At 66.1% G+C, this 225,425-nt stretch carries 213 protein-coding genes (2 of these 213 cut by a window edge); 98 read left to right on the top strand and 115 right to left on the bottom strand.

The features are described from left to right. Positions 1–168: the start of a peroxidase family protein gene (locus tag ACFVVK_RS02375; RefSeq protein WP_390262912.1), read on the bottom strand. The gene continues 5,208 nt to the left of window position 1, outside the view; the window shows 168 of its 5,376 coding nt (coding positions 1–168); it begins with the start codon at positions 166–168; its stop codon lies beyond the left edge, outside the window. A 508-nt stretch (positions 169–676) separates the two neighbouring features. Further along, positions 677–1,696 carry a LysR family transcriptional regulator gene (locus ACFVVK_RS02380; RefSeq protein WP_390263590.1) on the bottom strand — a complete coding sequence of 340 codons (1,020 nt, stop codon included), beginning with the start codon at positions 1,694–1,696 and terminating at the stop codon, positions 677–679. A gap of 131 nt (positions 1,697–1,827) precedes the next feature. Between ACFVVK_RS02380 and ACFVVK_RS02385 the strand changes: the two genes are divergently transcribed. From ACFVVK_RS02385 to ACFVVK_RS02430, 10 genes are all read left to right on the top strand, one after another. Next, positions 1,828–2,727: an FAD binding domain-containing protein gene (locus tag ACFVVK_RS02385; protein ID WP_390262915.1), complete on the top strand. Its 900-nt coding sequence runs from the start codon at positions 1,828–1,830 to the stop codon at positions 2,725–2,727. 5 nt (positions 2,728–2,732) lie between these two features. Beyond that, a complete protein-coding gene (locus tag ACFVVK_RS02390) occupies positions 2,733–3,305 on the top strand; it encodes a (2Fe-2S)-binding protein (RefSeq protein WP_390262917.1) in 573 nt (190 codons plus the stop codon). Further along, the gene (locus tag ACFVVK_RS02395; protein ID WP_390262920.1) at positions 3,302–5,695 is read left to right on the top strand and encodes an aerobic carbon-monoxide dehydrogenase large subunit; all 2,394 of its coding nucleotides are present in this window, start codon (positions 3,302–3,304) and stop codon (positions 5,693–5,695) included. Before ACFVVK_RS02390 ends, ACFVVK_RS02395 begins: the two co-directional genes overlap by 4 nt. Beyond that, a complete protein-coding gene (locus ACFVVK_RS02400) occupies positions 5,695–6,609 on the top strand; it encodes an XdhC family protein (protein WP_390262923.1) in 915 nt (304 codons plus the stop codon). The genes ACFVVK_RS02395 and ACFVVK_RS02400 overlap by 1 nt, the downstream gene beginning before the upstream one ends. Next, a complete protein-coding gene (locus tag ACFVVK_RS02405) occupies positions 6,593–7,306 on the top strand; it encodes an NTP transferase domain-containing protein (RefSeq protein ID WP_390262926.1) in 714 nt (237 codons plus the stop codon). Before ACFVVK_RS02400 ends, ACFVVK_RS02405 begins: the two co-directional genes overlap by 17 nt. Then, a complete protein-coding gene (locus ACFVVK_RS02410) occupies positions 7,303–8,226 on the top strand; it encodes an AAA family ATPase (protein WP_390262929.1) in 924 nt (307 codons plus the stop codon). The genes ACFVVK_RS02405 and ACFVVK_RS02410 overlap by 4 nt, the downstream gene beginning before the upstream one ends. 7 nt (positions 8,227–8,233) lie before the next feature. After that, positions 8,234–9,526, top strand: a complete 1,293-nt coding sequence (locus ACFVVK_RS02415; protein ID WP_390262932.1) for a VWA domain-containing protein — start codon at positions 8,234–8,236, stop codon at positions 9,524–9,526. Further along, on the top strand, positions 9,516–10,304 hold the full coding sequence (locus ACFVVK_RS02420) for an SRPBCC family protein (RefSeq protein ID WP_390262935.1): 789 nt from the start codon (positions 9,516–9,518) through the stop codon (positions 10,302–10,304). Before ACFVVK_RS02415 ends, ACFVVK_RS02420 begins: the two co-directional genes overlap by 11 nt. Before the next feature lie 9 nt (positions 10,305–10,313). Continuing rightward, the gene (locus tag ACFVVK_RS02425; RefSeq protein ID WP_390262938.1) at positions 10,314–11,441 is read left to right on the top strand and encodes an XdhC family protein; all 1,128 of its coding nucleotides are present in this window, start codon (positions 10,314–10,316) and stop codon (positions 11,439–11,441) included. Between the two features lie 74 nt (positions 11,442–11,515). Continuing rightward, positions 11,516–12,136 carry an L-threonylcarbamoyladenylate synthase gene (locus ACFVVK_RS02430; RefSeq protein ID WP_390262941.1) on the top strand — a complete coding sequence of 207 codons (621 nt, stop codon included), beginning with the start codon at positions 11,516–11,518 and terminating at the stop codon, positions 12,134–12,136. 11 nt (positions 12,137–12,147) lie between these two features. Here ACFVVK_RS02430 and ACFVVK_RS02435 read toward each other — a convergent pair whose 3' ends face one another. The 3 genes from ACFVVK_RS02435 to ACFVVK_RS02445 form a co-directional block, all read right to left on the bottom strand. Beyond that, positions 12,148–12,459 carry a hypothetical protein gene (locus ACFVVK_RS02435; protein ID WP_390262944.1) on the bottom strand — a complete coding sequence of 104 codons (312 nt, stop codon included), beginning with the start codon at positions 12,457–12,459 and terminating at the stop codon, positions 12,148–12,150. Positions 12,460–12,692: 233 nt separating this feature from the next. Further along, positions 12,693–13,631, bottom strand: a complete 939-nt coding sequence (locus ACFVVK_RS02440) for a BTAD domain-containing putative transcriptional regulator (protein WP_390262947.1) — start codon at positions 13,629–13,631, stop codon at positions 12,693–12,695. Positions 13,632–14,019: 388 nt separating this feature from the next. Further along, the gene (locus tag ACFVVK_RS02445; protein ID WP_390262950.1) at positions 14,020–15,003 is read right to left on the bottom strand and encodes a S1C family serine protease; all 984 of its coding nucleotides are present in this window, start codon (positions 15,001–15,003) and stop codon (positions 14,020–14,022) included. Between the two features lie 185 nt (positions 15,004–15,188). Between ACFVVK_RS02445 and ACFVVK_RS02450 the strand changes: the two genes are divergently transcribed. Next, positions 15,189–15,692 carry an HtaA domain-containing protein gene (locus ACFVVK_RS02450; protein WP_390262953.1) on the top strand — a complete coding sequence of 168 codons (504 nt, stop codon included), beginning with the start codon at positions 15,189–15,191 and terminating at the stop codon, positions 15,690–15,692. A gap of 10 nt (positions 15,693–15,702) precedes the next feature. Here ACFVVK_RS02450 and ACFVVK_RS02455 read toward each other — a convergent pair whose 3' ends face one another. From ACFVVK_RS02455 to ACFVVK_RS02465, 3 genes are all read right to left on the bottom strand, one after another. Further along, the gene (locus ACFVVK_RS02455; RefSeq protein WP_390262956.1) at positions 15,703–16,452 is read right to left on the bottom strand and encodes an ABC transporter permease; all 750 of its coding nucleotides are present in this window, start codon (positions 16,450–16,452) and stop codon (positions 15,703–15,705) included. A 127-nt stretch (positions 16,453–16,579) separates the two neighbouring features. Next, positions 16,580–17,755 carry a zinc-dependent alcohol dehydrogenase gene (locus ACFVVK_RS02460; protein ID WP_390262959.1) on the bottom strand — a complete coding sequence of 392 codons (1,176 nt, stop codon included), beginning with the start codon at positions 17,753–17,755 and terminating at the stop codon, positions 16,580–16,582. Positions 17,756–17,922: 167 nt separating this feature from the next. Continuing rightward, positions 17,923–18,528, bottom strand: a complete 606-nt coding sequence (locus ACFVVK_RS02465; RefSeq protein ID WP_390262962.1) for a TetR/AcrR family transcriptional regulator — start codon at positions 18,526–18,528, stop codon at positions 17,923–17,925. A 116-nt stretch (positions 18,529–18,644) separates the two neighbouring features. On the opposite strand from ACFVVK_RS02465, the gene ACFVVK_RS02470 reads away from it, so the two are divergent. Next, on the top strand, positions 18,645–19,973 hold the full coding sequence (locus ACFVVK_RS02470; protein WP_390262965.1) for a glycosyltransferase: 1,329 nt from the start codon (positions 18,645–18,647) through the stop codon (positions 19,971–19,973). Between the two features lie 43 nt (positions 19,974–20,016). Here the strand turns inward: ACFVVK_RS02470 and ACFVVK_RS02475 are convergent, their stop codons facing one another. Then, complete coding sequence (locus tag ACFVVK_RS02475) at positions 20,017–20,883, bottom strand: glycosyltransferase family A protein (RefSeq protein WP_390262968.1); 867 nt, start codon at positions 20,881–20,883, stop codon at positions 20,017–20,019. 416 nt (positions 20,884–21,299) lie between these two features. Here ACFVVK_RS02475 and ACFVVK_RS02480 point away from each other — a divergent pair, with 416 nt between their 5' ends. Both ACFVVK_RS02480 and ACFVVK_RS02485 read left to right on the top strand, forming a co-directional pair. Next, the gene (locus ACFVVK_RS02480; protein WP_390262971.1) at positions 21,300–21,839 is read left to right on the top strand and encodes a hypothetical protein; all 540 of its coding nucleotides are present in this window, start codon (positions 21,300–21,302) and stop codon (positions 21,837–21,839) included. 303 nt (positions 21,840–22,142) lie between these two features. Continuing rightward, positions 22,143–23,627 (top strand): sensor histidine kinase, encoded by a 1,485-nt coding sequence (locus ACFVVK_RS02485; protein WP_390262974.1) that lies wholly within the window; start codon positions 22,143–22,145, stop codon positions 23,625–23,627. Here the strand turns inward: ACFVVK_RS02485 and ACFVVK_RS02490 are convergent. Together ACFVVK_RS02490 and ACFVVK_RS02495 are read right to left on the bottom strand one after the other, a co-directional pair. After that, the gene (locus tag ACFVVK_RS02490; protein ID WP_390262977.1) at positions 23,575–24,285 is read right to left on the bottom strand and encodes a response regulator transcription factor; all 711 of its coding nucleotides are present in this window, start codon (positions 24,283–24,285) and stop codon (positions 23,575–23,577) included. The genes ACFVVK_RS02485 and ACFVVK_RS02490 overlap by 53 nt on opposite strands. Positions 24,286–24,384: 99 nt before the next feature. Beyond that, complete coding sequence (locus ACFVVK_RS02495; RefSeq protein WP_390262980.1) at positions 24,385–24,630, bottom strand: hypothetical protein; 246 nt, start codon at positions 24,628–24,630, stop codon at positions 24,385–24,387. A gap of 283 nt (positions 24,631–24,913) precedes the next feature. Here ACFVVK_RS02495 and ACFVVK_RS02500 point away from each other — a divergent pair, with 283 nt between their 5' ends. Then, complete coding sequence (locus tag ACFVVK_RS02500) at positions 24,914–25,216, top strand: DUF4193 domain-containing protein (RefSeq protein ID WP_028276793.1); 303 nt, start codon at positions 24,914–24,916, stop codon at positions 25,214–25,216. A 78-nt stretch (positions 25,217–25,294) separates the two neighbouring features. Here the strand turns inward: ACFVVK_RS02500 and ACFVVK_RS02505 are convergent, their stop codons facing one another. Beyond that, a complete protein-coding gene (locus ACFVVK_RS02505; protein ID WP_390262983.1) occupies positions 25,295–26,242 on the bottom strand; it encodes a cation diffusion facilitator family transporter in 948 nt (315 codons plus the stop codon). A 168-nt stretch (positions 26,243–26,410) separates the two neighbouring features. On the opposite strand from ACFVVK_RS02505, the gene ACFVVK_RS02510 reads away from it, so the two are divergent. After that, complete coding sequence (locus ACFVVK_RS02510; RefSeq protein WP_390262986.1) at positions 26,411–26,899, top strand: hypothetical protein; 489 nt, start codon at positions 26,411–26,413, stop codon at positions 26,897–26,899. A 39-nt stretch (positions 26,900–26,938) separates the two neighbouring features. Here the strand turns inward: ACFVVK_RS02510 and ACFVVK_RS02515 are convergent, their stop codons facing one another. Both ACFVVK_RS02515 and ACFVVK_RS02520 read right to left on the bottom strand, forming a co-directional pair. Continuing rightward, a complete protein-coding gene (locus ACFVVK_RS02515; RefSeq protein WP_390262989.1) occupies positions 26,939–27,331 on the bottom strand; it encodes a Rieske 2Fe-2S domain-containing protein in 393 nt (130 codons plus the stop codon). Continuing rightward, the gene (locus tag ACFVVK_RS02520) at positions 27,318–28,757 is read right to left on the bottom strand and encodes a DUF2252 domain-containing protein (RefSeq protein ID WP_390262992.1); all 1,440 of its coding nucleotides are present in this window, start codon (positions 28,755–28,757) and stop codon (positions 27,318–27,320) included. The genes ACFVVK_RS02515 and ACFVVK_RS02520 overlap by 14 nt, the downstream gene beginning before the upstream one ends. A 286-nt stretch (positions 28,758–29,043) precedes the next feature. Here ACFVVK_RS02520 and ACFVVK_RS02525 point away from each other — a divergent pair, with 286 nt between their 5' ends. Further along, the gene (locus ACFVVK_RS02525) at positions 29,044–29,397 is read left to right on the top strand and encodes a carboxymuconolactone decarboxylase family protein (protein WP_390262995.1); all 354 of its coding nucleotides are present in this window, start codon (positions 29,044–29,046) and stop codon (positions 29,395–29,397) included. A gap of 127 nt (positions 29,398–29,524) precedes the next feature. Further along, positions 29,525–30,103 carry a TMEM175 family protein gene (locus tag ACFVVK_RS02530; protein ID WP_390262998.1) on the top strand — a complete coding sequence of 193 codons (579 nt, stop codon included), beginning with the start codon at positions 29,525–29,527 and terminating at the stop codon, positions 30,101–30,103. A gap of 15 nt (positions 30,104–30,118) precedes the next feature. On the opposite strand, the gene ACFVVK_RS02535 is transcribed toward ACFVVK_RS02530, so the two are convergent. The 3 genes from ACFVVK_RS02535 to ACFVVK_RS02545 all read right to left on the bottom strand — a co-directional run bounded on the left by ACFVVK_RS02535 (position 30,119) and on the right by ACFVVK_RS02545 (position 32,911). Then, on the bottom strand, positions 30,119–30,487 hold the full coding sequence (locus ACFVVK_RS02535) for a GNAT family N-acetyltransferase (protein ID WP_390263001.1): 369 nt from the start codon (positions 30,485–30,487) through the stop codon (positions 30,119–30,121). A gap of 74 nt (positions 30,488–30,561) precedes the next feature. Further along, the gene (locus ACFVVK_RS02540) at positions 30,562–31,554 is read right to left on the bottom strand and encodes a pirin family protein (protein ID WP_390263004.1); all 993 of its coding nucleotides are present in this window, start codon (positions 31,552–31,554) and stop codon (positions 30,562–30,564) included. Positions 31,555–31,627: 73 nt separating this feature from the next. After that, positions 31,628–32,911 (bottom strand): class I SAM-dependent methyltransferase, encoded by a 1,284-nt coding sequence (locus ACFVVK_RS02545; RefSeq protein WP_390263007.1) that lies wholly within the window; start codon positions 32,909–32,911, stop codon positions 31,628–31,630. A gap of 224 nt (positions 32,912–33,135) precedes the next feature. On the opposite strand from ACFVVK_RS02545, the gene ACFVVK_RS02550 reads away from it, so the two are divergent. Beyond that, entirely contained in the window at positions 33,136–33,483 is a 348-nt protein-coding gene (locus tag ACFVVK_RS02550; protein ID WP_390263010.1) for a hypothetical protein, read from the top strand. A gap of 85 nt (positions 33,484–33,568) precedes the next feature. Here ACFVVK_RS02550 and ACFVVK_RS02555 read toward each other — a convergent pair whose 3' ends face one another. Further along, entirely contained in the window at positions 33,569–33,706 is a 138-nt protein-coding gene (locus tag ACFVVK_RS02555) for a hypothetical protein (RefSeq protein WP_390263013.1), read from the bottom strand. Between the two features lie 98 nt (positions 33,707–33,804). Between ACFVVK_RS02555 and ACFVVK_RS02560 the strand changes: the two genes are divergently transcribed. Beyond that, positions 33,805–34,446, top strand: a complete 642-nt coding sequence (locus tag ACFVVK_RS02560; protein WP_390263015.1) for a nucleoside/nucleotide kinase family protein — start codon at positions 33,805–33,807, stop codon at positions 34,444–34,446. Between the two features lie 51 nt (positions 34,447–34,497). Here ACFVVK_RS02560 and ligD read toward each other — a convergent pair whose 3' ends face one another. Further along, a complete protein-coding gene (gene ligD / locus ACFVVK_RS02565) occupies positions 34,498–35,520 on the bottom strand; it encodes a non-homologous end-joining DNA ligase (RefSeq protein WP_390263018.1) in 1,023 nt (340 codons plus the stop codon). 114 nt (positions 35,521–35,634) lie between these two features. Here ligD and ACFVVK_RS02570 point away from each other — a divergent pair, with 114 nt between their 5' ends. Further along, entirely contained in the window at positions 35,635–36,321 is a 687-nt protein-coding gene (locus ACFVVK_RS02570; RefSeq protein WP_390263021.1) for an alpha/beta family hydrolase, read from the top strand. Here the strand turns inward: ACFVVK_RS02570 and ACFVVK_RS02575 are convergent. Together ACFVVK_RS02575 and ACFVVK_RS02580 are read right to left on the bottom strand one after the other, a co-directional pair. After that, the gene (locus ACFVVK_RS02575; RefSeq protein ID WP_390263024.1) at positions 36,318–37,541 is read right to left on the bottom strand and encodes a macrolide family glycosyltransferase; all 1,224 of its coding nucleotides are present in this window, start codon (positions 37,539–37,541) and stop codon (positions 36,318–36,320) included. The two genes, ACFVVK_RS02570 and ACFVVK_RS02575, sit on opposite strands and share 4 nt — an antisense overlap. A 179-nt stretch (positions 37,542–37,720) precedes the next feature. After that, positions 37,721–38,188, bottom strand: coding sequence for a MarR family winged helix-turn-helix transcriptional regulator (locus ACFVVK_RS02580; protein ID WP_390263027.1), 468 nt, complete (start codon positions 38,186–38,188; stop codon positions 37,721–37,723). 174 nt (positions 38,189–38,362) lie between these two features. Here ACFVVK_RS02580 and ACFVVK_RS02585 point away from each other — a divergent pair, with 174 nt between their 5' ends. Then, positions 38,363–39,010 carry a hypothetical protein gene (locus tag ACFVVK_RS02585; protein ID WP_390263030.1) on the top strand — a complete coding sequence of 216 codons (648 nt, stop codon included), beginning with the start codon at positions 38,363–38,365 and terminating at the stop codon, positions 39,008–39,010. Here ACFVVK_RS02585 and ACFVVK_RS02590 read toward each other — a convergent pair. The 4 genes from ACFVVK_RS02590 to ACFVVK_RS02605 form a co-directional block, all read right to left on the bottom strand. Then, entirely contained in the window at positions 38,991–39,203 is a 213-nt protein-coding gene (locus ACFVVK_RS02590) for a hypothetical protein (RefSeq protein WP_390263033.1), read from the bottom strand. The genes ACFVVK_RS02585 and ACFVVK_RS02590 overlap by 20 nt on opposite strands. 314 nt (positions 39,204–39,517) lie before the next feature. Beyond that, on the bottom strand, positions 39,518–42,196 hold the full coding sequence (hrpB, locus tag ACFVVK_RS02595; RefSeq protein ID WP_390263035.1) for an ATP-dependent helicase HrpB: 2,679 nt from the start codon (positions 42,194–42,196) through the stop codon (positions 39,518–39,520). Positions 42,197–42,257: 61 nt separating this feature from the next. Then, the gene (locus tag ACFVVK_RS02600) at positions 42,258–42,998 is read right to left on the bottom strand and encodes an anti-sigma factor family protein (protein WP_390263038.1); all 741 of its coding nucleotides are present in this window, start codon (positions 42,996–42,998) and stop codon (positions 42,258–42,260) included. Further along, positions 42,995–43,504 (bottom strand): sigma-70 family RNA polymerase sigma factor, encoded by a 510-nt coding sequence (locus tag ACFVVK_RS02605; RefSeq protein ID WP_390263041.1) that lies wholly within the window; start codon positions 43,502–43,504, stop codon positions 42,995–42,997. Before ACFVVK_RS02605 ends, ACFVVK_RS02600 begins: the two co-directional genes overlap by 4 nt. An 809-nt stretch (positions 43,505–44,313) precedes the next feature. Between ACFVVK_RS02605 and ACFVVK_RS02610 the strand changes: the two genes are divergently transcribed. Both ACFVVK_RS02610 and ACFVVK_RS02615 read left to right on the top strand, forming a co-directional pair. Then, the gene (locus ACFVVK_RS02610) at positions 44,314–44,751 is read left to right on the top strand and encodes a hypothetical protein (protein WP_390263044.1); all 438 of its coding nucleotides are present in this window, start codon (positions 44,314–44,316) and stop codon (positions 44,749–44,751) included. A gap of 98 nt (positions 44,752–44,849) precedes the next feature. Further along, positions 44,850–45,116, top strand: a complete 267-nt coding sequence (locus ACFVVK_RS02615) for a hypothetical protein (protein WP_390263046.1) — start codon at positions 44,850–44,852, stop codon at positions 45,114–45,116. 20 nt (positions 45,117–45,136) lie between these two features. Here the strand turns inward: ACFVVK_RS02615 and ACFVVK_RS02620 are convergent, their stop codons facing one another. Together ACFVVK_RS02620 and ACFVVK_RS02625 are read right to left on the bottom strand one after the other, a co-directional pair. Beyond that, positions 45,137–45,481 carry a YegP family protein gene (locus ACFVVK_RS02620; RefSeq protein ID WP_390263049.1) on the bottom strand — a complete coding sequence of 115 codons (345 nt, stop codon included), beginning with the start codon at positions 45,479–45,481 and terminating at the stop codon, positions 45,137–45,139. Between the two features lie 336 nt (positions 45,482–45,817). Beyond that, positions 45,818–45,991 (bottom strand): hypothetical protein, encoded by a 174-nt coding sequence (locus ACFVVK_RS02625; RefSeq protein WP_390263052.1) that lies wholly within the window; start codon positions 45,989–45,991, stop codon positions 45,818–45,820. Positions 45,992–46,324: 333 nt separating this feature from the next. Between ACFVVK_RS02625 and ACFVVK_RS02630 the strand changes: the two genes are divergently transcribed. Further along, complete coding sequence (locus ACFVVK_RS02630; protein ID WP_390263055.1) at positions 46,325–47,392, top strand: quercetin 2,3-dioxygenase; 1,068 nt, start codon at positions 46,325–46,327, stop codon at positions 47,390–47,392. A 128-nt stretch (positions 47,393–47,520) separates the two neighbouring features. On the opposite strand, the gene ACFVVK_RS02635 is transcribed toward ACFVVK_RS02630, so the two are convergent. The 5 genes from ACFVVK_RS02635 to ACFVVK_RS02655 all read right to left on the bottom strand — a co-directional run bounded on the left by ACFVVK_RS02635 (position 47,521) and on the right by ACFVVK_RS02655 (position 53,523). After that, entirely contained in the window at positions 47,521–48,765 is a 1,245-nt protein-coding gene (locus ACFVVK_RS02635) for a DUF3500 domain-containing protein (RefSeq protein WP_390263058.1), read from the bottom strand. Next, positions 48,743–50,539 (bottom strand): FAD-dependent monooxygenase, encoded by a 1,797-nt coding sequence (locus ACFVVK_RS02640; protein WP_390263061.1) that lies wholly within the window; start codon positions 50,537–50,539, stop codon positions 48,743–48,745. The genes ACFVVK_RS02635 and ACFVVK_RS02640 overlap by 23 nt, the downstream gene beginning before the upstream one ends. Further along, complete coding sequence (locus ACFVVK_RS02645) at positions 50,539–51,420, bottom strand: fumarylacetoacetate hydrolase family protein (protein ID WP_390263064.1); 882 nt, start codon at positions 51,418–51,420, stop codon at positions 50,539–50,541. Before ACFVVK_RS02645 ends, ACFVVK_RS02640 begins: the two co-directional genes overlap by 1 nt. 146 nt (positions 51,421–51,566) lie before the next feature. Continuing rightward, positions 51,567–52,478, bottom strand: a complete 912-nt coding sequence (locus tag ACFVVK_RS02650) for an alpha/beta hydrolase fold domain-containing protein (protein ID WP_390263067.1) — start codon at positions 52,476–52,478, stop codon at positions 51,567–51,569. A 187-nt stretch (positions 52,479–52,665) separates the two neighbouring features. Then, positions 52,666–53,523, bottom strand: coding sequence for a DMT family transporter (locus ACFVVK_RS02655; protein ID WP_390263070.1), 858 nt, complete (start codon positions 53,521–53,523; stop codon positions 52,666–52,668). A gap of 85 nt (positions 53,524–53,608) precedes the next feature. On the opposite strand from ACFVVK_RS02655, the gene ACFVVK_RS02660 reads away from it, so the two are divergent. From ACFVVK_RS02660 to ACFVVK_RS02675, 4 genes are all read left to right on the top strand, one after another. Beyond that, complete coding sequence (locus ACFVVK_RS02660; protein ID WP_390263073.1) at positions 53,609–54,460, top strand: LysR family transcriptional regulator; 852 nt, start codon at positions 53,609–53,611, stop codon at positions 54,458–54,460. A gap of 213 nt (positions 54,461–54,673) precedes the next feature. Then, positions 54,674–55,621: a fumarylacetoacetate hydrolase family protein gene (locus ACFVVK_RS02665; protein WP_390263076.1), complete on the top strand. Its 948-nt coding sequence runs from the start codon at positions 54,674–54,676 to the stop codon at positions 55,619–55,621. A gap of 12 nt (positions 55,622–55,633) precedes the next feature. Next, on the top strand, positions 55,634–56,380 hold the full coding sequence (locus tag ACFVVK_RS02670) for an SDR family NAD(P)-dependent oxidoreductase (RefSeq protein ID WP_390263593.1): 747 nt from the start codon (positions 55,634–55,636) through the stop codon (positions 56,378–56,380). Positions 56,381–56,412: 32 nt separating this feature from the next. After that, entirely contained in the window at positions 56,413–57,084 is a 672-nt protein-coding gene (locus ACFVVK_RS02675; protein ID WP_390263078.1) for a FadR/GntR family transcriptional regulator, read from the top strand. A 64-nt stretch (positions 57,085–57,148) separates the two neighbouring features. On the opposite strand, the gene ACFVVK_RS02680 is transcribed toward ACFVVK_RS02675, so the two are convergent. The 3 genes from ACFVVK_RS02680 to ACFVVK_RS02690 form a co-directional block, all read right to left on the bottom strand. After that, entirely contained in the window at positions 57,149–58,330 is a 1,182-nt protein-coding gene (locus ACFVVK_RS02680; protein ID WP_390263081.1) for a fumarylacetoacetate hydrolase family protein, read from the bottom strand. A gap of 38 nt (positions 58,331–58,368) precedes the next feature. Then, on the bottom strand, positions 58,369–59,835 hold the full coding sequence (locus ACFVVK_RS02685) for an aldehyde dehydrogenase (NADP(+)) (protein ID WP_390263083.1): 1,467 nt from the start codon (positions 59,833–59,835) through the stop codon (positions 58,369–58,371). 134 nt (positions 59,836–59,969) lie between these two features. Further along, positions 59,970–60,686 carry a GntR family transcriptional regulator gene (locus ACFVVK_RS02690; protein WP_390263086.1) on the bottom strand — a complete coding sequence of 239 codons (717 nt, stop codon included), beginning with the start codon at positions 60,684–60,686 and terminating at the stop codon, positions 59,970–59,972. A 223-nt stretch (positions 60,687–60,909) separates the two neighbouring features. Between ACFVVK_RS02690 and ACFVVK_RS02695 the strand changes: the two genes are divergently transcribed. From ACFVVK_RS02695 to ACFVVK_RS02715, 5 genes are all read left to right on the top strand, one after another. After that, complete coding sequence (locus tag ACFVVK_RS02695; RefSeq protein WP_390263089.1) at positions 60,910–61,746, top strand: transporter substrate-binding domain-containing protein; 837 nt, start codon at positions 60,910–60,912, stop codon at positions 61,744–61,746. An 85-nt stretch (positions 61,747–61,831) separates the two neighbouring features. Then, positions 61,832–62,503 (top strand): amino acid ABC transporter permease, encoded by a 672-nt coding sequence (locus tag ACFVVK_RS02700; RefSeq protein ID WP_390263092.1) that lies wholly within the window; start codon positions 61,832–61,834, stop codon positions 62,501–62,503. Continuing rightward, entirely contained in the window at positions 62,496–63,185 is a 690-nt protein-coding gene (locus tag ACFVVK_RS02705) for an amino acid ABC transporter permease (RefSeq protein WP_390263095.1), read from the top strand. Before ACFVVK_RS02700 ends, ACFVVK_RS02705 begins: the two co-directional genes overlap by 8 nt. Positions 63,186–63,199: 14 nt before the next feature. Continuing rightward, complete coding sequence (locus tag ACFVVK_RS02710; protein ID WP_390263098.1) at positions 63,200–63,922, top strand: amino acid ABC transporter ATP-binding protein; 723 nt, start codon at positions 63,200–63,202, stop codon at positions 63,920–63,922. A 127-nt stretch (positions 63,923–64,049) separates the two neighbouring features. After that, positions 64,050–65,588: a UxaA family hydrolase gene (locus tag ACFVVK_RS02715; protein WP_390263101.1), complete on the top strand. Its 1,539-nt coding sequence runs from the start codon at positions 64,050–64,052 to the stop codon at positions 65,586–65,588. 16 nt (positions 65,589–65,604) lie between these two features. On the opposite strand, the gene ACFVVK_RS02720 is transcribed toward ACFVVK_RS02715, so the two are convergent. Further along, entirely contained in the window at positions 65,605–66,327 is a 723-nt protein-coding gene (locus ACFVVK_RS02720) for a GntR family transcriptional regulator (protein ID WP_390263104.1), read from the bottom strand. Positions 66,328–66,568: 241 nt separating this feature from the next. Here ACFVVK_RS02720 and ACFVVK_RS02725 point away from each other — a divergent pair, with 241 nt between their 5' ends. The 5 genes from ACFVVK_RS02725 to ACFVVK_RS02745 all read left to right on the top strand — a co-directional run bounded on the left by ACFVVK_RS02725 (position 66,569) and on the right by ACFVVK_RS02745 (position 71,492). Continuing rightward, positions 66,569–67,891, top strand: coding sequence for an L-fuconate dehydratase (locus tag ACFVVK_RS02725; protein ID WP_390263107.1), 1,323 nt, complete (start codon positions 66,569–66,571; stop codon positions 67,889–67,891). Between the two features lie 61 nt (positions 67,892–67,952). Next, positions 67,953–68,978 carry a zinc-binding dehydrogenase gene (locus tag ACFVVK_RS02730; RefSeq protein ID WP_390263110.1) on the top strand — a complete coding sequence of 342 codons (1,026 nt, stop codon included), beginning with the start codon at positions 67,953–67,955 and terminating at the stop codon, positions 68,976–68,978. Then, positions 68,975–69,745 carry a 2-dehydro-3-deoxy-D-gluconate 5-dehydrogenase KduD gene (gene kduD / locus ACFVVK_RS02735; RefSeq protein ID WP_390263113.1) on the top strand — a complete coding sequence of 257 codons (771 nt, stop codon included), beginning with the start codon at positions 68,975–68,977 and terminating at the stop codon, positions 69,743–69,745. The genes ACFVVK_RS02730 and kduD overlap by 4 nt, the downstream gene beginning before the upstream one ends. Further along, a complete protein-coding gene (eda, locus tag ACFVVK_RS02740; protein WP_390263115.1) occupies positions 69,742–70,410 on the top strand; it encodes a bifunctional 4-hydroxy-2-oxoglutarate aldolase/2-dehydro-3-deoxy-phosphogluconate aldolase in 669 nt (222 codons plus the stop codon). The genes kduD and eda overlap by 4 nt, the downstream gene beginning before the upstream one ends. Then, positions 70,410–71,492, top strand: a complete 1,083-nt coding sequence (locus tag ACFVVK_RS02745; RefSeq protein ID WP_390263118.1) for a sugar kinase — start codon at positions 70,410–70,412, stop codon at positions 71,490–71,492. The genes eda and ACFVVK_RS02745 overlap by 1 nt, the downstream gene beginning before the upstream one ends. On the opposite strand, the gene ACFVVK_RS02750 is transcribed toward ACFVVK_RS02745, so the two are convergent. From ACFVVK_RS02750 to ACFVVK_RS02760, 3 genes are read right to left on the bottom strand one after another with little or no spacing between them, the layout of a single operon-like run. After that, entirely contained in the window at positions 71,489–72,460 is a 972-nt protein-coding gene (locus tag ACFVVK_RS02750; RefSeq protein WP_390263120.1) for an alpha/beta hydrolase, read from the bottom strand. The two genes, ACFVVK_RS02745 and ACFVVK_RS02750, sit on opposite strands and share 4 nt — an antisense overlap. Further along, positions 72,457–73,470 carry an alpha/beta hydrolase fold domain-containing protein gene (locus ACFVVK_RS02755; RefSeq protein WP_390263122.1) on the bottom strand — a complete coding sequence of 338 codons (1,014 nt, stop codon included), beginning with the start codon at positions 73,468–73,470 and terminating at the stop codon, positions 72,457–72,459. The genes ACFVVK_RS02750 and ACFVVK_RS02755 overlap by 4 nt, the downstream gene beginning before the upstream one ends. Beyond that, positions 73,467–76,199 (bottom strand): family 78 glycoside hydrolase catalytic domain, encoded by a 2,733-nt coding sequence (locus ACFVVK_RS02760; RefSeq protein ID WP_390263125.1) that lies wholly within the window; start codon positions 76,197–76,199, stop codon positions 73,467–73,469. The genes ACFVVK_RS02755 and ACFVVK_RS02760 overlap by 4 nt, the downstream gene beginning before the upstream one ends. A 225-nt stretch (positions 76,200–76,424) precedes the next feature. Here ACFVVK_RS02760 and ACFVVK_RS02765 point away from each other — a divergent pair, with 225 nt between their 5' ends. Continuing rightward, on the top strand, positions 76,425–77,252 hold the full coding sequence (locus ACFVVK_RS02765) for an IclR family transcriptional regulator (protein ID WP_390263128.1): 828 nt from the start codon (positions 76,425–76,427) through the stop codon (positions 77,250–77,252). 65 nt (positions 77,253–77,317) lie between these two features. Here the strand turns inward: ACFVVK_RS02765 and ACFVVK_RS02770 are convergent, their stop codons facing one another. The 7 genes from ACFVVK_RS02770 to ACFVVK_RS02800 all read right to left on the bottom strand — a co-directional run bounded on the left by ACFVVK_RS02770 (position 77,318) and on the right by ACFVVK_RS02800 (position 87,819). Beyond that, positions 77,318–78,805 (bottom strand): family 43 glycosylhydrolase, encoded by a 1,488-nt coding sequence (locus tag ACFVVK_RS02770; protein ID WP_390263131.1) that lies wholly within the window; start codon positions 78,803–78,805, stop codon positions 77,318–77,320. A gap of 70 nt (positions 78,806–78,875) precedes the next feature. Further along, positions 78,876–79,838: a glycoside hydrolase family 43 protein gene (locus tag ACFVVK_RS02775; protein WP_390263132.1), complete on the bottom strand. Its 963-nt coding sequence runs from the start codon at positions 79,836–79,838 to the stop codon at positions 78,876–78,878. Next, complete coding sequence (locus ACFVVK_RS02780; RefSeq protein WP_390263135.1) at positions 79,838–82,147, bottom strand: family 78 glycoside hydrolase catalytic domain; 2,310 nt, start codon at positions 82,145–82,147, stop codon at positions 79,838–79,840. Before ACFVVK_RS02780 ends, ACFVVK_RS02775 begins: the two co-directional genes overlap by 1 nt. Positions 82,148–82,205: 58 nt before the next feature. Next, positions 82,206–83,213 carry an oligopeptide/dipeptide ABC transporter ATP-binding protein gene (locus tag ACFVVK_RS02785; protein WP_390263137.1) on the bottom strand — a complete coding sequence of 336 codons (1,008 nt, stop codon included), beginning with the start codon at positions 83,211–83,213 and terminating at the stop codon, positions 82,206–82,208. Beyond that, positions 83,210–85,267: a dipeptide/oligopeptide/nickel ABC transporter permease/ATP-binding protein gene (locus ACFVVK_RS02790; protein WP_390263140.1), complete on the bottom strand. Its 2,058-nt coding sequence runs from the start codon at positions 85,265–85,267 to the stop codon at positions 83,210–83,212. Before ACFVVK_RS02790 ends, ACFVVK_RS02785 begins: the two co-directional genes overlap by 4 nt. After that, positions 85,264–86,205 (bottom strand): ABC transporter permease, encoded by a 942-nt coding sequence (locus ACFVVK_RS02795; protein WP_390263143.1) that lies wholly within the window; start codon positions 86,203–86,205, stop codon positions 85,264–85,266. Before ACFVVK_RS02795 ends, ACFVVK_RS02790 begins: the two co-directional genes overlap by 4 nt. A gap of 60 nt (positions 86,206–86,265) precedes the next feature. After that, positions 86,266–87,819 (bottom strand): ABC transporter substrate-binding protein, encoded by a 1,554-nt coding sequence (locus tag ACFVVK_RS02800; protein ID WP_390263146.1) that lies wholly within the window; start codon positions 87,817–87,819, stop codon positions 86,266–86,268. 214 nt (positions 87,820–88,033) lie between these two features. Between ACFVVK_RS02800 and ACFVVK_RS02805 the strand changes: the two genes are divergently transcribed. Together ACFVVK_RS02805 and ACFVVK_RS02810 are read left to right on the top strand one after the other, a co-directional pair. After that, positions 88,034–89,281 (top strand): glycoside hydrolase family 1 protein, encoded by a 1,248-nt coding sequence (locus ACFVVK_RS02805; protein ID WP_390263149.1) that lies wholly within the window; start codon positions 88,034–88,036, stop codon positions 89,279–89,281. Between the two features lie 115 nt (positions 89,282–89,396). Beyond that, positions 89,397–89,693, top strand: a complete 297-nt coding sequence (locus ACFVVK_RS02810) for a hypothetical protein (RefSeq protein WP_390263152.1) — start codon at positions 89,397–89,399, stop codon at positions 89,691–89,693. A gap of 17 nt (positions 89,694–89,710) precedes the next feature. Here ACFVVK_RS02810 and ACFVVK_RS02815 read toward each other — a convergent pair whose 3' ends face one another. Together ACFVVK_RS02815 and ACFVVK_RS02820 are read right to left on the bottom strand one after the other, a co-directional pair. Beyond that, positions 89,711–90,196, bottom strand: a complete 486-nt coding sequence (locus ACFVVK_RS02815; RefSeq protein WP_390263155.1) for a universal stress protein — start codon at positions 90,194–90,196, stop codon at positions 89,711–89,713. Positions 90,197–90,279: 83 nt separating this feature from the next. Continuing rightward, the gene (locus ACFVVK_RS02820) at positions 90,280–92,916 is read right to left on the bottom strand and encodes a LuxR C-terminal-related transcriptional regulator (RefSeq protein ID WP_390263595.1); all 2,637 of its coding nucleotides are present in this window, start codon (positions 92,914–92,916) and stop codon (positions 90,280–90,282) included. 151 nt (positions 92,917–93,067) lie between these two features. On the opposite strand from ACFVVK_RS02820, the gene ACFVVK_RS02825 reads away from it, so the two are divergent. Both ACFVVK_RS02825 and ACFVVK_RS02830 read left to right on the top strand, forming a co-directional pair. Next, positions 93,068–93,625, top strand: a complete 558-nt coding sequence (locus ACFVVK_RS02825) for an ion channel (RefSeq protein ID WP_390263158.1) — start codon at positions 93,068–93,070, stop codon at positions 93,623–93,625. A gap of 176 nt (positions 93,626–93,801) precedes the next feature. Then, entirely contained in the window at positions 93,802–95,364 is a 1,563-nt protein-coding gene (locus ACFVVK_RS02830; protein WP_390263161.1) for a hypothetical protein, read from the top strand. Here ACFVVK_RS02830 and ACFVVK_RS02835 read toward each other — a convergent pair. Together ACFVVK_RS02835 and ACFVVK_RS02840 are read right to left on the bottom strand one after the other, a co-directional pair. After that, positions 95,351–96,187, bottom strand: a complete 837-nt coding sequence (locus ACFVVK_RS02835; protein ID WP_390263163.1) for a class II glutamine amidotransferase — start codon at positions 96,185–96,187, stop codon at positions 95,351–95,353. The two genes, ACFVVK_RS02830 and ACFVVK_RS02835, sit on opposite strands and share 14 nt — an antisense overlap. 159 nt (positions 96,188–96,346) lie before the next feature. After that, complete coding sequence (locus ACFVVK_RS02840; protein WP_390263166.1) at positions 96,347–96,643, bottom strand: hypothetical protein; 297 nt, start codon at positions 96,641–96,643, stop codon at positions 96,347–96,349. A 25-nt stretch (positions 96,644–96,668) separates the two neighbouring features. Between ACFVVK_RS02840 and ACFVVK_RS02845 the strand changes: the two genes are divergently transcribed. From ACFVVK_RS02845 to ACFVVK_RS02860, 4 genes are all read left to right on the top strand, one after another. Further along, positions 96,669–96,911, top strand: coding sequence for a hypothetical protein (locus tag ACFVVK_RS02845; RefSeq protein ID WP_390263169.1), 243 nt, complete (start codon positions 96,669–96,671; stop codon positions 96,909–96,911). Further along, positions 96,905–97,069: an SHOCT domain-containing protein gene (locus ACFVVK_RS02850; RefSeq protein WP_390263172.1), complete on the top strand. Its 165-nt coding sequence runs from the start codon at positions 96,905–96,907 to the stop codon at positions 97,067–97,069. Before ACFVVK_RS02845 ends, ACFVVK_RS02850 begins: the two co-directional genes overlap by 7 nt. Before the next feature lie 96 nt (positions 97,070–97,165). Continuing rightward, on the top strand, positions 97,166–98,320 hold the full coding sequence (locus ACFVVK_RS02855) for an AI-2E family transporter (RefSeq protein WP_390263175.1): 1,155 nt from the start codon (positions 97,166–97,168) through the stop codon (positions 98,318–98,320). Between the two features lie 39 nt (positions 98,321–98,359). After that, positions 98,360–99,022, top strand: coding sequence for a GAP family protein (locus tag ACFVVK_RS02860; protein ID WP_390263178.1), 663 nt, complete (start codon positions 98,360–98,362; stop codon positions 99,020–99,022). Between the two features lie 34 nt (positions 99,023–99,056). Here the strand turns inward: ACFVVK_RS02860 and ACFVVK_RS02865 are convergent, their stop codons facing one another. Beyond that, positions 99,057–100,652: an MFS transporter gene (locus ACFVVK_RS02865; protein ID WP_390263180.1), complete on the bottom strand. Its 1,596-nt coding sequence runs from the start codon at positions 100,650–100,652 to the stop codon at positions 99,057–99,059. Positions 100,653–101,063: 411 nt separating this feature from the next. On the opposite strand from ACFVVK_RS02865, the gene trxB reads away from it, so the two are divergent. Next, positions 101,064–102,026, top strand: a complete 963-nt coding sequence (trxB, locus tag ACFVVK_RS02870; protein ID WP_390263598.1) for a thioredoxin-disulfide reductase — start codon at positions 101,064–101,066, stop codon at positions 102,024–102,026. Positions 102,027–102,060: 34 nt separating this feature from the next. On the opposite strand, the gene ACFVVK_RS02875 is transcribed toward trxB, so the two are convergent. The 4 genes from ACFVVK_RS02875 to ACFVVK_RS02890 all read right to left on the bottom strand — a co-directional run bounded on the left by ACFVVK_RS02875 (position 102,061) and on the right by ACFVVK_RS02890 (position 106,612). Beyond that, the gene (locus ACFVVK_RS02875; protein ID WP_390263183.1) at positions 102,061–103,482 is read right to left on the bottom strand and encodes a hypothetical protein; all 1,422 of its coding nucleotides are present in this window, start codon (positions 103,480–103,482) and stop codon (positions 102,061–102,063) included. 279 nt (positions 103,483–103,761) lie between these two features. Further along, positions 103,762–104,277 carry a universal stress protein gene (locus ACFVVK_RS02880; RefSeq protein WP_390263186.1) on the bottom strand — a complete coding sequence of 172 codons (516 nt, stop codon included), beginning with the start codon at positions 104,275–104,277 and terminating at the stop codon, positions 103,762–103,764. 207 nt (positions 104,278–104,484) lie between these two features. Further along, on the bottom strand, positions 104,485–105,000 hold the full coding sequence (locus ACFVVK_RS02885) for a flavin reductase family protein (RefSeq protein WP_390263189.1): 516 nt from the start codon (positions 104,998–105,000) through the stop codon (positions 104,485–104,487). Positions 105,001–105,205: 205 nt separating this feature from the next. After that, positions 105,206–106,612, bottom strand: a complete 1,407-nt coding sequence (locus tag ACFVVK_RS02890; RefSeq protein ID WP_390263192.1) for a PLP-dependent aminotransferase family protein — start codon at positions 106,610–106,612, stop codon at positions 105,206–105,208. Here ACFVVK_RS02890 and ACFVVK_RS02895 point away from each other — a divergent pair. Both ACFVVK_RS02895 and ACFVVK_RS02900 read left to right on the top strand, forming a co-directional pair. After that, positions 106,611–107,594: a DMT family transporter gene (locus ACFVVK_RS02895; protein ID WP_390263195.1), complete on the top strand. Its 984-nt coding sequence runs from the start codon at positions 106,611–106,613 to the stop codon at positions 107,592–107,594. The genes ACFVVK_RS02890 and ACFVVK_RS02895 overlap by 2 nt on opposite strands. Positions 107,595–107,683: 89 nt before the next feature. Next, entirely contained in the window at positions 107,684–108,346 is a 663-nt protein-coding gene (locus ACFVVK_RS02900) for an FMN-binding negative transcriptional regulator (RefSeq protein WP_390263198.1), read from the top strand. 105 nt (positions 108,347–108,451) lie between these two features. On the opposite strand, the gene ACFVVK_RS02905 is transcribed toward ACFVVK_RS02900, so the two are convergent. The 6 genes from ACFVVK_RS02905 to ACFVVK_RS02930 all read right to left on the bottom strand — a co-directional run bounded on the left by ACFVVK_RS02905 (position 108,452) and on the right by ACFVVK_RS02930 (position 113,772). Continuing rightward, positions 108,452–108,820, bottom strand: a complete 369-nt coding sequence (locus ACFVVK_RS02905; RefSeq protein ID WP_390263200.1) for a hypothetical protein — start codon at positions 108,818–108,820, stop codon at positions 108,452–108,454. 73 nt (positions 108,821–108,893) lie between these two features. Next, positions 108,894–109,616, bottom strand: a complete 723-nt coding sequence (locus ACFVVK_RS02910) for an SDR family NAD(P)-dependent oxidoreductase (RefSeq protein WP_390263203.1) — start codon at positions 109,614–109,616, stop codon at positions 108,894–108,896. 33 nt (positions 109,617–109,649) lie between these two features. After that, positions 109,650–110,417, bottom strand: coding sequence for an SDR family NAD(P)-dependent oxidoreductase (locus ACFVVK_RS02915; RefSeq protein ID WP_390263206.1), 768 nt, complete (start codon positions 110,415–110,417; stop codon positions 109,650–109,652). Then, positions 110,407–111,795: an MFS transporter gene (locus ACFVVK_RS02920; protein WP_390263208.1), complete on the bottom strand. Its 1,389-nt coding sequence runs from the start codon at positions 111,793–111,795 to the stop codon at positions 110,407–110,409. Before ACFVVK_RS02920 ends, ACFVVK_RS02915 begins: the two co-directional genes overlap by 11 nt. Continuing rightward, complete coding sequence (locus tag ACFVVK_RS02925) at positions 111,792–112,682, bottom strand: polysaccharide deacetylase (protein ID WP_390263211.1); 891 nt, start codon at positions 112,680–112,682, stop codon at positions 111,792–111,794. The genes ACFVVK_RS02920 and ACFVVK_RS02925 overlap by 4 nt, the downstream gene beginning before the upstream one ends. A gap of 64 nt (positions 112,683–112,746) precedes the next feature. Next, positions 112,747–113,772, bottom strand: a complete 1,026-nt coding sequence (locus ACFVVK_RS02930; protein ID WP_390263214.1) for an asparaginase — start codon at positions 113,770–113,772, stop codon at positions 112,747–112,749. Between the two features lie 287 nt (positions 113,773–114,059). Here ACFVVK_RS02930 and ACFVVK_RS02935 point away from each other — a divergent pair, with 287 nt between their 5' ends. Further along, positions 114,060–115,085: a LacI family DNA-binding transcriptional regulator gene (locus ACFVVK_RS02935; RefSeq protein WP_390263216.1), complete on the top strand. Its 1,026-nt coding sequence runs from the start codon at positions 114,060–114,062 to the stop codon at positions 115,083–115,085. A 93-nt stretch (positions 115,086–115,178) separates the two neighbouring features. Here ACFVVK_RS02935 and ACFVVK_RS02940 read toward each other — a convergent pair whose 3' ends face one another. Continuing rightward, complete coding sequence (locus tag ACFVVK_RS02940) at positions 115,179–116,621, bottom strand: PucR family transcriptional regulator (RefSeq protein ID WP_390263219.1); 1,443 nt, start codon at positions 116,619–116,621, stop codon at positions 115,179–115,181. A gap of 141 nt (positions 116,622–116,762) precedes the next feature. Here ACFVVK_RS02940 and pxpA point away from each other — a divergent pair, with 141 nt between their 5' ends. The 5 genes from pxpA to ACFVVK_RS02965 are packed head-to-tail and all read left to right on the top strand — an operon-like array spanning position 116,763 to position 121,041. Continuing rightward, positions 116,763–117,530, top strand: coding sequence for a 5-oxoprolinase subunit PxpA (gene pxpA, locus ACFVVK_RS02945; RefSeq protein ID WP_390263222.1), 768 nt, complete (start codon positions 116,763–116,765; stop codon positions 117,528–117,530). Positions 117,531–117,568: 38 nt separating this feature from the next. Further along, positions 117,569–117,808 carry an acetyl-CoA carboxylase gene (locus ACFVVK_RS02950; RefSeq protein ID WP_091561899.1) on the top strand — a complete coding sequence of 80 codons (240 nt, stop codon included), beginning with the start codon at positions 117,569–117,571 and terminating at the stop codon, positions 117,806–117,808. Between the two features lie 2 nt (positions 117,809–117,810). Next, positions 117,811–119,163, top strand: coding sequence for an acetyl/propionyl/methylcrotonyl-CoA carboxylase subunit alpha (locus tag ACFVVK_RS02955; protein WP_390263224.1), 1,353 nt, complete (start codon positions 117,811–117,813; stop codon positions 119,161–119,163). Then, on the top strand, positions 119,160–120,065 hold the full coding sequence (locus tag ACFVVK_RS02960) for an allophanate hydrolase subunit 1 (RefSeq protein ID WP_390263227.1): 906 nt from the start codon (positions 119,160–119,162) through the stop codon (positions 120,063–120,065). Before ACFVVK_RS02955 ends, ACFVVK_RS02960 begins: the two co-directional genes overlap by 4 nt. After that, positions 120,055–121,041 (top strand): biotin-dependent carboxyltransferase family protein, encoded by a 987-nt coding sequence (locus ACFVVK_RS02965; RefSeq protein ID WP_390263230.1) that lies wholly within the window; start codon positions 120,055–120,057, stop codon positions 121,039–121,041. The genes ACFVVK_RS02960 and ACFVVK_RS02965 overlap by 11 nt, the downstream gene beginning before the upstream one ends. Before the next feature lie 24 nt (positions 121,042–121,065). Here ACFVVK_RS02965 and ACFVVK_RS02970 read toward each other — a convergent pair whose 3' ends face one another. Further along, positions 121,066–122,256: an alanine racemase gene (locus ACFVVK_RS02970; RefSeq protein ID WP_390263601.1), complete on the bottom strand. Its 1,191-nt coding sequence runs from the start codon at positions 122,254–122,256 to the stop codon at positions 121,066–121,068. A gap of 114 nt (positions 122,257–122,370) precedes the next feature. Between ACFVVK_RS02970 and ACFVVK_RS02975 the strand changes: the two genes are divergently transcribed. Continuing rightward, positions 122,371–122,586 carry an alpha/beta fold hydrolase gene (locus tag ACFVVK_RS02975; protein ID WP_390263233.1) on the top strand — a complete coding sequence of 72 codons (216 nt, stop codon included), beginning with the start codon at positions 122,371–122,373 and terminating at the stop codon, positions 122,584–122,586. Positions 122,587–122,788: 202 nt separating this feature from the next. On the opposite strand, the gene ACFVVK_RS02980 is transcribed toward ACFVVK_RS02975, so the two are convergent. The 4 genes from ACFVVK_RS02980 to ACFVVK_RS02995 form a co-directional block, all read right to left on the bottom strand. Further along, on the bottom strand, positions 122,789–124,690 hold the full coding sequence (locus tag ACFVVK_RS02980) for a primary-amine oxidase (protein ID WP_390263236.1): 1,902 nt from the start codon (positions 124,688–124,690) through the stop codon (positions 122,789–122,791). Positions 124,691–124,764: 74 nt separating this feature from the next. Next, positions 124,765–126,000, bottom strand: coding sequence for a saccharopine dehydrogenase family protein (locus ACFVVK_RS02985; RefSeq protein ID WP_390263239.1), 1,236 nt, complete (start codon positions 125,998–126,000; stop codon positions 124,765–124,767). A 56-nt stretch (positions 126,001–126,056) separates the two neighbouring features. After that, positions 126,057–127,613, bottom strand: coding sequence for an APC family permease (locus ACFVVK_RS02990; protein WP_390263242.1), 1,557 nt, complete (start codon positions 127,611–127,613; stop codon positions 126,057–126,059). A 214-nt stretch (positions 127,614–127,827) separates the two neighbouring features. Continuing rightward, positions 127,828–128,694, bottom strand: a complete 867-nt coding sequence (locus tag ACFVVK_RS02995) for an MIP/aquaporin family protein (RefSeq protein ID WP_390263245.1) — start codon at positions 128,692–128,694, stop codon at positions 127,828–127,830. Between the two features lie 187 nt (positions 128,695–128,881). Here ACFVVK_RS02995 and ACFVVK_RS03000 point away from each other — a divergent pair, with 187 nt between their 5' ends. Next, on the top strand, positions 128,882–129,661 hold the full coding sequence (locus ACFVVK_RS03000; RefSeq protein WP_390263248.1) for a potassium channel family protein: 780 nt from the start codon (positions 128,882–128,884) through the stop codon (positions 129,659–129,661). Between the two features lie 101 nt (positions 129,662–129,762). Beyond that, a complete protein-coding gene (locus ACFVVK_RS03005; RefSeq protein WP_390263251.1) occupies positions 129,763–131,457 on the top strand; it encodes an alkaline phosphatase D family protein in 1,695 nt (564 codons plus the stop codon). 35 nt (positions 131,458–131,492) lie between these two features. Here the strand turns inward: ACFVVK_RS03005 and lepB are convergent, their stop codons facing one another. From lepB to ACFVVK_RS03030, 5 genes are all read right to left on the bottom strand, one after another. After that, positions 131,493–132,032, bottom strand: a complete 540-nt coding sequence (gene lepB / locus ACFVVK_RS03010; RefSeq protein ID WP_390263254.1) for a signal peptidase I — start codon at positions 132,030–132,032, stop codon at positions 131,493–131,495. Next, positions 132,019–133,629: a multicopper oxidase family protein gene (locus ACFVVK_RS03015; RefSeq protein ID WP_390263256.1), complete on the bottom strand. Its 1,611-nt coding sequence runs from the start codon at positions 133,627–133,629 to the stop codon at positions 132,019–132,021. Before ACFVVK_RS03015 ends, lepB begins: the two co-directional genes overlap by 14 nt. 106 nt (positions 133,630–133,735) lie before the next feature. Continuing rightward, positions 133,736–135,088: a sensor histidine kinase gene (locus tag ACFVVK_RS03020; RefSeq protein WP_390263258.1), complete on the bottom strand. Its 1,353-nt coding sequence runs from the start codon at positions 135,086–135,088 to the stop codon at positions 133,736–133,738. Further along, positions 135,066–136,631, bottom strand: coding sequence for a BTAD domain-containing putative transcriptional regulator (locus tag ACFVVK_RS03025; protein ID WP_390263261.1), 1,566 nt, complete (start codon positions 136,629–136,631; stop codon positions 135,066–135,068). The genes ACFVVK_RS03020 and ACFVVK_RS03025 overlap by 23 nt, the downstream gene beginning before the upstream one ends. Positions 136,632–136,797: 166 nt before the next feature. Continuing rightward, positions 136,798–137,310: a hypothetical protein gene (locus tag ACFVVK_RS03030; protein WP_390263264.1), complete on the bottom strand. Its 513-nt coding sequence runs from the start codon at positions 137,308–137,310 to the stop codon at positions 136,798–136,800. Between the two features lie 202 nt (positions 137,311–137,512). Here ACFVVK_RS03030 and ACFVVK_RS03035 point away from each other — a divergent pair, with 202 nt between their 5' ends. Then, positions 137,513–139,654: a PKD domain-containing protein gene (locus tag ACFVVK_RS03035; RefSeq protein ID WP_390263267.1), complete on the top strand. Its 2,142-nt coding sequence runs from the start codon at positions 137,513–137,515 to the stop codon at positions 139,652–139,654. An 82-nt stretch (positions 139,655–139,736) separates the two neighbouring features. Here ACFVVK_RS03035 and ACFVVK_RS03040 read toward each other — a convergent pair whose 3' ends face one another. Next, entirely contained in the window at positions 139,737–139,931 is a 195-nt protein-coding gene (locus ACFVVK_RS03040) for a hypothetical protein (RefSeq protein ID WP_390263270.1), read from the bottom strand. 200 nt (positions 139,932–140,131) lie between these two features. Here ACFVVK_RS03040 and ACFVVK_RS03045 point away from each other — a divergent pair, with 200 nt between their 5' ends. After that, positions 140,132–141,454, top strand: coding sequence for a cation:proton antiporter (locus ACFVVK_RS03045; RefSeq protein WP_390263272.1), 1,323 nt, complete (start codon positions 140,132–140,134; stop codon positions 141,452–141,454). 23 nt (positions 141,455–141,477) lie between these two features. Here the strand turns inward: ACFVVK_RS03045 and ACFVVK_RS03050 are convergent, their stop codons facing one another. Beyond that, positions 141,478–142,590: a DUF3616 domain-containing protein gene (locus tag ACFVVK_RS03050; protein WP_390263275.1), complete on the bottom strand. Its 1,113-nt coding sequence runs from the start codon at positions 142,588–142,590 to the stop codon at positions 141,478–141,480. Between the two features lie 175 nt (positions 142,591–142,765). Further along, positions 142,766–143,257 (bottom strand): dual specificity protein phosphatase family protein, encoded by a 492-nt coding sequence (locus tag ACFVVK_RS03055; protein WP_390263278.1) that lies wholly within the window; start codon positions 143,255–143,257, stop codon positions 142,766–142,768. Between the two features lie 170 nt (positions 143,258–143,427). Here ACFVVK_RS03055 and ACFVVK_RS03060 point away from each other — a divergent pair, with 170 nt between their 5' ends. Further along, positions 143,428–144,039 carry a PadR family transcriptional regulator gene (locus ACFVVK_RS03060; protein ID WP_390263280.1) on the top strand — a complete coding sequence of 204 codons (612 nt, stop codon included), beginning with the start codon at positions 143,428–143,430 and terminating at the stop codon, positions 144,037–144,039. A gap of 161 nt (positions 144,040–144,200) precedes the next feature. Here ACFVVK_RS03060 and ACFVVK_RS03065 read toward each other — a convergent pair whose 3' ends face one another. Together ACFVVK_RS03065 and ACFVVK_RS03070 are read right to left on the bottom strand one after the other, a co-directional pair. After that, positions 144,201–145,487 (bottom strand): FAD-dependent oxidoreductase, encoded by a 1,287-nt coding sequence (locus ACFVVK_RS03065; RefSeq protein ID WP_390263283.1) that lies wholly within the window; start codon positions 145,485–145,487, stop codon positions 144,201–144,203. Continuing rightward, positions 145,480–146,859: an MFS transporter gene (locus tag ACFVVK_RS03070; RefSeq protein WP_390263285.1), complete on the bottom strand. Its 1,380-nt coding sequence runs from the start codon at positions 146,857–146,859 to the stop codon at positions 145,480–145,482. The genes ACFVVK_RS03065 and ACFVVK_RS03070 overlap by 8 nt, the downstream gene beginning before the upstream one ends. A gap of 48 nt (positions 146,860–146,907) precedes the next feature. Between ACFVVK_RS03070 and ACFVVK_RS03075 the strand changes: the two genes are divergently transcribed. From ACFVVK_RS03075 to ACFVVK_RS03095, 5 genes are all read left to right on the top strand, one after another. Beyond that, positions 146,908–147,729, top strand: a complete 822-nt coding sequence (locus ACFVVK_RS03075) for an IclR family transcriptional regulator (RefSeq protein ID WP_390263288.1) — start codon at positions 146,908–146,910, stop codon at positions 147,727–147,729. A 175-nt stretch (positions 147,730–147,904) separates the two neighbouring features. Continuing rightward, positions 147,905–149,047, top strand: a complete 1,143-nt coding sequence (locus ACFVVK_RS03080; protein ID WP_390263291.1) for a cupin domain-containing protein — start codon at positions 147,905–147,907, stop codon at positions 149,045–149,047. Beyond that, a complete protein-coding gene (locus tag ACFVVK_RS03085; RefSeq protein WP_390263294.1) occupies positions 149,044–149,871 on the top strand; it encodes a fumarylacetoacetate hydrolase family protein in 828 nt (275 codons plus the stop codon). The genes ACFVVK_RS03080 and ACFVVK_RS03085 overlap by 4 nt, the downstream gene beginning before the upstream one ends. Further along, a complete protein-coding gene (locus ACFVVK_RS03090) occupies positions 149,871–150,626 on the top strand; it encodes a maleylpyruvate isomerase family mycothiol-dependent enzyme (RefSeq protein WP_390263297.1) in 756 nt (251 codons plus the stop codon). Before ACFVVK_RS03085 ends, ACFVVK_RS03090 begins: the two co-directional genes overlap by 1 nt. An 85-nt stretch (positions 150,627–150,711) precedes the next feature. Then, positions 150,712–151,494 carry an alpha/beta fold hydrolase gene (locus tag ACFVVK_RS03095; RefSeq protein WP_390263300.1) on the top strand — a complete coding sequence of 261 codons (783 nt, stop codon included), beginning with the start codon at positions 150,712–150,714 and terminating at the stop codon, positions 151,492–151,494. Between the two features lie 43 nt (positions 151,495–151,537). Here the strand turns inward: ACFVVK_RS03095 and ACFVVK_RS03100 are convergent, their stop codons facing one another. The 5 genes from ACFVVK_RS03100 to ACFVVK_RS03120 form a co-directional block, all read right to left on the bottom strand. Next, on the bottom strand, positions 151,538–152,152 hold the full coding sequence (locus ACFVVK_RS03100) for a TetR/AcrR family transcriptional regulator (protein WP_390263302.1): 615 nt from the start codon (positions 152,150–152,152) through the stop codon (positions 151,538–151,540). Between the two features lie 112 nt (positions 152,153–152,264). Next, positions 152,265–153,515: an NAD(P)/FAD-dependent oxidoreductase gene (locus tag ACFVVK_RS03105; RefSeq protein ID WP_390263305.1), complete on the bottom strand. Its 1,251-nt coding sequence runs from the start codon at positions 153,513–153,515 to the stop codon at positions 152,265–152,267. Then, complete coding sequence (locus ACFVVK_RS03110) at positions 153,512–153,706, bottom strand: ferredoxin (RefSeq protein WP_390263307.1); 195 nt, start codon at positions 153,704–153,706, stop codon at positions 153,512–153,514. The genes ACFVVK_RS03105 and ACFVVK_RS03110 overlap by 4 nt, the downstream gene beginning before the upstream one ends. Next, the gene (locus ACFVVK_RS03115; RefSeq protein ID WP_390263310.1) at positions 153,703–154,875 is read right to left on the bottom strand and encodes a cytochrome P450; all 1,173 of its coding nucleotides are present in this window, start codon (positions 154,873–154,875) and stop codon (positions 153,703–153,705) included. Before ACFVVK_RS03115 ends, ACFVVK_RS03110 begins: the two co-directional genes overlap by 4 nt. A gap of 62 nt (positions 154,876–154,937) precedes the next feature. Further along, positions 154,938–156,674, bottom strand: a complete 1,737-nt coding sequence (locus ACFVVK_RS03120; protein WP_390263313.1) for an MFS transporter — start codon at positions 156,672–156,674, stop codon at positions 154,938–154,940. A 310-nt stretch (positions 156,675–156,984) separates the two neighbouring features. On the opposite strand from ACFVVK_RS03120, the gene ACFVVK_RS03125 reads away from it, so the two are divergent. From ACFVVK_RS03125 to ACFVVK_RS03150, 6 genes are all read left to right on the top strand, one after another. Then, positions 156,985–157,995, top strand: a complete 1,011-nt coding sequence (locus ACFVVK_RS03125; RefSeq protein WP_390263316.1) for a phosphotriesterase — start codon at positions 156,985–156,987, stop codon at positions 157,993–157,995. Positions 157,996–158,048: 53 nt separating this feature from the next. Further along, positions 158,049–158,999 (top strand): phosphotriesterase, encoded by a 951-nt coding sequence (locus tag ACFVVK_RS03130; RefSeq protein WP_390263319.1) that lies wholly within the window; start codon positions 158,049–158,051, stop codon positions 158,997–158,999. Between the two features lie 77 nt (positions 159,000–159,076). Continuing rightward, entirely contained in the window at positions 159,077–160,240 is a 1,164-nt protein-coding gene (locus ACFVVK_RS03135) for an FAD-dependent oxidoreductase (protein ID WP_390263322.1), read from the top strand. A 5-nt stretch (positions 160,241–160,245) separates the two neighbouring features. Further along, positions 160,246–161,178 carry an alpha/beta hydrolase gene (locus ACFVVK_RS03140; protein WP_390263325.1) on the top strand — a complete coding sequence of 311 codons (933 nt, stop codon included), beginning with the start codon at positions 160,246–160,248 and terminating at the stop codon, positions 161,176–161,178. Beyond that, on the top strand, positions 161,175–162,143 hold the full coding sequence (locus tag ACFVVK_RS03145; protein WP_390263327.1) for an MBL fold metallo-hydrolase: 969 nt from the start codon (positions 161,175–161,177) through the stop codon (positions 162,141–162,143). Before ACFVVK_RS03140 ends, ACFVVK_RS03145 begins: the two co-directional genes overlap by 4 nt. Then, complete coding sequence (locus ACFVVK_RS03150; protein ID WP_390263329.1) at positions 162,136–163,866, top strand: CocE/NonD family hydrolase; 1,731 nt, start codon at positions 162,136–162,138, stop codon at positions 163,864–163,866. The genes ACFVVK_RS03145 and ACFVVK_RS03150 overlap by 8 nt, the downstream gene beginning before the upstream one ends. 85 nt (positions 163,867–163,951) lie before the next feature. Here ACFVVK_RS03150 and ACFVVK_RS03155 read toward each other — a convergent pair whose 3' ends face one another. Further along, on the bottom strand, positions 163,952–165,595 hold the full coding sequence (locus ACFVVK_RS03155; protein ID WP_390263332.1) for an MFS transporter: 1,644 nt from the start codon (positions 165,593–165,595) through the stop codon (positions 163,952–163,954). Positions 165,596–165,755: 160 nt separating this feature from the next. Between ACFVVK_RS03155 and ACFVVK_RS03160 the strand changes: the two genes are divergently transcribed. The 4 genes from ACFVVK_RS03160 (at position 165,756) to ACFVVK_RS03175 (ending at position 168,566) form a co-directional block, all read left to right on the top strand. After that, positions 165,756–166,574, top strand: coding sequence for a type II CAAX prenyl endopeptidase Rce1 family protein (locus ACFVVK_RS03160; protein WP_390263335.1), 819 nt, complete (start codon positions 165,756–165,758; stop codon positions 166,572–166,574). 65 nt (positions 166,575–166,639) lie between these two features. Next, on the top strand, positions 166,640–167,599 hold the full coding sequence (locus tag ACFVVK_RS03165; RefSeq protein ID WP_390263338.1) for a ribonuclease Z: 960 nt from the start codon (positions 166,640–166,642) through the stop codon (positions 167,597–167,599). An 80-nt stretch (positions 167,600–167,679) separates the two neighbouring features. After that, entirely contained in the window at positions 167,680–168,267 is a 588-nt protein-coding gene (locus ACFVVK_RS03170) for an HhH-GPD-type base excision DNA repair protein (protein WP_390263341.1), read from the top strand. Between the two features lie 122 nt (positions 168,268–168,389). Continuing rightward, positions 168,390–168,566 (top strand): CsbD family protein, encoded by a 177-nt coding sequence (locus ACFVVK_RS03175; protein ID WP_390263343.1) that lies wholly within the window; start codon positions 168,390–168,392, stop codon positions 168,564–168,566. Here ACFVVK_RS03175 and ACFVVK_RS03180 read toward each other — a convergent pair. From ACFVVK_RS03180 to ACFVVK_RS03190, 3 genes are all read right to left on the bottom strand, one after another. Continuing rightward, on the bottom strand, positions 168,519–169,208 hold the full coding sequence (locus tag ACFVVK_RS03180) for an HAD family hydrolase (protein ID WP_390263346.1): 690 nt from the start codon (positions 169,206–169,208) through the stop codon (positions 168,519–168,521). The two genes, ACFVVK_RS03175 and ACFVVK_RS03180, sit on opposite strands and share 48 nt — an antisense overlap. Before the next feature lie 103 nt (positions 169,209–169,311). Further along, positions 169,312–171,315 (bottom strand): VWA domain-containing protein, encoded by a 2,004-nt coding sequence (locus ACFVVK_RS03185; RefSeq protein ID WP_390263349.1) that lies wholly within the window; start codon positions 171,313–171,315, stop codon positions 169,312–169,314. 37 nt (positions 171,316–171,352) lie between these two features. Further along, the gene (locus ACFVVK_RS03190; RefSeq protein WP_390263352.1) at positions 171,353–172,741 is read right to left on the bottom strand and encodes a sigma 54-interacting transcriptional regulator; all 1,389 of its coding nucleotides are present in this window, start codon (positions 172,739–172,741) and stop codon (positions 171,353–171,355) included. 180 nt (positions 172,742–172,921) lie between these two features. On the opposite strand from ACFVVK_RS03190, the gene ACFVVK_RS03195 reads away from it, so the two are divergent. Beyond that, entirely contained in the window at positions 172,922–173,581 is a 660-nt protein-coding gene (locus ACFVVK_RS03195) for an MSMEG_4193 family putative phosphomutase (protein ID WP_390263355.1), read from the top strand. 27 nt (positions 173,582–173,608) lie between these two features. Then, entirely contained in the window at positions 173,609–174,322 is a 714-nt protein-coding gene (locus ACFVVK_RS03200; RefSeq protein ID WP_390263358.1) for an SCO1664 family protein, read from the top strand. A gap of 30 nt (positions 174,323–174,352) precedes the next feature. Here the strand turns inward: ACFVVK_RS03200 and ACFVVK_RS03205 are convergent, their stop codons facing one another. After that, a complete protein-coding gene (locus tag ACFVVK_RS03205; protein ID WP_390263361.1) occupies positions 174,353–174,988 on the bottom strand; it encodes a dihydrofolate reductase family protein in 636 nt (211 codons plus the stop codon). A 124-nt stretch (positions 174,989–175,112) separates the two neighbouring features. Here ACFVVK_RS03205 and ACFVVK_RS03210 point away from each other — a divergent pair, with 124 nt between their 5' ends. Both ACFVVK_RS03210 and ACFVVK_RS03215 read left to right on the top strand, forming a co-directional pair. Then, positions 175,113–175,877, top strand: coding sequence for an MBL fold metallo-hydrolase (locus ACFVVK_RS03210; protein WP_390263363.1), 765 nt, complete (start codon positions 175,113–175,115; stop codon positions 175,875–175,877). A 473-nt stretch (positions 175,878–176,350) separates the two neighbouring features. Then, positions 176,351–177,064, top strand: coding sequence for a GAF and ANTAR domain-containing protein (locus ACFVVK_RS03215; protein ID WP_390263366.1), 714 nt, complete (start codon positions 176,351–176,353; stop codon positions 177,062–177,064). Between the two features lie 77 nt (positions 177,065–177,141). On the opposite strand, the gene acs is transcribed toward ACFVVK_RS03215, so the two are convergent. From acs to ACFVVK_RS03260, 9 genes are all read right to left on the bottom strand, one after another. Then, positions 177,142–179,121, bottom strand: a complete 1,980-nt coding sequence (gene acs, locus ACFVVK_RS03220) for an acetate--CoA ligase (protein WP_390263369.1) — start codon at positions 179,119–179,121, stop codon at positions 177,142–177,144. Between the two features lie 6 nt (positions 179,122–179,127). Beyond that, positions 179,128–179,694: an acetate uptake transporter gene (locus ACFVVK_RS03225; RefSeq protein ID WP_390263372.1), complete on the bottom strand. Its 567-nt coding sequence runs from the start codon at positions 179,692–179,694 to the stop codon at positions 179,128–179,130. Positions 179,695–179,930: 236 nt separating this feature from the next. Beyond that, a complete protein-coding gene (locus tag ACFVVK_RS03230) occupies positions 179,931–182,567 on the bottom strand; it encodes an ABC transporter (RefSeq protein ID WP_390263375.1) in 2,637 nt (878 codons plus the stop codon). Between the two features lie 520 nt (positions 182,568–183,087). Beyond that, positions 183,088–183,606 (bottom strand): bacterial transcriptional activator domain-containing protein, encoded by a 519-nt coding sequence (locus ACFVVK_RS03235; protein WP_390263377.1) that lies wholly within the window; start codon positions 183,604–183,606, stop codon positions 183,088–183,090. 424 nt (positions 183,607–184,030) lie between these two features. Beyond that, entirely contained in the window at positions 184,031–185,410 is a 1,380-nt protein-coding gene (locus tag ACFVVK_RS03240) for a glutamate decarboxylase (protein WP_390263379.1), read from the bottom strand. A 31-nt stretch (positions 185,411–185,441) separates the two neighbouring features. Beyond that, the gene (locus ACFVVK_RS03245) at positions 185,442–186,143 is read right to left on the bottom strand and encodes a hypothetical protein (RefSeq protein ID WP_390263381.1); all 702 of its coding nucleotides are present in this window, start codon (positions 186,141–186,143) and stop codon (positions 185,442–185,444) included. Next, a complete protein-coding gene (locus tag ACFVVK_RS03250; RefSeq protein ID WP_390263383.1) occupies positions 186,136–187,512 on the bottom strand; it encodes a chloride channel protein in 1,377 nt (458 codons plus the stop codon). The genes ACFVVK_RS03245 and ACFVVK_RS03250 overlap by 8 nt, the downstream gene beginning before the upstream one ends. A gap of 276 nt (positions 187,513–187,788) precedes the next feature. Continuing rightward, complete coding sequence (locus ACFVVK_RS03255) at positions 187,789–188,535, bottom strand: lytic transglycosylase domain-containing protein (protein WP_390263385.1); 747 nt, start codon at positions 188,533–188,535, stop codon at positions 187,789–187,791. An 82-nt stretch (positions 188,536–188,617) separates the two neighbouring features. Further along, positions 188,618–189,556 (bottom strand): LysR substrate-binding domain-containing protein, encoded by a 939-nt coding sequence (locus ACFVVK_RS03260; protein ID WP_390263388.1) that lies wholly within the window; start codon positions 189,554–189,556, stop codon positions 188,618–188,620. 239 nt (positions 189,557–189,795) lie between these two features. On the opposite strand from ACFVVK_RS03260, the gene ACFVVK_RS03265 reads away from it, so the two are divergent. The 3 genes from ACFVVK_RS03265 (at position 189,796) to ACFVVK_RS03275 (ending at position 193,645) form a co-directional block, all read left to right on the top strand. Then, positions 189,796–190,914 carry a PrpF domain-containing protein gene (locus tag ACFVVK_RS03265; protein WP_390263390.1) on the top strand — a complete coding sequence of 373 codons (1,119 nt, stop codon included), beginning with the start codon at positions 189,796–189,798 and terminating at the stop codon, positions 190,912–190,914. A 12-nt stretch (positions 190,915–190,926) separates the two neighbouring features. Continuing rightward, positions 190,927–192,375, top strand: coding sequence for an SLC13 family permease (locus ACFVVK_RS03270; RefSeq protein ID WP_390263393.1), 1,449 nt, complete (start codon positions 190,927–190,929; stop codon positions 192,373–192,375). Between the two features lie 457 nt (positions 192,376–192,832). Further along, on the top strand, positions 192,833–193,645 hold the full coding sequence (locus ACFVVK_RS03275) for a hydrolase (RefSeq protein ID WP_390263396.1): 813 nt from the start codon (positions 192,833–192,835) through the stop codon (positions 193,643–193,645). Between the two features lie 40 nt (positions 193,646–193,685). Here the strand turns inward: ACFVVK_RS03275 and ACFVVK_RS03280 are convergent, their stop codons facing one another. After that, the gene (locus ACFVVK_RS03280) at positions 193,686–193,988 is read right to left on the bottom strand and encodes a hypothetical protein (RefSeq protein WP_390263399.1); all 303 of its coding nucleotides are present in this window, start codon (positions 193,986–193,988) and stop codon (positions 193,686–193,688) included. Between the two features lie 455 nt (positions 193,989–194,443). On the opposite strand from ACFVVK_RS03280, the gene ACFVVK_RS03285 reads away from it, so the two are divergent. Further along, the gene (locus ACFVVK_RS03285) at positions 194,444–195,775 is read left to right on the top strand and encodes a wax ester/triacylglycerol synthase domain-containing protein (RefSeq protein WP_390263402.1); all 1,332 of its coding nucleotides are present in this window, start codon (positions 194,444–194,446) and stop codon (positions 195,773–195,775) included. 182 nt (positions 195,776–195,957) lie between these two features. Here the strand turns inward: ACFVVK_RS03285 and ACFVVK_RS03290 are convergent, their stop codons facing one another. Together ACFVVK_RS03290 and ACFVVK_RS03295 are read right to left on the bottom strand one after the other, a co-directional pair. Next, positions 195,958–196,500: a flavodoxin domain-containing protein gene (locus tag ACFVVK_RS03290; RefSeq protein ID WP_390263404.1), complete on the bottom strand. Its 543-nt coding sequence runs from the start codon at positions 196,498–196,500 to the stop codon at positions 195,958–195,960. 171 nt (positions 196,501–196,671) lie between these two features. Further along, positions 196,672–198,561 (bottom strand): heavy metal translocating P-type ATPase, encoded by a 1,890-nt coding sequence (locus ACFVVK_RS03295; protein WP_390263407.1) that lies wholly within the window; start codon positions 198,559–198,561, stop codon positions 196,672–196,674. 414 nt (positions 198,562–198,975) lie between these two features. On the opposite strand from ACFVVK_RS03295, the gene ACFVVK_RS03300 reads away from it, so the two are divergent. Next, complete coding sequence (locus tag ACFVVK_RS03300) at positions 198,976–199,293, top strand: dienelactone hydrolase family protein (RefSeq protein ID WP_390263410.1); 318 nt, start codon at positions 198,976–198,978, stop codon at positions 199,291–199,293. Here the strand turns inward: ACFVVK_RS03300 and ACFVVK_RS03305 are convergent. The 3 genes from ACFVVK_RS03305 to ACFVVK_RS03315 all read right to left on the bottom strand — a co-directional run bounded on the left by ACFVVK_RS03305 (position 199,290) and on the right by ACFVVK_RS03315 (position 202,151). After that, complete coding sequence (locus ACFVVK_RS03305) at positions 199,290–199,550, bottom strand: SHOCT domain-containing protein (protein ID WP_390263413.1); 261 nt, start codon at positions 199,548–199,550, stop codon at positions 199,290–199,292. The genes ACFVVK_RS03300 and ACFVVK_RS03305 overlap by 4 nt on opposite strands. Positions 199,551–199,797: 247 nt before the next feature. Further along, positions 199,798–201,105 (bottom strand): glycosyltransferase family 2 protein, encoded by a 1,308-nt coding sequence (locus ACFVVK_RS03310; protein ID WP_390263416.1) that lies wholly within the window; start codon positions 201,103–201,105, stop codon positions 199,798–199,800. Positions 201,106–201,338: 233 nt separating this feature from the next. Next, positions 201,339–202,151 (bottom strand): LysR family transcriptional regulator, encoded by an 813-nt coding sequence (locus ACFVVK_RS03315; protein WP_390263419.1) that lies wholly within the window; start codon positions 202,149–202,151, stop codon positions 201,339–201,341. Here ACFVVK_RS03315 and ACFVVK_RS03320 point away from each other — a divergent pair, their 5' ends adjacent. Then, positions 202,152–202,916 carry a transcriptional regulator gene (locus ACFVVK_RS03320; protein ID WP_390263421.1) on the top strand — a complete coding sequence of 255 codons (765 nt, stop codon included), beginning with the start codon at positions 202,152–202,154 and terminating at the stop codon, positions 202,914–202,916. 38 nt (positions 202,917–202,954) lie between these two features. Here ACFVVK_RS03320 and ACFVVK_RS03325 read toward each other — a convergent pair whose 3' ends face one another. The 3 genes from ACFVVK_RS03325 to ACFVVK_RS03335 form a co-directional block, all read right to left on the bottom strand. Beyond that, the gene (locus ACFVVK_RS03325) at positions 202,955–203,536 is read right to left on the bottom strand and encodes a DoxX family protein (RefSeq protein ID WP_390263424.1); all 582 of its coding nucleotides are present in this window, start codon (positions 203,534–203,536) and stop codon (positions 202,955–202,957) included. 93 nt (positions 203,537–203,629) lie between these two features. Then, positions 203,630–205,102, bottom strand: coding sequence for a rifampin monooxygenase (gene rox, locus ACFVVK_RS03330; RefSeq protein WP_390263603.1), 1,473 nt, complete (start codon positions 205,100–205,102; stop codon positions 203,630–203,632). Positions 205,103–205,394: 292 nt separating this feature from the next. Further along, positions 205,395–206,549, bottom strand: coding sequence for an epoxide hydrolase family protein (locus ACFVVK_RS03335; protein WP_390263426.1), 1,155 nt, complete (start codon positions 206,547–206,549; stop codon positions 205,395–205,397). A 64-nt stretch (positions 206,550–206,613) separates the two neighbouring features. On the opposite strand from ACFVVK_RS03335, the gene ACFVVK_RS03340 reads away from it, so the two are divergent. The 4 genes from ACFVVK_RS03340 to ACFVVK_RS03355 all read left to right on the top strand — a co-directional run bounded on the left by ACFVVK_RS03340 (position 206,614) and on the right by ACFVVK_RS03355 (position 209,760). After that, positions 206,614–207,564 carry a helix-turn-helix transcriptional regulator gene (locus ACFVVK_RS03340; protein WP_390263429.1) on the top strand — a complete coding sequence of 317 codons (951 nt, stop codon included), beginning with the start codon at positions 206,614–206,616 and terminating at the stop codon, positions 207,562–207,564. 106 nt (positions 207,565–207,670) lie between these two features. Further along, complete coding sequence (locus tag ACFVVK_RS03345) at positions 207,671–208,390, top strand: ZIP family metal transporter (protein WP_390263431.1); 720 nt, start codon at positions 207,671–207,673, stop codon at positions 208,388–208,390. Positions 208,391–208,743: 353 nt separating this feature from the next. Continuing rightward, positions 208,744–209,331 (top strand): hypothetical protein, encoded by a 588-nt coding sequence (locus ACFVVK_RS03350; RefSeq protein WP_390263433.1) that lies wholly within the window; start codon positions 208,744–208,746, stop codon positions 209,329–209,331. A gap of 42 nt (positions 209,332–209,373) precedes the next feature. After that, positions 209,374–209,760: a VOC family protein gene (locus tag ACFVVK_RS03355; RefSeq protein ID WP_390263435.1), complete on the top strand. Its 387-nt coding sequence runs from the start codon at positions 209,374–209,376 to the stop codon at positions 209,758–209,760. A 102-nt stretch (positions 209,761–209,862) separates the two neighbouring features. Here the strand turns inward: ACFVVK_RS03355 and ACFVVK_RS03360 are convergent, their stop codons facing one another. Next, complete coding sequence (locus ACFVVK_RS03360; protein WP_390263437.1) at positions 209,863–210,831, bottom strand: hypothetical protein; 969 nt, start codon at positions 210,829–210,831, stop codon at positions 209,863–209,865. A 217-nt stretch (positions 210,832–211,048) separates the two neighbouring features. Between ACFVVK_RS03360 and ACFVVK_RS03365 the strand changes: the two genes are divergently transcribed. Beyond that, positions 211,049–211,318, top strand: coding sequence for a hypothetical protein (locus ACFVVK_RS03365; RefSeq protein WP_390263439.1), 270 nt, complete (start codon positions 211,049–211,051; stop codon positions 211,316–211,318). Between the two features lie 186 nt (positions 211,319–211,504). On the opposite strand, the gene ACFVVK_RS03370 is transcribed toward ACFVVK_RS03365, so the two are convergent. Continuing rightward, positions 211,505–212,338, bottom strand: a complete 834-nt coding sequence (locus tag ACFVVK_RS03370; protein WP_390263606.1) for an oxidoreductase — start codon at positions 212,336–212,338, stop codon at positions 211,505–211,507. A 90-nt stretch (positions 212,339–212,428) separates the two neighbouring features. Here ACFVVK_RS03370 and ACFVVK_RS03375 point away from each other — a divergent pair, with 90 nt between their 5' ends. Then, on the top strand, positions 212,429–213,019 hold the full coding sequence (locus ACFVVK_RS03375) for a TetR/AcrR family transcriptional regulator (RefSeq protein WP_390263441.1): 591 nt from the start codon (positions 212,429–212,431) through the stop codon (positions 213,017–213,019). Between the two features lie 41 nt (positions 213,020–213,060). On the opposite strand, the gene ACFVVK_RS03380 is transcribed toward ACFVVK_RS03375, so the two are convergent. From ACFVVK_RS03380 to ACFVVK_RS03390, 3 genes are all read right to left on the bottom strand, one after another. Further along, positions 213,061–213,831, bottom strand: a complete 771-nt coding sequence (locus ACFVVK_RS03380; RefSeq protein WP_390263444.1) for an MBL fold metallo-hydrolase — start codon at positions 213,829–213,831, stop codon at positions 213,061–213,063. 163 nt (positions 213,832–213,994) lie between these two features. After that, the gene (locus ACFVVK_RS03385) at positions 213,995–214,342 is read right to left on the bottom strand and encodes a UBP-type zinc finger domain-containing protein (protein ID WP_390263446.1); all 348 of its coding nucleotides are present in this window, start codon (positions 214,340–214,342) and stop codon (positions 213,995–213,997) included. A gap of 78 nt (positions 214,343–214,420) precedes the next feature. Next, entirely contained in the window at positions 214,421–215,380 is a 960-nt protein-coding gene (locus ACFVVK_RS03390) for a DUF5996 family protein (RefSeq protein WP_390263448.1), read from the bottom strand. A 635-nt stretch (positions 215,381–216,015) separates the two neighbouring features. Between ACFVVK_RS03390 and ACFVVK_RS03395 the strand changes: the two genes are divergently transcribed. Together ACFVVK_RS03395 and ACFVVK_RS03400 are read left to right on the top strand one after the other, a co-directional pair. After that, the gene (locus ACFVVK_RS03395; RefSeq protein WP_390263450.1) at positions 216,016–217,386 is read left to right on the top strand and encodes a dihydrolipoyl dehydrogenase family protein; all 1,371 of its coding nucleotides are present in this window, start codon (positions 216,016–216,018) and stop codon (positions 217,384–217,386) included. 14 nt (positions 217,387–217,400) lie between these two features. Next, positions 217,401–218,165, top strand: coding sequence for an SDR family oxidoreductase (locus ACFVVK_RS03400; RefSeq protein ID WP_390263453.1), 765 nt, complete (start codon positions 217,401–217,403; stop codon positions 218,163–218,165). 139 nt (positions 218,166–218,304) lie between these two features. Here the strand turns inward: ACFVVK_RS03400 and ACFVVK_RS03405 are convergent, their stop codons facing one another. The 3 genes from ACFVVK_RS03405 to ACFVVK_RS03415 form a co-directional block, all read right to left on the bottom strand. After that, positions 218,305–218,718: a MarR family transcriptional regulator gene (locus ACFVVK_RS03405; protein ID WP_390263456.1), complete on the bottom strand. Its 414-nt coding sequence runs from the start codon at positions 218,716–218,718 to the stop codon at positions 218,305–218,307. 54 nt (positions 218,719–218,772) lie between these two features. Next, positions 218,773–220,188, bottom strand: a complete 1,416-nt coding sequence (locus tag ACFVVK_RS03410) for an MFS transporter (RefSeq protein WP_390263458.1) — start codon at positions 220,186–220,188, stop codon at positions 218,773–218,775. A 360-nt stretch (positions 220,189–220,548) separates the two neighbouring features. Then, on the bottom strand, positions 220,549–222,219 hold the full coding sequence (locus ACFVVK_RS03415) for an FAD-dependent oxidoreductase (protein ID WP_390263461.1): 1,671 nt from the start codon (positions 222,217–222,219) through the stop codon (positions 220,549–220,551). Positions 222,220–223,016: 797 nt separating this feature from the next. Between ACFVVK_RS03415 and ACFVVK_RS03420 the strand changes: the two genes are divergently transcribed. Together ACFVVK_RS03420 and ACFVVK_RS03425 are read left to right on the top strand one after the other, a co-directional pair. After that, the gene (locus tag ACFVVK_RS03420; RefSeq protein ID WP_390263463.1) at positions 223,017–223,697 is read left to right on the top strand and encodes a VOC family protein; all 681 of its coding nucleotides are present in this window, start codon (positions 223,017–223,019) and stop codon (positions 223,695–223,697) included. A 49-nt stretch (positions 223,698–223,746) separates the two neighbouring features. Next, positions 223,747–224,208, top strand: a complete 462-nt coding sequence (locus tag ACFVVK_RS03425; RefSeq protein WP_390263466.1) for a hypothetical protein — start codon at positions 223,747–223,749, stop codon at positions 224,206–224,208. Between the two features lie 408 nt (positions 224,209–224,616). Here the strand turns inward: ACFVVK_RS03425 and ACFVVK_RS03430 are convergent, their stop codons facing one another. Together ACFVVK_RS03430 and ACFVVK_RS03435 are read right to left on the bottom strand one after the other, a co-directional pair. After that, positions 224,617–224,838 (bottom strand): hypothetical protein, encoded by a 222-nt coding sequence (locus tag ACFVVK_RS03430; protein ID WP_390263468.1) that lies wholly within the window; start codon positions 224,836–224,838, stop codon positions 224,617–224,619. Positions 224,839–225,327: 489 nt separating this feature from the next. Continuing rightward, positions 225,328–225,425: the 3' end of a hypothetical protein gene (locus ACFVVK_RS03435; RefSeq protein WP_390263471.1), read on the bottom strand. Its footprint extends 301 nt past the window's final position; 98 of the gene's 399 nt are visible here — the last part of the coding sequence; its start codon lies off the right edge, out of view; the stop codon is at positions 225,328–225,330.

Genomic DNA, 225,425 nt, shown 5'->3' on the forward strand with positions numbered 1-225,425 from the left:
GCCCGTGGCCGACGTCGTGTTGGCGACGTGGGCTTCAGCGATCTTGATCTGCTTGAGAATGAACGCGAGGTCGGAGGGAGTTACGGTGAAGCCGGCCCCGACGGGTGCCGGAGCAGCGGTGGCGGTAAGGGCCGTGGTGGTGAGTCCGATGAAGCTGAGCAGGGTCATTGCTGTCCCTGCGGCAACTGCGCGGGTCGGCCGGCTGAAGACTCGTCTTTGGCCGTCGACCTTCCTGCTTGTGAAGTAATTCATTGCACACCTGCCTACTAGAGTGAGTGACGGTGCAAGAGTGCTTGGTGATTCCTTGGGGAAAGCTGGGAGCCGTCAGCACATCTACTGAACCGATTGCGGCCCATCACTTCCGGGAGTTCCCACCACCGGGGCCGGGCGCCGGAAGTACCCGTCCAAGCGATTCGTGGTACTGCCTCCGGGATCGACGGCGGCAAAGTAGCCTACTCGGGAACTACTGCTGGCGCGGACACGCCCACTCGTAACAGACGGGTAACGCCTACTTCTCTAGGACCCGATTTTTAGATGGCCGCTACCTGCAGCCGCTCCTCTGCACTTCCTAGCCTTATTCCAAGGTGGGGCCAGTAGAGGGAGGATTAGTGCGCCCCCGGTGGATGGGCGGAGCGTGTACAACGCGACACAGTGCCACGCGCCTGGGGCCGCTCCCTCAGCTCCAGAGCGCCACGTGGAACTTGGACCCCCGCCGTTCCAGCCCCCGCGAACCGCCGGGAGCGACCATGGCGGCGGTGGCATCCGCAGTGGCGGCAAACCTTTGCAGGGTCCGCGCCATGGTGGTGGCCCGGCCGCGGTCCAGGGTGCTGGCCCACCACAGTCCGGTGATCGGCGTTCCGGCTACCGGCACGCGCACCAGCGCGCCGCTGCGGATTTCTGCCCGTACTATGTGCCCGAGCGCCATCATGGTCCCTTCACCGGCCCTGACGGCGGCGAGGGCCTCCGTTTCGCTGCTTAGCCGCACGATGTCTGGCACAACCCCTTGGGAAGCGAGCCAGCGGCCCTCTTCGCTGGCCGCCTGAATCCCTGCGGGGCCGGCAAACCACGGCCGCCCCAGCAGTTCGGCCAGCCGCACCGGGCCGTGGAGGGAAGCGAGGGGATGCCCGGCCGCCACCACGAGGATCCGCTGGTACCGCAGGAACGCGACTGAGTCGAGGCCGACGTCGCCCGCAACGCCGGAAACGGTGCCGTTGGAACCGTTGCCGTTGGGGACGGCACCGTTGGCGGCGGGTGGCCGTGCCCCCAGGGCGATGTCGTGGACACGTTCGAGCAACAGCGGCGCAATGTCCTCCGCTTCCTCGACCACGACATCGACGGAGGCCCCAGGAACACGGCGGGTGAAAAGGTCCAACAGCCGGCCGGCAGCGTGCTCCGCAAACGGCGCCGTGGCCACGATTTTCAGGCGCCCGGTCTCGGTCTGGGCATGGGCCACCTCCCACCGGGCCTTATCCGCCAGACCGATGATGTCCGGGGCGTATTCGGCAAGGGCACGGCCTCCCGGGGTCAGCGCAATCCCACCGTGGGCACGGACAAAGAGCGGATCGCCAAGGTCCTGCCTGAGCGCGGCGAGCGCCGCGGAAACGGCCGGTTCGCTGACCCCGAGGTGGGCCGCGGCGGCGTGAAGGGAGCCCAGCTTGGCCACCATGGCAAAAGTCCGCAACTGTCCCAATGTCATCGCCACGGCTTCATAACCTTTCGCTTATGACGATATTGACATCCCAGTTAGGCCGGGGCAAGACTGGCCTCAATCCGGCGCCTGGAAACTGTCGCGTCGCGCCGCCGGCCGTTCGGAGTGAGGCAGGGACTATGCAGATTCCGGCACCTTTTGACTACGTGCGTGCCACCAGCGTGGACAACGCCCTGGAACTTCTCGCCCGCTACGGCCCCGAATCCCGGGTGGTGGCCGGCGGCCACAGCCTGCTGCCGATGATGAAGCTTCGCCTGGCCCGGCCCGAGTGGCTGGTCGACATCAATGACCTCTACGAGCTGGACTTCATTCTCCGCGACGGCAACATGTTGCGGGTCGGGGCTCTGACCCGGCATGCCACCTTGCTGGAGTCGGACGAGGTCGCCGCGCTGTTCCCCATTGTGCGGGACGCCGAACGGGTGATCGCCGACCCCACAGTGCGGAACCGGGGCACCATTGGCGGTTCGCTCTGCCAGGCCGACCCGGCCGAGGACCTCTCCACCGTTTGCGATGTCCTGGAAGCCGAGGCGGTGATCCGCGGGCCGGGCGGCGAGCGCACTCTGACCATGTCCGGGTTCCACCGCGGACCGTATGAAACCGCCGTCGGGCAGGATGAGCTGCTGTGCGAAATCAGGTTCCCCATCCGCCCCCGCTCGGGCAGCGCCTATGAGAAGGTCGAGCGCCGGGTGGGCGACTGGGCCGTCGGAGCCGCCGGCGCAGCCGTCACCCTTGCCGCGGACGGCACGGTAGACGATGCCACGGTTGGCCTCACTGCCCTGGGAATTGACCACCCAGTGGCGGAGGCCGCGGCGGTGCTCCGCGGCAAGCATCCGGACGAGGGCTTGTTCGCTGAGGGCGGCAGGCTGGCGGCTGCGGCCTCCAATCCCGTAGCGGACCAGCGCGGCCCGGTCGACTACAAGCGGCATCTCGCCGATGAACTCACCCGGCGGGTACTGCGGCGGGCCTGCGCCGCCGCACAGATGACCGGACAGTTGACCGCACAGAGGCAGGAAGGCTGAAGTCGATGCAGATCAGCTTGACCGTCAACGGCAGCGAGGTCACCAGTGAGATCGAACCCCGGGTGCTTCTGGTCCACTACATCCGCGAAGTCCTGGGGCTTACGGGCACCCATTGGGGGTGCGATACGAGTAACTGTGGAACCTGCGTGGTCCTGATGGACGGCCAGCCCGTGAAGTCCTGCACTGTCCTCGCCGCCATGGCCGCCGGCCGGGACATTCGCACCGTCGAGGGACTCGCCACCGGCGGCACCCTCGATCCCGTCCAGCAGGGCTTCATGGAGGAGCACGGGTTGCAATGCGGCTTCTGCACCCCGGGGATGATGCTGACGGCCCGTGCGCTGCTTGATAGGAATCCGCACCCCGAGGACGCCGAGATCCGGCAGGCCATTTCCGGGCAGATCTGCCGGTGCACGGGCTATGCAACGATCGTCCGATCGGTGCAGTGGGCCGCCGCCCATCCTGCCGGTGCCGGTGTGGACGATGCACCGGCCGCCGACCAAGTCCTGGACGGCGCGGACACCGCCGTCCCGGATGTCGCCGGAGAGGGAGCGGACGCAGACGCGGAGGTGAAGGCATGACCGTCATCCATGACCGGCCGTCAAACCCGGCCCCGGACGACGAGGACCGTCCGATCGGCTACGGCCGCATCCAGCGGAAGGAGGACCCCCGATTCGTACGCGGCAAGGGCCACTACCTGGATGACATCGTGTTGCCGGGGATGCTGCACGGCGCCATCCTGCGGGCTCCGGTGGCGCACGCGAGGCTCGTGTCGATCGACACCACCAATGCCCTGGCACACCCGAAAGTCGTGGCGGTCATCACAGGCAAGGATCTCCTGGGCCTAAAGCTCGCGTGGGCACCGACGCTCTCGGCGGATGTCCAGGCCGTCCTGGTCACGGACAAGGTCCGGTTCCAGGGCCAGGAAGTCGCGTTCGTCGTGGCCGAGGACCGCTACGCGGCCCGGGATGCGCTGGAGCTGATCGAGGTCGAATACGACATCCTTCCGCCGCTGGTGGACGCCCGCAGGGCGCTCGAGGCGGACGCGCCGGTGATCCGCGACGAGATCGAGGGCCGGACAGACAACAGGATCTTCGACTGGGAGATCGGCGACAAAGCCGAAACGGACGCGGTGTTCGCCTCCGCCGACGTCGTGGTCAGCGAGGAGGTGGTCTACCCGCGGGTCCACCCCGCTCCGATGGAGACGTGCGGCGCCGTCGCCGATTTCGACGCCGTCAACGGCAAACTTACCCTCTACGAGACCACCCAGGCCCCGCACGCGCACCGGACCCTGTTCGCGATCGTCGCCGGCATCCCCGAGCACAAGATCCGGATCGTCTCCCCCGATATCGGCGGCGGCTTCGGCAACAAGGTCGGGATCTATCCCGGCTACATCCTCGCCGTCGTCGGCTCGATCGTCTCCGGCCGCCCGGTCAAATGGGTGGAGGACCGCTCCGAGAACCTGATGTCGACCTCGTTCGCCCGGGACTACATCATGCAGGGCGAAATCGCCGCGACCAAGGACGGCAAGATCCTTGCCCTCCGCACCCATGTGCTGGCCGACCACGGCGCGTTCAACGCCACCGCCCAGCCCACCAAGAACCCGGCCGGCTTCTTCTCCATCTTCACCGGCAGCTACGACCTGCAGGCCGCCCACTGCTCGGTCACCGGCGTCTACACCAACAAGGCGCCCGGCGGGGTCGCCTACGCCTGTTCCTTCCGCGTCACCGAGGCCGTCTACCTGGTGGAGCGGATGGTGGACGTCCTGGCCCGCAAGCTGGAAATGGACCCGGCGGAGCTCCGGCTCAAGAACTTCATCCGGCCCGAGCAGTTCCCCTATGCCAACAAGACCGGCTGGGTCTACGACTCGGGGAACTACGAGGCCACCATGCGGCTCTCGATGCAGCTGGCCGGGTACGAGGACCTCCGGCGCGAGCAGGCCGAAAAGCGCGAGCGCGGGGAACTGATGGGCATCGGTGTCTCGTTCTTCACGGAAGTCGTGGGGGCCGGCCCGCGGAAGCACTTCGACATTGTGGGCCTCGGCATGGCGGACGGCGCCGAACTGCGCGTGCACCCCACCGGCAAGGCCGTGGTCCGGATCTCCGTGCAAAGCCAGGGCCAGGGCCACGAGACCACGTTCGCCCAGATCGTGGCCGAGGAACTCGGCATCCCGCCGGAGGACATCGACGTGGTGCACGGTGACACGGACCAGACCCCGTTCGGGCTGGGCACGTACGGCAGCCGTTCGACGCCGGTCAGCGGCGGCGCCGTCGCCCTGGTCGCACGGAAGGTGCGCGAGAAGGCAAAGCTGATCGCCGGGGCCATGCTCGAGACCCGACCCGAGGATCTCGAGTGGGAGAAGGGCCGCTGGTTCGTCAAGGGCGACCCCAGCGCCGGGAAGACCATCGCCGAGATCGCCATGGGCGCCCATGGCACCGTGGCCTTGCCCGAGGGCGTGGACGGCAACCTCGACGCCGAGGTCACCTACGATCCGCCCAACCTCACCTTCCCGTTTGGCGCCTACATCTGCGTCGTTGACGTCGACCCCGGCACGGGACAGGTCAAGGTGCGGCGCTTCATCGCCGTGGATGACTGCGGCACCAGGATCAACCCGATGATCATCGAAGGGCAGGTGCACGGCGGACTGACCGACGGCGTCGGCATGGCCCTGATGGAGATCATCGAGTTCGACGAGGCCGGCAACTGCCTCGGCGGGTCCTTCATGGACTACCTGATCCCCACGGCCATGGAGGTGCCGGACTGGGAGACCGGATTCACCGTCACCCCGTCCCCGCACCACCCGATCGGAGCCAAGGGGATCGGCGAATCCGCCACCGTCGGCTCACCTCCGGCCATCGTCAATGCCGTCGTCGATGCCCTGGCGCCGTTCGGCGTTACGCATATGGACATGCCGTGCACACCGGCCCGTGTCTGGGCCGCCATGCAGGGCAGGGCAAGGCCGCCGATCTGATGCCCACCATCGCAGAGACCCTGGCTGCCAGGGCGGAAGAACTGGCCAGCCGCCGTGAACCGTTCGTCCACGCCACAGTGGTGCGCGCCCAGCGTCCCACGAGCGCCCATGCCGGGGACACCGCCCTGGTGCTGCCCACCGGGGAGATCCAGGGCTTTGTGGGCGGAAACTGCGTCGAGGTTTCAGTGCGCGAGTACAGCCTGCAGGCCCTCGCCTCCCAGGAACCGCTGCTGCTGCGGGTGCTGCCCGGCGAACCGTCCCGCACCGCGGAGGAAGGCGCCGTCGCGGTCTCCAACCCGTGCCTCAGCGGCGGCGCGATCGAGATCTTCCTCCAGCCGCGGATCCCCGCGCCCCGGGTCCTGGTGGTGGGCTCGACGCCGGTGGCGCAGGCCCTGGCGACGCTCGGCTCCGGCGTCGGCCTCGACGTCGAACTCACAGATGGCGAAACCGCCGACCCCCGCGGTGACGACGCGGCCTTGATCGTCGCCTCCCACGGCAAAGCCGAGGAAGGGGCACTGGAGGCGGCCCTGAACGCAGGGGTCCCCTACGTTGCCCTCGTGGCCAGCGGCACCCGGGGCGCCGCCGTGCTGGACTCCCTCGACGTCGACGACGCCCTGCGCTCCCGCGTGTTTACGCCGGCCGGGCTGCAGCTGGGCGCCCGGACACCCGGGGAGATCGCGCTGTCCATCCTGGCCCAGCTGGTCGGGGAACGGTCCAAGGCACGGAACGCCGCCCCGGCCCACGCCGCGGCCCTGGTCCCGGCGAGCGCCATTGATCCCGTGTGCGGCATGTCCGTTCCGGCCGTGGAATCGTCGCTGCACGTGGACCACAACGGCGTCACCGTCTACTTCTGCTCCCCCGGCTGCCGGGCCGCCTTCCGCAAAGATCCGGAGCGCTATGCCTTGGCCGTCTGATCAGCTGCGTGAACCGCTGCCGGCAGCGGGAAGGCCCGGGCCGCGGACCACCGGCAACAGGTGCGCCGGCATCATCCTGGCTGCGGGCGCCTCCCGCCGCCTCGGCAGGCCCAAGCAGCTGCTTCCCTACGGCACGGGGGTCCTGCTGGACGCGGTCCTGGCCACCGCCCGGATTTGCGACTTCAGCCAGACGGTCCTGGCCCTGGGCGGTGCGGCGGCCGAGGTGCAGCGCACCGTCGACACCGGCGGCTGTGAGGTGGTGCTCAATCCGGACTTCGGCGAAGGCTGCGGGTCCTCGATCGCGGCCGCGCTGGCTGCCGTGCGCCCGGAAGCCGATGCCGTGGTCCTGTTGCTCGGCGATCAGCCCGGGGTCCGCGCTTCCAGTGTCCGGGCCGTGCTCGGCGCACTCCGGCAGGCAGCATCCGGCACCGGTGCCACCGGCGCCGCTGCCGCCCGCACGGCTTGGCCCGGCGTCGCGGTGTGCCGCTACGACGACGGCGTGGGGCACCCCCTGGCGTTTGCCCGGCGCGTGTTTCCGGACCTGGCCGCCCTGCACGGGGACAAGGCGGTCTGGAAACTCCTCGCTCGGCGGGCGGACGACGTCGTCGAGGTCCGGACGCCCGGCCGTGTCCCCCCGGACGTGGACAGCGAGGACGACTACCGGCGGCTCCTCGACGAACTGCAGGCGGTCACATGACAACAGCGGCGCGGGCCGGCGCGGAGGAGGGCGTCCAGCGCCGGGTCCCGGATGTCCCGTCACTGATGGCCGCGCTGGACCGCAACAATTACCTGGCCGACGTCGGGCTGGCAACGGCACTTTTCCTGGCCGTGCGCCTGCCGCAGCCCATCCTGCTCGAAGGCGAGGCGGGAGTCGGGAAGACGGAGGCCGCGAAAGCGCTGGCCGAGCTCCTGGACACTCCGCTGTACCGGCTGCAGTGCTACGAGGGAATCGACGCCGGCGAGGCGCTCTACGAGTGGAACCATCCGCGCCAGCTGCTCGGCATCCGGCTGGCCGAGGTCGGCGGCGCGGCAGTCACGGAAACTGACCTTTTCGCCCCCCAGTATTTGCTGCGCCGGCCGCTCCTGCAGGCACTTGAACACCCTGGGCCGCGCCCGGCCGTGCTGCTTCTGGACGAGATCGACCGCGCCGACGCCGAATTCGAGGCGTTCACTTTTGAACTGCTGGCCGAGGCGGCGGTCTCCATCCCGGAGCTGGGTACGATTCGAGCCACCCACCCGCCCATCGTGATCCTCACATCCAACCGGACACGGGACCTTCACGACGCTTTGACCCGCCGCTGCCTGTACCACTGGATCGATTATCCCGGCCCGGGCCGCATCGCCGAGATCGTGCGCCGCCGGGTACCTGCGAGCAGTGGACCGCTGGCCCTGCAGGCCGCGGCGGCCATCACCCGGCTTCGCACCCTGGAGCTGGCCAAACCGCCGGGTATTTCCGAGGCAATCGACTGGGTCTCGGCCCTCGCCGTGCTGGGAGTGAAAAACATCGACCCCGGGACGGCCGAACAAACCTGGGGCTCCATCGTCAAGAACCGCGACGACCTCGAACTCGTCGGTTCCCGCGGAGCGGCCTGGCTCCTGGAGGGCACCGATGGTTGAGGGTGACATGACTGTGGCCCCCCGGCCGCACGTGGAGGCAGCCGCTCTATCCGCCGCTTTCGTCACCGCCCTCCGGCAGGTAGGCCTCCCGGCGTCGCCGGACCGGGCCGCGCGGCTGGCCGAGTCGCTCCAACTCATCCCCCCGGACGGGATCGAACAGCTCTACTGGACCTTCCGTGTGGTGCTCGTGTCCGCCCGTGAGCAGATGCCCCTGTTCGATGCCGTCTTCGCCGCCGTGTTCCGCGGACTCGCCACAGCCGGACCTGGCAGCCGTGCCGACCGGGCACGGCCGGCGTCGCCACCGCCGCGGCCCGGGCCTGAAGTACGCACCAGGCCCTCGGTGCCGGACGCCCGGGAGCCCGTCCTACCCGTCGGCAGTTACCGGCATCCGCACGTGGCCTCCCCGGGCCGGGACGGAGCCGCGGAACCAGGCCAGGCCGATCGGGAGTCGGTCCTTGCCATGGCGTCCGCGGACGAACACCTGCACGAAACGTCCTTCGCCGAGCTCACTCCCGCCGAAGTCGCAGAGGTACGGCGGCTGGCGGCGGCGCTGCTGCTCGCGACACCGCTGCGCCTGAGCCGCCGCACCCGCTCATCCGCGCACAGCGCCGCGCGGCTGGACGTGCGGGCGACCGTGCGCGCTGCCCGGCGGTCCGGTTCGGACGCGCCGCGGCTGCTCTATGCCCGTCGGCGCGGGCAGCGCCGCAAGCTGGTGCTGCTGTGCGATGTGTCCGCTTCCATGGAGCCGTACGCCCGGGTGTTCGTGTCCCTGCTGCAGGGCGCAGTGACCGGCGCCGGGGCGGAGGCCTTCGTGTTCTCCACCCGGCTGACCAGGATTACGCGGCAGCTCGCCCTTCGCGATCCCGACGAGGCCCTGTCCCACGCGGCTGCCTCCGCCCCGGGCTGGGCCAGCGGGACCAGGATCGCGGACAGTCTCCGCCACTTTATCGATGAGCACGGCCGCCGCGGGCTGGCGCGGGGAGCTGTGGTGGTGATTTTTTCGGACGGCTGGGCCGACGAAGATCCCGGCCAGGTGGCGGCCCAGATGGCCCGCCTGCGTCGGCTCACCCACAGGATCATCTGGGTGAATCCCCGTAGGGCGGCGCCGCGGTATCAACCCCTCGTGGGCGGCATGGCGGCAGCACTGCCCTACTGCGACGCGTTCGTCAGCGGCCACAGCTACAGGGCGTTGGGCGACGTGGCGGCCGCCATCCGCGGCGGTGGTGCTCGCGACGGCGACCAGATTTCCGGTGACAGTCATCTTCGAGCGAAAGGCAAGGGTGCAGCATATGCAGATTGACAGCACGTTCTCCGTGGTCGCACCGATAGACCGCGTATGGGACGCACTCATGGACTTTGACCGGGTGGCCGGCTGCCTTCCCGGGGCCAAGATCCTGAACAAGCTTTCGGAGGACGCCTACCAGGTGGGCATGACGGTGAAGCTCGGCCCGGTCACGATGCAGTACAAGGGGTTGCTGAACGTCATTGAACGCAACGCGGCCGAACATCGCGCCGTACTCGGCGGCAAGGCCCGGGAGACGCGCGGACAGGGCGCCGCCGAGGCAACCGTGACCCTGCGGCTGGCCGAAGAGGGGACGACCACCCGGGGCTCTGTCAGTGCGGATCTCACGCTGTCCGGCAAGGCCGCGGCAATGGGCAAAGGTGTCATCGGCAGTGTGACCGAGCAGATGATGTCGCTCTTCGCGGACAATCTGCAGGCCGTTCTGGCAGCGGGTACACCTCCGGCGCCAGCGCCGCCCGAAGGGGTGCTACCTGAGCCGGCCGGTGAGCCGATCGGCGAGACAATCCCGGAGCCCGTCCCGGCGTCGGCGGCAGTCTCTGCTCCCGGCCCGACGGCGTCGGCGCCATCGAAGCCAGCGCCCCCTGCTGCCGGGTCGATGCAGGGCGGGAGCGCGGCCGGCAGCCTGGATGCCTGGAGCCTTGCGAAGGGCATTGCGGCGGAGCAGCTCTCCAACCCCGTGAAGGTCCTCGGCGCCGTCGCCGTGGTGGCGTGCATTGCCTACTGGGCCGGCCGGCGGTCGGCGTTCCGGTTGCTTCGCCTGTGCGGCAGGCTCTGAGGAGCACCGATGCGCGATGTTCTGGCGGCCATCCTGCCGGATTGGCGGAGGGGGGCCACGGTGGGCCTGGCCACGGTGGTGAGCACCTTCAAATCGGCACCCCGGCTGCCCGGAGCGGCCATGCTCGTGACCGCCGACGGCGAGGCCGTGGGCTCCGTTTCCGGCGGTTGCGTGGAGAGCGCCGTCTATGAACTGGCCAGCGAGGTTGTGGACGGAGGCGAGCCGGTCCTAGTGCGCTACGGCATCAGCGACGACGACGCCTACGCAGTGGGCCTAACCTGCGGGGGGATTATCGATATCTTCGTGGAACCGGTCTCCCGGCAGCGTTTTGCCGAGCTCGACGCCGTCGCCCAAGCCATTGCCGCCGGGCGCCGCGTGGGGGTCGCCACTGTCATCGAACACCCGGATGCCAATCGAGTAGGGAGGCACCTCATCGTCAGGCCGGAAGGGTTCGAAGGCGACCTCGGTTCCAGCCGCACCAACCAGGCCGTGGGCGACGACACCCAGGGTCTACTCGCCGCCGGACGGACGGGCATCCTGACCTACGGCATCGACGGCGAACGGCTCGACACCGGCATGCGCGTCTTTTTCGCCAGCTATGCCCCGCCGCCGCGCATGATCGTCTTCGGCGCCATCGACTTCGCCGCGGCGCTGGCACGGCTGGGCGCCTTCCTCGGGTACCGGGTGACCGTGTGTGATGCACGGCCTGTCTTTGCCACGCCTGCTCGGTTCCCCGACGCCGCCGAGGTGGTCAACGCGTGGCCGCACCGGTACTTGAGCGACCAATATGCTCAAGGGCTGTTGGACTCCAGGACCGTACTGTGCGTACTCACCCACGACCCCAAATTCGACATCCCCGTCCTAGAAGTGGCCCTCCGCGGCAGCCCCGTCGCCTTTATCGGCGCGATGGGATCCAGGCGTACGCACGAAGACAGGATGCTGCGGCTGCGGCAGGCGGGACTGAGCGAAACAGAACTGTCCAAGCTCCACAGTCCGGTGGGTCTGGACCTGGGTGCCCGGACCCCGGAGGAAACGGCCGTGTCGATCGCTGCGGAGTTTATTTCCCGGCAGTGGAGCGGCAGCGGCGAGCCGCTGCGGCAACTAGGCGAGCGGATCCACCACGACGAGCAACTGTAGCGACACGTGAACCAGCGGTACGCCGCCAAGGGGCACGTCGCGGCGTCCGGGCTGCCCGGGCGTAAGCTCGTGCCATGGCGAGATACTTCGATGTGCACCCCGAGAACCCCCAGCCGCGTTCGATCCTGCAGGCAGTGGAGATCGTCCGCTCAGGCGGCCTGATCGCCTACCCCACCGATTCGTGCTACGCACTGGGCGCCCAGTTGGGTAACCGGGAGGCCCTGGACCGGATCAAGTCCATCCGGCACCTGGGCGACAAACACCACTTCACGCTGGTTTGCAAGGACTTCGCCCAGCTCGGCCAGTTCGTCCAGATCGACAATGACGTCTTCCGCAGCATCAAAGGCGTGACACCGGGCAGCTACACGTTCATCCTGCCTGCCACGAGGGAGGTGCCCAAGCGTTTGCTGCACCCAAAAAAGAAGACAGTTGGCGTACGCATCCCGGATAACCACGTAGTCCAGGCCCTACTCTCCGAACTCGGCGAACCCCTGCTGTCCAGCACGTTGCTGCTTCCCGACGAGGAAGAGCCCCTGACGCAGGGTTGGGAGATCAAGGAGCGTCTGGAGCACGTGGTGGATGCCGTGATCGATTCCGGTGACTGCGGCGCCGAACCTACCACCGTGATCGATTTCTCGGGCGGAGTCGCGGAAATCGTCCGGCGGGGCATGGGAGACCCTTCCCGCTTTGAATAGGGCGGTGCCCGCTACGCGGACTCAGCCGCGCGGGCCTGCCTGTTCCGCAGCCACCGGCGGACCAGATCGATGGCGGCCACCAGCCCGGCGAGGGGTGACAGCACGGCTAAGGCGTAAACGAAAAGCAGCCAGGTCAGGGTGGTCACCGGCGACTGGCGCGCGCTGAGGAGGGAAAGTCCGCCGAACAGGCCCAGCACCCAGAACAGGATGACCCCGGACAGCACGGCGGCCGCGGGGAAGTACTCGTTCGTAACGACTTTCTTTACGGTTTCCATGCTTTCTGTCACCCACTCGTTCGCGATGACTTTCTTGATGGTTTCCATGGCCCTCCTGTCACCCGGCGGTGGGACTGCCCGCCAGGGTCCATCCCAGTATGAGGCCCCGGGCACGTGGATTTCCCGCGAATCGCTGCCACGTGATGAAGTTAACTCCCCGTTCCGGCCGCAGCGGAATCCCGGTGCTCAGCGTAGTGTGCCGGCACCGTCGGGGACGTCCGCAGAGGACGCGAAGGGGCCCTGAAGAACGAGGTGGAGCTGGCCCCGGATAGAACGGGACGCTAGACGGCGGCCCGCACACGCTGGAGAAACGAATCCAGCACACGCCCGGCATTCTCGTGCATGCGTTGCGACTCGGCCGCCGGCAGCTGCCGGCTCTTGGGCCCGTTCAAGCGCTCACCCAGGTAGAGCAGCGCCGCGAGGACCTCCGAAAGTTCGGAGTTTGCTTCGGCATGCTGCCGCAGCAGGCGAAGATGCGCTTGCTGCAGCGCCGGGCCGGGAGTGCAGCCAAGGTCGTGATCGAACAACCGGCGGCAGCGGTCATACGCCGCCAGTCCTTCCGCCGGCAGGCCCGCCTGCTCATAGGCTGTGACCAGCACAGTCCAGGCTCGCTCGTTGAGGGGCTCGGACCGGATGGCAGCCTGCACCAGGTTGACGGCCTCCTCCGGCTTGTCCAGCAGCGCGGCAGTCTCAGCCGCGAGGATCTGCAGCGCCACCTTCTCCGCCGCATGGCGTGTGCGTGCCTCTTCGGCCCAGTCGGAGGCGAGCTCAAATCCGAGCAGCGGCTCGGCGCTAAGGTCTAGGGCCTCGAGCATCAGCGGGTATGCCCCCACGGGAGGCAGCTCCCCGGCCGCGCGGACCAGTGCCCGGAACCGGAACAGGTCCAGGTCCACGAGGGCGGGGTCCAACACGTAACCGCTGTTGGCGGTGCGGAGCGGGCCGGTTTTGGTCTGGCCCGGCTGGATGGCGCGCCGGATACCGCTGATGTAGCTCTCCAGTGTGGCCACGGAGCCGTCGCTGGCCCCTGCGCCCCAGAGAAGATCGATCAGGCGGGTCTTGGATACGGGCGTCCCCAGATTCAGGAGGAGGATCTCCAGTATGTGCCGGGGTTTGCATCCCCCCATGTCGGCGGCAGTGAGCGAGACGCCGTCCCGGCGCACTTCGAAGGATCCGAACAAGCGGACCGAAATGGAGGGTGCAGTTCCCGTTAGGCTTTCCACGATGCCTCCGATTTCCCCAGGTAAACGACCTCAAATGCCTGTGAGGAGCCGGTTTAAGCATGGGAATCAGGCCATACTGAGACTCTGTTCCTCCGGCTCTCCAATGCCACCGTGACATGCCCGGAGTTGGCGCAACAAGGCATGCCGCTACCCGATCTTTCGCCCGGAGAAAGTCGGGTACAGGCGTCAGTACCGCTGAGTACGGCGGCGAAGCGGCGGGCAGGTACTTGCGACATGAAACGAGTAATCCTGCGGGTCGCTGTGTTGGGCACGCAAGTAGTTGCCGGGACGGCAAATTCCGTGCTCTCACGCAATGATTTGCGCCTAAATCCGGCCCGGCAGCCTGCGTTGAAGAAGGCCCCGGCGGCCGGTACCGGACCGGTTTCCCCTACTGGTTCTCCGTCATCTCCGCCGGCACCGCTACCAGACCCAGCTCCGCGCCATCGCGCAGGACCGCAAGATCGAGCGGCTCTCCGATCGCTTCGGCGAAGAGCAGTTTCTGCAAGCTCTCAGCGTTGGACACGGACCGGTGTCCGACCTTCAGGAGGATGTCACTTGCCCGGAGCCCTGCGCGTTCGGCGGGCGAATCCGGCAGTACTTCCACTACCATCAGGCCCTCCCTGCGGCCGGTCCGGACCACGGCGCTCGGTTGCAGCTGGATGGGCGTGCTGACGAGCCCAAGGTAGGCCCGGCGGACGCGGCCGTCTTTCACCAGCGAGGCGATGATCCGCCGCGACGTGGCATTGACGGGCACAGCCAGGCCCAATCCGATGCCTGCAACGGCAGTATTGATGCCGACAATCCGTCCGCGGGCATCCGCCAGCGCCCCTCCGGAGCTGCCGGGGTTGAGAGCAGCATCGGTCTGGATGACGTCCTCGATCACGCGCCGGTTCCGTCCGGACCAGACTGGAATAGAACGGCCCAGGCCGCTGACAACTCCGGCTGTGACGGAACCCGAGAGTCCGAGCGGATTACCAACGGCGATCACCAATTGCCCGACCCGGAGCGATTCGGCGTCCCCCAAGTCCGCCGGTGCCGCCGTCGGCGCCCTGCCGTGGACCACGGCAAGGTCGGAAAGCGGATCGGCTCCCACCACCTCCACGGCGGTGGACGTGCCGTCCGCGAAGACCGCGTGTCCTGACTCCGCGCCGCCCACCACGTGGGCGTTCGTCAGCAGATACCCGTCGGTCGTGAAGAGAACGGCCGAACCCGCTCCGACCCTGAACCTGCCGTTGCGCCCGTTGCCGGTCATCTCGATCGCCGCGACGTGTGGTGTGACAGCTTCGGCTACGCGGATGACCGTCGCGGAATAGGAGTCCAACGGGTCCTCGGACACGTCAGATCCGGGAAGCTTGCTGATGGCTTCGGCCACGGTGCACCTCCTGCGAAACGGTACTCATCCAAGTCAACCACTGCGGTCCCGGCAGTAGTCCCGGGGCGCATACGCCGTCAGTGAAATACGCCGGATGAAGCGTCGGAGGTGCAACAGTTCAGCCGGGCGTGGATCCGAGGCTAGGCTCGAAAGATAATTCCGCACGACAGCCCAGGAGAACCTACGTGAACCCAGCGTCCGCTTCCCCCGCTCCGTTGCCCCCGCCAGGCCTGACGTGGGGTATCAAGCGCAGCTTCATGGACTACATTGCGGGGCTCCCGGACGGCGCTGTCTCCGCTGCCGACGGCGCGACGGTGACCGCGTCCGGAGAGTTTTGTTTCGCCCCCGACGGCTCCGAATATGATCCCGCCAGCGGTACCGGTGTGCTGCGGTTCCGCGGCGACGTTCGAGTCGCCGGCCACCACGGCATGATGTTTGTCCGGCTGCTGAATCCCTGGGTCGAACTCACCGGCGGGCACGGGGTCCTGTCGATCAGCACCGGCGACGGCGGCGGGAAAGACCGCGTGGACGTCGGCACCCTCCGCACGGCCGCACCCCGCAACATGGAGGGGTTCCTGGTCTGGGAGCGCGTCGACGTGGCGGTATCCCAGGCTGGTTCGGAACTGTTTGACGGCCAGTACGCGGACGGCCAGGCGATGGACCCGCTGGTTATCCGCGTCCCCGCCTGACGGCGCGGCCTTAGCGGGGCCGGGCGGGACGCACCTTGACCGGAGCGATGGCGCCCACCAGCGCGACGGCGGTAATCGAGCCCGCCGCCATGATCGAGGCGAGCACGACGATCTGGAAGCGGCCCGCTTCCACCGGTGAGAGTCCCCCGAAGATTGCGCCAACGAACGCGCCCGGCAGAGTGACCAGGCCGGTCGTCTTCGTCTGGTCGGTCGAGGGGATGAGGGCTGAATAGACGGCCCGCCGGGCCAGTTCCAACGTCGACTGGCGCCGCGTCGCGCCCAAAGCCAGCCACGCCTCCACCTCGTCCCAGTGTTCATTCACCGACTCCGCAAAATGCCGGCCGGACAGGGTCGCGATGGTCATCGCGTTGCCGATCACGATCCCTCCGATGGCAAGCGCGTACCGCGGCGTGAAGGCGATCGCCCCCGTGCCGAAGTCGATGGCCAAGGTCACCACGATGCCCGCGGCCATGGAGCCGCCGACCACCGCGAGGCGGCTCCAGGCCCAGCCCAGCCGCCGCGATGCGGTGACCGCGGCCACGGTGAACATCACGAGGAGGGCCGCGCCCACCCAGACCGGGCTGGTGATGACGCCGCCCAGAATCAGGCTAATGACGGCGAGCTGCGCAGCTCCGCGGAGGATCGCCAGCGCCGGCGCGGACGCGTACGGGATCCGGAATGCCGCGAGCAGACCAACAGCCACCGCCATCAGGAGCCCGACGCACAGCAGCGTGGGCAAAAGATCAGGGAAACCGGTCATCAGGCCAGCCTATAGATCTGTCCAGCAGCAGCAGGTGCCCGTGCGGCAGGTCGGGCTCCGGGATGGCCGCCGCCTGACGCCGGGGAGGCATTCGGGTGGGGATACCGGGCGTCAGGCCAGGGCGGCGCTAAGGCTTCAGGACTACCTTGATGCAGCCATCTTCCTTCTTCTGGAACAACTCGTAGGCTGCTGCGGCCCCGTCCAGGGAAACCTCATGCGTCTTCAGGTCCATGACGCCCAGCGGGTCCGACGGATCCTCCACAATCGGGAGCAGCTCATCGGTCCAGTTGCGCACATTGCATTGGCCCATGCGGAACTGCAGCTGCTTGTCGAACATTGTCAGCAGCGGCATCGGACTGGCCGTACCGCCGTAGACTCCGCTCAGCGACACTGTGCCCCCGCGACGGACGGCGTCAATGGCGGAATGCAAGACCGTCAGACGGTCCACACCGGCGGTCTCCATGGCCTTCTTCGCCACCGCGTCCGGCAATATGCCCACCACATGCTGAGCGAAGGCGCCGACCGGTGAGTTGTGGGCCTCCATTCCGACGGCGTCGAGCACAGCGTCGGGGCCACGGCCCTCCGTCATATCGCGCAGCCGGTCCCCGATGTCCTTCGTGAAATCCAGGGTCTCTATCCCGTGGCGCTCAGCCATCCGGCGCCGCTCCGGGACAGGTTCGACCGCAATCACCCGCTGACCCAAATGACGCCCGATGCGGCTGGCGAACTGTCCCACGGGGCCGAGCCCAAACACGGCAAGCGTGCCGCCGGCAGGGACGTCGGCGTATTTCACGCCTTGCCAGGCGGTGGGGAGGATGTCCGAGAGGTACAGGTAGCGCTCATCCGGAAGTTCTTTTCCGACCTTGATGGGCCCATAGTCGGCGTGCGGGACGCGCAAGTATTCAGCCTGCCCGCCTGGCACGGAGCCGTAGAGTTCAGAGAACCCGAACAAGCTCGCCCCGCTGTTGTGAGAATGCACCTGCGTTGTTTCACACTGCGACTGCAGGCCCTGCTTACACATCCAGCAGTGGCCGCAGGAAATGTTGAACGGAATGACAACGCGGTCCCCTGGCTGGAGGTCATGCACGCCGGAGCCGACCTCCTGGACGATCCCCATTGGTTCGTGGCCCAGGATGTCGCCTGACTGCAGGTACGGACCCAAGACTTCGTAGAGGTGCAGGTCGGACCCGCAAATCGCCGTCGACGTAATCTTGACGATGGCGTCAGTGGGTTCCTGAATCACCGGGTCCGGCACGTTTTCAACGCGGACCGACCTCTTACCTTGCCAGGTTAGTGCCCTCATTAGAACTCCTTTGCGTGAGCCGACATTGCTAAGCATGCTGAGCATCCAGCCTAGCCCGGAGCCTCGTCCACGATCAAGGACCAGCGGCGGAAGGCCGCAGAACGCGCAACCCGCCGCGCTGCCCTGGCGCCTCGGCCTGCGCAAGGGACGCCGATTTCGGGTCTCACTCAGGCAGCCAACACCGTCTCGATCAACATCTGTTCGAGCCAAGCGAGGTAGCCTTCCTCGCTCCAGCCGGCCTGCACCACGAGGAGTTCATGCTGGTAGGGGGAAGTCAGGACAAAGAGCGTCATGGCCACGGACTCCTCCGACATATCCCCGCGAAGGCCGCCGCGCTGCTGCAGCAGGCGTGCCACCTTCAGCAAATCAGCGCGGATGCGCTCCTGGAGCCCGGCGTGCGCTGCAGCGATGTCCGCATCCCCCTGCGCGGCGGCGGCCAGCGCCTGCCAGAGCCGCCCGATTCGGCCGTTGAGTTCCGCGGCAAACGCGGCCAGGCCGAGCAGTCCGTCCCGGGCGCGCTCTTGCGCCAGAACAGCCTGTGCCGCCGGCACTTCAAGAATGGACCGGCCGCCCTCCGCGCCGGCTGTTGCTGCCTCCAAGGCAGCGAGCAACAGCCGCTTCTTGGGCCCGTGGCTTTGGACCGTCTCCACGGATACACCGGCCTCACCCGCAATGGCAGCCAGCGTGGTCGCGGTGAAGCCGTTCGCCGCAAAGCAGCGGCCGGCCGCCTCGAGTACCCGCTTGCGGGTGCGGGACGCCTGCTCTTCCCGCAACACCGAACGGTACTGCCGCGGACCAGAAATATTCCTCGCCATCATTCCTCCGCCATATTGACTACTGCCTCATAGTAATCAAAACTGAGGCGACGTAATCATTCCAGGGAGGCATCATGGCATCGGTTCTTGTTTGTTCCAGCCCCTTGATAGGGCATGTCACACCGATGTTGGCCGTTGCCGCCGGCCTTGTGGAGAGAGGGCACGATGTCCGCTTCCTCACGGGGCAGCGGTTCGGGCGCCGGGTGGCGGAGACCGGTGCCACCTTCGTGCCGCTCCCCCCGGAGGCGGACTTCGACGACACGAAGCTGGACGAGGCCTTCCCGGGCCGCGTGGGGCTGAAAGGACCAAAAGGGATCCGGTTCGACATCAAAGAGATTTTTATGCGTCCGGGGAAGGCCCAGTACGGGGCGATCAAGGCGGCGTTCGCGGAGCGTCCGGTCGATGCGGTCCTGGCCGAATCGCTGTTCATGGGCGCCGCGCTGCTGCTTGCCGGAGCGAACCCTGGCCGTCCTGCCGTCATCAACTGCGGCATCGTGCCGCTCAGCCTGGCCAGCCGCGACACGGCTCCCTACGGGCTGGGCATACCGCCAATGCCGGGAGTGGCCGGACGGCTGCGGAACCGTGCGTTGCAGACCTTCACCGAGAAGGTAGTCTTCGGCCCGGTCCAGAAATACGCCGACGAGGTCGCCCGCGACGTGACGGCGTCGCCGTTTCCGACCTTCTTCATGGACTGGCCCCGCGCCGCGGACCACATCGCCCAGTTCGGCGTCCGTGAGTTCGAATACCCCAGATCCGACCTGCCCGACACCGTCCATTTCGTGGGCCCGGTATCCCAAGGCGGATCAGCAGCCACCAGCGGCACCACCGCCCCCGTGCTGCCCGAGTGGTGGGCAGACCTCGATGCCGGACGTCCCGTGGTGCACGTCACGCAGGGCACTGTCGCCAACCGGGACTTCGATGACCTCGTCCGCCCTGCTATTGAGGGCCTCGCTGACGACGACGTCCTCGTCGTCGTCACCACCGGTGGACGGCCGCTCGACTCACTCTCCGGTCCGCTCCCCCGGAACGTCCGGGTCGCCACCTACCTGCCCTACGACGAACTGCTGCCCAAGACGGACGTCCTGGTCACCAACGGCGGCTACGGCGGAGTGCAGTTCGCCCTGCGGCACGGCGTGCCCCTCGTCGTTGCGGGCGAAACGGAGGATAAAACCGAAGTATCAGCCCGGGTGGCGTGGTCTGGCACTGGAATCAACCTGCGGACCAGCCGGGCCACACCCGGGGCCGTCGCCAAGGCCGTCCGCTCGGTTCTTTCCAATCCCTCCTACCGCGACGCCAGCAACCGCATTGGCCTCGCCATCCGGGACTCGCGGGGTGTGGACGGGCTCGCCGATCTCCTCGAGGGCATCTCAGCCGGCAGGGCGCCACACGCTGATGCGGACTGACCCGGACAGACACCGGTATCACCCGCGGCGGGAATCCTGTTGCTTAGTCAACGTCCTGGCCTAGTACCTCCAGGTAGGCTTCCACCGGCCGGTCGGGGATGGTGGTTGGCGCCTCCAGGTGCACCGCACCCGAGGGAAGAATGCCCGCGCCACCGTACCGGTCCATCACCTGCCACTGGGCGAGCACGTCTTCACCCGCGTGGACCGGCGGAAGCTGCGTCCAAAACTCGAACCCGCCGGCGTCATGCAACGCCGCGGTCCGATACATGACGCACCCGCCGAGCCACGCGATCCGGTACGCAATCCACTCCCCAGGCCCGAGGCCGAGGTCCGTGCTGAGGTGCGCCAAGTTCGCGGCGCTGTGGAGGGGCCAGCGCTCAAAACCTTCCGCTCCCGGCCTGATCCGCTCCGGACGGACCGGCCCATCCCACGGGGAGAACGCCCCCGTCTGCTCCGGCCGCCTGTCGGAGAGGTAGGACAGGCCCTGGGGTGCCATGCCAACAAACCCGCAATCAAGCTGTTCCAAGGCGCTACTTAGCAGTTTCAAGGCATCCGGCTCCAGCCAGATGTCGTCGTCGAGGAACAGAACTTTCTCCGCCGAGGCCTGTTCGAGCATGAACTGTCGATGTTCGGCCAGTCCTTGCCGCGGAAGATGCCGAAGCAGTTCGACGGGCCGGCCCTGCGCCTGCAGCACCCGGACCATCGCCGCCGCCGCGGCGTTCTCCCACGCCGGAGCCCCCGAAGATTGGTCGCTGATGACCACCCTGAACTCCGATTGCTGCTGGGCCGCCAACCCGGCCAGGGTCACGCCGAGCTCGGCAGGACGGTCGCACGTGGGAATAAGGACGTCGACAGCGACGTCCGTCACCGGTTCTGCTGGCTGTGCCCAACGCGAAGACGACCGGCTCATCAAAAGCCTCCTCCCTGTCAGCCTGGAAACTGACCGGTGCCAGGTCCTGCAGCCCCGGCCGCAGGCGTGGGCCGATGTCACCGACAATTAACGAGCATACTGAGCATCGGGAGCGTTGCAAGGTCCCGGACGCTTCCCCCTGGGCTCCCGCGGAACCTTCCCACACCTGACCAACTGGCTGGCCGGAGAACTGCGCGACGTCGCATTCCCCACCACGGAGATCTCACGGGGCCGGAGTCCCCAGCTGTCTATGCCGAATGGCTTGCCGCGCCGGGCTCCCCCACGGTGCTCATTTACAGCCACCATGACGTGCGCGCCGTCAAGGAGGAAAACTGGGACCAAACTTCCCCGTTCGACCCCGCATGTCGGGACGGCCGGCTCTACGGCCGGGGAAGCTCAGATGCCAGGGCCAGGTCTTGGCCCACGTCTGGGGCATCCGCTCCCACTTGCACGCCACCGGACGCACCGCACCGGCAGTGAACCTCAAAGTGATCATCGAAGGGGAGGAAGAGGCGGGCTCCCCCGGATTGGCAGACCTCCTTCGGGCGAACCGGTCCCGTCTGGACGCCGACGCCGTCATCTTCTCCGACACCTTGCTGTGGCGCGCCGATCATCCGGCCCTCTGCACCAGCATCCGCGGCATGCTCGACGCGCGCCTGGAGGTCTACGGTCCACTAACGGACATCCACAGCGGCGCAGTGACCGGCACCGCGCCCAATCCTGCCTTCGAACTAAGCAACCTGCTGGCACGGCTGCACAACCAGAAGGGCAGGATCACACTCCCTGGCTTCTACGACGACGTTGAGGAAATATCCGAGCGGCGCCGCGCGGAACTGGCCGCGCTCCCGTTCGACCCACAGGACTGGCTGGAACGGTCGCACACCCGCAGCATCGGCGGCGGCTGGTGGAGGACAACTGGCACGACAGTGACGAAAGCGTCAGCATCGACGTACTGAAGGCAGGTGCCGCGACGCTGGCGTTGCTGTGGGATGAGTTGGGCCGCCGTCGCTAGTACCCTGCCCCCGCTTCGCGTTACGACCGGGAAACAAAGTGCCGGCCGCACGCTGGTTGAGGAGAGCGTACGGCCGGAAACTTTGAACCGGAGTTCTTTACTAACTCTCGCCCATCCCGCTGAGATAAGACTGAGAGTGGCGGGTTTCCCGTCGCGGACCCGTCGGCCGGGAGGAAAACGCGCGATAAACCCGGAAAATTCGTGACCTAGGTTGTTCGGATCCCCCGGGGTGCCGCATTCTTGGAGCATGGCACAGCGCAAGGGGGCGGCGGCCAGCCCGCCGCGCAGGGACGAAACCCGCTGGGGCGTTCGCAAGCGCTCGACGGCCGTCGCCGTCGGCGTCGTGGCAGTGGCCCTGCTAGTAGGCGGCGTCATCCTGCTGGTACTGCTGCATACATCGCTGGTGACCTCCACGGACTCAACCGCCAGGCAGAAGGCCCTCGACGTCATCGCCGAAATGGAGGATGTGGACGTCGAGGACGCCCGGGCCTACATCACGGACACCGCCCATGCGGGCCAGTTCGTCCAGCTCCTGGACTCAACCGGGTACGTTGTGATCGCCTCCGATCCGGAAGTCGCCAACGCCCCCCTCTCCGCCCAGCGGCCTGCTCTGGGCCAGACCATGGTCCAGGATGTCTCGAGCCTGCCAAGCATCGGCGACAACGACGACTACCACATCGTGACCGTTGGCGCCCGGACCGGCACCATGGTCTACTCGGTGGTGGTCGCCCAGGCAGCGCAGATCCAGGCCGACGCCATTTCCACAGTTGCCTGGTTCATGCTGGGGGCAACGCCTCTGCTACTGCTCACGGTGGCGGTTTCCGTGTGGCTGCTCGTGGGCCGTTCACTCCGCCAGGTCGAAAGGATCCGCGGCCAGGTGGCGCGGATCAATTCCGAACGCCTGGACGGACGCGTCGACGTGCCGAGCACGAACGATGAGATCCAGGCGCTGGCGCTGACCATGAACATGATGCTGGACCGGCTCCAGGCCTCAGACAGCGAACAGCGCCGGTTCGTTTCGGACGCCAGCCATGAACTGCGCAGCCCTCTGGCCACCCTCAAGGCGGGCGTTGAGATCGCGGCCACCGATCCCACCGGGGCAATGTGGCTCCAAATGAAGGACGTCCTCGCCGAGGAAACAGAACGCATGAGCTACCTCGTGGAGGACCTACTGACCCTGGCGAAGGCAAACGACGGCGGCCTGAAAGTGGAACCCGAGGACGTGGACCTCGACGACGTCCTCGACCAGGAGATCCGCCGGCTGCGCTCCACCAGCCGCCACCGGATTTCCGTCGAGCTCGTTCCGGCGCGGATCCGCGGCGACGCCCGCCGGCTGGCCCAGGTGCTGCGGAATGTCCTGGACAACGCCGACCGGCACGCCCTGTCCCGGATAGACGTTGACCTGCGGCCGGCCGGGAACCAGGTCATCATCACTGTGGACAACGATGGCGATCCCATCCCGGAGGCGGACCGCAACCGGATCTTCGAACGCTTCGTCCGGCTGGATGGCAGCCGCTCCCGCGAAGGCGGCGGCAGCGGGCTGGGCCTGGCCATCGCGGCAGGCATTGTTGCCGCCCATCACGGGACCATCCGTTCCACGGATGCGCCGCCGGGGCACTGCCGGTTTGAGATTGCACTGCCCGCCCCGGACCCCTTGCCGCCGTCCGAGCCTGCTGCCCTCAGCCCTCGGACGGCACGACGGCACGGGGCCCAGGGATCGGTCCGGAGCTGAGCAGATAGCCCATGCCTCGCACGGTGGTCAGGGTGTGGACGCCGAAGGGCACATCGATCTTTCGCCGGAGATAGCCGATGTAGACCTCCACAACGTTGTCCGCACCCTCGAAAGCCGGGTCCCAGACGTTCTGCAGAATCTCTGCCTTGGAGACAATCTGATCGTGCCGACGCATGAGGAATTGGAGAAGCCCGTACTCCCTCGCCGTCAGGCTGATGGCGGTATCTCCGCGCCGCACGCTGCGGTTCACGGGATTGAGCGCCAAGGTGCCAACAGTCAAAACAACGGGCCTGGCCGGCGCCCCGCGGCGGATCAACGCCCTGATCCGGGCCACCAGCACCAGGAAACTGAACGGCTTGGTCAGATAGTCATCCGCACCCAGGTCGAAGGCGTCGGTCTGGTCGTACTCGCCGTCCTTGGCCGTGAGCATCAGCACCGGAGTCCAGACCTTGCGCCGCCGCAGTTCCTTCAGGACGTCGTAGCCGTTCATCCGCGGCAACATGAGGTCAAGCAGGATCGCATCGTACGGATTCTCGAGCGCGGCCGACAGCCCGCCGACGCCGTCGTGGGCAACATCGACGACGAACCCTTCGTTCTTCAGTCCGCGCCGCACCGTCTCCGCAAGTGCGTGCTCATCCTCCACCATCAGAATCCGCACGGCAGGGCCCCCTCTCTGTGAGCCAGTATGGCCCTTCCTGAGCGGGTCCGGGAGGGGAATTCATCGTGTCCCGGTAAGAGACCCGACGTGGGCAGACCGCTAAGCGGGCCGGGGAGGCCCGAACAGCCAGCCCGAAACGTCGCTGCGCAGTATCACGTGCGGTCCTCCCGTTGCACTGACGTTCCCGTTGGGGACGTAGTATCCGCGGCCGGCGCCGGGGCCGCCAGCCGCCCGGTCCAGGGCGTCCGTGAGGCGCCGGTTCAGGTAACCGTCGGGTCCCAAGGACCGCAGTTCTTCGAGCTCCTCCGGCGTGAGCCGTCCCAGCACTGCAGCGATATCGGCCATGGCGTATCCCTTCCGGTGAATGCGGACAGGTCCCAAACTGGATAGTCCTGAAGGATTCAGGCTAAGGCGCGCAAATTAACGGCGCGTGAAGCACGCGTGACCGGTCGCGAACAAAAGCCCGAAGGGTGCCAAGGCGGCCGGCCGCCGCCGGGTGTCACGAGAGTCACGCGGGCGAGTCCCCCGATCCCCAGCATTTACCCGGTGTAATGCTGTACCGTTCATTCCCGGAGAGCCGGAGAGGCTCCGGACCAAACAGCCCAGCAACGGAAATGAGTACCACCAGGTGGCAACCGATTATGACGAAGTACGCTCCGACGTCGCGGAATCACGCAACGCCTCCCTCGAGGCCCTCCGGTCGGCGAACGCACCAGACGCCCGGAGCGTAGTCCGCGAGCTGGACGAGGCCGATACCTCCGAAGGCGTCGAGCTTCCCGGAGCCGACTTGTCCGGCGAGGAGCTGACCGTAACGGTCATCCCGCAGAAAGAGGACGAGTTCACCTGCTATTCCTGCTTCCTCGTGCGGCACCGGTCCCAGCTCGCCAAAGAGAAGGCCGGACACGCCTACTGCGCCGACTGCCTTAGCTAAACATCCGAGCAGCCCCGGCCCGGCCTGGCCCCGCTCGCCGGGCCAGCAGCAACGGTTGTGCTAAAGGCAACCCCGCCTTCAGGCGGCGGGAAAGACCAATGACGGTTCGTCCGCGGTGGCGAGGGTCAGAACTGCCTCCTCGACCGTTTCGTGGTCCTCGAGTTCGCGTTCAACGCGCCGCAGTGCCACGGCGACGTCATGCTCCCGGTGGTCCCCCTGGATGTCCACCGCCGCCACGAGGTACAGCCGACGCGGACCGACAAATTCCAGGTGCAAGTAGGTGATGCGCTCGATTTCGGGGAACCTGAGGAGCCGTCTGGCCATGGCTTCCTCAACATCGCTGGTTACTGCCTGGCCCACGAGGAAGCGCCGGTTGCGGTCGATCAGCACGACGGCGACGACTGCCAGCAGGATGCCCACCAGAATGGACCCGACGGCGTCCGGCACGGTGGATCCTGTGGCCTGGTGAAGCGCTATCCCGGCGAAGGCGATGAGCAGCCCGATCAGGGCGGCCCCGTCCTCGGCAAAGACGGCACGCAGTGTGGGGTCCGAGCTCTTGAGGACCTGTTCCAGGGTGTTCCGGTCAAGCTCGCGCGCCGCCTTCCGCGACTGCCTGAACGCCTGGGTGAAGGACACGCCCTCCAGCACAAAGGCGATGCCCAGGACCACGTAGGCAATCGTGAAGTCTCCGGCCGGCTCCGGCGTGATGAGCTGCTGGATGCCGTGCATCACCGATACCACCGCCCCGGCCGTGAACAGGCCAAAAGCGGCGATCATGGACCACACATAGGCCTCGCGCCCGTAGCCCATGGGGTGGGTCTGGTCCCGTTTCCTGGCGGCTTTGCGTTCGGCGATCAGCAGGAACACCTGGTTGCCAGTGTCGGCCCAGGAGTGCGCGGCCTCGGCAGTCATGGACGCCGAGCCCGAGACGAGCGCGGCCGCGGATTTGGCTGCCGCGACCAGAATATTCGCCGCGAAGGCAATGAGCACCGTCAGGGATACGCGCGGGGGCTTATCAGGCTTCACTCAACTTCCTCCTGCCGCCGTTGGAATGCATGCCAGTGACTACGCTATCCCTCCTGCCCGCACCGGGTCAGATTTCAGGCGTGCAGGTTCCATTAATGCCGGGCGGGCGCACAATGAAGGAAGTACGTGAACTGACTCTTACCCGTATCCGTTTTGGGGTGGTGCGCTATGACTGCAGGCCGCAAGCCGTCGATGAGCGCACAAGCCCGGCCCCGGAGGTCTGCAGGCCTGCACGGGACCGGCATGACGCTGCGCATCCTCACGGCCGGCGCCTTGTTCATCGACGCCGCCGTCCACCTTCATCTGGCCCCGGTCTACCAAGCGGGAAACCCCGCCGGGATCGGCCAGGGCAACCTCTTCCTGTTGGAAGCCGCCGCGGCTGTGCTCGCCGGTCTGTTCGTGCTGCTGCGCGGCAGCAGAGTTGCCTACGGTGTCGCGTTCCTGGTTGCGCTGAGTGCCTTCATCGCCGTGGTTCTCTACCGGTACGTGGACATTCCCGCGTTCGGCCCGTTTCCGGCGATGTACGAGCCCGTGTGGTTCTTCGAGAAGACCGTCAGCGCCGTGGCCGAAGGTGCCGGCGCTGTCTTGGCGGCCGTGGGCTTCGCCAGGGCCGCACGGCGGACGTCCCGGCGGCGCACCACCGGGTCCCCCGCCTGAGCACCCCGTCCCGCCCGTCAGCACGGCCCGGCGCGGGATTCAGCGGGGCTGCCCGCCCCGGGCCGGGCGGGAGGGTGCAGGCTTTGGTTCCAGGTCCAACGCCGCCGGGCCCTGGATGACCTTGCCGTCGGAGGCAAACCGCGAGCCGTGGCAAGGGCAGTCCCAGGTCGCCTCGTCCGGGTTGAACTCCACCGTGCACCCCAAGTGTGTGCAGACGGCGGAGAGGGCGAGCAACTCTCCGGCCGGATCGGCATACAGGGCAGTCGGCCGCCCGTCGATCTCGACGACGGTGCCTTGGCCCGGACGCAGCGCCGGGACGGTGATGTGACTGTGTTGCGGCTGCTCCGGCTGGGCTGACTGTCTGGGCTGTTCCGGTTGCGTGCTGGCCCCTGCAGGTCCGGACGTGGCTTCCGTCGGACTAGAGGGCCTCAATTGCTTCCAGGCGGCCGGAACGGACGGCCTCGGCGAAGGCCTGGTAGTCCTTCTCGTTCTGATCGGCGTAACGCTCGGAAAAGTCCGTGATCGACTGGTCGAACTTGTCGCTCTTGCCAAGATAGGCAGCGATCGCGATCGGGTCACCCGACCTGGCGTGCGCCCGCGCCAATGTCCAGCCACAGGCGCTGGCATAGAAATTCATGCCCACCGGTTTCATCGCTTCTACGATGGCTGAGCCCTTCATGTCGCGCAGTTGCCGCCAGTAAAGGTAGCGGTTGTCCTGCACGCCCTTGGTCCAGCCCAGGAAGATGTCACTCGCGGCCTGCATCATCCGTTGCCCCTGCACCACGCGCTCGCCCGGCTGGTTGAACCTGCTCTTCGGTAAGTGGTCCTCGAGCACTGACCGTGTGGCCTCCTTGACCTGCAGGAACAGCGGATCCTGCTGATCGCGGCCCTGCAGCAAGGCGATGAACGCCCGCGTTCCGACGCTGCCGACGCCCACCACCTTGCGGGCGACGTCGATAACTTCGAAGCGTTCGAGCAGATGACGCCGGTCGTCCGGCAGCGTGGCCCGGTAGGACCGGAGTTGCTCCCGGATGTTTCGCTGCACATCATCGCCTGACATGCCGTACGCGTCTCCCAGTTCCCGAACGGGAATGACGATCGGTGGCTGGCTGACGATCCTGTACCGGCCCTCGTCGTCGAGCTCGGCGAGCTTGGAGAGAGCCTGCAGGCTGTCGCGCGTGTGGGCCTTGGCCACATTTTGCCGCGCCACCTTTTCCATGCCCTGGGCCGCCTTCTTGAGGGCCTTGCCCTTCTGGGTCGCCACGGCCAGCCGCATGGTTTCCATCAGCTGTTCCTCGGACAGCCGGGCGTACCAGACGTCCAGGGTGCGCATCTGCGCGAACTGGGCCATCGCCTCGCGGTACGCCCGTACGGATGTGAGTGTCACCTCGCGCGTCTCCTCCTTGCTGAACCCGTTGTTGCGCGCCGCGATGGTGAAGCTCGCGGACATGCGTTTGACGTCGTACTCGAACGGGCCCGGAAGGGTCTCGTCGAAGTCGTTGATATCAAACAGAAGGGTCCGCTCCGGTGACGCGAAGACGCCGAAATTGGACAGGTGGGCGTCCCCGCACAGCTGGGAAACCAGGCCCGCGCGCGGCGTGGCCTTCAGGTCGGCGGCCATGATCTTGGCGGCCCCCCGGTAGAACGTAAACGGTGAGGTCAGCATCCTGCCGTGACGTACCGGCACGAGGTCGCGCTCCCGGGTGAGGTTCTGCTCCTCGAGGAGCGCCACGGGATCGGGACGGTCGGGCGCCGGCGCCCAACCCGTGTGGCTGGAGACGGGCACCTTCTTCCGGTGCCTCTTGCCCCTGTCAACGCGTTCCTCGACGCTCGGGTGAGTGACTTTGGTCTTGGCCATGATCCGTGACCTCCATAGCTCGTCAGGAACCGTAAGTCCGGAACCGCTGCCGGCGTTCCACACTGCGATTGTGTCCCCGAAGCGGCCCACCGTCAACGCGCTCCCGACGATAGCGCGATCGGTTTCAGGACACATGCCGGTCCGGGCTGCGGAACGGACGATTGGCTCATGCCCTGCGGGTGATGTCATCGGCCGCTTTGGCGGGTTAAGTGGATGACGTGCCGCAGTGCCCGCCTTTTTCCCGGCAGGCGGCACACAGCCGCCGGAACCAGATGGAGACAAGACCATGTCCGAACAAGATGCCCCTGTCCTTGAAGCCCTCGCAGACATCACCCTCGTATCCCTCGAACGCTCAACGCTCGAGCCGCGCGAGTTGATGCTCGCCCGGATCGCGGTGCTTGCCGCAGTCGACGCCCCGCCCGCCTCGTACCTGCTTAATGCAAGCACCGCGATTGACGTCGGCATCACCCTGGAGGACGTCCAGGGCGTCCTTATTGCCGTTGCGCCGATTGTCGGCACGCCCCGGATCGTGGCCGCGGCAGGCAATATCACCCAGGCGCTCGGTTTCGCCGTCGCAATGGCCGAGGCCGAGATCGAGGCTGCACTCGAGAGGCAAAGTGAGGCGGGCGCGGGGAGCTGAACCCGCCTGAAGGCGCGTCTTCGTCGCTGAAGAGCGGACATGCAGTACCGTTGCGTGCGAACCCGGCGTTCCGACGTCGGCAGTCCCTCGCTGCATCGGCCACGATGCCACGATCGAAAGCGGCCCCATGAACAAGAACAGGCTGGAGGCCTTCAGCGACGGCGTGCTTGCCATCGTGATCACCATCATGGTCCTGGAGCTTCACGTCCCGGCCGAACCCACCTGGCAGGCACTGCTCCACGAGCTTCCCACGTTCCTCAGCTACCTCCTGAGCTTCGTGTACGTCGGGATTTATTGGAACAACCACCACCACATGCTGCATCTGGCCGGGAGGATCAACGGTGCAGTCCTCTGGGCCAACTTGCATCTGCTGTTCTGGCTGTCCCTTTTCCCCTTCACCACCAGGTGGATCAATGACGCGGGCCTGGCGGAGGTGCCCGTCCTGGTTTACGGGTTGAACCTGTTGCTCGCGGCCATAGCGTTCTACATCCTGAAATTGGCCCTTATCCGTCAACAGGGACGTGGTGGCGCGCTGCAGGAAGCCATGGGCAAGGACTGGAAGGGCAAGGGATCTCCGATTCTGTACATCGCGGGGATGGGCCTGAGCTTTGTGAGCCCGCTCCTGGGGATCGCCGCCTACACGGTGGTGGCCGCGATCTGGCTCATCCCGGACCGGCGGGTGGAGCGGTTCCTCGCGCACACCTGAGTGGCGCGCGCGGGATCACCGGGTGACGCGCTGGGCGCGCTGGGACAGTGACGCCCGCAGGAATTCCAGATGAGCCGGGGTGGGGGCCGCCACGTTGGGCGCGTAGCCCGGGTGTTTGCCGAGGTACTTCTTGATGAACGGGCACACCGGAACGATCCGGAGGCCCGCCGCAACGGTTTCGTCCAGCGCCTGTGCGGCCAGTTTTCCTGCCAGCCCCCGGCCGCCATATCCATCGTCTATTGCCGTGTGGTAGAAAATCCGCTGGCCCGCGACCTGATCCCCGGCAACGTCGTCAAAGTAAGCGGCCTGGCCGATCACGACGCCGGCATCGAGCATTTCGTAGCGGCTGCGGTCCGGGTTGTTCGTGATGGTGGTCGTGGTCAATCTGGTCTCCTTCGATGGGGCGCGCGGGCCGTTGGGCGGGTTCGGGTGTGGCGGGTTTGGTCAGTGGGTATGGTTCAGCCGCGGGGCCGGAGCCGGGCGTTCGGCAGAGCTGGCGCCGGGAGGGCGGGAGGTTGCCCGGGCGGGAATGAACCGAACCGCGGCTCTGCGTCTTCACCCATACCGATTTCAGGTTCGGCGCCGATTTCGGCCTGCCACTGGGCCCGGTACGCCACGATTTCCTCGTGGCTGCGTCCGACGAAGTTCCACCACATCACAATCTTTTCGCCCAGCGGCTCTCCTCCCATCAGGAGGACGCGGGCACCGTCGTTGCCCGCGGCCAGGGTCACGGACGAGTGGCCGGCCGGAAGGTAGGCGAGGTGGTCCGTGGGGACCGGGTATCCGTCCAGGGCCAGGCTCCCCGCGTCCACCAGGAGGCCGTGTTCAAAGGAGGCATCAGTACCCAGCGTCAGTTCCGTCCCGGCCTCCAGCAGGAGCTCCGCACCCAGCAGGGGCGTGTGGGTGGCCACAGGCGAGACCGAGCCCCCGAGCTCACCCAAAAACACCCGCAGGGTCCAGCCGTCTCCGCTGACCGGTTCCGGACGGTAGTGCTCGAACGTGGGGGCCATGTGGCGGGCTGTGTCAGGCAGTGCCACCCACAGCTGCGCACCGTGCAGGACGGTTGTGTCCGGGGTGGAAAATTCCGAGTGGCTGATGCCCCGGCCCGCGGTCATGAGGTTGACCTCTCCGGGCCGCACCATTGCATGGAAGCCGGCCGAGTCCCGGTGTTCGATCTCCCCCGTGAACAGCCAGCTGACCGTCTGCAGCCCGGTGTGCGGGTGGCGCGGGACCTTCATGCCGCCGGAATTACCGATCCGGTCCGGGCCATAGTGGTCCAGGAAGCACCAGGCTCCGATCAGGCTGCGCTGGCGCTGAGGCAGGGTCCGGCGCACGTCCATCGCGCGGGGGCCACCCAGCGGCACCTGCCGCGGAACCAACAGCTCGACGCCGGCGCAGGGCCCCTCCGCTTCACAGAGGATTTCCTGGGGCGCAACTTCGGTATTGCTCATGAAGACAGCCTAGTCCCGCGTGGTCACCGGGGCAGCCGCCGGGGCGCGGCACGGCCCTCGCCGTGTTGCGGCTTCAGATCCATGTCTGGCGGCGCAGTGGCGGTTCCGAGCCGCCAGGGCGCTGGACCAGGATTTGGTTCACACCGGTGAGCCCGCCCTCGAAGCCAAGGGCGCTCGCAGCCATGTAGAGCCGCCAGATCCTGGCCCGTCCCACGCCTGCGGAGCGGACGGCCTCGTCCCAGTTCTCCTCCAGGTTCCGCACCCAGGCACGGAGCGTCAAGGCATAGTGGCGCCGCAGCGCCTCAACGTCCAGGACTTCCAGGCCGGCCGCTTCGAGCGCCGCGACCATGTCTGAAAGGCTCAGCATCTCACCGTCCGGGAAGACGTAGCGGGGAATGAAGGAGTCCGGGTCGGGTGCGGTCGATCCGGCGTTCCAGGAGATCGCATGGTTCAGGAGCCGGCCTCCCGGACGGAGCAGGCCCTGCAGCCGGGAGGCGTAGTTCCCGATCTGCTCGCGTCCTACGTGCTCGGACATGCCGATGGAGCTGATCGCGTCGAACGGTCCGTCTTCCACGTCGCGGTAGTCCTGGACCCGGATGTCCACCCGGTCAGTCAGTCCGGCGTCGGCCGCCCGTTTGCGGGCGAGGGCGGCTTGTTCGACCGAAAGTGTCACACCGACGACGTCGACGCCGTAGTGCTGCGCTGCGTGCAGCGCGAAGCTGCCCCAGCCGCATCCCACGTCCAGCACGCGCATGCCCGGTTCCAGTCCCAACTTGCGGCAGACCAGATCCAGTTTGGCGGCCTGGGCCGCGTCAAGACCGGTCTGCTCCGACTCCCAGACCGCGCACGAATACACCATGGACGGGCCCAGGACGAGCGCATAGAAGTCGTTCCCGACGTCGTAATGGTGGGAGATGGCCGCCGCGTCGCGCCCCTTGGAATGGCGTCGGCCATGACGGCTCACCCGGGCTTCCTCGGCCGGCGGCACCGGAATCGGCCCCACAGCGCCAAGCCGGACCGCGGCCTTGAGCAGGGCGAACACTTCGCCCGGGGTCGGCGGCCGGAACGGTCCCGGCTCGGCAAACTTCCCGGCCGCACTGAGGGCGGCGAAGGCGGCGAAGATGTCGCCGGGTGCCTCGATGTCGCCGGCGACGTAGGCGCGGCTGAGTCCGAGCTGCCCGGGTGACCACAGCATCCGGCGAAGGGCCCGCCGGGACCGGAAAACAACCACCGGGGCGTCGGCTGGACCCGCTTCCGTGCCGTCCCAGGCCCGCAGCCGCAACGGGATCCCGTCGGTGCCAAGAATGATCGACAATGCGTCGGCCAGTCGTGATGCTGCATTCGTGGGTTTCGCCATGTCCCATGCCCCGCTTCCAGGTGCTCGCTTCCGGTGCCGCGTGCGGTGGTCCGGGCAGCGCTCGCGCCGCGTCCCATCTCCCGCACAGCTCCCAATCTAAGGGCAAGCAATGGCCCGTAACCAGAGGTTTGGTCGGCCAGTCTGCTCGACATGGCCGGGCGGCCTGGCGCTCCGGCATGCCGCGCCTCTGGTGTTCCTCGGCGCCGTTGCCTATCGTGTGTCGTATGTCTGAATCCTTCTCGTCTCTCGTCGACACGTTCAGGAACGTCGGTGTGTCCCGGGCCTTTGGCCCCGCCGCGACTATCGCCGGGGAAGAGATCGTCCCGGTGGCGATGGTGTCGTTCGGCTTCGGCGGAGGCAGCAGTCCGGAGGACGGCCAGCCCGGGGTCGGCGGAAGCGGCGGGGGCGGCGGAGGCTTTGTGCTGCCTCTTGGCGTGTACGCCAAAGGCCCCGCCGGGCATCTGACATTTCGGCCCAACACCGTAGTGGTGCTTGCGACGCTGATTCCGCTGGTGTGCGCCGTCGGCCTTTCGATCCGCGGCATTCTTAGGACCCTCGGCTCCCACGCGTAGAGCGGTCGTCCGAGGGCCGGACGTCGCGTCCCGGAAGTGCCAGAACCTGGGCCTCCAGGCCACTACGGGATCAAGACGCACGCACTCACCTGGTAGGCGTCACGGACGATGACATGGCCGGTTCCTGGTCGTCGTCGGCGTCGACCCATGCCGTGAAGTCCTTCAGCGACATGAAGCAGTAGTAGTCGCAATACCGCAGGCGCTTCTTCTCCGACTTGCTCATGCAACTAATTCGCTACGACGGCGGGCGCGGATGGCACGATTGCAGCTCTGGTGTTCCGCAGCGGATCCCGACTGGACAGTGACCATAGAATCAAAACGATGACGCATACAACCAGCCTGGAAGCCTTGATCGTGCGGGCGACGGAGCTCGCATCCACAGGCAGACGGGAAATACTCGGCATCGCCGGCGCCCCCGGTGCGGGTAAATCGACCCTTGCCGCGCAACTCGTCGCAGCCCTCGGAACCGATCGCGCCGTCCTGGTACCCATGGACGGATTTCACCTCGCCAACGTCTTGCTGGTCGAACGCGGACTCCGGCAGGTCAAAGGCTCCATAGAAACCTTTGACGACGCCGGCTACGCAAACCTGCTGGAACGCATCAGAAACCAGCGATCCCCCGAAACCATCTACGCGCCCCACTTCGACCGCAACCTCGAAGAACCCATCGCAGGCGCAATTCCCGTCTACGCGAACACTCCCCTGGTCATCACCGAAGGCAACTACCTGCTCGCCGGCGAGGGCCGGTGGCCAGAGGCACGGACCGCGCTCACTGAGACCTGGTATCTGAAGCCGCCCGAAGACACGCGCCGACGACGGCTCATCGAACGCCACATGGCGCATGGAAAGAACGAACACGTGGCGCGACAATGGGCGCTCGGATCCGATGAACGGAACGCGGAGATGATCCAAGCCACCGCCGGCATAGCCGACAGGACCATCACAATCGCGTGCCCTTCCTAGCCAACCTGGCGCAAAGCAATCCGCAGGTCGATGCCTTAGGCGCGCAGTTGCTCATTCCTTGGTGCGGGCCCGGCTCGGCTGCACCCGGGGTGGTTCGCCAGGCATCTTGGGAAAGTCCGGCGGGAACGGCAGCTCCCCCAGCCCTGCCTCGAGGTCCCTCTCCCACCAATCCAGGAGAGCATCGACGGTGCCCGGGCTCGAATGCATGCCGGCCCACGGATCACCGGAGGCCTTGAGCCGCTCCGGCACCGTAAGAACGGTGAAGGACTGCGGATCGACGGCGTCCAACTCCTCCCAGCGGATCGGGCAGGACACGGTGGCATTGGCGAGGGCACGCGGGCTGTAGGCGCCGGCTATCGTGCGGTCGCGATTCGCCTGGTTGAAGTCAACGAAGATGCGGGAGCCGCGTTCTTCCTTCCACCACGCGGTGGTGACCTGCTCGGGCAGCCGGCGTTCGAGTTCGCGGGCTGCAGCGATGACGGCGTGGCGCACGTCGAGGAACTCCCGGGTCGGCTCGATCGGGGCATAGACGTGAAGACCCCGGTTGCCCGAAGTCTTGATGAAGGCGTCAAGCCCGGCCTCGGCGAGGACGCGCCGCAACTCCCTGGCGACCGGCACGGTCTCGGCGAACCCGGTGCCGGGCTGCGGGTCGAGGTCGATCCGCAGCTGGTCCGGATTGTCCGGATTATCGGCCCGGGAAGCCCAGGGGTGGAACACGACCGTATTCATCTGCACCGCCCACACCGCGGCCGCGATTTCCTCGAAGACCAACTGGGGATGGGAGCGGGCGCTGGGATAGGCGACGTCGACCGCAGCGACGAAGTCCGGGGCACCCTTGGGCGGGTTCTTGGAGAAGAACTGTTCACCGTCGACCGTGTCCTTGAAGCGCTGGAGGGTCACCGGCCGGCCGCCGTTCGCCGCCATGAAGGCGTCCCCGACGTCCACCACGTAGCGGGCCAGGTCCAGCTTGGTCACTCCCATGGCCGGCCAGACGACCCTGCCGGGGCTGGACACCCTTAAGTCCCGGTCCCCGTGCGGACCGCTGACAGTGAGGTGGGCTTCTTCCTTGGCCATGGGGACAACGTACCCTCCTGACGTGGGCAATTGAAGAGCGGACCGCGGGCCAGGTCGCCGTCGCAGAGGAATCCCAGCGCAGCGAACGGCCCCCTGACCCGGCATGATGGAACCATGATCACGCCCGAGTCCCCCATCACCATAGACGTCGGCGGTGCCACTGTCTCCGGCGTTTTTGCCGACCCCGACCGCGCGTTCGCAACGCTGGTTGTTGCCCACGGTGCCGGGGCGGGGATGGACCACCCGTTCCTGCAGGGTTTCACCCGAGCGCTCAACGCCTTAGGGGTCGCTACCCTGCGGTTCAATTTCCCCTACCGGGAAGCCGGCAAGAAGTTTCCGGACCGGCCGCCGGCTGCTATTGCTGCCTGGCGGGCTGCCATGGACGCCGCCGCGTCACGCTCCGGCAGCCGCCCGTTGTGGGCCGCCGGGAAGTCCTTCGGCGGGCGCATGGCCTCGATGGCGGTGGCGGAAGGCATGCCCGCCGCGGGACTGGTCTACCTCGGTTATCCCCTGCACCCGCCAGGGAAACCGGAGAAACTCCGCGACGAGCACCTCTATGGGCTGTCCGAGCCGATGCTTTTCCTGCAGGGCACGCGCGACACCTTCGCCACCCCAGAACTGCTCGAGGCAGTGACTGCACGGATCGGGCCCGCCGCGACCGTGGAGTGGTGCGAGGGCGGCGACCACTCGTTTGCCGTAGCCGGCGCCAAGCGCACTGCGGAGGATACGGGGGCGTCGCTGGCGGCGTCGGTCGCGGCGTTCATGAGGACGCAGGGGAAGACCGTGGCCACTACCTCCTAGCCGAGGCTCCCAAACCGGCCCGCCACGTCGTGCACCCGCGCCTCGATGGCATCAGCGGCAGCGGGAGCCCCTCCCGCGGCGCGGACAAGCTCGCTCATCGCGGCCACGTTCCGCCTGACCTGGTCGTCGGCATTGAGTGCGTCGGCCGCAGTCCGGAGCGCCTCCGGCGCGACGTCGTCCGGGGCGAGCTGCCGGCCGAGGCCGAGATCTGCAATCCTTCGGGCTGTGGCCGCCTGCTCCGGCTGCTGTGGCACGGCCAGCATGGGAACTGCGAAATAGAGCGCCTCCATGGTCGAATTCATGCCCGCGTGGGTGATGAAGACGGCTGTCCGGCGGAGCACCTGGACTTGCGGGAAGAACGGCCGGATCCGGACATTCGGTGGAAGGGTGCCGAGCTCGGCCGGGGTGGTCCGTTCACCAACTGCCATGGCGACGTCCCAGTCGCTGCCCCCGAAGGCCTCCAGACACATCCGGAAGAAGTCCGGCCGGCGGTTCAGCGGGCTGGTCCCGAGCGAGATGAAAAGCAGCGGTCCTGGTCCCTGAGGTGCCCAGCCGCCGTCCTGGTCCCGCCCGCCGATGTCAGGCCCCACAAATCGGAACCGGTCATCGAACGTCTCCCCCATGGGCTGGAACTCGCGGGGAAGGAACACGATGTTGAACGGCGCCGGCGGACCGTCGAATAACCGTGGCGCCCGCACCCCCTGCTCGGCCGCGAACTCCGCCACCAGCCGGCCCATGGCCATCACGACCTTCGCCATGTCATCGGCGGCGCCCGGCGGCGGCGCCGGCACCAGCGACCGGAGCGAAAAATGCTCGTTCGTGGCATAGGTCGGCATGAGGCCAATGGCCGGGGCACCGATCTTCTCTGCCGCCATGCTGCCGCTCAGCGTCATCGCATCAAAGCAGACAGCGTCCGGCGGGTCATTCCGGAGGCGTTCCACCATAGCGGGAAAACTGGACCTGAGATCCTCGAACACCTTATTCATGACGGGCAACATCAGTTGCGCCCGCTCCCGCTGCCCGGGCCCCATGGCGGGCATGGACGCCATCCAGTTCAAGCCGGAGGTCTGGAAGGCGGCGCCGGCCTCGCGAATCCGCGGTTCGAAGTCCGCGGACGTGAAATACGTGACCCGGTGCCCGCGGCGGACAAGCTCAGCGACCAGCGGCAGGGTCGGGTTCACGTGGCCGTGGGCGGGAATGGAGACGAACGCAAAATGCATGGCCATCACTCTTCATCGCTTCGCCAAGGTCCCATTGGCTGGGTCCCGTTGGCCGGGGTTCCGTCTGAGCGGCGTCCCGAGTGCCTTGCGGTCCGCGTGCCCTTCGGCCCGTGGGCGTCGTCCTCCTTCATCATGCCCCTGTTGCACGGCCGGCGCGAGAGCCGGCGATCCCGTCCGCGCTAGCTGCCGGTGCTTTGATGCAGATCGGGGTCGAGGCTGTTGGCCGCTGCAACGCGTGCAAGCAAGTCGTGGAGCTGCTCGGCCTGTTCCGGTGTCAGCGAGCCCAGCAACTGGGCCTCGTGTTCCCGGACGGTCCGCCGCAAGGTTGCCAGGAGTTCCTGCCCTTTCCCTGTGAGCCGCAGTTCGTAGCTTCTGCGGTCCGTACTGCTGCGGGTGCGCGCCACCAGGCCCCGGGTTTCGAGGGAGTCGATGAGCGCCACGATCCTGCTTGGCACGGCGCCCAGCCGGTCCGCGAGGACGCGCTGGTTCAGCCCCGGCGCCCGGCCGAGCAGGCGGAGGACTCCGGCGTCCGCCGGCGTCAGTCCGAGGGTGCGGGTGCGTTCGGCAAACCGCGCCGAGGCCAGCGCCCCGACCTGGGAGAGGAGGAACGCGGTGCGGTGCGGTCCCGCCGTCGTCGAGGGATCCATGTCTCCACGATACTCCATTGACAGAACAATTCAGTAGGTGAATCATTATTGTATTGAATCGATTTGGGAGGTGGGTTCGGAATGAATGACTCGTCCGCTCCGCGTCAGGTAAAGCCCGAAACAGCTGCCCCGTCCCGCCGGCCGTCTGGTCCCAACCCGGGAATCCTCGCGGCTGTGAGTCTGCTCTTAATGCTGGCAGGGCTGGTCCTCACCGCTGTGCTGAGCGGGGGCCAGCAGTTCGTGGGCCCGTTCGCTCCATCGGACACGGTGGCAACGTTTTTCCGCGACAACCCGGTAGCCGTGCGCGTGGGGTCGATGCTGCAGTTCGGTTCCGCGGTTCCGCTTGGAATCTACGCCGCCACGGTGTATGCCCGGCAGCTCCGACTCGGCGTGAGGGTGCCCGGGCCGGCCATCGCGTTCTTCGGCGGCATCACGGCATCCTTGATGCTGATGGTGTCGGCCATGCTCGTCTGGGTGGTGAGCCGACCGGAGATCACGACGGATGTGGTTCTGACCCATGGTTTGGTTTTTCTGGCCTTCATCACGGGCGGCGTCGGCTACGCGACCGGGTTGGGGCTCCTCGTTGCCGGCATGGCAGTCCCCTTCCTCGTGCTTCGCTTGGGACCGGGCTGGTTCGGCTGGGCCGGACTTGTGCTCGCCGCAGTGGCTGAGGTGAGCTTCCTCTCGATGACGATCGAACCACTGCAGTTCCTCCTGCCGGTCGCCCGTTTCGGCGGTCTGGCGTGGCTGGTGGCGGCCGGCTTCGTGTTGCCCCGCACCCGCGCGGCGGCCAACCAGGCGGTCACCCGCGCTCGACGGTAAGCCCGAACGGGACCTCGCCGCTGACGGCCACCGTGAACAGCGTGTGGCTGTGGCGGGTGACGAGGATGCCGTGCCGGCAGTCCTGCATGGCCCTGGAGCGGGCGACCCGGACAGCAGCTTCCAGTTCGTCGGCGAGGAGGGCGGCGTTCTCGGCCTCGATTTCCAGCACGAGGTCCGTTCTTGTCTTGATCATGGCGTGGTCCTTCCGAGAGGTCTGGGATCAAAGGTGGCGCCCTGCGCCGCGCCCGCCATCCGTGGGCGGACTAGCTCCAGCCCCAGCCGCCCAGGAATCTGGGTTTCGGGCGCGGGAGGCGATGGCTGGCGCACGCGAGGGTGCGCGGCCCGCTCGGCGGGCGGCCGGCCGGATCCGGTCCGGCGGGCGAAGGAACAGGCTGCGGTGTGCACGTCCGGTTCTGCTTCCAGTGTGCGGCACACGGTGTTTCATGCGGGTGAATACTGGATGCCATGGCTGTGAAATTCCCGCAACGGTATTCCGCGCCGCACGTCCTAGCTTCGCGGCTTGGTGCGTGCCGTCGCCGTGGCGGTCCAGGGGTCCTCGGGCCAGGGGTGCTTGGGGTAGCGGCCGCGCATTTCCGCCCGGACTTGGGCGTAGGGCCCGGACCAGAACGAAGCGAGGTCGTCCGTCACGGCCAGAGGCCGGCGGGCCGGGGAGAGCAGGTGGAAGAGCACCGGCACCCGGCCGTCTGCCAGCCGCGGCGATTCGGCCCAGCCAAAGCACTCCTGCAGCTTGACCGCCACCACCGGCCGCCCGCCACCTTCCACGTCCGGATAGTCGATCCGGATCCGCGATCCGCTCGGCACCTCCAGCGACTCGGGCACCAGTTCCCCCAGCCGGGCTGCCTCGGGCCAGGGCAGCAGCCGGCTCAGCGGAACGGCCAGGTCGATCCCGGCGGTGGCAGCCCCGCCGGCCAGCGCGGCAAGCTCCGGTGCGAGCCACTCGTCCAGCCGGGCCAGCAGCGCCGGTTCGGAAACATCCGGCCAGGGCGCGCCGAGCTCCCGGTGCAGGAGGGCAAGCCGGCGGCGCAGCGCCTCGGCCGCCGCCGACCATCCGATGGTCCCCAGCCCCTCGCGTGCCAACGCGCGGGCCACGGCCGTCCGGCCCTCCTCAGCGGACGGCCGGACTGGGGTGGACGAGAGGAGGATCGCGCCAAGGCGGCGTTCGCGCCGGGCCGTGACCCGGCCCTGGTTGAACTGCGCCGCGAGGGTTTCGGCCAGGAGATGGCGGGCAGCGCCGGCGGCGGTGCCGGCCGTCAGCGGCGCCGCGGAGCGGATGACGGCGCCGGTGCCCGCGGCGTCACGGCCCTGCGCGCGGGAGACCTCGGCCACGGCCAGCCACTCGTGCCCTGACAGGCCGCTGCCGGCCGGCAGCCCGGCCCGCGTCCCGGAGGTCAGCAGGTACCGGTCCGGCCCGTCGCCTGGCACACGGCGCGCCACCCGGTCCGGGAAGGCCAGCGCGACGACGAATCCGACCGCCTCCGCGGCGCCCACGCTCCCGGCAGGCGCTGAAGGCGCGACGCCGGAGGACTCCTGACGTGCGATCCCCTCCATCCGCCGCACGTCCTCGGCCCAGCGCCGGGATCCGGGATCACTACGGGCCCGCAGCGCGGCCGCCAGACGGCTTAGGTCTGCACCCGGGGCGCGCTGGTCCCCCGAGACCAGGGCAACGGCCTCGGCCGCCGTGCGGTGGCCCACCGTCGCGGCGCCGTCCAGCAGCGCGCGAGCCAGCCGGGGATCCGTCGGGACCCGGGCCAGGATCTTGCCCAATGCGGTCGCGTGGCCGTCCGGCGCCACGGCGCCAAGTTCCCGGAGCACTTCGACTGCCTCGTCCATCGCAGCCTGTGGCGGTGCGTCCGGCAGGGCCAGACCCTTGCCCCCGGGCGCGCCCCAACAGGCCAGGACCAGGGCGGCACCGGCCAGGTCGGCCGTAGCGATTTCCGGCGTCTGGTGGGCCGGCGCGGCGCCAAAGGCCCGCTGGTCATAGCAGCGGATTACCGTGCCCGGCCCCTGGCGTGCGGCGCGGCCGGCGCGCTGTTCCGCGGAGGCCCGTGAGCAGGATACCGTCACGAGGCCGGACATCCCGCGGCTGGCATCGCGGCGCGGCTCGCGTGACAGCCCGGAATCGATGACCAGCCGGACGCCAGGGACGGTGAGGGAGGATTCGGCGAGCGCAGTGGAGACGATGATGCGGGCGGCCCCGCCGGGATCGCGGCCGGAGACGGCGCGGTCCTGCTCGGCCGGGCCGGCCTGGCCGTGGAGTTCCAGGATTTCAGCCCGGCTGCGGCCCCGAAGTCTCGCTGCAACGTAGGAGACCTCCCGGGCCCCCGGAACGAACACCAGGGCGTCAAGGTCCCGACCGGCAGCCAGCGCGGCGGCGTGCCCGGCAGCGGCCGTGTCGGCCACGTGGTCAAGGAAGGCCCGGGCCACGCCCCGTTCGTCCAGCCGGGGCGCCGCTGCCGGCGCCCACTCGACGTCGAGCGGGAACAGCGCGGAGGGACAGTCAATAACCGGCGCCGGGCCGCCGGCGTTGTTTCCGGCTGCCGCCTCACCAACCGCTGCCCCACCAAGCAGGGCGGCGAAGCGGCGGGCGTCTAGGGTCGCCGACATGGCGACGAGCGTGAGGTCGCCGCGCAGCTGGCGGACCTCGGTGAGCATGCCGAGGAGGAGGTCGGTCTCCAGCCCGCGTTCGTGGACCTCATCGAGGATCACGGCGTCCGTGCCCTCGAGGCCCGGATCGGCGAGGAGCCGCCGCAGCAGGATGCCCGGGGTAACGAACTCAATCAGGGTCCCGGGACCGGTCTGGCGTTCTCCACGGACTGTGTAGCCGACACGGTCACCAAGCCGGGTGCCGCCCAGGGCCGACAGTCGGCGGGCTGCGGAACGGGCCGCCACCCGGCGCGGTTGGGTGACAACGATCCGCGGACGCCCGCCGCTGTTGCGGCTGTCGATCCTGCGGGCCGCCATGTTGGCGAGCAGCGGAGGTACCAGCGTGGTCTTGCCGGTGCCGGGAGGCGCCTGCACCACCGCGGACGCTCCGGCACCCCCGCCTTGCAGTGCTGCCGCGAGCTCCCCCAACGAGCCCGCGAAAGTGAGGCCCGCCCCAATGGAGACGAGGTCGAAGGGCCCCTGGGAGCAGGCTGGGTCCAGGGGTGCGGTTGCGGAAGTCACGCCTCCATTGTCTCTGGAATTCTGTTCCGGCACCTTACGGCGGGTGGTTCGCCGGGGCGGTTCACTGGACCCCGGTCTTAGGGCTCGCGCTCAGGATCGTTCGTCCGCTGGCGACGGACCGGATCTCGACACGGCGGATGTCGGCCGCCCGGATAAGGGTGGTTGCCGTCGGCGTCGCGACCGTCCCCGGTGTTGCCGTCCACGTGGCCACCTGGGTGGTGGCGCCCCTGGCGTCGACAACCACCAAACCGTACTCCTCAGTGCTGGGATGCCCGCCCGAGCCCGCTGGCGCCGGGACCTCTGCCGGCGACGGCGTGTACGTGCACTCCCAGTCGATCCGCGTTCCCCACGGCTGCCGGGTGAGGGAACCCTTCGCCACCAGCGTGCTGTCGAGCACAGGGGTGAAGTTCAGGGCCGTTGCGGAGTCCGTCTGCGTCTGCACGGCCCGCGGGGCCGGAGCCGTGACGGCAACGGTGACGGCGCCCGACGCGGCCGCTGCGCCCACCAGGAGTCCGGCAACGGCAAGGCGCACCCGCCGGCGTCCGCGCTGGACCTTCTTCGCCAGCCCCGGAAGCACCGCCAGAGTCGGCCTTTCGCGGTCAGCGCGCCCCAGGGCAAGTGCCTCCTCAGGTGAAAGGGCGGCCAGCAGAGAGGGCAATCCGGCGAGCTCGGCCACGGCGGCCCTGCATCCGGCGCAACCAGCCAGGTGTTCTTCGAACTCATGGCGCTCGGAGGACACCAACGATCCCAGCACATACGCGGCATCCCAACTGCGGTATGCATCCGTGCCGTGGGAGCTCATGGCGTCACGCCCCCTTCCTGCAGGGCCAGGCGCATCGCCCGCAGCGCGTAGTGCAACCGGGACTTCACAGTTCCCTCCGCCAGTTGGAGGCTTTGCGCGATTTCGGCCGTAGTCTCCCTGCGGAAATACGCGTGGATGATGACCGCCCTGTGGTCTGCGGACAGCCCGGCCAAGGCATCCGATACGATCCACCCGTCCAGGATCCTGTCGACCCGGTCGGCGTCCGGAATCTCCGGCAGCAGCTGTTCCGTTTGAGTCTCGTGCCGCCGGCGGGCGCTGCGCCGGTCATCGATGACCAGATGACGGGCCACGGTGTAAAGCCAGGCCCGCACAGCCGCCTCCGGGCGCTGCAGAATCGCCGGGTGCTGCCAGGCGCGGATCAGCGTTTCCTGCACGACGTCGTCGGCCAGCATGTTGTCCCCCGTGAGACGGGTGACGAACCGCCGCAGCGCCGGGCCATAGGACTCCTGCAGCGAACGCAGGAGCTCTGCCTCCTGATCGGACATTTCGGCCTCCTGGAGATAGGACGACGCCGGCCCGCTGTCAGTTCACTTGCGCCGGATGCGGGCCCCGGGGGCCTGGGTTGAACCCCTCGGCTTCCGTTCTCGTAACAGGAACGAGCCCGACCACGACGGCCGGGCCTGTCCCGAGGAGAACATGATGAAGATTTCCCGTCCGGCGTATGCTGCCGCTGCGCTGGGCACGACGCTAGCGCTCGGAGCCTGCTTTGCCGGGCCCACAACAACGCGGGCACCTTACCCGGCCACGGTCGTGACGCGGAGTCCCGCGCCGGCTCCCGTACACCCGGCCGCCCCCGCTCCCCTGGTCCCCGCGGCGCCCGCCCGGGCTCCAGTGGGCTCGGCACCGCGCGCCATCCGTCCCATGGTCCCTGCCCCAGTGGCTCCAGCCCCGGTGCTCCGCCGGCCAGCCCCCGCACCCCGCCCCGTGGCGCCGGCCCCGACGGCCCCGGCCCCGATGATCCGGCGGCCTGTCCCCGAATCGCGGCCCATGGTCCCGGCTCCGGTAGCTCGGGCCCCGATGGTCCGGACGCCCGCCCCGGCACTTGGCGGCAACGATCATGATGCCGACAACAACGGAGGACCGGACGACGGTGACGGCAACAGGTAGCACTCGTGCGGCGCCAGGATGGCGCCGTCGGGCGGCCAGGCTGGTCGTCGGGTTGATAGGGACGACGTCGGTGCTCGCCAGCGGCTGCGCACACGGTCCTGTTAGCCAGAACACTGCGGCTCCGGAAGCCCGGGCGCCAGCGTTCGCCTGGTTCCACGCGCGGCCGGCCCCGGCAGGGTGGCGGTCCATGGAACTGCCGGACGCAACGGCAGTGCTGCCCATTCCGCCCGACGCAACTCCCGTGCCGGGTGACCGCGGGACCGTCTCCGCGACCGTCACCGCGCCGGACGGTGGCCTCGGGATCTATCTCAACGCAACGCCGCGACAAAGCGATGAGTCGCAGTCGAATTGGCCCGAGTTTCGGCTTGCCCACCTCACCGGCGAACACGCCGCCTCCGCGCAACGGCTCTCGAACCGGGCCGGAATGTCGTTCCGGGGCGGCCTCGGTTCGTGCGTGGAGGACACGTACGTCACACGCGTTGGCGCGCATCAATACCGGGAAATCGCCTGCCTCGTTGCGGGAACACGCGGTAGCAGTGTCCTGGTCGCCGCCGCGCCCGCCGACTCCTGGGACCTGTACAGCCCCGTGTTGGAACAAGCGGTCGACGCCTATGCCGCCGAGTAGGCGCGCATTTTCCCGATCCGGCGCTCACCGCCAAGCCGTTGGATTCGACAGAAGGAAAACGGGAGACTGGACTTCACAATCTCGAAAGTGGGAACCACATGATCAGTCTCAGGCAGGACGCCGACGGCTTCATCCGCATGAACCGCCATTTCCCGGACAAGACGCTCATCAGCATCACGTTCACGGACGGCTCCGAGCAGATCTACTCCGGGCGCCGGCTCAACCGGGTCTATGACGAGGCCCTGGCCGTCTACCGGGCGGAGAACCATCTGGACGCCAAGGGGTTCTCGCGGGCACCCCGGAAGACGGTCCATCCTGTGAACAGGATCGAGTTCGTTCCAGTTCACGCAGGCATGGACCCATAAAGGCTAATCCTGGGACGCCGTCACCGCCTTGGGGCAACTCCGGCCGCGCCCGGACCGTGCACCGGCCGGCGGAGGGCCCTGGCGTGGATGCGGAGCTCGTTGTCGCGCACTCGCCGGTCCACACCAGTCGCCGGCGAGGACGCGGCGCGCGGCCGCCGCGCCTCCAGATTTGCCGTCGTCTCCGCCGGGCACAGGTCACTGATCAGCCCCATGCCGGCGTACTCACGGACGGCACTTATGCCAGCAACGGCCGCTGGTTTGTCCGCGAAAGCCTTGGACACCACCAGCACTTCCCCGTCCGGCGCCCTAAGCCGAAACCTAAAGTACGCATCGGCATCTACAAAGAGTTCAAATGTGCCTGCCATAACGATCCTCCTAATGTGTGGGCTCCCGTTCCGGGCGTCGTTGCCACGGAATAGGGGGCAAGGCTTCGCCGGTGCCCACATGGTTTGTCTGGTTCATGTCCGGTTGGTGTCGGTGACCAAACAGAACGTCAGACTCTCTGATCAGTCTGTGTGTGACCTTGGAACACCCACAAGGTCACACACGTAAATCCTGGGTAAACGGAAGTCCACACGGCCCGCGCTTGAAAGCGGCCGCCATCGGGACTGCCGGAACGCTCGACAGCGGGCACCGACCGTCGAGGCCCGAGATTGGGGATTTAAACAGGGCAACTCCAAAGCGTGCCCCTCGGAATGCCGCTACAGGGGCGGCCAGTGGTCGGGACAGTAGTCAGCCCGGCTGGCGGCCGGGGACAACGGAGGGCTGATTCCGTCCCAGCGCGGCGCGACGGCGGCGCTCCGGTCCGGCGGCTCCATCGCCGCCGTCCAGCCCGGGTCACCGGCCGTGACGGTCACTGTTACATCGTTGGACAACGTACCCCCCGTTTCCTTGGCATTGGGGGCGCACCGGCTCGAATTAGGGACCGCCATGCGCCTCAAACAACACTAGCCGCCGGGACCGACACGGAAACAGGGACTTTCGACCGTACCGGGGAACCTTGCCGGCGTTTAGGCCGTGGGGCCGGAGTCCGCTGGCCGCCTCGAAACTCCCGCCCGGCCCCCGGGCGCACATGTGGAAATCAGCGGACCCGAGAGGAGGACATCAGCCGAAGTGTTTCATCCATTGGAAACGGATGTGGTCCGGGCGGAGAATCGGAGGCAGTGTTAGGGACAGCCCGCGGTCCACTGACAGGAAAGAAGGATCCGATGTCCCTCAGCGTTGAGGAAATGAACACTCAGCTCCCGGTGGCGAATGTGCTGCCGGGCGAAGCCGTCCCCTACTATATGGCTTCCGGCGAGGGCGCCCGTTATGAGCTCAACGGCCAACTGGTCACTGTCATCGCCCGCGCCGCGGATACCGGCGGGATTTTCAGCGCCGCCTACATCTCCGGCGGCATGGGGGCCGAATCGCCCTTCGTGACCCACGCCGTGGAACACAAGACGCTGTACGTCTTCGACGGCATCCTGCACGTCTGGCTGGCGGGCGAGAGCCGGATCCTGACGCCAGGGGATTCCGTGGTGATCCCGCCGGGGACCCCGCATGCGTACCGGATGGCTAGCCACTACACCCGGTTCCTGAACTGGATGACCCCAGGCGGCGCCGAGGCCTACTACGAGCGCGTCGGCACCCCCATCGACTCCCACGTCCCCCCCGTCCGTGCCGGCCGGTCAGCCAGCCGTCAGGAGCAGGCGGAAGTGGGCGCCGAATTCGGCATCACGTTCGCTGATGTGGAGCGTGCGGCGCCCACGTTCCGGCAGGACGCCGGATTGCCGGCCGCGCAGAGCCCGTACTTCCTCAGCGCCGGCGAAGGCGAGCGGATGGTCAGCTACCAGACCATGTTCACCTACCTGTCCCGGCCAGCGAACACGGGATCGAACTACTTCGCCGTTCACACCAAGGGGGCCAAGTCCCCGTACATCCCGCTGCACTTCCATTCGGAGCACACCGAAAACTTCGTGTGCACCGAGGGCCGGATGTGGATCTACGCCAACGGCCGGGAGGTTCTGCTGACCAAGGGCGACTTCCTGCACGCTCCGGCGGGAACCATCCACTCCTTCGCCTTCGATTCCCACAACACCCAGATGATCGGTTTCCTCACGCCGTCGGTCTTCAATGGCTTCTTCGAGTACTTCAACAAGCCCACGGAGGACTACATGTACACCGAGGGCGGCGAGCCCTACATGGACATGGAGGGCTTCGGCCGGGCCCAGGCCGAGATGGACCTGACAGTGGTGGGTCCCCCGCCGCAGCGCCGCGCGGCCCTGGACATCTAGGCGCCGCCGGACCTTTCGGACCCCAAAGCAAGATGAGGCTCGGACTCCCCTGGAGTCCGAGCCTCATCTGTTTCCTGGATCCATCGATTGCTCCCCATCCAGTGCCCTTGTCGGGCCCCAAAGGGCGGTTACGGAGCAGTCGACGGGAATTGGCGCACCAGCTCGCGGCCGTAGTCGTTGCCGTTGGGGGTTCGCACCACGGTGTGCATGTGGAAGGGGGCGGGGGTGTCGTTGCTCAGGAAGACGCCGGTGTGGTGGTCGAGTTCCAGCACCACGACCGGGCTCTGCAGCCGGAAGTAAAACGCCTCCTGGTCCTCCCAGCCGCCGATCCAGCTGAAGAAGCTCTCGCCGTAGTGCTCCCGGATCTCCCGGCGCCGTGCCTTGCGCGGGCCGTGCGGGAGGTAGGCGATGAAGTCGTCCACGACTGCATCGAGCACCGCCACGGCCCGGGCCGGCATGTCGCTGACCCGGATGCCCTCATAGGGGATCACCCGGTTGTCCTGGAAGCATCCGCCGAGGTGGCGTTCATCGCCGGGATGAACCCGGCCATCGGGCATGGCCGGGTCCACCATGGACGCGTACACCACGGCTTCCTTCCGGAGTGTGTCCGGCAGGGAACCCATGAGCTGCCGGGCCAGGGTGATCCGTTCCTTGAAGACCTTCACGCCGCGGTGCGGGCCGGCGTCGATCACGTCCGGTTCCGCCCCCAGGAACACGGGCGACAGCACCAGCTGGGTCCCGGCCACGAGGCAGTTCAGTGCCGCGTGGTGCCCGAAGATCTGCCAACCCCACGGCGCGGTCTCGGACGGTTCGCCGTACAGCGCGAAGTTGTAGCTGAACTCGTTCATCAGCAGCGGCAGCTCCACCAGGTCCCCCAGGAAGCCGTTGATCCGCATGAGGTTCCGGACCAGCTCAAAGCCTTCCGCGCTCAGGCTGGCTTCCACCACGGCGAGGGCCGCGTCGCGGACCGGCCCGTCCACTTCGTCGAGGCGGAGGCCGGTGTCATGCTGCATGAACTCCGGGTTGGCCCAGCTTTGCCATTCTGGGGCGTCCACGGCATAGCTCAACCGCCGGTCCTGCTCCGGCGTGAGGACCGAGAGCAGTTTCCGGGCGGCCGCGGCCATCTCCGCGGCCGGGGCCTCCTCCCCCGCGCGGGCGGCCTGGAGAGGAAACAGCCCGTCGCGGAGCACACCGTCGCTGGTCACGCCCACAAACGGTTGCGGATACAGTTTCCTCCAGCCCGCAATCATCGGTCCGGCGAACGAATCCGATATGGCCGCCGCCGCGTATTCGCGGGCGTTCAAGCCACGGATTTCCGCCACCCGCGGGTGGTCCGGCGTAAAGAGAAAATCACGGAATGACGGCACTGACACGGGTTTTCCTTTCGTGCTGGTCCTGGGGCTCGGCGCCGCGCGGAGCGGGAGCCCGCGGCGCAGTCCAACCCGCGGCCACGGCCAGGGCGGCCGCGGCGGCCTCCGCCGAGCTGCCCCGCCATGCCACGTGCTGGTCCGGACGGACCAGCACGGCAGCTGCCCCCCAGAGTTCGGACGGCGGGGTCCCGTCGTCGGAGGGCCCGACGGCGGCAACGGTCACCGGAATGCCCTGCCGGGCCGCCGCGTCCAGGACCGGTGCGAAGACGTGCTCCGCCGGCACGCCGTCCAGTGTTCCGGCGTCGGCCAGCAGCGTAAAGCCCTGGCCCAGCCTGCTGTACACGGATGTGCCATCACCCAGCCAGACGTGCGGCAACAGTGCCCCGGGACTGGCGGCGGGAACATACCGGGTGGGGTCCTCGGCCGGGACCGGAGACCCGTCCGGCACCACCACGGGTGACCCGCCGTACGCGTAGCCGAGGACCAGGCCCAGGGAATCGAACTCGCTCTGCTTCACGGCGAGCGCCTCGAACGCGGCCTGGCGTGCGGCCTCACCGTCGGGGCCGGCTGCAACCAGCAGCGGATCGGCAAAGTGGTAGGCAAGAGCCTCGCCGTTCGCCGCGGCATCCCGGATGGTCCGCTCCGCCACGGGGCGGCGTTCGCGTCCGTAGCTGTCCAGCAGGCCGGGGCCGGCCCATCCCTGCAGCGCGGCCGCAAGCTTCCAGGCCAGGTTGGCGGCGTCGCCGATGCAGGTGTTGAAGCCGTGTCCGCCCCACGGCGGGTTCAGATGGGCAGCATCGCCCACCAGGAAGATGCTGCCGCGGCTGTATTCGGGCGCCAGCAGCATACGGGCGGTCCAGGGGTCCGTGGCCACCACCTCTACATCAATATTGACTGCCTCTGTCCCGACCAGCGATCGGACCATGGCCGCCGCGTCGCCGGAACTGACAGCTGTCTGGGGGTCGACGCCCTGGACGATGGCCCACCACGTGTCGTCAAGGTCCATCGGACCGACCATGCCGGCGGTGTCGGCGCCGACCACCCAGTACTGGACTGCGGGGTCCAGGGTGATGGCGGAACCCAATTCCCTGGAGCGGAACAGGATGCTGATGTTGGACAGTGCCGCCGAGCCGCCTTCGAGGCGGAGGCCCAGGCGGCGGCGCACCGCGGACGAACCGCCGTCGGCCCCGATCACGAAGCCGGCGGTGACACTGCGGGTCCGGCCGGAAGCGTCGGAAACCCCCACGGCGACGGGCGTCCTGCCTGCGACGGCCGCGGCACCGTCACCGTCGGACATGTCCACCGCCTCCACTGTCCAGCCGGTGAGCAGGGTGATGAGCGGACTCCCGGCGGCAGCCTCTCGGAGCACCTCTTCGAGCACCGGCTGCGGAACCTGCTGGCCGCACTCGGGCTGCGGGTCGTAGCGGCCGGGCACCAGCTGGAATGCCTGGCGGAATCTGCGCAGCTCATGGGCTTCCGGGCCGGCGATGCCGGTGCAGAAGATCACGTCCTGGGCGTAGTCCACGGCCAGCGGGGCCGCGGCGCGGAGCGCGTCCGCGAGTCCCAGCCGGCGCAGGTGGGTCATGGTGCGCGCATTGGTGGTCTTGGCCCGCGGCCGGGTGGGATCCACGGCGTCGCGGGGTTCAATGACCAGGGTGGCGATGCCTCGGGCGGCGAGGTCCAGGGCAAGGAAGAGCCCGCTGGGACCACCGCCGGAGATGAGGACCTGCACCTGCCCCGGGATCTCGTCGGGCAACGCGGAGTGCCGCGTGACCATCAGGCACGGCTCCGGAGGGACAGGTCGCCCACGGGGGTGATCAGGGTGCCGAGCCGCTCGATCTCCACCTCGACTGTGTCGCCGGGCTGCAGCAGCCACTGCGGGGTGCGCGCATAGCCCACGCCTTCGGGCGTTCCGGTGGCGATCACGTCGCCCGGGTGCAGGGTCAGGGTCTGGCTGATGAGCGAAATGATGGCGGGGACGGAGAAGATCATGTCCCGGGTGTTGCCGTTCTGGGCCTCGATGCCGTTCACCCTGGTCCGCACTTGGAGGCCGTCCCGGAGGTCGCCGGCCTCGTCGCGGCTCACCAGCGGTCCGAGGGGCCCGCTGAAGTCGCCGTTTTTGCCCAGGGTCCACTGGGTGGTGAGCTTTTGGGCCCTGCGGGCGGTGATGTCGTTGAAGGTCGAGTAGCCGAAAACGGCTTCGGCCGCGGTGACCTCGTCGGCGGATTCCACGCGCTGGCCGATGTACGCGGCCACTTCGCCTTCCCAGTCCAAGCCAGCTTCGCCGGCAGGCACGGGCACGGGGACGTTGCCCACCGAGAGGGACGCGGTCCAGCGGCCGAACAGGGTGGGGTACGGCGGCAGGTCCTGGTCCTTGTAGCTGCCTTCGGCGGCGTGGGCCTTGTAGTTCAGGCCCACGCAGATGACCCGTGCAGAGGCGGGGACGAGCGGCACTTCGGTGACGGCGGCGCGGTCCGGCGCGCCGGGGGCAGCGGCGCCGGCGGTGGTGCCGACGTCGGACGCCAGGGCGAGCGCCTTTTCCTGCCACCCGGCGGGGTCGGCCCAGAAATCCGGAACGGGTGCCAGCGGGACCACGCGTGAGCCGAAGAGGGCCGCCGCCCATGCCCCGCCGTCGTGGTTGATGCCAATGAACTGCATGTGGTGGGCCTTTCTGGTGCCGCCGGAATTAGCGGGTGTTGGGAGGTGAGCACGGCAGGCGGGGGCCTGCATTTGAAGACCAGGTGAACCCCGGTGGGGCCCGCCAGCGTGAACGGTGCGGTGGCCCAGATCTGCGGTGGTTCGAGTCAGGGGGTGGGCGCATCCGGCGTCCGGGACCGCCGCAGGAAGAAGGAAACCGTTGCTCCCATTGCCCTTTCGGCCGCGGCCAAGCTTTGGTCGGGCAGGGTCCACATATGGTCCGCGTCGTCGACCAGCAGAAGCTCGACGTCGGCCCCGGCACTTTCCAGCGCTGCTGCCAGCGACGCAGATTGGGCGGCGGGAACAAAGCGGTCGGCTGTCCCGTGCGCCAGGAAGAAGGGCGGGGCCGAGGCACTGACATAGCGGACGGGGCTCGCGGCTGCAGCTTTCTCCGGCTCGTCCGCGAGTACGGCCCCGATCAAGAGTTCCTCGCGGGACCCGGGATCATCTGCCCGGACGACGGCGTCGGGCGGGCTTTGTTCGGCCATCCGCCCCAGGTCAGTGGGCGGATACCAGGCAGCAACCGCTGCGACGGAACTGTCCTCGGCGCTGATGCCGGTGAGGCCCACGAGGCTGGCCAGATGACCGCCCGCCGAGTCACCCCAGGCGTAGATCCGGTCCGGATCGACGTTGTAGTCCGCGGCGTGGTTCCTCAGCCAGCGGACGGCGGCCTTCGCGTCATGCAGCTGGGCGGGATACTGCGCTTCATGGCTGAGCCGGTAGTCGGCCGAGGCCACCACGAACCCGGTGTCCAGGAGCCGGTCGAAGGCGCTGAAGCCGAGGCCGTCCAGGACGGGACCCAGGGAGGACCTCTCGCCCATGCGCCAGCCGCCGCCGTGGAAATGGACGACGGCGGGCCGGGGGGCCTGGCCGTGCGCCGGCGCCGGATCCGTGCCCATCAGATCCAGGCCAGGCAGAGCCGGTTCCGGCAGGTAGAGGTCCAACAGCAGCGGACGGGAGCCGTCGTCGCCCGTGCGGGCGAATTCGATGCCGCGCACTACGCAACCATTCGTCATCATCGGCTCCTTTCCGTTTGCCGGGCCGGTTTCCGTCGCGGTCCGGCCTGTTCCCAAGACTGTCTCATTCCGGCGGGTGCACCTACCGGGTATTTCAATCATTGGAACGGCTTCGCGGAGGGCGCGTCGGGGTAGATCCTTCTTCGGCGGCCGGAGGCCGATACGCCGCCGCCCAGCCCTCCGGGCCCGCCTAACGGGCGGTGCGGTCCCGCAGCAGCACGCCGGCGTTGGCGGCGACGATCAGGGTTATGCCGCACCACTGGGAGGTCCCCAGGTCCTCCTGGAGCGCGACGGCCCCAATAACGGCCGCAAACACCGGGTTGACGCTCATCAGAACGCCGAACAGGTTGGCCGGGACCCGTCGCAGTGCGATGAGGTCGGCAAGGTAGGGCACGACGGAGGCAAGCACGCCCGCCCCCGCGGCGCACAGCATCGTGAAGCCGTCGGGCCGCTGGTTGACCAGGACGAGGACAGCCAACGGCAGGAAGAGGGTGGCAGAAACGCCCGTCGCGGCTGCCGTGCCCTGGACACCCGGTATCCGCCGGCCCACGGTGCGGTTGAGGAGGATGTACGCCGCCCAGCCGCCCGCGGCAGTGAGCCCGAAAGCAATGCCGACATAGTCCGTGGACGCTTCCGGCCGGGTGATCGCGACCACTCCCGCAGCCGCCGCCACCGCGCACAAGGCACCCACCTTGCTGCGGGAACTGAACAGCGCCACGGCCAGCGGGCCCAGGAACTCGAGCGTCACGGCCAGCCCCAGTCCGATCCGCTGGATTGAGGAGTACAGGGACAGGTTCATGGTTCCGAAGACCAGGGCCAGCAGCAGCACCGGCCACCACTGCTGCCAGGTGAGCGAGCGGAGCTTGGGCCGGACGATCGGCAGGAGCACCGCGGCGGCCACGAGCTGGCGCACCGCGACCACCCCCACCGGCCCGATCGCCGGGAAGGCAAAGGAGCCGCTGGCGGCCCCAAGCTGATTGGACAATGCGCTCGCCACGAGCGTGGCCGCCCCGGCCGCCCCCGCAGACTTCCTGCTTCCGTTGGTCATGAAGGAAGTGTCCGCCCGCGGCCCTCATCCGCTAAATGCATCAGCAGCGCTATTTATACGCTTCATGCATGAATACACTGGGCGTATGGATCTCGAACTGCGCCAGCTCCGCTGCCTGGCGGCACTCGTCGACGCCGGAACTTTCACCGATGCCGCCATCGACCTGGGCATCTCCCAAGCGGCCGTGTCGAGGAACGTCGCGGCGCTGGAGACGGCGCTGGGCGTGAAGCTCGTGGCGCGGACTACCCGGAGCGTGGCTCTCACCCCGGCGGGTGAACGCGCCATGATCCATGCCCGGCGTGCCCTTGCCACCCTGGATGAGCTTGCACGGGAAGCCCGCGCTGCCGGTGGCACAGTGCGCATCGGCTACGCCTGGTCCGCGGTGGGGGCGCACACCACGGAGTTCCAGCGCCGGTGGGCGACCGAGCTCGCGCCCGCCGAACTCCGGCTTGTCCGGACCAACAGTTCCACCGCCGGCCTTGCAGAAGGGACCGCTGACTACGCGATCCTGCGCCGCACACCTGTGCCCGCCGGAGTGGAGTACGTTTCATGCGGAGAGGAAAAGCGGTATTGCGCGATGTCCTCCGACGATCCGCTGGCGGCCAGGCGGTCAGTCACCCTCGCCCAAGTGGCAGAGTCCGCCCTCGCGGTGGACACCCGGACGGGCTCCACCACACCGGCCCTGTGGCCCGAGGGCGGTCAGCCGCACAAATTCGTCCCCATCCACGACGTCGACGACTGGCTGACCGTCATTGGAAGCGGCCAAGCCCGCGGCATCACCGCCGAATCAACGGCCCACCAATACCGGCGCCAGGGCGTGGTCTACCGGCTGGTGCGGGATGCCCCGCCGGTTCCCGTCTACCTCGCCTGGTCCAAGGCAGATCCGCCGCAGGACCGCCAGAAGGTCATTGATTTGCTGCGCGGCCTCTATACCTGACGCACCCGTACGACGGACACTCCTCGGCTGCGCCGCCGCGCAGAAACATCGGATGTATGAGCGTGGGCGGCAGCCGATGTGACTATAATCATGCCAAACATGAACGGCGGCCTCTTCACGTGACCGCCAAGAACTCCGATGTTTACCGCCGGTCCAGTCAAAGACGCTGCGCCGCGGACACCCTCTGAAGTCGACCGAAGGGATAGTACAGAAGTGAAGATCGCGCGGCTGGGCCCAGCAGGATACGAGATACCCGTCGTTTACGCTTCGACAGAGGAGGGCGGCGAAGTGGCGTATGACGCGAGCAGCCTCACCTCGGACATCGACGGGGCCTTCCTGGCTGCCGACGGTGTCGCACGGCTTCGCTCCGCCCTGGCGGCGGGCGCACTGCCCGTCCTGCCCGGGGCCGCCGGCCTGCGGACGGGAGCCCCACTCGCCCGGCCCAACAACCTGATCTGCATCGGCATGAACTACGCCGCCCACGCCGCGGAGTCCGGGTCCGCTCCGCCCGAGACCCCGGTCGTATTCCTGAAACCGAACAACACTGTCGCCGGACCCTACGACGATGCTCCAATACCGCCGAACAGCCGCAAGTACGACTGGGAAGTGGAGCTGGGCATCGTTATCGGGCGGGAAGCCAGCTACCTGGACACGCCCGCGGAGGCCATGGCCGCTGTCGCGGGTTACCTCGTGGCCAACGACCTCTCCGAACGCGAGTACCAGCTTCCGGGCGCGGCCGGACAGTGGACCAAGGGCAAATCCCTTCCCAAGTCCACGCCGTTGGGGCCGTGGCTGGTACCGGCCGACGAGGTCGACCCGCGCAACCTCCGGCTCCGCAGCTGGGTGAACGGAGCAGAGCGCCAGGATTCGACCACCGCGGACCTGATCTTCGATGTCGCGACGGTGGTGCACCACGTGAGCCAGTACATGCTCCTGGAACCGGGGGACGTCATCCTCACCGGCACACCGGAAGGGGTGGCCCTCTCCGGCCGCTACCCTTACTTGCAGGATGGCGACGTCGTCGACCTCGAGATAGCGGGCCTGGGCCGGCAGCGTCAAACTTACGTGCGGACTCCCGCGCCGCAGCCACCGGCCCGCGCCGGCGCCGCGGAGCGGCACCGCTACGCAAAAGCCGCCGCCAGCCCGAGCAAGGAAGCTTAGGTGGGGCCTGACATGACGGCGCTCGTCGCCGTCGTCACCGGCGGAGCATCCGGGATCGGTGCCGCCATATCCGCCCGCCTGCAGGAGTGCGGCGCCTCTGTTGCCGTGCTGGACCTCAACCCCATCGACTTGCCGGAGGGCCAATACGGCCTGGTCTGCGACGTCTCCGACGACGCCTCGGTGCGGTCCGCCCTCGAGAAAGTGCGGACCTCGTTTGGCCGGCTCGACATCGTCATCAACAACGCGGGGGCGGGCGCCCTCGGCACTATCGAGGACAATGACGACGCCGAATGGCACCGTGTCTGGGACATTAACGTCGTGGGCATGGTCCGGGTCACCCGCGCGGCGCTACCGCTGCTGCGCCAGTCGCCGTCGGCCGCCGTCGTGAACACCTGCTCCATTGCTGCTACCGCCGGGCTCCCCCAACGCGCCCTCTACAGCGCCACCAAGGGGGCCGTACTCTCCCTCACCCAGGCCATGGCTGCTGACCACCTACGGGAAGGCATCCGGGTCAATTGCGTCAACCCCGGCACCGCGGACACGCCCTGGGTCGGGCGGCTGCTGGACGCGGCTGCCGATCCCGACGCCGAACGCGTGGCCCTGAACCGCCGGCAACCGCACGGCCGGCTCGTCACTGCGGATGAAGTCGCGGGAGCTGTCGTCTACTTGGCCAGCCCGCTCTCCGGCTCCACCACGGGTACGTCCATAGCGGTCGACGGCGGCCTCCAGGCACTGCGCCTCCGGGCCGCGGCGCAGTAGGCCAACCATCAACCTCTCTGGGGGCGAGCCGTATGACAGTGACCGACGAAGCGATCCTGAAGATCAAGGAGATGATCCTTGAGGGGCAGCTCAAGGCGGGAGAGCGGCTACCCCCGGAGAAAGAACTTAGCGAACAGCTTGGGTTGTCCCGCAGCTCCTTGCGGGAGGCGGTCAAGGCGCTGGAGATCATCCGGATCCTCGACGTGCGCCGAGGCGACGGCACGTATGTGACGAGCCTGGAGCCACGGCTGCTGACGGAAGCCGTCGCCTTCATCGTGGACCTGCACCATGACACCTCAGTACTCGAGCTTTTCGAGGTGCGCCGAATCCTCGAGCCGGCCGCTGCAGCGATCGCCGCCCGCCGCATCAGCGGTGACGAGCTCGCTATTCTTGGAGCCAGCTTGGCCACGGTCCGCAGCGACACATCCGTGGAGGACCTCGTCGCCCACGACCTGGAATTCCACCGCATCATCGCCCAAGCCAGCGGCAACGGCTACCTCGCGAGCCTCCTTGACGGCCTCTCCGGCCGCACCGTGCGGGCCCGGATCTGGCGTGGCTTGACTGAGGAGCGCGCGGTCACCCGCACCATTGAGGAACATGCGGCCATCGTGGAGGCGTTGGGCCGGGGCGACAGCGAGCTTGCCCGGTCGTTGCTGACGGTCCACATCGCCGGCGTCGAAAACTGGCTCCGCGTAGCGATCTGAGCGGTCCCGGGGAAAGCGACTGGACCGGTGCCGCGTCACCGCAGCACTGGTCCAGCAATGCCTGTCAGTCCGCCCGGGCAGCCGTCAATTGGTTTGTGCCGGCATTGGCGCGGTGGAGATAGCCCAGCAGGTCGCGGAGCCCGAAGCTCCAACGGGGCAGCTCTTCCGCACGTCCCACTCCGTTAACCAGTGTTCCGAGGTGGAAGCTGGAAATTTCCACGGAGTCGCCCATCTGGTGGGTAAATCCTCGGCCGGGCTCGTCCCGGTCCTGGGTGGGGGCGAACAGGGTGCCGGTGTACAACGCGAAGCCGTCCGGATATTGGTGGTGGTCGCCATGGGTCGCCGAAATCAGCTCTTCGAAGCTGCGACTGATCCGGCCGACGCTGCTGCTTCCCGTCAGTTCGTAACCCTCCGGGCCTTGAACCTTGAGGAGGATTTCCTCGGTGCGCAAGGTCTCCAAGGTGAAGTCCTCGTCAAACAGGCGGATGAATGGGCCCAGCGCGCTGGACGCGTTGTTGTCCTTGGCCTTGCCCAATAGCAGTGCGCTGCGACCCTCGACATCGCGCAGGTTCACGTCGTTGCCGAGCGTTGCTCCGACAGCCGCCCCAATCGAGTTGACCAGAAGTACCAGTTCCGGTTCCGGATTGTTCCAGGAGGAGAAGGAGGGAATCCCGATCATCGCGCCTGTACCGACCGACGAGAGCACGGGTGCTTTGGTGAAGACCTCCGGGTCCGGACCTATGCCCACCTCGAGGTACTGGGACCAGAGCCCCTCCTCTATCAGCACTTTCTTGGCTTCGACGGCTTCTTTCGATCCGGGCCGCACTCCCGCCAGGCTTCCGCCCAGGGCCGCGCCGACGCGGTCACGAATTTTTGCTGCCTGTTGCGGATTGCCGCCGGCCCGTTCCTCGATGACCCGTTCGATCATGCTGTCCACGAAAGTCACTCCGCAGGCCTTAATAACCTGCAGATCCACGGGAGCCAGCAAACGGGAGCGCTCTGCGTCCCGCGCCAGTGACGCGTCGATGATCTCAGCTGTCCGCCAGCGAGGAGTCCCCATGGCCGCCCTGACATCAGCGAGGAGGGACTTGGATTCCAGCAGCTCCGACACTGTGGCAGTGATCGGCTGGAGATCGAAGGCGTCTTCCCCGCGGAAAGCCGCGACGCGCGGGCCATGGGTTTCAGCGTCCCAGACACGGCCGATGAGCAGCGCGTTCTCGGAGTCCTCGGGCAATACGTCCCTCATTGTCAAACGTTGCGGGAAGTTTTCGCTAGGAGTAGTCATCAGGCATCCACCTTCGGCTGCGGTCGGGTCCAGGTACCGTCGATTCGTTGCGGCACCGACCACGGGTTTGTGTCTTGTAGTGGTTCCGGCAGCCGCGAGGCCGGGAAATCCTGGTGCGCCACAGGACGCATGAAGCGTCCGACGGCGGCCGTCCCGACGGACGTGGTGGTCGACGTCGTAGCCGGGTACGGGCCGCCGTGATGCTGGGCGAAGCTGACGGTAACGCCGGTGGGCCAGCCGTTCCAGAGAACGCGTCCGCTGATGTCGGCCAGCCGGGCCGCAAGCTCACTGACGTCGTCGTCCGCTTCGGCCTGCAATGTGGTGGTCAGCTGGCCCTCAAGCAGCTCGGCGAGAACCGTCAGCTCGGGTTCGCCCCGGTATTCAACCAGCAGGCTGGCCGGACCGAACATTTCCTGGCGCAGCAGCTCGGGCTGCTCGAAGACCGCCGAACTGGCCGCACGCAGCACCGTCGGCATCGGGGCGGAATCGAAATTGCCCTCGACCAGCGGCTCAACTCCCCGCTGTCCGGCAACTTCCTTGACGGCATTGCGATAGCCTTCGTGCAGCCGTTCGGTGAGCAGCTGCGCCGGCTCGAAGTCGGAAAACGCTTCGCGCAGTATGTCGCCGGCTGCCGCCGTCGTCCCTTCGGGGACAAAGAGAAGGCCCGGTTTGGTGCAGAACTGCCCCATGCCGAGGCAGAGTGACGCCGCGTAGCCTTTGAGGATGCTGTCTTTGCGCGCGGACCAGGCTTTTTCGGTCACGAAGACGGCGTTGATGCCGCCGAGCTCTCCGAAAAATGGGATCGGCTCCGCCCTGGCGAAAGCCCGCTCCGCCAACGCGCGCCCCCCCGACGTGGAGCCCGTGAACCCGATGGCTTTAACCAGCGGGTGGTCGACGAGCGCTTCGGCCGCCGCCCTGCCCGTGATCAGGGTGAAGAGACCGGCCGGAGCGCTCGCCTCCCGGAGAGCGCGCTGGACGGTTTCGGCCGTGCGGAGGGAGAGACCAAGGTGCCCCTCGTGGGCCTTGTAGACGACGGAACACCCGGCCGCGAGGGCGGATGCGCTGTCCCCGCCCATGACGCTGAAGGCAAACGGGAAGTTGGAGGCGCCGAAGACGCCCACCACGCCCAGCGGAACATTCATCCGCCGCAGATCGGGCCGGGCGCCCATCCCCCAGCTGGGATCCGCATGGTCGATGGTCGCATCCAGGTGCTCCCCCGAGCGGATTTCCGCGGCGAATAGTCGGAGCTGGAAAACGGTGCGCTTCAGTTCACCCTGGAGCCTGGCGACGCCAAGGTTCGTCTCGCGGGCGGCCAGCGGAACCAGGACATCGGCTTCCTGTTCCATGGCCGAGGCCACCGCCTCGAGCCAGCCTGCCCGGGTGGCCAAGTCGGCGCGGCGCCCGATAAGGAATGCGGCGTGGGCTGCCTCAACCGCCGTATTCAGGTCCGGAACGCTAGTGCTCATTGCGCGGCCTCGTCGCCGTTGATGATGGAAATGGTCATTGCCATGAACTCTCTATCTCCTGAGCGGTGCGGAAATCGTATATGGACGTACCGCATCATATATTGATCGTGACGCAGATCAAACGGGCTGCCCGGTCAGGGGGCCGTTCGTGCGAGCGCGGCACTGGGCAGCGCCGTCGGCTCTGCGCCGAACGCGCGGGCGAAGCGGTGGAAAGAGCTGCGGAGGTGCGCGCTCATGGCCTCCTCGGCGGCCGTGGGATCCGCGGCGGCAATTGCATCGCGGATGCCGCGGTGCTCCGTCAAGGTGACCTGGCTATCCAGGTCTGACGGATACAGCCGGAACAGATGCAGGTGGCAGTGCGTCTGGACGTATGCCTGCTGGACCACCGGGTTGCCGGCAGAAGCCAGGATCAGGTCGTGGAACCGGGCATCGTGGGCCAGCAGGTCCTGGCGTCCGTTGATGGTGTCATCAACCTGGCCCTCGAGCACCTCAAGTTCCGCCCGAAGGGCAGCAGAGGGGTTGGACAGCCGGTCCACCGCGGCAGATCGCGCCGCCCAGGGCTCGACCAAAAGCCGGAACTCAAACAGGGAGCGGAGCTCCGGCAGGCTCAAGAGGGGGGTGGTGCTGTAACCCCGGCCGGGGTAGTACACCAGCAGGTTGTCGCCCTCAAGATGCTGGAGCGCTTCGCGAACAGGGGTCTGGGACACCCCCAGGCGCCTGGACACGGCGTCGATGTTAATGCGCGTACCCGGAGCGATATCACCATCCAGTATTGATTGCCGGAGCGCGGAATACACGTCGCTCGCGGCAACCTTGGCCATCGTTACATCGCTTGCGGTTGATGCCGTCACTCGCCCTCATTTCCGTAGCCGTCGAGATCATGAACCGCCCGGTCCCGCCGTGTCGCGGGCCAACGCCGCCGGCGCAGATCAGCGAGGGACTTGACCTAGATCACATTGCATATATGATACTACATATTCCTACAGGATCTCCCGCAGTGAGAGCAGCCAGGGATCCCCGGAACGCTGTCAAATCCGCTTCCGATTCGCAGTATTAATCACCAGGAGAGTACTCATGTTCAGAGCAACGCCGAAGTTGCTTCTTGTTCCGGCGGTCGCGTTGGCCCTCACTTTGGGAGGCTGCTCGTCAGGCGGCGCAGCCAGCCCCGGTGCGGGCACCGGCGCCGTGGCGGATAGCCATCTCACACAGATCCTCAAGTCAAAGACCATCAAGATCGCGGTCAGCGCCGATTCCCCGGGATATGGCGTGATGAATGCAGACGGCACCCATGAGGGCTTCGACATTGACGTCGCAAATGCCCTGGGCACCTCCCTTGGCGCCAAGATCGAGTTCGTTACGGCCACAAATGAAAGCCGCATCCCGCTGCTGCAGACCGATAAGGCAGATGCTGTAATTGCCACCTTCACCGCGTCCGATGCGCGCGCCCAAGTGGTTGACATGTCCGAGCCTTATGCCGCCAGCTCCACCGTCTTCATGGTGCCCGTGGGAAGCCCGATCTCCAGCTATGCGGATCTTGACGGGAAATCCGTGGCTACGTCACGGGGAAGCGTCGGCGAACAAATCCTCAAGGCTAGCTTCCCCAAGGCCAAAATCACCGGCTTCAATACGACAGCGGACTCCATCCAGGCACTCAAGAGCGGCAAGGTGGACGCACTGATTGAAAACAACGCCATCGTCGGCGGGCTTGTGAAGAAGGAACCGTCCGCGTTCCAGGTCCTCAAGGGCGACCCGATCAAGCCTGCCCTGTTCTCCATTGGGGTTAAGCAGGGAGACCAGACCTGGCTTAACTACCTCAACAACTTCCTCCGGAACTACACCATCTCCGGACAGAACGAGGCCTCCTTGCAGAAGTGGTTCGGGCTGTCCCTGCCTCCGTTCCTCGCCCACTAAACAGCATTCGAACGCGTTCGCAGGGGTGGGTGGAGACATGCACTCTCCACCCACCCTTGCCGTTCACGGATAGGATCCCTTGCTCATGGCTCTATATTTCGGAGACCTTCTCCCGTTCAGCTCGCTATTACTCGAGGGCCTTTGGACGGCTTTGTACATCACGCTCGTGGCCATGCTGGCGGGAAGCGCTCTTGGTGTTCTCGTGTACCTGGGAAAGGTCGGACCCGGAAAACCGGTCAGCATCTTGTGCACCTGTTACATCGAGGCCATCCGCAACACGCCTCTGCTCGTGCAGCTCTACCTGATCTACTTCGCCCTTCCTGCCCTCGGCATCAACCTGGAGCCCGTCTGGGCGGCCGTCATCGGCCTGACCCTGAACAATGCGGCATACACGGCGGAAATCTACCGGGCCGGATTCGAATCGGTACCCAACGGCCTTCGTGAAGCCGGTAAAGCGCTAGGCATGAAGCCTGCCCAGATTGTGCAGTACATCATATTGCTGCCGGCCACCCGAAACGTTTTCCCTGCACTGACCAACCAGCTCATTCTGCTGTTTTTGGCCTCGTCGATTGGATCCATCATCTCGCTTCCTGAATTGACCAACGCGATCATGAGCGTCAGCAACACCACGTACCGAACCATCGAGGTGCTCGCCGTCGGCGGGCTGCTCTACCTCGGGGTATCAGCACTGATGTCGCTGGCCTCGAAGCGGGCCGAAACGACGCTGTTCCGGTGGGCGGTGGGCACGCATGTTTAGGCCCTTCGGATGGCAGGACCTGGTTCCGCTCCTCGAGGGCGCGTGGCTGACCATTCAGCTTTGCGCCGTATCCGGGATTCTTGGAGTCATCTTTGGACTGGTTCTCGGCATCGCCCGGACGTCGCCGAACAGGATCGCGCGGTGGATCAGCACCACCTACATCAGCTGCGTACGCGGCATTCCCGTTCTGGTCATCATTTTCTTCGTCTTTTTCGGGATCCCGCTGCTGTTTCCTGGCGTGGAACCGGACAAGTTCTCCTCCGCCGTCATCGCATTGACCTGCTTCGCCGCGGCCTACGTAGCCGAGATCGTGCGCGGCAGCATCGAAGCCGTGGCCAAGGGGCAAAGCGAAGCGGCGGACGCCCTCGGTCTCAACTACTGGCGGAAACTGACATACGTCATCCTTCCCCAGGCCGTGAAGATCATGGTGCCGCCAGGCATCGGCTTCCTCATCGGCCTGGTCAAGGATTCGTCGCTGGTCACGGTCACCGGCCTCCTCGAACTGACCCATGCAGGGAACATCGTCACCAACCTGACTGGTGACCCCATCAAGACGTTCCTGGTGGTCGCCGCCATGTACTTCGTCATCTGCTACGGCATCTCCCGGCTGGGCCGGCTCTATGAGAAACGCACCGGCGTCCATGTCGACCCCCTCAAACTTCCAGAGCCCGCGGGCATTTAGATCGGAATACACCAGTGATTTTCGTTGAGAATTTGAATAAAAAGTTCGGGCCGAACCATGTGCTCAAAGGCATCGACTGCCATATCCGCGAGCGTGAGGTGGTGTGCGTCATCGGCCCCTCGGGATCGGGTAAAAGCACCTTTCTGAGGTGCATGAACGGCCTGGAGACGATCTCATCGGGCAGCATCGTCATCAACAAGCACCGGTTGGACGACTCGAAGACCAACATCAATCTGGTCCGCCAGGAGGCGGGGATGGTCTTTCAGCATTTCAACCTGTTTCCGCACCTGAAAGTCATCGACAACGTCATGCTTGCACCGCTCAAGGTCGCCAAGACCTCTAAGCAGGAAGCCCGCGCCAAGGCTGAAATGCTGCTGACCAAGGTGGGCCTTGCGGAAAAGATGGACACCTTTCCCGGGAACCTGTCGGGCGGTCAGATGCAGCGTGTCGCCATAGCCCGCGCCCTGGCGATGGACCCCAAAATCATGCTCTTTGATGAACCCACCTCGGCTCTCGACCCTGAAATTGTCGGCGAGGTGCTGGCTGTGATGAAGGACCTGGCCAATGAGGGCATGACCATGGTGGTTGTCACCCACGAAATGGGGTTCGCCCGGGAAGTGGCCGACCGCGTGATCTTCATGGACCAGGGACGCATCATCGAGGAAGGCACACCGGAGGAGATTTTCTCCTCTCCCCAGCACGGAAGAACCCAGGGATTCCTCAGCAAGGTCCTCTAGCCGCCGGGCACCGGCTCCCTTTAGCGTCCGGTTGGGGCACACCCCGACCGGACGCCGGGGCGTGCCCGCACCATCGACGGCCGCTTTCAATCCGTCCTGCCGAAACATCGAACGAAGGTTTATCCCCGTGACCGCTGCCATTGCGCCCCTAATCCACCTTCACGTTGAAGACAACGTGGCCATCACCACCCAGGCCATGCAGGCCGCCTCGACGGCCAGTGCGGGCGACCAGCTGGTAACGCTGGCCGCCGCGGTCCCGCGCAGTCACAAGGTCGCCGTACGCGACATCCCCGAGGGCGCGCCCGTGCGCCGGTACGGGCAGATCATCGGTTTCGCCCGGTCGGACATCAGCACCGGGGACCACGTCCACCTGCACAATCTGGACTACAAGGAGTTCGACCGCGAGTACGAATTCTGTGTGGATGCGAAGGCGGAGCCGGTTCTGCCCCTTAGCGAGCGGGCAACCTTTCAGGGCTACGTCCGCTCGGACGGCAAGGTCGGCACCCGGAACTACATCGGCGTCCTAAGCACGGTCAACTGCTCCGCCACTGCAGCCAGCCAGATCGTCCAGCGCCTCCGCTACTCCGGTGTGCTGGACCAGTATGAGAATGTCGACGGCATCGTCGCACTGACGCATGGCACCGGATGCGGCATGGCACAGGAGGGCGAGGGGATGGACATTCTCCGCCGGACCATGCGCGGGTACCTCACCCATCCCAATTTCGGCGGTTTCCTGGTGCTGGGCCTTGGCTGCGAAGACAACCAGATCAATCAACTGACCCAGGACGTTCAGCTCCGCCCGGACTTGCCCATCGTCTACTCGACCATCCAGGAGCTCGGCGGAACATCGAAGACCATTGCCGCCGGGATCGGTTGGCTTACCGGCATGCTGGGGCAGGTCAACGAGACGCAGCGAACCACGGTCCCGGCGTCCGAGCTCATTCTCGGAACGAACTGCGGTGGTTCCGATGCCTATTCCGGGATCACAGCCAATCCCGCCCTCGGCAACGCCGTGGACCGTCTGGTCCGCCAGGGAGGGACCGGGATCGTCGGCGAGACCCCCGAAATCTACGGCACCGAGCACATGCTCGTCCGGCGGGCGGCCTCCGAGGCCGTAGCCCACAAGCTGCTGGCACGCATCGACTGGTGGCGCGACTACACCGCAAAAAACTCGGGATCCATGGACAATAACCCGTCTCCGGGCAACAAGGAGGGCGGTCTCACCACCATTCTGGAAAAATCCCTAGGCGCTGTCGCCAAGGGTGGCACCACCACCCTGGCGGATGTCGTGGAGTACGCGGAACCCGTCACGTCGAAGGGGTTCGTGTTCATGGATACCCCGGGCCACGATCCCGTGTCAGTCACGGGCATCGTCGCCGGCGGCGCCAATCTGGTCTGTTTCACCACCGGCCGTGGATCAGCGTTCGGGTGCGCCCCGGTGCCCAGCATCAAACTCGCGACCAACTCCGAACTCTATGACCGCATGACCGAGGACATGGACATCAACTGTGGCGGCGTGGCCGACGGCACCACCTCAATCGAGGACCTGGGAGAGGAGATTTTCAAGACGATCCTCGACGTTGCCTCGGGGACCCACACCAAGAGCGAAGACTTCGGCTATGGCGACAAGGAATTCGTTCCGTGGCTGGTCGGCACGGTGATGTAGCCCGCGGTGGATGGCCCTAGTGCTGGAGCCGGAGGGGTAGCCGCTTCGTGTGGGCCAGCGTTGGGGATCCTGCACTGACATCAAAGGCCACGGAAAACCGTCCGAATGAGTTTTTGATGTGGTCAGACATGGCCTGCTCTGCCAGCTCCGGATCGGCGTTGGCGACGGCGGTGGCAATCCGTCGATGCTCGTCGATCGTTTCAGCCCTGTAGAGGTCCCGCGGGTACAGGCGGAATATGTGCAGGTGGCAGTGGGTCTGTGCATAGGCCTGCCCGATGACCGGGTTTCCGGTTGCCGTCAGGATCAATTCGTGGAAACGCGCATCGTGCGCCACCATGTCCTGACGCAGGTCCTGGTCCGGAGCCGCCGTGTCGACGAACTTTTCCACCTCGCGCAGGAGCTGGGTTCCGGGATTGGAAAGCCTGTCCACTGCTACGGCCCGGGCCGCCCAAGGCTCGACCAGCAGCCGGAACTCAAAGAGGTCATGGAGACCCTGGAGATCCAGGAGGGCCGTGGTGCTGTATCCCCTGCCCGGGGCGTAGTTGATCAGGTTGTCGCCTTCAAGGCGCTGCAGCGCTTCACGAACCGGCGTCTGGGAAACGCCAAAGGTCCGCGAGATGGCCTCGATATTGATCCGCGCGTCCGGTGCGATTTCCCCCGACATGATGGCCGCGCGGAGCAACGCGTACACCTCGCTCGTGGGGACCTTGGCTTGGTCTACGGGAGTCTTACTTGCCATCAAACCTTCCGCCTGTCCGTAAGTGTGGGCCTAACGAAGCATATGTGATCGGCCGCCGCCCAGCACCTCACACACGCTCGCACCCATCCGCTGATCCGCTCGCGGGGCCCCGGCAGCACTACTGCTTGACTCAGATCACACCCTATATATAATTACGAATATTCCTATAGGATTCGACCGCAGAGCATCACTCTTGGTACGCCACACCCGCACCCACCAGCTCATTCGTTAAGGAATCAAAATGACAGTCATCACCGGGGTCGACGTCGTAGACGTCCGCTTCCCCACATCGCTGACCGCGGACGGCTCTGACGCCATGAACAAGGACGGTGACTACTCCGCCGCCTACGTCGTCCTCCACACCGACGACCCGCGGCTCTCGGGCTACGGGTTCACCTTCACGATTGGCCGCGGCAACGACCTCTGTGTTGCCGCCGCCGAGCAGCGCGCGCTGCCGCTGATCGGACGCAGCGTCGAAGAAATCACCTCGGACCTGGGCGGCATCTATCGCGAGCTGCAGTCCGACTCCCAGCTTCGCTGGCTCGGCCCGGAGAAGGGCGTGATTCATCTCGCCCTCGCCGCGGTCATGAACGCCGTATGGGACCTGGCCGCCCGCCGGGCCGGAAAGCCGCTGTGGAGGCTGCTGGCCGAGATGACACCGGAAGAGCTCGTCGACGCCGCGGACCTGCGTTACCTCTCGGACGCGCTCACCCGCGACGAAGCACTGGGGCTGCTGAGGAACCTCGAAGGAACACGCGAAGACCGGATCGCACAGCTGGATGTGTCCGGTTACCCCTCCTACACCACGTCTGCCGGCTGGCTCGGCTACTCCGACGACAAACTCCGCATGCTCTGCCAGGAGGCCGTGGACGCGGGCTACCGTCACATCAAGCTGAAGGTCGGTGCCGATCTTGAGGACGACATTCGCCGCTGTTCAATCGCCCGCGAAGTCATCGGCGACGAGGCCCACCTGATGATCGACGCGAACCAGGTCTGGGACGTTCCCGAGGCGATCGAGTGGGTCAGCGCCCTGGCCGAATTCAAGCCGCTGTGGATCGAAGAACCGACCAGCCCTGATGATGTCCTCGGGCATGCTGCGGTCCGGAAGGCCGTGGCACCCATTGGTGTAGCCACCGGCGAACACGGCATGAACCGGGTCCTGTTCAAGCAGCTGTTCCAGGCCGAGGCAATCGATTACTGCCAGCTGGACGCCTGCCGGCTGGGCAGTGTCAATGAGGTTCTTTCCGTGCTGTTCATGGCAGCCAAATTCGGGGTGCCGGTCTGTCCACACGCAGGCGGCGTGGGACTCTGCGAGCTGGTGCAGCACCTGTCGATCTTCGACTTCGTTGCCGTCTCGGGAAGCCTGGAGGGACGGGTTACCGAGTTCGTTGATCACCTCCACGAGCATTTCGTCGATCCCTGCATTGTGCGCGACGGCGCGTACGTCCTGCCGTCCCTTCCCGGATACAGCGCCGAAATGTTCGAGAGCACACTGGCCGAGTTCGCATTTCCTGCAGGCACGTACTGGGGTAAAGCCAGGAACGCCGCTTCCGTCAGCGTCTAAGTCACCCGCGGGGCCGGGTCTGTCCCGGCCCCGCAAAAGCCTCCCAGCAAAGGAATAAGACATGCCAGCGGCAACATACATCGGCAACAGCACCATCAATATCGTTGAAAGCAGCCAATGCCCGCCCGCGCCGGGCGAGGTCCAGATCGACGTCGCCTTCACGGGAATCTGCGGGACCGATCTTCACATCCTGCACGGCAACATGGACTCCAGGGTCACCTTTCCGGCGATCATCGGCCACGAGATGTCCGGCCGCATCTCAGCTCTCGGCGAAGGCACCAGCGGCTGGAACCTTGGCGACCCGGTCACGGTCATGCCCCTTGACTGGTGCGGCGACTGCCCCGCGTGCAAGGCGGGACATCAGCATATTTGCCAGAACCTGAACTTCATCGGCATCGACTCGGCGGGCTCGCTGCAGAAGCAGTGGAACGTCCGGGAGAGCGTCCTTGTCCGGCTGCCGGATTCCCTGCGCCTGGATCACGCCGCCCTGGTTGAACCCGTTGCGGTTTCGGTCCACGACGTCCGCCGCGCCGATATCCAGCCGGGCGACAAAGCCGTCGTCATCGGCGGCGGACCCATCGGCGTCCTCATCGCCACCACCGCCCGGCACGCCGGCGCCGAGGTTGTTGTGCTGGAACTCGACGCCGACCGGCGCGCCATGATTCAAGAGCTGGGCTTTGAAGTACTGGACCCGCAGACGCAGGACCAGGTCGAATGGGTCAACGCCTGGACGGGCGGCGCCGGCGCCGACGTCGTCTTCGAGGTCTCCGGGGCGGCAGCCGCGGTGCTGGGCGCGACCGCGCTGGCAAAGGTGCGGGGCCGGCTCGTGATCGTGGCCATCCACCCCCAGCCCCGGCCCGTGGACCTCCAGCGGGTGTTCTGGCGCGAACTGACCATTGTGGGCGCCCGGGTCTACGAACGCCGGGACTTCGAAACGGCGGTAGAGCTGCTGGCCGCCGGCGTCATCCCGGCCGATCAGATGATCACCGGAACTGTACCCCTCGAGCGTACCGCGGATGCCTTCAGCAGGCTCGCCGCCGGCGACGCCATGAAGATCCTGGTCGACTGCCAGGCGGTGCCGGCGTGAGCACACATCCGTTCGACCTGGCCGGGAAGCTTGCTGTTGTCACCGGCGCGAAACGCGGGCTGGGACGGGCAATGGCCGAGGCCCTGGCCGCCGCCGGAGCCGACATCATCGGCGTCAGCGCAACTCTGGAGCCCGATGGCAGCGAGGTCGCCCAGGCGGTCGAGTCACTTGGGCGCACATTCAGCGCCCGCACCGTCGACTTCTCGGACCGGGCCGCCGTCGGCGCCCTGGGCGTTGAGCTCGCCGCCATGGAACGGCCCGTTGACATCCTGGTCAACAACGCGGGGACCATCGAGCGGGCACCGGCGGCGGAGCACTCGGACGATCTCTGGGACCATGTGCTGCAGGTGAACCTGTCCTCGCAGTTTGTGTTGAGCCGCGAAATCGGCCAGGCCATGATCCACCGCGGCGCCGGGGGCAAGATCATTTTCACCGCGTCCCTGCTGAGTTTCCAGGGCGGCATCAACGTCCCCGGCTACACCGCCGCCAAATCCGGCGTCGCGGGACTGACCAGGGCGCTGTCCAACGAGTGGGCGGTCCACGGCATCAACGTCAACGCCATCGCCCCCGGGTATATCGCCACAGACAACACGGAGGCGCTGCGCAACGACCCCAGCCGTTCCCAAGCAATACTGGACCGCATCCCGGCCGGCCGCTGGGGCACTGCCGACGACATGGCCGGGGCCGTCGTGTTCCTGGCCAGCCGCGCCTCGGACTACGTCTCCGGCACGGTGCTGTCCGTGGACGGCGGATGGCTGGGACGATGACTCACACCACGACAGCAACCGTCACCGGGATACTCGCTGAAATCCAGATCGTTCCGGTGGTGGTCCTGGATGACCCCGCCGGGGCGAACCAACTCGCCGACGCCCTGGTTGCAGGCGGAATCCCCTGCGCCGAAATCACCTTCCGCACGCCCGCCGGCCTGGAAGCGCTGAAGGCGCTTCGCGGGCGCACCGACCTCCTGCTCGGTGCCGGCACGGTGCTGAACGCCGCGGACGTGGATCTCGCCGCCGATGCGGGTGCGAAGTTCATCGTCAGCCCCGGTTACGGAGCCGACGTCGTCACGCGGTGCCGTGAACGCGGAGTCACGGCCATCCCGGGAGTCGCAACAGCCTCGGAACTGCAGGCAGCCGTCGCCGCCGGGCTCCGGCACGTGAAGTTCTTCCCCGCCGAACAGGCAGGCGGCCTGCCGATGCTCAGCGCACTTTCTGGCCCTTTCCCCGAGGTGCGGTTCATGCCCAGCGGCGGCCTGCGCCCGGGCAATGTGAACGCCTACCTGGACCATCCTGCGGTGTTCGCCGCCGGAGGCAGCTGGATGGTCCCGCGCACGGCGATTGTTGCGGGCGACTTCCAGGAAATAGCCCGGCTGTGCGCTGAAACCCGCTCAGCGCTGGCCGAACGCCACCGCACGAACAAGGAATCGATCTGATGCCTCTGGGGGTGAAAGCCGACGCGGCCTACGATGCCGTGGCCCTTGGTGAGATCATGCTGCGCCTGGACCCCGGAGCCGGACGGATCCGCACGGCCCGGCAGTTCGACGTCTGGGAGGGCGGCGGCGAGTACAACGCGATCCGGGCGCTGAGCCATGTCTTCGGGCAGCGGACGGCGGCCTTGTCAGCGCTCGTCGACAATGACATCGGTCATCTCATCGAGAGCCTGGCGCGCGCCGGCGGAGTGGACACCTCCCTCATCAAGTGGGTTCCCTACGACGGCCTGGGACGTGATGCCCGCAACGGGCTGAACTTCACGGAACGAGGCTTTGGCATCCGCGGAGCGCGCGGCGTCTCTGACCGCGGAAATACGGCGGTTTCGCAGATGAGCGCTGAGGACATGGACTTCGAGGATCTCTTCGGCGTACGCGGCGTCCGCTGGTTCCACACCGGCGGGATTTTTGCCGGGCTCTCCGAAAACTCTTGTGCGACGGCGATCGCCGCCATGACGTGCGCCCGGAAACACGGCACGGTTGTCTCCGTTGACCTTAATCACCGTCCGAGCCTCTGGGCAGACCACGGAGGCCAGCAGCGGGCCGCCACCGTTTTCACGCAGCTCACCGAAGCCGCCGACGTCGTCATTGGAGGCGAAACCGACTTTATCGACAGGCTCGGCATCGAGGCTCCCCCGGAAGCCCTGGCGGGCGTGCCGCGGTTTACCTCGATCGCCGACCGGGTGCTGGCCCGGTTCCCCAACCTGGGCATGGTTGCCTCAACCACCCGCCGGGTCAGCAGTGCCAGCCGCAATGACTGGCACGGCATGTGCCACACATCTACGACGGGAACCGTTACCTCCCGGGAACGGATGGACCTGGAAATTCTCGACCGGGTTGGCGGCGGCGACGGATTCGCATCTGGCCTTATCTACGGTTTGTTGCAGGGACTGCCTGTTCAGGAAGCCGTTGAAATCGGCGCGGCCCATGGCGCCTTGGCCATGACGACCCCCGGTGACAATTCCATGGCGACCCTGGCGGAAGTGCTGGCGGCGGCTCAAGGTCAGCGCGCGTCCACCAACCGCTAGGGCGCCGGCGTCTTTGCCGAAGCCAACTCCCGGGCCAGAAAATCCAGGGCGGGTTGTGCCTCCGGGCTTCCGGCGGCGTGGTTCAGATGACCGTGGACGGCGCCTTCCGCGAGGAAGTACGACACCGGGACCCGGGCCCGCTGCAGGTTCGCGGCGAAAAGCTCGGAGGAGCCGCGCACGTCGTCATACTCGCAGGCAACGATGGCGGTGGGCGGCAGACCCGACGGGTCAGCGTAACCGGGCATTGCGTAGGACGACGCCATCCCCACGGGCCCGCCCACGTAGTTCTCCGCATTCCGCACGCAGTCTTCCAGGGTGAACCGGAGATGGCGCGGCAGCCGAGCCATCATGTCCTCGTCCAGGCCCTGCGCCGGCGGCGGCAGCTCCGCGTGGAGGAAGGGGTAGGCGAGCAGAAGTTTGGCCGGCAGCGGTTTCCCGGCGTCGACCAGGTACAGCCCGGCGCCCACGGCGAGGTTGCCGCCGGCGCCTGCCCCGCCCAGGCACAGCAGGTCCGGCTCCAGCCCCAGGTCTGCGGCGTTTCGACGGGCCCAGAACCAGGCGGTGAGAGCATCGTCGTGCGGAACGGGAAAGCAGACGCCGTCACGGGCCAGGCGGTATTCAACGGACAGCACGGGTGTTCCGGCGTCCGCCAGCACCCGGGCCAGGTAGTCCGATTCGGGCATGTCCAGCCCGCCGCTGACGAAGCCTCCGCCGTGCAGCCAGACCAGTCCGGGCCCGGCAGGCCCGGCCTGAGCGGCGGATTCGCCGTAGATGCGGATCCGCACCGGGCCGTGCCGGCCTTCAGCGGTGACCATGCGGAGGGGGACGTCCGGCCCCACGGGCGCGGCCTGTCCAGGGGTCAGCGTCTGCGGGCCCTCCGGCGCCGCCAGGTGCTGGGCAAAGCCTGCATCCGGGGCCAGTCCCCCGTCTGTAGCGGAAACGGACCGCTCACCCTGCCGGGAGGTCATGGCCGGCCAAGTTTCCGGGAGAAGTACGCGACGGCGGTGGAAAGGATGGTGTCCATCTGCTCTTCCGCGCCGAAGAAACAGTGGTCGCCGCCCTCGATGGTTACCACCTCGTGCTCCACCCCAGCGTCGGCGAGTGCCGCTGCCAGGAGGTCGGTCTGCGCGTGCGGCACCAGGGCGTCACTGTCGCCGTGGATCAACAAGAACGGCGGCGCATCAGCTCTCACCCAGCTGACGGGGCTCGCTGCCGCCAGGAGTACCGGGTCATCGGAGCCACCCACCAGCATGTGTTCGGGCCGCAGGGACATTCCGGCGGGGACGGCCGCCATCAGCGCGGCCGGGAACAGCCCGGCCGGGGTGTCCATGGGCGGGATATCCACCAGGGAAGACACGCCATAGAAATCGACGACGGCACTGACGGCGCTCGAGTGCCCCTGGGCGCCGAGGCCGCCGCAGAGGTCCTCCCGGTTTCCCGTCAGCCCCAGCATTGCGGCCAGGTGGCCACCGGCGGATTCGCCCCAGGCCCCGAGCCGGCCGGGGTCGACGCCGAGCACGTCCGCGAATTCGCGAACGTAGCGCACCGCGGCTTTCAGGTCGTGCAGCTGCGCCGGGAAGGGGGCCTCGAGGGAAAGCCGGTAATCCACCGTGGCGCAGGCGATTCCTGCCTCGTTCAGGAGCTGGAAGACCGAATTGGGTGCGAACGTGGGCGGCAGCTCGCGGCGGTCCCCCAGCTGGAAGGCGCCGCCGTGGACCCACAGCACCAGCGGAACAGGCTCGGCGGCCTGCCGGGGAAGCCAGATATCCATTTTCAGCGGCCGGAAGCCGATGGCGCGGGCGTAACTGAGTTCGCGGTGCACAGCGGACACGTCCGAGACCGGTTCGGCGATGCCCGGGGCGTCGAAGACCGGAAACGGCGGCACCTCCACTCCGCCGGGCCGCGCAGTGTCGGGGACGGAGATAGGGTTCAGCGCTGCGGCAGGGTCCAGGGCGTCGGCGGTTTCGTTCACTGTCATGGCGTGCTCCTGGCGAGGGCGGGTGAAGGCGATGTGGTGCCGGCGCGGTCCGGGGACGCCGCGGCGAAGAAGGTGTAGGTACCGGGTCCGACGACGGCGGCGGGCTTCCCTGGCAGCCGGACTTCCGCAGTGGTTCCGGGTGGCACGGTTGTGTTCAGCGTCAGGCCGCCGTCGTCACTGGTCCACTCCACGTCGATGAGGCCTTGCGGGCCGCGGTGCGATGTGGCGGCCGATGTGAGACCGGCGCCGGGACGGGGTTCGACGATGATCCGCTCATACCCGGCACTGCCCGGCGCCTGCCGGAGCCCTGCCGTGTAGCGGTGCAGGAAGGAGACCACTGCGCCCTTGCTGTAGTGGTTGAGGGACTGGTGGGGATTGCCGTCCCGGTCCAGGCCGTTCCACAGCTCCCACATGGTGGTGGCGCCGCGGTCCACCATGACCAGCCAGGACGGTTCCGAATCCTGCATCAGGAGTTCATAGGCGAGGCCCTCCTCGCCGTTGTCAGCCAGGACGGGCAGCAGGTAGGGCGTGGACAGGAAGCCCGTGCCCAGGTGGGTCCCGGCGTCCCTGATCAGCGAGACCAGCTGCCTGGTGACCGTTGCACGGAGTTCCGGGCTGACCAGGTCAAAGGCCAGGGCCCGGACACAGTTCGCCTGGCTGGGCTCGGTGACCCGGCCCGCGGGGTCCAGGTATTCGGCCTCCCAGGCCTGCCGGACGCCGGCCGAGAGTTCCTCCAGCGCCCGCGCTTCCTCCGGAAGTCCCAGGGCGCCTGCGATTCGTGCCATGACCGCCGTCGTGTTGCGGTAGTAGGCGGTGGCCACGATGCCGTGGTCGGCGTCGCGGGCGGCGAACAGATCGGGTTCGGGGCCGTCAGGTTCCATCCATTCCCCCCAGTGGAACCCGGTGTCCCAAAGGTACTTTTCGTGCGGTGTCGGGTCGGGGCCGGCGGCTGCGCGGGCCGGATGCCGCTGGGATTCCGCGGTGGCCCGCACGAAGCCGAGCCAGCGGTTCATGGCCGCCCAGTTTTCGGCGAGGATCCCGGTGTCCCCCGTGGCCAGGTACAGCTCCCACGGCACCATGACGATAGCGTCGCCCCAACCCGCGGAGCCGTTGACGAAGGCCATGAAATCGGCGGCCGTGGCCTCCGGGCCGGGCGAGGGCGAGATGTTGGCGATGACGCCGTTCTCCCACTGGTCGGCGCGGACGTCGCCCAGCCATTTCCGCGAGAATCCCGTCACATCGAAAAGGTACGCCGCGGTGGGCGCGAAGAGCTGCCAGTCTCCGGTCCAGCCGGCCTTCTCCCGCTGCGGACAGTCAGTGGGGACCTCGCAGGCGTTGTCCCGGAAGCTCCATTCGATGATTTTGTGGAGCTTGTTCAGCCGTTCATCGCTGCAGGTGAATGAGCCGATCCGGTCCAGGTCGGTGTGGACCAGGCAGCCGGCGATGTCGCCAGGCTGCAGGTCCGCGGCGAGTCCCTGCACCGAGACGTACTGGAAGCCGTGGGTGGTGTGCCGCGGTTCGAAGACCTCGCCGGCAGCGCCGGACGCCACCACCGCGTCGACCTGCCCGGCGCCCAGGAACTGGCCCTGGTCCCGGAAATCGTGCGGGCGCAGGTGGTCCTGCGTCACCTCCCCGGCGGCGTCCACGGCCTCGCCGTAAACAAGGGTGACCGTCTCGCCCGGCCGGCCCAGCCGGCTCAGCCGCACCCAGCCGTGGATGTTCTGGCCGAAGTCCACCACCTGGTTGCCGCCGGGCAGGCGCCGAAGGGAAACCGGCGCGAGTTCCGCCACCACACGGGTGGGCGGCGCCACCGGCCCGGCCAGGGTGACAAGGCCGCAGGGGCGGACGACGGCGGCGCTTGCCTTGTGTGCCCCGCCTGCCGGATCACCTGCCCCGTTTTCTGCTGTGCCGGCCGGCACCCGGAAGTCGACACGCTGGCCGGCCATGAGGTCGGCGCTGACGATTTCCGTGGGTGACACGGACCAGGAGGCATCGGTGCCGATGACGGTCCGCACTGTTCCGGACTGCAGCTCCAGCTGCGCCAGGAACGCGGTGTGCGTTCCGTACATATCGGCGTCGCGGGTGTACCCGAAGGTGCCGCGGTACCAGCCGTCCGTGAGGACGGCGCGCACCGTGTTGCTGCCGGGCTGAAGGAGGGCCGTGACATCGTACGTCTGGACCTGCAGGGTGGTGTTGTAGCTGGTGGAACCCGGGGTGAGCTGCTGGTCCCCCACGCGCTGGCCGTTGAGGAACAGCTCGTAGATCCCGTGAGCCGTGGCGTAGACCCGGGCGGCGTCGGGGGCGGCATCCAGGATGAAGGTGGTGTGCAGGGCGTAGCCGGGGCGCTCGCCGGGGACGGGAACAACCGGCTCAGCCGGGCCGATCCACTGGGCGGTCCAGTCGGCGGGCTGCAGTAGGCCCAGCTCAACAGCCATGGACTCGGACCAGTCGGACACGCATTCGGTGTCTGGGCTGTCGGCACCAATATTCCACGTCCGGACCTGCCATTCGAACCGGTCGCGGGAGGAAAGTGCCGGACCGCTGTACGGGATGCCGCCGTGCGCGGCGGTGTCTACCCGGCCGGTGTCCCAGCCGTTGCTGGCTTTGAGCTGGTAGGCCGTCTGCCGGAGGGTGCCTTCGGCCGGCGTCCAGCTCAGCCGCGGTTCCGTATTGGTGATCCCGAGTGCTTCCCGGAGGTGTCCGGCGCCGAGACGGGTTGGCGCCGTCATGCGGACGCCCCCTGGGCACCGGCCAGGGACGCCGGCCAGGTGGCCGCTTCTTCGACGTCTGCGTCAAAGCTCGTGGAGGTCATGCGGGCGGGCTCCTGACGGTGGGGTTTCCTGAAGTTCCAGCATGGTTTCCGCCCGCGTGCCCCAGACACGGCTCTTTCATTGGTTGAAATAGTATTGTGGGGTAGCTCACGATTGAATCGATTCGACGGCAAGGAAGAAAGCATGACGGTCCAGGAAACGGACACCGCACCCGCCCGGGGGAAGAGGCCCAAGCAGGGCGAGCCCGTCATTGACCGGGCGCTCAGCCTGCTGGCCGTCTTCTCCGACCGCCGCCGGGCGCTGACCCTGTCCGAGATGGCGAGGCATGCGGGCATGCCGGCCCCCACTGCGCTGCGGCTGATTGCCCGGCTCGTGGCCTGGGGTGCGCTGGAAAAGCTCGACGACGGACGGTACGTTGTGGGGGTCCGCCTGTGGGAGGTCGCCTCACTCTCGCCCCGCGGCCACGGGGTCCGCGAAATAGCCCTCCCCTACCTCGAGGACCTGTTCGAAGTCACCCGCCACCACGTCCTGCTGGCAGTGCGCGATAACGAGGAGGCGGTGCTGATCGAACGGCTCTCCTCCAAGGACGCGACCGAAGTGGCTTACCGGGTGGGCGGGCGGGCGCCGCTGCGGTCCACCGCCGTCGGCCTGGTGCTGCTGGCAGGCGCGGACCAGCAATTCCAGGAAACAATCCTGGCGAAACCGGCAGAGAAAGAGCCCGGAGTACCGGAGATGCCCGAGGGACAACTGCGGCGCACCCTGTCGGATGTGCGGCGGACCGGGATCGCGATGATCCGTCGTGCTGTTCCCTCCCGGACGGTGTCCGTGGCCTCCCCCATTTTTGATGCGCAGGGCTCGGTGGCTGCTGCGCTGTCCATCGTGGTTCCGGACGGTTCCACTCCCCCGAATGTCCTCGCGCCGGCGGTGCGCGCAGCCGCCAGGGCCGTGTCCCGGAACCTGGGCCATCAGGCGGGGGTGAGTGCAGGGGTGCGCACGCACTCGGCGGGGTAAGCCCAACGGTCGTGAACCACGCGGGCCTCCCCGCCGTTGGGGCATCAGCTGTCCGGCGCGGCCGGTCAGTCCTGACCGCTGTACTGCAGACGCCGTACCAGGACTTCTCCTTCGACCGCGTAGACGCCAAAGGCCCGCCCGGTGAACGCCTTGGCTGTTTCAAATGCCCAGTGCCTTCCGTCGAGTTCTGTCAGGAGCACCCCTTCCGCGCTGTCCTTGGGCCCTGCGGCCCGTACGAGGAGGCGGATTCTGTCGCCGCCGACGGCACCGGCGCTGAAGTCCGGTGAAGGAGGCGCGGTGAGGACCGCCAGCTCGATGTCGCCACGGGGAACGACTGCTTCCCAGGCGCGTTCAAAACTGGCGACCACGGCGCGGGCTGTAACCGTGATCGCGTCCCCCTCCTGTTTGGCCTCGATGCCGAACCAGTTGTCCTCGGCGCTGCGCACCGCGATCCCGCCGGTGCCGGAGCCGACGTCGAGCACCGCCCGGCATTCGACACCGAGGTGGCGCTGCCGCTGGGCGAGAAAGCTGGGCCGGGGCGAACCCAGCGGGTTTCCTTCTCCCCTGATGACAAGACCCTCGGGTGTGGGTGCTGCGAAGTCCGAAGGCATTCTTCGCACAGCGATCCAGGCGGGGTCTTCCAGGCCCGAGCCGTTGCTAAAGTCGTACTCGACCAGTTCCGAACGCGCGCCGGCCAGCTGCGGCATGTGAGGACGGGGCCAGCCATCGACCCAGTCCACCGTGGTCAGGAACGTTTCCCGGCCCAGGGGTGAGAACGCCTGGGTGAGGCCCAACGGACGTACGCCCAGCAGGGTCATGGCTGTGCCGCCGTCGGAAAGTTCGAACAGGTCCGCGTGTCCGGTGTTCTGGACCGGCGCGCCTGTCCCGGCAGCGGTGAGGATGGGGTTGTGTGGTGCCGATTGGAAGGGTCCGTAGGGTCGGCGCGAGCGGGCAACAGTGACGGCGTGGCCCCGGTCGGTCCCGCCTTCGGCCGCAATCAGGTACCACCAGTCGCCACGGCGGTAGAGGTGCGGCCCTTCCGGGGAGTACAGCCCGCTGCCGGACCAAAGGGGCCTGGGCGATTCGAGCGCTTCTCCCGTCGTAAGGTCGACCCGCACCTGCTGGATCGCGTCCGGGTGGCGGGCAAAGGTCACGTAGGCGACGCCCTCGTCATCCCAGGCGAGATCCGGGTCGATGCCGTCGACTGCCTCGATGACGGTCCCGTCGCTCCAGGGCCCGGCGGGGTCGGCTGACGTGAACAGGACGCACCCGCGTCCGCCGAGGAAGACCGAGACGATCAGGTAGAACACGCCGTCGCGGAATCTGAGCGTCGGCGCCCAGACACCTCCGGGCGTCGGCACGTCGGCCAGCTGGACCTGATGCTCCCGCGTGGCCACGTGACCGACAAGCTCCCAGCTTTCGAGGTCCTTGCTGTGATAGATGGGAAGCGCCGGAAGGTATTCGAACGACGAGGTGGCAACGTAGTAGCCCCCGGGCGTGCTGACGATGCTCGGATCCGGGTTGAAGCCTGCGAGGATGGGGTTGGAGTTCATCGGCTTTGGTGTCTCTCATTCAATAGAGGCTGCGGTCGGGCACGTGGACATGCGCCGGGCAGCCCAGTCATCACAGGATGTAGACGCTGGCCCCGTTGATTTCCACTTCGGTGAGCTTGACGCGTTCATCGGGGCTGTTGTTCGGCCAATGGAAGGTCAGGTAGTCGCGCCCGCTGGATGCGCGGAGGATCATGCCGTGGCCGCCGTTAGTCGACCACAGGGGGTTCTCGTGGTGAATCCAAGGCCCCGTGATGGTCCCGCTCTCAGACTCGGCGAGGCCAATCGCGTATCCCTCATCGCCCTGGCTCGACCAAAGCATCAGCAACGTCCCTCCCGGGGAGCGGATAAGGAAGGGGCCGTCCGTGAACATTGGCTCGTTGGCCAGGTGCAGGTCCTTCGGCGGTTCGACCCCAGGGGGAAACCGCAGCGGCCTGGTCCAGCCCGCCGAGGAGGCCGTAAACAACAGGATCGGTTCACCGACACCGGCGCGGAGGTCCGGGGACAGGCGGAGCGCGTACATTTCCCCATCGGAAACCCCCACCTCGTCACCTCTCCTCTCCGTCCCGCGACTGTATACGAGCCATCGCGTGGAGTCATCGCCGATATGAAGGGTTCCGTCGAGGCACGGTCTGGTCGCCGGTGTCACTGGTCCATCGCTCCATGGCTCGTACGGACCCGTGGCATGGTCCGACACGAGGACCGCGACTCCACGAGGAGCTGAGCCGGTGGAGGTCGCGAATGTGGCGAGCATGAAGAACCGTCCGTCGAGGGCGTAGACCTCCGGCGCCCAGTACTGGGTGTCCGACCAAAAGCCCAGTGGGGGCCGGAACGCGGCGACGGGGCCGTCCCAATTTTCGAGATCATGGCTCGTGTAGCAGTCGAAGCCCTTCGCGGGTCCACCCCAGACGTTCTCATCGCTGGTTCCGAACAGCACGAATTCGCCTGGAATCGGCTCGAGGATGAAGGGATCGCGCATCCGGATCTCTCCGAGGCGGAGTTGTTGGACGGCCCCATTTAGGACGTGCTGGGCCATTAGGGGGTTCCTTGATAGTCGAGCTGGGAGGACGCAACGTAGCCAGTGAAACTGTGGGTGCCGGCGCCCACGCTTCGCCGCTCCCCGCCCGGAAGTTCGACGTCGGCCGTGACGCCCTCGGGAACGGTCGCCTCGAGCTCCAGCACCCCGCAGGCGGCCCGCCATTCCACCCGGACGGTGCCGTGCGGGGTCTTCAGCGCGGTCCTGGCCCAGTCGATTCCCTCGCCCGGCTGCGGGGCGATAAGGACCTTGGCGTAACCGGGCTCCAGCGGCCGGATGCCGCCGATGGCCTTGTGCATCCAATCGGCCACCGCGCCCAGGGCGTAGTGGTTGAAGCTGGTCATCTCACCGGGGTTGATGGTGCCGTCCGGCAACATGGAGTCCCAGCGTTCCCAGATGGTGGTTGCGCCCATGGTCACCGGGTACAGCCAGGAGGGGCAGCTTTCCTCCAGGAGCAGGCCGTATGCCTCGCCCGCGTGGCCCGTGTCCGTGAGTGCGTGGGTGATGAACGGCGTTCCGGCGAAGCCGGTGGACACCCGGTAGCCGTTGTCTCTCACCAGTTCCGCCAGGCGGTTGCCGGCGAACTCGCGCCGGCTGCTGGTTTCCAGGATGTCGAAGGCGATAGCCAGGGCGTAGACGGTGGTGCAGTCGCTGCGGATGGTGCCGTCGGTGGCCACGTAGTGCTCGGCGAAGGAGGCGCGCACCCGGGCCGCAAGCTGGTCGAAGTGCTCGGCATCGTCGGTTTTGCCCAGAAGCCGGGCGGTCTGGGCTGTGATGGAGGCGGTGCGGTACAGGCAGGCGGTGGCCACGACGCCGGTGTCAGCCTTGGCGGCCCATGGCTGGTCCGGATCGGCGTCCGGGTCCAGCCAGTCGCCGAACTGGAAGCCCTGGTCCCAGAGCCCGGTGGGTGAGAGCAGGCCCTCGACCCGGCGCGTGTGCGAGGCCATGGAGCCATACTGGTTCCGCAATACGGTGTCATCGCCGTACGCCTCCCAGAGTGCCCACGGCACCCACACCGACGCTTCGCTCCACAGGGCCGAAGATTCCGGTGCGGGGAATTCGGCCGGCTGCGGGCAGTACTTCAGGGCATCGGGGACGGTGATGGGGACCAGTCCGTCCGCGGCTTGCTGCTCTGCGGCGAGGTCCAGCAGCCAGTCCTGCAGGAAGCCTTTGACGTCGTACAAGAAGGCGGCGGTCGGGGCGAACACCGCGATGTCGCCTGTCCAGCCGAGCCGCTCGTCGCGCTGCGGGCAGTCGGTGGGCAGGTCCAGGAAGTTGCCCTTGAGCCCCCAGACGATGTTGCGGTGGAGTTGGTTCACCAGGGGGTTGGAGCACTCGAATTCACCGATGCGTTCCAGCTCGGAGTGAACCACGACGGCTTCGAGCGACTCCGCGGTAAGGGTTCCGGGCCAGCCGGTGATTTCGGCGTAGCGGAATCCGTGGAAGGTCTTCGTGGGTTCGAAAGAGTCCTCCCCGCCGGACAGGATGAACGTGTCGGCAGCCTTGGCCGAGCGCAGCGGGCGGGTGCCCAGTTCGCCGTCCTCCAGTACCTCCGCGTGCCGCACGGTGATCGTGGCCCCCGCCTTGCCGCGGACGGTGAAGCGCAGCCAGCCCACCAGGTTCTGGCCGAAGTCCACCAAGGTCTTGCCGCTGGGGGAAGTGAGGATCTGCACCGGTTTGACGACGTCGGCACGCACCACCGGGGGGCCAACCGGCTCCGCCAGCCGTTCGACGTCGAATTCCAGCTCGTGCACCCCCGTCCAGGCGCCCGCCGGCGAAGAGTCGGCGTCGAACCCTGGCCGTGCCCAGCCCGCCGGCTCCCTCCGCGCGTCAATACTCTGTCCGTCGTACAGGTCGTTGGCAGTGGTGCTCGACGGGCCGGCCTGCCACGTCTTGTCGGAGCCTACGGACTGGACATGGCCGTCGGCGTATTCGATGTCCAGCTGCCCGAAGAACCCCAGCTCGCTGCCGTACAGGCCGGACATGCCGTGCCAGGCCAGGCGTCCGCGGTACCAGCCGTTGCCGAGTTCCACGCCCAGCACGGTGGATGGCTCCACGAGGGCAGTCACGTCGTAGCTGCGGTAGCGGAGCCGCCACTCATAGGAGCTCCAGCCGGGGCTCAGGACATCACCGCCCGCAGGCTTCCCGTTGATGAACGACTCGTAGATGCCGCATGCGGTGGCCCGCAGGGTGGCCTTGGCCACGGCTCCGTGGCCCTCCTCCAGGGTGAACTCCTTGCGGAGCAGCGGGGCGCCGTCGAAGTCCTGGTCGGGTGAGATCATTGCGGCGTGCCAGGGTGCCAAGGTCATGGGGCGGTCTTCCGTTTCTGCTGTTGGTGGTGCGTGCTGGTTAGCGTTGGCGCGCCGGTCAGGCGTAGTGACAGGCGACGTCGGAGGCGCCCACCCGGCGCGGGGCCGGGCGCTCGTCGCGGCAGAGGTCCGTGGCGACCGGGCAGCGCTGCCGGAACGGGCACCCGCCGGGCGAGGCGGTAGTGGCGGCGGCCGTCCGCACCCCGAGGGATTCGCGGGCTTCACGGCGCTGGGCCTGCTCGGCGGGGCGCGGCACGGGTGAGGCCGCGACGAGGGCCCGGGTGAAGGGATGCTGGGGGTTCTCCGTGACTGCGGCGGCTGGCCCGCTTTCCATGACCTGGCCCCGGTACAGGACCACCACCCGCCGTGCGAGGAACTGGACCACTGAGATGTCGTGGGCGATGAACAGGTAGCTGAGCCCGCGTTCGTCGCGCAGGTCAGCGAGCAGATTCAGGACCTGCGCCTGGGTGGAGAGGTCCAGGGCGCTGACGGCTTCGTCGCAGACCACCAGCCTCGGGTCGCAGATCAAGGCGCGTGCCACCGAGATGCGCTGGCGCTGGCCGCCGGAGAATTGGCTGGGATAGCGGTTCACGGCTTCCCGCGGCAGCCCCACGCGCTCCAGCATGTCCCCGGCCCTGGCCCGGGCTTCCGCGGCGGCCACGCCGCGGAGCCGGAGTGGCTCCATGAGGGAGGCGCCCACGGTGTTGCGGGGGTTCAGGGAGGAATTCGGGTCCTGGAAAACAGCGCGGAGTTCCCCGCCGAGAGCCCTGCGCCGGGCCGCGCCGGCGTGGGTGATGTCCTCCCCCCGGTAGGCGATGGAGCCGCCGGACACGCTCTGAAGGCCGAGGATGGCCTTGCCGATTGTGGACTTGCCGGAGCCCGACTCCCCCACCAGGCCCACGGTTTCGCCGGGGTGGATGGTGAAGCTGACGCCGTCCACTGCTGCCGGCGCGGCGGCGGCCTTGCGTCCGCTCCCGTAGCGGACCACCAAATCGCTGACTTCCAGCATGGGTCTGGTGGACAGGGTCGACGGCGATTCCTGGCGTACCGGTGTTTCGATGCTCATGCCAAATCCTTTTCAACGGTTTCCAGCAGTCGGTGCGTCGGCACTTCAGTCGCCACCCACTCCAGTCCTTCAACGGCCAGTTCATCCGCCTTGACGCAACGCACCAGGCCGTCGCCGGCCCCGGAAGGCAGCAGCGGAACGGGAACCGTGCAGGCGGAACCGGCGAACTGGCAGCGCGCCGCAAAGCGGCACCCGGTGGGCCAGTCCTTGGGCTGCGGAACCTGGCCGCTGATCGTGGCGAGCCGTTCGGGCATTTCCTCGGCCCTGTTGGCGTGGGGATCCGCAGCCAGCAGCGCCAGAGTGTACGGGTGGCGCGGGTTGTCCAGGATGGCCGCCGTCTTGCCGTTCTCCACCACCTGCCCGGCGTACATCACCGCCACCTGATCGCAAATGTCGGCGACGACGCCGAGGTCGTGGGTCACCATGACCACGGACATGCCGGTGTCCTTCACCAGCGCCCGCAGTAGGGACAGGATCTCGGCCTGGACCGTGACATCCAGGGCGGTGGTGGGTTCATCCGCCACCAGCAGCCTGGGCTGCCCCGACAGCGCCAGGGCGATGGCCACGCGCTGGGCCATGCCGCCGCTGATCTGGTGCGGGTAGGTCTTGAGGATCCGGCGGGCATCGACGATGCCCACCTTCTCCAGCAGGCTCAAGGCTTCCGTGCGGGCTTCGGCTTTGCCCACCTTGCGCAGCCGGCGGATGGCAGCGGTGAGCTGGTAGCCCACGGTGAACATGGGATCCAGCGCCCGCATGGGCTCCTGCGAGATCAGGGCGATCCCGCGGCCCCGGATCCCTTCCAGGTCCCTGTCGGTCGCCGCCGCGAGGTTCGTTCCGTCCCAGAGGATCTGGCCGCCGGCCACTGAGACGCCGGACGGGAGCAGGCCCAGCAGGGACAGCGCGGTCATGGTCTTGCCGCAACCGGACTCACCCACCAGGCCAAGAACGGTTCCGGGTTCGACGTCGAAGGAGACGTCCGTGACCAGCCGTCCACCGTTGTCCACGCCCACGGACAGGTGCCGGACGCTGAGCTGGTCCTCGGCGGGCGCGTCCTGGGTCTGGACGGGCGCCTCCGGGCTGGCAGCAACAGGGGCTTCGAGGAACTTCATCCGACGACGGCGGGCGGCGGCGGGGGGCAGGTGCGAAGCTGTGGTGCCCGGGGCCTGGCCCAGCGCGTTGCCGACGGCGTTCGCTGCGAGAACCGTCAGGGCCAGCACGGCGCCGGTGGGCAGCATCAGCCACGGCGCGTCGTAGACGTGCTGTGAGGCGCTCTGGATCATGCCGCCCCAGCTGGGCTCGGGAAGGGGCGGGCCAAAGCCGATGAAGGCCAGCCCCGCCTGGATGAGCATGCCCACCGCGAAGATCAGCGCGCACTGGACGACGATCGTGTTGGTCAGGCCGGGCAGGACGTGCCGGATGCTGATGCCCAGCGGGCTGACGCCGTCGACTTTGGCGGCGTCCACGTAGAGCTGCGACTGCAGCGACTTCGCCTGGCCCAGGATGACCCGGAAGATGCCGGCGGAAATCAGGACACCCAGGATGGCCATGACAACGGGGATGTTCGTTCCCACGGCGCCGATGACAGCCAGGATGATGACCGTGCCGGGGACGGACATCATGATCTCCGTGACACGGCTGATGATTCCGTCGGTGCGGTCGCCGCCGGCCGCGGCCACCATGGCCAGGATGGTGCCGAGGCCGACGCCGACGATCACCGTGATCAGGGACGTTCCGAGGGTGCCGGCCGCGGCCGCGAAGATGCGGCTGAGGATGTCGCGGCCCAGTTCGTCAGTGCCCAGCCAGTGCGCGGCACTCGGACCGGAGAGGACGGCGCTGAAGTCCTGGTCCTCCGTCTTGTAGGGCAGCCACAGCGGCGCCGTCAGGGAAGCTGCTACCAGCGCGGCCAGCCAGAGGAGGCCGGCAACACCGCCGGGCGACGCGGCCAGCCGGTGGGAACTGAAGCGGGCGAGGGCCGCTTTGGCGCCGGGCCCGGGTTGGACGGCGGCGGCTTGCGCCGCCTGGTCGGCCGGCGCGGGGGCAACTGAGGGGATCATGAGGCACGCAACTTCGGATCGAGGAACTTGGTGGCGAGTTCCAGCACCAGGTTGACGGCGACCACCACAACCGTGGCGATCACCACCACGCCCTGCACCGCGGGGGCATCATGGGTGCTGACAGAGGTCTGGACTGCCTGGCCGAGGCCCGGCATGGCGAAGAGCTGCTCGGCGATGACCGAGCCGCCGAACAGCCCGATGAACTGCAGGGCGATGCCGGCCACGATGGGCAGGCTGGCGTAGCGCAGGGCGTGGACGTAGAGGATCTTCCAGGTGGGCGTGGCCGTGGCCCGAAGTGTCCGGATGTGTTCCTGCTGAAGCGCTTCCAGCATGGAGGCGCGGGTCTGGCGGGCGATGAACGCGGCGCCACCAACCGCCAAGGTGAGCACGGGCAGTGCCAGGGACATCGCCCAGTCCTGCGGTGACACTTCAAACGGCACGTAACCGGTGGCCGGGAACACGGAGGACTGCACGGCGAAAAGGAAGACGAAGATGACGCCGATCCAGAAGGCCGGCAGCGCCACGAGGAGTCCTACGAATCCTCCGATGATCCGGTCCACGATGCCGCCTTGGACAGCGGCCGTCACGCCGAGGGCGATGCCGAGCACCGCGCTAAGCAGGGTGGCTCCCGCTGCCAGCGCCGCCGTGACGGGCAGCCGGTTGGCGAGGTCGGCGCTGACCGAGCGGCCGTCGATGAGGGAGACGCCCAGGTTGCCCTGCACAGCGTCGCCCAGCCAGCGGAAGAACTGGGCCAGGAGCGGGTCGTTCCAGCCGAGCCGCCGGTTCACTTCGTCAATCGCTTCCTGCGAGGCGCCGGCGCCGAGCGATACAGCTCCCGGGCTGCCGGGCATTGCGTGCACCAGCAGGAACGCCAGCACCGCAACCACCAGCACGGTGGCCAGCGCCATCAGCAGGCGCTTCGCGACGAACAATGCCATTGGTGACCTCCATCGGTCGGGCCGGGCGCCCCATATGTGAGGGCGCCCGGCGTTAGTAGATCAGTTGGTCGGTGCGTAGGAGGAGAGCAGCGGGTAGGCGTTGGTGCCTGCGAACTTCACTTCCTGGACCTTCTTGGTGTTGTAACCCCAGTTGCTCAGCGACTCGAACAGCGGGATCAGCCAGCCGGACTCGACCAGCCGGGTGTTCAGCTTGGTCAGGGCAGTCTTCCTGCCCGCGTCGTCCTTGGCGGCGGCAACCTCACCGGTGGCGGCGCTCAGCTTTTCGTCAGTGGCCTTCTGGACGTTCGTGAAACCGTTGAGGATGGCCCCGTACATCAGGCCGAGCGGGTTGTCCCAGCTCAGCGGCGCGTAGCCCAGGGGCGTGGTCGCGACGGCGGCAAACGCTTCGTCGGTCGAGGCTGCCATCTTCACCTTCATGGTGATGCCCACTGCGGCCAGATCCTTCTGGACTGCCTGCAGGTCGGTCTGCGTCTGGGCGCCGGCGACGATGGTGAACTCGAAACCGTTGGGGTAGCCGGCCTCGGCGAGGAGGCTCTTGGCCTTGGCCGGGTCGTAGGCGAAGCTGGACTCCAGCTCCTGGGTGAAGCCTGCGGAGTCCTTGGGCAGGGCGTTCCAGGACGGGACGTCACCCTTATGCAGCGCGTCCACCAAAGCCTTGCGGTTGATGGCGTGCTGGATGGCCTGGCGGACCTTTTCGCTGGCGAACGCGGGCGCGGTCTTGCCGGTCTTGTCGAAGGAGACCATGGTCTGGACAGTGCCGCCGATCTGGGACACGCCCACGCCCTTGGACTTGGCGAAGTCAACTGTTGGCGAGGTCAGCTGCGCGACGTCGGCTTGGCCGGACACCAGGGCGTTGGCCCGGGCCTGCGGGTCAAGGATGACGCTGAAGACGATCTTGTTGTAGGCGTATTTTGCGGCATCGGCGCTCTTGTCGTTTTTCACCATGACGTACTTGTTGCCTTTGACGGTGGCCGTGGTGTCCAGCGTGTAGGGTCCTGAGCCGGCGGGGGCTGTGGCCAGGCTGGCACTGTTCGCGATGCCGGCCTTGCCAACGATCATGCCCATCGTGGAGGTGAGGTTCTTTTCGAATCCGGGCTGGGGCTTTGCGAAAGTAATGGCCACCTTGGTGGGGCTGACCACGTCCACCCTGGTGATCTCCTGGGCCCCGCCCTTGGCAATCGCCGAGTAAGTGCTCAAGGCCGGGTCGGTGCGCCGGTCGAAGTTGGCCTTGACCAAAGCTGCGTCCAGGGTGGAGCCGTCGGTGAAGGTCACCCCTTGCTTGAGGGTCAACGTCAGCACCGTGCTGTCCGCGTTGTATTCGAAGGCAGAGGCCAGGCCGGGGCCCACGGAGCCGTCCGGCTGAAGCGTCATGAGGTTGTCGTACAGGCCCTCCATGAACTGGCGCTGGGCATCGGAAACGCGAATGGGATCGTAGCCGAAGGAGGCGGAGTCGCTTTCGACGGCGATCGTCAGCGTGCTTTTGTCAACGGTGGCTGCCTGGCTGCCGCCGCCGCAGGCGGCCAGGGATCCCATCAGCAGGGCGCCGGCCAGAATGGCCGCGCTGCCCCGTGTGGTGGAGGTTCGAAGTTTCATGAGTGCGCCTTCGCATTCTTCTGTGACTGCAACGGAATCAATGGGGCCGGTGGTGCCCGGCTCCCTTCAAGAATCGGCTGGTGCCGGTTGGGCCAGACATGAGAATGTCATTGATTGAAAAAGTATTGTGGCGGCGATCACGCGGGCCGACAGGATGGAGAGAGGCAGAGAGGCCTGGACGCTGCTGCGCCGCGTCGATCACGAGAGGAACCACATGACCAACCCGTTTCCGCAGGACTTCCTTTGGGGCGTGGCCACCGCAGGCCACCAGGTGGAAGGCAACAACGTCAACAGCGATACCTGGTTCTTGGAGCATCTTCCGGGGACGATCTTCGCCGAACCCTCTGGGGATGCCGTTGATCATTACCACCGGTACCGGGAGGACATCGCGCTGATCGCCGGGCTGGGGTTCACCAGCTACCGCTTCTCCCTCGAGTGGGCACGCATTGAGCCGGCAGAGGGGCACTTCTCGGTGGCTGCACTGGACCATTACAGGCACGTGCTGGAGGCCTGCGTGGAGCTCGGCCTGACCCCGGTGGTCACGTTCCACCACTTCACATCGCCCCTCTGGTTGCTGCGGAGCGGCGGCTGGGAAGATTCCAGGACTCCGGAACTGTTTGCCCGCTATTGCGACCGCGTGATGGCGCACCTGGGCGACCTCATCGGCGTCGCCTGCACCCTCAACGAACCCAACCTTCCCTATCTGCTTCGGGAGCTGGGCATCCCAGGAGGCTCGCAGGAATCCCGGATCGGCAATCCTATGTGGGAGGCGGCGGGCCAGCGGCTGGGCCTTTCTGCCGACCGCGTCGCCTCTTTCCAGTTCGCGGCGTCCGAGGAATCGTTCAACGTCCGCCTGGCGGCGCACCGCGCCGGCCGGGACGCCATCAAGGCACGCCGTCCGGAGCTGCAGGTGGGCTGGACGCTTGCCAATTCGGACATCCAGGCCGTGGACGGCGGGCAGGAGCACGCGGACAGGGTGCGGCGCGAGGTTAACGAGCGCTTCCTGGAGGCCTCGCGGGGTGATGACTTTGTTGGCGTCCAGACCTATGGACGGACAGTCTTCGGCCCCGACGGGCTGGCCCCCGCCCCCGCAGGAGCAGCTACCAACCAGATGGGTGAGGAGATCTATCCGCAGGCCCTGGAGGCAACCATCAGGGAAGCCGCCCGCATAGCGGAAATCCCCGTGATTGTCACCGAAAACGGTCTGGCCACGGAGGACGACGCGCAGCGCGTGGCGTATCTGGAGGCGGCCGTCGACGGCGTCGCGTCCTGCCTCGCCGACGGCATTGATGTCCGCGGCTACATCGCCTGGACCGCCTTCGACAACTACGAGTGGATCTTTGGATACGGGCCAAAGTTCGGCCTCATCGCCGTCGACCTGGCCACGCAGCAGCGGACACCCAAGCCGAGCGCGTACTGGCTGGGGCGCCAAGCCCAAGCACAGCTGGTCCCGACGGCCTGACATGGGACCCGACTGCTGAGAGCCGTCTGAGAGCCGCCGCCGGGACCTCTTGACAGGCCCGGCGGCGGAGTCTACGACTAACCTTGTCCAGTCCCGCCACCACCGAGGAGTAGCTATGGCAACCGCGGCGTTCGGAATCGTGCATTTCTTCCCGGGCGGCACCAAGGAGCAGTATGAGGCTTCCCTGGCGGCCGTCCATCCAGGCCCGGGTCAATTGCCCGACGGCCAGATCTTCCACGCCGCCGGGCCATCGGCGGGTGGCTGGACAATCATGGCCGTCCATGAATCTCAAGAGAGTTGGGAGACGTTCCGGGACACGATCCTCATGCCCCGGATGCAACAGGGCATTGAGGGCGGCTTCGCCTCTCCGCCCGAAGAGACGGCCATCGACCTCGACACGCTGCTGCCCTAGCACGAACGAACCGCAGGCTATCCCGTCTTCGCCTGCCCGCGGAGGGCCGCCGCGGCCTTCGGACGGACCACCAGGACGGGACACGGCGAGTGGGTGGTCACCTGGGTTGACACCGAGCCGATGTGCAGGCCAGCGAAGCCGCCGTGACCGCGGGAACCCAGGACGACCAGGTCGGCTTCCCGTGCCGCCTTGAGGATGGCTGAGGCTGCGGAATCGTCCTTGACGGTCTGCGTCACGACGTTCACGCCTGCCGCGGCTTGCGCCGCCGCCGCGCTGAGGGCCTTGGCCTGCAGCTCCGGAGAGTCCTCCGCCGCCACGACTTCCCCTGCGGCCGTTTCAAGCAGGGCCGGGTACCACGACATGGGCGCCTTGTTCCAGACCGTCAGCACCCGAAGTTCCGCCTTCCGGTACCGCGCCTCTTCAATGGCCCACTGCAGGGCGTCATGCGACTGTTTCGAGCCGTCAAATCCGGCCACAATTACAAAGGGATCCGCATTTGTCATGGTTTCCAGACTTTCTCCGCCTGCTCGGCCGCCGGGGGTTTCCGGCTCCCTATGTCAGCGGATTGCTTTGCTCCTGCTCTGCTTCAAACAATGCCGCGCTGGGCCGCGGTCTTCAGCGCATCGCGCCTGCTTCCCGCGCCCAGCTTGCGGTAAATCGAGCGTTCGTGGGTCTTGACAGTGTTCACGGAAATGAACAGCGCGTCGGCGATTTCGGCCGCGGTCATGATGGACCGCATGTAGGCAAGGACTTCGCGTTCACGCTCAGTCAGGTTCCAGTAGGACTGCGCCCGGAGCCGGGCACCACCATGCGTGTCGCGTGCCATCAGGGCTGCGATGAAGGATTCATGGGCGGTTCCCCAGACAGCGTGCTGGACGAGCAGATCAGCCAGTTCGTCTCTTAGCCCGGCGAAGGGCCGGAGAATCGACGCGGGCTCGGCCCGTTCCACCGCGTGCTCAAGCCGCTCGTGTGCCGCCGCAGTGTCTCCGCTCCCGTGGGCCAGAAGCGCCTCGGTCAGGCTCAGGCAGGTGTCGATATAGGGGTTCCGGCGACGGTCTGCCAGCAGCCCGGCACAGCGTTGGGCAGTGGTGGCTTCCCCTCCCCGGCGCAGCAATTCCGCCAGCAAAGTGTCCGCCAGTGCCCCGTGGCCGCCAGCGCCCAGCGGTTGAACGATGCCCAGCGCGCCCTCCAGGTCACCCTTGGCCTCGGCCACCTTCGCCACGGCAACGGTGTACAAGGCATTCCACGACACGGCATACTTCCCCCGCCCGTGGTACTCCTCCAGCGCCGCGCTGGAGTCGGCAAGCCGGGTCAGGTCGCCGGTAGCACAATCAACCAATACCCGGTAGATGGCGCTGAGCGGGCCGGAGGGGAAGAACTCGCTGCCAAGCCTCTGTGCTTTGGCGAGGCAGGCACGCGCGGCCTTCAGCTCGTCGTTCCAGTAGCGCGCAATGCCGCGCGCCAGCCACGCCGGAGCCAGCCGTTCCTGGGAACCCCAGCCCAGCGCTTCAACCCGCCCCAGCGCCTGCGTGGCATGCTCCTCGGCTCCCGCCAGGTCCCCAGCCGCCGCGAACGCCAGCGACAGATCTGCGTGGGCGCAGATGTCCAGCGCATCCAGCTGCTCCGCGTTGCCGACGTCTCCGGCCGCGTGCAGCAGGGCCGTCGCGAACTCGCCGCTGCGGTGCAGCCGGAACTCCGCCTGGGCAAGGAGGAACAGTCCCGTCGAGCCGGGACCGGACCGGCGCCCGCCCGGAAGGTCGGCGGTCGCCCGGCCATCAGCTCCCGGAGTGGCGCGGTGGTCCGGGCGGCCTGCGGCAGGCAGCGGCTCGAACAAGGTCCGGTAACCATCAAGGGTTCGGCGCCGGGTGGCATCCAGGACAAAGGTCCGCGACAGGGCCCTCCGGACGAGCTCGTCCGCTGCGGCGTTGTCGCCGGACAGGGCACGGCACACGGACCGGATCATCAATATCTCGGGGTCTTCGCCCCACGGCGTGGGAAGCTCCCGGCACAGCCGTTCCAAAGTCTGGGCGTCATTGCCGAGCACGAACTCGAGCCAGTGGGCACCGAGGGACATCACAGCCTGCCGGGGCGCACGCCCCTTCAAAGTCTGGGCAACGCCCTCCACGACGTCGGCGTCCTGGTAATACCGCGCCGCAACGCGGTGCAGGCGCTCGGCAAGAAGCGGGTCACGCCTCTCCAGAATCCGGCGGCACTGCTCCGCGAAGAGCGAATGCCACCGGTACATGGATTCGCCGCTGCGGTAATCGTGCTCTTCGATGAAGAGGCCGTTGCGGAGGCATTCCTCGAGCAACACACTGCCATGGGGCCGGCCGTAGAGTTCGACAGCGAGTCGGCGACCGAGCCAATCGCACGTGGTGGCGCGCAGGATGAACTCCGCGAGCGACGGTTCGAGCTGGTCGAGGATCTCTTCAGCGACGTAATCGGCAAGGGGTATGTGCGCGGGCGTGGCGATCGGCGTCGTGAGCGGCGCGTTTCGGGACTGTGCCAGTGACACAAGGCTCGCGTGCACGGCCACGGGCCAGCCCGCCGTCGCTTTCCAAAGCGATCCGGCGTCGAACTCGGGATCCTGACCGAGCGAACACGCAAACTGGGCAACTTCCTCACGCGTGAAGGCCAGTTCGGCGGCGCCAAGTTCGCCAAGTCCCTCGCCGTACCGGAACCTCTCCAGCTGGATGGACGTGTGGCCCCGTCCCGAGAGGACCAGCCGCAGCGGCGGTGGGGCCGACGCGGCGAGCACCCCGACGATGCCGCTGGCCAGCCCGGGCCCGGCCAAATGGACATCGTCGATCACGAGGACGATGGGCTCAGTGAGGTCTTCGAGCGCGCCTAACAGAAGGTCGTAAGATGCCGTCCGGTCGTGGGCAAGGCCCTGGTCGAGGGCCAGCAAGGAGTCGTTGCCAGGCAGCGGCGACTTGTTGGCCGCGGATTGAATCGCACCGACTACGCCGTGGAACAGCCTTCCGGGTTCAGTATCGAACCGGTCGAGCGACAGCCAGGCGCAGGGCAGGTCGCTTTTGCGGACCCAATCACCCAAGAACGTGGACTTGCCATAGCCTGCCGGAGCTGCGACGAGGGTCAGGCGGTGCGAATCGGCCGCCGCGGACAACGCGTTTTCCAGGCGCGGACGCTCCAGCGCTCCGAGGCTGCGGACAGGAGGCCGGATCTTGAACTGCGGACCTGGCACCCATCCGGCGTTCTGCATCTCTCCCACGTTCCACATGCTAGGCCGGTGAAAAAGGCCCCCAACAGGGCGCAAAGACCCCTTATGCGTTCGTCCGGGGCGCTGCTTTAAGGCGATGGCATGGCCCAAGTACGGCCCGGTACGAATTACGCAGCCGGCGGTATCATCAGTCATGGCTACGAATCGGGGCAGCCAGACCGATGCAGTTTTCCTCCGGGAGCTCGGCCAGGCCGACCGGAGGCACGTCCTTATTATCGCCACCGTGCGCCTGATCGCATTTGCCGTACTGATCCTGGCCCTTTATTTCCTCGTTCCCATCGGCGGATTCAAGGACAATCCTGCGGCCGCGTGGATCCGGCTGGTGGCCATCGTCTTGGTATTCTTGGCCAGCCTCGCCCTTCAGTTGCACTTGATCCTGACCGCGCGCATTCCCCAGGTCCGGGCGGCCGGCGCAGTGGTCGAATCCATCCTCATGTTCCTCTGCCTCTTCGCGTGGCTTTACGCATCGATGTCGATTACGGACCGTTCATCCTTTAGCGAACCCCTGGGCAGGACCGACGCTTTGTATTTCACGACTTCCACCTTTGCCACTGTGGGGTTCGGTGACATCACGCCGACCAGCCAACTGGCGCGGGCAGTCGTGTCCGTCCAGATGATCGCAGATCTGGGTGCGCTCCTGCTGATCGCCAAAGTGGCCTTCTTCGCGGCAGGCCGGCGCCTGGGCCGCTAATTTGCTTACCTCAACCCCCCGTGGCAAAACTTTTGCGCGAGCGCCCCTTGCCCCGAAATGGGTGATACCTGGGCGGCCTGGGCAACAAATCATCCAGTGTGGGTGGGGCCGGCTAGGTACACCGCGATCACAATGAAAATGACTATGAGTGCCCAGCCGGAACAGGAACAGTCCTCATGTCTCTTCACGATCAGCCCGCGGGCCCGAGCGGCCCGGAACAGGAAGAATTGTTGCGGCTTCGGTCGGAGGTCGCCCGGCTGGAGCGCGAGCGGGACGAGGCCAGGGCGGCACCAGCAAGGCCATCCGGACCGCGTCGGGGGCTGGGCCGGCGGATTGTGGCCATCGTGCTGGTGGTCCTGACCGCTGTTTTGGCCTTTGCGACGGTGCCTGCTGTGTACCTGCGCAGCGAATTGATCGACACCGACCGCTACGTGGCCACGATATCGCCATTGGCGTCTGACCCCGCGATCCAAGCCGAGATCACCGACAAGGTCACCACACAGATCACCGAGGCGGTGGACTTCCAGGCCATCACCCGGGATGCGCTGAACGAACTCAGCAAAACCGCGCCCCGAGCGGCCACGGTGATCACCGGGCTGGCCCCGATGATTGCGGAGCAGGCCAGGTCGCTCATCCACAACACTGTTGCAAAATTTGTAGCCACACCACAGTTCCAGGGCCTTTGGATTCAAGTGAACCGCGTGGCGCACCAGGGACTGGTGAACCTGGCGACGGGTAACACGAGCGGCTCGGTCGGCATTGACCAAAGCGGTAACGTGACGATCTCCACGAAAGACATCGTTGCCCGAGTCAAGGACCTCCTGGTCCAGCAGGGGGTGGGCATCGCCGCGAGGATCCCGGACATTGACCGGCAGATCACCCTGTTCCAGTCGCCGGAACTTGTCAGGGCCGCGACGGCCATCAGGACGCTCGACCAGACGGCCACATTATTGGTGTGGCTGACGGTGATATGCGCGGTGGGCGCCATCGCGGCGGCCCCACGCGGAAGGAAACGGAGCATCACGAGCGGCGTCGGTTTGGCTGTGGCAGTGGCGATGGCGGTGCTGGCGCTGGCACTTGTCATCGGGCGGGGCATCGCGCTGAACTCGATACCGCCCGACTCGGTGTCTCCGGCGGCGGCTGAGAGCCTGGTCGAGACACTCCTGGTCCCCCTGCGCACCACCGTACGGCTGGTCTTCGTCGTTGGTCTCCTGATTGCCCTGGCCGCGTTCCTGACCGGGCACTCGCGGTCCGCAGAGTACGTCCGGCACGGTCTGGCGAGCGCGGGCGACTACATCACCGGCAAAATCGGTGCCAGCCAAGCCAGGCCATGGCAACGCTGGCTGGCTCGCTACCGGCGGGTGCTGGAAGCCGTCGTCATCGGAATCGCTGCGCTGGTCCTGATCCTTTGGCAATATCCGACGGCGGCCGTCGCCATCTGGACAGCGGTCCTCGCCTTGCTGGCCATTCTCGTCGTCGAACTGCTGTGCCGCCCCGCGGTTGCCCCCGGCCCCAACGGGCCGCCAGCCGGCGCGCCAGCGGGTGGGCCGGGCGCCGGCCCGGACGGCGAGCCAAGACGCGCCTCAGGTGATCCGGTCGGCGAGACCGGCGGCGTGCCCGTCAACGCAGCCGTGGGGGGACCCGGTGCCGGGCCGCGGACTGTCGGCGGTCCCCCTCAAGAGCCGAATCCCACGGTTCCCCTGCCCAGGAACCTGCCCGGGGACACTAAGCCGCTGTAGGTGTAGGCGCAAATGGGAACATTGCCTCCCCGTCTGCGTGCACTACGACGCACGTGGACTCCGGGATTTCCTGCCATGCACCGCGCAGATCCCCCAAAGGTTCCGAGACAATGAGGCGGGCGTCGTCAGAAACTTCGTGAAGTAGGGGGTTGTCGGGGTATTGGGCGCGGAGCGTCGAGATGTCGGTGCTGTGAAAGAGCGACCGTGATCGGCCCTCGCTGGAGTAGCGGAACGCCCAGGTGGTGTCGCCGTCGGTGGTTGCCACGGTCATCTGGATCGGAAACTCGATGCCGTTTCGCCTGCCAACGGCTTCAATCAGCCCAACCGCGGCGGCGACAGCCGACCGCGGGTTCTGCTCCAGCCCGAAGGTGAGGGCGAGGAAGAAGAACAGTTCTGAATCCGTGGCTCCCTCGATCTGAGGAAAGAGCGAGGGCTGCACGGCCATGGTCAAATCGCGCTTCACCGTCGGAAAATCTGCGATAAGCCCATTGTGCATCCACAACCACTTGCCATGTCGGAAGGGATGGCAGTTGGTCTGCTGAACTGCCGAGCCAGTCGAGGCACGTATGTGCGCGAAGACGCGGCGCGCTGATGCCTGGCCGGCCAATTCGCGGAGGTTGCGGTCATGCCAGACCGGCTCCGTGCTGTGAAATACCCCGGGATACCGCGCCGCTCCGTACCAGCCGACGCCGAAGCCATCGCCGTTGGTGGTTTCAACTCCCAGGCGTGCGTGCTTCCCCTGCATCACGAGCGAGTTGGCGGGTTTGTACAAGAGCTCATCGAGCCTCACCGGCGAACCAGAATACGCGAGCCAACGGCACATGGCGTCCTCCTCTGCTGTGGACTGAAGTCCATCATGGGCGCAGAACGCGCACATCATCACCCGGGGGTGAGAATTCCCGGAGCGCCGCCAATCCCCTCGCGAAGCGTCCATGGGGGCCCCGTCCGTGCCCCTGGCCACGGGAAAAGCACAGCCCCAGGATCACCCCCGGCGGGTGACGCGCAGGGGTGGACCGAAGCCAAGACTGGTGGTACCTGCCAGCACCAGCGCTGTCAGGCGAAAGCCATGGAGATCGCAAAGCTCTGAAAGAGGGGCCCCGATGTCGTTATCACAATCAGTCACCGCACGGATGTTCGCAGTCGGGGCAGCCCTCGCACTGCTCGCCGGCTGCAGCCCGCCCAACGCCAGCACGCCCAACGCCAGCGCCAGCCAGACGAAAAGCGTTTCCCCAGCTTGCGCAGCAGCCAGTGCCTTCTCCGCATCCTTGACGAATTTCAAGGACACACTCAAGCCAAGTTCCACCGTGGAGCAGATTCAGTCCGCCCGGGACCAGGTCCGGACTGCATTCGACAATCTCGTTACGGCGGCCGGCGACGCCGCAAAGGACCGGGTGGATGCTGTCAAAGCGGCTGAAGAAAAGTTCGTTGCCGCGGTGAACGCCGTCCCCAACAACGCCACCATGTCCCAGGCCGTCAACTCGCTGCGCGACGAAGCCGTAAACGTACAGGGTGCGCTCAGCGACCTTACGAATGAGGTCAAGTGCTAGGCGAACCCGAAGGACACCCGCACGCACCAGTGGACTATATCCGCCAGGCCGCCGCTGTGAGCCCTAGCGACGAAATCGCCAAAGCCAAGGCACTCCTGGACGCCGGAACTATCAGCCCTGCGGAGTTTGAACACATCAAGGGCAAAGTAGTGGTCTGACGCAGGCCGGGCGGCCGCCTTCCCCGGCCGGCTATCCCACTACTCATCGCGCCTGCCCGAACCTAAAATGGGGCTAGGTTGAACAAGGAGGGCTCAATGGGGCCGGAACCATCGGAATCCAATCCACGTCCGGCCCTCCCCCGCTCCGTGACCATCCTCCTCACGTTGGGCGCCGCAACCCTTGTAGCCTTTGGCGTGGGTGCGGCCCGGGGAATCTTCACCCCGGTCTTTTTCGCCTTTGTACTCACGCTGTGCGTCCATCCCGTGCGACGGTGGATGCAGGCACGCGGAATTCCGCGCGGCATCGCCACCGGGACCACCATCGTGGCCGTCTTCGGACTGCTGGCGGGCTTCGGCGCGGTCCTGCTGGCCTCCCTTGCACAGTTCTCGGCCCTGCTCCCGCAGTATGCTGACGAGATCGACCAGGTCAGCGCCCGCCTCACCGGCATGCTGGAAGCCATCGGGGTCGGCCCGCAGCACGTCCAAGCCATGCGGGACGGGTTCATTGAATTCCTTGGCGGATTCCTGGGGAGCTTTGCGGATCTCGTAGGTAGCCTCGTCATCATCCTGACGATGCTGATCCTCATGGCAATAGACGGCTCACGCGTACCGGCGCTCCTGACCCATCTGCGCCACCACCGGCCGGCGCTGGTCTCCGCCTTTATCGACTTCGGGACCGGCGTGCGCCGTTATATGGTCGCCACCACGGTCCTGGGGACGGCCCAGGGCCTCTTCAACTGGCTGGTCCTCGTCCTGCTGCACGTGCCGGGTGCGCCCCTGTGGGGACTACTGTCCTTCATCTGCAGCTTCATCCCCAACATCGGGTACTTCATTGCGATCATCCCGCCGCTCTTCTTTGGGTTCCTCACCGGCGGCTGGCCGACCGTGGTGATCATCATCGTCGTTTATGGCGGGATCAACGGCGTCATCCAGTCCATCATCCAGCCCAAGTACGTGGGGAACGCGGTTTCCCTCAGTGAGACTCTGACCTTTGTCTCTGTCCTCTTCTGGGCCTTGCTCCTGGGCCCGACCGGCGCGATCCTCGCCGTCCCGCTGACGCTGTTTATCCGCACCATTCTGCTCGATTCGGAGCCGTCCAACGTGTGGTGGCGTCCTCTGACGGGTGACACCACAGACATCCAACCGCTCCTCCGGCAAGAAGACGACGCGATCCGCGCCCGTCGCGCCCGGCCACGCCCGGCCGCGCCTCCGGACACCGAACCGGACACGGGCCGTGCCCCGAGGCCGTGACGTGCCATCGGAGGGCCGCCCGGGGCGGGTGAGAGCCGCATGCTGAGCACCTTTGCCAGCCTGGTGCTCTTCGCCCTCGCCGGGGCGATGAGCACGGTCCCTGCCAGCGCCACAATCATGATTCTGCTCTCCCCGGATCCACGTCGCGGCGCCCTGCCGTTCTTAATCGGCAGCCTGGCAGGATCGGTCGTGGTGGTGGGGCTTTCGGCAGTCGGGCTGCAGTTTCTGCCGTACAGGCCGCGACTGAAGGACGAACTACTGGCCTCGATTGCGCTCGTGGCCGGCATAGCCCTCGTTGGCTACTCGTTGTTTCTTTTCCTGCACAAGAGCCGGTCAGAAGGCACCATGCTCGGCAGAATCGAGTCGAGGTTCCGCTCCGCCCGGCCATGGGAATTCCTCGCCCTGGGACTAGGCCTGAACCTGCGCCCCAAGGCGATCCTGCTGGCCGTCACGGCGGGGGCTCTGATCGGCATCCAGGAACCCCCGCCGCTGCAAGGCACCTTGCTGGTCCTGGCCTACGCCGCTGTGGCCCAGTCCGCCGTCGTCGTTCCGATTGCCGTCTGGTTGCGCTCGCCGGAGCGGGCGCAACGGCCCTTGACCGCCCTCTACAACTGGCTGCAGCGCAACGGGCGCAGGATCGCAGCGATTGGAACGCTGACCATTGGGCTAGTCGTCGCCGGCTACAGCCTTTATCTGCTCTGATGCGGGTCCTGTCCTGATACCCCCGCGGCGAGCCTCAATCCAGGAACGCTCCCTCGCCCGTGCCGGAGGGCTTGGGATCCGGCAGGCGCATCATGCGCAGGGAAATGACGAGGCCCGCCGCGCTGGCGAAGATTGGGATGAGCAAACCGATCTGGAGGGCTATGGGCCGGGCTTCGGTGTTGATGCGGATGATTTCGGCCTGGATGTCAGGCGGCTGGCCCGCCAGCTGGGATGAGAGTTGCGAGTTGCTCATGACCTGCGCGTCCTCCTCCAATGCCTGCGCGACCTGCTGCTGCTCGGCGGCCGGGAGCACCGTGCTCGATGTCGCCATGGTAGTGAAGATGGACGCCAGCGAAGCCAGCATGATGGCACCGGCAAAGGCGAGCCCGAACGACAACCCGAAGGAGCCCGCAGCGGAGTTCACCCCGGCGGCCTCGCTGACGCGCTCATCCGAGATGGGGGACAAGGTGTAGTTGTTCAGCTGCGATACCAGCAGCCCGAGGCCGGTGCCGGCAATGATCAACGGGATCAAGAGCCACCAGCCGGAGTCCGCCCGCGGCACCACCGGCAGGATGCTGAGCAGTCCGATGAGCAGGAGAATGAAACCCGACCTGATGATGCCCGCGGGACGCCGGTTCCCGGCCTTCCTCCCGGCCAGCAACGCGATGGCGAACATGCTGAGCGAAAGCGGGGCAATGGACAACCCGGCCTGCAGGGCGTTGTATTCGAGCACCATCTGAAGGTAGATGGGCAGCACGATCATGGTGCCGCCAAGTGCGATCTGCTGCAGCATCTGCTGCGTGACACCGAACCGGAAGCCCTCGGACCGGAACAGGCCCGGGTCCAACAGTGTCGGCTTCTTGAGCCGGTCACGCCGGACGAGCCAGAAAAACAGCCCGGCCAGGCCGGCCGCCCCGACCACCAGGAGCGCCCCCACGGCTTCGCCGCCCTCCTGCCAGACCAGGATGCCGAAGACAATGCCTCCCATGCCGACGACGGACAGCACGGATCCAACGACGTCGAACTCCCGGGGTCCGGTATACGGCACATCGTGAACGAGCTTGATTCCGGACAACACGACAGCAATGATGACGGCCTCCAGCATGAAGGCGACGCGCCACGAGAGAAAGGTCGTGATGAAGCCGCCGAGCAGGGGGCCGACGGCGGCTGCGATCGCCGCCGAGGCTCCCACGAGGGCATAGACGCGTTTGCGGGCTTCTCCCTCGAAGTTGCCGTGGATCAGGGACTGCATGGCGGGAAGGAGGAGCGAGGCGCCAAGACCGCCGATCACCGCCCAGAAGATCAGGATCGGTACGATGCTCTGTGCGAGCGTCATTGCAATCGCGCCCACGGCATATCCGCACAGGCCCAGGACATAGGCGCGCTTGCGCCCGATCAAGTCGCCCACTTTGCCGCCGATCAGGATGAACGCGGCGGACACCAGCGCTTCGATGGCGATTGTCGCCTGAAGGTCACTGACGGTGCTGTTGATGTCCTTGACCACGGCAGAGATGGAGACGTTCATGATCGACGTGTCGACGACGAGCACGAACATTGCCATCGCCAGCAGTACCGCGAGCCTCTGGTTGAACTGCACCGGTGGGTTTCCGGCGTGGTCGGGGGTGCTCATCGCGGGCCTTCCCTCCCGGCCGCCGCGTCCGGGGCTGATTCTTGGCCGGACATGTCGCCTCCTCTAGCTCGACCGGGCAGGCATACGGATGCGTGGCTCCGCAGGAGTGCGTCCCGCCAGAGCCCACCGTAATGCGTTGTCGATGCCACGCTAGCTGTGCGGCGTCCGGCGCGGATCATGCCCGGCGGGTGAGGTTTCGCCCGTGACGGCGGGCGCCGTACCGCGGGAAGGCCCTCGCCGGAAGCTGGGGGCTCTTGATCGAAACCCCCGACCTTGTTGCACTGGTGTAAGGGCCCGGCGGGACCCAGCAACCGGCATCGAAGGAGCCAGACCGTGAGCGCAGAATCCCCTAGTGCAACGCCATCCAACGCCGCACGAACGAACACCGCAGCATCAAGGACTACGGAACAGCTGATCATCATCGGATCCGGTCCGGCCGGCTATACGGCGGCCATCTACGCCGCCCGCGCGGGGCTCCAGCCGCTCGTCATCGCCGGGGCGGTCACCGCCGGGGGTGCGCTCATGAATACAACCGAGGTGGAGAATTTTCCCGGCTTCCCGGGTGGCGTCCAAGGCCCCGAGCTGATGGACGGCCTGCAGCAGCAGGCGGAAAAGTTCGGGGCCCGCGTGATGTACGACGACGTCACCGAGGTCCGGCTCGCCGGTCACCTCAAGCACGTGGTCACCGGCGGCGGCGAGACCTACGAGGCCCCGGCTGTCATCCTGGCCACGGGCTCCGCGTACAAGGAACTGGGCCTGCCGGAGGAAAAGAAGTTCAGCGGCCACGGTGTCTCCTGGTGCGCAACGTGCGACGGTTTCTTCTTCCGCGACCAGGACATCATCGTGGTCGGCGGCGGTGACTCAGCGATGGAGGAGGCCACCTTCCTGACCCGCTTCGGGAAATCTGTCACAGTGGTGGTGCGTAAGGGTGAGCTGCGCGCCTCCCGCATCATGGCCCAGCGGGCCAAGGACAACCCGAAAATCACGTTCGCGTGGCACTCTGCCGTCACGGAAATCCACGGTGATGGCAAGGTCAGCGGCGTCACTCTGACGGACACCCGCAGCGGCGAGGCACGGAAACAGGCGGCGACCGGACTCTTCGTGGCGATAGGACATGTCCCCCGGACCGAACTGCTGCGGGGCCAGGTGGAACTGGACGCCGAGGGCTACATCAAGGTGGACTCCCCCACCACCTGCACCAATCTCACCGGAGTCTTCGCGTGCGGGGACGCCGTCGACCACCGCTACCGCCAGGCCATCACCGCCGCCGGGACGGGTTGCGCAGCGGCCCTTGACGCCGAGCGCTACCTTGCCGCGCTCGCCGACGCGGACAGCATCGCCACCGCGCTGGTCGAAGAGCCCACCCACTCGTAGGCGCGCCGGATCGTCCCGGGCGGCCCGATACCGCTCAGGGCCCGCTCACGGTTCTGTCCGCGGCCGTGGCAGGGGGCGGGTCCATGCTGTCGCCGGGTTGCGGTCGTGGGCGTGCCAGCAAATCCGCGTCTTGTTGGTCAGCATGTTGCCGGTAAGCCTCGTAGAGGGACGTGTCCTTCCGGGCCGTGCCATTTGGTTCACCGCCGCGCAAGCCAGCGTCTTGCCGGTAAGCGTCGTAGAGGGCCGTATCCTCCTTCTCGGCGTCGTACAGGCCCGGGTCGTACGACGCCGTGTCCTGCTGCGCGGGTTCGTAACTGTCCGCGTCCTGCGACGCAGCAGCGCCATACAGGACTGCATCTTGCTGTTCTCCGGCATAGAGGCTCGCGCCCTCCTGCTCCACGTCATACAAGGTCCCGTCATACTGGTCCGCATCCACGGCGGCGAGGTTGCGGATCAGCACGATGAGCCAAGAGAAGATCAGCGAAGCGGCAATGAGTTCCACCGCCGTCAGGTTGTAGTAGCCGACCGGGAACCACAGCACCGCGGCGGCGGCGATGACCGTGAGGAACACCCAGCCGAGCACACCGAAGGTCACTGAGATCGAGGGGACGAGGTCTCGGATGCGGGCAGCCAGGAGGCCAAACGCGATCGCCATACCGGAGGCGAACAGGGTGTGGATCCAGAAGTTCTCGTCGACGGGAAACAAACCCACTCCGGCGAGGAAGACGCCCAGGAGGGCGATGGCGCCTTCAAGCCACCACGCCCGGCGGAGCGCGGACTGGTTTTCCGCGGTCGCCCTAAGGGCCGACGTCGCATATCCGGCCAGAGTGGTGATCATGACGCCGGCGACAATCAGCGTGCCGTTGAACGCCACCCCGGAGATGTCCGAGCTCGCGCCGAGCGCGCTGAGATGCTCCTGCCACCACAGGGGGTCCTGCGCCGTGAGCATGCTGGCCAGCATGCCGCTGACGAGGAAGACCGCCAAGAGCGCGGCGAGCCGGTACGCGGTCATGCTCAGCGCCGACAAGTACGCGATGTACGCACTGATGGCTCCTGTGGTCCCGACGAGGACGGCGGCGGCCACCGGGTAGAGGACAGCCCCCATGAAGGCCTGCTGGAAGATCGCAAAAAGCGCCAGCCAACCAACGAGGAAGGTGCACGCATGTGCCAGCGCGAGGGCCGCGATGTCGATCGCGTTGCGAATCCGACCGACGCGGCGAACCTCCGGCGCCGCGGGCGGCCGGTGTTGAAGGCTGCCGGCCACGACAGCTACCGCACCGAGAACGGCCGTTCCGAGCGCCGAAATTTCACCGGCCGAACCTCGTCCGGACAACGGAACAGGTTCCCGCCCAACGAGCAAGAACGCGGCGGCGCCCAGGACGATGAAGGCCCCGCTGCCAATATAGAGAGCCCGCGCCTCGGAGGTGACCGCTGCGGGCCGGTTCAGATCTGCCATCACTCACTTCGCTTCACCCCAAAGGGACAGTGCAGTTCCGCCATCACCGTCAGCCCATTGTGCACGTCTTCGTGCACGGGCAAGCGGCCGCGGGCTTGGTTACCGTCCGGATCGTCCCGCCCAAAGCCGTCCGACACCGGCGTTATCCCACGATAAGACGCGTTTGTCCGCGGGCCGTCACCCGGAACGGATGAAAGCTACGGTGATGGTTGGCGGAGCCCGGGCCTGCATCGGATCCCGCCGCGCGGCCGGGAGGGCACCGCTTGTTTCGACGGCGGACTACCGCCCCGTGTGCGGAATGATCAGCACGGGTCTCGCCTGCAGATGTGTCAGGGAAACGCTGACCGAGCCCTCCAATATCCGGCCCATCCGGGCCACCCGCCCCGCCCGCTGGCCACCCACGATGAGAGCAGCCGCATCGGTGCTTTCGGCCAGGCGAGTCAGGGCCTTGGCCACGTCGCCGTTGAGCACCCTGAAAGACCATGCCCCGCCCGGCGGTCCAAGTACGCCTTCGAGCCGGGCCAGCATCTGCCGGGCGGGAAATTCGGCTTCAAGATTTCCGGCGGGGTCGAGGGAGATGGCGGCCCGGGACCCGTCCGGCTCCCACTCCGTGAGGTAGCTCGCCGGATCGACGAACGCGCAGACCAGGTGTGCCCGCATCACCACGGCCAGCCCCGCGCCGGCCCGCACCAGCCGCTCTTCGAAGTTCCACGGCACCCCGAGGACCAGCGGGCCGGCCGGCCAGATGCCGGCACCAGCCTGCCCGAAGTCACCCGGGGAATCCCCGGATCCCATCAGCGCAGCCCCCCGGCCATTCGCCGTCTACGCCCGAGGCCGCACATCGAATTCACGATTTCATTATGGCCACTCCGTTTCCCCGCGCGAAGGCCCCGGGTCCCGCGAGCCCCTGGCTGCCCGCTGGGCACGTGACAGCCGAAGAGGCGGCCGACCAACCGGCTGCCGCGCAGGCCGCAGCCACCCGGGAAGTGGCCTTGGCCGTCGTCATGCCACGCTCTCCAGCGCCGCGTCCCGGGACTGCACGCCGAAGTAGCCGCCCTTGAAGAAAAGCAACGGCTCGGCATCGGCGCGGGCGCTCAGGGACCGGACCGCGGCAACAACGATCGTGTGGTCGCCGCCGTCGTACTCCCGGTGGAGTTGGCAGTCCACCCAGGCCAGAGCCTGGTCCAGGACGGGGTTGCCCAAAGGCGACAGCGAATAGTCAACACCGGCGAATTTGTCAGTCCCGGAACGGGCGAACTGGGCCGCCAGGTGTTGGTGTTCGGCCGGGAGGATGTTGACGGTGAAGCGTCCTGCCTCCCGCAGCAGTGGCCAGGTGCTGGAGGTCCGTGCCGGGCTGAAGGTGACCAGTGCCGGGTCCAGCGACAGGGAGGAGAAGGACTGGCAGGTGAAACCGGCCGGACCGTCCTTGGTAGCCGCCGTGATCACTGTCAGGCCAGTGGCGAAATGGCCCAGAATGGTCCGCAGGCGGCGCGGGCTGAGGTCTGAAGGTTCAGTCATGGCGGGTCCTTTCGTAGCGTGTCCACCCAATCAACCACTGGAACTGCCGGTGCCCAACACCGGACGAAACGAACGGACCTGCGGGGAAACACGGCTTCACCGCGCGAAGTCTGGCGTAACGAAACCGGGCCGGGGCCGGCCCTCCGCCCACTTCGCCAGAGTTTCTGCCGGGCCGTCAACGGCGGCCCTGAACGCCGCGGGGCCCTCACCGGCGTTCGAGTACCCTCCCGAGGATCCGTGCGCCCTCCTGGAAGGCGCCCGGGTTCGGTCCGGCGTAGTTCAGCCGGATGTACGGCCCGGCCGGTTCGGCCGGGAACCACTCGTCTCCGGCGGCGATGATGACCCCCTCTGCCTCACAGTCACGGACGAGCTGGTCGACGCCGGTCCCGTCGGGCAGCCGGGCCCACAGGTTCAGACCCCCGCTGGGCACGTGTTCGACATGGGCCAGCGGGGCGTACTCCCGCAAGCTGCTGACCAGCAGGTCCCGCCGGGCCTGGAGCTGGTGGCGCAGCCCGCGAAGGTGGGTTTGCCACCCCGGCTGGGTCACGACGTCGAGGGCGGCTGCCTGCAGCACACCGCTGACATACATCGACTCGGCTCCGCGGGCGGCAAGGATGCGGTCACGCGCAGGGCCGCGGGCAATCATCGCGGCGACCCGGATGCCCGGGGAGACGCTCTTGGTCAGCGAGCGAAGGTAAACAACATGGCCGGAATCGTCATGGACGGCGACGGGCGCGGCATCGGTCGTGATGCCGAAATCATGGGCCCAGTCATCCTCCACGAGGAAGGCGCCGTGGCGGCGCACCACATCCAGCACCTGGCCGCCCACGTCCGCAGACCACTGGGCGCCTGTGGGATTCGCATAATTCGGCTGCGCATAGAACAGCCGCGCGCCTGTTTCGTCAAAGGCGCGGGCGAGCTCCTCCGGGTCGGGGCCCTCGGGACCGCTCGGCACCGGAACCACCCGGACACCTGCCTGCGCCGCGGCCAGGATCGCACCCCAGTACGTGGGGGATTCCACCAGCAGCGGTTGCCCGTTGCCCACCAGCGCCCGGAACACGGAACTGAGCCCGCTCTGGCTGCCTGGGAGCACGATCACGTCGCTCGTTGCCGGCGGCGTCACACCGGCCGGCGTGGAGGCCCGCAGCTCGTGCGCGAACCAGGACTGCAGCTCGGGCAGGCCCGCGGCAGGCGGCCGGGACAAGGCAGCGTCACCCCGGGCGGCGCGGGTCAGGGCCGCCCGCACCAGCCGTTCGGGCAGGAGCTCGCGGTCCGGATAGCCGGAATGGAACGCGATGACATCGTTCGGCGCGCTTCGCATCGCCGTGGACACGGGCCGGAGCGGCGCCCGCGGCGAGCCCAGCGCCGCCGTCTGCCAGCCGTAGTCGGCCGGCCGCGCGGTCCGGACGGCGCGCACGAAGGTTCCGACGCCGGGGCGGCTTTCGATCAGGCCCTGCGCGGCGAGGGTCCGGAGCACCTTCTGCACGGTTACAGGGCTGGCCTGGTATTCGGCCACCAAGGACCTCGTCGAGGGCAGCCGGGCGCCCGGCGCGGCCCCCGCGATCCATTCCCGGAGCTGTCCTGCGATTCTCATAGTGCTATCGTTAGACATGAAAGACCATAGTAGCGCTACTTACCGCGTCGGCCAACCGCTATCGCCTCGCCCGACGACCGGACTCTGGTGGGGACTCCTCGGCGTCGCGGCCTTCTCCTTCACGGTGCCGTTCACCCGGGTGGCGGTCGCCGGGCTCTCCCCGTTATTCATCGGATCGGGCCGGGCCGTCGTCGCCGCTGTTCTCGCCGCGTGCGCCCTTGCATGGACCCGGCAACGCCTGCCCCGCGACACCCAATGGGTGCGCGTTGCCGTGGTCGCCGGCGGCGTGGTGGTCGGATTCCCGCTGCTGACCTCCTTCGCCCTTACCGCTGTTCCTGCCAGCCACGGCGCCGTCGTCATCGCACTGCTCCCCGCAGCAACGGCAACGATGGCGGTGCTCCGCGGCCATGAACGCCCGCCGGTCACTTTCTGGGCCATCACCGGCGTCGGCGCGGTGGCGGCCATCGCGTTTGCCTCCGCGCAGTCCGGCGGGATCGGACAGCTGCATCCGGCGGACCTGCTGCTCTTCGGCGCCGTGGTGGCTGCGGCCATTGGCTACGCAGAAGGCGGACTGCTGGCCCGCGAACTCGGCGCCTGGCAGACCGTCTCGTGGGCGCTCGTCCTGGCCTCTCCGCTCATGGTGTCCCTGGCGGCCTACTCCGTGGCCACGCAACCAGCATCCGGCACTCCTGTGCAATGGGCGGCCTTCGCGTACCTTGGGGTCGTGAGCATGTTCCTCGGCTTCTTCGCCTGGTACCACGGCCTGGCCATGGGTCCGATGACGCAGGTCAGCCAGATCCAACTGGTCCAGCCTGTATTGAGCATCTGCTGGGCCGGGCTCATTCTGCACGAGCAGCTGACGTGGACCACCATCGTCGGCGGCGCCGCAGTGGTTCTTTGCGCCGGCCTCGCCGTCCGCTCCCGGACCGGGCCGCCGGGGGCGAAAGCGCCGGCGATGGCACGGGCCCAGGCCCAGGCAATGGAGCATCAGTCCCGCTGACCCGCCAGCCTCCACCCGACCCCGGGTTGCATCCGGCTTCCAGCACCCGATCCCCGATCCCCTATCCCCTACCTGAACGGAAGACCTCCGTGTACATCCCCGCACACTTCGCCGCCAGCCCCGATTCGGTCCAGGACCTGCTGGGTCGCCCCGCCGCTGCCAACCTCATCACCGCGACCCCCAGCGGAATGCTTGCCACACTGCTGCCGTTTATCTTTGACCCCGCAGCGGGTGAACACGGCGCATTGCACGGCCACCTCGCGCGCAACAACCCCCAGTGGTCAGAACCAGCGCTCGGCGAATCGCTCGTCATCGTCCAAGGCGCGGACGCCTACATTTCACCCTCGTGGTACGCATCCAAGGCAGAGCATGGACGCGTCGTTCCGACCTGGAACTATTCCACCGCCCACGTGTACGGCAACCTCTTCATCCACGACGATCCGGCCTGGCTCGCCAGCCATGTGAGGCGGCTGAGCGATCACAACGAAGCCGGCTCCGAGCACCCCTGGAGTGTCGACGACGCTCCGGAGCGCTACATCGCCGGGCAGCTGCGGGCGATCGTCGGCGTCGAGCTTCTGATCACCCGGATCGAGGCGAAACACAAACTCAGCCAGAACCGGCCCGACGCCGATATCGACGGGGTGGTGACGGGGCTGCGGGCCCGCGGGCAGAGGGCAAGCGCTGCCGACGTCGAGAAGGCCCGCCCACAGGCGCGTCGGCAGGCCGGTGATCTGCCCCAGCCCCCGGCCTGAACCCGGACCGGCGTTCGAGTCCTGCTTTTTGCTGCGCTTTCGGAACGGCGACACGTGAAAGGTCCGGCGCTGCGGGGATCCCCGCAGCGCCGGACCTTTTCCCTGTCACAGGACCGTTTTCCTTGCGATATTCATGTACTGCCCGAGTTTCAGGACCCGGGAGGACAGATCCCGCGCCTCCGCGCCTGCCTGGTCCATGTCCGCTATGACCTCCAGGCGACCGGCGTCCGTGGAGGCACCGGAACCGGCCGAAACACCAGGTCCGTCCGCGGCGTGGTGCAGCTCCTGCACCCATGCTTCGGGCCCACTCCGCAGAACAGCGGACCACAGGGCTTCCACGGTCGAGACTGCTTCCGTGGCTCCCGTTGGTCCCGAGACCAGCCAGCCGCCGCTGGTGGCGCCCACTTTCGGGGCTCCCGGCCATGACCGGCAGACACTGTTGATCGTTTGGGCGACGATGAGGTGCTGCCGCATTGTTCGAACCGTTCCCAGGACGGGATCGTGCACCACGCTTCGTCCGCAGGCACCGCACATGTGACCGGCTCTCCTATGGCATCACGTCGCCGGAATTTGGTCCCAGCGTCTGGCCGACGTACAGGTTCCCGCCCGGGTCGCTGGCGAGAAGCAGCGCCGTAGGCGCGACCTCGGCCGGCAGCCCAAAACGGAGCAAAGGGAGTCCGGCACGCTTCGCCGCCTTCCACTCCTCGGAGATCCCGTCAACCAGGGGCGTTTCGATGGGACCGGGGGCGATGCTGTTGACGAGCACGTTGTCGGCGGCGGTTTCGAGGGCCAGGGCTTTAGACAGTGCTACGACGCCGGCTTTGGCTGCACTGTAGTGGCTGAGGCCGGTGCCGCCCTTGATGGCCAGCTGGGACGCGATGTTGATGATGCGGCCCCACCTTTGCTGCCGCATCGCGCCCACCACCTCACGGCAACACAGGAACACCCCTGTCAGGTCCACGGCAATCGTTTCGTTCCACATGGCCAGCGTCATGTCTTCGAGCGGCGATTCCGTCAGCAGGCCCGCGCTGTTCACGAGAACGTCGATGGTCCCCAGCTCGGAGCGTGCGGCGGCGAAGGCCGCCTTGACGCTTGCCTCATCGGAGACGTCGACGGCGATGTTTCCCGCCACCCCCGACCTGTCCAGGACCGCGACTCTGTCGCCGTTGGCGGTGAAGACGTCAGCGATGGCCTTGCCGATGCCACTGGCCCCGCCCGTGACCACTACGGCGCGGCCCTCCGCGAAACGGGAGGCGTCAGGGTTGTTCATTCTTATTCCTCCGTGCTTATTCCTCCGCGCCTTTCAGGCACGCATCTTGATGGTGAGACCGCCGTCGACGATCAGCGACTGCCCCGTAACATAGACCGCGTCGTCGGAGGTCAGGAAGCCGATAACGCTGGCCACCTCCTGAGGCCGGCCGACGCGGCCCCAGGGGATCTCCTGCCCGGCGCGCCGCAAACCCTCGGGCCCTAGGGAATTCACCGGGTCCAGAGACTGGGGGGTTTCGATGAGTCCCGGGATCACGGCGTTGGCACGGATGCCGCGTGGCCCCAGCTCGACGGCGACGCTGCGGACCAGCCCGAGGACACCGGCCTTGGCGGCGGCATAGTGGGCATGTTCCTCCCAGCCGTAGACGCCGCCGGCAATCGAGGACACGGCAACCATTGCGCCGCCGCCGGTCATCTTCGCAGACCCTGCGCGCAGGGTCCTCAGCACGCCGGTGAGGTCGACGTCGAGCATGTCGTGCCAGCGCTCATCCGTCATCTGGTCCAGCGGCGAGTTGCGCAGGATTCCGGCGTTGGCCACCGCATAGTCCAGACGGCCGTATTCGTCGACCGCGCGTTGGGCGAAAGCGTCGACGGATGGGGTACTGCGGACATCCACTTCGTGGACGACCCCCTGGCCGCCTTCGTTCTTGACCAGGCGAAGGGTTTCTTCGGGGTCGTGCGGGTCACCGGGAAAGGTCCCGATCACTGAATGTACGCCGCGCTGGGCGTAGTGGACCGCGAGGGCCCGTCCAATGCCGCTGGCCGCTCCTGTGATCACGGCCACCCTGCTCTCAGGCGTCATGGGGGTGATCCTCGAGCAGTGCCTCGGCCGGCGGCTTCGCGGCGATCATCAGGAGACCGGAGAACAGCGTTCCGGCCGCGCCGACCCACAGGGCGGCAGCACCGGTTCCTGCGCTGGCGGCTGCTGCCGTGAAGAGGGCACCGCCGAGAATGGTGCCGGGCTGGCTCATGGCGCCGATGAAGGCGGTGCCGGTGGCACGGCAACTGACGGGGTAGCACTCGGCCATGAAGTACTGGATCGCGGCGTAAGGTCCGACCAGGAAGAACAGTCCGGCGCCGTAGGTCGCGATGATCATGAAGGAGCTCTCGGCGAGCGGGCTGAGCATGATGGTGAACGAAATGCCGGAGAGAATCCAGCCGCCGATGATCGTCCGCTTCCGGCCGATCTTGTCACCGAGCCACCCGTGGAAGACGTAGCCGAAGTACGCCAGACCGTTGATGACGATCAGCATCCAGAAGGCATCGGAAAGTTCCACACCCTTGGCGTTCTTCAGGACGGAACTGCCGAGAATGCTGAAGATCAGGATGCCGAAGAAGTTGAAGATCCAGGCCAGGGAGAAGACGATCGTGTTCCGGCGCAGGTGCGGCTCCCAGATGCGCTTGAGCGGGGCCGCGGAGGAGTGCTCGACGCCGAATGCGTGGGCCAGGGAGTGGGCTTCCTCGGTCTTGCCGCCCTTCTCGAGTTGGGTCAGCTTGTGGTGCAGTTCGAACTGGGGCGTCTCCCTGAGCTTCTTGGAGATGACCCACACGATGATTGCTGCCGGAACGCACGCCATCAGGTAGAGGGCACGCCAGCCAAGGGACGGAAGGAAGACGAGGGCGAGGGCACTGGCGAGGAGGAAGCCCAGCGGCCAGCCACCCTGGATGAAGGAGTAGTGGAAGCCGGGGCGCTTGCGCTTGTCGGCGACTTCGGTGACCTGGTAAACCTCGTTCATGTAGGTCGCGTTGACGGCCTGCTCCGAGAATCCGAGCCCACCGAAGGAACGGACGAGCACCAGCAGGCCGTTGCTGAGGAACGGGATTCCGGTCGGGATCAGGGCCGTTAGGCCGGAGACAATCGCGGTTCCGCCGATGGTGGTCATCATGCCCTTGCGGCGCCCGAGTCGGTCAATGACGGGGCCGATGCCGAAGCAGACGATGGCGGTGCCGACGGCGATCCAGGTGTTGAGTGCGTAGGCCTCGGTCGCGGTCCAGCCGAATTCCTGCTGCATGGCCGGCAGGAGGGTGCCGAAAAGTCCGAAGTCGAACACGGCCACGGTCCAGGCACACAGCGCGAGCACGGTGGCGGTGGTTGTGTGGTGCTTGGAGAAGACCGGGAAGCGGCGTTTCTCGTTGGGTCCGGGTTGCGTCAGGTCGACGGCCGGCTGCTGGATGGTCATGACTGGTTTTCCTTTCGGGGGCTGCGGGCGAGGAACGAGTCCGCGATCTGATCGAACGTCAGCCAGCTGACGCCGTCGTGGGAGTTGATGTGTTCGATGAGGCGCTCGAGCATGAGCAGAACCTGGGGGCGGCCCGAGACGTCCGGGTGGATGGTCATGGTGAAGGCGGCCTGGTCCATTTCCCGGTAGACCCAGTCGAACTGGTCGCGCCACATTTGTTCGATGTCCCTGGGGCTGACGAAGCCGTGGGAGTTCGGGGCCGCCTTGATGAACATCATTGGCGGAAGGTCGTCCAGGTACCAGTTGGCCGGGATCTCGACGAGGTCGGTTTCGTGGCCCCTGACGAGCGGCTCCATCCAGGTGTCGGCGGCCTTGGTGTAGTCGATCTTCTTCCAGCTGTCGCCGACGCGCACATAGTAGGGTTCGAAATCGCGGTGCATCAGGGAGTGGTCGTACTTGATCCCGCGTTCGAGGAGGATCTCGTTGGTGACCGGGGAAAATTCCCACCAGGGGGCGACGTAGCCCGTGGGACGGCGACCGGACACTTTTTCAATGAGTTCGATCGACCGGTCCAGGATGGCTGTCTCCTGCTCACGGGTCATGGCGATGGGGTTTTCGTGTGAGTAGCCGTGCACGCCGATTTCGTGCCCGGCGTCGACAATCATCCGCGTCAGGTCCGGAAAGGTCTCAATCGAGTGGCCAGGCACGAACCAGGTGGCCGGCAGGCCGTACTTCTCGAAGAGACGGATGAGGCGCGGGCCGCCGACCTCACCGCTAAACAGGCCGCGGGAGATATCGCAGGGCGAGTCCTCGCCCCCATAGGAGCCGAGCATCCCGGCAACAGCGTCCACGTCCACGCCGAACGCGACTTGGATGTCCTTGGTCATGAGATCACCTTTCACTGCGCTTTGTTGTTGAGGTTGGTGGGTGAAGTTTGGTTTCGGGCCGGACCTAGACGGCGGCCACGCCGCGGCGGACAAAGGTCTCCGCAATCCGGTCCGCGGGTGTGCCGAGCCTGAGCAGAAGACTCAGCAGGACGAGTGACTGGGATGGCCTGAGCAGCCCGGAGGGGATGGCTCCGGCGGCGCGCAGGTCCTCGCCGCCGCCGTCGCCATACCGGGGCACCACGGCACCGGCTTCCACGCGGGTGCTTGTCACGACGACGACGCCGTTAGCTGTAGCGTTGGCGACTTCCCGGCAAAGTACTCGGTTGGCGTTGCCCGTTCCCGTCCCCTGGAGCACAATTCCTGCCGCCCCCGCGTGGAGGCTGGCCAGCAAGAGGGTGGAATCGGCCCCGGGGTAGGCCGCGATGAGGTCCACCCGCGGAGAGCCGGCCTCTTCGCCCGGCGGCGGCAACGGTAACGGAGGAAGTCCGGGCCGTGCCGCACGGATCGTGACCTCCCCGGAATCGGAGACCGAACCCGCGCTTCCGAAATCCGGGTTGGCAAACGCATCAAGCCGGGTCGTGTGGCTCTTCCGGACGCCGGTCGCCGGAAAGATGCTCCCGGCGAACGCCAGCAGGACCCCCATTCCCCGAGCCTGCGGGGAGCCGGCGACGGCGATGGCGCGGGAGAGGTTGGCGGGGCCGTCCGGGGACTCGGTGTCGGCCGCCTGCTGTGCGCCGGTGAACACGACCGGACGTGGATCATCGTGGGTGAGATCAACGAGGAAAGCAGTCTCCTCCATGGTGTCCGTACCGTGGGTGACCACGACGCCCAGCACCTGCGGGTCGGCCAGGACTTGCCGGATCCTGGCGCTGATTTCGATCATGTCGTCGATTGTCAGGAGGTAAGAACCCTTCCGGAAAACATCGACAACCCGGACCGGATGCGCGGCCGGCACCCCCATGCTGGCAAATACCTGCTCCCCCGTGTCGGAGGCGACGGCGGCTCCTCCAGCCTCGGACTCACGGGAGGAAATTGTTCCTCCCGTGGCCAACAGCACCACGTGCGGGCCAACCGAATCGGTGACAGTCATGTCCACTCCGTTGTTTTGGTCTTTCCCAGTCAATCCGCATACCCAATCGATTGGGTTGCGGGCCGAGAGTTATTCCCGATGCGTCCCGCAGATGGTTCCGGAAGCTTCAAGGTCTTCAACAATCCACTGCCGGGCAACGGCGGAATCTCTACCCAATCGATTGGGTAAGTGACAGAAAAAACTATAAAATGTGAGGTGCGCCACGTCAAGGGTTCCTGGACCAGGGAGCCCCCGATCATCAGGCAATCTTGGTGGTGACGACCTTTTGAGCTGAGGCAGGGAATCCAATGAATGAGAGCACGGCCGGTGGCCGCACCGTCACGCTGAAAGATCTCGCGAACGAGCTCGGCATCCACCCGTCGACCGTTTCCAGGATCCTGCACTCCGGCTCCGAAGTGGCCCGGGGCGCTGCATCCGCCGCTACGGCGGAACGCGTACGCGAGCTGGCGCGGAAGCGGGGCTACTCCCCCGACCCGCAGGCCGCCGGCCTGCGGACGCGACGCACCCGCCTCATGGGCGTAATCGTTCCCCGGCTTTCGGACCTCGTCCTGGCGATCATGTACGAGGGCATTGACGAGGCCGCCGCGCAGCTCGGTTACTCCACGTTTGTCATGAATTCCCGTGACGACCCGGAGGAACAACGCCGCAAGACGGAGTCCATGCTGGCCCGGCGGGTGGACGGGCTGATCATTGGCGACGCACACCTGGACAGCGGTCTGCTGCGGGAGTTGACCGCCCGCAAGGTGCCCTTCGTGCTCATGAACCGCCGAGTCCAGGGCTTCCCGTCCGCCACGTGCGACGACGTCCTTGGCGGCAAGCTTGTGGCCGACCACCTATGGAGCAAGGGGCACCGCAATGTCGCCGTGATCGCCGGCGAGCCCTATGCCAGCACGGCCGTCGACCGGACGGCCGGTTTCGTGGACCGCTGGAGCGCGCTGGGCGGGACGATCCCCAGGGACGGCGTGGTGTGGTCCCGCTTCGATACCGCCGGAGGACGGGAGGCGGCCGAGACCATCCTGGCCCACTGCAGTCCCCATCCGACTGCGTTGTTCGCCGTCAATGACTTCGCGGCGATCGGCGCAATGGGAGCTCTGCGGTCGCACGGCATCAGCGTCGGCCACGACGTTGCGGTGGTTGGTTTCAACGACACCTCCTTGGCCGCGGAGCTGCCTATCCCGCTGTCCTCGGTCCGCTCGCCCATGCTGGATATCGGGCGGACGGCAGTGCAGCTCCTCAAGCGCGTGCTGAATGGCGAACACGTCGATTCCGTGAGGCTGGAACCGTCCTTGTGCGTGCGGGAAAGCAGCGCCTGACCCAACGCAGCATGACGCGGCAAGGGGACCTCTGGTCAGCAGAATTGGTCGCCGAAGATTGATGCCGATTTTCTTGCAGCCTGCACAATGTCCCTAGCGGGGGGCCGCAACGATTCCGAGGGCGAGCATGTAGGTGGCCCGGACTTCGCCATCGGAGAGGTCCAGTTTCAGCAGCTCCTCAATTTTCCGCAGGCGGTAACTGAGCGTATTCCGGTGGATAAACAGCTCGTCACAGATTTTCGCGGAATTCCCGCTGTGGCGCAGGTACGCGTCGAACGTCTCCCGCAGGGAGCTGCCGCCGTCGGCCAGCGGAGCCAGAAGCCGCCGGCACATTGCCACCAGTCCCGGGCTCGGCAACCCCTGCACGATGCCGGCGAGATCGGCCACCGGCGCCTGGTGCACGCCGGGCCTTCCGACGTGGCGGCGGGCAAGCTGAAGCGCCAGCGGCAGTTCGCTGAGACCCGCGGGTTCCGAGACGATGACCGAGAGTTCCGGGGCGTCCCCAAAGAATTCCCGGACGGCGCCAATCAGGTCGGCCGCTGCGTGCCCGTGCTGCAGCAGAAGAGTTGTAAGCCCGGCTTCTTCCATGAACCTCACCGTGCCAAAACCCGCCTGCAGCCCAACCCGGGCGCGCCATGCGATGGCCCGCAGTTTTGCGGGCGCCACGTCTTCTGAGCCGCCGATGAGCACCGCGCCCCAGTCGCCGTCAGGATCGAACCCGGACTCGATGGCGTAGCGGCGCAGCGGAGCGGACGGCTCGCCCCGGTCTTCATAGAGGGCCTCCATGAATCGTGCCGCTTCCCGGGAATGCAGAGGCGAATGGGATCCGAGGGTATAGCTCAGCTGCATGGCGATGACGGCGGCCACAGGACCCAAAATGGGTTGCAGCACAATGCTGCTCCCGATCCCCTCGATGGACAGCCTGAATTGCTCGGATTCGCCGCTGGGCAGGCGCAGCGCCGTCCGCGCTGTCCCCCCGTGCGCCGCACCGGCGGAGACCAGCTCGAATGCATTGTGATCGATGACGGCCACTCTTGCATTGACAGCATCCGCCACCTTCGCCAGAACCTCCGCCAGGGAACGGCCGTTTGCCGCCAGCCGGGTGCACTCATCCGCAAGCTCCCAGCCTTTGCGCAGTTCCTCATAGCGCTCGGCCGCGATGACCTGCTCCACATGCCGCATGACCAGGACAAAGGGCACCTCCGGCGGGAGCTCAAGCAGCGGCAGGCCGTGCGCCTCGCAGGCCAGGAGCAATCCGGCCGGCAATTCGCTGTGTGCGGCGCCCAAGCCGAACACCAGCCCGGTAACGGGCACGGAACACAGCCGCTCCACGTAGGCGTCCCAGATCCTGAAGTCCTTGACATTCAGGCCCATGCCGTTGGTCAGCACAAGGGCATTCACGCTGAGGAAGGGCGTGGGGTCCATATGTTCGGTTGGAGCGCACCAGGTGATGGGCCGGGCCAAGCGGCCCTCGCCGCCCGGGACACGAAGTCGAATGTTGAGATCATCGTCGTCCGCCAAGTCCGCAATTCGCACGAAACCCTCCAATATGGCGGGCCCGCGCCGCCGAACAGTGTTGGACAGTGCAATAACCATAATTCACGCCTACAGATTCAGCGAGCTGCCCAATACCGGCCACCTGAAATGCTGAGTAGCGTGGCACCCATGCAAAGAAATGTGACTTCCGACACGCCCTCCTCCCCCGCTACCCGCACGCCTCCCGACAAGCAGAAACGGGTGCTTTTGAACTCCGACATGGGCGAAGGCCTCGGTCTCCACGAGTTCGGCAACGACGAAGAACTCATGCGCATCATCGACGTCGCCAACGTGGCCTGCGGTTATCACGCGGGCGATCCCGACGTCATGGAACGGACCGTAGCCTTGGCTGCCGAGCACGGCGTGGCGGTCGGCGCGCACCCCGGCCTGCCGGACTTTGTGGGGTTCGGACGCCGCCGAATGGTGCTCACCCCGGGCGAGGTCGAGTCGATCATCCTGTACCAGACCGGCGCCCTGACGGCGTTCCTTGCAAAGCACGGGCTGGGACTGAACCACATCAAACCACACGGTGCCCTCTACGGGATGCTGGCCGGCGACGAGGAACTGATGCAGGCCGCCGCAGGTACTGCCCTGCAGTTCGGCGTTCCGTTTTTCGGGCTCGCGGGGACCGCCCACGAAAGCGTGTGCCGCGCCATGGGGGTCGAGTTCGTGCCCGAACTCTATGTCGACCTGAATTACGGTCCGGCCGGTGAGCTGCTGATCCAGCGCCGCCCGGCGCCCACCGATCCCGGGGCCGCCGCCGAGCGTGTCAGCAGGGCGCTGGCGGGCAGGCCCGTTCTCGCTGTTGACGGTACCGAGCTGGACATCCAGTTCCGAAGCATCTGCGTCCACTCCGATGCACCCAATTCTGTTGCAGTGGCCACCGCGGTGCGTGCGGTCCTCGGCTGAACACCCGATCTATCCAACCATCTGAAAGAGAGCACCCCGTGGCAACCATCGTTTCCCCGCTCCCCGGCGTCTTCTACCGCAAGCCCGGCCCTGGCAAGCCGCCGTTCGCCAACGAGGGCGACGCTATAGAGGTGGGACAGACCCTCGGCATTATCGAAATCATGAAACAGTTCACCGAAATCCAATCCGACGTGGCCGGCACCCTGGAGTCCTTTGAGGTCAACGAGGGCGACATGGTCAACCCAGGCGATGCAATCGTCATCGTCCGTGAAGGTTAGCCGTGAAGAAACTACTCATCGCCAACCGCGGCGAGATCGCTGTGCGCATTGCCCGGACCGCCCGCGAAATGGGTATCGAGACACTCGCGGTGGCCAGTGAGGCCGACGCCGGATCGCTGGCCGCGCGCACAGCCGACAACGTCGTCGTGGTGGGCCCGGCTCCCGCGCCGGCCAGCTACCTGAACCAAGAGGCCATCATCACCGCAGCCTTGGACAACGGTTGCGATGCCGTCCACCCAGGCTACGGATTCCTGTCCGAGAATGCGGCCTTCGCCCGTAGGGTCGCAGATGCTGGCCTGATCTGGGTGGGGCCGGACGCGGATGCGATCACGGTGATGGGCAACAAGTCCATGGCGAGGGAATCCGCCCGGAAGGCAGGCGTCCCCGTGCTCCGCGGCTCGGATGGCCCCCTCGATCCTGCGGCCGACGCCGTAGAAGTGGCGCGCGGCATCGGCTATCCGCTCGTCGTCAAAGCCTCCGCCGGCGGCGGCGGCCGGGGCATCCGGTTTGTTCACGGCGAGGACGAGCTTCTGGAAATCATCGAGATGGCGCGCGGCGAAGCGGCCTCCGTCTTCGGTGATCCGACGGTTTACCTCGAACGTTTTGTCCAGCATGCCCGTCATGTGGAGGTGCAGGTCCTCGGTGACGGCACAAACTTCATCCATCTCGGAGACCGCGACTGCTCCATGCAACGGCGCTCCCAGAAGGTCATTGAAGAAGCACCGGCTCCGGATCTCCCGGACCACGTCCGCCAGAGGATCCGGGAATCCTCTGTGGAACTCGCCCGCGAGTGCGGCTACAGCGGCGCCGGAACGGTTGAATTCCTCTACGACCCGGTCAAGCATGAAGCGGCGTTTATCGAAATGAACACCCGCATCCAGGTTGAGCACCCGATCACGGAGGAGATCACCGGTGTTGACCTGGTCCGCGAGCAGCTGCTCATTGCCTCCACCGGGTCCATGTCGGTCCGGCAGGAGGACATTCAATTCAGCGGCCATGCCATCGAGTGCCGCATCAATGCCGAGGACCCGCACAACAATTTCTTCCCCAGCCCGGGCCTCATCACGGCCTTGGAATGGCCTGCAGGCGATGGGATCCGGGTTGACGCCGGCGTGGAGGCAGGATCCACGGTCAGCCCGTACTACGATTCCATGCTCGCAAAGCTCATTGTCCACAAGGACACCCGCGAGGCCGCCATTGAAGGGGCGCTGGAGGCGCTTTACGGGACCCGGGTCGAAGGGGTCAAGACGACGATTCCGGTGTTGAAGAAGCTGCTGGACCGGCTCGAATTCAGCGCCGTCAAGCACCACTCGAAGTTCATAGAAACCGCCGACGATCTGATGGAGTCCCAATGACTAGTCCGGAAACCGCTGTGTTGGAGGCCCGTTACACCTGGGGCGGAGACGAATTCCTGTTCGTTGAGGTTTCCGAGTCCATGAGCCTGGCGGCGAACTTTAGGGTGATGTCCATCGCCGCGAAGCTTTCGGCCATGCAACTGCCGGGCATTGTGGACGTCTGCCCTGCCAACGCTTCGCTGCTGGTGAGGTTTGACCCCGACGTCCTGCCGCCGTCGACCCTTGAAGAGACCGTCCGGACGATTGAAGGGGACCTGGCTCACCATCACGATCATGCGCTGGACACCCGGATCATCGAAGTCCCGGTCTGGTACGACGATCCATTCACGGCAGAGGTGGCCGAACGATTCCGCGAAGGATTCCATCAGGAGCCCGGCGGCACGGACATTGACTACGCGGCCAAGGTCAACAACCTCGAGGATGCCGCCGAATTCATCCAACGCCACCACGAGCAACCGTGGCTTGTCTCCATGGTTGGATTCGTCGCCGGCCTGCCGTTCCTCTTCCAGCTGGTGGAGCGGGAGAAACAACTGGAAGTACCCAAGTACTTGAGTCCCCGCACGGACACCCCCAAACTGACCGTAGGCCACGGGGGCTGCTTCGGCTGCATCTACTCCGTGCGGGGGGCCGGGGGCTACCAGATGTTCGGGGTCGCTGCCGCGCCGATCTTCGAACCCGCCCAGACTCTGGCCGACTTCAAGGACTTCATGGTCTTCTTCAAACCGGGCGACATCGTGAAATTCAAGCCGGTCACCGAGTCCGAATATAACGACATCCAGGCTGAGATCTCCGTCGGGACGTTCCGCTACCGGCAGGTGCCCGTGACATTTGATCTGGCCAAGGCACTGGCGGATCCCGAAGGCTACAACCAGGAACTCATGGAGGCCCTCAATGGCGTTTAAGATCAAGACCCCCGGCCTGGCCACCACAGTCCAGGACCAGGGACGCACGGGCCACTACAACGTGGGCATCCCGCAAAGCGGCTCGATGGACCAATACTCCGCCGAACTCGGCAACGCCCTGGTGGGTAACACTGCTAAGGAGGCCGTCCTTGAATGCACGTACCTTGGCCCGGTGTTGACCACCGACATGGACGCCGTCATCGCCGTCACGGGGGCACCAGTTGACGTTAAGATCAACGGCGAAACCCGGCCCCAGTGGACCCGGTTACAACTGCACGCCGGCGATGAGCTCAGCTTCGGGGTCATCCGTGGGGGCACGCGCTACTACATCGCGGTCCAGGGAGGCATGGATGTTCCCGAGGTGCTCGGCAGCCGGTCCACCTACAGCTTGGGCGCAATCGGCGGATTCCAGGGCCGCAAACTGGAGGCCGGTGACCAGGTTCCGGTTGGCGTTCCGGTCAACGCCGGGGCTGTACCCGACGCCGAGGCGCTTCCGGACGAATTCCGTCCCGTGTTCGCGAAGGAACAGGTTGTCAGGATTGTGCTTGGCCTGTATGACCACCGGCTCACCGACGAAGGACTGGACAACCTCCTGAACGGCGAGTGGAAGGTGACCCCGGTGGCTGACCGGATGGGGCTGAGGTACTCGGGCCCCGGAGTGAAGTGGAAAGAACGGGAGCAGCCCTTCGGCGCCGGCTCCGACCCGTCCAACATCGTGGATGCCGGATACGCCGTCGGGTCCATCCAGATCCCTGGGGGCACGCAACCCATCATCCTGCACCGCGATGCCGTCTCCGGCGGTGGTTACGCCATGGTGGGCACGGTCATCAGCGCCGACATGGATCTGCTGGCCCGAGCTGCGCCGGGCACGTCGACCAGATTCGTGGCCGTCAGCATGGACGATGCCCTTGCGGCGCGCATGGAACTCGCCAAGCTCAAGAGGAAGGCCCGGGCGGCCATCGGCGCAGGCAGCTGACCCGGGGTCAAAAATCAGTCGTGATCAGGAATGAGTGGTTAGGGACGATCGGCGGAAGTCGGTGTGCCACACTCCAAGGTCGTGACCGTTCCGCTCGGTGAGGACATATTCGTGCCAGCGGTCAAACGCGGAGCAGGGATGGGATAGACCGAAGTCCACTGTGTCGGTGACGTCCAGTCCGGTGACGCCGGTAAGGACTGCGTGATGGTCGTAGAGATTTCGCACGCCCCCGGCTGCGCCGTTCTTTTCGGCACCGTCCGCCGTCCGGGCCGACAGGAAGGTGGGCAGTCCGGCGTCGTAGGGAAGATCCCGTTTGCCTGCGCCGACGACGGCCATCCCCGCTTCCGGGGTGGACAGGACGACGGCGCGAACGGACATCGCTGGAATGAGGTCCGGAACGGGGCTGACGGCGGCATAGGTGCCGTGATCGTGGGTGACGTAGCAACCCGACCGGAGAATGATGCGGGTTCCAGGCACCCGACCGCCGTCGGGAAGGAACTCGACCACACGATCCGGGAAGGCGGAGCCACCCATTGAATAGATGGGAGCGGCAGTCTCAAAGAACTTCGCCGCCTCCAGATACACGTCCCGCACCAGCTGGCAGTGTCGGTCAACCGCACCAACGGTATCCTCCGACCTGCTGTTGGGCACAACGCCTTCGTAACCGGCAACCCCCACCAGCCTCAGTCCCGGCGTGTCCCGGACCAGCTCAGCCAGCAGCAGACCCTCGTCCAGGCTGCGTACCCCTGTGCGGCCGCCGGGTGTGCCGACGTCGATCAGCACCTCAAAATCGATCGCCCCGCCGTCGAAGACTTCCGCCGCCGCCCTCACCCCGGCTGCAGAATCGACAAAACAACGGATTTCGCGTCCGGGGTCTTCCTCCAGCCACGTGCGGACACGCGATAATCCGAACCTGTCGACGATCTCATTGGCCACGAGAACGCGGCCATGCCCCCAAGCGAATGCTGAGGCGGCTTGATCCACGGTGGCGACAGTTACGCCGACTGCGCCGGCAGCCAGCTGCCGCTCTATGATCGGCGCCGACATCGTTGTCTTTACATGCGGGGCCAGATCCACGCCCCGTGCCCGGCACCACTCCGCCATGACCCGGATATTGTTGTCGAGGGCGTCGCTGTCGAGCCGCAGCTGCGGATACGCCGGACCTTTGCCAACCTTCGCCGCGAAGTCTCCATCGGCTCCGCCCTGGCTTTCCATCTTGCTCACGCCACTCCCCGATTCTTCGGTCCCAAAAGCCTGCTTCGACACTCCGACAAACTTACTTGAGCCATGGGTCTGGCGGAATTGGCCTGTTGATACTGCACTGGTGACATGAGCTCCGCACCCTCAGACCTACTTCACTTCACCGAGCGCGGAACCGGCGGGCCCCTGCTGCTGGTGCACGGGCTGATGGTCACCGGAGAGATGTTCGAGCCAGTGCTCGAGCGTCTCTCCGCCCGGCACCGCCTGGTCATTCCGGATCTGCGCGGCCACGGGCGAAGCCGGGGCCTTCCGCCGCCTTACACGGCCGCAGTGCGAGCGGGTTGAAGGCCACGTCCTGCCGCCTGCGCTCCAAGTCTTCGGGATGCGCCGGCTGTCAAAGCTGGTAGTCGCACGGGCCGCCCGACAGCCAGGACCTGGACCCATACGGACGAGCTTGGGCGGGTGACCGAGGAATTCCTTGACGGTTGAGAGACCGGTCCCGGGTTAGGTGACGGGGAATTGGCACGCCTAGGCGTGCCCGCACCGCCTAGACATCCAGCGCCGGATTCCGGTCGAAGAAGCCCACCGGCTTGAGCCAGAACGCTACAGTGTCCGCCGGCATGATCGGCCACTCCTCCGGCCGCGGGATGTGGTGTATGCCGAAAACGTACCAAAGGACGACGTCGGTGTTTTCCACGGACCGGCCCTGCCGCACCCATTCGGGCATTCCCAGCCCGCCTGCTCCCTGGTTCACAAACTCGCCGGCCGGCCAACGTTCCTTGGCATCGTTCGGCGTCACCCACACCGTGTGCCCAATGACCTCCGCGCGCTGGAAAACCGGGGATGCCGGATCAAAGAACGCGGGGAACGCTGCGCCGGGCACCAGCTTGTAGGACACCGGGGTTCCCAGTCCGTTGACCGAATTATCGTTTGTCACCGTCCAGGCCCGCTGGGTCTCCCAGGAATAGTCGTCGTGCCCCTCGGTGGTGATGGGGGTCTTTTTCTGCAGCAGGGCTAGCCCGTACGGATTGTCCGGACCCATCGGGACCATCTCGGTTTCCGAGCGGTAAACTGTGTTGGCCGTGCCGTCGATATCGAGGTCGAGCCGGGCCACCAGGAAGTGCTGATGGAAGGGCGCGTAGGTCCGATGGTCCACAAGGGTTCCGCTCGGATGATCTTGGCCCTCGCCGAAATGGGTTACCACCATGATTCCAGTGGCTCGTACCTCGCACTCGATGTTCCCGTCTTGGTAGAAGCGCCAGTAGACCAGGTATTCATAGTTGGCCACGGTGACATGGAACGAAATCACCAGTCGACGCATGCGACGCACTTCCATGCCGCCGTCATGATCGATGTGCTTCCACAGCACCGCGGCGTCCTCTTCGTGGAAGCAGATCGCGTTCTTAATGGTGAACGGCTCCCCCGCCGAATTGTGCATGACCGCATCGAAATACCGGACTTCGCCAAGACAGTCGCAGCCCAGTTCAAGCGACGTCGTCATGAATCCCAGGCCCCATTCGCCGACATCGAACGCGGTGCGGCGGTAGTGGTCGTCACTCGGGTCCCGGTAGGGAACGGCCATTTCGGCAAAGGAGAAGCGGTTCGCAATCGGCCGCTCGCGGCCTCCGTCGCGATAGCTGACCCGGTGAATGGTCAGGCCTTCGCGGTAGTTGAACCCGACTCGCATGGACCAGTTCTGCCAGCTGACCCTGTTGCCGTCAAAACGGAAGGAAACGCCGTCGGGCTGAACAATCTCCAGCGGCTTCAGCGGTTCCCGGGTGCTTGCATTGCGGAGCCGCTCCGGGATCAGCGCCGGAACATATTCCCCCATGATCTCGGGAGTGTCGACCGCAAAAGTGTCCTCGATGTCCAGCAGCTCCATGGTAGCCAGGTCAATGACGCAGTGGAAGCCGTTGACCGGCCCTGCATAGGGGTTTGCACCCGCCCGGGCACGGACCCAGGTATCGGACCAGCCGATCCGGCGCCCCTGATACTTTTCCGGGATCAGTGTCAGGCCGTAAGTCCAAACGTCCATGAACACCAGGGACAGGTCCGTGATGCCGCGCCTGGCAAGCGCAGCGATCACCCGCGGGTCACTGCGCAGCGCCGCGTCAGCTTCTTCCCACTCGTCCACGGTCATGTTCGCCTGAACGCCCGGTACATGGGCGAAAGAGACGACGACCCCGCGAGTCAGGGACAGCCGCGCCTGATAGGTCTTGTTTGAGGACCGTTCGAAGCAGTTCACACCGACGATCCGCTCCGGAGCCGGCGCGTCGGCATCGGACTCGAAGGCGTCGACGGCCGCCTTGTCGGGTTCGATCAGCTCAATGGCTGCCAGCCGCCACGCGGGATACGAGACGCCCTGTGCGCTGGCGAGCAAAGCCGCCGTTGCACTGAACTCGTCCGCACCAAGCGGATCCAGTGGATGAAACTGGGACGAAATTCTCACGGCACTCTCCCTCTCCGAGATCACCTTCACGGCCCCGGCTACGAACTGGGAGCCGCTGGACCGCTGGCGGGTCCTTAGTTCGTTTCCTCCCTGATGTGCCAGGGCGAGCCATATCCCTCCGGCTCGGGGGCGGCCATCAATTCCAGGAATGGTTTCGATGGGAAAGCCTCCGGACCGAGGACACCTGCCCCTGTCCACATGCCGGTGGCAAGGAGCTCGAGAGCAATGATCGGATTAATGGCCGTTTGCCAAACAACGCATTGACTCGCGTAGTTTTCCATGGTCCACGCATTGTCAGCCACATGGTAAAGGTAGGTACTTCGTGGGTTGCCCTCCTTGTCTTGGCCCCGTACCAGGACCCCGGCACACGTCTTTCCCGTGATTTTGGGGCCGAGCGTCGCAGGGTCCGGGAGGCACGCTGCCACGACGTCCCTCGGACTGACCCGGGATCCCTTGACGTTGACCGGTTCGGTCGAGTCGAGACCGAGTTTGTGAAGAACCCGGAGAACGTCGATGAATTCGTCGCCAAGGCCGTATTTGAAGTTCACAGTTTTTGCATCGATCCAGCGCGGCATGAGCAGCACTTCTTCGTGTTCCACATTGACGCATTCGACGGGCCCAATGCCCTCCGGGAAGTCGAAGACTTCGGGCTCGCTAAATGGCTCCGTGGTCCTCCAGCCAAGCTCGGAGGAGTAGACGACAGGCGGGTTCAGGCACTCTTCAATCGTGGTCCAAATCGAAAAAGAAGGGGCAAAGTCATATCCTTCAACCACCAGGTTGGCGCCGTCGCGGACGGCCAATTCGTCGATCTGGGAGAAGAGGAATTCCTGGGCATAGGCGGCAAAGACATCCGACAGCCCGGGTTCGACGCCCATTCCGACCACGGCAAGGCGGCCGGCGGCTTCCCATTCGCCTGACTGTTCAAATTGCAGATCACCCAGCTTCAGTCCAGGGAGCTGATACGGCAGCTCGGGATGCCGCGTCGACAATGACATCGCCATATCGAGGTACGTTGCACCAGCCTCCGCCGCCCCTTCAAAGATAGGCATCACGAAGCGGGGATCGACGGCATTGAAGACGTGTGTGATGCGGTGCCGGCGTATCGCTTCCGCAACGGCCCCATTGCTCGACGCGTCCAGGGCCATCGCTTCAAAGCGCTGCCTTAGGCCAGAAGGAATGGATTGCACGACAGATTCGGCACGCGCCACATCGTAGTCCGCGACAAAGAATGCTTCGAAGAAGCTGCGGCGCGCCGCGATGCCAACGGCCGCTCCGCCCACGCCGCCGGCGCCTATGCATAGGATCCTCATAGGTGTCCTTCAGGTGGGAGCAACGGCGTCGGCGGCGAAATCATTGGCGGTGCGCCTCATTCGTCCATGCCCCGGGCCAGTGTCTGGCCGCGGAAGAAGTCGGGCTTCCGGATCCACCAGACCCCCATCAGCACCGCCCCGATCAGCAGGCCGCCGACGCCCACGACTGCCTCGGCCCCGATTCCGAAGATCGTCACGTTGTTGCCGTCTGCGTCTTGGAGCCAATCAGGCTGGGCGAAGTTTGAGAGACCGTAGACGAAAACGGCCGCCAGCATGAGGCTGCCGACCAACGGGAACAGTCCGCGCATGATGAAGTTCCGGAACGACGACGTCAGTGTCTTGCGATAAAACCACACGCAGGCGAGGCCGGTCAGTCCGTAGTAGAACGCGATCATCAGCCCGATCGACCCGATCAGGGCGAGAAGTAGCGCCGGGCTGATGAGCGTGAAGATGAGGTAAAAGAACGCAGATGCGAGGCCCATGCCGATCGTGGACCAGGTCGGCGTGAGGAAATTCGGGTGAATTCGCGCGAACTTTTCCGGGATCGCCTTGTAGACCGCCATCGAAAGCGTAGTGCGTGCTGTCGGAAGGATGGTCGTTTGCGTCGAGGCCGACGCCGACGTCAGGATGGAGAATCCGAGCAGCGTCATGAGGATCGATCCAACCGGGCCCTCGCCGAACAGTGTGGGTCCGATGGCCGAAAATACGTCGGCAGAGTTTTCCGGGTTTGCCAGTCCGATTCCCGAGTCGCCGACGCCGGCAAAGGCCACGGCGGCCACGGTCACGATCGCGTAGGTCGCCAGCAGGAGAATCGTGCTGATGATTGCCGCGCGCCCCGGGGTCTTGTCAGGGTTCTTCGTCTCCTCATTCACCGAGACGGCAGTGTCCCAGCCCCAGTAAATGAAGATCGCAGTGAGCATGGCCGGTGCAATGGTCTCGCCAAAGTCGAGTGTGAACGGATTGAACCAGTCCAACTGCGGGATGAGGGAGTACGGCTCGGCGGTTCCCGAATACACCTTGACCAGCGCAAAGCCCGCGAAGAAAATCAGGATTGCGATTTCAAATGAGAGCAGCACGTACTGCACGTGGGCCGTGAGCTCGATGCCCCGGTAGCAGATCCACGTCATCACCGCGATCCAAGCCAGACCTGCAATCGTTGTCGCGACGACGTTGCCCGCCAGCCCCGCGACTTCCGGCAGCCCGAATCCTCCGACAAAAATGAAGGAATACGCGCCAGCGATCTGAGCCAGATTGGCCATGACGACGATGTCGGCGATGACAATCCCCCAGCCACCCATCCACCCGGTGACCGGACCAAACGCTCGGGACGCCCACGTGAACGTTGTTCCGCAGTCAGGCTCAGCCTTATTCAGCTCCTGGTAGGCGACCGCGATGAGATACATCGGGATGAACGCGAGAAGGACGATTCCGGGTGCCTTGACCCCTGCGAAGATGGTGCCACCGACGACGATGAATCCCAGGCTGGCCGCGAGGCTGTAGGCCGGGGCAGTCGATGCGACACCTACAACGACACTCGACACGAGACCAAGCGCACCGCCTTTCAGCCCCTTGTCGCCAGCCTCTTTGGTTGTTGAAGGAACGGTGTTTGCCATCTTGTCTCCCAACCGCGGAACCGGCACCGCCGGTTGAGCCCGAGTCCAACTTTTTACCCAACGAAGAGCGGGAGACCCGATGGGTAATTAATGCAAATAGTCCAACTTCTGGAGATTTCCCGCAAGGGGGCGGATCGATCCGGTTGAGAGAATTATCGATCAGCGCCTCGAGGCGACCGCCCGCCGTCGAATACCTACTGGGATGCACGGCCCGTTAGGGCTTCTTGTCCTTCGCGACTTCTGTAAACAGACCTCCCTGGGCGGCGCCGGAACCCGACTCGCCGCCGCCCGCGCCGCGCAAAACAAAGGCGATGCCGACGGCCGCCGCTGCCCCGACCAGTGGCCCGGCGGCGTACACCCAGTAGTCGAGGAAATTCCCGCTGGCAAGATCAGGCCCGAACGTTCGGGCCGGATTCATCGACGTGCCGGAGATGGGGCTGCCCCACAGGCCCGCCAACGCGATGTACCCGCCTACCCCAAACGCACCCAACAGCCCGACATTCTGGGCCCCTGAGGCGGTCCCGAGAATGACGCTGACCAGCCCCAGCGTCAGCAGGGCCTCCATCCAGAAGGCGGCTCCCGCCGAGTAGTCCGCCGCCGGATAGTTTGAACCGTAAGTGGCGGAGACGCCAATCACGGCCTGCAGCAGCAAGCAGGCAAGGGTCGCTCCGATGAGCTGAACAAGGATGTAGCCCGGCACCCGGCGCCAGGGGAAATCAACGCGAAGGGCGAACGCGATGCTGACCGCGGGGTTCAGGTGCGCGCCGGAGATTTTGCCCATGAACAGGATGATGCCCAACACCATCAGGCCGGGTGCCACGACGGCGGCCGTGCGGCTGATGACGCCGGGGAACGCCTGGCTCATCATGCCACCGCCGGCAGCGACAATGACTAGCAGGAAGGTGCCGTACAACTCCGAGAACAGGCGCCGCCATTCCTGGCGGGGATCATCAAAATCCTGGATTCGCAGCAGGATATTCTGTTCGATGGTTCCCAATTCGCTGGCGACACTGCGGTTGTGGGCCCCGCTTTGTTGCGCACCCACGCGCCCGGTTCCGTCATTTCGCTGGTTTTCCGACATGGCCAATCGCCTCCGACTATGGCACAGTGCTCTGCCGTACCCGGAGTGGGCCGGCATCTGGAAACCACAATGTACCGCTGCCAGGGCCGGTTGTCAGTGAGCCGATGGTCCTCTTATTAGCGGCTTGCACGGACCCGGCCTGCACCTTCGTGCGGACATCCGCGGAGCAAAGTCCTACCATTCAGCCATGACGCAAGAAACCTGGCTCAAGTATTCCGAGTGGCCCCTCGTCGGAGCGGCCTTTCTCTTTCTGGCGGCCTATTCGGTTCTGGTCATTGTCGATCCGCCGGACCCCTACGCCACCGCCCTAGCGCTCGTCATGGGGTCAACGTGGCTGGCCTTCGGCGTCGACTACATCGTGAAATTGCTGTTGGCCCACCGGCGCGGCCGATGGTTCGTCCGACACCCCTTGGACCTGCTCATGGTCGTGCTGCCGGTAGCACGACCATTACGTCTCCTTCGTCCGTTCACCTTGCGGCAAGTCATGGAGCGGGCTCCGGGCACTGCCATCAGGACCCGTGTCATGGCCTACGTTATTCTCTCGGCCATCCTTCTGATCTATACGGTGGCCCTGAGCGTTCTCAGTTTCGAAAAGAACGCTCCGAACGCGAATATCACCTCCATGGGCGACTCCTTGTGGTGGGCGATAGTCACCATCACAACGATCGGTTATGGCGACTATTACCCTGTGACCGTTCCGGGCAGGTGGGCTGCGGCCGCGCTGATGGTCGGCGGGTTTGCCGTCCTGAGCATGGTCACTGCTGCGGTGTCCTCTTGGCTAGTTGAGAGCGTGACCGCCGCAACGAATGAACGCAGGCAGGCGGACGAATCCATCGGCACCGAGGAACTCGCCCGCCTCACAGCCCAGATCAACAGGCTCCATGACCAGCTGACTCGGGAGTCCGGTGCCTCGGAAGGGCACCCTGCCAGCCCTGCCGACGCAAAAGCAGGCAAGGAACCACGGTGACGGCGCCAAGGCTGTCGAAGGCCGCCCCGTTTGATCCTTGCGCGATTTGATCCTCAAAGGAGGCCATGGCCGCCCACGGCCCGAACGGGTACAACTGACTCATGACGACCTCTCCGTTAGTGCTCGGCCCCATGGTGCGGTACGTGGATGAGACATCGGCGAGTGTTTGGGTGGAGACCGAAGCTGCCGCCCGGGTTTCCATCCGTGCCGGCGGCAGGGAGTGGGCCGCCAGCACGTTCGCAGTCCACGGTCACCACTACGCGCTGGTGGAGCTGGACGGGCTGGAGCCCGGAACGGTCACGGCTTACGCCGTCGATGTGAACGGAACCCCGGTCTGGCCCGACCCCTCATCCGCGTTCCCGCCGTCAATGATCGCGACGCTGACCCCCGGCAAGCCGCTGCGGATGGCCTACGGCTCCTGCCGGACCAGCGTCCCGCACGATGCATCCGGGAACCGGACCCACGGCGTGGACTCGCTGCGTGCCTACGCCCTACGGATGGCCTCCGACGGCCACCTGCCGTGGCCGGATCTAGTGGCTTTCCTTGGGGATCAGGTGTACGCCGACTTGACCAGCGAGCAGATGCAGGAGTTCATCCGCGGCCGCCGCGACATCAAAGCACCGCCCGGCGAGGAGCTCAAGGACTACGAGGAGTACGCCCACCTGTACTACCTGGCCTGGTCAGACCCGGCGAACAGGTGGCTGCTGTCCACCCTGCCCAGCGCCATGATCTTCGATGACCACGACATCCGGGACGACTGGAATACCTCGCTCAGCTGGAAGAAGGAATTGGAAGCTACGTCGTGGTGGCATGACCGGATAGTTGCGGGGCTGGCCTCGTACTGGGTCTACCAGCATTTGGGGAACCTGTCTCCGCAGGAACGGGCGAAGGACGCCATCTGGCGCCGGATCACGGGCCACACCGGCGACGACGAGATCGACGTTGGCTCCGACCTTGACTCCTTCGCGGAGCGGGCGGATCGGGACCCAAAGTCTTACCGGTGGAGCTACTGCCGGGATTTTGGGGACATCCGGCTGATCGTGGTGGATTCCCGCGCTGCCCGGGACCTGGCGCCGGACGACCGCGCGCTTGTCGATGATGTGGAACTTGCCTGGCTTGACGGCCGGATGCGCGGCGGCTTCCGTCATCTGCTTGTCGCCACGTCGCTTCCCTTCCTGCTGCCGATGGGCCTGCACTATGTCGAGTCGTGGAACGAGGCCGTCTCAGAGGGTGCGTGGGGGAAACGGGCCGCCCGGGCCGGCGAGAAGCTGCGCCGTGCGGTGGATCTGGAGCATTGGGCCGCCTTCCAAAACAGCTTCCGCCGGGTGGCCGCCATGGCGAGCGAGGTCGCGGATGGCAAGCGTGGCCCGGCTCCGGAAACCATCACTTTTCTCTCCGGGGACGTGCACTTTTCCTACGTTGCGGAGGTCGAGCGGACCTCGGGCAGCCGGATCCTGCAAACGGTCTGCTCCCCCATCCGCAACCCGCTGCCCCGGCTCATGCGGTCTTTCGCAGCCGTCATGTCCTACGGCCTGGCCGCGCCTGTTGGCGCCCTGGTTGCGCGCTCGGCCAAGGTCCCGGACCCGCCGTTTCGCTGGGCCGGCATCAGGGGGCCTTGGTTTGACAACAACCTGGCCTACTTGGAGGTGGCCCCGGAGGGGCTGAACCTGTGGTGGCAGACCGGCGTGATAGACGACGGCGACCATCTCCATCCGGGACTCGAACGCGTTGCTTCCCTCACGGTAGCTCCACGGGGCTCAACGGAGCCCCGCCGGGGACAGCAGCGAACCCCCTGACTGCTGCCGGAGCGGTGCACCTGACGCCACGGGACTCACCGGCGGAGTCCGGGACACATTTTCTCTTGGCCGACTATTTTTTGGCCGGCCAGCACCGTACCTTGAATCGCCGTCAACGGCACTGCTCCGAAGTCGCGGGAATCTATGGACACGCCGCGGTTATCCCCCAGGACGAAGACTCTGCCCGCGGGGACCGTCTCGGGCCCGAAGTAGGTGCCATCAATGCGGCTGTGGTCGATGAATGGCTCTACGACGGCAACGTCATCGACGAACAATTCAGAGTCCCGGATGGCTACCCTTTGCCCCTCTCCCGCAATGACGCGTTTGATCGCCGTCCGACCGTCGACCGGGCTGGCAAAGGCGACGACAACGCCATTCCGGATCAGGCCGGCAGCTTCTGCCGGCTTGTAAAGGAACACGACGGCACCCGAAGGAATCGTTGGGGCCATGCTGTCGGACGACACCGTCACAGGTTCCACCAGCCAGGTGCGGACGGCGAGGACGACCAGGACCGGGATCAAGGCCCCTACGATGACCCGGCGGCCGGTCCGTTCTACCGACTCACGCCGGATCATCGTCCCAGGCCGCCTTCGCCGCCGTCATGGGGTCGTTCTCGTCCCAATCGCTGTCCTTCAGGCCCACCCGGAATTGGACCATCATGTCGTGGTCCTCGTGCGGCAGGTTATGGCAGTGCATCATGTAGAGGCCCTTGTTCCGCGCGAACTTCATCAGGAGCCGAACGGTCTCGCCCTCACCGACGTACACGACATCCTTGGGTCCACGCTCGTGGGCCATCGGGGGCGCCCCGTTGCGGCTGAGCACTTGGAAGTCCACGAGGTGGATGTGGAGGGGGTGGAACCAGCCGCCGGACTTATTCTCAATTTCCCAGATTTCCACAGAGTCGAGGTCAGGCTCGGCGACGACTTTTTTGTATCCGCTGGCGATGACGTCCTGCCAGCTGTCGTCGTTGATGGTCCACATGTTGGTGGAGTCGCTCCGCTCGACCCGGAATTTGCGTGTCTTCACGGATTGTCCCGGTTTCAGCAACATGGCCTCGCTGCTGGCCAACGTCGTGGGTATCCGGTTCCAGGTGGGGTCCGAGGTGTCTACCGGCTCATCCGTGACGTCGAAGGCCATTATTTTGTTGGTGTTGTCGTAGTCAACGTTGTTTTTGTTGGACAAGTTGCGGAGTTCGATCCGTTGCCCGGTCTTGTACTTCCGGAAATCAATCAGGACCTCGTACCGCTCCGCCCCTCCATGGCGGTAGTTGGCCACGGACTGGGCTACGGGGACCAGGCCGCCGTCCGTGCCAACCACCACCAGTGGATCGCCGGTGCTGAGTGTGGGCCGCAGGGATCGGGAGATAGAACAGTTCAGAATCCGGAAACGGTAGACACGCTTCTGGACCTTCATGACCGGCCAGGGCCTGCCGTTGACCAGGATGACGTCTCCCCAGAGGCCCGAGTGGCTGTTGTCGTCGTAGCCCAGTGACCCGTTCGCCGCGAACATGGCATCGCTGACCGTGAGCGCCACGTCGAACTTCCCTTGCGGGAGAAGTTGCCGTTCCACGGGATCGTGCAGGTGGTACTGCGCTGCGAGCCCTGAGTAGGCGTTCAGGGCCGTGAAGTGGACGCCGTGGTCGTGGTACCAGAGCGTGCGGGCCGGCTGGAAGTTGGGGTAGTGGTAGTCCTTGTAGAACCCCGGATGAGTGATATCGCTGGCGTAACCGTCGTATTGGGGCAGCGATGCGGAACCATGCAGATGGGTGGATGTGGAAAGGGCATGCCCGTCCAGCGCATGCTGGGCCGGCAGTTGGTTGCGCATCCTCAGGACGGCTTTTGTCCCTTGCTCCAGGCTGATCGTCGGTCCGGGGAACAAGCCGTTGTAACCCAGGATGGGGGTGCTCAGCCGCGGAAGGATGTTGGCCACGGCGGCCTTCTCGGTCAGCTTGTAGTAATTGATGGGCAGGCCGTCCGCGGCGTCGGTACCCGTAGCGTAGGGCTGAAGAACCGGCGCCTGGACAAAAGCGGCCTGGAACGGTTTTGGCATGTCGCTGGAACTAATGCGGCTGGCCGACTTGGCTTCGACGGAGCCCGTTGGCAACATGGCGCCCCCGGCTCCGAGAACACCTAGCCCCCCGAGCAACAGAACCTGACGACGTGAAATGGACATAGCCGGTCTCCTTCGTATTCGTTGACCAGACTTTGCCGGGTCCGTCTTGGAGATAACCTGTAGCCGATTCCCCCACCTTGGGAGAACCCTGAGAATCCCGTCCTGGTCAGCGGGGGGCCGCAAGACGCGCACGCAAGCGCGCTCTTACGGTGGTACCTGCGCCCGGGATGCTGAGAATTTCCAGTTCTCCGCCCGCCTCATGGATGGTGTCCTGGAGTATCCGCAGGCCAAGGTGGCCCTCGGCTGCCCCGTCCGACTGGTCAAAGCCCCTGCCGTCATCCGAGATACATATTTCCGAGCCGTGCGGGTCGGTCCGCAGCGAGAGCACCACCGCGGTTGCGCCGGAATGCTTTGCACTGTTTGACAGCGCTTCCCGCGCCACCCGGTACAACAACGCTGAGGAACCGCGTCCCAGCGGGACGTCGTCCGGAACCAGCAGCTGCACCATGAGCCCGCGTTCCTGATGGGGTTCCACGAGCTGTTCCAGGGACCTCCTGAGCCCCAGTCGTTCCAGGTCGGGCGGATAAAGCTCCTGCGTCATCGCCCGCAGGGAACGAACGCTTTGTTGCAGTATGGTCCGGGCTCCTCCGAGCACCTCTCGCTGCTCCGGTGGCCCGTGGAGCTCTTCTGATTCAAGGGCATAACCCAGCCCGGACAGGTCCTGGATCACTTCATCGTGGAGATCCCGGGCGATCCTGCGGCGCTCCAGGTCGGAGGCTTCAACAGCGCGCCTCAGCAAACGGTTCCGGCTGGCCTGATGGTTCTGGATCCCGCGAGCGAGCCTGATGGCTGGAGGCAGTTGGGCGAGCTGCAGCGCCGCCAGGGCGAGCAGCAGAGGCGGGATCATGCTGTACAGGACCGACTGCTGCTCGTCCCGCACCGGGTTGTCGTCGTAGTACGCCTCAAAGATCAGCGGCGTACCGTCGGTGGCTTCAGAGCCGACGTAAACCTCCACTAGTTCCCCCGAAGCCAGCTCGTACTCGTTCTCCAGTTCCTGCTGGCTTTCCAGGGAAGCCGTTCCCGGCCCGCCGGCCAAGAGGTCCCTGCCCCAGTCCGGCAATTCGAAGCGTTGTCCGACGAGCGAGCGCATGTCTGAATACACGACGCGGCCACTGCTGTCCCACACCTTGATCCGCAGCACCGAGGCGTCGGTGCGCCATGACTCCAGGGCTTTGTCCAGTGCGTCCAACGCTGGCCCGTCCCCGGCGAGTAACGCCTGGGTCATCAGCGGCTTGATCGCAATGTCCGCTACTCGTTGAGTGAAGAGGAGCGCATTGTCCAGAGCGTGCCGCTCTGCCTCGGCCCGGATCCAAAACGCGACAGGGGTTGCCACGATCAGCAGCGCAAGAAATCCCATCACCAGGAATTTCGCCACCGCGGCCCGGACCGCGAAGCGCTCGGCCTTGCCCGGAAACTCCTCAGGCTTCGCTCCAACGTCAGCTTCGGAAGGCCTGGACATCGGACTTCGCGCGCAGGATCCCTCGGACGTCAGCCTTGGCCATGGCTTCACTGTTCGAGTGCGAGCCGAGTTTGGAAAATATGGTCTTGACGTAGTCACGGCAGGTGTTAACCGAGATGCCCAGGTTGTCGGCGACCATTCCCACCTCATGTCCCTCGGACATCAATCGCAGAATTTCCAGCTCTCGGGGGCTCAGGGGTCGCCCCGGCGGGAAAGGGGAAGCGGAGTGCGGAGCTCCGATCTGCGCCACCAACGAGGGATGCACCACCATGTTTCCTGCCCGCGCGTGGCGGAGTGTGTCCAGCATCGTGGCCAGCGAGCCGTCCTTGGGGAGGAACCCGCAAATTCCTATCCCCGCCGCTTGCCGCAGTACATCCTGGGACGGGTCGCCGGTGAGCATAATGATCCGCGTGTCCGGGCAGTGTCGCAGGATTCGGGTTGCCGCGGACAGCCCGTCACCATCCGGCAGGTGATAGTCCATGACAACGATGTCCGGCAGCAGCTCACGGCATAACTGCACGCCGCTTTCGACGGAAGCCGCCGAACCAACGCTGTGGAGGTCCGGCTCCCGGTCCAGCGCGCCTGTCAGCAGTTCGGCGAACGTCATGTGATCCTCGATGATCAGGATCCCCAAGGTGGCCTCGGCTGCTCCTGCTTCGCCGTCCAGGACGCCGACGGCGGATGCCGTCACCGCAGCACTGGCCACGGTTGCCGAATCCGCCGGGGCTGCGGCCGGCGGCGCTGCGGCGGGCAATGATCCTGCAGACACGGGTGTTTCCGCGCCGTCGGTCAGCTTCAGGAGGCGGGCGTGCGCGGCCCGGAGGGAATCGCCCGGTGTGCACCCCATTTCCCGGTGCAGAGTGCGCCTGCATTGCTCAAATGCCCGCAGCGCTTCGAGGGGCTGACCTGATTCTTCGAGCGCCAGGACCAAGGACTGCCACGCGCTCTCATTGAGGCAGTCGCCCTCCAGCGCCTCCCTGGCCCACTGCGCTGCCTGCCGAGGCTGGTGCAGCGACAGCGCGAGTTCGGCGGCCTGGGCTCGGGCCCTGCAGACCTGGTGCTCATTGTTGCTTCGTTCCTCGTCGGCCCAGACCGCCGTCAGCTCATCTCCCAGCAGGGGTCCGGATACCAGGCCCAGAGCTTCCTGCAGCAGCTTCAGGGCCTCGGCCGGCTCGCACCTGGACGCCCGGCGGAGTAAGTCACTAAAGCGGCCCAGATCCAGGTCTACTAGGGCAGGATCCATGACATAGCCGCCCGTGACGGTCCGTAGCGGACCGGACCTGCCCTGGCCGGGCTGCAGATGGCGCCGGAGGACGCTGACGTAACTTTCGAGCGTCGGTAGCGCCTCTGCAGGTGGCCGCCCGGCCCACAGCAAATCGGCGAGGCGGTCCTTGGACACCGGAGTGCCGAGCTTGAGCAAGAGAATCTCGAGGATTTGCCGAGGCTTGGTGCCGCCAAGCTCGCCTGCTTCGAGGACTTCTGCCCCGCGCCGAATGCGCAGGGGACCGAGGATTCTGATTTCCAGGACCCGTTGTGTCAGCACATCGCCTTCCGGGGTCGATGGACCGTCACTCTCGTGTATCTGGGTGGTGGGGAGCATCGGAGGCCTGCAATTCGAAGGGGATTAGTGCTCTCCAGTTTTTGCCACAGTGTGACCATTGAGCACGAGTACCCTGTACTTGTTTTCCGGGCGAATGACCGACGGGTAGTCAGCTGCCTCCCCGGTGGTGTCCCGCCCCGAGAGACAACCCTGGGCCACCTGGCAGCTCCAGTGTCAGTTCTATGGCTTTGTCCGGAAGCTCGAAGACAAGTGTGGCGTTGATGCTTTGCCCTTGGGGGACGGCCGCGGGACCGGGGGAAGACCAAAGCGCCTTCCATGTCCCCGTTCCGAGGCCTGAGACGGAGTAATCAGCCGGATCATAGGCGAGACCCGCTTTTTCCAGGGCCGTCAGCTCCACGAGCAGGCGCACCCGATGAAGCCCCTCGGCAGGCGGGTTGGCCGGGAGGCCGGAGGCGGCGGTGGACAGTCCGCCGTCGGTCTCGACCGGTACGACGCCGTTAATGCGAGCCAGTCCCCCGGTGACTGCGGCTGAGGCCCCCAACGGGACGGGTGGTTTTCGCGGTGCAGCCATGACAACGCTGGCAACGAGGGCCGCTACAAGAGCCAGCAGAATGACTGGAACGAGGATTTTCGTGCGTTGAATCAGAACTGACTTTGGCATGCGGTCTAGCTTTCCCGGGGAACCCTAGGGAAACCCTTGGAATCCCCCAGCGCCCGGCACCGGATCGCGCCCCGCCGGTTCTCCGGCTCACAGGCTTGTCATAAGTCCCGGTCCATACCGTGGCGTTCGCAAGTGCGCCGGCCGGCGCACCCTGTTCCTCCCGCCAGGGCGGGGGACGAGAAAACACAGGATGGATGTCGCGATGAAACGAATACTTGCGTTCCTTATGGCAATCTTCGCGGTCGTCTCGCTGGCCGGCCTAGCCTCGGCCGCCGTCGGCCCCCCGGGAGTCAACGGGCCCGGCCTCGCGGAAGTCGGGCCCGTCGATGCGACGGACGGCTACCCGGTCTGGTACCGCGACCAGACGGGGCTCAGGCTGGAGAAATGCATAGCGCAGGCCGATCCGCTGTGCCCGGCCCGCGGGGCCTTGCCCGACGAAACCGCACCCGTTTCCTTCCCGGACAACTACCCGGACGAGGGCTTCTACTCCCTGACCAGCGGCACGATGAACACGTCGGGGGGCGGTAAGGCGCTTGCCGCGATCGCCCTGGAACAGGCATTCGGCAGCGGGCCGGTTGCGGACGGCGACCAGGTCACCTTCGCCAGGCTTCGGCTGAAGGTCACGAATGTCAGGGACGGCGTCGACTACAAATTCACCACACCGGCGGGCACCAAGACCGTCCGGACGTCGAAGCCGGGCATCGTTTTCGACACCGAGGACATCGGCATCGGCGGAAAGGGAGACTTCTCGGGCGCCCTGGGCGGCAGGATCGGACCGTTCCTGACCTGGGATACCTACCCCACGGACCCCGCCCTCAAGCCGGACGCCAACGGCAAGGCCACCTACGTCGGTGATGGCACTACCCCCCACAAAATCACCGGCAGCCCGTACGGGACCAATATCTTCCGCGTCGAGGGTCCCGGCATCAACCCGGGCACCACGGATGCCTGCCCGTCGGTTGCCGGCCCCGTGGCCGACTGCGTAGAAACCAGCCTCTTCACGGTCCAGGGAAAACTCGCGACCAACAGCGGCGTGGCCGCTGAACGGGCGACGTATTCCCGGTCGTCGCTCGACGCCGGGACGGTTGATGTCTTCGCATCGAGCGAATCCGGACCGCAATCAATTCGGATCTCCGATTCTTCCGCCGGGAGCGCAGTCTTCAGCCCGACGGCGCTGGAGGGATCCGGCGGCAAGTACTTCGCCCGGGTCGCTTTTGACGGGCCCCGGCCTCCGGCCACGGTCGCCGTCACCAACTCGAGCGATGTTCCGGCGTCGGTGAAGAAGATCGACGTCGTTGACAGGGTCACCGGCAAGGCCACCTTCAACACTGATAGCGGTGTCCTGTCGATCGAGGCGGTGTCCAGCGACACGGCGGGCGCGCGGACCTTGACCGCCGTCGGGTTCGGCCAACTCGCAGCGGGCTCCCTGGCGTCGGGCCCGATCGCGGCTCCTCCTGTTTCTGTCACCGTTCGCTCGGACGCCAAGGGCGAAGTGGTGCTGCCTGTGGAGGTGACGGGCAATGCCCGGGCTCCGATTCCGGTAATCGCCCAGGCCGGGGCCGATCAAACGGTCCACGAGGGCCAGAAGGTGCAGCTGGATGGCTCCGCCTCCAGCGGACCAGTGTCCACCTACTCTTGGAGCAGCCCTTCCGGAGTAGTCCTGAGCGATCCCAACGCCGCACAGCCCAGCTTCACAGCGCCCGCGCCGGGAGACTACGTCTTTACCCTCACGGTCAACGGACCGGGCGGCCAGAGCACGGCAACGATCACAGTTACGGTCAGAGCCGGGGCTCAGGCGGCAGCCAGCGCCGGAGTAAACCAGCAAGGCGTGCAGCGCGGATCCAAGGTCACCTTGGATGGCAGCGGTTCCACCGGCGCGGCCACGTATTCCTGGACGCAGATCGTGGGGCCGGGTGATCCCAAGGTCACGCTCACCGGCGCCAGTTCCGCCCGCCCCTCGTTCACGTTCCCGCTTTACAAGTACCCCGCGAGTTCGGGCGCGCTGACCTTCCGGCTGGCGGTAGGAAGCCCTGACGGGTCCTCCAGCGAGGCCCAGGTGACCGTCACCCCGCAGGCGGACACCGTGGCAATTACCTCCGCCCGCTACACGGCCAGCAAGCGCGAGTGGCGGGTGGACGGCACCAGCTCCGCGTCCGCAGGTCAGGCGGTAACGGTACACATCGGCGGTTTGGACGGAACCGTCCTGGGTACGGCCCTGGTGGACGCGACGGGATCGTTTGCCGTACGGGTTTCATCGACTGTTGCAGGCCGGGCGGGCCAGACAGTAAGCGTTGAATCTCCCCTGGGCGGCACCGCAACCGGAATCGCCATCCGTGTCCAGTAACCATCCTCCCGCCGGACCCCGGGGGGCGGCCGCCGGGCCGGCCGCCCCCCGGGCGCTCCGGGACGACGACTGCATCCGGGACCTAGGCCCAGAGTCCGTTCACGCCGGCGCTGACGAAGCGCCGGCGCAGGCACCCGTTCCCGGCACGGCCTCCGATGAGGATGCAGGCACGTCCCTGCGGCTGCAGGTCCTCGAAATCATCGAAGGCCTCCTCAACAGCACCGGGCCCGAACTCGAAGAGCTCCGGGGCCGCCTGCGGGACCGCCTCAAAGAACATCCGTGGAATCCAGAGGCCGCCCTGTTGCAGTACCTTTGGGACGGCGGACGGCGCCTTGCGGCTCCACGGGTCGCCGGGCAGGAGCCGGGGCTCCCGCCCGACGGTCCCTCAGTCCCGGATCAGGCCGGCTACTGGCCAGGTGCGCGCGGAGGAGCTTCGCCGGAGGGGCGCCAATAGCCCTATACCGGCGTAGGCTGACCGTGGGCCGCCACGGCGGCGAAGCACGCGATCGAGAGCAGGACCGCATGGTGGCGGCGGCGACGATACTGGCGATCATTTTGGTCTGGAGTGCAGTCTCCGGGCCGCTTGACCGGCATGGAATAACTTCGGCCCTTTTCTTCACCGCCGCAGGCCTGATCGTCACTACCTTGGCACCCGGATTGCTCGATATCGCCCTGGAATCCGCCGTCGTCGAGCGGGTCGCCGAGGTCGCGCTGGCGCTGCTCCTGTTCAGCGACGCCGCACGACTCGATCTGCACGCCCTCCGCCACGAGCTCGGATGGCCGAGCCGCCTCCTGCTGATCGGGCTACCCCTAACGATGCTCGCCGGAGTGGCCGTCGGCACGCTCGTCTTTCCCTCAGTGGCGCTGGCCTCCGTGTTCCTGCTCTCCACAATGCTGGCCCCAACCGACGCGGCCCTTGGCCAGAAAGTGGTCTCCGACACCGCCGTGCCGGCCAGGGTGCGGCAGGCGCTCGACGTGGAAAGCGGCCTCAACGATGGCCTTGCCGTACCCTTCTTCCTCGTCGCACTCGAGGTCGCCAACGCAGAGCTCGAAACCGGCCTCACCTGGGCCGTGGCCAGCAACATGGCCGCGCAGATCGGTTGGGGGCTTACAGCCGGACTCGCCGCAGGAATCCTGGGCGGCCTGCTGCTCCGCGCCGGCAACAAGCGTACGTGGGTCAGCTCCGAGTGGCGGCAGATCATGCCACTGGGGGTGGCACTGCTGGCCTACACCGTTGCGTTGATGCTGGGCGGCAGCGGGTTCATCGCCGCTTTCGTCGGCGGAATGGCGTTCGGGAGTGTCTCGGGCGCACCCGGTTCGATCGTCACGCTGTTCACGGAGGAGACGGGTGGCTTCCTTGCCGCCGCAACGTGGATCGGCTTCGGAGCACTGGCACTTACCGTCGCCATTCCCCATATCACCTGGCAGGTGTTCCTCTATGCCGCGCTCAGTCTGACCCTGGTACGCATGGTTCCCGTGGCGATAGCCTTCGCCGGCCGGAGGGTCAGCCGCCCGACGGTGGCGTTCATCGGCTGGTTCGGCCCGCGCGGGCTCGCCTCGCTCGTGTTCGCACTGCTTGCCTTCGAGCGCGGTGTGCCCGAAGGCGAGGTCGTGCTGACCACCGTGGCGGTGACTGTCGCCCTCAGCGTCGGCCTTCACGGCCTGACATCAGTCCCGCTGGTTGCCGCCTACCACCGCTGGTATGCGGCCCACACGTCCGGGTACCCGGCGGCAGCGGAGGCAGCATCGGCAACGATGCCCCGACGTCGACGCCAATTCCCCGACGCCGGAGCGACCTGAGCAGGACCAAAGGGCTTTCGGCGTTACTTGCTGAGTCGGAAGACATCGGCCGTGATTTCGTGCCGTCCCGACTTGCGGTCGCCGGCCGGCGTCCCATACAAGACCAAGGCCGACCGGCCGTCGTCGAGTACGGTGATCCCCTCGGCATGGTCCTCACCCCTGCCGAACGGCGCGTCAAATTCGCATGTCAGGTCCCCGGTCTGCAGGACCGCCTCGGCCTGCGACGCCAGCGCGTGCCTCCAGCGGAACACGGCCGAGCGCCCGTCGAGCTCCATGGTGGGTCCCGCCAGGACGAGCAAGTCGTCCCCCTGCAGGCAAAGATCCCGCACACCCAGGCCGTGCATGTGGAGGAAGTGCTTGCGGTAGCGCCGCGTGCCGGGACGGATCGGCTGAGGCTCGATGCCCGGCCCGTCACCGACCCTGAGCTCTATGATCATGGCCCACCCGCGCACCACCGGCCCGCGCAGGCCAATGAACACGCGGTCGCCGGCGACGGCGAGGCCTTCGCAGTCAATACCGTTGTCCTTGCCCGGTATTGGACTAGGAATCGGCTCCTTCGTCGCCTGTATGAAACCCTCAAGGTGGGGGTCGTCAGCCAGGAGATCCAGCAGGTCCTTCCCTCGACCGAGGCCCAAGACACCGGGGCGCTGTTGCTGACCTGTCCGGTTGGCCGCAGGGTCGTGGCGCGACTTGGCGGCATCGACCAGGGTCTTGGTGGAGAGCCGGGCCAACACCCTTCGACGCTGGCTGACCTCCACTGTCGCCAGGGCTCTCTGCGCCTCTGCGGGCGACGAGTTGCCCTTGATCTGCTTACGGGCCGCGCTGTGCGAACCGAGCAGCCACAGCGTGTCGTCCTCTACAGCGAGACCTTCGATGTCCATCTCGCCGCGCTCCCCCGGCAGCTCAAGGAGATGCGTAAGATCGAAGCTGCGATGGGAACGGGCCCGGTCACCTGCCTCAAGCGTGAGCCGCTCGAGACTAGTCGTCTCGTCATTGGCGACCCAGAGGTAGGAGCCCTGGCGAGCGATCGCTGATAATCCATCGCGGAGGTCAGCCTTCCCACCGAGCGTGCTGCGTTGATCGAGTACGAGGGTGATGTGACCGGAAGCTTTGTCCGGCCGCGGCCATGCGTTCATCGGGGTTCACCCATCCTCACCAGCGGGGATCGGCCCGCAGTGGGGCCATGGTTCATTCCGTCACCCCCATCATGCCCCGGGGCGGCAGGCGGGGCCACTGCTTCAGGGCACCGCTTCAGGGCACCGCTTCAGGCCACGGCTTCGGGCCGCGCTTAACACCGGGGCCGCCCGGCCCTCACTGCCGCAGCCACCGCTCAAATGAGGGGTTACAGAGGCACGCAGGAGAACGCTTCTCGCGAACCAAGCGGATCGCTTCCGCGCTCGGCATCCCTTCGAGGATGAGCGCCCGTGCGACGACGAGCGCCGACCGGTTGAGGCCCGCCTGGCAATGGACAAGAGTCGGCCCGTCCGCCCGGCAGACGTTGACCCAGTGCGCGATCGCATCGACCTGCTCAAACTCTTGGTCCTCGCTGTCGTACATGGTCACCAGAAGCAGCGAACTGATGGGATGCCCGACGACGTAGGACTCCCAGGGGTACAGCGACACGAGATGCTTGACGAAGGCGGGGAGGATCAGGCCGGCCTCACAACCGCCCTGCCAGAGATCGGCGACGATTTCGCTGACATACGGCACATCAAACGGCATCAGGCCGTGCTTGGAGATCCCCCTCATGCGCTGGACCGTCGGATCGAATTGAATCTCAATCCTGGTCGGGTCCACAGTCATGTCCGCCCCTTCAGCAGCAGAACCCCGCATTAAATTGTCCGTCATTTCGGCCGCCACAGCACGTCCCCAAAATCCATTGACGAGCGACAGGTACCGATATATCGTTAACTATCGCCGACAATCTCGACGGCGACCAAGAAATGCATCATTATCGAAAGGACGATGCCGCTATGAAGGGCATTCACGAACACAAATTCACAGACTTCGGACCGGGCAACGAACGCTTCGGACGCGGACGGAGCCACCGCGGCCCCCACGGGCACGGACACGGAGGATTCGGGCCAGGCCGGGGCTTCGGACCCGGCTTCGGGCCAGGATTTGGGCCGGGGTTCGGCCCTGGCGGCTCACGCCGGGCCAACAGGGGCGACGTCCGCTCCGCGATACTGTCCCTCCTCGCCGAAGCCCCGTCCAACGGCTACGGGCTGATCAAGGCGATCGAGGAAAAGACCTCCGGAGCCTGGCGGCCGAGCCCGGGTTCGGTATACCCGACGCTTCAACAGCTCGTCGATGAAGAACTCATCGCACCCGCCGGCGAAGGCCGGCGCACGGAATACGCCCTCACCGACGCCGGGTCGGCCTACGTGGCCGAGCATGCCGAGGAGCTGGGCAACGCCTGGAACACCGACCCCCAGGGATCCGGACCGGCCTTCCATCAGAGCGTGGCGAAGCTCATGGGAGTCATCCACCAGTTCCGGTTCTCGGCAACTGACGAACAACGCACGGCAGCAATGGAAAAAATCGACGAAACACGCCGGGCGCTCTACCTCATCCTGGCCGATTAGGACCGCTGAGTGCTCAGTTCGTCCAGCACGGTTTGGGGACTCCGGTCGGCAGGATGCCGGTCGAAACGGCTGCGGACCGGCTCCGCGAGGGAGCCGGCCCGCAACACGCAAGGTCTGCCGATGACCAGTCCGGGCGTCCGGCCGGTCAGGCAGGAATCCAATCAGGCAGACACCCGTTCCGCCTGACGGGACCGTGCCGCGTCGACAGCCGGCACTCCGTCGCCGCCCTTGCCGTACAGCCAGTCGTTGTACTGGAAGTCGTTGTCTTTCCGGCTCTTGAAGAGCAGGTTGCGCAGGGTCCGGGCCAGCCCGGAGACGTGCCAGGACTCGCCCCACACGCGGGCCGTGCGCTGCACGCGGGCGGTCCGGCCGGCGCGGATGCTGTTGAACTCCCTGATGGCGCTGTCCCAGGCCGCCGGATTCACGCCGTCGTCGGTGAAAACGGTGCCGTTGCTGATCTCCTGGAGCACGGCGGCGTCCTCCAGCGCCTGGCAGGCGCCCTGGGCGAGGTACTGCAGCATCGGGTGCGCGGCGTCGCCCATGAGGACCATCCGGCCGGCGACCCAGTTCTCGATCGGGTCGCGGTCGTACATGGGCCAGCGGATGCCCGTACCCAGGTTCTTCAGCGCCGCCTGCACTGCCGGGACGCAATCCTTGTACGCGGCTTCGAGCTCGTCGACTCCCCCGTACTGCTCCTCGCCGCGTTCAAAGGACGGGGACTTGAAGACCGCCACGGTGTTCAGCAGCTCGCCCTTGCGCAGCGGGTACTGCACGAGGTGGCAGTCCGGGCCGAGGTAGACAATGACGTCCTCCAAATCCGTCTTGGGCGTGTCCGCGGTGATCGGCACGGTGCCCCGGTAGGCCACGTAAGCCGAGGAAACCGGCTCATCCTTGGCCACGAGCGGACGCAGGGTGGATTTGAGCCCGTCGGCGCCGATCACGACGTCGGCCTCGTAGTCCACCCCGGCGGCCGTGTGGGCCACGCCGCGGCCGTTGACCGTTTCTACGCTTTCGACCAGAACGTCGTTGACCAGCGTGACGCCGGCCGCCTGGCAGCCTTCGAGCAGGACCCGGTGCAGGTCGCTGCGGTGGATCACGACGTAGGGGGCGCCGTAGCGTTCGGCGAATTCACCGCCGAGGGTCTGACGGGTGAGTTCCTCGCCGGTGATAGCGTCGCGGAAGACAAGGTGTTTGGGCTGGACACCGATTTCCAGCGCCTTTTCCAGCAGACCCCAGCGCTGCAGGACGCGGGAGGCGTTGGGGGCCATCTGCAGCCCCGCGCCGACCTCGCCAAATTCGGGGGCCCGTTCCACGAGGGTGACGTTGGCCCCGTTTTCGCGCAGCGCGAGGGCACCGGCCAGTCCGGCCATTCCCCCTCCGATGACCAGGACATCGGTGGACGGGCCGTCGGTGGACAGGAAACTGGAAGGCAGGGCGTGCTCAGACATTGGTTGCTCCTGAAAATGAAGGTGATTGAGGGGATGGACGTGTTGATTTCAGCCGGAGGCCGACGGCGGCCAGCAGGACCGCGGCGATGCCGGCCGCGCCGGCGAAGGCCAGGAAGTTGGAGTTGACGCCCAGCCCGGCGGCCAGCAGAAGGCCGCCGATCTGGGGTGCGGCGACGGCGCCGATGCGGCCCGTGCCCAACGCCCAGCCCAGCGCCGTGCCCCGCAGGTGTGCGGGATAGTGACTCGCGACGGCGGCGATGATCAGGCACTGCGTGCCGTGGGTTCCGACGCCGGCGAGGACCAGCATCAGGTAAACGACGGCGACCGGCGGCCCGGCCACGAGGACCACCAAGGCGCCGGCGGCGACGGCGGCCGCGGCGATCCCGGTCGGGATCGGACCGAAGCGTGTCCCGGCCCAGGCTGTGAGGACCGAGCCGGCCACCGCACCGAGATTGAGGGCCAGCGCGAAGGTCAGTGCGGACCCCAGGTTGTAGCCGGCCAGTTGCATGAGGTTCGGCAGCCACGTACCCAGCCCGTACCACGCGAAGAGGGTGGCGATCGTAGCCAAGGCGAACAGCATGCTGATCCCCAGGTGCGGGGCGCGGAGCAGCGACGAGAAGCCGGACGGTGCCGTGACGACGTCCGCCGTGGCCCCTGCGCGTCCGGCAGCCTTCTTGCCGGCTTTTGCGGCGGCACTCACGGGGGCCAGGGTCTCCGGAAGGTATTTCAGTCCCAGTGGCACCACAACCACCAGGGCCAACACGGCAACGAGGAACATCGACTGCCAGCCGAAGGCGGGAATGAGCTGGATGCCGACGAGGGCGGCGATGGATCCGCCGATAGGGACGCCGGACATCATCAGCGTGGCGACAGTGGACCGCCATTTCGTGGACACCAGCTCGGCAACGAGCGCGTTTGCGGAGGGCACCAGGCCGCCAAGCCCAATGCCGGCGAGGAGCCGCAGGGCACCGAAGGCCAGTGCGTTGGGCGCGAAGGCGCAAAAGATGGTGAACACCGAGAAGACAACGGCGCAGCCGAGGATGGTGCGTCGGCGGCCCCAGGAGTCGGCCATCCGGCCGGCGAAGATGGCACCGACCATCATGCCGAGGAAGGCCATGGAACCGATGGTCCCGGCGGTGGCCTTGCTCAGGCCCCAGCCGGTCTCGGAGATCAGCGAGGACTGGACCGTGCCATAAACGATGAGGTCGTAGCCGTCGAAGACCACGAGGAGCCAACAGACGAGGACCGCGGCCACCGATCCTTTGGAAAACCGTGATGCGGGCCGGTCAGCATTAAGCCGGTCCGCGGCCAGAGGGGCGTGATATCCGGGCGAAAACCGTTGCGGCGCTGCAGCGGGAGGTGTGTGATTCATGCCACTACTGTCATGGCCATCGCAAATGAACCACAATATAATTCTGATGTGCAGAACAAGCCCTCGGCCAAATCAGTCCGGAAACCCGTCCAGAAGCGGCCGACCTATTCCATCGAGGCGGTCGACAACGCATTGCAGCTTCTCCAGTTGCTCCGCGACGGCGGTGCGCTCCGGCTTAAGGACGCCGCGGAGGAGCTGGGGGTGGCCCCGTCGACCGCCCACCGCCTCTTGGCGATGCTGGTCTACCGGGGTTTTGCCGTGCAGGATGAAACCCGCCGCTATGTGCCCGGCCCGGCAATGGGCGTCGGGCCGGCCGGCCTGAGTTGGACCCGGCTGCTGCGAACGCTTGCCCAGCCGCACATGGATCTGCTCTCCGCGCAACTGAACGAGACCGTCAACCTCATGGTGCGGGTGGGAACAAAAGTGCGCTTCCTGGCCACGGTGGAGGGGAGCAATGTCTTGCGGGTTGGCGACCGGCAGGGCACGGTGATGCCTGCAAACAAGACGTCCGGAGGCAAGGCCATCCTCGCCGAACTCGAACCGCGCATGATCGGCCAGCTCTTCCGCAGCAACAACGCAGAGATTGGCGGCGACACAATTCCGGCCGAGGATTACCCGGCCTTCCTGCGCGAGCTTGAGTCGATCCGCAGCAACGGCTTCGCGGCGAATTTCGAAGGCACAGAGGACGGCGTGAGCGCCCTCGGAATGGCCCTGCACAACCGCCAGGGGCACGTCGTCGGGGCGCTCAGCGTCGCCACCCCCGCGTCCCGCTTCCGCCGGGTGTTCGACGCCGGACTGGTCCCCGCCCTGCAGGAGACCCGCCGGCAACTGGAGATAGATATCGCGGCAAATCCTGCCGAGCCGGATTGAGCCGGTGCGACCCCAGACGACTCGCAGGCCGTGCTGAGAGCGCATGACGACGACCTCAGGCGGCAATCAGCGAAGGCAACAATTCTGGACAGCAGAATATGCTCGGGATCACACCTCGGCGTCCGTACAGTCGAACTACGCCAAAGAACTGTTCTGACCTACCGAGGAGGCCCCCGTGTCCATCAGCGCCGAGAACACGACTCACGAATCAGTGGCCGCCGGGCACACTGCTCCGGAGCCAACGCCCGAAGAAGCAGCCCAGTTGCAGGAGCTGTATCGGGATTTTGACCGCGAAAACCTGATTCCGCTGTGGACCGAGATCGCGGACCTCATGCCAATGGTCCCCTCGCCCAAGGCTGTGCCCCATGTGTGGCGGTGGAGCGATCTCTACCCCTTGGCGGCGCGTGCCGGCGACCTGGTCCCCGTGGGCCGCGGTGGGGAGCGCCGCGCCATTGCCCTGGCCAACCCTGGCCTGGGCGGCACCCCCTATGCCACCCCGACCCTGTGGGCCGCGATCCAGTACCTCGGCGGCCGCGAGACCGCCCCGGAACACCGGCACTCACAGAACGCGTTCCGCTTCGTCGTCGAGGGCGAGGGCGTCTGGACGGTCGTCAACGGGGACCCGGTGCGGATGTCGCGCGGGGATTTCCTGTTGACGCCGGGCTGGAACTTCCACGGCCACCACAACGACACCGATGAACCGATGGCGTGGATCGACGGCCTGGACATCCCGTTCGTGCACTACGCCGACGCCGGGTTCTTCGAGTTCGGCACCGAACGCGTCACCGACGAGGCCACCCCGGACATCTCCCGCTCTGAGCGGCTATGGGCCCACCCCGGCCTGCGCCCGCTCTCCGGCCTCCAGGACACCACAAACTCCCCCATCGCCGCCTACCGCTGGAAGTACACGGACGCCGCCCTGCGCGAACAGCTGCTCCTCGAGGACGAGGGCCACCCGGCCACCGTCTCCCAGGGCCACGCCGCGGTCCGGTACACCAACCCCACCACCGGCGGCGACGTCATGCCGACCATTCGCGCTGAGTTCCACCGGCTCCGTTCCGGCGCCACCACCGAGGCCCTCCGCGAGGTGGGCTCCAGCGTGTGGCAGGTCTTCGAAGGCACCGGCACCGTAATCCTGAACGGCGAAGCCAGGAACCTGGCGAAGGGCGACCTCTTCGTGGTCCCGTCCTGGCAGGAATGGTCCCTGCAGGCCGAGGCTGGCTCTCAAACTTCGTTTGATCTGTTCCGCTTCAGCGACGCCCCCATCTTTGAACGGCTGAACTTCAACCGCACCTACATCGAAGGACGCAACAAATGAGACTCCTCACCCTCCGCACCGGCAACGGCACCACGACGGCTGTCCGCCAGGACGGCGACACCCTGACCGAGATCGACGGCTTCGCCGACGTCGGGGCATTGCTCCGCACCGCCGGCTGGGAAGCGACCGCGAAGGCCGCGGCCGGCGCCACCCACGCGCTCGACGGCGCCGACCTGGCCGCCGTCGTGCCCTCCCCCGGCAAGATCATCTGCGTGGGCCACAACTACCGCAACCACATCAAGGAAATGGGCCGCGAAGTCCCGGAACACCCCACCCTGTTCGCCAAATACGCCGAATCCCTGATCGGCCCGAACGACGATCTGGCCCTGCCGCAGGAATCCGACGCCGTGGACTGGGAAGCAGAACTCGCCGTCGTGATCGGCAAGACCGGCCGCCGGATCAGCGAAGCCGACGCGAAAGACCACATCGCCGGGTACGCCGTTCTCAATGATGTGTCCATGCGTGACTACCAGTTCCGCACCATCCAGTGGCTGCAGGGCAAGACCTGGGAAAAGTCCACCCCGTTCGGACCCGCCCTGGTCACCCAGGACGAATTCAGCGCCGGGCCGCTGATGACCTCCGCAGTCGACGGCGAGATCCAGCAGCAGACCCCCACCGGCGACCTCGTCTTCACCCCCGAATACCTGGTCTCCTACATCTCCACCATCATCACGCTGAACCCCGGCGACGTGATCGCCACCGGCACCCCGGGCGGCGTGGGCCACGCCCAGGACCCCAAGCGCTACCTGCAGGAGGGCCAGGTCCTGGTCACCACCATCGAGGGCCTGGGCCAGCTGAAGAACCGCGTGGTCAAGGAAGCCTGATGGTCGCCCGCACGGACCGGACCACCGATACGGGCCTGCAGGAAGAACTCCTGCAGGCCCGGCGGGGCACCGCGTTCTTCGCCCGCAAGCTCAACGAACTCACCGGCGCCGACCTCGACGGGGACTCGCTGCTGCCCGGCTGGACCCGGCGCCACATCACCGCGCACATCGGCTACAACGCCCGGGCCATCGCCCGCCTCGTCGAGTGGGCCGCAACCGGGGTCGAGACGCCCATGTATCCCTCGCCCGAAGCCCGCAACCAGGAAATCAGCTTCGGTTCCACACTCCCGCCCATCGCGCTGCGGAACCTCTTCGACCACTCCGCCGTGCACCTGTCCGTCGAATGGCGCGATCTGCCCGAGGCGGCGTGGTCCCATGAAGTCCGCACCGCCCAAGGCCGCACCGTCCCCGCCTCCGAAACCGTCTGGATGCGCACCCGTGAAGTCTGGATCCACGCCGTCGACCTGGACAACGGCGCCACCTTCAACGACATCCCGGCACCCGTGCTCGAACGGCTCCTCAAAGACATCACCGGAGCCTGGAAAACCCGCCGCACTGACCAGGGCCTGGTGGTCAAGGTAGCGGACAGCGGCCTCACATTCGGCGACACGACGTCGGCGTCGCCCACCGTGGTCTCCGGGCCGCTAGCAGCCATCGTCGAATGGGCCGCGGGCCGCGGCAACGGCGGCGTCACCGCCACCGGGCCCGGCGTAGGCGCCAACGGGACCGTTCCGGCCGCACCGACGTGGATCTGAGCCCCTCACATCCCTGATGCCGCGCCGGCGCGAACTAGCCCAGGGACCGATCTACACTGTCTGGATGGAGGTTACGGTCGGCGGAGTGCCTGTACATTACGCCGAGCATGGCAGCGGCACCCCGGTTCTGGCCCTTCACGGCGCCGGCGTGGACCATCGCGAGATCGCCGGGGCCCTCGAACCGGTCTTCAGCAGCGTTCCCGGCTTTCGCCGCCTGTATCCGGACCTGCCGGGGATGGGTCGTACCCCGGCGCCTGAGACGATCAACAGCAACGATGACGTCCTGGACCTTCTGCTCGGCCTCGTCGACAGCACCATCGGTGCTGAACCGTTTCTGGTCATGGGCCAGTCGTACGGCGGGTACTTGGCCCGTGCAATTGCCGGTCGGAGACCTCGGCAGGTTGTCGGGCTCGCGCTTATCTGCCCGGTTGGCGCGCATACCCAGAACGTGCCTCAGCACGAGGTTCTGGTTTCATCGGCTGATCTGGCGGGCGAGCTGGACTCGGAGCTCGAGGCTTCGTACCGCAGCTACTTCGTTGTCCAGACGGCTGAAACGCTAAGCCGGTTCCGGGAGTACGTGGCTCCCGCAGTGTCCCTCGTTGACGAACCCAGCCTGGCGCGAATCTTTTCGCACTGGGAGCTACGGGATCGTCCGGAGGCCGCGACTACCTATCCGCATCCGGTGCTGATTCTTGCCGGACGACAGGACGCCACCGCCGGGCACACAGGTGCGTGGGAGCTGGCGGAGCACTACCCTCGCGCTACCTTTGCCGTACTGGATCGCGCCGGCCACGCGCTGGTGCACGAGCAGCCGACGCTCATGGGGGCCCTGGTTGTTGAATGGCTCGCGCGCGTGCGTGAGCACTAGGTCCCAACAATGACGGCCGTTCTCGATCATTCCGAGGGCCGGCCTAGCCGTCTTCGCAGAGCAGGTGGTGCCAGCTGTCGGCGAGCACCTCGAGGGCGTGTTCGCGGTTTGGTTCATACTTCCGGCGCGTCCAGAGCGTGGCGACATAGTCAAGTGACGTGAAGGCGAGAGTGCCGCGGATGTGGTGCGTCTCCTCCGAAAAGCGGCCGGCCAACTGCATGCCGCGGACGATGTCGGAGATGACCTCCTCGTGCCATTCCTCGACCATGGCCCGCACATCTCGATCGACGGCGGCGGCATCGTCGAGGACATCGAGGTAGGGGCGGAACACCGGCCAAAGAGCCGCACGCGACTCGAGCCAGGCGAGGATCCCCGGCAGTTCACCGTTCCGCACGACGTCTACGAGCTCGGCGGCGGTTGATCCCCGTTCCGGGCCGTCCGCGCGGTCGAGCACGGCATTGACTCGCGCCATGAAGTCCCGCATCAGGTCGCTGCGCGAGGGGTAATAGGCGTAAAAAGTCGCCCGGGTGGTTCCTGCCGCAGCGGCGATCTCATCGATCGTCGTAGCGGCGTAGCCCTTCTCGGTGAAGAGCTCAAGTGCCCGTTCGACAATCACGTCGCGGGTCAGCTGCTTCTGGGCTTCTCGCAGCGACGACATGAGACCATCCTAACGGTGGTGCGCGGCGTCTCTACGCACGCCGTGCGCGCGAAGCGACGCAGGTACAGAAACCAGCCGCCTGACATGCCGGAACGCTTACGCGCCGGACCCATCAGACTCGCGCCGGCACAGGCCGGCTGATGAGTCCGGGACCGGCGTCGGCCAGCCGACGCAATCTGGGGATGGGGATTCTATAGTTGATCGCCGCAGCGGTGCCGGAACCGTCCGGGTTGTCCCAGCGCAGCAGCATCGAGTCCGCCGTGCCGCCCGGTTCGCGGTAGCCGGGAGCTCCGGCAACCGGGGTGAAGCCCACCGCTTTCAGTGACAGGCCGAAGCCCTCCGTCCAGAAGTACGGCTGGAAGTCGACCTCGGGCGCCTCGTCACCTTTGAGCAGTCCGACGGCGGCGACCTTGGCCTGGTCGATGGCGCTGGTCCACAGCGGCACCCGTTCCACGCCGCGGCGGGTCGGGAAGAAGGCCACGTCGCCAGCGGCCACGATGTCAGGCCGGAGCCGGCCGCGCGAGTCGACGCGCAGCTGCCCGTCGACGAGGAGACCCGAGACGGCCAGCCATCCGGTGTTCGGCTCGTCGCCGATGGCGGTGACCACAAGATCCGCCGCCAGCTCGGTGCCGTCGGCCAGGACAACTTTTGCCCCGGCACCGTGGTTGACCAGGCGGGCCTTCCCGCCGCCAACCAGCCGCAGTCCGCGCCGGACGGCGGCCAAGGTGAAAATGCCGGCCAGATGGTCCCCGAGCTGGCGCGAGAGCGGCTTGACGTCGGAGACGAGGGTGACCTCGCAGCCCGCCTCCAGGCAGGCCGACGCGACTTCCATGCCAAGCGGTCCGCCGCCGATGACGATGACAGAGGGGCACGATGCGATGCGTTCCCTAAGGCGTAACGCATCCTCGACGGTGCGCAGGGTGAGCTCCCGGGACGGGTCATTCTGTTGGGGTCCCACCGCATGGGGTCCGGCTGTTCCTTGCACGCGGGCGAGATGCTTCGCCTTGGAACCGGAGGCGATGACGAGGCCGTCATACGGCAGTTCACCGCCCCCGGTCAGGCGAACCAGCCGGGCCTCGACATCCAGGCCCGTCGCGCTCGTGCCAAGCAGCTCGGTGGCTTCGTGGGTCGGCGCGGGGAGCTCGTGGGCCTGCAGGCCGTCAGCACCGCGGCCGCCGTCAACACCCTGCGTACTCTCAACATTGTGCAGCAGCGCTTTGGAAAGGGCTGGCCGGCTGTACGGATGGTGGCGCTCGGCCCCCACAACTGTTAGCTCGCCGTCGAAGCCGGCAGAACGGAGTGAGTCGCAGGCCGTGAGTCCGGCGATGCCGTTGCCGACGACGACAACCCGGCGCATCGTCATGCCGCCGCCAAACGCAGCGCGGCCACCGGGCAGACCCGTACCGCCGCCTTCGCGGCGTCCAGGTCTACCCCGTCAACGTCCGGAGCATCGATGACCAGTTCGCCGTCGTCGTCGAGGTGCATGAGCCGGGGCGCAGCCTCTTCACAGAGGCCGTGCCCCTCGCAACGCGGGCGGTCCAGTTCGATCCTCATGCTGCCACCACCTTGACGACCTGGAGACTCTCGTGACTGCGTGTGATGTTGCTCGGCACGCGGACCTCGTCCGCGATCTCCATTGACCTCGCCCGGCGGGCCAGCGCGTCGATGACCGCGTGGGCTTCCAGTTTCGCCAGGCCCTGGCCGGCGCAGCCGTGCGGGCCGTAGCCGAAGGACAGGTGGTCCACTGGGTTGCGCGTGATATCGAAGACGTCGGGATTCTCATAGTGCCGAGGGTCGCGGTTGCCCGCGCCGAAGAGGACGCCCAGCTGGGCGCCGGCGGGAACCGTCACTCCGTCGATCTCCACGTCGCGCGTGGCCGTGCGGCCCCAGATGTGAACAGGGGCCCAGTAGCGCAGCACTTCCGCGAAGGCTGCAGGCACCAGATCCAGGTTCTCGCGGACCAGCTCGAATTGTTCCGGATGGCGGCCGAACAGCGCAATGATGTTCCCGATCGAAGCGATCGTCGTGTCGACGCCCGCTCCCAGATATTGGTGGATGATGTGCCCGGCGGAGCCTTCTGGGATGTCGCCCCGCGTCTCGGCGTCGAAGATTCCGCGGCCGATCGAGCCGGGAGCGAGGTCGCCGGCTGTGACCGATGAACACCAGCTATAAAGCTCGCCGGCGATCGGAAAGCTCTCCTGGGTGCGCTGGTTCATCGGCCCGATGACCTGCATGGCAGCCTGCCCCCAGCGCATCATGTTGTCTTTGACGTGTCCGCCGAATCCAATGAGGTCGGCAACGATCTCGAGCGGGAAAGCCCGCGCCAGGGAGTCGATGGCCTCAAAGCTGCCGCCGGCGACGAGGTCGGCCACGAGCTTGTCGGCCTTCTCGTCAATGGTGACTTTCAGTCCGCGCAGCGCACGGGGGGTCAGGTTCTCGGAGAGCGTCGCGCGCAGTTGGGTGTGCAGTGGCGGGTCCGAGGCCAGCGACGTGCCCTGCAGCGCCTCGTTGACCATCGGGTTGAAGCCGAGGGTGGCGGACGAGAACGTCGCCGGATCGCCGAGTACGTCGCGGATGATGTCGTAGCGGGTCAGAACATAGAGGTCGTTCTTGGGCAGGTGCACGACGCCGGCCTGCTCGCGCAGCGACGCGTACGTTGGGTAGGGATCGACCAGGACGTCGTCGTCCCAGATGTCAATGCCGGATTCAGAAGGTGCGGTCACGGTTTTCTCCTTGCGGATAGGTTACGGATAGCTGATGAGTCGGTGAATTCAAGGAAGTCTGCCTAGATGACCGCCTCGGCGTTTTCTTCGGTGGCCTCCGCGACGCCGTTGGCGGCCGGGGCCGAGCTGCGAGCGGAGATGAAGAGGGTGAGGACGGCGGAGACCGTCGCCGCGATGCCCGCGACGAGGTAAACCATTTGGAAGCCCCGGCCGAGCGAGGCCCCCGCCGACCCCTGGATCTGCTGCCGCGCGGAGTTGAGGGCCTGGACCATGCCGTCGACGGCCTGGCCGGGCGCGCCGGCGGCCAGTGCCTGACCGGAGAACTGCGCAATAACCCCATCCCAGCCCGAGAGGTAGCCCAATGGCGGCACCTGGGCGAGACCGGCGGCAGCGTTGGCGGGCAGCCCGGAGCCGCCCAGAATGCCGGCGAGGGGCCCGGCAAATACCGCTGCGCCGATGCCGAACGCGATGGCCGAGCCGATGACGGGGCCGAGTGCGAAGCCGAGGTCACGCAGGAGGTTGGTCGTGGCGGAGGCCATCCCGATGTGCTGTGGGGGGACCGTGTTGATGGCCACGGCGGTGATGGATCCGACGGTGAGCGCGAATCCGATGCCCAGCAGCAGGAGCGGCGGAAGGAACGCCGTCCACGGTGTACCGCCGAAGGCCTCCGGGGCGCCGAGGGAGAACGTCGACAGCCAGTAGGCGGAGACAGCCATGAACGCGAAGCCCGCGGTGAGCACCCAGCGTGGTGCTACGTGGTGGATGAGCCATCCCACCACCGGGATAAAGGCGAAGGCGGGTCCCTGGATGAAGACGAACAGCACACCGACTTTCCAGGCTTCGGCCAGGGCGAGCCCGCCGACGGCGACGCTGGTGCTGTAACAGACCGCGAGGAAGGCAAACATGCCGGTGACGGCGACGACCCCTGTGATCGAGTAGGCGCTGTTCTTGAACAGGGAAAGGTGGATGAGCGGCTGGCGCGAGCGGCTCTCTATGACGACGAAAAGAGCGAGGAGAACGCCGCCGGCCACATAGCTGCCGATGACCTCCGGGCTGCCGAAGCCGGCATCGACGGCCTGCACGGTGGCGAAGAGGACGGCGATGAGGCCGAGTGCCAGGGTGAACTGGCCCGGCAGGTCGACTTTGCGTCCCTCGGCAGCCGCGGAGTCCTTGGCCCGGACCGCCAAGATGAGGACGGCGACGGCGATCCCGGCGGCAATGTAGTAGGCCACGCGCCACCCGCTGAACGTGTTCGGTGCGCCTGCTCCGGCGCCGGGCACAGTGAAGACCTGCGCTGTGAGGCCGGCGAGAATGGGTGAAATCACTGCACCGAGCGACAGGAACCCTGCCCAGGTAGCAATAACCCTGGCACGGGCCCTGTGGTCCGGCGTAATGGCCGCGATCATGGACAGTGAGATCGGGAAGAGGATGCCCGCGCCGACGCCGCCGACCGCCTGCGCGGCGATCATCATCTCGGTGGTCGAAGCCAGCGCAGCCAGGACGGAACCGGCAACGCTGACCGCCGCACCGATGTACAGCAACCTCTTGCGGCCGAACAGATCGCCCAGAAGTCCCCAGCTGAGTTCAAAGACCACGATGCCCATCATGAACATGCCTGCGATCCAGGTCAGGCCTGCGCCGGAGGTTCGGAATTCCACGGCGAAGGTGCCGTTGAGGGCGCCCGGCAGGGCGTTGGTGATTTGCGCCAATGTGACCGCGCTGTAGGCGGCTACGAAGGTGGCTCGCACCGAGCCGCGGCTCGACGCTGCGCTCGTCTGCACAGTGTTCCTCTGACTCATCGATGAAACTCCTTTGTTTCCGGTCGAATCTCCGGTGATGCGCCGAGGCTGAGGCTCTACGGCGGTGGAATGGCGCGTGACGGGGGTGGATGTGGCGCTCCACACATCCTGATGCCATCCTTTACATCATGTCAAGTAAATTTACAGATCGTTTGTCGGGTTCGGTCTGACGATTATTTTACGCTTAGACTATTTTCTTGACACAGTGTAAAGAAAAATGTGATGCTGGCTGCTCCGCAACGGGGCGACGGCACGGCCGGGCTCCGCGGCGCCCCTACATTCAGAACCCGAACCACAAGGGAGAAGCCACGTGAGTCACCCCGCACCCGCCGTCAACGGCGGCACGATTGATGCCCCCGGCGGGCGAACCGTCAACACGGTCCTGGGCCCCATACCGGCTTCTGAACTGGGCGTTGTCGCGGTTCATGAGGCCTTGCTGTCGGTGGTCCCGGGCGCCCAGTACGCACCCGACATCACCATGGACCGGGCGGAGATCTTCGCTGCCCTGGCAGCGAAGCTCACGGAGTTCCGCGAGCACGGCGGCCGGACGATCGTCGACAGCACCGGCATGTTCCACGGCCGCGACCTGAAATTGTACGAGGCACTGTCCCGCTCCACCGGCGTCCACATCGTCGCCTCCACAGGCCTGGGCCCGGAGGAAGAACTCGGCGGATATTTCCTGACGCCGCAGACCAACCCGCCCACGCCGTGGCCGGCCGACAAATTCGGCGATCTCTTCGGCAAGGAGGTCACCGAGGGGATGGCGGTCCCCCGGGTCGAGCGCCGCGCCGCCGCCGGCATCGTGGCCACCATCGCAGACCGCGCCGGTATGACCCCGACCGAGGAAAGCCTGTTCCGCGGCTCGGCACGGGCCGCCAAGAACACCGGCGTCCCGGTCTCCATCCGCTTCGGCGCCGATGCCCTGCACGATCTGGACATCGTCCTGGACGAGCAGATCGCGGCCGACCGGGTGCTCGTCGGCGGCCTGGACCGCAAGGACGCCGCCGGCTCCGCCGTCGACGTGGCCGGCCGCGGCGCCTTCGTCGGCATCGACCACGTAGGCCTGAACGACGACGCCGACTACCTCACCGACCACGATCGCGCCGAACTGGTGCTCAAGCTGGTCGAGGCAGGCCATGCCGACAGGATCATCCTGTCAGGCAACTCGATCGGCGTGGCCAAGGGCTTGCCGGAGTACAACCTGCCCTACAGCCACGTCCTGACCACGTTCGTGCCGTTCCTCAAGGCCCGTGGCCTGAGCGAAGAAGACGCCCGACGCATCCTCGTGGACAACCCATGCACCCTGCTGACCGTGCGCTAAGCACGCGACGGCCCACACACAAGAAACTTTCGACCCCTGAGGTGAGTGAACGAATGGCAAAGGTCAACACCGTGCTGGGAACCATCCCGGCCGAAGAACTGGAAATCGTGGCGGTCCACGAACACATCGGCTATGGCATGCCCGGCTCCGAACTCGACACCAAGTGGTGGAAGTCCCCGGAACAGGCCTACGAGGAGACCGTGCCGAAGCTGCGGAAATTCCGCGAATACGGCGGCGGGACCTTCGTGGACGCCACCGGCATCTGCAACGGCCGCGACGTCGACTACTACAAATCCCTGTCACAAAAGACGGGCGTGCACATCGTGGCCTGCACCGGCTTCGTCGGCGGCGACACCGCCCTGCCGCACTTCTCCCGCGCCACCGTGGACTACCTCACGAAGGTATTCATCCACGAGATCACCGTCGGCATCGGCAACACCGGCGCCAAGGCAGGAGTCATCAAGGTTGGCGTGAGCCGCGGCGGACGCATGACGGAACTGGACAAGCGGATCTACCGGGCCGCGGCCCGCGCCGCCGTCGTCACCGGCGCTCCGATCCTCACCCACCTGGCCATCGATCCCGAACCTGCCGTGAATATCTTCAACGAAGAGGGCCTGTCGCTGGACCGCGTGCTTTTCGGTCACGCCGACGACGGCCTGAACGCGCCGGTCACCCCGCACGACTGGATTTACGAGCAGGGCGGCCGCATCGGCTTTGACACCTTCGGCTACGACCTCGAGCTGCCGGATCCGCCCTTTTGGGGTCGCAAGCGCGCCGAACGCATGGAGCACTTCGTCAACCTCGTGAACAAGGGCTATGCGGACAAGCTCCTCGTCTCGGCCGACGCGAACTGCAGCCCGCTGGGCTGGCCGGGCGTGAAGGGCCACACCATCAACTACATCTTCGAGGACATGATCCCGGACATGCGCGCCGCCGGGATCGACGACGCGACCCTCAAACTCCTGCTCGAGGACAACCCTGCCGACTTCCTATCCCTTGCCTGACCCGGGCAGACCAGCACAACGCGCCCTTCCCCAGGCCTGGGCCAGGGCCACGAATGAGTCAAGAGAGAGATGAAACTATGAAGTCTTCGGAAATCAAGAACCTCAAAATCGCCGTCGTCGGTGCGGGCTACGGCGGGGCGGCGGCGGCCAAGGCCCTGAGCCAGCTCGGCGCCGACGTCACGGTCTACGAGCAGGCCACCCAGATGCGCGAGGTCGGCGCCGGCATCGGGCTGCGTCCCGCCACCATGGCTAGGTTCCGCCAGTGGGGCATCTTCGACGCGATCGCCAAAGTGAGCTCACCGAGCGACTACTTCGAGATCCTCACCGCAACCGGTGAACCCATCATGAAGGACACCTGGCCCGAGTTCGGCGACGAAAAGCGGACCTACCTCATCCATCGCGGCGACTTCATCGAGGCCTTGCTCGGTGTGCTCCCGGAGGGCATGGTGCAGCTCGGCCACAAACTGGAGACGATTGCGGACGACGGCGGCCGCTCCGTCCTCACCTTTACCAACGGCAAGACCGTCGAAGCCGATCTGGTGGTTGGGGCCGACGGCATCAAGTCCGTGGTGCGCGAGCAGCTGTTCAGCGACAAGGGCCCGGTGTTCTCCGGCGAGCACGCCTACCGCGTTGTGATTTCCGCCGATGACGCCCACGGCCTGGTGGTGGACGACAACCTGCGGATGTACATCGGCAAGGGCACGAAGGTTTACCTGCTGCCGCTGCGCCACCGCAACCAGGTCTCCTTCGACATCACCGCCCTGAACCCGGACGGTACCTGGGCACCCACGGTCTCGAAGGACGAGCTGCTGAAGACGGTGGAAGGCTTCGACGAGCGGATCGTTAGGATCGCCCGCGGCCTCGACATGGACACAGTGAACATCCGTGCGGTCTACGACATCGACCCCGTCCATATATGGCACACGGACTCCGTGGTCCTCATGGGCGATGCGGCTCACTCGATGCTGCACCACCAGGGCCAGGGCGCGAACTCTGCCATCGAGGATGCGGGAGCCCTGGCCGACGCACTGGCCCGGGCCGGCACCGTCCAGGAGGCACTGGCCCTGTTCCAAGCTACCCGCAAGCCCGTGACGGACGAACTGCAGCGCATCTCCCGCCAAGGCTGGAGCGAGGAAGAGGTCAACGACGTGTTCCCCGGGCAAAAGCCCTCCAGCCAGAGTCCACCGTCCCAGACGCCTGCAACCGCCGCCGTCGCCGTCGCCGACACAGTGAAGGCCTGACCGCCATGACCATCCATCCTGAAATTGCCAAAATTCTCCGCACTCTGCCCGCACCCGACGGTTCACCGCTGAACCCGGAGGCCATGCGCGCCGGCGAAGCCGCCCAGGTCCCGCCGCTGGAAGAACGCCTCCCACTCCACTCCGTCGAGGACGCCACGGCTGTAACGCCATCGGGCGAGGTGCCGGTGCGGATCTACACACCGGCCGAAACCGACGACTACGGCATCCTGGTCTACTTCCACGGAGGCGCGTTCTTCCTGGGCAGTCTGGACAGCCACGACCACGTGGCGCGGGCCCTGGCCAAGGAAACCGGGCACAAAGTCATCTCTGTCGGCTACCGGCTTGCCCCCGAGGCCGCCTTCCCGGCCGGGCTTGAGGACTGCTACGGCGTGGTCCGCTGGGCAGCCGAACACGGCAGCAGCCTGGGCTGGGACGGGAAGAACCTCGCCATCGCCGGCGACAGCTCGGGCGGCAACTTCGTCGCCGCCGTCACAGCGAGGGCCCACGATGACGGGTTCTCTGCGATCACGCACCAGATCCTGTTCTACCCGTCGCTGGACCTGGACTTCGACGTCGACCGCTATGCGTCACTGCGGGAGAACGCAGAAGGATATGGACTGGAGACGGCGGGTTTGTTGCCGTTCAATTCCTTCTACATCGAGAGCGGGGCGGACCCGGCGGATCCGCTCGTCTCCCCCATTAAGCGCCAGGACCTCGCTGGTCTGCCGCCGGCCCTGGTCATCACCGCCGAGCACGACCCCCTGCGGGACGAGGGTGAGCTCTACGGCCTGCGCCTCAGGGAGGCCGGCGTCGACGCGTCCGTCAGCCTCTACGCGGGGGCCAACCACGGCTTCGTTCAGAACTTCTCCTGGATCCCTGAGTTCTACCGGGCTTTCGAGGCGACCGGTGCGTTCCTGAACGCCGGGGCGGAACAATGACGGAGCCGGTCGCCGTCCATCCCATGGTCTCCCCGTGGGGCCGGTTCGGTCTCTACAGCTTCTACATCGACGCCCCGGAGCCAGCCATTGTGGACACGGGGATCGCGTCCTCGCCGGCCGACGGCATGGTGCCGGCGTTGGAGGCGATCGGCCGGCGCATCGAGGACGTCCGCTGGATCCTGCTGACCCATGGACACATCGACCACATCGGCGGCGCCTACGCCTTGTGGGAGCTCACCGGACGGCGGGCACAGGTGGTGATCCATGAGGCCGACGCACCGATGCTGCGCTCGCGGCGGGCCCACGTGGATGAATACCTTGCCGGCCGGGCGCAGTACCTTCATGACCCCGACGGCGAGGCGAAGCTGACGGCGGCCACGAACGCAGTCATCTCGGGTGAGATGGAGCCGACGCTGGTGGTGCGGGGCGGTGAGACCCTCTCCCTCGGCGGCGACGTCACCGTCTCGGTCCACTCGATACCCGGCCACACCCCCGGCTCGGTGGCGTATGTGATTGACGGACAAAACGACGTGTTCGTCGGCGACGCCGTCCAGGTCCACGGTGCGGCCAACGGATTTCCCGGCTTTGTGGACCCGGCCGGCTACCGCTCAAGCCTGCGGTACCTAGGCGACGGGATCCGTCCGCAGCACCTCTACCTGGGGCACCCGTACCGGCGCCAGGACGGCAAACCCTACGGCGTGGAGCTCGACGCCGGGCAGGCCCGGGAAGCGCTCCAGGCGAGCCTGGAGATCGAGGCCCGCGTTCAGAATGCGGCCTGCAGCTGCCTGGCTGCCGGTCTGCAGGATACGGACTCGCCGTACTCGCCCTTTGCCCGCGTCGCCGAAGACCTGGGTTACACGGGGGACCCTGCCCTGGAGCCGTCCCCCTTCTTCACGACACTGCACGCCTACCGCACGGCATTGGACCATTTGCCCGAAGATGAGGAGACAAGCACTCATGGATGACTTCCAGCTACTGAACGCTGGCGGCGAAAAAATCGCCGTCCGCAAGGACCTCAGGGTCCCGATGCGCGACGGCGTCGAGCTCGCCGCGGACGCCTACCAGGGCGCCGACGACATACCGCGCCCGGCACTGGTGGCCCTGAGCCCCTACGGCAAGGAACTCCAGGCGTTGGCCCTCACCACCCCGCCGCAGCGGCGGCCCAGCCCGATGTGGGACGGCTGCATCGAGGCCGGCGACATTGCCCGCATCGTCAAGGAGGACTACGTCCACGTCATCGGCGACCTGCGCGGCTCTGGCCACTCGGGCGGTGAACACATCGGCAACTACAACGCCGGCGGTGTTTCGCTGGGCCAGGACGCATACGACTTCATCGAGTGGGTCGCCGAGCAGCCGTGGTGCGACGGCAATGTCGGCATGGTGGGCATCTCCTACTTCGGTTCCATGCAGGTCCTGGCAGCCGCCGAGCGCCCCCCACACCTGAAAGCGATCTTCGTGTCCGGCGGCCACTTCGACTTCTACGAAACCACCTACCACGGCGGTGTCATGTGGTTCATGCCGCGCGCCGCCCGCGAGGGCCGCGGCGGAGACTCCGGCTGGGCGTTCACCGACAACGTCAAGTCCCGCATGATCGAGAAGTACTCCCCGAAGGAACTGAAGGAGCTCGTCGCCAAGCGCCTGCAGGATCCGGACGTCGCCGCGTGGCCGAACCTGGTTCACGTCCTGAACTACCCCAAAAACCACGAAGCCTGGTTCGACATCGTCATGAACGAGCTCGACGGCGACTGGTACGAGGAGCGCAACCCCATCACCCTGGCCCCGAACATCGACATCCCGGTGTGGCTGCAGATCGACCAGGGCCGCGGATGGACCATGGACGGCACGATCGAGCTGTTCAACGAGCTGAAAGGACCCAGGAAGCTGGACGTCGGGCCCTACCCGCCGATGCAGTCGCGCCCCTTCATCGAGGAGCACGACAAGATGTTCCGGTGGTACGACTACTGGATCAAGGGTATTGATAACGGCGTCATGGACGAGCCGGCCGTGAGCATCTTCGTCGAGGGCTCCCGCGAGGTGGTGACCGCGGACCAGTGGCCGCCGAAGGACGTCGAGTACAACTCGCTGTTCATGCGCCCGCGCCACAAGCTGTCGACCGAGCCCGAGCTGATGGGTGCCGAGTACGCCGCCCCGGACGGCTTCTACCAGGCGCCGCTGACGGTGACCGACAAGGTGGAAATCATCAGCTGGAGTACCGAGCCGTTTGAGGAGGACACGGAGCTGATCGGCACCGGCGCCGCCCACATCTTCGCCGAGATCGACCAGCCGGACACCAATTTCATCCTGCGCCTGTGGGACTACGCCCCCAACGGCAGTCGCCAGCTCATCACCAGCGGCTACCTCAAGGCCTCGCACCGCGAACTCGACGAGCGGACCACCGAAGGCAATCCCTACCACCCGCACACCCGTTCCGTGCCGGTGGAGCCGGGGACGATCGAGGAGTATGTGCTGCGCCTCTACCCGTTCGCGAACACCTTCAAGCCGGGGCACAGGCTGACAGCAGAGCTGTCGAACGGGGAGCCGCTGGCCGACGAGCACAACGCCCTGCTGCCACCGGATGCCTTCCACTTGCCCGTGGGCCGGCCCGTCACCCACAAGATCTACCGCGACGCCGCCCACCAGTCCAGGCTCGTACTGCCGTTCACCACGCGGACGGCGGCAGATGACTAAGTGAAGTGGCCTGAATATGGCAGTTTGATTCAGGACCGGCGTGACGGCTTGAACCAGGACCGCCCACGACTCGCCGCAGCGAAGCCTACCCGGGCTCGGCGGGCTGCCCACCGTTCGGGGACTCGTCCGGTGCTCCGACAGCCTTAGCGGGGAGGCGTCCGGTGAGGAATAGTGCGGCGATCGTGAGCAGTGCGGTCAGGGCAAGCGCGGCCCGTAGCGCATCCGAGCGGGAGCTGGCGTTGACGGCCATGATGGCATCGGCGGTCGCCTGATCAACTCCCGCGTTGTCCAGCGCGGCTTGGAGCTGCGTGTCGGAAATGAAGGGGACGCCGCTGGCCAGTTGGACCGAGGCCTGCTCCTGCACGGAGCTTGGCACGGCGGGATTGTCCTGGATGCCGGCCATAAACGAAGTGCTCAAGGTCGCAATGAGAACTGAACCGATCAGGGCCGTTCCAAGGGAGGCTCCGAGGTTGGTGGCCGTGTTCTGCAGTCCCCCGACCTCCGCGCTCTGGGAGTCCGGTACCGCGGAAACCGTGATGGCGCCCAGCTGCGAGGACAGCGCCCCCATTCCGAACCCCATCAACAGCATTGGGATGGCGACAATGGCCGCATTCGCACCCGGGTCCATTCCTGCCACGAGAATGAGGATACCGACGATCATCAGCATCAGCCCCAGCCGCACTACGCGGCGCGGGTTGGCACGCGGCCGGGCCTTGGGAATTCCGGCAGCGGCCAGAATCAGCGCCACGGACAGCGGAAAGATCCGTATCCCGGTCTCCAGTGCGCTCAACTCCAACACCACCGACAGGAAAAGCGGGATGGTGAAGAACACCCCGGCCTGCACGAGGAATTGAGCGAAGAAGACGCTGAGGCCGCCGGTGAGGCGCTGGTTCTGGAACAGCCCGGGATCGATCAGCGGATCACCGCCAACTGAGGCCAAATGCGAGGTCCGCCGCAGGAACACATAGAGGACAAGCAGCCCGCCGACCAGCAGCCAGATTACGGGAGAGAGGCCCGCGACAGTCGGCGCACCGGGCTTGGACTGCACCCAGCCCCATTCGCCCGAACGCAGAACACCGTACACAAACATGCCGAGTCCCAGTATCGACAGTGCGGACCCCAGCAGGTCCAGCCGGACCTTGGATGGCGGAACGTCTTCGACCTTGCGCGAGACCAGCAGGATGACCAGGACGATGACGGCCTCACCGACGAAGACATACCGCCAGGACGCAAAGGTGGTCACTGCGCCGCCAATCAGCGGGCCCGCCGCGATCGCCATGGCTCCTGCCGCGGCCACCAGCCCGTAGGCTGCGGCGCGGCGCTCAGGCGGGAAGTTAGCCGCAACCAGCGCGACGATCGCCGGCATGATCAGGGCTGCGCCGGCGCCCTCCAAGAGTGACCAGCCCAGAAGCAAGACACCAAGGTTGGGCGCCAGCGCCGTGGTCAGCGAACCGGCGGCATAGATGACCAGGCCGAGAGCGAACGCGCGGCGGCGGCCCGTGATGGTACCGATCTTGCCGCCAGTGATCATCAGGGACGCCATGACGAGTGTGTAAAGGGTAATGGCCGTTTGGATGCCGGTGATTGAAGTGCCCAGGTCCGCGGCCACCGTGGCCATCGAAACGTTCATCACCGAGCTGTCGAGCGTCATCAGGAACTGGCCGGACGCCAGCACGGCAAGGACAAGTCCCGATCCAGTCCGTGCCGCTGTCGACGCCGCGGCACTCATGGTTCCGGGTACTTGAGCGTGCCTTCGGTCGTTGCGCGCATGACCGTCATGGTCCGCCCACCGTGTTGGACTGTCAAGCGCAGGTTGTGAAACTCAGTGGCCAGGCGGCCGTGCCGCCTGGCCAGTGTCGCGCCGCGGACCGCACTGAGATGCTTATTGGGTGGCATCGACTTCGACCGAAACACCCCGTACCGCGCTCACTTGGAAGCTGGTGCCAGCGGCGCTTGTCTCGGTGTCCGGAGTGCTGCTGTTCGGCATCGAAAATAACCCCCTTGGCTACGGCGTGCTGGCCGTGGCACTGCTCGCGGCTGCTTTCATCGACCGGGCGTTACTGCGGCACCTCGTGCTGGTGGCGGCAGGAATGGTCATCATCAGCTTGGTTCCGCTGAACGCTGACTTGAGCATCCAGCACATGGCCCTCATGGGTGGTGCCCTCGCCCTGGCCGTGCTGGTGCCGTGGCTGGTGTCGCGGTTCGTTTATGGCGAGAGTATCATCCGGTTTCCGGTGAACACCGGCCGTAAGTGGCCGTTAACAGCGAAGCTGTACCTGATCGGTGTGGCAGCGCTCGGATACTTCATTCTGCCTGTGTACTTGATCAGCACCGGGGTCTACCAAAACTGGCCAAACCCATCCGATCCGACCATCTTCTGGCGGCTCTTCCTCGGAGTCAACGCTGTTGGAATTTGGGACGAGTTGTTCTTCATCTGCACCACGTTCACGCTGCTGCGGCAGCACTTTCCGGACTGGCTGGCCAACATCCTGCAAGCCGTGGTTTTCTCGTCTTTCCTGTGGGAGATCGGCTATCAGGCCTGGGGGCCCCTTCTGACGTTCCCGTTCGCGCTGTTGCAGGGTTACACGTTCAGATTGACGAAGTCCTTTACCTATGTGGTGACAGTGCACTTGATCTTCGACTTCGTGCTGTTCCTTGCATTGGTCCACGCACACAACCCGGACTGGCTGCCCATCTTCTTATATTGAGCCGCGGGAAGTCGCCAGGAGGACTCCCGCTGACCTGCCCGGTGACGAGTGGCAGACTGGGCTTCATGCGTGAGTTCGTCGTCCTCGGCACCGCCTCCCAGGTCCCCACCCGGACCCGCAACCACAACGGGTACCTGTTGCGCTGGGACGATGAGGACATACTCTTCGACCCGGGTGAGGGCACACAGCGGCAGATGATCCACGCAGGCGTCAGCACGTCCCGGATCACGCGCATCTGCCTCACACATGTGCACGGCGACCACTGCTACGGCCTGCCGGGCGTCCTTTCCAGGATGGCCCTCGACAAGGTCGACCACCCCGTCAACCTGCACTACCCGGCCTCCGGCGACGACGTGGTCCGGGCTCTCGTGTCCGTCTCCACCCCCGGCATCGATCTCCGGCTGCACCCGCACGGGGGCTTCGCCTACGGTGGCATCGAACACGCAGGCCCCGGCCACAGGGCTGCCGAGCCGATCGCCCCGGGCCTCTACGTCAGGGCACTGGACCACCGCATCGAGGCCTACGGCTACCGATTGGTGGAGCCCGACGCCCGCACGCTCCTTCCGGACCGGCTCGCGGCCGCCGGGATAGCGGGTCCCGACGTCGGCCGCCTGGAACGCGAAGGAAGCCCGGGCGGCGTCAGCCTGGCGGAGGTGAGCGTGCCCCGGCCCGGCCAGCGGTTCGCGTTCGTCATGGATACCGCGCCCTGCCAAGGCGCGGAAGAACTGGCGGAAGGGGCGGACCTGCTCGTCACCGAGTGCACCTTCAGCGACGACGACGCCGGCCTTGCCTCACAGTTCCGCCACCTCACGGCGGGGCAGGCGGGCGAACTGGCCGCATCAGCCGGTGCGGGGACCCTAGTTCTCACCCACTTTTCGTCGCGTTACGGGAACGTGTCGCCGCTGGCTGAGCAGGCCCGGAGCCGTGCCGGCGGAACACGGGTGGTTGCCGCAAATGACCTTGACCGCTTTGCCTTTCCACAACGCCGCGCGGCCGGCCAAGCAGGAGCTGGACTGATGGAGTGAAGTCTCCGGCCCTCCGCCTACCCTTGGGAAACCACGGCCACCTCCATGACGAGGACCAGCGCAGGTGGCAGGATGGGCGCATGGAACTGCACATAACTGGCGACCCCGCCGCGGATAAACTGCTGGGCGATAACGCGTTCGCGCTGCTGACCGGCATGCTGCTTGACCAGCAGGTGACCATGGAGTCGGCGTTTGCCGGGCCGGAAAAGATCAGAACCCGCACAGGGTCCATAGATCCCGCCGCGATCGCCGAATACGATCCGGCAGGCTTCGTCGAAGTTTTCAAGGAACGTCCGGCCGTCCACCGCTTCCCCGGCTCCATGGCAAGCCGCGTGCAGGCCCTTGCAGACACCGTGCAGCGCGAATGGAACGGGGACGCCACCGCGATCTGGACGCAGGACAGCCCTGACGGGCGGGAAGTGCTTCGGCGCTTGAAGGAACTGCCGGGATTCGGCGAGCAAAAGGCCAAGATCTTCCTGGCACTGCTGGGGAAGCAGTGCGGACTCCAGGCGGAAGGCTGGCGGGAGGCTGCCGGCCACTACGGCCAGGAAGGCGCCTTCCTCTCGGTCGCCGACATTGTGGACCCGGACTCCCTGACAAAGGTCCGCGCCAGCAAGCAGGCTGCCAAGGCCGCCGCCAAAGCTGCAAAAGGTTCCGAACCCTCCTAAGCGTGACCACGAGCGTGACCGCGACGCAGACCGGCCCCCATTCTCGACGGCTTCGTCCCTACAATTAACTACCGGCGTCCGCGGCATGCGCGTCGCGGGGCGGCCCAGTAAGGAGAACCATCATGGGATTGGGAGACAAGATCCACAACGCCGCCGAGAAGCTCCACGGCAAAGGCAAAGAAGCCGCCGGCACCGCCACCGGCGACAACCAGCTGAAGGCCGAGGGCAAAGGCCAGCAGAAAAAGGCCGACCTAAAACAGGCCGGCGAAAAAATCAAAGACGTCTTCAAGAAGCACTAGAGCAAGCAGCAAGCCGAGCCGGAGGTGGGTTAGCCCCACCGATCCAACCGATGTGTAGGCGACCTCTGGCGTCAGCGCGCTGTACCCAACCACTGCCATGCCGGCGGATAGAGCCGCGGCGACCCCGGACGGACTGTCCTCGACTACGACGCAGCGCTCCGGCCGGTACCCCATCTGCTCGGCCGCGTGCAGGAACAGGTCGGGGGCGGGCTTACCGTGGGCTACTTCGTCGGCGCTGAAAATGCGACCCTCGAACAAGGTCCGCAACCCTGTCTTGCCCAAGGTGAGTCTCATTGTGGCGTGGCTGCCTGATGAAGCCACGCAGGTATCGTGACCAACGCCGTGCAGCTCTTGCACGGCCTGGCGTACGCCGGAAACCTCCTTTAGGTGGTCCTTGAAATCCTGCTCGTACGCTGAGCGCCGGCACTGGGGGAAGTCCTCCGGGACGGGTCGCCCGATCCTGCGTGCAATGTTAGCCATGACCGCATCCTCGGATCGTCCAAGGTGCTGTTCCAGGATCTCCTGCCGCGTTATGTTCCAACCGAGCCCGCCGATCATCCTCATGTCGATGTCCTGGACCAGCCGTTCGCTGTCTACCAAGACCCCGTCGCAGTCAAAGATCACGAGAGGCAATGAATTCATGTCAGGAGGTTAGCTTGGACCGCTGCATGGATCGGAGGTACAGATCGATTAGGCGCTTCGGGAGGGCCCGTAGCCCACAGCCGCCCTCCCGACCGCAGGCCGCCTATGAGGACCAGTCGGCGTCGTCGTAGGGGTCCTTGAAATGGGCGCGGAGATACTCCCCGACGACGGCGGCCCCAAGATCGCCGACGTCGGGTGCCACTACCCTGCCATCGATGCGCCGGGCCATCCGCTGTACAAACCGTTCGAGGCCGGGATCCCCGCCCAGCCGGAAGAAAGTGGCCTGCGCGCCGGCACGCCCCAGGCGGTCCAGTTCCGCCACCGTGATCCGGACCGTCTCCGGGTCCGGCGGCCAGGAGAACCAGGACTCGCCGTCCGGCAGCAGGTGCGCGGTGGGTTCGCCGTCGGTCACCACCAGGAGGAGGGGCTGCATTGACGGGTGCTGGCGGAAGAAACGATGGGCCAGCAGCAATCCGTGATGCAGGTTTGTGCCCTGTTCCCGCATCACCGGCAGGGCCGTGAGCTCACCGATGTCCATGGACTGCGCGTAGAGGCCGAACGTGATCAGCTGCAGCCGGTCCCCGCGGAAGCGGGTGGAGACGAGGTGGTGCAGGGCCAGGGCAGTGCGTTTCATGGGCACCCACCGCCCCTCCGCGGCCATTGAGAACGACACATCGGCAAGCAAGGCGACCGCGGCCTGCGTCCGCGCCTCCGTTTCCGCCACCTCGATGTCCCCTACGCCGAGGCGCAGGCTGCGGCCCGGGTCGCCGCCGTCGGCCATCGTGCGGCGGATCGCGTTCGTTATGGTGCGGGTGACGTCCCACGGTTCGGCGTCGCCGAAATGCCACTCGCGGCTGGAGCCGGTCTGCTCGCCGGCGGCCCCGGCCACGCGGGTGTCCCGGCCTCCCCGCCGGCCGGACAGTTGCCTGGCAGTGTCCCGCAACAGTGACTTGCCCAGCCGCCGGATGGCCTGCGGGGACAGCCGCAGATCGCCGTCGGCACCGCGCCGCAGATACCCGCCGTCTTGCATCGCCCGTTCGATCTCGGCGAGGGTGCGGGCGGTCACGGCGGCATTCGGGCCCAACTGGCGCGCCAAGGCGTCCAGATCCAGGTCATCGAGGCTGGATCCGCTGTAAGACTGAGAGAGCTGTTCGGCCAACTGGTCGAGTTCGGCGATGTCCTGGAGCACGCCCGTGCCGTCACCCAGCCCGAGCCCCTCCTGGCCCTCGAAGCGTTCAGAGCCGGTCCAGTCCTCACCGGGGCGCAGCGCGCGCAAGCTGGAATCGAGCTGGTCGAGCTGGGCCATCAGTTCGGCCGAGCCGAATGCCTGCGCCGAGAGACGCATCAGCTCATCGCGTTGTTCCGGGGACATGGATTGCAGGAGCCGCTGGGCCGCGGCCGCGCGCTGTGCCAGGGCGTCGATCAGTTCCTCGACAGACTGCGGGTTCTCCGGAAAGAACTGGCCGTGCCGCGCCATGAACTCCTGGAAGTCCTCGTCGGTGTCCTCGCCGCGCCGGTGCTTGTCGAGCAGCCCGTTGAGGTCACGCAGCATCTCGCTCACAGCGGCGCGGTCCTCGTCCGTGGCGTTCTCGAGCGCTTGCTTCATGCCCGCGAACCGCTGGTCAAGGGCCTCCCGGCCCAGCAGATCCTTGATCCGCTCGTAGGCCTCCCGTGCGGTGCTCGACTGCCAGTCGTAGGAGGCGAGCTCGTTGACAGCCGCCGCGGTGGAAGCGGGCAGATTCTGCAGCTGCATCTCCCGGAACGAGCGGTCCGTGTTGTCCATCATGGCGTCCCGGGCCAGCTGCTTGCGCTCCTCCAGCACGGCGGTGTCGAGCAGCTTCCGGACCTCGCTGAGCGTGCCATCCAGCCGGTGCCGGCTGAGCAGATCACGCCGGCGCTCCTGGACGCGGCCGGCGAGGTCGTCCAGGCCTTCACGGTTCCGGCCGCCACGCCGCAGGAACTCCTGCAGCGCGTTCCGGGGAGAGTAGCCGGCCATGACGTCTTCGGCAATCGCGTCGAGTGCCTCGGCGAGGTCCACCGGCGGCGCCAGCGGATCGGGTCCGCCGGCGTACCGGCCGTACCGGGAGGACCGGTTGTGAGCGGCCATGTGCTGTCCCTCCCTGCGCTAACGCTGTCGTTAATCTTTAGCCGTAGATCGTCTCCCCGTCGCCGGACTCCTTCGAGATCCGCCGTGCGAGGTAGAGACCTTCCAATGCCAGTTCGATGGCGGCCGCGCGCTGGCCGTCGTTCTCCGCACCCGCCCGCGCGCCGATCTCGTCGTAAAGGCTGGAGCCGTTGAGGGACGGGAGGTTTTCCAGGAACTCCCGCGCGGTGACTTCTTCCCCGGTGGTCACGGTCCTATGGCCGTCGAGTGCCGCCACGAGCGGGCCGAAGTCGAGGCCGCGGTAATGTTCCCGCACGGCTTCGGCCGTGGCCGTGCGCACCAGGTGGTCAAGAACGGCCTGTTCACGCCCCTCCTCGCCCGATTCGAACTCGATCTTGCCGGAGAGGACGTCGACGGCGCTCTCCAGGTCGACGATCCGCGCGACTGCCATGTCCTCGCCACGCACTGCCGCCCGGCGCAGCGCCGCCGCTGCCACGGTCTCGGCTCCGGCGATGCCGAAGCGGGCGGAGACACCGGAGCTCTGGTTGATGGCCGGGGACTGCCGGAGCGCACGGGTGTAGCGCGCCAGGATCTCCAGGAGAATGGTCGGGACGTCGGCCACTAGCCGCCCCTCCTGCCGGATGACGGCGACCTCGTCGTCCAGCTCTATCGGGTAGTGGGTCCGGATTTCGGCCCCGAACCGGTCCTTCAGGGGCGTGATGATCCGGCCTCGGTTGGTGTAGTCCTCGGGGTTGGCGGAGGCGACCACCAGCACGTCCAGCGGCAGCCGGAGCACGTAGCCGCGGATCTGGATATCCCGTTCCTCCATGACGTTGAGCATCGACACCTGGATCCGCTCGGCGAGGTCGGGCAGTTCGTTGATGGCCACGATGCCACGGTTGGAACGCGGGACAAGGCCGTAGTGGATGGTTTCCGGGTCACCAAGCCGGCGGCCTTCGGCCACCCGCATGGGGTCGACGTCGCCAATCAGGTCGGCCACTGAGGTGTCCGGGGTGGCGAGCTTCTCAACGTAGCGTTCGGAGCGGTGGCGCCAGTCCACACGCAGCCGGTCCCCTTCGGCGAGCACACGGGCCCGGGACTGCTCCGTGATCGGTTCGTACGGGTGCTCATTCAATTCCGACCCCTCGATCACAGGAGACCACTCGTCAAGCAGTCCGACCAGGGTGCGCAGGAGCCGTGTTTTGCCCTGTCCCCGCTCCCCCAGCAGGACGACGTCGTGGCCGGCTATCAGGGCGCGCTCCAGCTGGGGCAGCACAGTTCGGCTGAACCCGAACATGCCGGGCCAGGGATCGCGGTCAGCGGCGAGCGCGGCGAGCAGATTGTCGCGGATCTCGTGGCGCAGGTCCTTGTGGACATGGCCGGCTGCACGCAACTCTCCAATGGTGAAGATATCGGGACGATTACTCACACCACCACCGTAGTCCTGGTACCCGCGCCGAATCGAGCGTTCCACGATTCACGAACGCTACCGCTCCGCGGCTGCCCCCTCCCTCGCAAGCTCAGGCGGGGACCCCTGCCGCTACCGCTCCGCGGCTGCCCCTTCCCTCGCAAGCTCGGGCGGGGACCCCTGCCGCTACGCTTAGTCCTGATGAGTGAAGCAACGCCTTTGGCACCTTCAACACCGCCGAGCACCCTGCTCCTTCTGGTGCGGCACGGACAGACGCCCACCACAGGCGCGGTGCTGCCCGGGCGCGCTGCGGGACTGCACCTGTCTGACCGGGGCCGGGTCCAGGCTGAACGGGTGGCGGAACGGCTGGCCGGTCTTCCGGTCGATGCCATCTACTCCTCGCCGCTGGAGCGCGCCCGGGAGACCGCGGAGCCGGCGGCCGCCTGCACCGGGCTGGACGTGCACCTCCATACCGGCCTGACCGAATGCGACTTCGGGGAGTGGACCGGGGCCGCGCTCGCCGAAATCGCCCGCCTGCCTGAGTGGCAGAGCGTCCAGCACACCCCGTCCGCTTTCACCTTCCCGGGCGGGGAGAGTTTCCGGCAGATGCAGGCCCGGATTGTCGGCGCGCTGGAGGAGTTGCGCACCGCCCATGCCGGCGGCGTCGTCGCCTGCTTCTCCCACGCTGATCCAATCAAGGCCGCCGTCTCCCACGCGCTGGGGACGCATCTTGACCTCTTCCAACGCATCGTCGTCAGCCCTGGCTCCGTCTCGGTCATCTCCTACGTGGAGGGCCAGTCGCCGGCAGTGCTTACGGTAAATTCGACCCTGGATCCTTTGAGCGGGCTGCGGGCACTGTGATGCGGGCACCGTGAGATGGAAAGAACCGTGAGGGGGGAAGAGCCCGGCCGGGAACTGACACTGCTGGTCGATGGCCGTGTCGAACTGCTCGGGCGCATCCCGCACAGCAGCAACGCGACGTTCCTGGTCCAGCTCACCTGCGGAGACGACTCGGCCTGGGCGGTCTACAAGCCGGAGGCCGGGGAGCGGCCACTGTTCGATTTTGAGCCCGGGCTGTACCGGCGGGAACGCGCCGCGTACCTGCTCAGCGAATACCTCGAATGGGCGATCGTGCCGCCGACGGTGATCCGCGAGGACTCGCCTCTGGGGGTCGGTTCGCTGCAGTGGTTCATCGAGGGCGACGTGCGTGAGCACTACTTCACCCTCTACGCCGACTCGCCCGAAACCCATGCCGCCTTGGCGAAGATCGCCCTGTTCGACTGCATCGCCAACAACACCGACCGCAAGAGCGGGCACGTGCTGCGCGGCGACGACGGCCATGTGTGGGGCATCGACCACGGGCTGTGCTTTTCCACTGACTTCAAACTGCGCACGGTGATCTGGGACTTTGCGGCCGAGCCCATCCCGGCTGCCCTTCTCGAGGACATTATGCCGCTGGCCGACGCCGTGCCTCCCGACGTCGCCGACCTCCTCGACGGCGCAGAGGTCACCGCCGTGCAGCGCCGGGTGCAGCGCCTGCTGCGGTCGGGCGTGCTGCCGGTGGATCACACCGGCAGGCGCTACCCGTGGCCGCTCGTGTAGCTGTCTGAACTTTAGCGACAGACCGTTGGGTCAGGGAGGGCTGCTGCCCGTCGGGCCGCTGAGCACGGTGGGGATGTACTCGAGCAGCTGGAGCGGGCCGTCGAAGGTCCTGCTGTGCACCATCTGGAGCGCGACGTCCGGATAGCCGTCGTAGATCCGTTCGCTGCCGGTTCGGCCCGTGATCACCGGGAAGACGACCACTCGGAACCGGTCCACGAGGCCAGCGGCCAGCAGGGACCGGCAGAGGCTGAGGCTCCCGAGTGTGCTTAAAGGGCCGGTCCCGGTCCGTTTCATCTCCCGCACGGCCTCGACCGCGTCGCCGGTGACCAACTTCGAGTTCGGCCAACTCAGGGGTGCTTGCAGGCTGGAGGAGAAGACGACCTTGGGGACGGCCGCAAGGCCGGTCAGGGTGGCCCCCTCATCCTTGGAGAATTCCGAGTCCTCGGCCGAAGCCTCCCGCGACATGCTGGACATCAGCCGATAGGTTTTCGCCCCCAGAAGGAAGGTGTAGCCCTTCTCCCCCTCTTGCTCCAGCCACGCCAGGTATTCCGGCCCTTCCAGACCCCACCACCCGGGCCACCCCTCGGCCGAGGCATACCCGTCCAGGGAGATGATCAGGTCGACCAACAGGAACGCTGATGGCGGCTTTGCAGTTGTCTCGCCCATGGCCGTCTCCTTGGCGCCGCACTGTACCGGTGCGCCACCGACGCCCGTGCCGGCCATGCTAATCCTCGGGCGATCAGCCGTTCAAGAGGCTGCACGGACGGACGAGTTGACTAGGATGTACCGGGTGCAGCACCAATCCCAGGCGTGGAACCCCGCGACCAACGTTTCCGAGCAGGCCCCCGGCGTCTATCTCGCCGAAGGACCAGCCTCCAACTGGATCGTGGTCCGCGACCACACTGGCTTCATGCTCATTGACAGCGGTTATCCCGCCGACCGTCCCCTGGTCCTTGACTCCCTCCACTATCTGGACCTGCAGCCGGCTGACGCCCTGGCCTTGCTGATCACGCACGGTCACGTGGACCACACCGGCTCCGCGGCCCACTTCTCCGAAACGTACGGAACACCGATCCTGTGCGCCCCGGAAGAAGTGGCCCACGTCCAGGGAAAGGAAAAGCACCAGGTCACGTTCGGGAAGGTCTTCGTCCGGGCTTGGCGCCCGCGCGTCTTCCGCTGGATGATCCACGTCATCAAGGCCGGCGCCCTCACGGCGAAGCCTTCACCGGAAGCCCTGGCGTGGGACGCGGAGAAGCTCCGGAGCCTGCCCGGCTCCCCAGAAGCGATCCTGCTGCCGGGCCATACGCCAGGGAACGTGGCAATCCTTCTCCCCGAAGCGGGGGTGATCGCCGTCGGTGACTCGTTTGTCAGCGGCCATCCGCTCAGCCGAAAAACCGGACCCCAGATGCTTCACCCGATGTACCACACGGACCCGGCGGCCGCGCTGGCGGCAACCCACCGCCTGGACGGCATCAAGGCCACAGTCATCCTTCCCGGCCACGGCCCCGCGTTACACATGCCACTGCCAGAGGCGTTGGCGGTTTTGCGGAACTAGGGCGCTTCGCCGCAGCCCGGACAGCCCGCCCTCGACGGGGTCCGCCAGCCGCAGCCATGGTGGGCGCGCCGCCCCCGATCGCGACATCGCTGTCGCCGTCCCACCGTCCATTCGAGAGTTGACGCGACCTCTCGCGGCGGGCGGTGGACGTTGAATATAATGGTGGAGGATCCCGCCCGAAAGCCGGGCAGGTTTGCTCTGTGCGCCTGACGTCACAGCCTCAGCCCGATGGCTAACCCGGGGCCCTGGCCCCGTTGACTCTAGAGTGATCCCAACATAGCCGTCGTCAACCGGGCACCCGCCCAGTGCGGCATAGGCCCCGCGGCGCGGCTACCGCGGACTTATGAGAGGATCGCACCCTTGTCCGCCTCACCAGCCACCCTCGACCGCCCGGGGACTTTATTTCTGGGTCGGCCGCGGCCGCGCAGGCCGTCCCGCATCAGTGCGGCCGTTACTCCCAACGGGTACCTCTGATGGACGCCGACCTGCCCCTCGCGGACGAGCTCGCCGCCCTCACGGCCCGGCTCGCCGACCTGCTACTGACTCACGACACCGTCGATGAAGCCGTCCTTGCCCTTGCCCAAGCCCTGGTAGAAGCGATTCCGGGAACCGCCGGGGCCGGCGTCAGCCTGATGGATGGCTGGGGCCGCCGCACAAGTACGGCATCAACCGATCCGGTGGTGCTGGACGCGGATCAACTGCAGTACGACCTCGGACAGGGTCCCTGCCTCAGCGCCTGGGCCCAGCAGACAACTATGAATGTAGAGGACACCCACACGGAAACGCGCTGGCCTACCTGGACCCGGGCTGTCGCCGATCTGCCACTGCGGTCTGTGATCAGCTCCCCGCTCTTGACCCGCGACGGCGCGATCGGGGCCCTGAAGGTTTACTCCCCTGCCCCTGGCGGATTCGATTCCAGGGCCGTCCGAGTGATCGAGCTTCTCGCCCGCCCAGCAGCCCTGATGCTCGCTAACACCCTTGCTCGGGACTCGGCGCAGCGGCTGAGTGACGGGCTCATCCGGGCACTGGGAGACCGCGACGCGGTGAGAACGGCTACCGGGGTCCTCATGGAACGCTTCCACCTTGGCCGTGACCTGGCCCTCGCCACCCTCATCACCGGTTCCAGGGAGCGGCACGAACCGCTGAACCAGCTTTCCCGCGAAATCATCGGCGACGCGCAGCTCTAGAACGGCATCACCGCGGGGATCTGGCGCGCTTATCGAAGCGTCCTTGGCCTTGCTAAAGGCGTGCCCAAGCCGCACCACTAATGCGCCCCGCCGGCGCCGCCTGGCATGCCGGCCTTGATCAGCTCCATGACGGACGAGTCCGCCAGAGTGGTGACATCCCCGACCGGTCTGTCCTGCGCCACGTCTTTGAGGAGGCGTCGCATGATCTTGCCGGACCGGGTCTTAGGCAGCTCGGCCACCACCATGATCTGCCGGGGCCGGGCGATTTTGCCGATTTCCTTGGCCACATGTTCCCGCAGCTCCTGAACGACTTCCGGTCCGCCGTCACCCGCCTCGCTGCGCAAGATGACGAAGGCGACGATGGCCTGCCCGGTGGTGTCGTCGAGGGCGCCGACGACGGCGGCTTCGGCGACTTTAGGATGGGCGACGAGCGCCGATTCGATTTCCGTCGTCGAAAGCCGGTGTCCGGCCACGTTCATCACGTCGTCCACCCGGCCGAGAAGCCAGATGTCCCCGTCCTCGTCCTTCTTCGCGCCGTCCCCGGCGAAGTAAAGGCCCGGGAACCGTGCCCAGTACGTCTCCACGTACCGGTCGTTGTCACCCCAGATGGTGCGCAACATGGATGGCCAGGGCTCCCTGAGGACCAGGTAGCCGCCGGAGCCGTTAGCCACCGGCGCGCCCGCGTCGTTTACGACGTCGGCCACGATCCCGGGCAGGGCCCTCATGGCGGCGCCGGGTTTGCCTGCTGTAATGCCCGGCAGCGGACTGATCATGATGGAGCCGGTCTCGGTCTGCCACCAAGTGTCCACGACGGGCGTCTGGTTGTGCCCGATGTTCTCCCGGTACCAGATGTAGGCAGCCGGATTGATGGGCTCGCCCACGGTGCCGATCACCCGCAGACTCTCGAGGCTGTACTTGGCCGGTATCTGGGCGCCCCATTTCATGAATGTCCGGATGGCGGTCGGGGCACAGTAGAGAATCGAGACCTTGTACTTGTCGATGATTTCCCACCAGCGGCCCTGATGCGGGGTGTCCGGTGTGCCCTCGTACAGCACGGACGTGGCACCGTTGGCCAGGGGTCCATACACGATGTAGCTGTGCCCGGTAACCCAGCCGATGTCCGCGGCTGTCCAGAAAATGTCGGACTCGGCTTTTAGGTCGAACACTGCCCAGTGGGTGTAGGCGCACGCCGTGAGGTAGCCGCCGGTGGTGTGCAGGATGCCCTTGGGCTTGCCCGTGGTGCCCGAGGTGTACATCACGTACAGGGGATGTTCAGCGTCGAAGGCCTCGGCGCGGTGATCTACGGATGCCAGCTCCACCGATTCGTGCCACCAGATGTCGCGGTCAGGTGTCCAGTCCACGTCCTGGCCTGTGCGTCGGACCACCAGGACGTTGCGAACCTCCGGGCAGTCCAGCAGGGCCTCGTCGACGGCGGCCTTCAACCCGTTGGCCTTGCCGCGGCGGTAGGCGCCGTCGGAGGTGATGACGATCCGCGCATCGCAGTCGTGGATCCGCGTCCGGAGAGCGTCCGCAGAAAACCCGCCGAACACGACTGTGTGCGGTGCTCCGATTCGCGCACAGGCAAGCATCGCCACGACGGTCTCCGGAATCATGGGCATGTATATGGCCACCCGGTCTCCGGAGGTGACGCCCAAGTCGGTCAGCGTGTTCGCTGCTTGGCAGACCAGGCGGGTGAGCTGGGCATACGTGATCGTGCGGGAGTCCCCGGCCTCGCCTTCAAAGTAGTAGGCGACCCTCTCTCCGCGGCCGGCAGCCACATGCCGGTCGAGGCAGTTATAGGCGGCATTGAGCCTGCCCCCGACGAACCATTTGGCGAATGGCGGATTGGACCAGTCCAGGACCCCGCTCCATTTTTGGGTCCAGTCGAGCCGCTCAGCCTGCCGCGCCCAAAACGCCAGCCTGTCGCCGTCGGCTTCCTCGTAATCCGACGGCGTGACGTTGGCTTGGGCGGAAAAGCCGGCTTCCGGTGGAAAGCGCCGCTGTTCGTGCAACAGGTTTGCGAGGGTCTCATCCGCTTCCGTTGGGTCTGCGGCCATCGCCGGTCACCGTCGTCCCACCGAAAGCACAGTCCGTTTGTAGGTGGCGTTCGCGACCACCGCGAGGGAGCAGTACCAGGCTACAAGCGCCGTCACGATGCCCAGCCAGCCGCCCAGCATCGTCAGTCCGGCGGCCCCGGAAAAGGCGCCGAGAAACAGCGCAATAAAGGTCAGGGTCAGGAAGACGAAAACGGCAAAGACGCCCATGCTGACCCGCCACGCGGAAAGGGTCATGTACGCGGTAAAAATTGCCCAGGCCAGGAGGTAAAGGCCCACCCCTTTGCTGGCATCCGCGGCCGGAAGGCTGCCCGCGCTGAACTGGCTCAAGAACCAGAAGGACAGCCAGAAGGCCCCGTAGGAGCAAAAGGCCGTGGCGCCAAAGACGTTGCGGTTGGCAAATTCCCAGATTCCCGCGGCGAACTGCGCCATACCGCCGTAGAACAGTGCAAGTCCCAGGACTACGGGTTCGACCGTTTTCGGGATCAGGCCGGCGTTGATGACGCTGAGGACAAAGGTAGTCAGCGCGAAAGCGCCCAGGCCTAGAGCCGCCGGATCGGCGAAGGGTTGGCTCATGCCCGCCTGTGGAGACACACTGCTTTGGTTTGGTCGGAGATTTTCAGCCCTGCGACCACTTCCCGCCGGAACGGTCCCCGCCGCGGAGCTTGATTCGGTACTCATGGCACGACTCCTTGGTCAGCACCAGCACCATCGCTGGTGACGCCGATCAGACTACACCTGAGTATGCAAGGGCAACATCGGAACCGATGGGGGTTCCCGTCGCGCCATGATGCGGCGCAGACCGACGTACGTCATTGCCCCATCTGGCATGCGGCGGCGAGGTATGGGGCGGTCCGGCTCTCCCTGGATCCCGCGACCGTGGCGGGTGTGCCGGCTGCGACGATTTTGCCACCGGCGTCGCCGTCGGCCGGCCCCAGATCGATCACCCAGTCTGCCGCGGCCACAACATCCATTTCGTGTTCCACCAGGACCACCGTGTTTCCCGCGTCGACGAGCCGGTGCAGCTGTGCCATGAGCAGCTGGATGTCGGCCGGATGCAGGCCCGTGGTGGGTTCATCCAGCAGGTACAGCGTGTGGCCACGGCGTGCCCGCTGCAGCTCGGTGGCGAGCTTGATGCGCTGGGCCTCCCCGCCGGATAGTTCGGTGGCGGGCTGTCCGAGCCGCAGGTAGCCCAGCCCGACGTCCCGGAGGGTCTGGAGGCTGCGGGCCGCCGGCGAAATGTCCTCGAGGAATTCAGCGGCCGCGTCCACTGTCATGCCCAGGACGTCGGCAACGGTCTTGCCGCGGTAGGTGATCTCAAGGGTTTCAGGGTTGTAGCGCGAACCGCGGCATTCCGGGCAGGGACCGTAGCTGCCCGGCAGGAACAGCAGCTCCACTGCCACGAACCCCTCGCCCTGGCAGGTTTCGCAACGCCCGCCGGCCACGTTGAAGGAGAAGCGCCCGGCCCCGTATCCGCGGGTCCGTGCCGCGTCCGTGGCCGCGAACTCCTTGCGCACTGCATCGAAGAGCCCTGTGTACGTGGCCAGATTGGACCGGGGCGTGCGGCCGATGGGCTTTTGGTCCACTGTTACCAGCCGGTCCACCAGGTGCAAGCCGGTCACGGTTCCTACGCTCAGCGGCGTGCCGGGATCACCGGCGTCGGTCGTCTGGTCCTCATCGGTGTCAGCGGTGACACCGTCGCCGTGAAGCTCCGCTCCAACCACCCCGGCCAGAACGTGACTGACCAGCGTCGACTTGCCCGAACCGGAGACTCCGGTCACCGCCGTCAGGACCTGCAACGGGAAGGAGGCGTCAAGGCCGCGGAGGTTGTGGCGCGTGATGTCGCTCAGCTCCAGCCAGCCGCCCGGCTCCCGACGGCGGCTGGCGCGGACGCTGCTGTCAGGCGCGCCGGTGCGGTAATCGCCGCCGGTGCTGCCGCCGTCGTCAGCACCGCCCCTGGATCCGTCCGGAAGGAGGAACGGGCGCGTGACGGAGGCCCCGACGGCGGCGAGGCCGTCCACCGGGCCGCTGTACAGCACTTCGCCGCCGCCTTCCCCGGCGCGCGGGCCGACGTCCACGAGCCAGTCGGCGTGGCGGACAATGTCCATGTTGTGCTCGACAACGAACACGGAGTTGCCGGAGGACTTGAGCTGCTCCAGAACTGCCAGGAGGGGCTCGGCGTCAGCAGGGTGCAGCCCGGCAGAGGGCTCGTCCAGCACGTAGACCACCCCAAACAGCCCCGAGCGGAGCTGGGTGGCAATCCGGAGGCGCTGCATCTCGCCCGGGGACAAGGTGGGTGTCGGCCGGCCCAGGGCGAGGTAGCCAAGCCCGAGATCCAACAGGACCATAACGCGCTGGAGGAGATCACGCGTGATGGCGACTGCCACCTCGGTGCCTTCGCCCGACGACTGCTGGCCGGGCGTCAGCGTTCGGGACGCCGTTCCGGCGTCCTTCAACTCGGTGGTCGGGCGGATCACGTCCGCCAGCTCGGCCAGTGGAATGGCATTGAGTTCGGCGATGGTCCTGCCGGCGAAGGTCACTGCCAGGGCCTCGGGCGTGAGTCCGCTGCCGCCGCACCGCGGGCAGGGGCCGGTCTCCATGAACCGGAGCACCCGCTCGCGCATCGTGTTGCTCTTGGAATCGGCGAGGGTGTGCAGCACGTAGCTCTTGGCGCTCCAGAACCGGCCCTTGTACGGCTTGGCCACCCGGTCCCGCTGAGGCGTGATTTCCACTACGGGCTGTTCCTCGGTGAAAAGGATCCAGTCGCGGTGTTTCCTGGGCAGCTTACGCCAGGGGGTGTCCACGTCGTAGCCGAGGTGAATGAGGATGTCGCGCAGGTTCTTGCCCTGCCAGGCAGTCGGCCATGCCGCGATGGCTCCCCCACGGATGCTCAGGGAAGGGTCGGGAACCATGGCGGCTTCGCTCACGGAGTGCGCAACGCCGAGGCCGTGGCATTCTGGGCACGCCCCGGCGGCCGTGTTGGGCGAGAAGGCGTCCGAGTCCAGCGGAGTCGCATCCGCCGGGTAGCTGCCTGCGCGCGAGAAAAGCATACGGAGGGAGTTGGACAGTGTTGTCACGGTCCCCACCGTGGACCGGCTGCTGGGCGTGCCGCGGCGCTGTTGAAGCGCGACGGCGGGAGGCAGTCCCGTGATCATTTCAACTTTGGGGTTGTGTCCCTGTTGGATGAGCCGGCGGGCGTACGGTGCTACGGATTCGAAGTACCGGCGCTGGGCTTCGGCGTAGATTGTCCCGAATGCCAGGGAGGACTTGCCTGACCCCGATACGCCGGTGAAGGCGACGATCGCGTCACGCGGGACGGCCACGTCCACGTTGCGGAGGTTGTTCTCGCGGGCGCCGCGCACCCGGACAAAGCCATCGGTGCCGTCATCGGAGCCCAGTGCGGCCGGGGCCGGCGCGGGCAGGTCAGAAGCATTCTGAGTTTTTTGCATCGCTTCGACTCTAGCGGCGATCGCGTTAGGGGCGTTCTCTGTGCGCTTCATTCGTGCATGAACTACGGGGCGAATCTCCGAAGGGCATCATGTGACGTGCGAATGTTCAGGGTACTACCAGAAAATCTTGAGTTGGGTCTGAGAGACTGCTCGGTGGATTAGGGTGCCAGCGTTGGTGAGCCGGATCAGCCTATTCACTTGATGGCCGCAGCGACGGGAGCCGATGGGATGGGCAGGACAGTGTCCGATGACTTATATGGGCCGAACGGTGGGCCGCCCACCCAGGCAACCTTGGTAATTCGAATCTGGAGGGATCGGGAAAGTCCCGAACCCTTCCGTGCACGGATCATCGCTGGATGGCCGGAAGGTGACGAACCCGCGGTGAGTTATGCTCGCGGCCGGGCAGAAGTCGTCGCAGCGGTGAACCGTTGGCTAGATACCATCCCTGACGCTTAGGAACTTGGCCGGTCCGCCCACAGCAGGTTTCCGCCCGGAGATAACAACGCCGAAGTGGACGCGCTCACGAAACGTCGGCAACGAGGCGCCGAATGGCCTCTGACGGCACCAGGCCCATGTCCTCGTTTAGCTTGGTTCGATATTTTTCGAAGGCTCGAAGCGCGGCAGCATTGTTGCCCTGCCGCCTTTGAGCCTGAATGAGAAGGCCAACCGCGCTCTCATAGAGCGGTTCAAGTTCCAGCGCTGCCTCCGATGCTTCCAAGGCAACCTCAAAGTCGCCGCGCGCCAGTGATTCGCGGCCAATGTTGTGGAACGCGTGGAGCCGGTCCTGCCGCAGTCTGCTCTGTTCAAAGAGCACCCAGTCGTCGTACCAGCCCGGGAGCAGTTCGGCCTCGCGTAAGAGGTTCAGGGACGAAGCAGCATTCCCGTCGACGCCGGATTGGCCCAGCTCTCGAATACACGACCGGACGCGGTGCAAGTCGACGTCCACCGAATCGCTGAGCGATAGCTCGGTGCCCCCGTTAACCAGCAGACCCGGCACCTGCCGTGAAACCAGGTGCATGCTGACGCGCAGACTCTCCATGGCCCGAGTCTCGGAACTCTCCGGCCACAGGAGCCCGACCAAATAGCTTCGAGGGCGGGGGCCATGGATGGCGAGGGCAGTTATGAGCCGCTGTTGACGCGCCGCGACATGCAGGATGCACGAGTCCTTGCGGAGTTTCCACGTTTGGAACAGGCTCAGCTGAAAATGGCAAAAGTCGCCGCTTCCCATTGCTACCCCCAAATCCAGCGCCACTGCGAGCTGGAACAGTCCTAGCCACGAGGATCCGCAATTCGGTATGGGATGTCAATGGGCCGTTGCATCTGGCACTTTTGTGAAGCGAAAGCTCGCGCGTGGCGGTTATCGCCATCGATATAGGCCCTAGAATTCGGGCCAGAAGGCCCTAGTGACGACGTTTCCAGAGCAGCACCGCGGCCTGCGCCTGATGTGTCACCCTTGCACCAGGTCAATGGCCGGGGCCGGTGACGATCTTGTTTCGTTCGGATTCGTGCGCGCCTCCCTTTTTAGCCAGCGTGGAGCACGCCTCTTCGATGTCTCGGGCGAGCGTGTCGACGTGCTCGCGGCTCAGCGTTTCCTTGACCAGGGCACGCATGATCGTCACGTCTTGGGCGTTCGGCGGTAGGGTGTATGCCGGCACCATCCAGCCGCGCTCGGCCGCGAGCTGCCAGGCAATGTCGAACTCGTCGTACCCGGTGTCGGCCGCGAGCCGGAACGCGACCAGGGGAAGTTGCTCCTCGTCGCGACCGATGATCTCGAAGCGGCCCATGGCGTCCAGCTTCTCGGCGAGGACGCGGGCGTTGGCCTGCATGTTCTGCATGATGTAGGTGTAACCGGCCCGACCGTAACGCACGAAGTTGTAGTACTGGGCGAGAACCATCGACGAACCGGTGGAGAAGTTCAGGGTGAAGGTCGAATCGGTCTTGCCGAGATAGTTCTCCTCGAAGACGAGGTCCTTGGCCAGATCGGCCCTCTCCCGGAAGATCAGCCAGCCGATGCCGGGATAGACCAGTCCGAACTTGTGCCCGGAGACGTTGATGGAGTGGACCTGTTCGAGCCGGAAGTCCCACTCGGAGTCCGGGTAGAGGAAGGGCCAGACGAACCCCCCGCTGGCCCCGTCAACGTGTAACGGCACATCAAGGCCCCGCTCACGTTTGATCCGTACCAGGAGGTCGTTGATGCCGACGACGTCGTCCTTGTGCCCGGTGAACGTCGTACCCAGCACGGCTGCGACGCCGATGGTGTTCTCATCGACATGGGCCTGCACGTCGTCGGGGCCGATCGTGTACTTCCCCGGCTGCAGCGGCACGATCCGCGGCTCGACGTCGAAGTAGCGGCAGAACTTCTCCCACACGACATGGACGTCGCCGCCGAACACAAGGTTAGGGCTCGACGTCGACGCGCCGGCGGCCTCGCGGCGTTTGCGCCAGTTCCACTTCAGGGACAGACCGCCGAGCATGATCGCCTCGGACGATCCCTGGGTTCGGGCTCCTGTCGTCTCGCCGGGCGCGTGGAAGAGGTCGGCGAGCATCCGGATGCAGCGCTGCTCGATCTCGGCGGTGCGGGGATATTCGGCGTGGTCGATGAAATTCCGGTGCAGGTTCTCGGCGATGATCTGCTGGGCCTGCGGCTCCATCCATGTCGTCACGAAGGTCGCCAGGTTCCGGGCCGGATCACCCTCCAGCGCCAGGTCCTCCGCCACCAGCCGCAGGGCGTCCTGAGCAGGCATGCCGGTCTCCGGGAACTCCCGGCTCGGAACCTCCTGGGTGACAAATCGGTTGCCGAACAGCGCCACGTCGGCATCGGTCGGCTGGGAATTTACTGACATCACTTCTCCTTCGAAGATTGTTGAAAGGGGGTTACGGATGGGTTCCCCGGTCCGCAGGAACCGAGGCGTCGGTGGATTCGGGACCCAACATCAGAATCGCGCCGGTGAGGAAGCACAGGGCTCCCACGAGTGTGCCGAGATTGGACAGTTCGGCGTTCCAGACATCGCCGCTCGACGGTATGACAAAGGCCGCGGCAGCCGAGATGCCGAACGCAACAGAGCCGGCCACGTTGATCACGCCGATCTTCCACGTCCGGGGCCTGGGCCGGCCAGCAACGGCGCCGCGACCGGCATCCCGCAACGCCACGCCGCTTGCAACGAGGAAGGCGACTGAACCCAGAGCGTCGGGTCGCCACACCCGTTGCTCGGTCAGCGCCGCGCTGAGATTGTCCCGCAGCGCGTTTCCCGTACTCCAGTTGAACCACAGCGTGCCGGCAAGCTGGACCGAGCCAGCGAGCCAGCCGAGGTTCTGCGGGGCCCACACCCAAAACGATGGGCGCCGCGTGGCACCCACGGCTGGAAGGGCGTCAACGGCTTCGCGGTACTGCAGGAACGCCGCAGAGGTGAAGAACAGCGAACCGACGAAGAAGGTGGCTGCACACAAGCGCAATCCCACGGCCTCGGCGTATAGCGGGACCGCCCCCAAGGCGAACAGACTCGAGCCGATGATGAACAACCAGGCGGTCCACCGGCCCCGTACTGTCGAACGGCCCGCTCCCGAGCTCTCAGTCATGGTCGGCCCCCGAGGGAGCCCGATGGTGGACGCTGCCGGCAGCGTCAGGCGCCTCGGAGGCCCGCGGGCCCGGGACCGGGAGCACGTTGGTGATCACGAAGGCCACCGCCACGGCCACCACCACCTGGGGTGTCACGGCCACACCGTCCACCCCCAGCAGCAGCGTGGCCAGCAACGTCGATGTCAACGGCAGCCGCAGCATAGCTGCGCACATGGCTCCTATGCCCATGCCGATCGCTGCCGCAAGATTCATTCCGGGCAGCCCACCGGCAGCAATACCGAGCGCCGCACCGATGAACATCGACGGGAACACCGGCCCACCACGAAATGCGCTTAGCGAGAGCCCGTAGGCCAAAGTCTTGCAAGCGATCAGCAGGACCAGCACAGGAAGCGAATAGCTCGCGGCGTGTTCGACCAGCTCCGGGAGTGCATCCTGCCCCGAGAACAACACCTGGGTGAAGCTTTGCCCAGAGATCAGCTGGTACGTCGTCGCGGTCAGCCCGACCAGCAGGCCGAGCGCCGACGTCACCAGCACCCGGTTCAGATGTACGACCGGACGAAGTGACAGCGCCACCCAGCGGATCAACCATCCCAACAGCGCACCGGCCACACCCATGACCACCGCCCAAGCCAACGTAGCCAATGTCGGCGGCTCCGCAGGCGGCACCACAGGCAGTGCCAGCGAGAAGCTGCCCAACCCAGTCCAGCCGTCCAAGCCGACGAACACCAGCGCCCCTACGCCAGAAGCGAGCAGCCCGGGGAGTGCCATCAGACTCAGAGTCATTCCCCCAATGCCGGCGGCCTCCATGATCAGGAATGCCCCGAGCACCGGAGACCCGAGCAGGGTACTGATCGCTGCGAAGCTGCCTGCCGACGCCATGATCGTCAGGGCCATCGGCGGAGCGTCCTTCTTCACTAGGTGCACCGCCACCGCCCCGAGGCCGCCACCGATCGCGATCAGCGGCGCCTCGGGTCCGAGCACCGCACCCAGGCTGAGCGTGGTCAGCGCCGCGAGAACAATGCCCACCAGTTCCCGACCGGTGGGCGGACCGCCGCCCGTCTTGAATCCGAAAGCAGGTGAGTGGCCGCCGGTTCCCGGCAGATACCGGACGGTCAACGCCGTCAACAGCCCACACAGCACCAACCACGGAACCGGCCACCACGCAGGAGCCGGACCGCCGAGGACTTGATTCGGCAGCCCGTAGAAGATGTACCGCTGGACCGCCGCGACCAAAGCGAGAAAGCCGTACGCAATGGCCGAAATGGGAACGCCCAAGACCGCTGCCAGCAGGAGCGCAGCGATGTACGGCCTGGAACGAATTACGACGACCGGATCGAAGCTGGGCGGCGACGCGGCAGGCTCGCTCATTGCCGGCAACCCTGCGCGCCTGTGACGATCCGAAAGTCCGGGAAAAAGGGTTGGGTGCGCCCTTGGTGACAGATGAGCATCCCTTCTCCTTCCGCCGGCCGCCGCTAGACGGCGGAGCCTTTAGGGAGGTCTCACAAGCAATTGAGGCTGGTCACAATCGCATGTTCGCCAAGCTAACGCTTCGCGTGGGGGCTGTCTTCACCCAATGCGGGTGAACTGGCGACGACGGCGCCAGTAACCAGCCCGCGGAATCATTCGGCTAATCAGCCCATAACCTCATTCGGCGGTGCCCGTCTTCGCGGCGTATGCGGCGGCCTGGGCCTGCACTTGGCGGATGTAGGGATCGGACTGGTTGTAGGAGTAGATGGCATCCGTCCACCCCTGCGCGGTTGTGAGGTCACGGCCGTGGGCGCACAGATAGGTCGCCGCGCTGAGGGCGGCGTCGTCGATATTGAACGGGTCCGCTGTTCCGTCCCCGTTCCCGTCCCGCCTTACAAGCTGCCAGGTGGAGGGAATGAACTGCATGGGTCCGACGGCGTGGTCCCAGCGGGCGTCGCCGTCCAGGGCACCGGCGTCCGTGTCCGCGATGGCCGCGAATCCGGCACCGTTGAGACTCGGGCCCACAATTGGGCCGCTCGCCTGCCCTGCGGTGTTAAGGCTGCCGCCGCCGTAAGTTCCGTGCGCTGATTCGACGAAGCCGACGGCCGCCACCGTATTCCACCCGATCCCGCACCTCGGATTGGCTTCGTTGGCCGTGGCGGCCGCAGCAACATAGGCCCGGAGCGCGCGGGCAGGGATTCCGGTCTGCACGGCAGCCCGGTTGAGCCACTGGGCATCCGGGCTCCGGGTTACGTTCACAGCCGTGGTGATGCCGGCGGACAACATTTTCGCCCCCGCCCGCGGCGGTGGCGAAAGGACCCCGCGGGCGTCTGCGCCGGGCTGCCTGATGGCCCAGAACGAGAATGCGGTGATAACGCAAACCGCGAACAGGCTGAAGACCATGAGGCGTTTTAGACGGAGCACAGACTAATCAAACCACGGCACCCACGGCTGCCTCACCGCCCCTTCTTCTCCCGACAGCTACGTGCTGCAACCCCGTCCCGGCCTAGACGTAGTCCCCGACATGTTCGCGGGCGATTTCCAAGAGGGTCGAGTGGAAAGCGACCTCTGCCGGGGCGTAGACCTTGTCTTGGCGTTGGGCCAGCAATACGCGCCGCATGGGCGCGGCCGCACCGAGGCTGACTACCCTAACGTCGGGGTGCTGAAGTGCTACCGCGGTTTTGGGCACCATGGCCACGCCCATGCCGACGCTGACCATCGCCTGGGCCTCTTGGTAGTCGTTGGCCAGGAAGCCAATGGTCGGCTCGAACCCGGCGTCGTGGGCGGAGCGTTGCAGGACCTCGACCACCGGATGGGCCTCCGCGCGAACTATCCACGACTCCTTACGCAGCTCCTCCATCTTCACCTCGTCCCGGTCGGCCAGGGGGTGCCCGCGCGCTACCAGGATTACGGTGCTCTCCTGGAAGACCTCTGTTATCCGGATGGAGTCGTCGTGGAACCGGTTCCAGGGATAGTCCCAGAGCAGGCACAGTCCGGTGACTCCGGATTCGAGGTCAGACACAAGTTCGTCGAAGCGTGCGCTGCGGACGGAGAGGCCAATCGCGGGGTAGCGCTTCTTGAAGGCGCGGATGACAAGGGGCAAAAATGATCCGGCGAGTGTGGGGAACGTGCCGACGGTCAGGGAGCCGCGCCTCAGGCCGGCGATCTGGTCCAGGTCGGACTGGGCTGCCCGCATCTGTCCAATGATCTTGCGGGCATGTCCGGCCAGCACCTGGCCCGCCTCTGTTGGCGCAACCCCGCGGGAGCGGCGGTTGAGCAGGGGCTGCCCGACTTCCTGTTCGAGCTTCCGCAGCTGCTGGGAAACTGCGGACGGGGTGTACATCATCAACTCAGCGGCCGCGGTGATCGACCCCTGCTCGACGACCTCCACCAGCAGGGCCAAGCGGCGGATGTCGAATAAATCCTGGCGCTCATCGTTAAGCAACGGTTCACCCTTCTGTCTGTTTGGTTCATTCTATGCAAACCCGGTCAAACGTGCGCGGCCAGCGGCCTGTCTGGCGCCTGCAGGAGGGCAAGGAACCGGGCTGCAGGGCCCTACCGTCGATGAATTAAGCATCTCTACATCCCCCATCAATTATTGAACATTGTCTTCAATTGTGATCCGGCTCATTCTGTTATCAGGCCCCAGACAGATGTGCAGTACTAGGAGATGCAGGGAACACGATGAAGATTGAAGCTGAATGGATGCGCGGAGGGACCAGCAAGTGCTGGGTCTTCGAAACGGATCACCTGGACGAGACCCGTACCAGCCTCGATGAGTTGCTGCCCCGGTTGTTCGGAAGTCCGGACTCCCGGCAGATTGACGGTGTCGGCGGAGCAACGTCAACAACCAGCAAGGCCATGATTCTTCGCCGGCCCGCCGACGACGACGTTGACGTCGAGTTCACCTTCGCCCAGGTCGGCATCGAAGAGGCAGCAGTGGACTGGAGCAGCAACTGCGGGAACTGCTCCGCAGTAGTCGGCCTCTACGCGATCGAAAAGGGTTGGGTGACCCCCCGCGGGGATAACACCCGCATCGTTACCCGCAACACCAACACCGGCCAGATCATCATCCAGCGGGTCGCCACTCCCGCAGGCGCCCTGCCGATCGTTCCGGATGCTCAGATGCCCGGTGTTGCGTTTCCCGGCTACCGGGTCGGTCTCGGCTTCCAGGACCCGGCCGGCAAGACTACTGGAAAATTGCTGCCCACCGGTGAGGCTACCGACACGATACTCGCCGGCGGAACCCGCTGGACTGTATCGATGGTCGACGCCGGAGCGCCGGTAGTCATCGTCCGCGCCGAGGAGTTGGGCCTGAACATCGCCCGATACGACAGCTGGATCGCCGGAGTGGAATTACACCTGGAAACTCTGGATCATATCCGCCGACAAGCTGCCGTCCGCATGGGGCTGGCACCAACGATCGTCGAAGCTGCCCGCGCCATCCCCAAACTGGCCATTGTCGCCTCCCCCACGCAGTCGGACCCTGACTGCGACGTCAACGTCATGATGCTGTCGATGGGAAAGCCCCACCCTGCGCTGGCCATCACCGGCAGCATCGCCCTGACGCTCGCCGCACGGACCGCGGGCACCCTACTCAACAGCATTACAGGCGACACGCCGCGGCCCACGCTGAGGCTACGCACTCCCGCGGGAGTGATTGAGACCTGGAGCGAGGAGCGCCAAGGCTCCCTACTGGTCGGCGTCGACCGAACGGCCCGCACCATCGCTACCACCACCATCCATCTCCCGGAGGCACTCGGCAGCGCCGTCGAAGCCTCACTAGCATCCGCCACTCAATGAGGAGCCAAGATCATGACTAAGACTATTTACCAACCCGCTCCCAAGGCAGAGAGCGAAATCCGGGAAGACCGTCGCAAGGGTCCCAACGGCCGGCGCCGTATCCTGCTGATATCGGTAGCCGCGATCGCGATCCTCGGTCTGGTCGCCCTCGTGCTTGGGGGTGCCGTTTTCAACCCGGCGGCCACCTCGAAATCGGAGCCGCCCATGACCGCTACGCAGATCATCCCGCTCGTGATACTTGTCGTGATGTTCGTCGTCGCCACGAAATGGCCACTGAACATCGGGGTGATGGGGCTGGTGGCATCGTTCGGCGTCGGGTACTTCATGCTCGGGATGAGTGACAAGGAGATCCTGAAGGAGTTCCCCTCCAGCATCGTTGTGACGATCATCGGAGTCACATACTTCTTCAGCATGGCCCAGCGGAACGGGACCATCGACATCATCGTGCAGACCTGTGTGCGCCTCGTCAGGGGCAAGACACTGCTGCTCCCTTGGGTGTTCTTCCTCCTAGCCGCCGCGCTGACGTCCCTAGGCACCTTCTCCCCCGCCGCCGTCGCCCTTTTGGCACCCGCTGCCATTGGTTTCGCCTACGCGTCTCGCATCCATCCGGTACTCATGGGTGCGTTCATCATCAACGGAGCCCACGCCGGTGGTTTTTCGCCGCTGTCCGTTGCCGGCGTTCTGGTACACGACATTGCACTGAAGAACGGCTTCCCCATCTCCCAGGGCGCACTTTTTGCCGCCAGCTTCGCCCTGAACCTCATCCTTACGGCACTAACCGTCGTACTGTTCGCACTCCTGGGGAAGCTTCGCGACGGCGAGGGCGTCCAGCATGCCGACCTTGACGCGCCCCGGACGATTCGTCCCCACGGCCAGCAAATCCTCACTCTCGCGTTGATCCTTGCGATGCTGGTCTGCACCTTGGGCTTCCAGATGCCCATCGGCTTTGTGGCCCTCTCCGCCGGCCTCCTCCTGGCACTGATCAACATCAAGGAACACCGGACGTTCATCGGCGGAATCTCCTGGTCCACGGTCCTGCTGGTGGCCGGCATGATCACCTACGTCTCGCTGCTCCAGCACGTCGGCGTCATCGATACCCTCGCCCAGAAGGCCCTGGCATTGGGCGCCCCGCTACTGATCGCACTGGTCCTCTGTTACGTGATCGGCGTCGGCTCAGCCTTTGCCTCCTCCACGGCCTTGCTGACCGCATTCATCCCCCTCGCCGGTCCGCTGCTCGCCTCCAGTTCGCTGAGCGCCTCCGGAACCGTCGCGGCACTCGCCATCGCCGCCACCGTCGTGGACGTCTCTCCCTTCTCCACCGACGGTGCCCTCGTAGTAGCCAACGCCCGGGAAAACGACCGCCAACGCGTCTACAAGCAGCTGATGATCTACGCAGGCGGAGTGGTTCTGGTGGCCCCCGCGCTGGCCTGGGTGCTGCTGGTACCCACCGGCATCATGTAACAGGCGCCCGCGCCTCGGGCAACGGCCGGTCGGCAACAGCTGACGGGCCGTTGCCCGTCCCCGTGGGAAAGCACCAAAGCGTCCTCGACCACCGCACTTTCACGACGGACAGGCTCCAGGGACACACGCCATATGCCGCCGGACTCAACGTCCGGCATGCGTGCTGCCGTTTCCGCACTCCATCGCAACAGGTAGCCCGAAAGACGGGCGCGGGAACTGCGCAGCATGCTAAGGAGGCAGGGTGACCACGATGTCACCCTGCCTCCTCCCGCAACTGCCCCCCAGACATAACCATCATCCGCCGTGCCAATGAGAACGGCGGCCCGCAACTCATTTGATACGGCAAGGATCTTCCTTCCTAGGGATCTTTCACGTGCCATAGTCTGGTCACGCCAGCCCGCGGCCGAAGGTGAAGGCGCGGGAAAGCAGGAGTCAAGACGCTGGGAAGGGACCAACCATGCTGATCTGCGCAACTTGCGGCGTCGAACGCGACGAACCTACCTCAGGGGTCTGCCCGATCTGCACCGATGAGCGGCAGTATGTGCCCGAGGACGGACAAAAATGGCTCACGCTGGACGGGCTTGCCCAGGAGGGCCAGCAGACAGTGTTGAAGGAGAACGAACCGGGACTTCTCGGGATCAACACGGAGCCAAAAGTCGGGATCGGCCAGACCGCCCAGCTTGTGGTGACACCCGAGGGCTCGCTGCTGTGGGATCCGGTCGGATATGTCGATGACATCGCTGTGAAGGCAGTGATCGAGCGAGGCCCGGTCCTGGCGATCGCCGCTAGCCATCCGCACATGTTCGGTGTGCAGGTCGAATGGTCGCACCGGCTCTGTGGCGTCCCGGTACTTGTGGCCGACGCAGACCGACGATGGCTGGGGCGCGACGATCCGGTCATCGAATACTGGTCCGGCAGTCAGACTATCGCCGAAGGTTTGACACTGCACCAGACCGGCGGGCATTTCCCGGGCAGCGCGGTGGTGCACTGGGCTGCAGGGGCGGACGGCAGAGGAGTCCTGCTGACCGGTGACAGCGTGTATCCGAATCCAGACCGTCGCTCCATCGCCTTCATGCGCAGCTACCCGAATCATTTGCCGCTATCCGGCGCAGTGGCGCTGCGAATCGCCGCGCAGCTGGGCGAGCTCCGGTTCGACCGGATCTACGGCAACTTCAACAACGTCATCGCGTCCGGAGCCAAGGCCATCCTGCACGATTCGGCCCAACGACATGCCGCGTGGGCGCGGGGCGACTTCGACCATATGACCTGAACCGTCCCCCTCCGGCATCAGCTGGGGATCAGAACAAGGGTTAGGGGGCGGTTATCTTCTCCGTGGCGACCGTCTCGATGATTCTGGTCGATGGCTCACCGACCAGCGCAGGCGCCGTCACACCGGTTTTCCACGTGTCGTTCTGCAGCCGGGCCAGGAAATCGACGGCAGCCTCCTGCGTATCAAAATCCATCTCCAGCATCACGTAATCCTCCTGGTCGAGTGGGCGCGAGATCCGGTATGAGAGCACCCCTGAAGCGGCGCGGTCCAGCGGGTCACTGTCAAAAGCCCTCCGCCACATGCCGAAGTCGCGGACCTGGTGTTCGATCTGCAGGGTAATCATCGGTGCTCCTGTCGACGGTTCTACACGCCCAACCTTAGGCCCGGAAGGCCTCATTAGGTAAGGCGACGGGCAAGAGTGGCATTCCGCGGCTTTGGCGCTGCCGGTTGCGGGCAAGTGGGGACGTTCTGCCCTAGCGCCCAGGACCCGTAGACCCAAAAGTGAGGTCATGACGACCAAGTGGGGTGGCAGACTATGCCTGCCCGGCAACTTGTGTGCTGCAAGGGCGGGCGCCCCCGCCTGCCAGCCTGTCGTGGCCTTGCCTCCGACATTGGAGGCCACCTCCAACCTGCTCAAACCCGGCCGAAGCCTTGGTCGAGCAGGCTCCTGACAGGCATGTGTGCCTCCGTCACAGCCGGAAGAAATATGGGCCGTCCGCCGCGGGTATGCCAGGTGGCGGCGTCTGTGTTTCCTTCAAGGAGCAAGGGAACCCGAGCCCCGTTTCCGTGGACCGAAAAATGACACCAGCAAAACATGTCGACAGGGTGAGCGCCGAGGACATGATGTCTCTGGACGCGGATATCGGCTCAGCTCCAATGCAAGTGGGCGCCATCCTCATGCTCAGCACGGGAGCCGGCTACGACCCGGTTTCCCTCCTGGACGCGCTGGCACTTCGGCTCGGCGCAGTCCCCCGGTTGCGTCAACGGCTGGTCACTGTCCCTTTCGGCTGCGGGCGTCCCATTTGGACGGACGATTCCGGTTTTGATCCGGCCCATCATCTCGGCGCGATTGCCTGTCCGGCGGCCGGGGGTGAAAATGCCGTACTCAACATTGCAGCCGAAATGCTCGTTAGCCCACTGTCCCACGACCGTCCTCTCTGGTCAGCCAAGCTCATTACCGGCGTAAGCCAGGACCGGTCGGCGCTCGTTTTCGTTTTTCATCATGTCCTCACCGACGGCATTGGAGGTCTCGCCGTCCTGGAGGCCTTGGCAGCCACGGGAAGCGGGTGGGATGACCGCCGGGAGCCGGCAGCTCCATACTCGGCGCTACCCCTGGCCGTTGATGCAGCAAGGAGCCGGCTCAACGCACTGCCCCGATTGCCGGTCGCACTGCGGACTGCAGCCGCCGGAGCCTCAGAACTGCGACTGACGGGCAGGACCCGGGCTGCCCGCACTTCACTCAACCGCCCGACGGGTCCGCAACGGACCCTTGCTGTCCTCCACTGCGACATGGAAGCGGTCAAAACCGCCGCACACCTGCAGGGAGCGACAGTCAACGATCTCGTCCTCGCCGCCGTCTCGACAGCCCTGCACCGCCTGCTGTTGGAGCGAGGCGAATTTGTCGAAGAATTCGTGATCTCCGTACTGTTCTCGGCGCGTCGCCACACAACAGTCACCTATCTCGGGAACCGGAGCGGGATAATCCCTGTGCGCGTTCCCGCGGTCGGTTCAGCCAAGAGACGGCTGGCGACGGTAGCGGCAAGAATGCGGATTGCCAAGCAGCAGCCTCCCGGAGCCTCCGCTGCAATCACCGGCCCCGTATCGCGGATCCTCGCACACCTTGGCGCCTACCGCTTCTTCATAGACCACCAGCGCCTTGTCCATACGTTCGTCACGAATCTACGAGGGCCGGAACGCGCCCTGGTGATATCGGGCGCGCGGGTAACCGGGATCATTCCGCTCGGGGCGATCAGCGGTAACATAACGGTTGCGTTTGCAGTCCTCTCCTACGCCGGCGCGCTGACCATCACCACAATCGCCGACCCCGAGACATGCCCGGACCTCACACGACTGCGTGACGAACTTGCCAGGGCATTACAAGCTCTTACGGTGACGGATGGCAGTAACTGACGGGCTGCCCAGGCACATTGATGCCACGACCGCGCAGGGCCAGTATCAGTTCCGACAAGGACGCGTTCCTGCCTCCGATGTCTTCGAAATGCCGCCCCCGGGTTCTTCAAACCACGCCAGATCGCGTGGCGTGGAGTTCATCGCTCCAGCAAAACCTATTAGCAGGATCGGTTCGGGCGGCACTACCCCGTGGCCCTGTCTGGAGAATTGGGCGAAGGGGGCGTGGCCAGCCGGGCGATGATCTGATCCACCCACCCGTCGATAGCCTGCCAGTCGCGCAGGTCCCCAAACCTCCCGCCGGTGACACGGAATAACCCCCGGAGCAAGGGCGGCATTTGGCTGGCCTGGTACACACCGGAGAAGACTTTATGGCCGCGAAGGCGGATCTCCGGGGGCAGCGATTCCGGCAGACGTCTCTGCTGCAGGGCGCACGCACGCTTGCGAAACGGTCTTGGCAGGCCGTCCGCCATCCCAACGCTGAAGGCCCATACCCGCGCCCCGGCGAGGTCCCCGGAGCGGCGGCGGACAAACAACAAAGCGGCCGGCAGCCACTTCTGATTATGAATGGCGCTACCTATCACTACTGCTTCGTACCCGGACGCCCCCTCGATGTCCTCCACCGACCGGCACTCAACTTCACCCATCGTCGCCAAATGGGCGGCGATGCGTTCGGCTATCTCCCTGGTGGACCCCAGCACACTTGCATAAGCAACCAGAATGGTCATGCTGTGACTCCCTTCTGTTCGCCAGCCTCGCAGAGAAATCAACGGGCGAGAGGGGCCGGAGGTCCCAGGACGGGCGTCGTCAACAGCACTGCAGCTGTGCACCAGGCCGCATGGCGGGAGCTCTTCGACAGTACTTCGCCCGAGCTGAGCCCAAGAACCGTGGTCACGGGCCTATAGTCCTGTCGGCGAGTAGTCGCGGTCCAGCGGCCGCCCGGCCTGGCTTTCCACCGGAGTGCGCCCCGGCGTGAGCGCCCTGAGTGCGTTCAGGATTGTGGCCAGGTCCACGAGTTCCTGGGCCAACGCGCCGGCGACCGCCGGGATGTAGCCGAAAGCGGCCATGACCATCAGGCCGATGCTCAGGAGGATGCCGATCCAAATGCTCTGCAGTGCCACCTTGACGCTGCGCTGGCCGATTCCCACGGCCTGGGCCACCTTGGACAGGTCATCGAGCATGATGACCACATCCGCGGATTCGCTGGCCGCGGTGGAACCTTTGGCACCCATCGCCACCCCGACGTCTGCCGCCGCGAGCACCGGCGCGTCATTGACGCCGTCGCCGACCATCATCACAGGACGCTGTGGCATTGACCCGACAGCCTCCACCTTGTCCGCTGGCAGGCATTCAGCCCGGACGCGTGTCAGGCCCACTTGCCTGGCAATGTGCTCAGCAGTTTCCTGCGCATCCCCGGTCAGCATCAACGTCTCGCGTATTCCCAACCGGCGCAGGTGCTCCAGGGTGCGTGCAGCGTCCGGGCGCACCGCATCGCTGAGCACCAGGGCTCCGGCATAGGTGCCGTCGACGCCGATGTACACAGCCATCTGCCCGCCGGCCAGCGGCGTCTTGTGCGTCCCCGCGGCTAGCCCGGCGACAAACTTGCGCTTACCGATGACGACGGTCCGGCCGCCGAAGTCCGCGGCGACCCCGTGGGTGGCATGTTCGGTCGCCTCTCGGGCCGCTGTCAGCGCCAGTCCCCTTGCGTGGGCGGCCGCGATGACGGAGGCGGCCAGCACATGGGAGGAATACTGCTCCGCCGACGCCGCCAGCCGCAGCAGTTCGTCTGCAGGAAGGCGGCCAGCGGCACTGTCCCCCGTCCTGACCTCCAGCAGGACCGGCCGGCCGCCCGTCAGGGTGCCGGTCTTGTCAAAGGCCGCGGTGCGAATGCGGCTGAGTGTCTCCAGCGTTCCGCCGTTCTTGATGATGATGCCGGACCGCGCCGCCCTGCCCATGCCGCCGACAAAGGCCACGGGGGCCGCGATCAGCAACGGACAGGGGGTGGCCACCACCAACACCTCGGCGAACCGGTCCGGATCGGCGCTGGCCAGCCAGGCGGCACCGCCCAACAGAAACGCAAAGAGAGTGAACGGCACGGCGTAGCGGTCCGCCAGCCGGACCACCGGCGCGCGGCTGGCCGAGGCTTCCCGGACCAGGGCGATGATCCTGCTGTATTGGGAATCCGCCGCCGCGGCAGTTGCCTGCAGCCGCACCGCTGCGTCGCCGTTGACCGCCCCGCTCATCACGGGATCGCCGGTGACCTTCTCCACCGGCAGGCTCTCCCCGGTCAGCGCCGACTCATCGAAGGTGGCGAAGTTTGAGACAAGCACACCGTCCACGGGAACGACCTCCGACGGCCTGAGCAGGAGCAGGTCCCCGGGAACGACGTGTTCGACACTGATATCCTCCGGCTGCCCGTCGGCGCGTTCGCGGTGGGCGGTCTGCGGCGCCCGCCGGAGAAGGGCGGTCAGTTCGCGCCGCGCGCGCCCCTGGGCAAAGTCTTCGAGGGCCTGGCCGCCGGAAAGCATCAGCACAATAATCAGTGATGCGATGTACTCACCCACGGCAACGGTGCTCACCACAGCGGTCACTGCCAGCAGGTCGATCCCCCAGTGTCCGTGGGCAAGTTCCCGGATCATGTCGACGGCGAGCCTGGCCGCAATCACCAGCGAATAACCGCTTGCAAGCCACTGGGCCGCCGTGTCCTGGCCGCCGAGCAGCAGGCAGCCTACCACCAACCCGCACAGCAGGGTGGCGGCCACCAACGGATAACGCCTGACAAAGCCCATCCGTCCTCCAGACCCGCCGTGCCGTTGTCCCGCAAGCCTGTCCAGCAGTCCTGCTAACCAAAAGTCCACCGACGGCTGCCGCCGGAGAACTGATCGGCTGCCAGCGCACTTTGGCCTTCAACCCCATCGCACTCGCCGCGTCCGGCCGCTGCCACCAGTATCCACCGGGCAGCCGCCTTCCGCGAGGTCCCGAAGCGACATTCCCAACAGCCTCCATTCCCCCGTACAAACAGGGTCCGCGGCACAGCGGCCAAAGGACAGCGCAGGGGGAACGTAGCCGGGACGCCTGCGTGCACGTCCACCGGCTTCGAAGCCAGTATCAGCGGGGACGTGTCCAGATGCGCAAGGTTGACGAATCGGAGCGTGCCGGGAGGCCCTATGACGGATCTGATCATTCGCACCGAACGAGGAGACATGCCTGTCTATGCAGCGACACCGTCCGGTGCGGGGCCATGGCCCGGCGTCGTCGTCATCCACGACGCACTCGGCCTGAGCCACGATACCTGCGGCCAGGCCGAGTGGCTGGCCAGCGAGGGATTCCTCGCCGTGGCACCGGACCTGTTCTACTGGGGCAGCAGGACGACTTGCTTGTGGTCACTCGTCCGCGGCTGGCGGCCATCAAGGTCTATCCCGGCGCCGGTCACGGCTTCCTCAACAAGCATGACCCTTCGGACCTCACGGTCGGGGACAAAGTTCTCGCCAAGCTGGTTGCGCCAGCTCACTGCGCACTAGTGATCCTCACCTAGAACCTTTAGGTGTTCTCGATACTGCTCCGCCGTGAGCTCACCGCGGGCAAAGCGTTCATCGAGGATTTGGCGGGCCCTGCTCCTGCCCTGGTAGTACGGTCCCGGCGGGCCCTGCATTCCGCCATGACTGCCGCTTCCGGCAAACATGTGCACCGCGACCAGTACCAGCAGCGCGATCCCGACGAGCAGGAGGATGCCCCAAAGCCACATCCAGCCCATATTCGTGCCGTAGCCCCACATCATGAGCGGCGCCTTTCGCCCAAGACCATTGATATTCCGATTCAATGGCCGGCCGTGGGCGGGCGGTAGAGTCCGACGACCTCTACCGCCCGCATGCCCCACTGCCGTCCGGCGGGCAGCTTCCGCTGACGTCGGATCCGCGGCGCCCATCTGCGGCTCCCGTGCCCGGGGTGAGGATGGCCTGCAGCGGAAGAGGTGTGGGCTACTGGGGGAGGACAGGTATGACAAAGACGGCTATCTGAAAAGCACGTCAGACACTAAACCTCTCCCAATCATTTGCAACCTCCTTGGAGAACGCAACTGAACCGGACCTATTTGCACTGAGAAATTGCGGATTCCGCTTTTCATCATTTTTAAAGTCAAACTTAATCGCCACAAGCCCGTTCTTGTCTTTCTTCAATCCGAAGACCTGAGCAAAATTCCCCTTGGATTTCCGCGGAACGCCGTCTCTATCGGAGCAGACGAAGCTCGCCTTTCCATTTTGAATGAATGATATGAAACATTCAGAGCTATTATAATTGGCGGTAATCCTGATGGGGATGAAGTTGGCGTTATCCAGCGCCGCTTCATCTACGGCTTTAACCATGTCCTCGCGGACGGAATAGGCCATGATGTCGCCATGAGTGTTAGTGACGTTCTTATTTGCGAACTCGCGGTCGTCAATGTTAACCACAAATCCAGTTTCGAGACATTTCGACATTTTATCTTCATCGAAAACGTGCATCTTTAGATATGCGTCATGGAGTGATTCTTCACCGCTCTCTGCATATCGATCCGTGAGGTACTTGGTTCTGATCTTGGACGCCTCGTCCAGGAACGGGGTGTTGTAAACCTTACCGGCGCGATTGATCATCTTCTGCACAAACAGTGGCCTTGTCATTGCCTCAAAATGCAATATGAACATTGAGTTCATCACGAATCCGTGAGCGAAACTCTCATTCATGGGAACCGGCAAATGGCATGACGGTCTAAAAATATCCTCGGATGTTCTGATAAAACTTTTCCCGGTGACATGACCAAAGAACCCGGACTTATGCTTCAGACCTTCATCTGGATAAATTCCATTCCAGAAATCATAGTCAATCTTTCTTCGTGACTTGAAGTATCTGGTGTCAAACGTATTAATTAGTGACTCTGGCTCTTTGTTTAGGTAAACGGCCTCTAGGGGTCGGACCAGGACAGAAAATACGTTGTCTGGAACGTATGACAGCTCATCTTCAATGTTACTCAACGGGAAAAGCAACTCGTCAATATCAACGTTCAACAACCATTCTGTTTCACAGATGGATGATGCGTGAAGCAAATTATGATACTGCCTGTACTCGACATAATCAGGACGCTCACCCTTTTTGTATCTTAACGGGTGAAAATGCTCCCGGTCTTTCCAGAAATTATCGTCGCATAGGAAGAAAACGACCCTATCGTCATCTATCTTGTTGTATATATCTTGATCCATTGGGGCGTCTAGGAATATATACATCTTTGAAACGCCAAGATTGACGTAATGGTTGATGAATCTTTCGATCAATTCATCAGGTGCTTTTACTGTGGTAACCAACGACCATGTAGAGGGCATAGTTCTTCCCCAAATTATTCTTATGTAAATAACTGATTGCGCTTAGAGGCACTTTTGTGCCATGAGTCTATAACAACAACACAAGGTTGCCGGCATCCGAGGGTCCTCCCCCAGCAGCGCCCTGATCGTCAGCGCGACCGCCTTGATCACGGGAGTCCAGCGGCGCCCGCTGGGTGCAGGGGCCCTTGCTGCGCACCCGCGTGACTGTCATGAGCTCAGCCGGGCCAGACTTGTTCCGCAAGTGAGAGGACCGGGGGGAGGGCAGGGTTATCCGAGTCCCCGCGCCAGGCCATCCGCAGGTAGATCGGCAGAGTCTCGTCGAGGACCCGTACGAATCGCACGTGCGGGTCAGTGACATTCTCCGCAACCGAGGAAACCGTTAGCGAACATCCCACTTCGGCCCCGACCAGAGCCATTGCGGTCCAGGAGTCTGGCGCCCTTTGCACTATGTCAGGATCGAACCCGGCGCCAAGGCTCAGTCGGCGCAGGCGGTCACCCAGGACAGAGCCCTCATGCGGAGGCAGTGCGACGAACGGTTCGCCGGCAAGTTCCTCGACGCGGATGTCCTCCCGCGTGGCCAGCCGGTGCGATGCCGGCACTGCCATCACCAGATGTTCCTCCACGATGATGCGGGACTTGACGCCAGCGGGCACAAAATCCCAGCGGCCAAGACTGATGTCCACTTCGCCACGGAGAACGCGCGCGAGGGCGGGAAGCGCGAAGTCCTGGCTGTTCAGACGGACTTCTATGCCCGGGTGGACCTTCCGAACTTCACGGGCGAGCACACCCACCAGCACGTGGGTTGATGCACCGGCGTAGGCGAGCTTGACCGTCCCCATTTCACCGCGGCCGGCGGCAAGCGCGCTGGCTCTTGCACGCTCCGCTGCCGAAAGAATCTCCCGGGCCGATGCCGTCAGGGCCACTCCGGCCGCGGTGAGCTGGACACTTCGGGTGCTCCGGATGAAAAGGTCGATGCCGAGATCCCGCTCGAGCTGCCGCACTATCCGGCTGACGGGCGGCTGGGCCATATGGAGCCGCGCCGCGGCCCGGCCGAAATGCAACTCCTCGGCCACGGCGAGGAACGGGGAAACCTCTCCGGCGCCTCCGACAGCGTCCTGGAAGCCCTCGCCCGCGCCTTCAAGCTCGACGACGCCGAAACGGCCCACCTCTTTGATTTGGCCCGCGCCGCCACCGCCTCCCCTCGGGTGCGGCGCAAGCGCAGCCCGCAGACGGTGCGGCCAAGCGTGCAGCGCGTCATCGATGGCATCACGACGGCGCCGGCCTGGGTCCGGAATGACCGCGGGGATGTCCTGGCCGCCAACGAACTGGGCCGGGCCCTTTATCTGGACATGATGGCAGAAAAAGCCGCACCGCCGAACAGTGCCCGGTTCACCTTCCTGAACCCGAAAGCGCGGGAATTCTTCACCGACTGGGAACGCGCAGCGGACGACGTCGTCGCGGTCCTGCGCTCCACGGCAGGGAAAAACCCCTACGACAAGGATCTGACGGACCTGATCGGTGAGCTCTCAACCCGCAGCGAGGAGTTCCGCACCCGTTGGGCGCGGCACGATGTGAAGTACCACCGCACCGGCCGGAAACGGCTTCACCACCCGATCGTCGGCGACCTGGACTTGAGCTTCGAAGCCCTTGAACTGCCAGCAGACCCGGGACTGCGCATCAACGTCTACACGGCAGATCCCGCCACACCCTCCGAGGACGCCCTGAAAGTCCTCGCCAGCTGGGCAGCCACCCAGCGTGAAACGACAAAGGCCGCCGTCAAGGAGAAAATGTGAGCCACCGTCGGACCGTCCTGATGGCCCTTGGGAAATCCCTATGAAGCGGACGGGCTTCCGCCCTCGTCGACCGCCGCGCCGGAAGCCGGTGCCGTAGTCTCGCTGGCCAGAGCCTTCTGCCGACGATAGATCTGGACCCCGATGACCGCGGGGATCACGGCTAAGGCGGTCGCCCGCATCCAGGGTCGGTCCAAGACATGCCCGCTGAGCGCGTCAAGGGAGAAGGGCCCGGGGCCTCCGATGGTGAATGATGCTGCGGCCATGCCCAGCACCGCGGGGTACTCGAGGCCGCCCTCGGTGGCGAAAAAGCCGTTGGGGGCATGGACGCTGGCCGCGACGCCCATCGTGGTTGCGGCGGCGGCGCCGGCGGCAGGGGTGGCAAGACCCAGGGCCAAGGCCACACCGGCTCCTGCTTCACCTACGCCAGCGAGGATGGCGCTTGGTTTTGCGGGGCGGAAGCCCATAGCGTGCATTCCCTTGCTGGTGCCTTCGATGCCTCCCCCGCCGAACCAGCCGAAGAGTTTCTGGGTTCCGTGCGCGATGAGCACACCTCCGAGAGCAACCCGGAACAGGGTCTGCGCGGCGGCTGCTGCGTTTGGACTGGTTGTTACACGGCGCATAGGGGTCCTCCTTGGTGTGGCATTGTCACTGCGCAGGCTCTCGTTGAAGCCCGATTCTACGTCGGCGACACGTGCCCGTCACGGGAAAGCGCGTCATCCCGGAGGCGGACCCAGGCCGCCGTCACGACTTCCCGGGCTTTCGGACGCGGCTCCGAACCATGTCCGGAGGTGGTGGAGCAGGTCGTTCTGGTCTTGGCCGATCCATGCGACGTGGCCATCCGGACGGAGCAGGACCGCGGGCGCATCCAGTTCTCCACCGACGTCCGTGACGTGGTCGAGCCGGTCCGCCCATCCTGTCACGGAGAGTTCGCCGGTCTGGTCCAGAAGCAGCCCGCGGCCTTCGCGGGTGAGCTCGTAGAGACGACCCGGTGACAACGGGATGTCGGGCAGTCGTTTGCCGAGCAGCTCGGGTCCTTCGCCGAAGTCGTAGCGGACCCCGATGGCGGTGACCTTCTCGGCCAGGAAACGGCGGACGTCCTCGAAGTCCATCAGCTCCGTCAGCAGCCTGCGCACGGCCTGCGGACCGGGCTCGGGGGAGATTAACTCGCTCTGGGCCCGGGTGAAGGTGAGGACGTCTTCGGCGACCGGGTGACGCTCGGTGTGGTAGCTGTCCAGCAGCCCGTCCGGCGCCCAACCGTTGACAGCTGCCGCGAGTTTCCAGCCGAGGTTGAAGGCGTCCTGAATGCCGAGGTTCAGACCCTGACCTCCCAGCGGCGGGTGTACGTGCGCGGCGTCGCCGGCGAGGAAAACCCTGCCTACTCGATATTGTTGGGCTAGCCGGGTGGCGTCGCTGAAACGGGACAGTGAGCGCGGTGAGCGGGCACCGAAGTCTGTGCCCGCATAAGCCCGAAGCTGTGTCCGGAATTCTTCCAGGGTCGGCGGGACCGAGCGATCCTCAGCCACGGTCGCTGCGGGCACGACGGCGCGATACAGGCCGTTTCCCGCGGGGCCGATGCCGAAGCCCTTGTGGGTCTTGCGCACCTCCCCCGCCACCTCGGCCAGCTCGTCCGCCGACATGGTCACCTTTACCTCGCCGAGAAGCCATTCCGTACTGGCGGACTCGCCGGGAAAGCCGATATCGACCAGTCTGCGCACCAGGCTGCGCCCGCCGTCGCAGCCGACCAGCCAACGCGACCGCAGCCGCGTACCGTTCGTGAGCTCCACCCTCACCTCGTCCTCGTCCTGTTCGAGCCCCGTTACCTCGCACCCGCGGCGAATTTGTGCGCCGAGCTCAACGGCGCGTTCGGCCAGAAGCCGATCGGTGACCGGTTGGGGGATGCCGAGGACGTAACCGTGGGCCGTGTCCAGGTTCACGGGCCCGGCACTGTCAATCCCGGCGAAACGGCCGACCCCACGGGGGTACTGCTGCCCATGTGCGAGGAACCGGTCCAAAAGCCCGCGCTGATCCATAATCTCGATGCTGCGCACGTGCAGGCCGAGCGAGCGGACCTCTTTGCCCGGCTCCTCGTCCTTCTCCAGCACGAGCACGTCCACATCGTGCAGTCGCAACTCGCTGGCCAGCATCATCCCCGTGGGCCCGCCTCCGCTGATGATCACGTCGTACATGTGAAGCCCCAATTCGACACCACCTTCCAGCCCGCGGTCCTGCGTGACTATGCCGCCCGGCACGGGCCCGTGTGCGCAAGTATTCTTGCCGCGGCCAACCATTCTTGTCGACGCCAGGGGCCTTGCGGCAAGCCCCCGTGCGAGCTGTATTCTGAAAATGGCAAGGGGATTTATTCGCTTTGCCGCTTGCATGCGCTGGATCGGTTCGCGAAGGTCCGGCCAGGTTGCTCCACGGTGTGCCAGCCATCAGGCGGCCGGTGCCCGCGGGGCAGGGCCGGCGCCCGCGGAGGTTTCAGCGCAGGTTGCTGAAGAACTTCCGGATGTCTTCGACGAGCAGGTCGGGGGCCTCCATGGCGGCGAAGTGACCGCCGCGGTTGAATTCGGACCAGTGCACCACAGCGTGTTCGAGCTCGACGCTGCGCCGGATCGACACGTCCATGGGGAATACCGCTACCCCGGTCGGCACTGTGGAACGTTCACTCGCGCCCCAGGCTCCGGCGTGCGCGGTCTCGTAGTAGCTGTTGGCCGAGGACCCGGCGGTGCCTGTCAGCCAATAAAGCATCACGTTGGTGAGCAACAGATCCCGGTCCACCGCGTCCTCGGGCAGTTCGGCGGCAGGATCGGTCCACTCCTTGAACTTCTCCACGATCCAAGCCAACTGCCCGACCGGGGAGTCGTGCAGCCCGTGCGCCAGGGTCTGCGGCCGGGTGATTTGGATCATCATGTAGCCGGACTGTTCGGTCTTCAGGTACTGCAAGTGATCCAGCCGCGCCCGCTCGGCCTCGGTCAACTCTCCCGCCTCGTCCGGGTTGACCTCGGTGAACGCGGAGAGCCCGTTCGCGTGCACGCCGATGACCTTGTCGGGGTTGAGCCGGCCGAGTCCCGGGGAGATGACCGCGCCGGTGTCCCCGCCCTGCGCGCCGTAGCGGTCGTAGCCGAGTCGGTCCATCAGGGCGGCGAAGGCCTTGGTCACCCGGTTGGTGTCCCAGCCGGCCTCGCCGGTGGGTCCGGAGAATCCGCTGCCGGGGATCGACGGGATCACCAGGTGGAACGCGTCCACCGGGTCTCCGCCATGTGCCCTGGGGTCGGTCAGCGGGCCGATGACGTTCAGGAACTCCACGATCGAGCCGGGCCAGCCGTGGGTCAGGATCAGCGGTAGCGCGTCCGGCTCGGGCGAGCGGACGTGCAGAAAGTGGATGTTCTGCCCGTCGATCTCGGTGGTGAACTGCGGATACTTGTTCAGTTCCCGCTCGTAGACGCGCCAGTCGTAGCCATCGCGCCAGTACTCGGCCAGTTCCTTGAGGTACCCCACCGGCACCCCGCGGCTCCAGCCGACCTCCGGCAGGTCCGTGGCCCACCGGGTTCTGGCCAGCCGGTCCCGCAGGTCGTCCAGGTCGGCCTGCGGAATGTCGATGGTGAAGGGACGGATTTCTCTGTTTTTCTCCATACCGGTAACTCTAGGTATCCGGTTAGGACAGGTTCGGTCCTAGGACTATGGCAGACTTCAAATCATGTGGGAAACCTCGGCACGGCTGCTGCGACTACTCTCCCTCCTGCAAACCCGACGCGAGTGGTCCGGCACCGAATTGGCCGAGCGACTGGAGGTCAGTCCCCGCACCGTGCGCCGCGATATCGACCGCCTTCGCGGCCTCGGCTACCCCGTGATGGCCAGCGCGGGCACCGCCGGTTACCGGCTGGGTGCAGGCGCTGACCTGCCGCCGCTGCTGCTCGACGACGACGAGGCCGTCGCGGTTGCGATGGGCCTGCGAACGGCCGCCGGCGGTTCGATCACCGGTATCGAGGAGACCTCAGTGCAGGCACTGGCCAAGCTCGAACAGGTGCTTCCGTCCCGGCTGCGCCACCGGATCAACGCCCTGCAGTCCATGGTCGTGCCGATGACCAACTCCGGCCCCACCGCCGACCCGAGCACCCTCACCGCCATCGCCGCCGCCTGCCGCGACTCGCTGCGCCTTCGCTTCGACTACCGCACCCACGACGGAACCAGCAGCATCCGCACCACCGAGCCGCACCGGGTGGTGCACGCAGGCCGGCGCTGGTACCTCATCGGCTGGGACGTCGACCGCCAGGACTGGCGCACCTACCGCGTGGACCGCCTCGATCCGCGCACGCCAGCCGGCCCCCGGTTCACGCCGCGCACCCCGCCTCCCCCGGATATCAGCGGCTATGCCTCGCGCGCGATCTCCACGTCGGCCTACCGCTACCAGGCCCGCTTCACCCTGCATGTCAGCGCCGAGACTGCGGCGGAGCGGTTTGCCCCCACCACCGGAGCGCTGGAGCCGATCGACGAGCACAGCTGCACCCTGCGGGCCGGGTCCAACTCGCTGGACGAGTTGGCCATCTACGTGACAACCAAAGGGTTCGACTTCCGGGTGCACGAACCCCCGGAGCTCGTCGAGCACGTCAGGTCGCTGGCAGCCCGGCTCGCCAGTGCGACCGACTAATGCCCCGGCCGGGTTGGCGGCGCCTCGCGGACCCTTGCCATCCACGCGGCCCTTCGGGATGATGCCTAAGCGGGGTGCTTTAGCGCCTAAGCCGAAAGGGGCGCCGATGCTGCAGGCATTTGGCTGGGGTCTGCTTGCCGGGTCCTCGTACTTCCTGGGTGGACTGCTCGCCCTGCGGTGGCGCGTCGGCAACAGCGTCCTGCTCGGCGTCCTGACCGGTCTCGGTGCCGGCGCCCTGCTCTCTGCCGTCGCCTACAAGCTCGTCGCCGAGGCCGGCCGACTGGCCGGCGGAAGCGGTTATGTCGGGGTGGGACTGATCGGCGGTGCCGTGGCGACGGCGTGGGTGGTGACAGGTGCCGTGCGCGGCCGGCGGCTGTCCGCACCTCCCGTCCACGAGCCCAGGTTCCTTGTGATCGGGCTGTCCGTGGTCGCCGAAGCGGTTGTAATCACCGGGGCGCTACTCAGCGGCTACGGCATCAGTGCCGCGGTGCTTGCCGCTGTCTTCCTCTGCGGCGTGCCCGAGGCCATGGCCGACACCGAACCGCTGCGCAAGTCGGGCATGACCGCCCGCCACGTCATGACCGCCTGGCTGGCCATGACGTTCTTGTGCGGCGCGTCGGTGGCCGTCTTCATGGTGCTGCTGCAGGCAGCCCGGCCCGAGGTGGTGGCGTTCGCGCTGGCCTTCGCCGGTGGCGGCATCCTGACGAACGTAACGACCCGCATGGTCCCGGAGGGGCTCCGGGACGCCGGCGCGGCCACCGGCATCGCGATCGCCGTCGGCTTCGGCCTCTCGTTCGCCCTTGTGGAGATCCTCGGCGGGCACTGAGGCTGCGGCCGGTTTAGCAGTTCTCGAACAGCCGATCGAGGCCAGCGAATCGGGTTTTGAGAATCGAAGAGGTGGTGAGGTAGGTGTGCGGCGCGGCCGTTGCCGTTGCCCGGGGACGCGAAATTATCTGGACAGTCAGTGCCCATGGTCCCTTGACGCTTGGCAAGCACCGGACGCAAAGTTCACACGAGAGCCATGCCTCTGATGGCCGATAGCCGTCCGGGCCCAGCCCTCATGCCGCAACAACCGCCGCACGGCGGACCACAATGCATCCCTTGAGCTCTTCCGAGGCGGAGCCGCCTGCGGTCAACCACGGGAGCGCTCCGGAACCCTCTTGGACAGGAGAAGTAAGGATGGATCTCGAGCAACCGCGCCTAGGCCCAAAGACGGTAACTGCGGCTATGGCCGCCAAAGACGCGGCGCGGGCATCCATTTCCGGGTCGCGGAAGAAAGTTTCGTACGGCGCCCAGGACCGCAGAGGACCACTCCTGTGGAATTCAGGCCTGGAAAGGCTCACCAACCGAACCCGTCTGCCGGGACAGCCAGCCGATGTTGGCATGAACCTGTTCTACGAGGACCTTGGGGGGAATCCCCTCTTTGGCCCGGGCGATCCCTCGGGGATCATTCCGAGGGACACGGATCAGGTTCCGCCTGGAAATATGGCTAATGCGGGAGGGCTGATTCTGCCTTGGTGCTCGAATTCGCAAGAGGTCCGCCAAAAGGCCATTGTTGTGTACCGCCTCGGGGAGGACCTGGATACGATCGAAGATCCCCTCCTGCATGTCTTCCAGTATTACTGGGACAACGTGGGGTACTTCTTGCCAGCCACCTTTGGGTCTTTCGACGAGAAGATCTCTATGGGTGAGGGGCCCAGCTCATCCCTCAATGTGGACTTCATCCTCGGCCCAGCAGGAGACCTGGTTGCCAGGGCGTGGGCTTAGAGGCCCGGCCTCTGTTAATCAAAAACACCTGAGGAGGTCACCATGACGGTCACTTTCAACCACACCATCGTCTACGCAACGGACAAGCGCCGTTCGGCGGAGTTCCTGGCCAAGGTGCTCGGACTGCCGGAACCCCAACCCATGTGGTCCTTCATGACCGTGCCACTTGACCACGGAGTGACCCTCGATTTCGCCACGGCGATCCGGCCCATCTCCCCGCAGCACTACGCCTTCTTGGTCAGCGAGGACGAGTTCGACGGCATCTTCGCACGGATTCAGGCCCAGGGCATCCCCTATTGGGCGGACCCGGCACGCACACGCCAGCAGCAAATCAACCACAACGACGGCGGACGCGGCGTCTATTTCGCCGATCCGGATGGGCATTTCCTCGAGGCCATTACACGGCCGTATGGATCGGGTGCCGCATAGGCTCGTAATACGGCTCAGGCCCCGGCGGCGCCGTACCCGGGCGCTGAGCCCCTGTCTCCCACCGGGCACGGCGCCCGGGCCCCATCACGTGCGGGGACGGCTTCAGATCCAGTCGTCTGAGACGCCCGGGACTGTGCCGTCCCGGTGCACCGCGATCATCTGGGCCGCGCTCATCCCCCTCAGGTATCCCTCGGCTGCCTGCGCGGCGGTGATCCCCGCGTCGAGGAGCCTCATCAGACCGTGCTCATCCGGCAACGCTGACAGCCCTGCCGCCCGCGAGGCCCCGGCCAAGACCTGCGCCCCGAATAGGATCATGCGACGCTCGACGTCGAGACCGCGCCTCTCGCCGTGGGCGGCACGCGAGAGGCCGTTGGCAAGCCTCATGCTGCGGGCATCCCGTGGAATCTGCGCGACGAAGTCGCCGCCGTACCGTACAGCGAGCCGGTAGACACTTGTCTTGACCTCGTTCGGGGTCGCCGGGCCGATCCCGAATTGCTCGATCCAGCCGCTGATGTCCTCGGCCCGAACTGGCTGGCCTGCGCCCGACTTCAGGCCGGCCAGCAGCCCGCTCAAGGTACCATCGTCGTCCTCGGCGTCGAGGAACCGCGAGATGCCGATCTGGAGGATGTCCCCCAGATCAATCCTGCGCGCCTGCACGGCGGCCCAGACCGCCTTGTTCCTCCGGAGCTTGCCGAGCAGGTCCTCCCCCAGCTTCTCCCCGAAGCCCTCCGGGTCCTCATAGAAGGACAGGGGGGAATGCTGGAAGCGGTCGAGGACCTCCGAAGGCATCGCCGCCCAGCGGAGCGCGGCCTCCGCGGCGTCGTGGTTGTCCTCGACGAGATCGTCGAGCCCATGCTCTTCGAGGAACGCGACGGCCTCCTCCGCCGTGGTGATCCCCGCGTCGACTAGGGCCACGGCAGTCTCCGGGGACGCCACGCAGAGGACTTCGCAGAAGTTATATGGAGTGGTCGTGAACTCGAACTCGGCCTTGCGCCCCCCGCGGCTCGTCCGCTTGGCGAGGGCGTCCATCAGGCTGTTGCCACTCGGGAGGTCGCGAGCGTAGGTCTCCACGACGCGGCGGTGCACATCGTAAGACGGAGCGTCCGGGAACCTCCTCCCCGGCACGGGATCGCTGCCCATACGTCCGAGACTAGACCCTTCCCGCGCCATCAGAGGTCCTCGGGACGGGGACGCCGGATGCCTTGAGAGCAATGGCCGACCGATTTCGTCTCGTCCCGGTCGGCCAGTTGCCGATTCTCATTTGGCCTTCTTAGCTTTAAAATTGGGCATGGTTTACCTAGTCGTTTTCGCCCTCATCGTGATTTCGGCCGTGCTCTGGCTTATCTTCATCATCGCCCGCGGCATATTCAGACTCCTATCCTCAGCGATCGGCTTCTTAGTAACCGAGCGGCCGAATCAAGGCCGCCCGGCCGCACCAGCCCTCAGCCCCGGGATCAGTGTCCGCTGGACGCCCGCACGCCGCTATGAGGCGGCCCGCGACTTGGCTGACTGGCAGATGCGTTTCGACGCGACGCTTTCGGGTGTCAGCGCATACTGATGTGGCTGCGGTTTTCCCAGCCGACGTCGGACGGCCGGCAGCGGGCGTGCATCTTCGTCCCCGAACAGCACCGCCACCACCCGGGAATGGAGGACGGTGTACCGCACATGCCGTTAGACGGTCGCGCCTTGAGACGGGCAGGTCCTGGCGCGGCATGGTTGGGCTGCGCCGCACCCATGTGCTGAGTTAGGTGCGAGGGAGTCCGACGGCGCGGGTGATGAGGGCGTCGAACTGGCGGTCGCTGAGGAGGCCGCGGGCGGTGATCAATGGCTTGGCGCCGTATCCGACCGCGTAGCGGGTCTTGGGAGTTGAGGCGGTCACAGCCTTTCCGATCGCGTCGGCGATGACCGACGGCGGGGAATTACGGTTCCCGTTCGTCTCCGATCGCAGCGACTTCGCGACGGCCTGGGCGTGTGGGGCGTAGGGACCGTTACCGGACGTGGCCTCCACGTTATCGGCGGCGATCGCTCCCCATTCGGTCGCGATGCCGCCGGGCTCGACGATGACGACGTCGATTCCGAACGGCTTGACCTCCAGGCGGAGGCAGTCGCTGAGGGCCTCAAGCGCGAACTTCGTGCCGTGGTACCAGCCGCCCAGCGGGGTGTAGATCTTTCCGCCCATGGACGTGATGTTCACGATCGTGCCCGAGCGCTGGCTGCGCATGTGCGGCAGCACCAGCTGGGCCAGCCGCATTGCTCCGAAGACGTTGACCTCGAACTGGCGCCGGCCCTCATCGATGTCGACATCCTCGAGCGCGCCGTAGGATCCGTAGCCGGCGTTGTTGACCAGGACGTCGACGCGGCCGGTCTCGGTGATGATGTGGTCGATGCCGGCCTGGATGGACGCGTCGTCGGTGACATCCATCGCCAGCGGGCGGACGCCGTCAGCGGCAAGGCCCTCCAGCCGGTCGGTGCGCCGTGCCGCCCCGTAGACGGTGAAGCCGAGGTTCTGCAGCTTCCTGGCGGTCGCTTCTCCGATTCCGGAGGATGCGCCGGTGACAAGTGCGGTCTTGGTGGTCATGATGGTGCTCCCGATGTAATATGAATCGTGGTTCACTTAAATAATGAACCCGCATTCACTTTCATGCAAGTCCCGGCAGGAGAATCGTTCGTGACCACGCAGCAGCGCCCCATGCGGGCCGACGCGATACGCAACCGCGCCAAGATCCTCGACGCCGCCCGGGCGGAAATCGCTGCCCAGGGCCCTGACGTGGGCATGGAGGCCATCGCAATCGCCGCGGGAGTGGCAGTCGGAACTCTTTACCGGCACTTCCCGACGAAGACCGACCTGGTGGGCGCAGTACTGGCCGAATACATCGAACAAATCACTACAGAAGCCGAGGCCGCCCTGGAGCGCGTTCGCGAAGGCGCATCACCGCTGACGGTCATCATCGCTTTCCTGCACGAGGTCATCCGCGTTTCGGCGATAAACGAAGCGGCGAAATCGGCAGCACCGGCATTGGGTGCCTCTGCGAACGTCGACGAGACACGTGCGGCGACGGCACTGTCAGAACTCATCAACCAGGGAATCGCGTCCAGGCAGATCCGGCCCGACCTCACCGTCGCCGATATCTACGTCCTCATCTCCTCCGCACCACTGGATCAGCCCGAGTCGGTCCGCGAACGGTGGGCCGGACTCGTCCTGCCATGCCTCACGGCTGACGCCGCCCACATCAATCTCGACGAGGTTGCACGACGGTAAAGCCTTACCTGTTTCCGGCAGGCGCTCTAGGTGTGGGTTGCTCAGGCGAAGCCGAACATCAGCCACGCCTGGTGGGCGGCCCAGTCGGGGTACAGCCCGCCCATGGCATCGAACACTTCCCGGTCGCTGGAGGTCTCCTCCTTTAGGCGGCCGAAGTCGGTGAGATAGCGCTTCGTCCACTCGATGGCCTCCGGGGTGTCCGCCGCGCCCGGTTTCTTGTGGCCGGCGACCGCCGTCTTCGGGTTCAGTGCCGCCAGCCGGTCCAGGGCGGCCATCCAGTTCTCACGGATCTCGGGGGTGAGCTTGGCGACGTACTGGTGGCACTGGTTGTACAGGACGTCCCCGCCGACGACGAGGTCGATCGAGGGCACGTACAGGGAGGTGCTGTCTGCGGCGTCGGTGTGGCCCTGCTCGATGATTCGCAGTTCGTGGCCCTCCAGGTGGAAGACCTCCTCCGGGTAGGGCTCGGGCACCGTGATTGCAGCCGGCAGTTGGCCGGGCAGGAGCTGGCGGTAGAACGCCACCGGCTGTTCGCGCGCCAGCTCCACCGACTTCGGTGTGGCTATGCCGCGGGCGCCGGGGAACTGGCGCAGCAGCACGCTCAGACCCGCGAAGTGGTCGAGGTGGCCGTGGGTGATGTAGATCGTCGTGAGGTTGCGGTGGTGAAGTCTGACCCAGGCGACCAGCGCCTCAGCCTCGGCGACGGTGGTGAGCGGGTCCACCAGCACCGCTTCGCTCTCGCCGTAGATCAGCGTCGACGTCATCGGATCCCAGGCCATCGGCGGCCCGAACGGCCGGGGCCTATCCCCCACCAAAGGTTTCCCCGGTGCGTCGAAAACGTTAAAACCCAGCGTGGATGTCATGCCGATCGGGTCCTCTCTATGACCAGGCCCCCCGATTCCCCGGATCCGGAGGGGCCCCGCCAGAACGTTCAGCCCCTCGGGCGCCGTCCGGGAACTGGCCGGCCTCCGGCCACTAATGCAACTGTCCCTGCCAGTCACCGGGCACCCGTGAGACCGGTCCGGGGGCAGGTTGGTCCAGCGGGTGATGCGCCGGGGGCGCCAGCTCCGGGCCGTCAAAATACGTGGAACTGCGGTAGTCCCAGAACCAGTCCTCGCCCGGTTCGAAGCTGCGGATGACCGGGTGCCCCGTGGAACGGGCGTGGCCGGTGGCATGCTGGGAGGGCGAGTTGTCGCAGCAGCCGATATGGCCGCACTGGGCACACCGCCGCAGGTGAAGCCACCAGCCGCCGCCGGCTTCGCATTCAACGCAGCCGGTCCCGCTGGGCGGCACCGAAACATCGATGCCGTCGGCATCGCCCATGGCGGCCTCCTCGCTCGGGTACGCGTGGAACAAGGCCAACTTTACGCCGGCCGGACCGTCCCGGGGAGGGCGGCAGTCCTACTTGTCAGGGGCCGGCGGATGCCGCAACCTGTCGGGGTCCGTCTCGAGCGCGGCGCGGTCCCATTGTCCGGCCTCCGCTACGGCAACGTACGTCGAATGCAGGAACTGCAGCAAATACTGGTCGGGGTTGGCCGCGAGGCGGACCGCCTCATAGGGCAGCAGATAGAGTCCCGACTCTTGGTCGTAGGCTGCCTCGGCCGGGTTCACCGGGTACCCGGTGAACCCTGCAGGCTCCGGGTAGGCGTAGGCATAAAACGCACCCTCGTCCCCGCCGCCGGGCCAGAAACCGCAACTGCTGGCTTCGTGGGAGTAACCCTCCTCCATGACCCAGTCGGCGCAGTTCGGGACCCCTCCCGGGTGTCTGGGCGCCGGCCGGCCGGAGAACCGCGTGCAGGCCAGATCCATTCCTCCCCAGAAGAAGTGCACGGGGCTCACCTTGCCCCGGAAGTAGGACCTGAACACGTTGAGCAGGCGGTCCGCCTGGACCAGTTGGTGCCAGAAAAGCCGGGCGGCTTCGCTGTTATAGGAGGCGTGCAGGTAGTCCTCGGCGAACGGTATGGCCGGTTCGACCTCGTTCGGCACCGCCCGGATAGCGGTCTGGATGCCGAGCCGGCCCAGGGCATCGAAGGTCTCGGCATAGAATTCCGCCACCGGCTTCGGGCTGAGCTTAACCGTCGCGCTCATGCCGTTGCTTGTGCGCAGCCGCAGGACGTGCTCACAGAAATCGAATTCCATGTCGAAGGCACCATGGCCGTAGGGGACGGACGACGTCGTCAGCCCGCGCGGGGTGACGTACAGCGTCACCTGCCACCAGTGGTTCAGCATCGGCGCGTGGGCCATGCGGATCTTGCCCACGATCTGGGTCCACAGGTGCAGGGTGTCCCGGGTCCCTGCCCAGTCCTGAACCCTGAGCTCTGGCCACCAACTGCCAGCACCGTTCGCTGCAGGGACTTCCATGCCACGGCCTCGCTTCCGGGTCCCCCTCGCTTCCGGGTCCTGCCCGCGGCGCCGAGACCTCCCGTGCCGCAAGAGTATCCGGCGCTACATCGGCGGGCACCCCCCGCTCTCAGGCTATCCCCGTCTGCAGCAGAGGTCGAGGAGCGATCGGCCCCATCAGCCAGCCCTGCAGTACAGACCTTTCTGGAGGTTCGCCTTCTAAAAAATGGCCACGCCATGGGCTGCCCGCTGCATCCAAGGAGGTTTTCTACCTCCCTTGACTTTCGTTCCGGATGAGGCCACTGTGGGGTCCCGAGGGCAGCGTCCCCGGCCGAAGACCGGCCGGGGGGCGACAAGGAAAGCGCATGGCGACCCCCGTAGCGCAAGCCCCGCAGCATTGGCCTGGCGCCCGCCGCCGCCACACCTTCCCGGGTCGCCAGTGAATCCGATGCCGCCCTTTCATGGCGCGCCCGACCCAGGGGAGGCCGGGATGAATACCATCGACGAAAGCAAACAAGGTGCAGCCTGCAGCCGCCCGGTGAACCCCGGAAAGGTCGTGGTCGTCCCGGTCTCAGACGTCGCCAGGAGGGCCCGGACTGGCCTGGCTGGTGCGCGCTCTACATGGTGCGCGAGCATGCCGGGGAGGAGTTGACGACATGAACAGCGACTACGACGTGATTGTGATCGGAGCCGGCTCCCCCGGCGAGCACTGCGTGGGCGCCCTCGCCGAGGGCGGCCTGCGCGTGGCCGTGGTGGAACGGGAACTGGTCGGCGGCGAATGCTCCTACTGGGCATGCATCCCGTCCAAGACGCTGCTGCGGCCGGGTGAGGCCGTCCATGCGGCACGTGAGGCAGCCGCCTCCGCAGAGGTCGACGTCGAGGCGGCGCTTGCCTGGCGCGACTTCATGGTCTCGGACTACTCCGATGCCGGACAGGAGCGCTGGCTGGCCGATAACGGCGTCGTCCTTCTGCGCGGCACCGGCCGCCTCGCCGGTCCGGGCGTCGTCGAGGTCGACGGCGAGCGGCACACTGCCCGGCACGTGGTCCTCGCCAACGGCGCCGCTCCCGTCATGCCCCCGGTCCCGGGCCTGCGCGAACTCGAGGGTGTCTGGACCAGCCGCGAGGCGACCTCCATGAAGGCCGTCCCGCGGCGCCTGCTCATCCTCGGCGGCGGGCCGGTCGGCGTCGAAATGGCCCAGGCCGTGCGCCGCTTCGGCGGCGAGGTGGCACTGGCCGACAACTCCGCGCATGTCCTCGGCCGGGAGCCAGCACCCCTGGGCGAGGCCCTCGGCGACGTCTTGCGCGGCGAGGGCATCGAGCTCGTCCTGGGCGCGGCCGCGACCACTGCGCGGCGTGACGGCGAGGACTACGTGCTGGAGTTCGACGACGGCCGGCAGCTGCGCGGGGACCGGCTGCTCGTCGCCACTGGGCGGCGCCCCCGGGTCCGTGAAATCGGCCTGGAGACCGTCGGCATCGAACCCGACAGCCACGGAGTTCCTGTCGATGCTCACCTGCGCGTGGCGGAAGGACTGTGGGCAATCGGCGACGTCACAGGGATCTGGCCGCTGACCCACGTAGGAAAATACCAGGGCGATGTCGTCGCCGCGAACATCCTCGGGGAGCCACGGGAGGCAAACTACGAGGCCGTTCCCCGCGTCACCTACACGGACCCGCAAGCCGCGGCGGTCGGCGCCCCCGAAAGCCGCTTCAGCGCCACGGTCCCGGTCTCCGAGGTGTCGAAGACTGCGACCTACACGCGCGCCTACGCCGAGAGCAACGGCTTCCTCACGCTCCTCAGCGACGGCGAACGGCTCACCGGCGCCTACGCGCTCGGCCCGGAAGCCGGTGAGTGGCTGCAACAGGCAACACTGGCCGTCCGGGCCCACGTCCCGCTCGATGTCCTCAGCGACACGATCCAGCCCTTCCCGACATTCTCGGAAATCTACGTCTCCGCGCTGAAGGCACTGCGCGGGGAAATCGCAGCTGAGCGCAGGCCGGTGGGCGCGGGACCATCCGCGGCGGACTGAGAAGAGGAGATGCGATGAGCAACGCAGCTGCCGCTTCGCCGGCGTCACGCGAGCCGGATTTGCCGGGGCAAACCGTGGTGGTGATCGGCGGCAGCGCCGGTATCGGGCTGGAGACGGCACGGCGTGCCCGGGCCGAGGGCGCCGGGGTCATCCTCGCCGGCCGTGATTCCGCGAGGCTGGAGCAAGCGGCCAGGGAGCTCGGCGCCCTGGCCACAGGGGCGTTCGATGCCAACGATCCGGTTGCCCTCGCCGAGTTCTTCGAGCATCTCCCGGGACCCGTCGACCATGTCATGGTGACCGCCGGGCGCCCCTACTACGCCCGCCTGACCGACATGGACTTCGAAGAGGCGCGCCGCGCCCTCGCGGCGTCCGCCATGCTGATGCTCGGCGTCGCCCGCTACGCCTCCGGCAAGGTCCGCCCGGGGGGCACGCTATTGTTCATGAGCGGGACCGGGGGCCGCCGTCCGGGCCCCGGGCTTGGGGTCATCTCGGCCGTCACGGCCGCGCTTCCCGCCCTGGCAGCCAATCTGGCGCTGGAGATCGCGCCGGTCCGGATCAATGTCATCGCCGCAGGCTTTGTCGACACTCCCCTGTCTGCATCGCTCCTCGGCGCCGGGCTCGATGATCGTCGCAGCGAGCTCCGCACCACGCTGCCGATCGGCCGCGTCGTGGGACCGGCCGACGTCGCCGCGCTGGCCGTGCACATCATGACCAACACCGCCCTGACCGGGGCGACATACGACATCGACGGGGGGCAGCAACTCCTCGGAGGACACTGACGCGGGCCACGCCTTCCCCCTCCGGTTCGATACCGGTCGCTCCGGGCCGGCAGTTGCTGTTGGCTCGTGCAGTAATTCAAAGAGCCCCCGAGCGGGACAAACGATAAGTCGAAGGGGTCGGCACGCTGCAGTGCGCGGTTTATCGCGTGGCGATCCGGTCAGCGTTGTTGCTCATGCGTTCGAGGACGCTGACGGCGATGGCGTACTCGTCCGTTCCGATACCTGCCGTGAGCTCATGCCGGGTCGCTTCCACTAGCCTGGAAGCCTCCGAATGCAGGGCGTAGCCGGCCCCGGTCAGGGCGAGACGACCGTCGAGCAGGAACACGAGTTCCTTTCGGACGAGCGCGGCCAGGTCCCGTTCGTGTCCGCCGTCGGCTGTGTTGAATGGGCGCAAAATATCCCGTATCTCTGCCGGGGTGGCGGATGCGGAGCTCAACGTGTTGAGGACCTGCCACTGTCTTCTGGTCAGGTGGAGGCGGGCCAGCGTGGAATCGAGTTGTGCCTGCAGTGAGGCGTCCAGGCGCTTGACCCAGTATCCGATAGGCCTGTTCACCATGCCATCGTCGCAGGAGCCGCGTGCCCGGGCAAGGTCCGCTGACCGAGCCCCTCATCCCCCGAATGGCAATCGGCCAGGTCTGGAACTCCGGCGCCCCCCCGTGCTTCTTGACGAAGATTGCTGTCGTGTCCGGCCTGCCGGCCGCTTGCGCGGGTTCTGGATACCGACGGCGGAAACAATGCCACCGAGAATCAGCAGCACCGCCGTCACGGTCAACGCCCGGTGGAATCCGTCGAGTTCAAGTTTGCTGCCCACGATGAGGCCCACCAGCGCGATGCCGATCAGGCCCGCAACCCTGCTGACGGCGTTGTTCACGGCCGAGCCGATGCCCGCCTGCTGTGCCGAAACCGAACCGAGAATCGCACCGGTAAGTGGTGCGACGGTCGCCGAGAGCCCTAATGCGAACAAGAGGATTCCGGGCATCAGCTGGGTCCAGTAGTTGACCGGCACTTCAGAGGCGAGCATCAGGAAGTAGCCGCTTCCGGCGAGAACCGGGCCGAAGGCCATGAACCAGCGCGGGCCAAACCGTCCGGCCAACGAGCCAAACCACGACGCCAGGAGGATGCTCACGATGCTGACGGGAAGCAGCGCGAGGGCAGCAAAAGTCGCCGGAAAGCCTGCGACTTGCTGAAGGAAAAGCACGATGATTAACCCGCCGATCGACAACGCGGCGTAAATGAAGGCAGTGGCCACATTGCCGACCGCAAAGTTTCGAACCGAGAAGAGGCTGAGCGGCAGGAGCGGTTGCCGCGCGGTCTTTTCGCGCCAAATGAACCCGGCCAGGCACAGAATGCCGATGACGAAGGGCATCTGAAGGACCGGGCTTCCCCAGCCATAGTTGCCTTGTTCGATCAGCGCGTAGACCGGCCCCGCCAGCGCGAGCACACAGAGCACGGCGCCCGGGTAGTCGATGCGAACTCCTTCCTTCCGGACATCCTTGGCCCGCAGCACGCCCAACAGGTGCAAGGTCACAGCAATGGGCAGGACGTTGATTCCGAAGACCCAGCGCCAGCCCACCGAGTCGACGAGCACACCGCCGAGCAAAGGACCCGCGATGAATGCCACGGTTGTACCCGCTGTCCACTGCCCGATCGCCTTCGCGCGGGGTTTTTCCTCGAAGTTTGACGTGATAAGGGCCAGGGAACTGGGCACCAGCAGGGCGCCGGCAACACCTTGAAGGGCTCTTGCCAGGATCAGCACCTCCGCCGTGGGTGCCAGCGCACACATCACTGACGTCACACCGAATCCGATCAGGCCTGCGCGGAGAACCACAACGCGTCCCAGCAGATCAGAGAGCGAACCGGCGACCAGGATCAGCGAACCCAAGGTGATCAGGTAGGCATCGACAACCCATTGCTGGGTAGTGAGGCCGCCGCCCAGTTCACGGGAAACGGCTGGCAGCGCAACGTTAATCACGCTGCTGTCGAGAAACGACACAAACGAAGCGAGAATCGCGATCCACAGCACGAGCCTCTGCGTACGTGTCGCCGATAGGGAGCCCACACTCCCAGTAAACACCCCCGCGCCTGCAGGTGCCTTGGCTCAGCCCCGGGTGCATTCCGGTCAGGACCTGGCTTCTGCACACCTCAGCGCTCTATCCGACGACCTTGGACGTCGGGCGGATGCAACCCTTATAGAGGCGGCGGTATGCTTCACCATCAGCCTTGAGCCCTTCTCCATCGTCAGGGACCTCCAATGGCCATCATCCGCACGACTTCCGGGTCGAGGCCGGCGCGATGCGGGCGCAGGGGCCGCTGGCAGCAGCCGAAGACTGGACGGGTTGACTAGCCACGAGTCCCTTCGACGATTCCCGGTTTGGTTCATGAGCTAAACGTGGAATCCAATTGCCGCATGGACTGATTGGACGGCGCTCGCTCCCTCTCCAACCGCTGCAGCGACGCGCTTCATTGAGCCCTTGCGGACGTCGCCGGCGGCGAACACCCCAGGGATGCTGGTTTCGAAGGGAAGCGGCCGTCGCCCGAGGGATGACCAGCTTGCACCGAGTTCCGACGGGTGCAGGTCCGAGGCGGTCAGGATAAAACCTTGGTTGTCGAGCGCGAGCCCGTTCAGCCAGCTTGTTGCGGGGACTGCGCCGATGAAGCAGAACAGTCCTGCACACTCGATGAGAGTGCGGTTACCCGACTCCCGTTCCGTTATCTCAACAGCAGTGAGTTGGGTTTGGCCCTGGAGGCCCGACACCACAGTCGCTGCATGGATGGAGACCAGCGGTTCTGCGGCCAGCCGGTCTGCGAGGTAGCGGGACATATCAGCTGCGAGATCGGCACCGCGGACGACGAGGTGGACGGCGCTTCCGCGCGACGCGAGATACAGCGAAGCCTGACCGGCCGAATTCGCGCCGCCGACAACTGTGACCGGCTTACCGGCACACCATTTGGCTTCGAGCTCAGTTGCAGCGTAGTAGATTCCGGCGCCTTGGAACTTCTCCCAGTCTGGCAGGGGAAGAGACCTGTACCGGGCGCCCGTGGAGATGATCACGGCCCGGCTTTCGAGGCTGGTGCCGTCCGTCAGCGCGAGCCGGATTACGCCGGTGTCAACGTCGAGTGCTGTGACCCCGCACGGTGCCGAAAGCTGAGCGCCGAACTTGAGTGCCTGCACGATCGCCTTCCCCGTCAGGTCCGTCCCGCTTATCCCAGTGGGGAAACCGAGATAGTTCTCGATTCGCGAACTTGCCGCAGCTTGTCCGCCAGGACCGACCATGTCGAACAAGACAGTTGCGAGGCCCTCAGATGCGCCATAGACCGCAGCGGCAAGTCCAGCCGGACCTGCGCCAATCACTGCCAGATCCACCTTTTCGTCGGCCGCTCGACGGTATGAGAGTCCGAGTTCGCGGGCCATGAGCTCTGCGGTCGCTCGGCGCATCACCTTGTCGGGAGTGATGACGACCGGGAGGTCCTCTGTCTCGACCTGCACGGCCCTCATGAGCGCCTGCCCGGCAATGGAATCGGCCTCAACATAGAGATGGGTAAGTCGTAATCGCGCCGCGAATGTCCGGAGTTCCAGTGAAGCTGCGGAGAGACGGCTCCCCACGATCTCGACGACTCGGGCAGCTGAGTTATTGCGAAGGAGTTCTCGCCGCGCGAGAAAGGCGCGCAACAGAATATCGGATAACTCGGCGTCCTCATTCATCAGCCGGCGAAACTGGGCCGGCGGAATCCTATGAATTCGTCCTGCTTGCACCACCCGCCCCGTCAGGTACACGGCTTGACCGGTGAGCAAGCTCAGCTCACCGATGAAACGGCCCGGGCCATGGCTGACCACGACCTCCTCGGGTGCATCGTGGGTGGCGGCCCGGATCAGATCCACCACTCCCCGCTCAATGACGATGAGATCGTATGTTTCGTCGCCGGCCCGGAACACGGTGTCGCCGACGGCAACGTCTTGCGCGACGGCGTAACTCCAGAGGCGTCTGATCTGCTCGGCTGAAAGGACCGGGAAGGCGACACCTGCGTTCACGTCGACGGGGTTGTCTTTGGGCATCGGAATCCATTCTCAGTGATGGGGCTCGGCCGATTCCCGCGGACCGGAGAACGACCGCTAACGCTGGTGTGGCGGACGGTCGGCGTCGAGAACGCTTAGCTGGTCACCGATCTGGACGTCGAGAGATGCTCCGACCTTCGTACTATCAGAGTTGTCAACGCTTGCCAACGCCGGACGGGCCTGTCGCTCGAAGAGACTGCCATGCCGCCCTGACTCGCAGTCGTGTCCGAGGCGGAAGTGCGGAGAGGTCTGACCGAGTGCGGTCGAAGGACACCCCGTTTCCCGTCACGTGCCGGCCGACAGCTGGGTCGAATTGGCCTCACGACCGGGGCGCCCCGGGCGAATGCCTTCTCTATGTCAGCCGGGGACCGCCTGTGCCATTCATGGAATTGCGCGTAACTGCCCTCATACCAGGCCTAGCGCGGGCCCGGGGCACTGAGATCCCAGCCGGGTCGGAGTTCGCTGGGCGCGGCCCGGAGGTCGCTTCGCAGATCGTCGACCGACGGGCGCCCTGCCAGGGTGCTGCATTCTCTTGACAGGGCCCGCGTGTCCGAGAAAAGTGGGCCACGAGGGCAGCGTCCTCGGTCGAAGAACGGCCGAGAGGCAACCACACGGAGTGCGCGGCGGCCCCTGCAACGCCTACGCCTCGGCGTCGGCTTTTGTGCAGTCATCGGCACATGTTGCATTGGCCGCCAAGGGACGCGGGAACCGTCACCAGCCGGTAAGTCCTGGTGTCGCAATCGGACGAGATTGGGATCGTGGCAGAAACCGACTGCCGAATACCGAAGGAGAAAACAATGACTACTGAAACGACGGCGGCAAACGCCGCCACGCCGCTCATGGGAATCACCACGGATCTCAAGCTCGAGGTCGTTGTTATCCCCGTCAGTGACGTCGACCGGTCGAAAGCGTTCTATGCGAGCCTGGGCTGGCGCCTCGATGCGGACTTCGGGTTCGACAATGGCTTCCGAGTGGTGCAGTTCACACCGCCGGGTTCACCTGGGTCGATCCAGTTCGGTGACAAAATCACGAATGCAGCTCCGGGGTCTGCCGAGGGCATCTACCTGGTCGTCTCCGATATCAGCGCGGCGCGCAGCGAACTCGCTGCCAGGGGCGCAAAGATCAGCGAGGTGTTCCACCCACAGGTCCCGGGCGCGCAGTTCCAGCCCCTCGGGCCCGACGGACGGAGCGATGGTGCTGATGCAGAGCGGGCCAGCTATGGGTCCTTCGCCACGTTCGTGGACCCGGATGGGAACAGCTACCTGCTCCAGGAAGTCACGAGGCGACTCCCCGGTCGCGTCGAGTCGAGCGCCACATTGTTCGGGTCGGTGACCGACCTGGTCGGCGCCCTCAAGCGGGCCTCTGCCGCTCATGGCGAACATGAAGCCCGCAACGGCGGTGAATACGACGAGCAGTGGCCCGAATGGTACGCGGCCTACATGGTGGCTGAGCACCACGGCACTGAGCTGCCCCGGTGAGTCTCCGACAAAGTTCAACGCGGGCAAACACAAAAATTAAGGAAAGAAAATGACCACCATCAAGCTGCACGCGAAGACGAGTGCGACTCCCGAACAATTCATCGCCGCCCTGACCGATTTCGGGCCGGGCCGTGCAGAGCTGTTCGGCAACAGTGCCGATAGGTACCTGAAGGTTCATGACCGCGGGAACACCCAGGCCGACGTGACCGAAGGCTCCAGCGGAGTGTGGGAGCGGCTGCACTACGACTGGTCGAATCCGGCACACGTAGTACTGACCACCACCGATTCGAACGCATGGGGCCGGAACTCCGGTCACACCTACGACCTCACCGTGAACCCGGACGGCACGACCACCGTGGACTACACCGCAGTCCGTGAAGGCAAGAACCTGCGCGGACGGCTCCTGGAAGTTGTTGTCGCAAGCGTCGGCAAGAATGTGCTCGTGAAGGCATTCCATAACACCGTCAAGGCGATCGATGCCCGAACAGCATCCCACAAGGCGGCCGAGTAAGCAGACGGCCCGAACCGTCCGCTTTGACATAATGGAACGGCGGAGCTGAGCCAGCTCACCTCACCCGTCCTGACCATCGACGCCGCGAACGTCAACTACGCCCACCTCCGATTCGGCGACGAGTGAAGGAGACAACCTTCTCTGGTGCTCCTTCAGCGCTTCCGCGGCAACCTCGACACCTGTGATCCGGTTCTGGTCGACATACTGGCACGCCAGCGTAAGGTGGTCCTTCTCGAGAACACCGGGGTGGCCTGTCATCGGGCGCGGTGCCGGTCACCGGGACGCCGAAGGCCCGCAACGCGATCGCCTTCCTCGACGCGCAGCGTCAGAGGGACCCAGCAGGGACAATGTACACACATCAAAGGCAAAACCCAATGGATTTGCACGCTACTGCAAGTGCCCCAAGAGCTACAGGAATGATCTGAGCCTCGCGTGAAGCTGGGCCGCGTCCTCTTCTGAAGCCAGGTCCGCGGACACCTCAACGTCGACTATTCGCTGCCCAGGGCCGGGGACAGCCTCGACAGTCAATATCCCATTCTCCGTCTCCACGGGCGCCGGTCGGGCGGTCCCAACAAGCCTCCCTTCCTCATCTAGGACCAGCTGCAGCCTTACTTTGTTTTCCGTCGTCATGTCCGCTCCTGTTTCTAGAAAGGCCCATCCCACGCGAAGCTGCACACGGTAGGTCCATCATTCTGAACGACCGCCGTGTAGATCCACCCCGTACCGCCTTGACTTTTGCTAATTTCCTCGACGACCAGTGGGCCTCCGGGATTGCTGATGGGATGGGCTTGGAAGTATTCTGTCCCTGCATCTCGGCCGTTACCGAATATGAAGTTATGAGTCACTTTCTGCCCGGGCGCTACGGTGCCGCCGCTAACTCTAAACGCCATGTCATCCGCCTTTCATGCGTAACGTGATCATCAGAATTTCAACTGCTATGCGGATTTAGTTCGCCACATTTGCTGGCGACCACTATGCGATCGGAGCCAGCCCCAACCCGGGGCCATTGGCCTGCTCTCCAAATCGTCCCGTCATGTGCGTTGGCAGTACTTGCGTATGGAGTACCTTGGCTACTTAAAATTAGCAGGCGCGCTACTGGAGCGCATCGAGTACCTCACGCTATCCAGACCAACATGTATAACTCTCCATTCTGTATCTGCGCTTGGGCCTAAACACAGTCGCGCAGTTCGAACATCTAACTGGCCGCGGCTCATTCA

This window comes from Arthrobacter sp. NPDC058192, assembly GCF_042883665.1.
Taxonomy (GTDB): domain Bacteria; phylum Actinomycetota; class Actinomycetes; order Actinomycetales; family Micrococcaceae; genus Arthrobacter.

Excerpts from the sequence above, each read along its gene's own strand:
- ACFVVK_RS02720 (WP_390263104.1), bottom strand. The coding sequence starts at position 66,327 with ATGGCAAGTAAGACTCCCGTAGACCAAGCCAAGGTCCCCACGAGCGAG.
- ACFVVK_RS03385 (WP_390263446.1), bottom strand. The coding sequence starts at position 214,342 with ATGGGCGATGCCGACGGCATCGATGTTTCGGTGCCGCCCAGCGGGACC.
- ACFVVK_RS02815 (WP_390263155.1), bottom strand. The coding sequence starts at position 90,196 with ATGACAAATGCGGATCCCTTTGTAATTGTGGCCGGATTTGACGGCTCG.
- ACFVVK_RS02660 (WP_390263073.1), top strand. The coding sequence starts at position 53,609 with ATGGATCTCGAACTGCGCCAGCTCCGCTGCCTGGCGGCACTCGTCGAC.
- ACFVVK_RS03030 (WP_390263264.1), bottom strand. The coding sequence starts at position 137,310 with ATGCCAAAGTCAGTTCTGATTCAACGCACGAAAATCCTCGTTCCAGTC.
- ACFVVK_RS03035 (WP_390263267.1), top strand. The coding sequence starts at position 137,513 with ATGAAACGAATACTTGCGTTCCTTATGGCAATCTTCGCGGTCGTCTCG.
- ACFVVK_RS02995 (WP_390263245.1), bottom strand. The coding sequence starts at position 128,694 with ATGTCGGAAAACCAGCGAAATGACGGAACCGGGCGCGTGGGTGCGCAA.
- ACFVVK_RS02545 (WP_390263007.1), bottom strand. The coding sequence starts at position 32,911 with ATGGCGAAACCCACGAATGCAGCATCACGACTGGCCGACGCATTGTCG.
- ACFVVK_RS03275 (WP_390263396.1), top strand. The coding sequence starts at position 192,833 with ATGCTGATCTGCGCAACTTGCGGCGTCGAACGCGACGAACCTACCTCA.
- ACFVVK_RS03325 (WP_390263424.1), bottom strand. The coding sequence starts at position 203,536 with ATGCGCCGTGTAACAACCAGTCCAAACGCAGCAGCCGCCGCGCAGACC.
- ACFVVK_RS03170 (WP_390263341.1), top strand. The coding sequence starts at position 167,680 with ATGGAACTGCACATAACTGGCGACCCCGCCGCGGATAAACTGCTGGGC.
- ACFVVK_RS02615 (WP_390263046.1), top strand. The coding sequence starts at position 44,850 with ATGATCAGTCTCAGGCAGGACGCCGACGGCTTCATCCGCATGAACCGC.
- ACFVVK_RS03130 (WP_390263319.1), top strand. The coding sequence starts at position 158,049 with ATGGCAAAGGTCAACACCGTGCTGGGAACCATCCCGGCCGAAGAACTG.
- ACFVVK_RS03270 (WP_390263393.1), top strand. The coding sequence starts at position 190,927 with ATGACTAAGACTATTTACCAACCCGCTCCCAAGGCAGAGAGCGAAATC.
- ACFVVK_RS02675 (WP_390263078.1), top strand. The coding sequence starts at position 56,413 with ATGACAGTGACCGACGAAGCGATCCTGAAGATCAAGGAGATGATCCTT.
- rox (WP_390263603.1), bottom strand. The coding sequence starts at position 205,102 with ATGTACGACGTGATCATCAGCGGAGGCGGGCCCACGGGGATGATGCTG.
- ACFVVK_RS02405 (WP_390262926.1), top strand. The coding sequence starts at position 6,593 with ATGCCTTGGCCGTCTGATCAGCTGCGTGAACCGCTGCCGGCAGCGGGA.
- ACFVVK_RS02935 (WP_390263216.1), top strand. The coding sequence starts at position 114,060 with ATGAATGAGAGCACGGCCGGTGGCCGCACCGTCACGCTGAAAGATCTC.
- ACFVVK_RS02550 (WP_390263010.1), top strand. The coding sequence starts at position 33,136 with ATGTCTGAATCCTTCTCGTCTCTCGTCGACACGTTCAGGAACGTCGGT.
- ACFVVK_RS02770 (WP_390263131.1), bottom strand. The coding sequence starts at position 78,805 with ATGAACTCCAACCCCATCCTCGCAGGCTTCAACCCGGATCCGAGCATC.
- ACFVVK_RS03335 (WP_390263426.1), bottom strand. The coding sequence starts at position 206,549 with ATGGAGAAAAACAGAGAAATCCGTCCCTTCACCATCGACATTCCGCAG.
- ACFVVK_RS02865 (WP_390263180.1), bottom strand. The coding sequence starts at position 100,652 with ATGAGCACCCCCGACCACGCCGGAAACCCACCGGTGCAGTTCAACCAG.
- ACFVVK_RS02590 (WP_390263033.1), bottom strand. The coding sequence starts at position 39,203 with ATGATCAAGACAAGAACGGACCTCGTGCTGGAAATCGAGGCCGAGAAC.
- ACFVVK_RS02640 (WP_390263061.1), bottom strand. The coding sequence starts at position 50,539 with ATGGTCACGCGGCACTCCGCGTTGCCCGACGAGATCCCGGGGCAGGTG.
- ACFVVK_RS02695 (WP_390263089.1), top strand. The coding sequence starts at position 60,910 with ATGTTCAGAGCAACGCCGAAGTTGCTTCTTGTTCCGGCGGTCGCGTTG.
- ACFVVK_RS02670 (WP_390263593.1), top strand. The coding sequence starts at position 55,634 with ATGACGGCGCTCGTCGCCGTCGTCACCGGCGGAGCATCCGGGATCGGT.
- ACFVVK_RS02825 (WP_390263158.1), top strand. The coding sequence starts at position 93,068 with ATGGCTACGAATCGGGGCAGCCAGACCGATGCAGTTTTCCTCCGGGAG.
- ACFVVK_RS03015 (WP_390263256.1), bottom strand. The coding sequence starts at position 133,629 with ATGTCCATTTCACGTCGTCAGGTTCTGTTGCTCGGGGGGCTAGGTGTT.
- ACFVVK_RS02485 (WP_390262974.1), top strand. The coding sequence starts at position 22,143 with ATGGCACAGCGCAAGGGGGCGGCGGCCAGCCCGCCGCGCAGGGACGAA.
- ACFVVK_RS02810 (WP_390263152.1), top strand. The coding sequence starts at position 89,397 with ATGGCAACCGCGGCGTTCGGAATCGTGCATTTCTTCCCGGGCGGCACC.
- ACFVVK_RS02725 (WP_390263107.1), top strand. The coding sequence starts at position 66,569 with ATGACAGTCATCACCGGGGTCGACGTCGTAGACGTCCGCTTCCCCACA.
- ACFVVK_RS02830 (WP_390263161.1), top strand. The coding sequence starts at position 93,802 with ATGTCTCTTCACGATCAGCCCGCGGGCCCGAGCGGCCCGGAACAGGAA.
- ACFVVK_RS03340 (WP_390263429.1), top strand. The coding sequence starts at position 206,614 with ATGTGGGAAACCTCGGCACGGCTGCTGCGACTACTCTCCCTCCTGCAA.
- ACFVVK_RS03100 (WP_390263302.1), bottom strand. The coding sequence starts at position 152,152 with ATGTCGTCGCTGCGAGAAGCCCAGAAGCAGCTGACCCGCGACGTGATT.
- ACFVVK_RS03120 (WP_390263313.1), bottom strand. The coding sequence starts at position 156,674 with ATGAGTCAGAGGAACACTGTGCAGACGAGCGCAGCGTCGAGCCGCGGC.
- ACFVVK_RS02930 (WP_390263214.1), bottom strand. The coding sequence starts at position 113,772 with ATGACTGTCACCGATTCGGTTGGCCCGCACGTGGTGCTGTTGGCCACG.
- ACFVVK_RS02415 (WP_390262932.1), top strand. The coding sequence starts at position 8,234 with ATGACTGTGGCCCCCCGGCCGCACGTGGAGGCAGCCGCTCTATCCGCC.
- ACFVVK_RS02970 (WP_390263601.1), bottom strand. The coding sequence starts at position 122,256 with ATGGAAAGCCAGGGCGGAGCCGATGGAGACTTCGCGGCGAAGGTTGGC.
- ACFVVK_RS02400 (WP_390262923.1), top strand. The coding sequence starts at position 5,695 with ATGCCCACCATCGCAGAGACCCTGGCTGCCAGGGCGGAAGAACTGGCC.
- ACFVVK_RS03370 (WP_390263606.1), bottom strand. The coding sequence starts at position 212,338 with ATGACCACCAAGACCGCACTTGTCACCGGCGCATCCTCCGGAATCGGA.
- ACFVVK_RS02755 (WP_390263122.1), bottom strand. The coding sequence starts at position 73,470 with ATGACAGTGAACGAAACCGCCGACGCCCTGGACCCTGCCGCAGCGCTG.
- ACFVVK_RS02700 (WP_390263092.1), top strand. The coding sequence starts at position 61,832 with ATGGCTCTATATTTCGGAGACCTTCTCCCGTTCAGCTCGCTATTACTC.
- ACFVVK_RS03145 (WP_390263327.1), top strand. The coding sequence starts at position 161,175 with ATGACGGAGCCGGTCGCCGTCCATCCCATGGTCTCCCCGTGGGGCCGG.
- ACFVVK_RS03155 (WP_390263332.1), bottom strand. The coding sequence starts at position 165,595 with ATGAGTGCCGCGGCGTCGACAGCGGCACGGACTGGATCGGGACTTGTC.
- ACFVVK_RS02750 (WP_390263120.1), bottom strand. The coding sequence starts at position 72,460 with ATGACCTCCCGGCAGGGTGAGCGGTCCGTTTCCGCTACAGACGGGGGA.
- ACFVVK_RS02510 (WP_390262986.1), top strand. The coding sequence starts at position 26,411 with ATGACTGCAGGCCGCAAGCCGTCGATGAGCGCACAAGCCCGGCCCCGG.
- ACFVVK_RS02470 (WP_390262965.1), top strand. The coding sequence starts at position 18,645 with ATGGCATCGGTTCTTGTTTGTTCCAGCCCCTTGATAGGGCATGTCACA.
- ACFVVK_RS02835 (WP_390263163.1), bottom strand. The coding sequence starts at position 96,187 with ATGTGCCGTTGGCTCGCGTATTCTGGTTCGCCGGTGAGGCTCGATGAG.
- ACFVVK_RS02800 (WP_390263146.1), bottom strand. The coding sequence starts at position 87,819 with ATGAAACTTCGAACCTCCACCACACGGGGCAGCGCGGCCATTCTGGCC.
- ACFVVK_RS02860 (WP_390263178.1), top strand. The coding sequence starts at position 98,360 with ATGCTGAGCACCTTTGCCAGCCTGGTGCTCTTCGCCCTCGCCGGGGCG.
- ACFVVK_RS02910 (WP_390263203.1), bottom strand. The coding sequence starts at position 109,616 with ATGAACAACCCTGACGCCTCCCGTTTCGCGGAGGGCCGCGCCGTAGTG.
- ACFVVK_RS03400 (WP_390263453.1), top strand. The coding sequence starts at position 217,401 with ATGAGCAACGCAGCTGCCGCTTCGCCGGCGTCACGCGAGCCGGATTTG.
- ACFVVK_RS03355 (WP_390263435.1), top strand. The coding sequence starts at position 209,374 with ATGACGGTCACTTTCAACCACACCATCGTCTACGCAACGGACAAGCGC.
- ACFVVK_RS03065 (WP_390263283.1), bottom strand. The coding sequence starts at position 145,487 with ATGTCTGAGCACGCCCTGCCTTCCAGTTTCCTGTCCACCGACGGCCCG.
- ACFVVK_RS02920 (WP_390263208.1), bottom strand. The coding sequence starts at position 111,795 with ATGACCATCCAGCAGCCGGCCGTCGACCTGACGCAACCCGGACCCAAC.
- ACFVVK_RS03280 (WP_390263399.1), bottom strand. The coding sequence starts at position 193,988 with ATGATTACCCTGCAGATCGAACACCAGGTCCGCGACTTCGGCATGTGG.
- eda (WP_390263115.1), top strand. The coding sequence starts at position 69,742 with ATGACTCACACCACGACAGCAACCGTCACCGGGATACTCGCTGAAATC.
- ACFVVK_RS02790 (WP_390263140.1), bottom strand. The coding sequence starts at position 85,267 with ATGATCCCCTCAGTTGCCCCCGCGCCGGCCGACCAGGCGGCGCAAGCC.
- ACFVVK_RS03050 (WP_390263275.1), bottom strand. The coding sequence starts at position 142,590 with ATGAACGCATGGCCGCGGCCGGACAAAGCTTCCGGTCACATCACCCTC.
- ACFVVK_RS03250 (WP_390263383.1), bottom strand. The coding sequence starts at position 187,512 with ATGAGCGAGCCTGCCGCGTCGCCGCCCAGCTTCGATCCGGTCGTCGTA.
- ACFVVK_RS03090 (WP_390263297.1), top strand. The coding sequence starts at position 149,871 with ATGGTCGCCCGCACGGACCGGACCACCGATACGGGCCTGCAGGAAGAA.
- ACFVVK_RS02620 (WP_390263049.1), bottom strand. The coding sequence starts at position 45,481 with ATGGCAGGCACATTTGAACTCTTTGTAGATGCCGATGCGTACTTTAGG.
- ACFVVK_RS03110 (WP_390263307.1), bottom strand. The coding sequence starts at position 153,706 with ATGAGGATCGAACTGGACCGCCCGCGTTGCGAGGGGCACGGCCTCTGT.
- ACFVVK_RS03020 (WP_390263258.1), bottom strand. The coding sequence starts at position 135,088 with ATGTCCAGGCCTTCCGAAGCTGACGTTGGAGCGAAGCCTGAGGAGTTT.
- ACFVVK_RS02455 (WP_390262956.1), bottom strand. The coding sequence starts at position 16,452 with ATGACCGGTTTCCCTGATCTTTTGCCCACGCTGCTGTGCGTCGGGCTC.
- ACFVVK_RS02395 (WP_390262920.1), top strand. The coding sequence starts at position 3,302 with ATGACCGTCATCCATGACCGGCCGTCAAACCCGGCCCCGGACGACGAG.
- ACFVVK_RS02805 (WP_390263149.1), top strand. The coding sequence starts at position 88,034 with ATGACCAACCCGTTTCCGCAGGACTTCCTTTGGGGCGTGGCCACCGCA.
- ACFVVK_RS02990 (WP_390263242.1), bottom strand. The coding sequence starts at position 127,613 with ATGGCAAACACCGTTCCTTCAACAACCAAAGAGGCTGGCGACAAGGGG.
- ACFVVK_RS03285 (WP_390263402.1), top strand. The coding sequence starts at position 194,444 with ATGACACCAGCAAAACATGTCGACAGGGTGAGCGCCGAGGACATGATG.
- ACFVVK_RS03320 (WP_390263421.1), top strand. The coding sequence starts at position 202,152 with ATGGAGCCGCGCCGCGGCCCGGCCGAAATGCAACTCCTCGGCCACGGC.
- ACFVVK_RS02560 (WP_390263015.1), top strand. The coding sequence starts at position 33,805 with ATGACGCATACAACCAGCCTGGAAGCCTTGATCGTGCGGGCGACGGAG.
- ACFVVK_RS03240 (WP_390263379.1), bottom strand. The coding sequence starts at position 185,410 with ATGTCAGTAAATTCCCAGCCGACCGATGCCGACGTGGCGCTGTTCGGC.
- ACFVVK_RS02420 (WP_390262935.1), top strand. The coding sequence starts at position 9,516 with ATGCAGATTGACAGCACGTTCTCCGTGGTCGCACCGATAGACCGCGTA.
- ACFVVK_RS02785 (WP_390263137.1), bottom strand. The coding sequence starts at position 83,213 with ATGAGCATCGAAACACCGGTACGCCAGGAATCGCCGTCGACCCTGTCC.
- acs (WP_390263369.1), bottom strand. The coding sequence starts at position 179,121 with ATGGCCGCAGACCCAACGGAAGCGGATGAGACCCTCGCAAACCTGTTG.
- ACFVVK_RS02430 (WP_390262941.1), top strand. The coding sequence starts at position 11,516 with ATGGCGAGATACTTCGATGTGCACCCCGAGAACCCCCAGCCGCGTTCG.
- ACFVVK_RS02975 (WP_390263233.1), top strand. The coding sequence starts at position 122,371 with ATGAGCTCCGCACCCTCAGACCTACTTCACTTCACCGAGCGCGGAACC.
- ACFVVK_RS03040 (WP_390263270.1), bottom strand. The coding sequence starts at position 139,931 with ATGTTCTTTGAGGCGGTCCCGCAGGCGGCCCCGGAGCTCTTCGAGTTC.
- ACFVVK_RS03350 (WP_390263433.1), top strand. The coding sequence starts at position 208,744 with ATGGATCTCGAGCAACCGCGCCTAGGCCCAAAGACGGTAACTGCGGCT.
- ACFVVK_RS02905 (WP_390263200.1), bottom strand. The coding sequence starts at position 108,820 with ATGCGGCAGCACCTCATCGTCGCCCAAACGATCAACAGTGTCTGCCGG.
- ACFVVK_RS03425 (WP_390263466.1), top strand. The coding sequence starts at position 223,747 with ATGACCACCATCAAGCTGCACGCGAAGACGAGTGCGACTCCCGAACAA.
- ACFVVK_RS02925 (WP_390263211.1), bottom strand. The coding sequence starts at position 112,682 with ATGACCAAGGACATCCAAGTCGCGTTCGGCGTGGACGTGGACGCTGTT.
- ACFVVK_RS03365 (WP_390263439.1), top strand. The coding sequence starts at position 211,049 with ATGGTTTACCTAGTCGTTTTCGCCCTCATCGTGATTTCGGCCGTGCTC.
- ACFVVK_RS03225 (WP_390263372.1), bottom strand. The coding sequence starts at position 179,694 with ATGAGCCAACCCTTCGCCGATCCGGCGGCTCTAGGCCTGGGCGCTTTC.
- ACFVVK_RS03165 (WP_390263338.1), top strand. The coding sequence starts at position 166,640 with ATGCGTGAGTTCGTCGTCCTCGGCACCGCCTCCCAGGTCCCCACCCGG.
- ACFVVK_RS02745 (WP_390263118.1), top strand. The coding sequence starts at position 70,410 with ATGCCTCTGGGGGTGAAAGCCGACGCGGCCTACGATGCCGTGGCCCTT.
- ACFVVK_RS02530 (WP_390262998.1), top strand. The coding sequence starts at position 29,525 with ATGAACAAGAACAGGCTGGAGGCCTTCAGCGACGGCGTGCTTGCCATC.
- ACFVVK_RS03315 (WP_390263419.1), bottom strand. The coding sequence starts at position 202,151 with ATGGCCCAGCCGCCCGTCAGCCGGATAGTGCGGCAGCTCGAGCGGGAT.
- ACFVVK_RS02885 (WP_390263189.1), bottom strand. The coding sequence starts at position 105,000 with ATGACTGAACCTTCAGACCTCAGCCCGCGCCGCCTGCGGACCATTCTG.
- ACFVVK_RS02985 (WP_390263239.1), bottom strand. The coding sequence starts at position 126,000 with ATGAGGATCCTATGCATAGGCGCCGGCGGCGTGGGCGGAGCGGCCGTT.
- ACFVVK_RS03390 (WP_390263448.1), bottom strand. The coding sequence starts at position 215,380 with ATGGAAGTCCCTGCAGCGAACGGTGCTGGCAGTTGGTGGCCAGAGCTC.
- ACFVVK_RS02435 (WP_390262944.1), bottom strand. The coding sequence starts at position 12,459 with ATGGAAACCATCAAGAAAGTCATCGCGAACGAGTGGGTGACAGAAAGC.
- ACFVVK_RS02655 (WP_390263070.1), bottom strand. The coding sequence starts at position 53,523 with ATGACCAACGGAAGCAGGAAGTCTGCGGGGGCGGCCGGGGCGGCCACG.
- ACFVVK_RS02525 (WP_390262995.1), top strand. The coding sequence starts at position 29,044 with ATGTCCGAACAAGATGCCCCTGTCCTTGAAGCCCTCGCAGACATCACC.
- ACFVVK_RS02645 (WP_390263064.1), bottom strand. The coding sequence starts at position 51,420 with ATGCAGTTCATTGGCATCAACCACGACGGCGGGGCATGGGCGGCGGCC.
- ACFVVK_RS02580 (WP_390263027.1), bottom strand. The coding sequence starts at position 38,188 with ATGGATCCCTCGACGACGGCGGGACCGCACCGCACCGCGTTCCTCCTC.
- ACFVVK_RS02895 (WP_390263195.1), top strand. The coding sequence starts at position 106,611 with ATGAAAGACCATAGTAGCGCTACTTACCGCGTCGGCCAACCGCTATCG.
- ACFVVK_RS03345 (WP_390263431.1), top strand. The coding sequence starts at position 207,671 with ATGCTGCAGGCATTTGGCTGGGGTCTGCTTGCCGGGTCCTCGTACTTC.
- lepB (WP_390263254.1), bottom strand. The coding sequence starts at position 132,032 with ATGATCCGGCGTGAGTCGGTAGAACGGACCGGCCGCCGGGTCATCGTA.
- ACFVVK_RS03180 (WP_390263346.1), bottom strand. The coding sequence starts at position 169,208 with ATGAATTCATTGCCTCTCGTGATCTTTGACTGCGACGGGGTCTTGGTA.
- ACFVVK_RS03395 (WP_390263450.1), top strand. The coding sequence starts at position 216,016 with ATGAACAGCGACTACGACGTGATTGTGATCGGAGCCGGCTCCCCCGGC.
- ACFVVK_RS02570 (WP_390263021.1), top strand. The coding sequence starts at position 35,635 with ATGATCACGCCCGAGTCCCCCATCACCATAGACGTCGGCGGTGCCACT.
- ACFVVK_RS02540 (WP_390263004.1), bottom strand. The coding sequence starts at position 31,554 with ATGAGCAATACCGAAGTTGCGCCCCAGGAAATCCTCTGTGAAGCGGAG.
- ACFVVK_RS02795 (WP_390263143.1), bottom strand. The coding sequence starts at position 86,205 with ATGGCATTGTTCGTCGCGAAGCGCCTGCTGATGGCGCTGGCCACCGTG.
- ACFVVK_RS03420 (WP_390263463.1), top strand. The coding sequence starts at position 223,017 with ATGACTACTGAAACGACGGCGGCAAACGCCGCCACGCCGCTCATGGGA.
- ACFVVK_RS02730 (WP_390263110.1), top strand. The coding sequence starts at position 67,953 with ATGCCAGCGGCAACATACATCGGCAACAGCACCATCAATATCGTTGAA.
- ACFVVK_RS02605 (WP_390263041.1), bottom strand. The coding sequence starts at position 43,504 with ATGTCCGATCAGGAGGCAGAGCTCCTGCGTTCGCTGCAGGAGTCCTAT.
- ACFVVK_RS02890 (WP_390263192.1), bottom strand. The coding sequence starts at position 106,612 with ATGTCTAACGATAGCACTATGAGAATCGCAGGACAGCTCCGGGAATGG.
- ACFVVK_RS02600 (WP_390263038.1), bottom strand. The coding sequence starts at position 42,998 with ATGAGCTCCCACGGCACGGATGCATACCGCAGTTGGGATGCCGCGTAT.
- ACFVVK_RS02765 (WP_390263128.1), top strand. The coding sequence starts at position 76,425 with ATGACGGTCCAGGAAACGGACACCGCACCCGCCCGGGGGAAGAGGCCC.
- ACFVVK_RS02475 (WP_390262968.1), bottom strand. The coding sequence starts at position 20,883 with ATGAGCCGGTCGTCTTCGCGTTGGGCACAGCCAGCAGAACCGGTGACG.
- ACFVVK_RS03105 (WP_390263305.1), bottom strand. The coding sequence starts at position 153,515 with ATGACGATGCGCCGGGTTGTCGTCGTCGGCAACGGCATCGCCGGACTC.
- ACFVVK_RS02460 (WP_390262959.1), bottom strand. The coding sequence starts at position 17,755 with ATGAGGGCACTAACCTGGCAAGGTAAGAGGTCGGTCCGCGTTGAAAAC.
- ACFVVK_RS02520 (WP_390262992.1), bottom strand. The coding sequence starts at position 28,757 with ATGGCCAAGACCAAAGTCACTCACCCGAGCGTCGAGGAACGCGTTGAC.
- ACFVVK_RS03185 (WP_390263349.1), bottom strand. The coding sequence starts at position 171,315 with ATGGCCGCTCACAACCGGTCCTCCCGGTACGGCCGGTACGCCGGCGGA.
- ACFVVK_RS03000 (WP_390263248.1), top strand. The coding sequence starts at position 128,882 with ATGACGCAAGAAACCTGGCTCAAGTATTCCGAGTGGCCCCTCGTCGGA.
- ACFVVK_RS02495 (WP_390262980.1), bottom strand. The coding sequence starts at position 24,630 with ATGGCCGATATCGCTGCAGTGCTGGGACGGCTCACGCCGGAGGAGCTC.
- ACFVVK_RS02390 (WP_390262917.1), top strand. The coding sequence starts at position 2,733 with ATGCAGATCAGCTTGACCGTCAACGGCAGCGAGGTCACCAGTGAGATC.
- ACFVVK_RS03415 (WP_390263461.1), bottom strand. The coding sequence starts at position 222,219 with ATGCCCAAAGACAACCCCGTCGACGTGAACGCAGGTGTCGCCTTCCCG.
- ACFVVK_RS02630 (WP_390263055.1), top strand. The coding sequence starts at position 46,325 with ATGTCCCTCAGCGTTGAGGAAATGAACACTCAGCTCCCGGTGGCGAAT.
- ACFVVK_RS03070 (WP_390263285.1), bottom strand. The coding sequence starts at position 146,859 with ATGAATCACACACCTCCCGCTGCAGCGCCGCAACGGTTTTCGCCCGGA.
- ACFVVK_RS03230 (WP_390263375.1), bottom strand. The coding sequence starts at position 182,567 with ATGCAAAAAACTCAGAATGCTTCTGACCTGCCCGCGCCGGCCCCGGCC.
- ACFVVK_RS02685 (WP_390263083.1), bottom strand. The coding sequence starts at position 59,835 with ATGAGCACTAGCGTTCCGGACCTGAATACGGCGGTTGAGGCAGCCCAC.
- ACFVVK_RS02385 (WP_390262915.1), top strand. The coding sequence starts at position 1,828 with ATGCAGATTCCGGCACCTTTTGACTACGTGCGTGCCACCAGCGTGGAC.
- ACFVVK_RS03060 (WP_390263280.1), top strand. The coding sequence starts at position 143,428 with ATGAAGGGCATTCACGAACACAAATTCACAGACTTCGGACCGGGCAAC.
- ACFVVK_RS03305 (WP_390263413.1), bottom strand. The coding sequence starts at position 199,550 with ATGATGTGGGGCTACGGCACGAATATGGGCTGGATGTGGCTTTGGGGC.
- ACFVVK_RS02875 (WP_390263183.1), bottom strand. The coding sequence starts at position 103,482 with ATGGCAGATCTGAACCGGCCCGCAGCGGTCACCTCCGAGGCGCGGGCT.
- ACFVVK_RS03245 (WP_390263381.1), bottom strand. The coding sequence starts at position 186,143 with ATGACTGAGAGCTCGGGAGCGGGCCGTTCGACAGTACGGGGCCGGTGG.
- ACFVVK_RS02680 (WP_390263081.1), bottom strand. The coding sequence starts at position 58,330 with ATGAGGGACGTATTGCCCGAGGACTCCGAGAACGCGCTGCTCATCGGC.
- ACFVVK_RS02915 (WP_390263206.1), bottom strand. The coding sequence starts at position 110,417 with ATGACGCCTGAGAGCAGGGTGGCCGTGATCACAGGAGCGGCCAGCGGC.
- ACFVVK_RS03150 (WP_390263329.1), top strand. The coding sequence starts at position 162,136 with ATGGATGACTTCCAGCTACTGAACGCTGGCGGCGAAAAAATCGCCGTC.
- ACFVVK_RS02855 (WP_390263175.1), top strand. The coding sequence starts at position 97,166 with ATGGGGCCGGAACCATCGGAATCCAATCCACGTCCGGCCCTCCCCCGC.
- ligD (WP_390263018.1), bottom strand. The coding sequence starts at position 35,520 with ATGGCCAAGGAAGAAGCCCACCTCACTGTCAGCGGTCCGCACGGGGAC.
- ACFVVK_RS02410 (WP_390262929.1), top strand. The coding sequence starts at position 7,303 with ATGACAACAGCGGCGCGGGCCGGCGCGGAGGAGGGCGTCCAGCGCCGG.
- ACFVVK_RS03300 (WP_390263410.1), top strand. The coding sequence starts at position 198,976 with ATGCCTGTCTATGCAGCGACACCGTCCGGTGCGGGGCCATGGCCCGGC.
- ACFVVK_RS03235 (WP_390263377.1), bottom strand. The coding sequence starts at position 183,606 with ATGGAGAGTCTGCGCGTCAGCATGCACCTGGTTTCACGGCAGGTGCCG.
- ACFVVK_RS02775 (WP_390263132.1), bottom strand. The coding sequence starts at position 79,838 with ATGGCCCAGCACGTCCTAAATGGGGCCGTCCAACAACTCCGCCTCGGA.
- ACFVVK_RS03265 (WP_390263390.1), top strand. The coding sequence starts at position 189,796 with ATGAAGATTGAAGCTGAATGGATGCGCGGAGGGACCAGCAAGTGCTGG.
- ACFVVK_RS02380 (WP_390263590.1), bottom strand. The coding sequence starts at position 1,696 with ATGACATTGGGACAGTTGCGGACTTTTGCCATGGTGGCCAAGCTGGGC.
- ACFVVK_RS03085 (WP_390263294.1), top strand. The coding sequence starts at position 149,044 with ATGAGACTCCTCACCCTCCGCACCGGCAACGGCACCACGACGGCTGTC.
- ACFVVK_RS03005 (WP_390263251.1), top strand. The coding sequence starts at position 129,763 with ATGACGACCTCTCCGTTAGTGCTCGGCCCCATGGTGCGGTACGTGGAT.
- ACFVVK_RS02760 (WP_390263125.1), bottom strand. The coding sequence starts at position 76,199 with ATGACGGCGCCAACCCGTCTCGGCGCCGGACACCTCCGGGAAGCACTC.
- ACFVVK_RS02610 (WP_390263044.1), top strand. The coding sequence starts at position 44,314 with ATGGAACTGCCGGACGCAACGGCAGTGCTGCCCATTCCGCCCGACGCA.
- ACFVVK_RS02780 (WP_390263135.1), bottom strand. The coding sequence starts at position 82,147 with ATGACCTTGGCACCCTGGCACGCCGCAATGATCTCACCCGACCAGGAC.
- ACFVVK_RS03135 (WP_390263322.1), top strand. The coding sequence starts at position 159,077 with ATGAAGTCTTCGGAAATCAAGAACCTCAAAATCGCCGTCGTCGGTGCG.
- ACFVVK_RS03430 (WP_390263468.1), bottom strand. The coding sequence starts at position 224,838 with ATGACGACGGAAAACAAAGTAAGGCTGCAGCTGGTCCTAGATGAGGAA.
- ACFVVK_RS03215 (WP_390263366.1), top strand. The coding sequence starts at position 176,351 with ATGGACGCCGACCTGCCCCTCGCGGACGAGCTCGCCGCCCTCACGGCC.
- ACFVVK_RS02960 (WP_390263227.1), top strand. The coding sequence starts at position 119,160 with ATGACTAGTCCGGAAACCGCTGTGTTGGAGGCCCGTTACACCTGGGGC.
- ACFVVK_RS02575 (WP_390263024.1), bottom strand. The coding sequence starts at position 37,541 with ATGCATTTTGCGTTCGTCTCCATTCCCGCCCACGGCCACGTGAACCCG.
- ACFVVK_RS02650 (WP_390263067.1), bottom strand. The coding sequence starts at position 52,478 with ATGATGACGAATGGTTGCGTAGTGCGCGGCATCGAATTCGCCCGCACG.
- ACFVVK_RS02425 (WP_390262938.1), top strand. The coding sequence starts at position 10,314 with ATGCGCGATGTTCTGGCGGCCATCCTGCCGGATTGGCGGAGGGGGGCC.
- ACFVVK_RS03195 (WP_390263355.1), top strand. The coding sequence starts at position 172,922 with ATGAGTGAAGCAACGCCTTTGGCACCTTCAACACCGCCGAGCACCCTG.
- ACFVVK_RS02820 (WP_390263595.1), bottom strand. The coding sequence starts at position 92,916 with ATGCAGAACGCCGGATGGGTGCCAGGTCCGCAGTTCAAGATCCGGCCT.
- ACFVVK_RS02965 (WP_390263230.1), top strand. The coding sequence starts at position 120,055 with ATGGCGTTTAAGATCAAGACCCCCGGCCTGGCCACCACAGTCCAGGAC.
- ACFVVK_RS03295 (WP_390263407.1), bottom strand. The coding sequence starts at position 198,561 with ATGGGCTTTGTCAGGCGTTATCCGTTGGTGGCCGCCACCCTGCTGTGC.
- ACFVVK_RS03205 (WP_390263361.1), bottom strand. The coding sequence starts at position 174,988 with ATGGGCGAGACAACTGCAAAGCCGCCATCAGCGTTCCTGTTGGTCGAC.
- ACFVVK_RS03140 (WP_390263325.1), top strand. The coding sequence starts at position 160,246 with ATGACCATCCATCCTGAAATTGCCAAAATTCTCCGCACTCTGCCCGCA.
- ACFVVK_RS03175 (WP_390263343.1), top strand. The coding sequence starts at position 168,390 with ATGGGATTGGGAGACAAGATCCACAACGCCGCCGAGAAGCTCCACGGC.
- ACFVVK_RS03290 (WP_390263404.1), bottom strand. The coding sequence starts at position 196,500 with ATGACCATTCTGGTTGCTTATGCAAGTGTGCTGGGGTCCACCAGGGAG.
- ACFVVK_RS02880 (WP_390263186.1), bottom strand. The coding sequence starts at position 104,277 with ATGGGATCCGGGGATTCCCCGGGTGACTTCGGGCAGGCTGGTGCCGGC.
- ACFVVK_RS02705 (WP_390263095.1), top strand. The coding sequence starts at position 62,496 with ATGTTTAGGCCCTTCGGATGGCAGGACCTGGTTCCGCTCCTCGAGGGC.
- ACFVVK_RS03055 (WP_390263278.1), bottom strand. The coding sequence starts at position 143,257 with ATGACTGTGGACCCGACCAGGATTGAGATTCAATTCGATCCGACGGTC.
- ACFVVK_RS02555 (WP_390263013.1), bottom strand. The coding sequence starts at position 33,706 with ATGAGCAAGTCGGAGAAGAAGCGCCTGCGGTATTGCGACTACTACTGC.